The following is a 186,130-nucleotide window of genomic DNA, read 5'->3' as shown; positions in this document are numbered from 1 at the left end:
GGTTTCCGTTCTGGTCCGCGTGAGGGTGGTCCGTCGCGTGACGGTGGTTTCCGTGGTGGTGACCGTCGTGAGGGCGGGTACCAGGGCGGCGACCGTCGTGAAGGCGGTTTCCGCTCCGGTCCGCGTGAGGGTGGATCCGGTGGTGACCGTCGCGAGGGTGGCTTCCGGTCGGGTCCGCGTGAGGGTGGTTTCCGTCGTGACGGGGATGGCCGGCAGGGCGGGTTCCAGGGCGGCGACCGACGTGAGGGCGGCTTCCGCGGTGGCGACCGTGAAGGCGGCTTCCGGTCCGGTCCGCGTGAGGGTGGCTCGCGTGAGGGCGGTTTCCGGTCCGGTCCGCGTGAGGGTGGCTCGCGTGAGGGCGGTTTCCGTTCCGGTCCGCGTGAGGGTGGCTCGCGTGAGGGCGGTTTCCGTTCCGGTCCGCGTGAGGGTGGTCCGTCGCGTGACGGTGGTTTCCGTGGTGGTGACCGTCGTGAGGGCGGGTACCAGGGCGGCGACCGTCGTGAAGGCGGTTTCCGCTCCGGTCCGCGTGAGGGCGGCTCGCGTGAGGGCGGCTTCCGTTCCGGTCCGCGTGAGGGTGGATCCGGTGGTGACCGTCGCGAGGGTGGCTTCCGGTCGGGTCCGCGTGAGGGTGGTTTCCGTCGTGACGGGGATGGCCGGCAGGGCGGGTTCCAGGGCGGCGACCGACGTGAGGGCGGCTTCCGCGGTGGCGACCGTGAAGGCGGCTTCCGGTCCGGTCCGCGTGAGGGCGGCTCGCGTGAGGGCGGCTTCCGCTCCGGTCCGCGTGAGGGCGGTCCGTCGCGTGACGGTGGTTTCCGTGGTGGTGACCGTCGTGAGGGCGGGTACCAGGGCGGCGACCGTCGTGAAGGCGGTTTCCGTTCCGGTCCGCGTGAGGGCGGCTCGCGTGAGGGCGGTTTCCGTTCTGGTCCGCGTGAGGGTGGTCCGTCGCGTGAGGGTGGCTTCCGTGGTGGTGACCGTCGTGAGGGCGGCTTCCGGTCCGGCTCCCGTGAGGGTGGCTTTGGTGGTGGCGACCGGGCCAGTCAGGGCGATCGTCCGCGCCGCGACGACCGCCGTGGTCCTGAGGACCGGCGCCGGGAAGGTGGTTACACCGCCGGCCCCGCCCGCGACGACCGGCGGGACCGCGCCGGATCGGCGGAGGGTGACCGTACGACGGACGCGCCCGCGCTGCCCGACGAGATCGTCGCGACCGACCTGGACTCGACCGTCCGCGCCGAGCTGCTCTCGCTGGCCAAGCCGGTGGCGGACACCGTCGCCCGGCACCTGGTCGCGACCGGCCAGCTGATCGACGAGGCTCCGGTCGAGGCGCTGGCGCACGCGATGGCCGCCCGGCGGCTCGCGTCGCGGATCTCGGCGGTCCGGGAGGCGGTCGGGTTGGCCGCGTACCACACGGGGGAGTGGCAGACGGCCATCGCCGAGCTGCGCACGTATCACCGGATGACCGGGTTGCAGAGCCACCTGGCGGTGCTCGCCGACTGCGAGCGGGCGCTCGGGCGGCCGGAACGGGCGATCGACCTGTTCCGGGGCGCCGACCAGGAGAAGCTGGGCCAGGCCGTCGCGATCGAGCTGCTGATCGTGGCCGCCGGCGCCCGTGGTGACCTCGGCCAGAAGGACGCCGCGGTGGCGATGCTCCAGGTTCGTGAGCTGACGAGCGAGGCGACCGACCCGTGGGCCGGTCGGCTCCGGTACGCGTACGCCGACGCGCTGCTCGCGGTCGGGCGGCGCGAGGAGGCCCGGGAATGGTTCTCCCGGGCGGCCGAGGTCGACACCGACGGCGAGACCGACGCGGCCGAGCGGCTGCTCGAACTCGACGGGGTGCTGATCGAGGGCGACGACGAGGACGAGGAGCCGGCCGAGGAGATCGCTGCCGGGCCGGGAAGCCCGGGCGCGGTGCCGGCTGAGCCGGTCGCCGGCCGGTCGGACGACGAGGACGCCCTCGGTGCCGACGACCGGGATGAGGACCTCGACTCTTCGGACGCCGCCGACCGCGCCGACGAAGACGACGACGCCGACGAAGGCGAGGACGCCGGGCGGAGCGCCGCTGACCTGGCCGGGGACGAGCTGACCGACGACGAGGCCGGCACCGTTGCGGCCCGGCCCGGGTCGACGCGTGGCGAGGAACCGGCCGGCGACCGCGAATCAGGTACGGACCAGCGGTGACCACGGACGCCGGGGGTCGGCTGGCCGACGGGTACTCGCTGGTCGTCTTCGACCTGGACGGGGTGATCTACCTGATCGACCGGCCGATCCCCGGCGCCGTCGCGGCGGTGGGTCGGCTGCGCGCCGAGGGACGGGCGGTCGCGTACGCCACGAACAACGCGTCCCGTCGTTCCAGCGAGGTCGCCGACCTGCTCTCCGGGATGGGCGTGCCCGCCACCCCGGAGGAGGTGCTGACCTCCGCCGCCGCCTCCGCCGAACTGCTGGCGGAGCGGCTGCCCGCCGGTGCGGCGGTCCTGGTGGTGGGCGCGGAGGCGCTGCGCGCCGAGGTCGGCGCGGTCGGGCTGCGTCCGGTCTCCCTCGCCGACGACGCCCCGGCTGCGGTGGTGCAGGGGTACGGCCCACAGGTCGGCTGGGCGGACCTGGCCGAGGCGTCGCTGGCGGTGCGGGCGGGCGCGATCTGGATCGCCACGAACACCGACCGCACCCTGCCCAGCGGGCGTGGCCCGCTGCCGGGCAACGGATCGCTGGTGGCCGTGCTGCGCACTGCGCTCGACCGGGAACCGGACGTGGTGGTGGGCAAGCCCGAGCCGGCGCTGTTCGCCACCGCCGCCCGCCGGGCCGGCGAGGGGCGCACCCTGGTGGTGGGCGACCGGCTGGACACCGACATCGAGGGCGCGCGCCGGGCCGGGCTGGACAGCCTGCTGGTGCTCACCGGCGTCAGCGATGTGCCCGAGCTGCTGGCCGCCGCCCCGGCGCGTCGCCCGACGTACGTCTCGGTCGATCTGGCCGGGCTGTTCGACCCGGCGGCGGTGGTCCGGGTGCCCGGCGACCCGGAGACCGGTGGCTGGTCGGCGACCGTGGCCGACGACGGCGTGCTGGAACTGACCGGGGCGGGACGGCCGCTGGACGCCCTGGCCGCGCTCTGCGCCGTCGCGTGGGCGGCGGACGCCGGCCCGGCGGTCCGGGCGGGGTCGCCGGAGGCCATCGAGGCGTTGGCCGACCTCGGCCTGACGGACTGATCCGGGGACCGGCGTCCCGGCTGTCAGAGCAGTCAGAGCAGCTTGCGGAGCTTCAGCAGGTCGAACGGGTTCGCCTTGATCGAGACCTGCTTGGACGCCACCGCCCGGGTGACGTCGAGCTCGCCGCGGACGAGGGCGAGCAGATTGTCGCTGCTGGTGCTCAGCGCGATCTTCGCCTTCGGGTCGTCGCCGTCGGTCAGGTCGAGCAGCCGCCCGTCGGCGAGTCGGCCGTGGAAGGCCGTACCCAGATCGGTCACCCGGCAGGCCAGAGTCCGGTCCAGGTCGATCCGCCCCCGCACGGTCTCGGCGTTGCGGTCCAGCCGGGCGGCCAGATCCTGCAACGCCTGCCGGCACTCGTCCACGCTGGCCACATCGTCTCCTCACACCTCGCCACGCCCGTTTCCCGGCACCGTACCGTAATGGGCGTCGCGCGGCGCCCGGTAGCGTGACACCTGAAACCCCACCCCCGTGGAAGGATTCAGGCATGCAGGACGCGTGGCGCGCCTACCTCGGACTGGCCATGGGCCTGACGGAGGCCCCCCGGAAGAAGGCCCAGGACGTCGTACGCCGGTTGGTCGGCTCCGGTGAGGCGACGGCCACCCAGCTTCAGGCCCTCGCCGAGGAACTGGTCTCGACCGGTGTGGCCAACCGGGAGGCGCTGACCAAACTGGTGCGCTTCGAGGTGGACCGCGCCCTCGGCGCGGTGGGACTGGCGGCCGCCGACGAGGTGGCCGAGCTGACCCGCCGGGTGCACGAGTTGGAGCGTCAGCTCCGGGAGGCCAAGGCGGGCCCGGCCGCCCCCGTCGGGTCCGCCCTGCCGGCCGGCCCGGCGGAGCCGACCCCCCTGCCCTCCGCCGCCGCGGAGCCTGCGGGCCCCGCAGCCCCGGACGCGCTGGCGACGCAATCCGTGACGAAGAAGGCGGTGGCCAAGAAGGCCGTCGCGAAGAAGACCATCGCCCGCAAGCCGCCGGCCACGGTGAGTCGTACCGGTGCCGACGAGGGCGGCGCGGAGCCGGCCCGGCCGGTGAAGGCGGCGCCGCGCAGGCAGCAGCCCGGCGGCGCGAAGTGAGCGTACCCGCGACGGGTCGAGGCGGGCGGTGAGCGCGCCGTTCCGGCCGGGCCCGCCGCCCGGTCCCCGGCCGGGTCCGCCGCCGAGCCTGGTCGGCGTCGACGACGACGGGGCGGTCCGGCACCCGGCGGTGGACGCCGCCGTCCAGGCGATGGCGAACGCCGCGGGGCTCTCGCCGGCCGACCAGATCCCGCAGTACGAGGCGGCGTACCAGACGCTGCGCGAGACGCTCGCCACCATCGACCAGGCCTGACCGACCGGAGAACCTTCCCATGGCACGTCGCACCCGGCTCGACGCCGAACTCGTCCGCCGCGGGCTGGCCCGCTCCCGGGAGCAGGCCGCCGCGCTCGTGGAGGCCGGGCGGGTCCGGCTTCGCGGGGTGCCGGCCCGCAAGGCCGCCGCGATGGTCGACCCCGCCGACCCGCTGCTGGTCACCGGTGCCGACCCCGTCTCGGAGTACGTCTCCCGGGGCGGGCACAAGTTGGCCGGCGCGCTGGCCGCGTTCGCCCCGGGCGGGCTGCGGGTGGCCGGCCGCCGCTGCCTCGACGCCGGCGCGTCGACCGGCGGCTTCACCGACGTCCTGCTGCGCGCCGACGCGGCCGAGGTGGTCGCCGTGGACGTCGGGTACGGCCAGCTCGCCTGGTCGCTGCGCACCGACGACCGGGTACGCGTCCTCGAACGCACCAACGTCCGCACCCTGACCCCGGAGGTGATCGGCGGGCAGGCCGACCTGACGGTGGCCGACCTGTCGTTCATCTCGCTGCGGCTGGTGCTGCCGGCGCTGGCCGCCTGCACCCGGCTCGACGGCGACCTGGCGCTGATGGTCAAGCCCCAGTTCGAGGTGGGCAGGGAACGGGTCGGCGCCGGCGGGGTGGTGCGCGACGAGGCGTTGCGCGCCGAGGCCGTCCTCGATGTGGCGGCGGCGGCAGCCACGCTCGGCCTGGGGCTGGCGGACGTTACCGCGAGCCCACTGCCGGGGCCCAGCGGCAACGTCGAGTTCTTCGTATGGTTACGCCGGGGCGCGTCGACGGCCGACCCGCAGCGGGTGCGGGCCGTCGTGGCGGCCGGCCCGCAGGGTCCGCCCCCGTCCGGCACCACGCCGGACGCGGCCCCGCAGGGGCCGGAAACGGCCCCGGAGGAGGTGGCAGGGTGAGCGCGAGGAGTGAGCTTGCGAGCCCCGCAGTCGCGAACGGAAGGCGGATCGGGTGAGCGCGAGGAGTGAGCTTGCGAGCCCCGCAGTCGCGAACGGAAGGCGGATCGGGTGAGCGCGAGGAGTGAGCTTGCGAGCCCCGCAGTCGCGAACGGAAGGCGGATCCGGTGAGTCGTACCGCGCTGCTCGTGACGCATACGGGCCGGCGCCGCAGCACCGAGCACGCCCGGGCGGTCGCGGCGGACCTGATCGCCGCGGGCTTCGAGGTGCGGGTGGTGGCCGAGGAGGCCGAGGACCTGGACCTGCCCGGCGTGGTGCCGGTGACCGGCCCCGAGGCCGCCGAGGGCGCGGAGATCGTCTTCGCCCTCGGCGGGGACGGCACGTTCCTGCGCGCAGCCGAGCTGGCCCGCCCGACGAAGGTGCCGCTGCTCGGCATCAACCTCGGCAAGGTCGGCTTCCTCGCCGAGGCGGAGATCGACGACCTCGACGTGGCGGTGCGCGACGTGGTCGAGCGCAACTACACGGTGGACGAACGGCTCACCCTGGACGTGACCGCGGAGTTCGACGGCGGCCCGACGATCGAGTCCTGGGCGCTCAACGAGATCAGCGTCGAGAAGGGCGAGCGGGCCCAGATGCTGGAGCTCCTCGTCGACGTGGACGGCCGGCCGCTGTCGCGGTACGGCTGCGACGGCGTGGTGTGCGCGACCCCGACCGGCTCCACCGCGTACGCGTTCTCCGGTGGCGGGCCGGTGGTCTGGCCGGAGGTGGAGGCGCTGCTGTTGGTGCCGATCAGCGCGCACGCGCTGTTCAGCCGACCCCTGGTCACCTCGCCGACGTCGACGTTCTCGATCACGGTGGACCCGTTCACCACCCTGGCGGTGCTCTGCTGCGACGGCCGGCGCGTGTACGACCTGCCGCCGGGCGCCCGGGTCACGGTGCGTCGTGGCGCGCTGCCGGTGTGTGTGGTGCGGCTGCGGGCCCGGTCGTTCACCGACCGGTTGGTGGCGAAGTTCGGGCTGCCGGTGCACGGCTGGCGGGGCAACCGCAGGTGAGCCAGGTCTCCCCGGCGTCCCGCCGACGGTGACCAGCAGGCTGGACGGCGGGCCGGTGGCGGCGCCGGGGCGGGTGTTCGCCCGGGTCGGCGCGGCGTCCCGGCCGCGCCGGCTGGTCAACTGTCGGGGCCCGCGTCTACTGTCGGGTGCTGTGCTGGAAGAGCTGCGCATCACCGGACTGGGCGTCATCGAGGACACCACGCTGCCGTTGGCCGGCGGGATGAACGTCATCACCGGCGAGACCGGTGCCGGCAAGACGATGGTGGTGACCGGTCTCGGCCTGCTCTTCGGTGGCCGGGCCGACGCCGGTCGGGTGCGCGCCCAGCCGGGCCGGGCATTGGTCGAGGGGCGGCTGCGCCTCGTCGGCCGGGTCGCGGCGGCCGTGCACGCCCGGGTCATCGATGCCGGCGGCGAGCCCGACGACGACGGCGCGCTGCTGCTGAGCCGGACGGTCACCGTGGAGGGGCGCTCCCGGGCGCACCTGGGCGGGCGCAGCATGCCGGTGGCGATGCTCGGCGAGGTCGGCGAGCAGGTGGTGGCGGTGCACGGCCAGTCCGACCAACTGCGCCTGCTGCGACCGGCCGAGCAGCGGGCCGCGCTGGACCGGTTCGCCGGGCCGGAGCACGAGAAGCTGACAGACGCGCTGCGAGAGGCGTACACCCGGTGGCGGACGGTGGTCGAGGACCTGGCCGACCGGCGGCGCAACGCCCGGGCCCGCAGCCAGGAGGCCGACCTGCTCCGGCTGGGGCTGGACGAGATCAGCCGGGTCGACCCACAGCCGGGTGAGGACAACGAGCTGAAGGCGGAGGCGCAGCGCCTGGAGCACGCCGAGGGGCTGCGCACGGCGGCGCAGACGGCGTACCAGTGCGTGGCCGGCGGCGCCGAGTCGACCGACGAGACGCCGGACGTTACGGCGCTGCTCGGGCTGGCCCGACGCACGCTGGAGGCGCAGGCCGGCACCGACGCGGCCCTGGGCGACCTGGCGGCCCGGCTGGAGGAGGCGGCCACCCTGGTCGCCGACGTCTCCGCCGAGCTGTCGGCGTACCTGGCGGCGCTGGACGCCGACCCGGCGCGGTTGCAGACCATCTACGAGCGGCGGGCGGCGCTGCGGGGGCTGACCCGCAAGTACGCCGACGACGTCGACGGGGTGGTCGCCTGGGCGGAGCGGGCCCGCGTCCGGCTTTCCGACCTGGGCACCTCCGACGAGTTCCTTGACGAGCTGGGCCGGGAGGCGTCCCGGCTGGCCGGTGAGGTGGCCGAGCTGGCCGGGCGGGTGTCGACATCCCGACAGGAGGCGGCGGCCCGGTTCGCCGAGCAGGTCACCGTCGAGCTGGCCGGGCTGGCCATGCCGCACGCCCGGATCGAGGTGGCGGTGCTGCCCCGGTCGGTGGGGAGGTCGGAGCCGAGCCTGCCGGTCAACGGCGTCGAGGTCGGCGTGGGTCCGGACGGCGGTGACGAGGTGGAGCTGCGGCTGCTGGCCCATCCGGGTGCACCGTCGCTGCCGTTGCAGCGCGGCGCGTCCGGCGGTGAGCTGTCCCGGGTGATGCTCGCCATCGAGGTGGTCTTCGCCGGTTCCGGTGGCCCGCCCACCCTGGTCTTCGACGAGGTCGACGCGGGCGTCGGTGGCCAGGCGGCGGTGGAGATCGGCCGTCGGCTGGCCCGGCTGGCCCGCAACCACCAGGTGCTGGTGGTCACCCACCTGCCGCAGGTGGCCGCGTTCGCGGACCGGCACCTGGTGGTGGCGAAGGACACCGGGGGCGCGGTGACCACCAGCGGGGTGCGGGTGGTGGAGGACACCGCGCGGGCCCGCGAGCTGGCCCGGATGCTGGCGGGTTTGCCGGACTCGGATCTGGGTATCGCCCACGCGGAGGAGCTGTTGGCCGTCGCGGCTCGGGAAAGGCGGCCCTGACCGCGGCCTATTGTGAGCGCAGGCACACCAGTGTGCGCTGCGGTGTGCTTCCCTGGGTAGGCGGCCCTGCCCAGGCATGTCGCGACAGAAATGCCTGCCTCACATGCCAGGATGGTCACGATGCGTCTACCCACGTTGCGCCGGAACCGGAGCGCGGAACCGGACACAGTCCTCGGCACCGCGCGCCTCGATCGCCGGACGAAACGCCTGGTCGGCCGGCTGCGCCCGGGCGACATCGCGATCATCGACCACGTCGACCTGGACCGGGTGGCGGCCGATTCGCTGGTCGCCGTCGGGGTCGCCGCCGTGCTCAACGCCAAACCGTCGGTCTCCGGCCGGTATCCGAATCTCGGCCCCGAGGTGCTGGTCGCCGGCGGTATCCCGCTCCTGGACGACCTCGGTGAGGGGATCTTCGAGCAGGTCCGGGAGGGCGACACCGTCCGGATCGAGGGCAACACCGTCTACGTCGGCGGCGAGCCGGTCGCGCACGGCGCCCTCCAGGACACCGAGACGGTGGCCAAGGCGATGGCCGACGCCCGGGAGGGGTTGTCGGTGCAGTTGGAGGCGTTCGCCGCCAACACCATGGACTACCTCAGGCAGGAACGCGACCTGCTCCTCGACGGCGTCGGCGTGCCGGAGATCCAGACCCAGATTCAGGGCCGGCACTGTCTGATCGTGGTGCGCGGCTACGACTACAAGGACGACCTGGACGTGCTGCGCCCGTACATCCGGGAGTTCAAGCCGGTGCTGATCGGCGTGGACGGCGGGGCGGACGCGCTGGTGGAGGCGGGCTACACCCCCGACATGATCATCGGGGACATGGACTCGGTCACCGACGACGTGCTGCGCTGCGGCGCCGAGGTGGTCGTGCACGCGTACCCGGACGGGCGGGCGCCGGGGTTGCCCCGGGTCAACGGGCTGGGCGTCCCGGCGATCACCTTCCCGGCGGCGGCGACCAGCGAGGACCTGGCGATGCTGCTGGCCGACGAGAAGGGCGCCTCGCTGCTGGTGGCGGTCGGCACGCACGCCACCCTGGTCGAGTTCCTCGACAAGGGCCGGGGCGGGATGGCCTCGACGTTCCTCACCCGGCTCAAGGTCGGCGGGAAGCTGGTGGACGCCAAGGGCGTCAGCCGGCTCTACCGGCAGAGCATCTCCGGCTCCTCCCTGCTGCTGCTGGTGCTCGCGGCGGTGGCGGCGATGGCCTCCGCCGTGGCGGTCTCCACCGTCGGCAAGGCATATCTGGGCGTGGTCAGCGAATGGTGGAACAATTTCGTGTTCCAGCTCGGCCAGCTCTTCTAGCTCCCGACCGATCAAGAGGCTGCAAGCGTGATCAACTTTCGCTACCACGTGGTGTCCCTGACCGCGGTCTTCCTGGCGTTGGCCATCGGCCTGGTGGTCGGCACGGCCGCCCTCAACGGCCCGGTGGCCGACTCGCTCAAGGAGCGCGTGAACGAGCTGAGCAAGGACAACCAGCAGAGGCGCCAGATGGTCAACAGCATGCAGAAGGAACTGGAGGTGGAGCAGCAGTTCGCCGCCGAGATCGCCCAGGTGGTGCTGTCGGGCAAGCTCACCGGTCGCCGGGCCCTGGTGCTCACCCTGCCCAACGGGCGGGAGCACGCCGAGGGCGTGCAGAAGATGCTCCGGACCGCCGGGGCCACCGTCACCGGCCAGGTCGACCTCCAGGACAAGTTCATCAACCCGGACAACAACAGCAACCTGATGGAACTGGCCGTCACCGCCGCCCGACCCAGCGCCCCCGCCTCCGGCCTGCCCGGCAACGGTCACGGCGTGGAGACCTCCAGCGCCCTGCTGGCCAGCGTCCTGCTGGACCGGGTCGGCGGCACCCCCGTCACCGAGGCCGACCGCAGGGCGGTGCTGGCGTCGTACACCAAGACCGGTTACCTGACGACCGACGAGAAGGTGACCGGGCCGGCCGAGGCGGTGGTGCTGGTCAGCGGGCAGCCGTACGTGGACAAGGACTCGGCGAAGAAGGACGAGTCGGTGGTCAAGGTCGCCGAGCAGTTCGACCGGGCCGGCGCGATCGTGGTGGCCGGCACCGGCTCGGAGGGCGGGAACGTGGTGTCGGTGGTCCGGGGCGACCCGGTGCTGTCGCAGACCATCTCCACCGTCGACGACGCCAACACCACGCAGGGGCAACTGGTCACCAGCCTGGCGCTGGCGCAGCAGGTCGTCGAGAAGAAGGCCGGCCAGTACGGCGTGGGCGACAACGCCACCGCACTGGTGCCTAGAATGCCCCAGTGAGCGAACGACGTACCCGGCTGTCCGATCCCGCCCGCCACGTCGGCGGCGTCCTGAACGGGGTGATTGCGTGAGCCTTTTGGGCCGCCTGCTGATCGCCGGGGCCGGCGCCGCCGCCGCCCGGTACGCGCTGCGCGAGGTGCGCACCTCGCCGGTCGCCCCGGCCCTGGAACGCACCAACTTCCGGGGCCGCACCCTCACCCTGGCCGCCGGCCCGGCGCTCGCCGCCGGCGCCGCCGCGGCCGGTGCGCTCGGCGCGCCCAGCGGGCCCGCGGGCGCCGCCGCGCTGGTGGCCGGCGTGGGCGGGGGAGCGGTCGGCGTCTACGACGACATGGTGGGCGCCCGGCCGGAGCAGAAGGCCGCCAAGGGCTTCGCCGGGCACCTCGCCGCGCTGCGGGAGGGGCGGGTCACCGCCGGCCTCGTCAAGATCGTCGGAGTGGGCGCGGCCGGTCTCGGCGCCGCCGCGCTGCTCGCCGTCGACCCCACCGTCGCCGCCCATCCCCGCCGGCAGCGCCACGGCGCGGTCGGTCGCACCGTCGACGTGCTGCTCGGCGCCGGGGTGATCGCCGGCACCGCCAACCTGCTCAACCTGCTCGACCTGCGGCCGGGGCGGGCACTGAAGTCCGGCCTGCTGCTCGGCGCGCCGCTGGCGCGCGGGCCGCACGGCGGGATCGCCGCCGGTGCGGTGGGCGCCGCCGCCGGCCTGCTCAGCGACGACCTCGACGAGCAGGTGATGATCGGCGACGGCGGGGCCAATGCGCTCGGCGCGCTGCTCGGGGTGGCCCTCGCGGCCCGCACCGGGCCGCTCGGCCGGGCCGGCGCGCTCGCGGTGCTCGCCGGGCTCACCGCGGCCAGCGAGAAGGTCAGCTTCACCCAGGTCATCCAGGCCACGCCGGGCCTGCGCGAGCTGGACGCACTGGGTCGGCGCACCGACTGAGGTGAAGACTCCGGCACCCCTCGCCGGCGCCGGCCGGGTGGCCGGAGCGGCCGCGCTGATCGCCGTGCTCACCGTGGTCAGTCGGCTCGCCGGCTTCGGCCGCACGGCCGCGTTCACCTTGGTGATGGAGCGCAGCGACCTCGGCGGCATGTACGTGATCGCGAACACCGTGCCGAACATCATCTTCGAGATCGTGGCCGGTGGGGCGCTGGCCAGCCTGGTCGTACCGCTGCTGGCCGGCCCGGTCGCGGCGGGGGACCGGCGGGCGGTGGGCGCGACAACCGGGGCCCTGCTGACCTGGACGGTGACCCTGCTGGTGCCGCTGGCCGCGGCGGTCGCGCTGCTGGCCGGCCCGATCGTCGAGGCGATCAGCTCCGGCCGCAGCCCGACGGAGCTGGCCGCAGGCGCCCGGATGCTGCGGGTCTTCGCCCCCCAGTTGCCGCTCTACGGCATCGGCATCGTGCTCACCGGGGTGCTCCAGGCGCACCGCCGGTTCGCCTGGCCGGTCATCGCCCCGCTGCTGTCCAGCCTCACCGTGATCGTGGTGTACCTGGCCTTCGGGGGCACCGAGGGACGGGGGGCCACGATCGCCGGGGTGAGCCGGGCCGGTGAGCTGGCGCTGTCCGGCGGCACCACCCTCGGCGTGGTGGTGCTGTCGTTGTCGCTGCTGATCCCACTGCGCAGGTTGGGCCTGCGGCTGCGCCCCGGGTACGCGTTCGACGCCGACACCCGGGCCCGGGTCGGCGGCCTCGCGGTGGCCGGGGCGGTAACCGTCACCGCCCAGCAACTCGCCCTCGCGGTGATCATCAAGAGCGTCTCGGGCGGCCCCACCGGCTCGCCGCAGGTGTTCAACCTGGCCCAGACGATGTACCTGCTGCCCTGGGCGGTGCTGGCCGTGCCCCTCGCGGTCGCCGCGTACCCGACCCTGGCGGCGGCGTCGGCAGCCGGCGACGAGGAGGCGTACCGGCGCACCCTCGCCTCGACCACCCGTGGGGTGTTCCTGTTCAGCTGCCTCGGCGCGGCGGCGCTGGCCGGCACCGCAGCGCCGGTCGCCGCGTTCTTCTACCCGGACGACCCCGCCCCGGTCGCCGCCGGGATCGCCGGCTTCGCCCCGGGCCTGCTCGGCTACGGGCTGTTCGCGGTGCTCTCCCGGGCCCTGTACGCCCGGGGCGACACCCGGCCGGCCACCGCCGCGATCAGCGTCGGCTGGCTCGCCGTGCCGCTGGCCGTCGCCCCGCTCGCGGCGCTGCTGCCCCGCGACGACCGGGTGCTCGCGGTGACCCTGGCCAACTCGGCCGGGATGCTGCTGCTCGGCGTCCTGCTGCTGCTCGCGGTGCGCCGCGCGGCCGGGCACGTCGCGCTGGCCGGCGGGGCCCGCGCCGGGGTGGCCGGGCTGCTCGGCGGGGCCCTCGGCGCGCTCGCCGGGGCGGGCGTCGCCCGGGCGCTGGCCGGGGCCGGCGACGGCACCCCGACGGCACCGGCGGCACTCGTGCAGGGCATGCTGTCCGCAGCCGTGGTCGGCATCGTGTTCATCGCCGTCGTGTACCTGACCGACCGGCGGGACGTCCGGCCGCTGCTGGCCGCCGTGCGCCGCCGGCTGGGCGGGGCGGGCCGGGGAGCCGGGCGGGCCGTTGGGCCTCGGCAGGAGGGCGTGGTCCCCCCGGAGCGGGGCGACGGAAAGGAGACGGTGTCCGGGTGAGCACGACGACGTGCGGCGGGCCGACGACGGCGGTGGGCCGGGGGTGGTCGCGGTGACGGACGCGACGCCGAACGTCCGCCCAAACGGAACCGTGGCACTGCTGCTCGCCTCCAGCACCGGCGGTGTCGGCCAGCACCTCCGCTCCGTTGCACGGGGGCTCGCCGAGGCGGGTGTCCCGGTGCTGGTCTGCGGTCCGGCGGCCACCGAGGAGCAGTTCGACTTCACCGGCGTGGGCGCCCGGTTCCGGCCGGTGGAGATCCCGGCCAGCCCCACCCCCGCCGACGCCCGGGCGGTCGCCGCGCTGCGCCGCGCGTTGGCCGCCGAGCCCGTCGCCGTGCTGCACGCGCACGGGCTGCGCGCCGGGCTGGTCGCCGTCCTCTCCAGGCCGGCAGCCCCACTGGTGGTCACCTGGCACAACGCGGTCCTCGCCCGGGGGTTGCGCGGCGGGCTGTCCCGCCTCGCCGAGCGGGTCGTCGCCCGGGGCGCCCGGGTCGCGCTCGGCGCCTCGACCGACCTGGTCGAGCGGGCCGCCGCGCTCGGCGCCGCCGACGCGCGGCTCGCCCCGGTCGCCGCGCCGGCGCTACCCGCGCCGCGCCGTCGCCGGGCCGCTGTCCGCGCCGAGTTCGGGGTGGCCGCCGACCAGCCGCTGATCGTCTCGGTCGGCCGGCTGCACCCCCAGAAGCGGTACGACGTGCTCATCGACGCCGCCGCCCGGTGGCGCGGCCGGACCCCGCCGCCGGTCGTGGTGATCGCCGGCAGCGGGCCGGCGTACCTGCCGCTGGCCGCCCGGGTCTCCGCAGCCCGCGCCCCGGTCACCCTGCTCGGGCACCGCACCGACGTGGCCGACCTGCTGGCCGGGGCCGACCTGGCCGTCGTGACCAGCGACTGGGAGGCCCGCCAACTCTTCGCCCAAGAGGCGCTGCACGCCGGCGTACCCCTGGTGGCGACCGCCGTCGGCGGCCTGCCGGGGCTGGTCGGCGACGCGGCCGTGCTGGTGCCCCCCGGCGACGTGGACGCGTTCGACGCCGCCGTGCGAGGGCTGCTCGACGACGCCGACCGCCGGGCCGACCTGGGCCGGGCCGGCGTGGCCCGGGCCGGAACCTGGCCCACCGAGGCGGACACCGTCGCCGAGCTGGCCGCGCTCTACGCGGAGCTGGCCTCCGACGCGGCCGGCCCGGCCACCCCCGACACCCCGTCGACGGGACGCCGTTGATGCTGCGCAGAGTAACGCCGGCGCTGCTGACCCTGATGGTCGTGGTCCTCGGCGTCGCCGCCCTCGCCGCGCGGCCGACCGGCGAGGCCCCCAAACGCACCGCCGACTTCGTGGTGCTGGCCGGGGTGGCGGGCCTGCGCTGGGACGACGTGGACCCGCAGGCCACCCCGACGCTGTGGCGGATGGCGCAGGAAGGCTCGATCGGCTCCCTGTCGGTGCGCTCCGCGCACCGGCCCACCTGCCCCGTCGACGGTTGGCTCACCCTCGGCGCCGGCAACTTCGCCGCCTGGAACGGCAGCCGCGGCACGGGTGCCTGCCCGTCCGTCGGGGTGACCGTGGAGCAGCCCGACGGCATCGGCGCGAACCTGCCCGACCAGGGGCGCGTCGTGCAGTACAACCAGCAGCGCCGGTCCTGGGGCGCGGTGCCCGGCGCGCTGTCCGAGTCGGTGCGTTGCTCGGTCGCGGTCGGCCCCGGCGCGGCGGTGGCCGCGGCCCGCCCGTTCGGCCGGGTCGACCGGTACGCCGCGCGGCTGCCCGACGACCCGGCCCCGCTGCTCGGCTCCTGCGTGCTGAGCATCGTCGACCTCGGTGCCGTCTCCGGCGAGGACCCGGCAGCCCGGGCGGAGCAGGCCCGCCGGGCGGACGCCGACCTGGCCCGGGTGCTCGCCGCCCGGCCCCCGCGCTCCCTGGTGCTGGTCGCCGGGGTCTCCGACACCGGCCTGCCGTCTCGGCTGCACGTCGCCGTCGCCGACGGCCCCGGCTGGGAGCGGGGTTGGCTCACCTCGCCCACCACCGGGCGGGAAGGCTACCTGCAATTGGTCGACCTGGCGCCGACCGCCCTCGCCGCGCTCGGCCGGCCGATGCCGGAGCGGCTGTTCCTCGGCCGGCCCGCGGTCACCGTCGGCGGCCGGCCGGCGGATCTGCCGGCCGCGCTCGCCGCACCGGCCGACGCCGACCGGGAGTCCGCTGCCCAGCGGTGGGTCGCCGGCTGGTTCTTCGCCCTGCTCGCCGGCGCGCAGGTGTTGCTCGCCCTCGCGGTGCTTCCCCTGCTGCGCCGCGCCCGCCGGCACGCCGGGCCGGTCGGCCCGAAGCCGGTGCCCCGGCGGGTGGTGGCGACCGTGGAGCTGCTGCTCGTCGCCGTCGCCCTGGCCGTGCCGGCGGCCCTGCTCGCCGACATCGTGCCGTGGTGGCGCGGCGACCACGCCGGCTGGTGGTTCGCCATCGTGACGGCGCTGCTGGTGGTCGGGGGAACCGCCGCCGTCCGGTTCGCCCCCGGGCACGCCTCGACGCTCGGCCCACTCGGCGCGGTCGCCGGCCTGGCCACCCTCGTCGTCGCCGCCGACGTGCTCACCGGGGCCCGGTTGCAGCTCAACGGGGTGGTCGGCTACTCGGCCCTGCAGGGCGGCCGGTTCGCCGGCCTGGGCACCGTCGGGCTCGGCGTGTTCATCGCCGGGTCGCTGCTCTGCGCCGGCTGGCTGGCCCAGCGGGTTCGCCGCCAGTGGCGGCCCATGGTGGTGGTCGCCGTCGGCGGGCTCGCCGTGGTGGTGGTCGGCAGCCCGTACCTGGGGACGGACTCGATCGGCGCGATCGCGCTGACCGCCGGGGTGAGCGTGGCCGCGGCGATCAGCACCGGCGGCTGGCTGACGGTCAGCCGGCTGGTCTGGGCCACCATGGCCGGGTTGGCCCTCACCATCGGTTACGCGGTGATCGACCTGCGCCGGCCGGCCACCGAGCGGGGCAGCCTCGGCCGGTTCCTCGCCGCCGTCGGCGACGGCACCGGCGGGCTGACCGTGCACCGGTCCGGCGGCGCCAACTTCGAGACGCTGGTCAACAGCCCGCTGACCGTGCTGGCCCTGGCCGGCGCCCTGCTGGTCTGGTTCGCGTTGCTCCAGCCGTGGGGCGGGCTGATGCGGCTGTTCGGCATCTACCCGGCGATGCGGGCCGCGATGGCCGGCACGGCGGTGGCCGCCGTCATCGGTGGGTTGCTCAGCGGCTCCGCCCTCGACGTCGCCGGGGCCGCCGGCGCGCTGGTGGTGCCGATGGCGGCCCTCGCGGCGCTGCGGGTGCTCGACCACTCCACCGACCGGACCCAGCCGGCCGACGGCGGCCCGGCCAACGGCCGCTCCGCCGGGTCCGCGCGAACCCCGGGCCGTGGCCGCCCGGACGCGGCGGCGGCCCAGGCCGCCGGCCCGGCACCGGACCGCCCGGCCGGCGACGCCGGTGGTGCTGACCCGGCCCGATGCACGCCGGATCGGGACGCCCGCGCGTCAACCGAGGTCGCGACGGCCTGACCCCCGGGGCTGCCCGGGCGGGGGACCTCGGGTGCGGCCTGCGGGTCCGGCCCGGGGAGGTGTTAGCGTGGAATCCCGTGGATCGCGTGATCACTTTGCTGATCGGCACGGCGGTCTGCACGACCGCGACGGACGACACGGGAGCAGGCCTTGGCCCCTTCAGCACGGACGACCAGGCACATTTTCGTCACCGGGGGAGTCGCCTCCTCGCTGGGTAAGGGCCTCACCGCCTCCAGCCTTGGCAGTCTGCTGAGCGCGCGCGGGCTGCGCGTGGTGATGCAGAAGCTCGACCCCTACCTCAACGTCGACCCAGGGACGATGAACCCGTTTCAGCACGGCGAGGTGTTCGTCACCGAGGACGGCGCCGAGACCGACCTGGACGTCGGGCACTACGAGCGTTTCCTGGACCGGAACCTGTCCGGCAAGGCGAACGTCACCACCGGCCAGATCTACTCCGAGGTGATCGCCAAGGAGCGGCGCGGCGAGTACCTGGGCGACACCGTCCAGGTCATCCCGCACATCACCAACGAGATCAAGGCGCGGATCCTCGGCATGGCCGACCCGGACGGCGACGGCCAGGCTCCGGACGTGGTGATCACCGAGGTCGGCGGCACCGTCGGCGACATCGAGTCGCTGCCGTTCCTCGAGGCGATCCGGCAGGTCCGCCACGACCTGGGCCGGGACAACTGCTTCTACCTGCACGTCTCCCTGGTGCCGTACCTGGCCCCGTCGGGGGAGCTGAAGACCAAGCCGACCCAGCACTCGGTGGCCCAGCTGCGCAACATCGGCATCCAGCCGGACGCGATCGTGCTGCGCTGCGACCGGGAGATCCCGGACAAGCTCAAGGAGAAGCTCTCGCTCTACTGCGACGTGGACCGGGAGGCGGTCGTCGCCGCCCCGGACGCGCCGAGCATCTACAACATCCCGAAGGTGCTGCACCGGGAGGGCCTGGACGCGTACGTGGTGCGCCGACTCGGCCTGTCCTTCCGCGACGTCGACTGGGCCAGCTGGGACGACCTGCTGGACCGCGTGCACCAGCCGCGCCACACGGTGACGGTGGCGGTGGTCGGCAAGTACGTCGACCTGCCCGACGCGTACCTGTCGGTCAGCGAGGCGATCCGGGCGGCCGGCTTCGGCCACCGGGCCCGGGTGCAGCTGCGCTGGGTGCCCAGCGACGACTGCGTCACCCCGGCCGGCGCGGCGGCGGCCCTGGCCGGCGTGGACGGCATCGTCATCCCCGGCGGCTTCGGGGTGCGCGGCATCGAGGGCAAGATCGGCACCGCCCGGTACGCCCGGGAGAACGGCGTGCCCCTGCTCGGCCTGTGCCTCGGCCTGCAGTGCATGACCATCGAGGTGGCCCGCCACCTCGCCGGCCTGGACGGGGCGAACTCGCTGGAGTTCGACGAGGAGGCCGCGCACCCGGTCATCGCCACGATGGCCGACCAGGAGGACATCGTCGCCGGCCGGGGCGACCTGGGCGGCACCATGCGGCTCGGCGCGTACCCGGCGACGCTCGCCGAGGGCTCGCTGGTCGCCGAGGCGTACGGCAGCACCGAGGTCAGTGAGCGGCACCGGCACCGGTACGAGGTGAACAACGCCTACCGTGACCAGCTCACCAAGGCCGGGCTGGCCATCTCCGGCACGTCCCCGGACGGCCGGCTGGTCGAGTTCGTCGAGCTGGACCGCGCCCTGCACCCGTTCTTCGTGGCGACCCAGGCGCACCCCGAGCTGAAGAGCCGGCCGACCCGGCCGCACCCGCTGTTCGCGGCGTTCGTGAAGGCCGCCGTGACGTACTCCGAGGCCGACCAGCTACCGGTCAACCTGGACGCCGCCCCGGCGGTGGAGGAGGCGGCCCGCCGGGCCGACCGCAACGGCGGAGCGGCCGCCGAGAAGAAGCCGGCGTCGGCGTCGTGAGCGCCGTGGAGCACCGTTACGAGGTGACCGGGCGGCGGCAGGTCTGGGCCGGGCGGATCTTCTCCGTGGTCACCGACGAGGTCACCATGCCCGGCGGCGGCACCTCCGCCCGCGACTACGTCAGGCACGTCGGCGCGGTGGCCGTCGTGGCGGTGGACGATGCCGGCCAGGTGGTGCTGATCCGGCAGTACCGCCACCCCGTCGGCCGGCACCTGTGGGAGCTGCCGGCCGGCCTGACGGACGTCTCGGGGGAGGACCTGGCCGGCGCGGCGGCCCGCGAGCTGGCCGAGGAGGTCGACCTCACCGCCGGCACGGTCGACGTGCTGGTCGACCTGCACAGCTCGCCCGGCTTCACCGACGAGGTGGTCCGGGTCTTCCTGGCCCGGGACCTGGCCGACGTGCCCGCCGAGCGGCGCCACCGGCGCAGCGAGGAGGAGGCGGACCTCCAGGTCATCCGGGTCGACCTGGACGAGGCGGTGCGGATGGTGCTGGCCGGGGAGATCACCAACGCGTCCGCCGTGGCCGGGCTGCTGGCCGCCGCCCGCGCCCGGGACACCGGCTGGTCGGTGCTGCGCCGCCCGGACGCGCCGCTGCCGCGCTGAGCGGCCGGGCCGCCGGGCCGGCCGGCGGCCCGTGACCAGGGGCCTTTCACCGGGGCCGGTGGAGTCGGGGCCCGGCCGCCGGGTACGACGAGGAGAGGGGCCGTGCGGTTCGCCGCACGGCCCCTCTCCGTCGCTGTCGAACGTCAGTCGCGCAGCGGGCGACCCTGCCCGTCGACGCCGCCGTTGACCAGGATCAGGATGCCGTCGATGAGGCCCCAGATGCCGCCGGCGCCGCAGGTCACCAGGCTCACGACGAGCTGGATCACGCCGGTCTTGGTGTCGCCCATGTAGAAACGCCCGGCGCCGAAGGTGCCGAGGAAGATGCCGAGGAGGCCCGCGACGAGCTTGCTCTTGTCGGAGACGCCGCCCTGCGGGTACTGCTGATAAGGAGTGGTCATGGGGCGACACCCTAGTGATCCACCCGCGTCCTGTCCGTACCGCCGTCCGCCCCATGGGAAAATCGGGGTCGAATGTGTCCTGATGGCTGAGATGTCCTCCGCCATTGGTTCTGTCTATGCCTGACACATCGTCAGCACCGGTGGGGACCGGATGCCACAGTGTCGGCGCTGCGCGGCGGACGGCGCGCCTAGACTGCCGCCGACGGGACCGGTGGACCGGGGCGGCAACGGAGCCGCCGCGCACCGTGCGGTCGGGGTGGGACGCCCCGAAGAGAGGTGTCTGCATCGTGAAGGTCGGAATCCCCCGCGAGATCAAGAACCACGAGTACCGGGTGGCGATCACGCCCGCGGGCGTCAACGAGTTCACCCGCAGCGGTCATCAGGTCTTCGTCGAGTCCGGCGCCGGTGTCGGGTCCAGCATCACCGACGACGAGTTCGCCGCGGCCGGGGCGAAGATCCTGGCCACCGCCGACGAGGTGTGGGAGGCCGCCGAGCTGGTGCTCAAGGTCAAGGAGCCGATCGCCGAGGAGTACCACCGGATGCGCGAGGGGCAGGTGCTGTTCACCTACCTGCACCTGGCCGCGTCCAAGGCGTGCACCGACGCGCTGATCGACCGGAAGGTCACCGGCATCGCGTACGAGACCGTCGAGCTTCCCGACCGGTCGCTGCCGCTGCTCGCCCCGATGTCCGAGGTGGCCGGTCGGCTCGCCCCGCAGGTCGGCGCGTACCACCTCCAGCGGCAGGGCGGCGGGCGCGGCATCCTGATGGGCGGCGTCTCCGGGGTGTACGCGGCGAAGACCGTGGTCATCGGCGCCGGCGTGTCCGGGATGAACGCCGCCGCGATCGCGCTCGGCCTACAGGCCGAGGTGCTGCTGCTGGACAAGAACGTCGCCCGACTGCGCCAGGCGGACGCCATCTACCGGGGCCACCTGCAGACGGTCGCCTCCAACGCGTACGAGATCGAACGGGCTGTGCTCGACGCAGACCTGGTCATCGGCGCGGTGCTGGTGCCCGGCGCGAAGGCCCCGACGCTGATCTCCAACGAACTGGTCTCCCGGATGAAGCCGGGCAGCGTGCTGGTCGACATCTCCATCGACCAGGGCGGCTGCTTCGAGGACTCCCGCCCCACCACGCACGCCGAGCCGACGTACCAGGTGCACGAGTCGATCTTCTACTGTGTGGCGAACATGCCCGGCGCGGTGCCGCACACGAGCACCTACGCGCTGACCAACGTCACCCTGCCGTACGCGCTGGAGCTGGCCAACCGGGACTGGCGCGACGCGCTGCGCCGCGACCCGGCCCTGGCGCTGGGCCTGAACACCCACGGCGGGCGGGTCGTCTACGGTCCGGTCGCCGAGGCGCACGGCCTGCCGGCCCTGCCGCTGGACGAGGTGCTGGCCTGACCGACGACGCGCGGGGCGCGACGACCGACGGGGCCGGTCCGGGCGAGGAGCCCGCACCGGCCCTGCGTCGCGCCGTGCGCGGCTACCTCGACCACCTCACCGTCGAACGTGGCCTGTCCGCGAACACGCTGTCGTCGTACCGTCGGGACCTGGAGCGCTACCTCGCGACGCTCGCCGCGGCCGGCGTCGCCGACCTGGCCGCCGTGGACGCCGGCCAGGTCGAGGCGCACCTGGCCCGGCTGCGCGCCGGCGACGACTGCCACCCGCCGCTCGCCGTCTCCTCGGCGGCCCGGGCGGCCAGCGCCGTGCGCGGCCTGCACCGCTTCGCGCTGCGCGAGGGGCTGGCCGGCGCGGACCCGAGCCGCGACGTCCGGCCACCGGCCCCGCCGCGCCGGCTGCCCCGGGCGCTCGCCGTCGACCAGGTCGTCCGGCTGCTGGAGACCGCCGGGTCGGTGGCCGCCACCGGCGAGGGCGCCGCGCTCGCGTTGCGCGACCGGGCGCTGCTGGAGTTCCTGTACGGCACCGGGGCGCGCATCTCCGAGGCCGTCGGCGCCGCCGTGGACGACCTGGACGCCGCCGAGGGGACGGTGCTGCTGCGCGGCAAGGGCGGCCGGACCCGCCTCGTGCCGGTCGGCGGGTACGCCGTCGAGGCGCTGCGCGCCTGGCTGGTGCGGGCCCGCCCCGGGCTGGTCGCCGCGGGCCGGGGCACCCCGGCGGTCTTCGTCAACGCGCGCGGGGCGGCGTTGACCCGGCAGGGCGCGTGGACCATCCTGCGTCGGGCGGCCGAGCGGGCGGGCCTGCCGGTGACCGGCTCCGGCGCGGTCTCCCCGCACACCCTGCGCCACTCGTACGCCACCCACCTGCTCGACGGCGGCGCCGACGTGCGGGTGGTGCAGGAGTTGCTCGGCCACGCCTCGGTGACCACCACCCAGGTCTACACGTTGGTCACCGTGGAGCGGCTGCGCGAGGTGTACGCCACCGCCCACCCCCGGGCCCGGGACTGACCCGTTCCCGCCCCGCGGCCGGGCCCAGCCCCGACCGGCACGGCGTACCTGCCGACACGCCGTACCGGTGCCGATCGCCCTGCTGGCCGGTGGCGTACAGTCGGCAGGGCGCGGACCTTGCGGGGTGGATGACCGGGGTGCGCCGCGGCGCCGCGAGGGACGTCGGACGGCTCCGACACCGGGTGGTCGTCGGGAGGGGGCAACGAGGACATGGCTGGCAACGGTGACCGTGCCGAGACCTGGACGTCGGAGCTCCGCGAGCAGCAGGCCTCGCTCGGTGCGGGGCTCGGTCCGGCGGACCCGGCGGCCTACACGATGCGTAAGCCGATCCCCGAGCCGATGCCCACCGACCGGCACGGGCCGGCCCGGATCATCGCGATGGCCAACCAGAAGGGTGGCGTCGGCAAGACCACCACCACCATCAACCTGGGCGCCGCTCTGGCCGAGTACGGCCGTAAGGTGTTGCTGGTCGACTTCGACCCGCAGGGCGCCCTCTCGGTGGGGCTCGGGGTCAACCCGCACAACCTCGACCTGTCGGTCTACAACCTGCTGATGCAGGACGACGTCACCGCCGAGGACGTCCTGATCAAGACGGACGTGGCCGGCCTGCACCTGCTGCCGGCCAACATCGACCTCTCCGCCGCCGAGATACAGCTCGTCAACGAGGTCGCCCGGGAGATGGCCCTGGCCCGGGTGCTCAGGTCGATCCGCAAGGAGTACGACTACGTCCTGATCGACTGCCAGCCCTCGCTGGGCCTGCTGGCGATCAACGCGCTGACTGTCGCGCACGGCGTGCTCATCCCCCTCGAATGCGAGTTCTTCAGCCTCCGGGGCGTGGCCCTGCTGCTCGACACGATCGACAAGGTGCGCGAGCGGCTCAACTTCGACCTGGAGTTGGAGGGCATTCTCGCCACCATGTACGACAGCCGCACCACCCACTGCCGACAGGTGCTCCAGCGGGTGGTCGAGGCCTTCGGCGACAAGGTCTACCAGACGGTCATCACCAAGACGGTGAAGTTCCCGGAGTCCACGGTGGCCGGTGCCCCCATCACCACCCTCGACCCGGCCTCGTCCGGCGCCCGCAACTACCGCCAGCTCGCCCGCGAGGTGATCGCCCAGCAGGCGGAGCGGTAGCCCCGTGCGCCGTCGTCCCAGCGTGCGCCCTCGATCAGGGGCGTGCCTTCCCGCCGGGGCCCGGGGAGCGTGGACTACGGTCGTCCGGTGACCGCACCGCCCCTCGACCCGCCCGCCACGCTCCCGCCCGCCGGGGCTGGGGCGGCCCTCGAGGTCGACGCCGGCGCGGCGACCGGGTTCACCGTCCGGCTGGACAACTTCACCGGCCCGTTCGACCTGCTGCTGCAACTGATCGGCAAGCACAAGCTCGACGTCACCGAGGTGGCCCTGCACCGGGTCACCGACGAGTTCATCGCCTACATCCGGGCCATGGGCGACCAGTGGGACCTGGACGAGGCCAGCGAGTTCCTGCTGATCGCGGCCACCCTGCTCGACCTGAAGGCGGCCCGGCTGCTGCCCGCCGCCGAGGTGGAGAACGAGGAGGACCTCGCTCTGCTGGAGGCGCGGGACCTGCTCTTCGCCCGGCTGTTGCAGTACAAGGCGTACAAGGAGGCGGCCGCGCACATCGCCGCGCTGGAGGCGGTCGGTGGCCGGCGGTATCCCCGGGCGGTGACCCTGGAGGCCCGGTACGCCGAGGCGCTGCCCGACCTGGTCCTCGGCATCGGACCGGAGCGGCTGCTCCGGATCGCCGTCAGGGCGATGACCCCGAAGCCGGCGCCCGAGGTGTCCATCGCGCACGTGCACATGGTCCGGGTCAGCGTCCGTGAGCACGCCGCGATCCTCGCCGAGCGGCTGCGCCGGGCCGGCACCGCGACCTTCTCGCTGCTCTGCGTCGACTGCGAGGCCACCCTGGAGGTGGTGGCCAGGTTCCTGGCCCTGCTGGAGCTGTACCGGGAGGGCCTGGTCTCCTTCGTGCAGGAGCAGGCATTGGAGGAGCTGACGGTCCGCTGGACCGGCCCCGCCGAGGGAGCCGCAGACCTGCACGTCGACGAGTACGCCGGTACCCTGCCCGCCCCGGTCGCTGCGCCGCCCGCCCCGGTCGTCGTGCCGCTCGACTCGGTCGCTGCGCCGCCCGATCCGGTCGTCGTGCTGCCCGACGGAGCCGGCGCGGCGCAGGGCGGGCCACGGGCCGAGGCGGAGGCCGAGGCGACGACGGAGGAGCGACTGGAATGAGCGAAGAGGAACGCCGCGACTCCCTGGCCGACCAGGCCGCCGCCTGGATCCCACCCTGGGACCGCCCCGCCCAACCCTGCCAGGACCCCCCCGCACCGGTCGACCCCGACCAGAGTGCGGAAGATCTTGGAAGCAGACGGCCCCCCGAGGGGCCGAATCCCTCCAAGATCTCCGACGGGGTCGCCGCGGCAGCGGACCCTGGCGTGGATCGGCACCTCCAGGAGGCGGAACCGCCCAGGGGCGCCGACGGGGGCACACCTGGGGAGGACGTGGGCACAGCGGGGGAGGACGTGGCCGCCCCCGGGGCCCTCGCAGCAGGCGGGGCGGGTGGTGGTGGCGGGGCCGGCGGTGCTGCTGAGGGGGGCGTGCCGAGGCGGGGCCGGCGGAGGGCACCCGAGCCACCCCCGGCCGTGGTGCTCGACGACGCGGAGCTGCGCGGTGCGCTGGAGGCGATCCTGCTGGTGGTGGACGAGCCGGTCGGCGAGCTGACCCTCGCCCAGGTGCTGGAGCAGTCCCCCGAGCGGATCGGCCCGGTGCTCGACGACATCGCGGCCGGCTACACCGCCGCTGGGCACGGCTTCGAGCTGCGCCGGGCAGCCGGCGGCTGGCGGCTGTACACCCGGCCGGAATACGCTACGTACGTCGAGCGGTTCGTGCTGGACGGGCAGTCGGTCCGGCTGACCCAGGCGGCGCTGGAGACACTGGCCGTGGTGGCGTACAAGCAGCCGGTGACCCGGTCGCGGATCTCGGCCATCCGGGGTGTCAACTGCGACGGGGTGATCCGTACGCTGGTCTCCCGCGGCCTGATCGAGGAGTGCGGCACCGAACCGGACAGCGGGGCGTTCCTCTACCGGACCACCACGATGTTCCTGGAAAAGCTGGGGCTGAACTCCGTCGACGAGCTGCCGCCGCTCGCCCCGTTCCTCCCCGACGACGTAGAAGAGCTTGCCGATGCCACGCGATGAACGTGCCCCCAAACCCGACGCGCCCGTCTTCGAGGGGGCCGAACGCCTCCAGAAGGTGCTGGCCGCCGCCGGCGTGGGCTCCCGGCGTGCCTGCGAAGACCTGATCTTTCGCCGTCAGGTCACGGTGAACGGCCGGGTGGCCCAGCTCGGCGACCGGGCCGACCCCACCCGCGACGTCATCCACGTCGACGGCGAGCGCCTCCAGGCCGATGTCCGCCTGGTGTACCTGGCGATGAACAAGCCGCGCGGGGTGGTTTCCACCATGGCGGACGAGAAGGGACGCGCCGCGCTGTCCGACTTCATCAGCAACCGGGTGGAGCAGCGGGTCTACCACGTCGGGCGGCTCGACGCGGACAGCGAGGGCCTGCTGCTGCTCACCAACGACGGCACCCTCGCCCACCGGCTCATGCACCCGTCGTACGGGGTGTCGAAGACGTACCTGTGCGAGGTGGCCGGCCCGATCCCGCGCAACCTCGGCAGGCGGCTGACGGCCGGAATCGAGCTGGAGGACGGCCCTGTGACGGTGGACTCCTTCAAGCTGGTGGACACCCTGGGCAAGACCGCCCAGGTGGAGCTGACCCTGCACGAGGGGCGCAAGCACATCGTCCGGCGCCTGCTGGACGAGGTCGGGCACCCGGTGGCCCGGCTGGTGCGTACCGCGATCGGGCCGATCCGCCTCGGCGACCTGCGCGCCGGGCGGACCCGCAGGCTCACCAACGCGGAGGTCGCCGCGCTGTTCAAAGCCGTGGGTGACTGACCCCGCGGTGCGGGGTACCACAACCGGTAGGCTTCCGTGGCGCCCCGGGCGGGGCGTAACGGTGGCGTGGGTCGCCACCGACGGCGTCGCGCGCGGCCGGAATGCCGGCCGTGGGCATGATTGACGACGACGACAACCGCTTGCGACGGGCCGCCGGGCCCCGCGAGGCACGGGCTGAGGAGGATCACGGTGGAGGAAAACGTACGGGCCGGGCGCTGTGTGATAGCTGTGGACGGGCCGTCCGGTTCGGGTAAGTCCACCGTTTCCCGGCGGCTCGCCACCGGGCTCGACGCCCGCTATCTGGACACCGGCGCGATGTACCGGGCGATCACCTGGGCGGTGCTGCGTTCCGGGGTCGATTTGACCGACGCCGCCGCGGTGGGCAAGGTCGCCGCCGAGGTCGACCTGCGCATCGGCACCGACCCACAGGGGTACGGGGTGACCGCTGACGGGGTGACTGTCGACCGGGAGATCCGGGGTTCCGAGGTCACCACCGCCGTCTCCGCCGTGGCCGCCGTGCCGGCGGTGCGAGCGCTGCTGGTGGCCCGGCAGCGGGAGCTGATCGCCAAGGCCGGCCGGATCGTGGTCGAGGGCCGGGACATCGGCTCGGTCGTCGCGCCGGATGCGGACCTGAAGGTCTACCTGACCGCCTCCGAGGTGGCTCGCGCCCAGCGGCGCAGCGCCGAGGACGCCGCCGACGTGGCCGTCACGGCGGCCGACCTGGCCCGCCGGGACCAGCTCGACTCGACCCGAAAGGCCGACCCGTTGCAGCAGGCGGCCGACGCGATGGTGCTGGACACCACCGAGCTGGGCATCGACGAGGTCGTCGACCGGCTGCGCGCGCTGCTGACCGAGCGGGGAGTGGCATGACCACCGACGAGGGCTGGGTGGAGCTGCGCGAGCCGGACCTCGACGCCGAGGAGTCGACCGGCCCCGTGCCGGTCGTGGCCGTGGTGGGCCGTCCCAACGTCGGCAAGTCCACCCTGGTAAACCGGATCATCGGTCGCCGGCAGGCGGTCGTGGAGGACGTTCCGGGGGTGACCCGGGACCGGGTCCCGTACGACGCGCAGTGGTCCGGCCGGGCGTTCACCGTGGTGGACACCGGCGGTTGGGAGCCGGACGCGAAGGACCGGGCCGCGGCGATCGCCGCACAGGCCGAGATCGCCGTCGTCACCGCCGACGTGGTGCTGTTCGTGGTCGACGCCATGGTGGGCCCCACCGACGTGGACGAGGCCGCGGTGAAGATGCTGCGGCGCAGTGCGAAGCCGGTGATCCTGGTGGCCAACAAGGCCGACAACACCTCGATCGAGATGGAGGCGACGTCGCTCTGGTCGCTCGGGCTGGGCGAGCCGTACCCGGTCTCCGCGCTGCACGGTCGGGGCTCCGGCGACCTGCTCGACAAGATCCTGCAGGCGCTGCCCGAGGCGCCGGCGATCGTGGAGAACCGCCCGCGCGGCCCGCGCCGGGTGGCGCTCGTCGGCCGGCCCAACGTCGGCAAGTCCAGCCTGCTCAACCGGTTCTCCGGCGAGGAGCGGGCGGTCGTCGACTCGGTCGCCGGCACCACCGTCGACCCGGTGGACAGCCTGGTCACCATCGGCGGGGAGACCTGGCAGCTGGTGGACACGGCCGGGTTGCGCAAGCGGGTCGGCAGGGCCAGCGGCACCGAGTACTACGCCAGCCTGCGGACTGCCGGGGCGATCGAGGCCGCCGAGGTGGCGGTGGTGCTGCTCGACTCCAGCGAGCCGATCAGCGAGCAGGACCAGCGGATCCTGGCCATGGTCACCGAGTCCGGCCGGGCGCTGGTGATCGCCTTCAACAAGTGGGACCTGGTCGACGGCGACCGCCGGTACTACCTGGACAAGGAGATCGAGCGGGAGCTGCGCCGCATCCCGTGGGCGCTGCGGCTCAACCTGTCGGCGATGACCGGCCGCGCGGTCGACAAGCTCGCCCCGTCGCTGCGCAAGGCTTTGGCGAGCTGGGAGACCCGGGTGCCGACCGCCCAGCTCAACCAGTGGCTGACCGCGTTGGTGCAGGCCACCCCGCACCCGATCCGCGGCGGCCGGGCGCCGAAGATCCTCTTCGCCACCCAGGCGGGCGTCGCCCCGCCGCGGTTCGTGCTCTTCACCACCGCGCCCCTAGACGCTGGCTACCAGCGCTTCGTCGAGCGCAAGCTCCGCGAGGAGTTCGGCTTCGAGGGCAGCCCGGTGGAGATCTCGGTACGCCCGCGCAAGAAGCTCGGCCCGGGGGGCCGGGGCAAGGCGCACGGCTGACCCTCATCCGCAGGACCTGAAGCCGGGCGGGGCACGCGACCCCGCCCGGCTTCTCCGTACCCAGGCGGGCGTCGCCCCGCCGCGGTTCGTGCTCTTCACCACCGCGCCCCTGGACGCTGGCTACCAGCGCTTCGTCGAGCGCAAGCTCCGCGAGGAGTTCGGCTTCGAGGGCAGCCCGGTGGAGATCTCGGTACGCCCGCGCAAGAAGCTCGGCCCGGGGGGCCGGGGCAAGGCGCACGGCTGACCCTCATCTGCAGGACCTGAAGCCGGGCGGGGCACGCGACCCCGCCCGGCTTCTCCGTCCTCCCCTCCCACCCTATCCTCCTAGGACGCTTTTAGGGGGTGTGAGGTGGCGGAGGCGGGCGGGGGCCGATGCGTGTGTGGGGAAGATCGTGCGCTAAGCTGTACCGGCTGTCGCAGGGAGAAAAGAACACCGCGCGGGGGCAATCGGGACGTGGCGCAGCTTGGTAGCGCACTTGACTGGGGGTCAAGGGGTCGTCGGTTCGAATCCGGCCGTCCCGACAGAGTTGCAGCAGGTCAGAGCCTTGATTCACGTACTCGGATCAGGGCTCTTTCGCTGTTCCGTCTCACGTACGCTCGTACTGTTTCAATCTGTGGTCCTGGCGTCACCCGAACAGCCCTGTCTCGAGGTGGTCGGCGGCCACCTTGAGGTGGCTGCTGTCGGGTGGACGTAGACCCGTTTGGCCAGCGGCGACACTGTGGCTCGTCTCGGCCTGGAGCAGCCTCTTGACGGCAGAACGTAGCAGCGTTTGCCGGTGGCCGGCACGTTGTGCGCTTCGACGTCGCCGCTTTCCGAGGACCTGGTCAGCCGCCAGCCGGGCCACGAATGCGAGGCGGTCATCGGCGGCTGGCTTCGGGAACTGGCGGTCGACCACCGCCATGTATCGCCGGGTCGGCGCGAACGCCGTGTCGCGCAACAGCGAGGCGGTGCCACCGTCGCCGCCGATCATCATCGACCACCGGGCGCACAGCGCTGTCGCCGACCACTGCGGCTCCGCCAAGGCTTGCCGATCGTCGTTAGTGAACAGCTGTTCCCGATCTACTCGCCCTGCAAAGGGCGTGAGGGGCGGCCACCCGTACGAAGACGGAAAGCCCACTCCTCGGCGTAGGTGGTCGCGCGGTGCAGGTCGTCGTAGCTGGCGCTGTCCCGCCAGCCGGGACCCAGCGTCCAGCCCAGCGCTCGGTACACCTCACGGTATGTCCCGCCGCCGAGCTTGACGACCAGCCCGGCAAGGTATTCAAGCCGTTGTAACTGCCTGCGGCGATCGTCTCTCTCGTCCCAGACTCCCTCGTACGGAGAGTGGGCGTTGCAGATGTCGCACAACGTGGCCGGGTGCTCCACAGGCTGCTGGCCGCAGTCATGGCAGATCGCCTCGTCGCACGCCCCACAGATCGTGAACGCGAAGTCGCCGGTATCACCAAGCTGATCGCCGGAAATGCAGGCACGCCCGCCGCACCGCTGGGCAAGTCGCTGGTTGCGAGCCATCCTGTCAACGCCCTGATTGCATGGAAGGCAGCGCCCGAATGCTTCCTCGACGGCCGCCCGGCCGCACTCCAGGCACACCGCGCCGGGGCAGTGCGCGCAGTCGACCATTGACCCGCCATCGTGCCCGGCGTCGGCAGCTGCCAGAAAGGTCGACCGGCAACGCCCGACGCAGATGTCGCCGTCGGGTGCATGCAGGTGATGAGGCGGCACGTCGGCTCGGATCGCGGCGAGTGCCTGCTGGTAGGTCTCGCCAGTTGAGGCCATCCGTGCACGTACCAGGCGTTTGAGCACATCGGTATTCGTCATGCTGTCTCGATCCTGCGGGCGCTCACGCACATCCCGCCGGCTTGGACGGCAGTTCGTGGACACACTTTGGCTACGAGTCATCATGCCCGGGTGCGCGAGAGCCTTCGGCCACGGATTGCCCGGTGCGCAAGTCCACAGACCCTTCGTCCACCACGCGCGGGTGGCGTGAGCACCCCGGGTATGGACGGGCGAGCGCCGCCGCCAGCAGTTGTGCGGCAGCGTAGCGGGTGACGGGCCTGTCGCGCTACTCAAATGGCGGGCCAGACGGGAACGGGAATGCCGCCCTTCTTTGCTCCAGGCGGCGAAGTAGCCGTAGACCATCGCGTGGGGCGGGAAGTCGTGGGGCAGGTAGCGCCAGGCGATGCCGGTGCGGTTGACGTACAGGATGGCGTTGAAGATGTCGCGGAGGTCGTGGGTGGGGGGCGCGGCCGCTGACGCTCTAGCCGGGCAGGGTGCGATTGTTTCGGTTTAAGGTCGGGCATATTGCACTACTGAGGCCGACGAGTAAATCGGTCACTACTGGCGCGAAGGTGAAACAAACGTCCAGTCAGATGTCACCCATCGGTGCAGCAGACCCCCTGACCCCCGAAGTGGGCAGCGCCGCATGTGTCAATCCTCCATCGCCGCGACGAGCCGCCGGAGGCCGGCGCGTTCCCGGCGGTGCTCGTGGGTGATCCACTCCTTTCCTTCGGCGGCGATGCCTTCCAGCACATGCAGGGTGCGCTCGAGGCCTGAGGCGTCGAGGGAGACCTGGGAGGCGATGCGGTCGTCGTCGCCGAGCTCCGGCATGCCTGGCCACTCACCAGTGATCGTCAGCTCGTCCCGGGGATCGTTCGTCAGGGTCAGGGAGAGCTTTTTCTCGCCGTTGCGGGCATCGACGACGTGTGCCGCTACGACCGAGTTGTACTGGTAGGTGAGGCGTTGCTGATCGCCGAATTCCGTGGTCTCGAAGTCGAGGGTGACCGTGACCTGGCGGACGCCTTCCTTGGTGAGCAGGAAGAGGAGAAGTTTGTATCGCGAGTAGCGCCAGGGTCCTTTGCTGACTCGGGCCCGTTTACACCCGGGCACGGGCGCCTCGATGAAGGCGTGCGCTATCACGTCCTGCGCGGCCAAGCGGTAGTGCCGCAGCGTGTCCTGGACCAGGATCTTGCGATCGCAGTCGAGCCAGTGCGCCATCTCCGCGTCGGTCGGCTTCGATTCCAACTTGCGCACCCACCTGTCGTACGCCGCGCGCCGGTCCTCATAGTCGTGCCGGACCCGGACCAAGTCGTCCCGGTAGCGGTGGCGCTCGAGAAGGAGCGCATGCCAGCCCTGGATGGCGAGCCGAGCCCCGGTCACGACGCCGGCCGTCGCGATCGCCGTCGTGAACGGTGCTTCGACGAGGGCCTGCCACAGGAGCAGCGGCCCGGCAACCACCAGGGCGAACACGGCCGCGCCGAAGGCGGTCCGCGTCGAGGATGGCACTCGGGAGTTCTCGGGATCCGCCGTGAGCTCACCGCTGAGCCACAGCCGCTTGACGTCGCTGGCGAGGAATCTCACTAGCCAGGCGACACGCTTGGCGTCGACCGCTTGCTCCCGGTACAGCTCGACCAGCTCGCTGCGGAGGGACTGCCGGATGCCCGCCGTCTCCACCAGCCACGTCTCCCGGGCCATGCCCTGCGGCAGGTAACGTCCGAAGTAGCGGTCGAACAGGGAGTCCATCGCTGAGGCAAACCGGTCGGACTGTCTGGGAGCACGCTGGGGGGTGAAGGTGAGACGCTGGCGGGCCGCCCGGCGTCGATGCTGAGCCAGCCTGATCGTGAATCCCGCCCGCACCGCCACGACGACGGCTCCAAGAAACACCGTCAGGTAGCCGGCCGAGCGAAGCCACGAGTGGTCCCAGGCGTAATTGACCACCCCTAGGCCCGTGACGAGGAGCAGTGCCGAGCCGCCGAAGGCGCGCAGGAAGTCCGCCGCGTCGGTGCGGATCGGGGGCGGCGGAACCTGCCGAGGAGGGATCGGCTTGGGCTGGAAGAACTTCCAGACCCGCTTCGCCCGGTCGTTGGCCGTCCTGTCCCGCCGAGCGGCCGCGAACGTTTTCTGCCAGGTCCAGTCCTGGTGCGGGCCGGCCAGGAAAACTTCGAGATGGTTGAGGATGCTCTCCTGTAGGGGCGGGTAGAGCGATTCGAACTCCTTGACCACCACACCGATGGCGGCCGGGTCGGGAGTCTCCGCTGTGGTCTGCGGCAGCGAGTCCAGCAGAGAGCCGACGACATTGATGCCCCGGGCCCAGGGGTCCTCGGAGCGCTGCGCCGCCCAGCGGCGCACATGTGCCAACTGCGCGAGTTCCTGGTCCGTCAGGCTCTGCACGGTACGGCTGCTCAGCAGTGCGAGCGCCAGATAGAAGTAGGCGCGGGAGTTCCTGTAGCCCCGCGCGACCGCTTTCATGATTAGCTTCCTCGCCTCGGGCGGGGCGCTGATCTCTAGATAGCGGAGGCCGACCTCGAACTGCCGCTCAGGCGGGTCGTCGTCGCTGACGTGGTATCCGCCCTCGATGTGGACCTCCTGGGCCTGGAAACCCACCCGGGCCTCGCCGTCCGCGACATTGGTGAACGACCTCTCCTGCGGCCCGGCGCTCATGACAAATCCCGCAGAGCCGCCATGAGTCCCGCGACCCGCGTGGCGAGGTCCGTCCAGTCCAGCAGCAGGCCGCGCAGCTTCCGCAGGGCCGTGGTCGCACGACTGCGTGCCTCGTCGTCGGCCGGAGGCACGTCGGCGGCGGCGGCGTCCATCTCCTGCTCCGCCGCGCGGTACGTGACCGTGTCTACGTCACCCGCCTCATGGCACTTACGGAGCGAGGCGCGCAAGTCTGCGAGCTGGTCCTGGAAGGTCTCCCGGCCGGGACCGCCCGGCGCGCCGTAGACGGTCGCGTGGTGAACGGTATGCGCCTGAAATCCGACGTGAGCGTTGCCCTTGGCGACGTTTCTGACGGAGCCGGACATCAACGCATCACCTGCTTCTTTCCGAGGACGGCGAGGGGAGGAGCCATACTGCGCCCCGAGCTCCTGGGCGAGCGCGAGGGCGAAGGCCGCGGCGTTGGCGGCGGCACGCGGCTGCCAGTTCTCGCCGTCAGTGTGGACCTTGGTCCCGTCGGCACGGTCGCTGATGCCTCGGACGACGACGGCCGGCAGCGAGCGGTTCAGGTGGGCGGCCTGGGCGACCCCGGCCGACTCCATCTCCACCGCCAACGCGTCGTTGTAGTGATCACGAATGCGCGTCGCCTCGGGCGAGGACGCCGAGTCGAGGACGACCTCCCCAGCCGCAATCGGGCCGAACCGCACCTGGGGCACTCCTCCGGCGAGGCCCCGCGCCCAGCCCCGCTCCCGCTCAAGATGCCGGGCGAGCTGATCACAGGCGTGGGGAATCTCCCACACGCGAGGTCGGGTGCGGAACGCGTCGCTCTCGCTAGTGCCGCCGTGATAGGCGTACACGTGGGTGGCCACGACGACGTCACCAAGGCCGATGGAGGGCCAGAGCGCCCCGGCCACGCCGACGAAGATGACCGCTTCCGGATCGAACTCGGTCATGGCGCGCTCGGCGATGACGGCGGAGGGGTGGTTGCCCTTGCCGACAAGGCCGAGAATGATCTCACAGGAGCCTCCGGTCACGGTGCCACGCTCGAAGCGCGTGCCCATCGGATGTACGTGCGGTTCGACTTTCGTGAGACGTTCGCGGACTGCGTTGTACTCGAGGTCCAGTGCGGTGAGCACGACCACAGGTTTGATCATCTCTCGTCTCCTCCGGCTGCGACGGTCGAAGCCGTGCGGATCATGGGTGGGTAGAGGTTCCGGCACGGACCGGCGCGGTAGACGCGGGCCGGGCGGCCGGTGCCCGTGGCGCGGGGCGGACCGGCAGGGACCACGAAGCCCTTCGTGCCCTGGACCTTGCGGTAGAAGTTGCGGGGGTCAAGCGGAGTGCCCCAGACGGCCTCGTAGACCTGCTGCAGCTCCGTGAGGGTGAAGACCTCGGGGCAGAAAGCGGTCGCGAGCCCTGTGTGCTCCAGCTTGGAACGGGCACGCTCCACCCCGTCGACGACGATGCGTAGGTGGTCGAAGGCGAGCGGCACCCGCGCGGCGAGTACATCGTCGGCCGGCGTCCACTCGGCGGCTGCGGCGTCGGTTCCGGCGATGGGCTCGGGAAGGCGCGGCACGACGGCGAGGTGAGCGACGGAGACTACGCGACCACGAGGGTCGCGGTCGGGGCCGCCGTATGTACCGAGCTGCTCCAGGTACGGGATGTCGGTGAGCCCCGCCTCCTCCCGCAGCTCCCGGCGGGCGGCGCTGAGGATGTCCTCGCGCTCATCGGCGAGGAACCCACCAGGCAGCGCCGCCTGCCCAGCGAACGGCTCGACGCCGCGCCGCACGAGAAGCAGGTGCAGACGCCCCCCGCGCAGGGTGAGGATCACGAGATCGACGGTGAGCAGGATCCGGGGTGGTTCCCAAGTGTCATCGGGCACCGCTCGACCATAGCTTTTTGTCGGGATGACAAGAAGCCGTCCAAGATGTCGTGTGGCCGACACTTGAAGTAGCGTTCAGATCACCAAGAGGTGAGTCTGGCGGCGACTTTCGGTAAGAGGTTCTCGTGGGGTTCGAGTCGTCTCGGTCCGCTGAGGTTTCCGGTCAGATGCCTGCGAGGGTGAGGAGCCGATCCATTTCGGGCACTGGCAGGGTCGGTGCCGCGGCGGTGGCGTGCGCTACCCATTCGTTTGGATCTGCGAGCAGGGCGCGGCGTACGTGGACAGGTAGGTTCGGGTGCCCGGCGACTGCGTGGCGAACTACGATCTCGGGATCGGTGGCCAGACGTTCGGTCAGTTCGACGGGCAGGTCCTCATCTCGGGGTGCCAGGCATCGCATCCGTGGGTCCGGGTCGGTGGCCAGCCGGCGCAGGGTTTGCGGCGGGAACGTGAAGTCGTCGGCCGGACGCCAGTTCGTCTTCTTGTCCGGCTGGAACTCACGGTCGATGCGCTCGACCGTGGCCGGATCGACCAGGTGCGGGGCGTGGGTGGCCATGGTCGTACGTACGCCGCTGTCGTCGTCGTTGAGTAGCCGGATGACCGCGTCGGCCGGCAGCGCCCGGCTGCGTGCCGCGGAGCGGCGGAAGCAGATGTATGGCGAGGAGAGGTGTGGCAGCGGGTCTGCGGTGACCCAGTCGAGTCGCAGGTGGCGCAGTTCGGCGAGGGCCATGTGGTCTTCGACTTGCTGCAGCAGGGCATCCTCGTCGAGTTCGTCGTTGAGCAGGTCGGTTAGTGGGCGCTCGCCCTGCTGGATGTCCTCATGGATCCGGTGGCGTGCCGGCTCGGGCGTGTCCCGGCGGCCGAAGATACCGACGCGTACGTTCGCGCTGGGATCGTCGGTGAGCAGGTCGCGTACTGGTGGGGGAGCTGCGGGTGTTTGGCGAGCTGGCGGCGAACCTGGTGGTCGGGGTCATCGGCCAGCTGTGCGGCCAGTTGCGGGGTCAGGATTGCGTGGCGTACCGCTCCGGCGTGGGTAACCGGGTCGGCGAGCAGTCTCGTCACGAGCTCGGAGGGCGGTACGGGATGCGGTAACCGGGCGTAGTAGGTCGCGCATGCGGCTGCGCGAACCTCGTCGACGGGGTCGGTGAGCAGGACCCGCCGGACCGCTTCGGGTGCCTGCGTCCACCACCGTGCGAGCGTGGTCCGGACCTGCGGGTCAGGGTCGCCGGCGAGCCGGGCCAGCAGATCGGCCGGAACGTCGTCGCGTTCGGCAAGGTATTCCCGTACCCGTGTGTCCGGATCGTCGATGAGTCGCTCGTACAGTTCGCGGGGTGCGTCACGGGCGCGAGCGGCCAGGGCAGCCCGGACGGCAGGATCGGCGTGCGCGGCCAATCGCATCCGGATGGCGTTCGGCAACCGAGGGTTGAGTGCGAGCGAGTGCAGCAGCCGTGATGACCCGAGGCGAGGATCTCCTCGATCACGTCCAGGGTCAGGTCGGCGCGCCTGGCGACGTGACCGAAGCCGCGCCGGTATCCCACCAAGCGGCGGACCAAGCCGGCGGGCAGCGCGGGGTTCTCGGCAACGCCGTCCAGCACCTTCGACAGGTGAACCGGCGTCGGCGCGTCGTCAGCCACCGGCCGCTCCTCCCCGAGTCCGTTGCGCCTCAGGAGTCTTGCATGTTCATCGCAGGCGGTACTGCCCCGGTTTGGTGGCCTCCCCCGGGAGCGGGGTAGACCCCGCTTCATCAAAGCGGGGGGAACTCAGTGCTCCTCGGGAGGATGTTCATCATGGAAGGCATGGGTAAGAAGCCACGCCGGCCGCGCAGGGCGTTCACGCCGGAGTTCAAGGCGGAGATCGTCGAGGTGTGCCGGCGGGGTGACCGGACGGTCGTGCAGGTCGCGAGGGACTTCGACCTGATCGAGACCGCGGTGCGGGAGTGGGTGAAGCAGGCCGACCTCGACGCCGGCAGCCGCACGGACGGGTTGACCAGCGCGGAGCGGGACGAGTTGGCGGCGTTGCGGCGGGAGAACCGCCGGCTGCGTGAGGACGTTGACATCCTGAAACGGGCCAGTACACCAGCGCCCAGTACGCCCGCCTCGCCGGCCGGCACAGGGTGCGCCTGTCGGTCGGAGGTCGGGGCCAGTGCTGGGACAACGCCCTCGCGGAGTCGTTCTTCGCCACGATCAAGACCGAGCTATTGGACCGGCGGCCCTGGCCCACCCGCGCCGCGGCCCGCGCGGCGATCTTCGACTGGATCGAGGGCTGGTACAACACCCGCCGCCGGCATTCCACCCTGGGCTACATGAGCCCAGCCGAATACGAAGCGACCGCCTATCCCCGCAGGTCAACCACCAAAGTAGCGTGAGACCAACTCATCGACCCTGTCCGTCAAACCGGGTCAACCCCACGCCTCACGAGGCGCGTAGGAGTGGAAGGCTGCTGATCCGTTGCTCCACATGCTCAATGATGAAGGTCGGCGCACCAGCGATGTCCCGGATCTGCGGCCAGGTCTCATGCAGTCGTTGCACTGTCGTGTCCACGACCTCCACGACTCGAGATGGATCCGCACCGTTGGCCCGTAGGCTCTCGGCGAACCGCCGGAAGTGTTCCCTGGTCAGGTACCGCATGTCCGTCTGTCCCGCGATGGGTAGGGTCAGCCCCTTACGTCGGTATAGCGGGTACGAAGTGACGGCGACCAGGTCGTAGGCGGGCGACAGCCGGGGCGTGCGCCCGTCCGCGTATCGCAGCGACCAGTTCTTGAGGTGCTCGTCGTTGTTGCCGACGGCAATGCAGAACACCAGACGGCGGATGTACTCGTCAAAGTCTTGGGGGCAATTCTCCAAAATAACTTCGCCGATGAGTTCCTGCCTGCCACGGTCCTTGCTGGCCGGTATGACGTCGAAGATCTGGGCAAAGTCCTCCTGATGCACTCGCCCGGCTTCGGTGCGGTCGAAGCGGCGAACTGCGAAGGCATGTTCGCCGTTGCCGAGGTATTCCTGGGGAAGTCGTTGCAGAGCTGGCAGCGGAACGAGGCGATTCTCGGGAACGTCGATGCCGATGGCAGCCGCCCAGGCCATGGCGACGCGCTCATTGGCGGGAAGCTCGGCGTGCACGCTGCTCGGTAGCTTCACGATCCAATCGCCGAGTTCATGCGGGTCGGGGAGGCGAAAGGTGTCTCCCTCGGATTTCATCGAGAACTTGAGCTGCATACCCGACAACGAAAACCCGATTGCTGAAACCACAGAAGCGGTTTGAGCTTCTTCCAGCGCCTCCATCAGGTCCCGGGAGAGGCCGTCCTCAACCTCCACCCGAACAGCGCCAGGAAGGTCGCGGCCGAGGTGAAGCAGAAGCAGAAAGTCGGGAACGTCGCGTCGATTGAGCTGCTGATTGTAGATCTTACGTAGCGCGGACTCGCGTTCGGGCAGGAGATTGGCGAACCAGCTGGGTGCACCGGTCACGGGCCGGGAAGCTACGTCGGGGTTGTACTCAAAGGGTAGACCAAGTACCGGGTGATCAGGCTCCAGATCCTCGTAGGCGAAGAATGTGCGGCCCTGTGCGTGATGGAGAACGCCCACGTACCGGTCGCCGAGCAAAACGCGGGCCCTCGCGGTGCTAGCCGTCATACCCGTCCCCCGTCAACGTCGGAAGACGTCCCTTTTCGCGGAACCCCACGCGCGCCAAGGACTGGATCCGACGACTGATCGCGGCGCTCAGAATTTCATCACGCCGAAGGGCGAACTCATGGAATCGCCTCTGGCGTAGCAGCGCAGCGCTCACGTCATCGATGAACTGGCTCTCCAATGCTTCGTGCCCCGGCGGCAGCGCCATAACGGATTCCAGTAGTTGCTCCCGGGAAACGGGCGGATGCAGGAGAAAGTGCCCCAGCGTCGCTGCTTCCGCAACGGGGAGACCTGTCACCTGGCAAAGCATTGCTTCCGCGCTGTCCAGCCACGGTGTAAGGATCCCGCTGTCCGTCAGCGGAGCACCCGGCAACTCGTTGAACTGTCTGGAGGGCACGATCAGGAGCGGCTGTGCCCCGAGGAGGCCCAGCACGTTCATCCGGCCCTCCGGCGACTCGAGTCCCGTGGCGTGCAGGTCAACTCTGTACCGTCTGTTCTTCGTTGGCGTAAGGGAATCGAGGAGTCTCTGGACCTCGCCGGCTGCGGTGTCTGCCACCGCCTCGAGTGCCCGTCGTTCGTCGGCCTCTCTTCGAACGACGTCCGTACGCCATACCCAGCGCCGCAGCAACTCGCGAACATGAGGGTCTGGAGCGCTGAACACGCTGAAGAACCGGACCAGCACCGGAAGCACCACCCCGGCGGGCAACAGTCGTACATGGGGAATGCGGCCGTCTTTCCGCAACCATCGCACCGTTGCGCTGAGTGCCTCGGGTAGTCGGGTCTCGCCCGCCACCGGAGTGTGCCGTGAAGCGGAACGGTACCGCTGCAGCGCCTCAGCCCTGGCGGCGGGCGCATCAATGCGGGGGGAAAGGGCGGCGACCACACACTGAGCCGCGAGCTCCTCGCTGAGGCGACCGAAGCCTAACCTCTCACTGTGTGACGAGAGAGCCTCGACGCCGCCGTCGTGCTTCCTCGGCCGCTTGCGCGCACGATCCAGATCCGCCTGAGCCAGGCTGACACCACCGCGATTGATGCGAGTGAACACTTCATGGAGAGCGCTGGCGTCCTCGAAACCGCGCATCACGATGACCGGCATGGCATAGCCGGCCAGGCGGCTGCCCAGGCTCAGGGCCTCACTCCGGTCGTTCTCGGAGAGAAAAGGCCGTTCGCGAAGCCAGTCCAGAAGCTCACGCCGGTGCACCGCAACTGGAACCGGCAGCATCAGCGGGTGCTGCGGCGGCCCGGTCGCGAAATGCATCTTCTCGAGGTCGTAACAGAGCAAGTAGGGGGAATCCTCTTTCGCATGCCACGCTCCGACGAGCGCTGACAGGCGCTGAAAGCCGTCTATGATCGCCCACGCAGAAGGGTTACTTGGAGCGTGGACCGCCACGCCGCCCAGCTCCATCTCCTCTGCGCCCGCTGGCTGCTCAGCAAAGAGCAGCTGCCCGGTGGGATAACCTCGGGAGACGGAGTCGAAGAAGGCAACGGTTTGCTTGGGCCCCCACACAATCGGGCGGGCGTATGCGCCGACGCGGAACTGGCCCTCTTCCGCCAGCCTCACGAGCTCGCTCAGTGAAACGGCCATGGGCTGCTGCACAGTGCTGTGAGTCACCGGACCGCCTCTCCACCAGTAATGAGCCACTGCCGATGATAGAACGGGCTGACGAAACGTCGAGACGGGCGCGCAGGTCGGAGGTCATTCCTCAGCGCCGTCACGCGGTGGCGATCGGCGCGGGGGTGGCTCGTGTCCGGGACACGGACCGGCCGCCGCATTGTGCCACGCACGCGGTGCCCGGGAAACGGAAACGTCGGGCGACCGTGCCACGGTCGCCCGACGTCCTCCTGGGTGTGCCGTCGGGGCCCGATCACCGCGACGGCGCCCCGGTCAACCGGTGGTGGGGCCGTCCTGCGAGATCACGTCGTCGCCGTCGAGACCGAGCAGGACGTCGTTCCCGCCGAGCCCGACGATGACGTCGGGCCCTGCGGTACCACGCATCAGGTCGTCGCCCACCGTGCCGACCACGGTGGCCGTCCCGCCGTCGCAGCCGTGCACCACCGTGAAGCGGGCGTACCGGGTGAAGTCGCCGTACCCGTACCGGACGTCGATCCGGTCAGCCGGTATGGCGCCGAGCGCCCCGAGGGCAAGCGTCCCGGTCAGGACGTTGGTGTTCTCCATCACCTGGCGCACCGGCACGGTGCCCCGATCGGCATCGTTGAGCTGAAGCCGTACCTCGACCAGGTCGACCGCCGACAGGACCACTGGTCTGGCCAGGAACGCCGCCCGGCCACGCTCTCCGGCGGAGAAACTCTCCTGGTCTCGCTGTGTCTCGCCCTCGGCCTCAGCGATGTCGTCCTAACCGAGGCGGACGGCACCCAAATCGGTAGCCTGTTCGTCGACGACGGCTTCGGCAGTCTCGATCAAGAGGCACTCGATCAGGTACTCGACGCCTTGCGCTCCGGTGGCCGCCCTGTCGGACTGTCAGCCACGTCGCGGAACTGCGCAGGCGCACACCATCGCGCCTACACGTGCGCAAGACGGCCACCCCTCATCCGTGGTCGTCGAGGCTCAGGTGCTCGACTGAGATCATCGCTACGACGCTGTTCCGCCCAGTCGCGGCCAGCCATCTCAGATGTCACCTACCGGCGCAGCAGACCCACCAGACCGTCGAGGGATTCGGCGTAGCGCGCCTTGCCTTGGTCGGTCCGGACTGGCATCATCCCGGCCATGATCGAGAGAATTGAGTCATCCGTCCGCCGGTGAACGTGACGACCGAGCCTGGATCGCTCGGACCCCAGACCGCCCTGTTCGAACACGCCCTGCGCCTGCATCAGCAAGATCCGGACTCGCCCCTGCCGCGTGATGGCGAGCCCTATCCGGACGACGAACGCCACCGCTACCGGCGGCAGCGCCCGCAGACCCGGAAAGATCAGCGCCTCCGCGGCGTCGAAGTTGCCGCCATCCTCGACATGCACTTCGGCAAGGCCGATGCGCCACCGAGCGAACTCGCCGACGCGTTCTGCCAGGCGGACGTCCCGATCCATCACAACGAGCACATCGCGGCAGCGGCGCTGCGCGCGGACCGGCAGCGGGTGCGGCAGACCGGCCGGTGGCTGGTGCGGCACAGCACTGATCGATGCTCAGCCACTGTTGGGCTGGCACTGCTCGCCACGGATTGGGCGGAGGAAGACATCCCGCTGGTTCAGACCATCGGGCTGCTGTCGGACAGGTTTGGGCCGTTGGCCGCGGAGGCGCTGCGACGTCGCCGCGGAGGCGAACATGCGTTGTTGTGGCTGGCCCAGCGTGTTGCCGGTTGGGGACGGGTCTACGTCATCGAGGCGCTCTGCCAGCAGGGGGCATACGCCTCGCGTCGATGGCTGCTGCGCCACGCCTGCGACGGCGACTACCTCAACGGCTACTTCGCCGGCCGCGTCGCCACTGCAGCTCACCTGCACGAAGCGATCACGGGAGCTGAGACCGACGATGCCCTGGTCGACCACACCGGTCGATTATTGAAGATAATGGCGGGCTGCGGTGGCATGGGCATGACCCTCGAGCACTATCCGCCGGCGTCTCATGTCCTCGCCGCGCACGTGGCTCGCCTCGGCCGGCAGACACCGACCCTGAACAGGTACGTCGACGCCGCGGTCATCGCCGACCATCTGGCGGACAAGACTCCGCAGCGATCCGGATGCACCCATGAACAGCGAGACCACCTCGTCCGGCAGTACCTGGCCGTGCTTGATCGGCAGGACTGGTGTGACGCGGTTGGTGCCGGCCTTGATGCGGACAACGACTTCTTCGCCTGGTTCGCCAGCAACCCTGCGGCACGGCTGCATCTGCGAGCGTTCACTGAGATGACGGGTGATGATCGATGAACGAGGCTGCCGATCAGCGCCTGATCGACGCTGTGCAGGCTGGGGACGAGGTGGCCGTCGGGCAAGCGCTGGCCGACGGCGCGGACCCGAACGTTCCGGTTGGCCGCTTCCGAGGATCGGTGCTGGCCGAGGCAGCGCGCAGCGGCCGGCGGGGGATCGTGGGCATGCTGGTGAACGCCGGCGCGCGCATCGGCCCCGCCGATCCCTACACCGCCTCGCCGTTGCGCGCCGCCGTACTCGAGGCGCACACGGAGGTGGTGCTGCTTCTTATCGCCCATGGGGCGCTCACGGCGGAACCCGCCACCGGGCCGAGCGTGCTGACCCAGGCCCTGTCCCACACCGCATTCCGCCCGACACCAACAGCACTTGCGACGCTACGGGTAGTGCTGGAAGCGGGACCGACCCCCGTCCCGAACGAGGAAGCACCACTCATCACCGCGGTGACGCGACCCGTCGCACCGGCGGTGCTACGACTTCTCCTCGCCTACGGAGCGGACGCCAACCAACAGCGTTCCGATGCCACACCAGCGATCGTGGTGGCGGCGCGTCGAGGCGATCACGCCGCGGCCGACGTGCTCCTTGAAGCCGGCGCCGACGTGAACGCCCGCGACGGGCAAGGGCGAACCGCGTTGATGCACGCAGTCGAACGCAACGAACGACGGGTCATCGCTACCCTCCTGCTGGCCGGCGCCGCCATCGACACCGTCAGTGCCGATGACATGACGGCCCTGCAACTTGCGTGTGGCTGGCAACACCAGAACATCCAGTTCATGCTGGGCGAGCGCCACGCAGGCCTGGACGACGTGCCAATTGTTCGTACCGCTCTCCGGGTTGCCGCGTCCGACGTCCGGCTCGCCGGAGACGCGCAGATGCTCCATTTGCTGGCGGACGTCATCGACATTGCCCTAGTGGATCTCGGAGACGACGAGTGGAACACTCGGACGGGCACCGACGCCGAGGTGGCTCGGGCCTTTGCCGTCCGCCTGCGCAACGACGTCGTCCCAGCAGTCCACGCATCCTGGCATCAGCTCCACGCCACTGCGGCCGAGCTTGCCGCCGCGCGCTCGGCGTTGGTGGAGCTCGCCTACGGCACCACGCGGATCATGCCAGCCGCCGCCAGCCGACTTGAGATAACCGACATGCTCGAGGAGCTGAATCGACAGCTTGGTCGCTAACGCCAACGCCAGTCACGTGCGTCGGAGCACAGGGCGCGGGAGGAAGTCGTACAAGCTGTTGAGAGGTCTGTGCCTCGAGCGTTCGGTGGCGGAGAGGCGCTGGTGCCGTTCTCTAGCGCTTCTCCGCAGGCGGGCCGCCCGTGAGATCTCACAACCGTCTCACGGACGGCCCGGGAAGGCCCGGTAGAGCCCGACCTGCCTCGGACCGACGCCTGGCCGATGACCTGCATATTCGGCAGGAGGCGGTATCGTCCGGCAGCCGTCGCTAGACCTGCCTGGGGGTCAAGGGGTCGTCGGTTCGAATCCGGCCGTCCCGACAGAGTTTCAGCAGGTCAGAGCCTTGATTCACCTACTCGGATCAGGGCTCTTTCGCTGTTCCGTCTCACGTACGCTCGTACTGTTTCAATCTGTGGTCCTGGCGTCACCCGAACAGCCCTGTTTCCAGGTGGTCGGCGGCCACATCGAGGTGGCCGCTGTCGGGGTGGACGTAGACCCGCTTGGCGAGCGTGCAGCCGTCCGCGTGGCCGGCCCAGGCGGCGAGCACGACGTCGGGGACGCCGACCCCGGCGAGGTATGTCAGGCAGGCGTGCCGGGCGTCGTACGGCCGGACCTTGCGCATCCCGAGTTTGGCCATCAGCTCGGTACACCTGGCGGTGCGGCCAGTCGGTGCGCGCGCCCACCCGTGTAGCAGCGTTGCGGCGCAGTTCCCGCGAGATCGTCGATGCGTCACTGCCCACCGCCCGGCTGATCTCCCGCACGCCTTCGCCCTGAGCTTTGAGCAGGGCGGACTCCTCGCGTTCGGCGAAGGACAGGTAGCGGCCCGACAGAGGTCTCAGCGATAAAGGCGACATACCGCCACCCTGACGAAACCAGCGCCCACCCACCGACTGCGACACACCACACGCCGCCGCGGCCTCCTCGCTCGACAGACCCTCAGCGATCCGCCGCCAGAACTGCCGCCGCACCTCCCGATGCTCGTTCACACCTGGCCGACCCGGCGACCGCATCGCCGGCCTTCCCGTCACCGTCGTCGTCCAGCCCGCAGGTCTTCCCATGGCACACCCCTCGATTAGGGTGTTGCGACGACCACTGGAATCCGCCCTGAACTCCGTGATCCGAGTGGATGATCGTGCCCGGTTGCGGTTGGCGGTTGCTGATCGCCATGCCCAGCGCGTTGGTGACCAGGGTGGAGGGTGGCGGTTTGCGTGGCGTCGATTGACCAGCCGACGACCTTCCGCGAGTAGGTGTCCAGCACGACCGCGCAGTAGACCTTGCCCTCCCTGGTCGGGTGCTCGGTGATGTCGGTAACCCAGAGCCGGTTGGGCTCCACACGGCTGAAGTCGCGGTTGACCAGGTCCGCCGCGGTCGGAGTTTGATGCTTCGGCCGGGGACGCCGTCGGTGGGGAAGGCCTTTGATCCCGGCCCGCCGCATCAACATCTCCACCGCGTTGTGGCCGACCACGATCCCCTGCCCGAGCCTCAGCTCCGCGTGGACCCGGCCTGCGCCGTACACGCCTCGCGACGCGACGTGGACCGCGCGGATCCGCTCGATCAGCCAGGCGTGCCGCAACGCCCGCGCCGACAGCGGTCGGCCGAGCCAGGCGTAATAGCCCGACACGGACACCCTCAAGACGCGGCAACACACGTTCACCGGCAACCCCTCAGCGGCCATCTGTTTGATGGCCGCGTACCGACCTTTTGGGGGCACCACCTCCTTGAGTAACTCGGCGGCACGACGGTGAACCGCAAGTTCGGTCTCCAACTCGGCAATACGACGCCGCGCGGCGACCAACTCGACCTGATCCCTCGACGTGATCCCGGGTAGCTGCCCGGTGTCGATCAACTCCTGGCGCCGCCAGGTATAGACGGTCTGGTCGCTGATCTGCAGGTCCCGGACCAGGTCGGCCACCGATCGGCCAACCTTCAGTAGATCAAGGACCTTTCGGCGGAACTCGGGTGGGTAACTCCTCGGCACGTCACTCCTCAACGAGCGAAACGCACGAAAGTCAACCAAACCGACTCCACCAAACCCGGGGAACATCAACCGCTCCATCAAAGCGGGGGAACCTCAACCAACGTGCCTGGTCAGTACATCTAGGCCATGCTGCGCCAGCTGCCGCGCTTCCTCTGTCGCTGCCTCCTTCGCGATCGGGAACAGAAAGCCCTTAAGCATGGCGACGCCGCGACGAAGCTTGCCCGGCTCGGGCTGCTCCTGCTGCACCTCGGCGAGCACCTCGTTCGCCGCGGCCTCGATGTCCTGCTGATCACGCGGCGTTAGCCCGTAGCCGGGAAGCTGCTGAAGGATCGTCACAACCGCTTCCACGAGCGGCTGGAACTCCGGCGAGACCCGCTCGGCGATGTTCTGCTGCTGCGTCACATCGCGGTTGCCCCACGCGAACTGGCCACCCTGAGAAGCGCCATGGAACACCGGCCCGTGGTTGATCGTCGGGCCGTATCCCTTCTGATCACGCAGGTAGTCCGCCACATTGCCCTCCCAGTCAATCGCGCAGTCGATGCCATCAGTGGTTATCTCGGCGCGTACGGGACCGCGAAGCTGGTCGACCTCGGTCCCCTTGATCAACCCCTTGGCGGATAGGTACTCGGCCGCTTCCTGGATCTCGACGTCCGAGAACCGGACGCCCTCCCAGACCGACCCGTCGTCCTTGCCAAACTCCCCGGTGATCGGCATGTGCACCTGGGCGATCCGCTGCCGGTAGAACCAGTTCAGCAGACCCGACCGGCACGCGCGCGCTCGCAGCGCAGGGTCGGCCCGACGGCGCTGCTGCTCTCGCACATAGGCGATCCCGAAGGCGGTGAGGATGCCGCAGGGGTCGCCCATGCCCGAGCCCTTGTCGCTGAGGAGCCCTTCGTCGCGGCAGTACCAGAGCAGCGTGTACGCACCATCGAGATCCAGACCGACGCTCTCTGCGAACTCCATGATGGGCACATTTTCGGTGGAGGTGCCGTTCGCCTTGTCGTACACCCAATCCAGGAGCTGATCACGAAATGCGGCAGCGTCGCCCATAGCTGATCTTCCTCACCGCCGGTAACAGATTGCGCACACGCTACACGCGACCACCGACAGGTAACGTGCGTGACGACCCCGGTTCGGCCGAATCGCGGTAGGGCAGCCGCGTCGCGATGGGTGTCACCTCCGACCGGTACAACTAGCCCATGGCCAACACTGAAGACCTCCCACCCAGCGTCGTCAGCATCGCCGAGTACCTCGCCCTGAAGGCCAAAGGCTACGACAACCACCTAAAGTGGAACGAGCAGGCCATGTTCAAGGCCGATCTCATGAACGTCCGCCGCCGCTGGTACGGGGTCGCGCCTGATGCCTTCGCCGGGAAACTCCGGAGCGAAGGCATGCGTGAGCAAGACATCGTCGAGCTTGTCGACTGGCTGAAGAAGGCTCAGGCGGGCCGGCGTCTCGTCCCGGATCGCTCGTACCGAGATTTCGTCTTCAACCCCCCTCCCGAGGGGTTGGACAGCGGACGGGGTCATCAGAGCCGGGACTGGTGATGCTCATCGCCTGGCACGACGAAGTCGCCCGTAGAGCGCGGCGGCTTCGTCGTGCCGTCTTCTTCAGAAAGCGTGAAGCACGTGGGCGTCGCCAAGCCTGCCGACAAACGCCTCGACCATGTCACGCCACTGATCGCGGGACACCCCCGACGAGCCGGGGCCATGCGTGCCGTGCGCACACCCGTCGCGGCCGGGTCATCTGCTGCATACGGTTGGGCCAAGGCCGAGCTCGGCGAGGTGCGTATAGAACTCTGCAGCAAGCGTCGGCTCGAAACAGCGCAGGTGGCTTCCCCGGCCCTCCCGGCCTCCCGGTCTTACCAGGGCCTCACTCCATCGATCTTGGCCTGCTTGGACAGCTACTGAGAGAACTGCACCTCCGCCGCTGACGGCTGCGGGAAGCGGGTATACCCCGAGAGACAATCCGTCCCGCCGGGGATCGGCGTGGGCTCGGGGTGGAGTTGGCGCGGATGCTTGGCATCCCGCAGCGCACCGCGCAGCGGTTGCTGTTCGGGGCACTGCCGACGCCGCTGACCTGCGGTCGGCCAATCCCTGTCAGTAACGTCTGTGCTTTCGTCGGAGGCTGGCCCTATCGTTGATCGCGTGGTTCTGCAGATCGACACCTCCACGCCACTGCTTCGCCCGAGCCAGCTCACCGACCTCGTTCGGGCTGTCAGTAGCGCCGAACCGGACGACGAGCACCTCTGGATCGAATGGAAGTCGAGCCTCGACCTAAGCACGTCGGCTGGGCTGGAACAGGTCGTCAAGGCCATCATCGGGCTGGCCAACCGTGAGCCGGCTGCCGCCGGAAGACGGGCTTACGGATACGGCTACCTCCTCGTCGGGGTCGAGCCCGGATCGATCAATGGCGTGGTAACCGTGGACCCGGAGAAGCTAGTTGGCAAGGTGCGCTCCTACGTCGGCACCGCGATTAGCTGGACACCGGAGTACATCGCGGTCGACGAGAAACAGGTACTCGTCGTGATCGTGGACCCGCCGCAGCCCGGCGATCCTATTCACATCCTCCGTAAGCAGACCGAAAAGTTCAAACCGGCCACGATCTTCGTCCGGCACACAGGCCGTACCGACCCGGCGAACCCCGACGACTTCGACAAGCTCCAGGCCAGGTTGCTTCAACGGACCCCACGTCTTCAGCTGTCCGTGGCGCCTGTCCCCTCGACTGTTGAGAAGGCGGCTGACATCCGGGAAACGGTGAGTCGATGGGTGAATGAGCACCGGCCGGGTCTTCTCGCAGCGCGCTACCGGTCTGGGAAGCGTGAGCTCGGCGTTGACCTGGTGGGGGCACGCGGTGGGCTGCTAGGACAGCGAGTTCCCGATAGGCGCACCGAGGAGCAGTACGCCCAGGAGGTCGAGAAGTACATCCATGACGCGGAAGAGGCCTTCATGCATCGTGGAGCTTGGGATTTGTTCCGGCACGAGCCAGCCTCGGTGAGTGTGGCGGTAATCAATCCCACCGACGTCGGCTTCGTTGGCGTTCGGCTCGCGGTTCATATCTCAGGGCGAGTAAAGAGCTTCCCCGAGGAGCTGGTCGAGGCCCTGGAGGGTGACCGCCCGGATCCACCTCGTGCCCCCAAGCCCTCCGGCACCCCCACGTTCCGCGGACCCATCCAGCTCAACAACTTCAGCTTGGGGTCGTACATCCCCACGCCCGTGTACCCAGGCCCAGGCCCCACGTACATCGTGCGAGACACCGGCTCCGTCACCATCGAGTACGACGACTTCGAGTTGCGCGCCGAGGAAACGAAGACCCTGGAACTGGTGCCGTTACTCGTACACGAGGAGCCAGGTACGCAGCTGACCGCTACCTGGACTGCAACCGCTGATGGAATCCGTGGCCGGATTACCGGTGAGTTCATCATCACGGTCGTACCAAGCACGCTGGACCTGGAGAGTCTGGCTGACGACGACGGAGACGAGTAGTGTCGCCCCCTTTGCCAGGGTCGGAGGCAGCACTGGCGCTTGAAAACGCGCGCTGCCGGTCGGCGGATCGGCAGCGCGCGTTTCTCTGTCACTCCTCGTCATCGGTGGCGGGTCGCACTGCCGGAATCGCCAGTACCTCGATCAGGTAGCGCAGCGCGCCGTTGATATCGGTACCTCGGCTGGCGGCTGTCCGCTCCAGCACGTCGTACACATCTGCGTCGACCTCGGTGTGTAGCCGGTGGGGTGCCGCACCCATCCACGTCCACCTTCGTCAGCCGATCAAGCCCGTCCCGTCCGGCAGCCTGGCGACCATGGCGAATGCCGCTGCGACGCGATCCGATCATGGTACGGAGGTAACCACTTTGGCCAACTGGGCGTCGGGTAGGTAGGGTATCCGGACCGTAGTGCGTCTGATGACGTCTGCTGCACCTGGATCCTGGTACCCCACGCTCGCCTCCATCTCGTATCGACGAGTCGAGATGGAAGAGCATCGTAATTACGGTAGTGCGCGTTTACCCAATACTCGCGTTAAGAGCTGACAGCGAGTATCTGCGGGCGCAGCCCAGCTAGAAACCGCTGTCCACCTCGGCGGGCTGGGAGCTACCATCAGTGCGTGAGTTGGACGTCAAGACAAATCGCGATGGACGAGCTTCATGTATTCGAGCCCGACTGGCTTACGTTGCGAAACGCGGGCGACGAGAACCCGTTCATGAGTGTTTCTGTTGAGCTCCTCAAGAGCTCGCTCGGTCTGGCCAGCGCGCTGGCCGGAATCGTGCCCGGGCAACCGCTCGGTCTGTACGCCGCGATCCGGTGCGGCCTACTGGTGCGTGCCTGCAAGTTGTGCACGGACCTACTGGCGGACGTGTGCGTGTTGAAGGGGCGCCAGCAGTTGGCCCTTAACCGGGAACTCATCGAAACGCTGGCGAACCTGTCCTACCTGTGCGGGGACGACGAGCACGGAATACGGCACCTCGCCTTCCTGCAGGACAGTCTTATCGCCGAACGCGAGTTCCTGAAGGTCGTTGAGCGCCAACAGGTGCTCAACGGCGGTATCGAACTCCCGATGGAGGCCCGCATACGCGTCTCTATCAACGAGACTGCTAAGGCAGCGGGAGTTGACCTCGATCAGCTTCCAGGCCGCCGCCGCATCAACTGGCCGTCCGCGTTGGATCGGATCGAGATGGCCTTCGGCGCGACGGCGTATCCGGCGTTTCGTGCCGGGTCCGGCGCCGTACACGGCACCTGGCACGACCTGCTGCGTAATCACCTCGTGCAGGTCGACGGCGGCTTCGAGCCCAACTTCCAGGCGGCGCGCCCGCGCCCCCAGCCGCTGCTGTCGGCCGCCATCCAGCTCACAACGACGGCGATCACCTATCTCCGCCGGCAGCCCGACGTGCACCAGCAGATCTTCAACCAGCCGCTGGCCGCCGCGCTGGGGTTCGCCTTGCGGGCTGACGACTTGCACGAGCGTTGGCTCTCAACTTGTGGCGGGCAGCACCACCGCGACCCAAGCGTCACGGGATAGTGCAGGGCGCAGCTGGATCGATGCGTTCGCCAGCACTGGCAGCATGCCGACGGCGCGACGCGCTGGGCGGCGGCGAAGTCCGCGTGGCGAGTTCCGGGGACTGGAGGCATAGTGTCCATAAGGCAGGAAGCGGCGATTCATCTCAAACCGCCTTTACTTGATCAATAAGATATCTAAGTAACAATACGTGAACCCCGGACGCCCTCAGCTCCTAGCTCGTTGGCCGACAGAGTGGAGGGCCGTGACGCCCGATAGCATGTGCCGTCCAAGCGACGGATGCTCGCGGGGGGACGCAGTGTACGGAAGGACTTGTCACCCTGATGAATCTGTATCGACTGCTGGCACAGCAACAGCACCAACATGGATCCCGACAGCCGGGTGCTGATGCGCGACCTGACGCGCCGAGACCTCGGCCGCGTCCTGGCCCTATGACGAGCCTCACCGCAACAGCCGAGACCACCGACGAAGAACGCGCCGGGGCCTTGTTGGGCTCCATCGCGCCATGATTCTCCCGATGCCGGCAATCCTCGTGGGAGACCGAGCAGATCCTCACGTCCAAGCGGTCGCTGAACTACTTCCCGCACGAGGCACGGTGGTCATCGACGCCACAACGCTGAGCGATGGTCTGAAGAGTCTGGACCCAATCCGTATGGTGCTGGTCGACGAAGCCGGCGGCACGGTCGATATTAGCCGTGATAGACCCGCTCGAGGCTGGCTTCGCCGACTCGCACCTGCTGGGTGGGACCATGGGACGATCCTCGGTGGACATGACGCCGCCGTGTTGTCCTCGCGACTGGTCCTCCTTGCTGCCCTATTGCGCGACCCTTCACTGACACTCGTGACGCCGGTTGACGAACTGTTCGCCGCTGAGAATAAGCTGGTGCAGTATCGCGCAGCTCGTGAGGCTGGCATCCGGTATCCGGCCACCCTGGTCAGCGGTGACGCAGCTGAGCTTGCGGAGCGATTAGGTGAGCCATTCGTCCTCAAGCCGTTAGGTCCCGGAAATTTCGAGGATCACGAACGCCAGAACGTGGTTTACGTACGCCCCGTTCATGCCGCCGACATCGTCGGTGCCGATCTGCTCGATTCCCCATTCCTCGCCCAGCAGTTCCTCCGTGCGCGGGTTCATTTACGGGTCGTGACGGTTCATGATCAGGCGTGGGTGACCGAACTCGACGGTACCGACGTGCCGGTCGACTGGCGTGAGCACCAACCCGCTCATCACGCTTTCAAGGTCTCTTCCGCGTGGACGGAAGTGGGAATCGCCGCCGTGCGACTGGCCGCCCACTTGGGCGTCGGGTTCAGCAGCCAGGACTGGGTTGTCGACAACGACGGCCCCGCATTCCTCGACCTGAACCCCGGCGGGCAGTGGCTGTTCCTACCCGGCAGCGCGACTACGGCCGTTGCTCGCGCCCTCGCCGACTGGCTGGCAGGACGGTAGTGCACGTCGTCAAGGGTCGGCTCGCCGAGGCGCGCGTCTACGGCTGGTATGTGCTGGCGGTGCTTCGACCGGGCGTCGAGGTTCCAACCTTCGGGCAACCAGTGTCGTTCACCGCAGACATCGAACGCTTCACGCCGGATGACCTCAAGATCATCGTGGAAGAAGGTCGCCGCCAGGTTGATCGCCAACTCGCAGATCTTGAGAAGACCCGGTCACGTGCCGCCACGCTGCTGACGATCGGTCTTGCTGAACTCGCGGTGCTGGCGACCAGCGCCAACCGTGTCTTTCTCTTCGGTGTTCCCGCGCGGGTCGTTTGGGCCATCAGCGCCCTGCTGGTGGTGCTTACTATCGGCGGTGCCGCGTCACTGCTTACCTCCCGCGCGGACTTTGGACGCCTGGAGACGCGGCAGCTTGCAGGTGGGCCGATGCCCGTGCTGCGTGAGGCGGCCCTCGGCTACGCCCACGCGGTGGGGTTGGGTGAGGAAACCGTCCGCACCCGAATTACCGTGCTTCGTGACGGTGTGTTACTAGCCGTGACAGCGGCGTTGTTGTATGCAGTGATCTGGCCGTTCGTCACGGCGGCGAAGACACAACCAAGTCCGGCCCCTTGGCCTTCATCCAACGGAGTGAGCACATGTCCCGGGACCTGTACACCATCCTTGCCAGATCGGCCGAGCCCGACGACGACCGCAACCCCCAACCTCGCCCCGACAAGCGCAACCCCCATACCGTCCTCACTCATGCGGTAGAGACGATCGACAACGACCGGGCAAACTACCTTCTGGGTACCATCGCAATCTAGATAGACAAGCTCGACTCCGAGACGTCCTTCTAGCGGCCGGCTGGCAGCGTCGCACAGCGGTCATGCTTCGCCGAGGTATCTACTGCGAGATTGTGGTGACCTACTCCGGCAGCGCTGGAGCCAATGCCTGCTTCAGCGGGACGATCCGGAGCAGCGCAGCAGTCATAACGATCAGGGTTTCGACCTCGTCCCGACTGTACTGGTAATCCTTAGTGCCTTGAAGGTGTACCGTGCCGCTTGCTTGGTCCTCCAGCGTCGCCCGGATTCGCGCCCACCGCTCACCAGCGGTCCACTGCTCCCTGTCCTTCTTGCCAGGCCAGGGCCAGCTCGTCTGCTGCTTGATTCCCTCCAGCGCCATGCGAACGTGAACCATCGCTGCACGAATCTCATTTCCGGCCAGTTGCCGCTGCGCCTCCCGCAAGAAGTCGGCTATGCCACGCAGGGGGTCGTCGTCATCCGGGAACGGCACGAAGGCTTCCACTCCGGCCGAGCGGCCGAGCGATTCGAGCTGCTGACGCCATCTGCTCTCAGCAACGCTGAGATACGTTGTTACGTCCGGGCAGCCGGCGAAGCCCGGAGCCCCTGGTAGGAAACCGCGGATCTGAAGCTCTAAGCGCAAGTCGCCGAGACGATTCTGTTCCAGCGCCAGCAAACTGCGGATTCGTCAAAAGGTACGTCAGCTCAACCCTCCGGACCTCGGCCGGCGCTCCGAACGCTACCGAGACGTTCTTTGACGCGAGGGGCGCGCGGGGACCGCTGGTAACTGGGGCGTACAGCGTCGTCTCTAGGTGAAGGAGTCGGCCCGCGTCCGCTACGACTTCAGGGTTTGCGAGGGCGAGCTGCGCCCGAACGCAGTGAGTCCCAAGCCCTCTGGAGATCCAAATGCTCTCTGGCTCAACGGTTGCGAGGTACGTGCCGAGACTTTTCTCGAACCTGAGCTGCTCCACGTGATGCCCTTCATCTGCGACGGATGCATCAGACCGACCTGTGACACTACCGGTTCTGGCGCTATCGGCTACTCCAGGTTCACGACCGTGAGTCGGTGGGCACTGGGCAGCGGTCAAATCACGGTCACTGTGCCGGATAGACCCCCCGTTTACCCCCCGAAAACCCCTACAAAGTGGCGACCGCCGGTGACAGGCGTCGACAAGCTGTGGACCAGGTTTGCGCAGGTAAACGACAACCTTTGGTGGTCAATGACAAGTACAAGAGCGTGACATTCGGTAAGCGTAGGTTCTGAGAGGGCGGTCCGAGGGTTTTTGAGTTGATCTATGGCTTGCATCCGGTTGGATGCCTTTCGGCAGGTTCGTCGTTGATAGTGATTGCTCGATGTTGTGGAAGGTGAATCCTGGTCGTGACCGTCGGGCGGCTGCGGCGTTAGGCCGGTCATGGGTGATCGAAAGCCATACCCCAGTGACGTCACCGACGAGCAGTGGGCGCTGATCGGGCCGTTCCTGGACGCGTGGAAGGCCAAGCGTGTCTCGGTCTCGGGCCATCGGGGCGACTACGACCTGCGGGAGATCGTGAACGCGATCTTCTACCAGAACCGGACCGGATGTCAGTGGGCGTACCTGCCGCACGACCTGCCCCCGAAGTCAGCCGTCTACTACTACTTCGCCCTGTGGCGTGACGACGGCACCGACCAGGTGATTCATGACCTGCTGCGCTGCCAGGCGAGGGAGAGGGCCGGCCGAGCCGAGGATCCGAGCGCGGTCGCGTTGGACACCCAGTCGATCCGCGCCGCCAACCACGTGCCCGCGGCCACGACCGGCAAGGACGCCGCGAAGAAGGTGCCGGGCCGTAAGCGGGGCCTGGCCGTGGACACCCTCGGCCTGATCATCGCGGTGGTGGTGACCGCGGCGTCAGTCACCGACAACGCCATCGGCATCCGACTGCTCGACAAGGTCACCGAGCACACCCCGACGGTGACCGGGCCTGGGTCGACGCCGGGTTCAAACAGGACATGGCGCTGCACGGCGCCGTGGTGGGCGTCGACGTCGAGGTCGTCAAACGCTCCGACACCAGGCCCGGGTTCGTACCGGTCCGCAAACGGTGGATCGTGGAACAGACCTACGGCACGCTGATGCTGCACCGCCGTCTCGTGCGCGAGTACGAGAGCCGGCCGGAATCGGCCGTGTCACGGACGCTGTGGGCGTCGACGGCGATCATCGTGCGTCGGCTGACCGGGACCAGCGCACCCTCCTGGCGACACCGGTGAACCTTCCCACGGTCCTCGACCTGATCGCCGAACGCGAGACCACCGCACGCCAGGACGCCGACCGGCTCCGTGGGCAGATCACCACACTCACCGCCGAACTCACCCGCGTCGACAGCGAACTGGCCGATCTGAAGGTCACCCGCACCACCCTGCGCACCCTCGCCGCCGCCGAGTTCACCGCCGACGACCCGACGATCGCCAGCGCCCCTACCAGCAGATTCTGGATGTCCTCGCCACCGCGCCCACCGGCATGCGAGCGAAGGGTATCTGCCTCGCGCTCGGCGTCGAGCCCTCACCGAAACACGTCGAAGGCGCCCGCGCGAAGCTGAAACGCATGGTCACCCGCCAGGTCCTGACCGAAGGCGAGCCCGGAGTGTTCACACTCGCCCCGAAACAGACCTAATCTTCCGAACCGCCCTCTGACAACGAATGACAAGGGACGAAGGATGCTCGACACGAGGTTCTCGTCGGTTCGAATCTCTTCGTTGAAAGGAGTGACCGGCTGCCCCTGAGCAGGAAACATGGCTGCCGAGACATGCGTCTTGGGCGGCGAAGGGACGCGTGTACTCAGGCTACGCCCCGGAGGCCCGGATCGCCACCGGCCACCCAACCGAGCTCTGGAAGCTGCTGTGTCCCAGGGGGCTGGCGGTCGAGATTCTCACAGACCGCCATCGGCGAGCATCCATACGCGTCGTAGTGGCAGCTGGGTTCGGATCTCCTCCGGGAGTCGGTCGTAGGTGCGTAGCACGGCGTCGACGACGTCTGTGGCTTCCCATACCCGTACCCGGAGATGCTGGTTCTTCAGCGCGTCGCGCGCCGGTTTGGACAGTCCTCCCCAGGCGACGAGCAATCCTTGGTCGGCGCCGTGGGTGGTCATGACGCCGTGGAGTTGCGTGACGATGGGGGAGCCGATTTGAGCGCCGGACTTGACCTGGGCGAGCAGGCGGGGGCTGTCGAGGCCGAGTGGACCGCGGCCGGCGGTGATGTCGATGCCTCCGTCAGGACCTGGTGGCGCCTGGGTGCAGTGGAATCCTTCGGCGGTCAGGATCGCGGTGATCAGGGTGGCCAGGCCGTGTCCGGCGAAGTCCTCCGCGATGCGAGCAGAGATCTGGTCGAGAGCGACTTGTTCGATGTCGGCGGCCAGTTCCGGCTCGTCGACGTCGGCTTGGGCCGTGGCGTCGCTGGCTGCTGCCGTTCTTGGCGTGATGCCGGTCAGTGTGGTGTTGCCGGGATCGGTTCCGTGTGCGAGGAGGTGTTCAAGGCGGGCGACCGCGTTGTTCTTGCTCGGCGCGAAGATTGACATTGCGCTGCCGAGGGTGAACAAGAGGTCCTGTTTGACTGCGGAGCGTGGCAGATCGGTGCGAACCCAGTCGACACGAACCACATGGCGCCGGTCGGGTTCCGGCTCGCCGGCGCGGTACTGGTAGGGGCTGGTTACCCGGCCGAGCGCGATTTGCTTGGTGGTCTTCAGCGGCATGATGAGCAGGTCGCCGGGCTGGATGCGGTGTCGCAATGCCCACAGCTGTCCGGTGAAGTTGTTGATTTTGCCTTCCGAGGCCCCGGGGACGACGGAGGACATCACTTTGGCGATGTCCTCTCGGCTCGTGCAGGAGGTGAGGTCCGGGACGGTCTGCCATCCGCCACCTGAGAAGCCAGTGGTGAGTGCCCACTGGTCCCGCTCGCCGTAGCGTCCCGACCGGATCACCCACGCATTGGTCATGCGCTCATTGTCCTTGAACCTGGACGGGCGCCGTAGACGGAGGTGGGGTGTCGGGGCGTCGAGGCAGCGGGCAGGCAGGTTAGCCGGCCGCAGGCTGCGGGTTGGCTTCGCGGTAGGCGTCGGTGAGGGTGTCCAGTAGGTCCTGGCTGACGTCCCGAGTGGAGTTGCCCTGTTTGATAAGGGCCCCGAGCGTGGCCTCCACCCTCGGCAGGGTGTTGGGGGCTCGGCGTTCGAAGGCGCTTCGCCAAAATTGCAGGTAGGCGGCTTTGGGGTCGGTGTAGATGCTCACCAGGCCACCTTGGCCGGGCAGGCGGGGCAGCAGGGTGGTGATGCCGGCCTTGCCGTGGTAGGTCTGCAACGCGACCAGTTTCTGCTGGCGGAGATGCTCGGCCCAGTCGGTTAGCCGGGTTAGCAGCTCACGCTGGCTGACCGGTGCTTGAGCGATGGCGGCGCGGAAGTCAGCAGCGCCGGGGACTAGCGAGCTGCTTTGCCGGGCGTTGGCGTCAGCCTGGGATAGCTGGCCTACCCGGCGGGCGGGTTCGACGCGCTGGGGTACCAGGATCCGGGAGCCGTTGACCTCGTAGGCGGCGACAGTGATCAGGTCGATCTGGATGCGGTCGGTCAGGGACTGAAGATAGCCGGAGGTCTGGGTCAGTTCGGGCGGGGCGTCGTCGAGCACCAGGACTAGCCGGAAGCTGCCCTCGCGGAGGCACTCGGTCAACCCGTCGTTGAAGGCATGTGGCTCGATGGCATGTTGCTGGTCGTCGGCCTCGACCGCAGCGAGGATGGTATCGGCACCACGATCGGCCAGGTGGCGAGCCAACACGTCCGTTTCGAGTTGGGTAGGTTGGAAGCCCTGGAGGTACGCGGCGTAGGACAGCACCTGTGCTACTACGGCCCGCCGGGCCTCACTGTTCGTAGCCAGCTTCACCTCAATGATCACCAAACGTCCGGACGACTCCACGGCGAGCAGGTCTACACGACCGCTACCCAGCGCAACCTCTCTACCGAGCACGGTGATCTGCGGGGCACCCGCCAGCGGTAACATCTGCGGCGCCTGTTGAACTAAATCGTGCAGCGAAGCCTCCGCCGGATAACCGCTCGTCGTCAGCAGCCGCCACGCCCCGCCCGGATTTTCCTCTTGCCAGATTGCAGCCACCGGTCGACGCTATCAATCACCTCGGATGCCGGGTGTCCCCGCGCGGCGTCGGCCGATGGCAGGAGACTCAGCGCGATCAGACCTGCACCCACAACGTCACTGGGGCCGACCCCATCGCCGACGACCTCCATCAATCCCTCGACCGCATCCACCAGGGGCACAGTGCACTAACTTGGCCCACTCGGGTCCGACGAGCCCTAATACAGCAGCGACACCCGCTGCCCCCGGCGCAATACATCCTCAAACTGCCCCCTCGGGAACGCCTGGCAATCGCGGCTGACCTGCCCAATTGATAGGCGGGCGGGTCGTCCCGCGTGCGCGTCGGGCGCTGACGCTGCGGGGGCGGCCCGACCGTCAGCCCGTTTCACCCGGCACATCAGGTTGAGCGCTCGGGCTCCAGCTGCGGTTTCGCGGGCTTACCGAGCTGGCGATCGATCAGACGGGGTTCGCCGAGCCAGGCGCCCAGCAGTACGTCACGCGGCACTTGGCGTCCGGGGTAGCGGAGGTACAAGGCTACGCCCACGATGTCGTCGAGCGGGCCGATGACCGGGACGAACTCGGGGATCAGGTCGATGGGGCTGGCGACCCAGAGCCCGGCGAAGATGGGCGGCGATCCTCAACCGACGCGGTACGCGGGGGTCTCTGTGCAGCCGGTACGTGTGAAACCGCCGCGTTGTCGCCCGCTGTCAGGAGGGCAGCGGCGGGCTGGCCCGCTGCCCTAGGCTCCAAGCCTATGGAGATGTCCCGGGCGCAGCTCGAGAACTGGCTCAGCTGCGTAATCTGGCGCACCGTCACGGGTGACGGGGAGCTATTCGATTATCACTCCAGCGAACGTTCGGTTATGTTCCGGATTGGTCACTACTTGGCGATGGGTATCGAAGCGCATCTCGGCCCGGAATGGCACGTGGATGTCGAGTATAACCGGCAAGGTGACCAAGGTACACCCAAGAAGGCGTGGAGTCTCCGCCGAAGCGAAAAGGACAGAGCCCGCTCGGTTCTACCCGATCTGATCGTGCACCGCCGCGGCCTGCGCGGGCGCGAGTCAAACCTGCTGGTTGTCGAGGCGAAGAAGCCCGACTGCCCCGGCACCGATGCGGACTACGACCGCAAGAAACTGCAGGCGTACCTTGACGAGCACGGTTATCAATACGCTGTGTTCCTGAACCTGGGCCGCACGCCGACGTGGGAGTGGTTAAGCGACGATCAGTCTGTGCTCACTGATGTGAAGCGCCCCGACCCATTCCGTCCGGCATAGCCGCACCGCCGCCCGACGATCGCCACGACCTCGAGCCCGACACCGCGCAACTCCACCCAAGTGGGGAGCAGGTTGGTGCCCGTCCTGACCCTGCTTCATGGGTCGAGCACACCCCTGACCGCATTGGGTCAGTGGGCTGAGCCGTATCGATGCGTTGGAGGAGCATGGCGATCTCCACCGGGAGGGATCATGGCAAGCTTCGGGTGCCTGCGGCCCATGACCGCGTCGGTGTGCTCGCCGCTGCAAGTACCAGGATGAGTCGTCCTATCGCATTGTCGGTCTGCCCCTGAAGGGCAGTCACCCGGGCTGACGGCTGCGAGTCGACATCTTCCCCAGTACGAGGTCGACGACATCCTGAAAGCCAACGCAGCCTGACTGGCATCGAGAGTTGATAAGGCGCGAGCGGTTCCCGGTCTTACGGTAGAGACGAGAGGCCGAGCACTTGACGCCCGCGCTGGCGCATGCCAAGTCGACAGCGACCCCGTACGGTGTGTCTGACCACAAAACGCCGCAGGCGCGACGCCCGACAAGCTCATGACCCGCTCGTCATCGGCGCGGCATCGCTAGCTCGGCTGTTCGCGCGTCCAAGGCCAGGTAGGTGTCCTCGGTCGCCGCTTCCAGTACATTCTGTTCCGGTTCTGGGGTGAGTCGCGCTGGACGGTCGATCAGCGACCACCAGTTGCGGCTCTGCGCCGATTCGAACGCTTCGCGCGTACGGTATCGTGCCTCGGACCTGCCCACCTCCTGGTAGAGCAGCTGCCTCCGTGCGGCATTGATCTGATCAGCGACATCGTCAGCCTGGTCGCGGCGTGGGCGCGGAATTTCCTGGTCCACCATCACCGCGATCTGCTCCTGTTGCAGCGCGAGTTCTTCGCACGCAGCGTACAAGCGCCGGGACATGCCGAGGACGAGGTCGGTGCCGGGTACGGCGCCGGTGAGCATGTCGAGCCGATGCTCGCCAGGTCGTTGTAAATAGCTCGGATCTTGGCGGGCTCGCTGACGCTCCACCTGTGTGGACTCGTCGTCCTCGAGGAGCGTGACCGTTGCGGCGCTGCCGCGCCGGCTGCGCCGATCCTCGACACCCGGTCCGATCGGAAGAACCCGAAGTGAATCCGTCGGCAACGCCCGCAGCGAAAAGTATGTCAACATGCGTGACTGCGCCAGCACGAGAATTCGATCGGTCTCTGCGGCCTCGGCCTGCCCCGGCCATGGGGACATCCCTGGGTCATGATTCTCGACGTCGATTGTCATGAACAATCGATCGGTGAGGCTGGTGCCGCACAGGACTTTGACGTGCGGCCCCGTCATCAGGTCGGGCCGGCAGAGCTGCGCCGCGCCTTCGCGTAGACGAGGTAGACCGAGCCGGCGTCCTCCTTTAGCCTCGACGATCCAGGGGAGCCCGGTCGCGGGGTGATATCCGATGAGGTCTGGCAGGCCGAGCGACGGGGTCCACGCAGGTCCATGCCCGACTGGGGCCCGAGCCTCCGCGTGTAGCGTCGGCCCCAGGCCCATCAGTCCACGGCAGGCCCACTCTGCCATCGTCATCCCGATGCGATATCCGAACGCGGACTGGGCTGTGTCCTCCGTACCGCTTGTGTAGATAACGTTCGGTTCGACGATGTGCCGGGCAAGCGTACCTGCGGACAGAATCTCGCTGCGACACAGATAAGCGACCAGCGGCGATCTGCGAGCCACGATCTCGGACCAGGCAAGTGCCGGTACGGCGGTGAGCCATGCTGTCGGATCCCTGCCCACCGACAGCGCCGCGTCGAGAACATCCCGCCAAGTTGTGGTGACGAGGTAATCGCCGCTGGCCGGGATTTGCGACCCATGGCCTGGCCAAGGATGCCATACGCTGGCAACCCGCGAGGGCATAGGTCGACGTGCCGGTTTAAGATCCGGGCCTGACCAGCGTATGAAGACCGGGACGTCGAACGAGTCCTTGGCGGCGATGGGGCTTCCCGAGGCTCCCGGCGGCGGCAACATCCCTGCATGATCGCAGGAGTTGACCGTCGTGTGTGAAGTCTCGTTTCTTGGGGCGATCTCGTGGCGGTCGCCGCCGGCCGTCTCGTCGATGTCGACGAGGTCCGCCGCGGTGGACTGGTTCCGACCGATGGGTCCAGCGTGTTGGGCGTCAACGTGATCGATCATCTTCGCCCGGGGCGGGCTACACCTGTGAAGCATTGGTCTCACGCAACCCTGGCACCCAGGTGCTGCGGTGACCGGATATGCTGTCCGGCAAGTGTCCATTCCTCGGGGTGGCGTCTGACCGTCTGGCGATGCTTCACGGCGAACTCCGGATCCGACTACCGGATGAGCCACCTATAGATTTGCCAGACGGGAACACGAGCCGAATACATTGCGGTACCTACACAGAGGGGTCTGCTGCACCGGTAGGTGACAGTTTCAGTCACGCGGCCTGACTGGCCGGTGGGGTCATGATGGTCTCGTACTCGATAGGGGTCAACCGGGACAGGGATCGCTGTCGTCTGCGGCGGTGGTAGGTCCGTTCGATCCAGGTCACGATCGCGGTCCTGAGTTGCTGGCGGGTGGTCCAGGTTCGCCGGTCGAGGACGTTGTTCTGCAGCAGGCCGAAGAACGATTCCACGGCGGCGTTGTCGCCGGCGGCACCGACTCTGCCCATCGACCCGGTCGTGTGATGCTGGTTGAGGGCGCGGATGAGTTTCCGGCTGCGAAACTGGGACCCGCGGTCGGTGTGTAGCACGCAGCCGGGCACCGGGCCGCGTCGGGCTACGGCGTTGTGTAACGCGGTGGCGGCCAGCCGGGACTTCATCCGTGAGTCGATGGAGTAGCCGACGATCCTCCTCGACCACACGTCCTTGACCGCGCACAGGTAGAGCTTGCCCTCGGCGGTGCGGTGTTCGGTGATGTCGGCCAGCCACAACCGGTTCGGGCCGTCGGCGGTGAAGTCCCGCTGGACCAGGTCGTCGTGCACCGGCGGACCGACCTTGCCACCCTTGCCGCGCCTCTTGCGTTTGCCGAAGGCACTCCACCAGCCGTTACCCGAGCAGATCCGCCACGCGGTGCGATCAGCCATCGCCTGCCCGGCGGCGCGGGCCTCATCGACCAGGAACCGGTACCCGAACTCCGGGTCATTGCGGTGGGCGTCCACGAGGGCGTTCGCCCGGTAGGCGGCAACGAGTTCGGCGTCGCCCACGGGCTGGGCGAGCCACCGGTAGTAGGGCTGACGAGCGATGTTCAACACCCGGCACGTCACCGCGACGGGGATCCCGTCGGCGGCCAGCTCGTTCACGAGCGGGTAGAGCCTTTTCCGGCAGGTTCGCCTGTGACAGGTAGGCAGCGGCCCGGCGCAGGACCTCGTTCTCCTGTTCGAGGAGCTTGATCCGTTTGCGGGCCTCGCGCAGCTCGGCTGACTCGCTGCCGCTGACGCCCGGTCTGGTTCCCGCGTCAACGTCGGCCTGGCGCAACCACTTGAACAACGTCATCGGGTGGACTCCGAAGTCCTTCGCGATCTGCTCGACCGTCACGCCAGGATCCCCGGTCACGGGCCACCCGCACGACGTCATCGCGGAACTCTCGGGGGTAGGGCTTGGGCACAGCGACATCCTTCCAGCCCGCCACCAGGGCAAGCCATCTCAGATGTCACCTACCGGTGCAGCAGACCCGCTGACCGCCCAGGAGCTTGAGCTACACGGTGGCGATTTGGAGCAGCGACAGCAGGCTTGGCGGTACGCACTCAGTACCGCCGGCGACGATCGCAGCCGCGCGTCATGCATCCTGCGCCTGGCTGAACTCGGTGTCTGGCCGATCGCGGAGGCCGACGACCTGCTCGCCCGATCAATCACTCCCGAGTGGACGTATTGCCTGGCCGAGGTCGTCGCCCAAGCCGCGATGGGCGACCCTGACGGGGCGCTACCGGTATTACGCGACATGGCACAGGACCGCGTCCTCGCCGCAGTGCACCTGGTCATGCTGCTCGACCGGCACTACGGCGGCGCAGCGGCGGCGCAGGAATGGCTGCAGCAGTACAACCGGTGGCACGACGCCCTGCTCGCCGAGGTCATCCCAGAGGCCCTATGGACATCTGGCGGCGTTGACGACACGCCGTCTCTCGTCGCCGATCTACTGGCCGACTCGCGCCTGTCGGGCGACACCCGCGCTCGCCTGCGCCGCCAGCTCGTTCACCACCTCCGGGAGCGCCAAGGCTGGAACCGCCTCATCCGAGTATGCCGGGCAGGACTACGGGAACGCTCCGATGCCTACCTGGCCTGGAGCCTGGTCCAGGCACTGCACGCCACACACAATGTCCCGGCAGCGCGGGAGGCCCTGGGTCAGTACTGCCCCGCCCCGGAAACCGAGCAGCAGGCGCGGCTCTGGGGCCAACTACACATGGGCCTCGACCTCACCGACCAGGACGCCGATATCGCGGCAGACCTTGCCGAGCGGTACCGGGAGGCGCCCGGCATCGCCGCAGGGCTCACCGCGTTGCTGCGCCGAGAGCAGTACCGCCGTCAAAGAGACGGCGCACCGGAGTGGCCACAGCCGCTGCTCGACCGGATCCGGGCGCTGTCGGACACGGTGTACGACGGCGCGGACCCGGACACGCTTACCCACAACATTATGGCCGAGCGGCTTGGCCAGATCGGCTACCAGCGACTGGAAGAACTCCGTCGACAGGTGCAACAGGGTCGACAGCCCCTCGCCGCGCTGGCGTCGCTGGCGGGTAGCCCGTACGGCAAGATGTTGTTGCTGCGTACGGCCGGCATGACGGTGGCCACCGACCCCGAGCCGGGAATCGCCGCCGTCGGAGAGGCGACCGCGCGCCAGGCCCTCGACCAGCGCACGGTCGTAGTGGACCAGTCGGCCTTGTATGTGCAGCAACTACTCGGCCGCCAAGGTGAGCTGCTGCGGATCCGCTTCGCGCATCTGCACGTACCAGCCAGCGCCGCCGCCGACGCCATACGCACTCGCGATAGCGTGTGGGCCACCACCGCCACCAACGTCGTCTTCGGCGTGTACAACGGAAAACTGCGCCGCGAGGAGATCCCCGCCGCGCGCCGTGCCACGCTACGTGCCCAAGCGATGGACCTCGAACGGATCACCACACGGTTGACCCATCACGACGTCGAGTCCAGCCGCGGTCCAGCCCACGATGCCGTTGAACTGGCCCACCGCCTCGGACTGGCTCTATATGCCGACGACGTCGCGCTGCGCCAGACCGCTCGCGCACGAGGGGTCCCCACCTTCGGAACCACCGACCTGGTCGCCGCGGCCGGGTGCCCGATGGACCAAGCGGTCGAGATGACCCGTCTGCTCGCGGCCGAGTACGTCGTCGACCTTCCGCTCAGCGGCGACGACCTCGCGTCCGTCGAAACCGACGGTGAGTGGCAAGGCGCCGGACTGCTCAACATCAGCCGCAACCAGTGGTGGAAGCGCGCCGACGACCACGGCATCACCGTCTGGCGTTCCGTAGCGCTCAAGGCTGCCCAGGTATCAGGGGACAACCTCGTCCTCGTCACGAAGTACGCGCTGCAGGGCGCCCTGGACTGTCCTGCAGGACAACGCACACAGCGGTACCAGCAGGTCGTCGTTGCCGCACTCGATGCAGTTCACGAGGGCGGCGTGCCAGCACCCCACAACTATTTTGGTCAGCTCGTCGAGGTAACGGTCGACGGCGTCGCTCCGACGCCACGCTTTGTCTACCATTCGCTGGTCGGTGCGCTGCGCGATCGCGGAGTCGACAATCCACATGCTGTGGCAGCTTCTCTGATTCCAGAGATCGCCACCGATGCGGAGACCTGGCGTTAGGTACCGAAACACCGCGCGGATGGGAAACGTAATCCGTGACTAACCGATCTCGACATCGCGTGCCGTGTCGGTGCCGATGCACCAGAGCAGGCATGTACCCTACATGCCCCTGACGCGCTAAGGACAACAGGTGACACACAAAGACGAAGTCGCAAGGTGGACGCACATGTGGGCAGCTGCTGCCGTCCACCTGTCTCAGCAACTGGAGTCGATCTGGGACGATGAGATGATCGCGACCTCCATTGGCACCCGCGACGCCCTTTCGCTAGTTCTTGTCGACGCCATCCGCAATGTCCAGCGCGGCGCTGAGAAGGTGTGCGGGAAGGGCAGTGCGGCCGTTAGTACGTTCGTGGCCTCGCAACCAACACTCAAGGAGCTGAGGGATCGGTTCGAGCATTTCGACGCCTATGTGGTGGGCGATGGACATGCCCAGCGAGGCAAGGGACAACCTCCACTGATCTTAGACGTACCAAGTGGTATCGAGGTTTCGGCAAGTCAGGGTGGTGGCGATGGCAGCCATATCATCGTGGTGAAGGTAAGCGAGAAATTTGGGCCAAGGGAGTATCTATTTTCATCTCGTGCCGCGACCGATGCTGCACGGGTGTTGGCTCGTGAAACTGTGCGCGCGGCGGGCCTTCTAGACGAGCGCCACAAGAAAAAATGCAAGACGTGTCCGGAATCGCTCCCGCAGCCTGACATCGCAACACAGAAATAGTGGCCGACAGTGTCAGGCCTGACGTCAGTAGAAGTGGGCTACTGTCGCAGCCCGTGGAGGAGGTCCGTGACCGAAATGAACGGGTACGATCCGCCAACTTAATCAGTAAAAGAAATCCGCTGCCTTCGGTCCTGCATCACGACGCAGACAATATTGATGCCGTCGACTTCAAGGCGTTAACGCTGAGGTGCGCTGAGAGCGGGTAGACGAGTGCGCTCCGTTTTCTAGGGCGTCGGCTCTGCCCTCAAGCGGTACGCCCCGACTGGCGCAGTCGTTGGCAGGCCGCAGCTGATATTTCCGTGATTGGCTCCAGGGATTGCCATTCCCGAATCTCGGTCTCGATTGATCTCAGGCACGCCCGCGTCGTCGAGCATGGCGAAGAACTCGGCGATGCGCCCGTGTCGGGCGTACGGGCTGGTGGTCGTGAAGATGATCCGCTGGGCAGCGCGGGACAGCCCTACGAAGAAGGTGGAGGTCGATTCGATGGGATCTCGAGCGTGTGCCCACCATTGTTGGTCATCGAGGCCAAGGAAGAACACGGTGTGGTATTCCAGGCCCTTGGCACGGTGGGCGGTCAACAGGACGACCGCGTCGGAGCACTCGAACTGATCGGCCGCATCAGTCCAGTTGGTGCTCGTCGAGATCACGGTAGCAAGCCGGGCCTGGAATGCGTCGGTGACGAGGTGCAGTTGCTCGCCCGGCGTTGCCGACTTGACGTATCGGCGCAGCGCGGCCACGTCGAGCATGCCGAGCAGGAAGCTGGCCACGTCGTCGGCAGCAGTCTGTTCTGGTGGATGGGCCCTGAGCCAGGCTCGCAGGCCGACGATCAACGTGGACAAGTCGTCACCGACGCGCCGTTGCGCCGTGGTGTCGCCCTCGGCGCCGTGGATCCGGGTCAGGGTCGCCAGCACCTCGCGCCACACCTTGGGTAGTCCCCGTGACTGGTCGGCCAGCCGTAGCAGGCCAAGCAGCAGGCGGGCGATCTCGTGTTTCAGTAGATCCTGCAAACGCATCGTGGCGACCAGAGCGTCGTCGTTGCGCACGTTGATGCCGTGGCGGGACAGCTGCGTACGGAACCGGGTCTCGAAGTCGGCGATCTTCTGCCGGGCCAGCAGGGCGAAGTCCGCCGGTGCCCGGCCAGAGGCAGCGATGTCACCGGCGATCCAGTCCGCGATGACGGCGGTCTCCCGGTCGAGGCTGGAGAAGGTCCACACTTCGGCGGGGTTGCCGTCGATGTCGTTGTCGGCCTTCGACATCACCGGTACCGCGTTGGGGTCGAGTTTGGTGGCGATGACGTGCTGTACGTCGACCAGGGCTTTGGTAGACCGGAAGTTCCACCTCAGCGGGTGAGTGGTCGCGTCGAAAGCTTCGGCGAACCGATCGAGGGCCTTGGGTAGCGCGCCGGCCCAGCCCATGATGCGCTGTTTGCTGTCGCCGACCGCAGTGGCCGTGGGACCGCCGGCGAACACCGAGACGAGGAACGAGAACTGGGCGCTGGTGGTGTCCTGGAATTCGTCGACAAACACATGCGGATAGGTCATGCGCAGTGCCCGCCGCAGCTTCGGCACGCACCGGACGAGCAGTTCGGCCAGCCGGTTGAGCATGACGAAATCCACCCTTGCCGGGCCGCGCCCGAAGTAGCGTAGGCGCCACCACTGCAGCGCCGCATACGCGGCGGCGTCGTCCGGGTCGGCGTCCGGCGCTGTGACCGGCAGGTCCCAGCTGCCGACGGTGTCGGCGATAAAACTGCTCGCGTGCAGCTGGGCAACCTGGAGACGTATCGGTCGCGGAGCAGCCGGGATGATGTCGCCAAAGAATGCCTCGACCTGACGTTCGGAGGCATAAGAGATCTCGTACCCGTGCGGCATCCGCCATCTGTCGGGCAACGCGGAGGCGAACCGGTCGACTAGGCCTTTGGTGAACGCGTCGAAGGTCATGGACACGAAGCGGTCGGCGTGTTCGGGAACACGGGCAGCGACCCGCCGGCGCAGATTGGCGGCGGCGTCACGCTTGAACGAGATCGCCAGGATGCGCTGCGGCCACGGGCAGCTGCCCGTCTGCAGCAGGTAGGCGGCTTTCTGGGCGAGGAACTCGCTCTTGCCGGCACCGGGCCCGGCGACCACTGCGGTGTTTCCTTCGTGGTACAGCGCTCGCCAGGCGGCCGGTTCCAGGTCATCGATCCCGCTCGGCCGCCAGTCGGCGGCCGGGATCAGCACAGTAGGCCGCGTCGTCGTCGGCGTGCTCGCCTCGCCGGCGTCGTCGGCGTCGGGTCGGCTCATAGGCCGACCCGGCGGCGAATGTGTCTGATCAGGGCGGTGAGGACCTCCGGGGCGCCGTCACGCAACTGTTCGTCGGTGAGGCGGCCTAGTGCCCGCAGATGGCTGCTCGGCTTCGAGTGGGTCAGGAAGAGGTAGCGGTACCAGCGCAGGCGCGGGGCACGATGCGGTTGTTGCCAGAATGCCTCGTCGCTGCTCTCGTCGCCGATGACGCGGGCCAGCGCGTCGCTCGGGTGCGGTCCGGTCTCGCCGGGTTCGAGCTTCGTGTATGCCGCATGGAACTTGGCCAGCATGATGTAGTCGAGATCGAGCGGCTTGGCATAAAAGATTCCGAATGTGCGCAGGTGCTTGATGATCGGCCACAGTTCGGTGAGTTTCAGGCCGTCGTCAATGTCATCGATGTCGGCGTAGTCGTCCAGGCCGGCGAGTGGATCGATGCCGTTGGCGAGGAGCCGGTTGCAGGCGTCGCGCAGCCGGGCCGGGCCTGCGCCGGTGCGGCCGTAGTCGAGGTCCAGCAGCGTCGCGTGCGGGATGCCCAGGTCGTTGAGCAGCTTCCACATGTGGTTGGTGTGCCGGCCGCCGAGCGGCACTAGCGCGACGAAGGAGGGGTCGAGGTCGACGCCTTGGGCCTGGGCGATGCGGGGGATGACTAGCTGTTCGGTGTCGCCCTCGCCGAGCACGACGAACTTGGCGAAGTACAGCTCGGGGTGTGCGCGTACCGCCTCGCGAATGTACTTGCCGGCTTCGGTGTCGTCCGGGGGGAGCGTGATCGGGCGTACCGATGATGTGGCCGCGGTCGGGTCGTTGCGGAAGTAGCGCAGGTCTTCCGGTTCGATGCGGGTCAGCACGCTGGCGGAGTGGCTCGACAGGATGGCCTGGGCCGCTCCGCCGGCGGCAAGGTCCTGCAGCTGGCTGACAATTCGAGACAGGAAGAACGGCGACACGCTGTTCTCCGGCTCCTCAACGCCGACCAGCGTCAGGTTCGGCAGCTGAGACGCATCCAGCGTGAAGTCCGCCCCGTGGGCGCGGTCACAGACTGCGGCTTCGACGTCCAAAGCGGTTGCCGTCAGCCCGAGGTGCAGCAGCGACCGTTGCCCGTCGCTGAGCAGGCGAGCGGGCCGGGCGCGTCCGGTCGGATCCGGTTCGAAAACCAGCTCAGTGTCACGGACGAGCTGATCGAAATCGTCGTCAAGCAGGCGCAGTTTCGGGACCGCGTGCGTCCCCGCATCGTGCAGCTGGCGCCACCGCGATCCCAGCGCGTCCACGACAGCCTTTACGACCGGCTCGGCTGTGAACTGCTGCGCTACCTCCGCGGCGTGCTTCCCTACCATGGTCCGCAGCTCGGCCGACCATTGCGCGGCCCGCCACAGCCTGCTGCCCAGGAACGCGGTCATCTGGCGGGCGCCGTCACGCGACGCCGGGATGTAGATCATCTGGATACGGCTGCGTTCCGCCGGAGGAAGCGGTGCGTAGTCATCCTCACCGTAGTCTTCGGCCAACGTGCTCACGACGATACGAGTCTCCGTGATCGTGCCGTCCACGGTGCCGTCATCTTCCCATGTGGCCTTCAGGACGATGCGGACCTTCAACTCGCCGTTGTCATCGGCAGCCATCCGCGAGAAGAATTCCGGAACCGCCCGCCTGCCGACGGTCGCAGGTTCTGAGGTTCGGCCGCCCTCTACCTGGCCGGGATCCTCGTCGTGGCTCTCCTCGTCGTCGGCGAGTTCTCTGTTGACGCCCTCCTGAAGATCGGTTACCTCGTCGGCCCCGGCATCCGTATCGTCGGTCTGTTGATCGTCCTCATCGAGCTCCGGGAAGGCGAGCACCACCTCGATCGTCAAATCGCGGCTGGTGGCAGCTTCGGACTCGTTGACGGGGACGTGGAAATCATCTACGCGTACGGCACGTTCCCGGCCGGTGATCCCGAACAGCCGCAGCAGCGCCTCGCAGGCAGCGGTCTTCCCGCTGCCGTTGGTACCGATGAATGCGGTCAGGTCCGGCCCCAGGTCGATCGTGGTGCGGCCCGGCCCGAAGCACTTGAAGTTCTCCAGCACAAGCGTCTCGATGTACATCCTTCACTTCCCCGCACGACGAGATCGAGGGCAGCGCCATTGCGCCGATCAGAGTATCTGCCACGGATGATCTTCGTTTCGGGATAGTGGCATCCCACTGTGAGCGAGAGGGCTCAGTCTGTGGGCCGTCGGCGACTGATCGACCCTGCTGGCCTGAGGGCGCTGGACGTTGCTGCCCAGCGCCCTCACCCACCGGAATCTCTCACAACCGTCTCACGGACGGTCGGGGACGGGCCGGCAGAGATCGGGAGTCACCTGGCCATTGACCTGCACATCCGTCACGGTTTGGCATCGTCTGGCAGGTGCCGATAGATCGGCTGGATCTCTGGGGGTCAAGGGGTCGTCGGTTCGAATCCGGCCGTCCCGACGCAGGTGAGGGGCCATCTCGTAAGATCGAGACGGCCCCTTTGTCGTACCTGGGTGACTAACTGGGTGACTACGCCTCAGCGTCGAAGATCCGGTCCATGGCGACTGCGCCGCTTAGGAGCACCGGCCGTAGTTGGTGCCGGTAGACACTCTCGGTGACCGTCGTACCGGAGTGGCCGCAGAGGTCCGCGATCTGTTCAAGGCTCATGCCGCTGTCCGACAATAGGGACACGAAGCTGTGCCGCAGTTCGCGGGGAGTCCAGTCGCGCGGGTCGAGGCCCGCTTTGGCGACGACGGGGCGGAAGGCCCGAAGCACGTTGTGCCGGTCGAGGGCCGTGCCAGCGGCAGAGGCGAAGACGAGGCGGTCAGCGGCAGGCTGGTCCTGGCGCTCGTGGTGGGTGGTGAGCGCGGTGACGCACCGAGCCGGCAGAGCCAGGGTGCGACGCGACTTCTTGGTCTTGGTGTCTCCATCGGCGCGGACCGAGCGCCAGACCTGAATGGATGGCGGCACCGGGGGATCGTAGTCCGGCTTACCGGCAAGGTCGACATGTGACCAGGTGAGGGCTCGCAGTTCCTCGGTGCGAGCGCCGGTCAGCAGTGAGACGACGATGTAGGCGTGCAACGAGCTGCTCTCGGCAGCGATTAGAAGCGCCTTGGCATGGTCGAGCGTCAGCGACTTCGAGGGACGGCCGCCGCGACCTGTGGGCACCTCGCAGAGTGCCACAACGTTGCGCTTTACCCTGTCTCGTGCCATGGCTCGATTGACGGCGCGGTTGAGCAGCGAGTGGAGTAGCCGCAGGGTACGGGTGCTCAGTCGTTGGACTTTGCCCATGAGCCAGCGGTCGACATCGGTCGCGCTGAGATCCCGTAGCTTCCTCGCGCCGAGGTCGCTGATGATGTGGGAGCGTACAAGGATGGTGTAGTTGGCCTTCGTGCTCTCGGACTGGTTGCTCAGAGCGTAGGTGAGCCAGTCGATGAGAGCGTCGGCCACGGTGTGTCCGTCCTGGACCAGGGCGAGGCCGTCTTCGTAGTCGCGGATCTTCTCCCGCAGTTTGGCGCGGGCTTCGGTCTTGGTTTTGCCGCTGCCTTTGCGCACGATGCGTTTGCCGGCTGGGGTGTAGCCGACGGTGATGGTGGCGATCCAGCGTTGCCGGGATTCGTCCCAGTGCAGGCCGCCTTCTCCTCGGGCGCGGCGGGTGGTCATCGGGTGCCTCCCTTCTGGGCTTCCTGTTCGAGCAGGTCGACGTAGGCGGTGATCGCGGCATCGGGAACGAGGCGGGTGCGGCCTTGTCGGACGGTGCGCAGTCGGCCGGCGCGGATCTGTTCGTAGATCACGGAGCGGGACAGGCTGAGCAGGGTCATGGCTTCGGGGATGCGGTAGAGCGCCTTTCTCTCGGGTGCGGTCAAAGTGGTGGGCAATGGGCTACCTCTTCTCGGAACGGTGGTTGACCGTCAAGCCGGTCTTGACGGTGGACTCGTGGGTGGGTCAGACCATGGCGGCGAACTCCTCGCGGGCTACCTCGCGCCTCTCGCGGGCCATGGCGGCGGCGGTGTTGGCGAGCAGGGCGTCTCCGGTGGTGCGCCAGCCGGACCCGGCGTAGGCGAGCAGTCCGACGATGAGGGTCGTTTCGTCGTCGGGTTGGTCGGCGTATTCGTGGCCGGTTTCGGTGCGTCGCCAGATGACGCGGGCGTCGCGCAGGATGCGGAAGGTGGTGGAGTAGCGGCGGCTTTTGGTGAGGAAGTGGCCGCCGAAGCCGAGCATGTGTGCCCAGCGTCGGAGGTGTTGCCAGTCGCGGTTACGGCCGAGGGTCCAGCAGGCGTCGATGAGCCGTTCAGGGTGGCTGCCCTGGTGGTTGGCGTAGAGGTCGATGGCCTCACCGTCGAGGCGGCGGGACACGTGCCCGGTGGCCTCCGTGGACTTGGTGGCGTACTTCGCCAGGTACCCGGCGACCTTCCCGTCGGTGATGTCACCGTCAGCGGCGATCGGACGGACGTCGACCTGCTCGCCCCACGCGATGCCCCAGCCTGACGGAGCTGCCGGGTGCGGGCGGGTGGTAAAGGCGACGGTGGCGGCGGCGTGTTCGACGGCGGCGACCAGGTCGTCAACGCCAAAGCCTGCCGGGGGTGGAATCACGGCGTCAGGGTCGTAGGGGTGAATGCCATCGAGACGGACGATCGCGTGGTAATGCACGACGGCGCGGCGTTGCATCTCAGCGACCTTGCCAAACGACGGCTTGCCCGGCGGCATTCGACGCACCCGGCCGAAAGCGGTGACCTGCTCGACCCAGGGCAGACCGAGCTGCCGAGCGCGGGTGCGCAGGTGCCGGTTGATGGCGATGGTGGTGCGGCGCCACAACTCCGGGGCGGAGTGGTTCCACACGACCTGGGCGTCGTAGTCGTAGCAGTCCAGACACAACGGTTGACCCAGCCGAGGATCAGTCTCCTCGTGACGTGCCCAGCAGACCGACGGCTGCCCGTGTTCGCAGGGCCGGGCGGTGGGGTCGGTGGCGCGGCGGGGGTGGCAGGGTTCGGGCCGGCAGTCGCAGCGGCGGCGGTTGCCGCAGGTGTGCTGCTTGACGACGCGGGTGTGCACGGTGCCGAACGACGGGGCGGTGAAGGTGACGAACACCGCCGGATGCCCAGCCACGCTCGCGGGGACGCCCTTGCCGCCGGCGAGTCCGGCGCGCAGCAGTTGGTAGGCGTCGCGTTGGTAGGTGCGGGCGCACGACGGGCAGACGGCGTGGCGGCGGTTGCCACACGGCTTGTAAATCTCCCCGTCCGGCATGTTCTCGGTCCGAGACACGGACAGGAGTTGGCCGGTAGCCCGGTCGACGGTGGCAACCTCGCCCGAGAGGCGGATGGGGTGGGAGCAGCCCGCGGCTGCCTTGACGTGGTCGAGCCAGTCGAAGACGTTCGGGTCGGTGGCCCGGTGGAACGCGGACTCATCCCGACCAATAAAGCCGGTCGACGAGGCGGGCCGGTGCCCCGGACCAGAGCGGATCTGGTCCGGGACAGCGGTCATCAGATCAGCGGCCACGGGTGCGGGCCGCCTTCATCGGGAGGTGGGTGATGGGGCCGGTGGCGAACGGGTTGGGTCCGTCGAAGATCCGGCCGAGCAGGGACGCCACGGGTGCGGGCAGGTCGGCCCGGTGGTGCTCCCACAGGTAGATGTCGCGGATGAGTTGGTAGGTCTTGGGCAGCTTCACACCGTCACGAGCGGCGAGGATCTTCAAGCGGCCGATGAGTTGGACGGGTTCCCAGCCTCGGACAAGGCGGGGTTGACGCCACCGGTAACCGGTGGGGGTTGGGGTGGTGGTCATCAGGCCACCGCCTGCATGGCGGCGGACGGGACCGGGATGGCGCTTTCGGTGATGCTGTCGAGGCTGGTCAGGTAGAGCCGGGACAGCGGCCCATTGGTCAGGGCGCGAAGATGGATGACGGGGGCGAACGCGGCGGGGCAGCCGTCGATACCCGTGCGGATGATCAGGTCGTTGTCGACCATCAGGATCGTGGTGGCCATCGGGCCGGGGTAGCGGCTGATGGAGATGCCGTGTTCGACCAGGGGCAGGTAGACGGCTTCGGCCTGCATGGCGCGGATCTTGTCGATGCCGTCGGTGGCGGTGTTCGGGTCGGCGACGATGACCCGGACGTGAACACCCTGCCTGGCTTTGTCGGCCAGGAGGCGGGGCAGGTTGGGGACGTGGTCGGACAGGGCAAGGTCGCCCATGATGACGATGCGCTGCTGCGCGTCGGTGAGGAGCCGAGCCCACAGGTTGGGCGGTACGGCGGCGCGGCCGGGCCAGCAGGCGGTCAGTTCGTCGGTGCCGTCGATTTTGCTGATGCGGGTGCCGTGGATACGCGGCCACAGGTAGGTGACATCCACGTCCAGGAGGCGGGCCGCCTGGTAGGCGATCCGAGGGTAGGGGGTGCGGTCGGCGCTGCCGATCCACCGCTCGACGGTCTTCGGGTCGACGCCGAGCTTGGAGGCGAAGTCAGCCGGTGACTCGCCGAGCGAGAGCAGAGTTTCGCGGAGCCTTTCGTTGCAGCGGGTAGCGGTGCGGGGCTTGGTGTGGGACTGGAGGTCAGCGGGAGACAGGTGCGAGTGAGCACCAGCAGGAGTGTCGTGGAACGTCTTCGCAGGGGTCGACGCCACCGGCCGGAGCCGGTTAACAGACGGCTGGGCCGGGGCGTTCGTCTGAAGACCCGAGACGCGACACGCAGGGACATGGGTACGCTGAGCAGGCATCGTGATTCCTTTCGCAGAGGGCCGATGCACTTGGCCTCGACGGGCCGCAATCCCGTCGGGGCCTCTTTGCGCTCCCCGTATCCCTTGTAAAGGGGGGTTGCGCATCGATGTGTGGCCGAGGTTACGCAAGCCCCCTTGCTTGGGTCAAGCCCCATCCTGCGATAAGGTGCGTTGAACGTCCAGCGCACCGGATCGGAGGGACCGTGGAGTTCAGCCCGCACGGCCTGGCTGACATCCAGGATCCGAGCGACAGAGCACGCAAGGCCAGCGACTTAATCGATGAGCACCAGGCGGCCGTCAACGAACTGTCTCGGCTACGCCGTGAGGCGTTGGACGAGATGGTGTCGCAGGGAATGACGCACGCGCAGATCGCTCATGTCGTCGGTATGACACGCGCCCGCGTCGGGCAGCTCTTGTCGTCGGGACCCCGACCGGAACGAGCGATGCTGGGCAGTGGCCCGCTCACCGTCGCGGTTGGCGGCAAGTTCGAGGCGGGCAAGGCGAACCCGTACGCGGTCGTCTCGGCCGAGATGCTGGCCGCGTACGAGAAGCTGTCCAACCTCGCTCGGGGAGTCGGCTTGAAGACCGAGTACGAGGTGGTGCCACCGCCGGGCATGGTCGACCTGAACCGCACCAACCTGGTCGTGGTCGGCAGTCCTCGGATTCTGCCGTTCGTCGGGCAGGTGCTTGCGTCCGATCCGAAGCTGGGCTTTGGCAGCGATGACGACGGCGTCTATCTCGTGAACCGACAGACCGGCGAGGAGTTCCGCTCTCCGTCGGACAGCGGCGAGCCGGTCGACTATGGATACCTGGGCCGGCTTCCCCGACCTGATGGGCGTGGCACCTTCCTCTACCTCGCCGGCATCCACGCCATGGGCACCCTTGGGGTCGCGCAGTACCTGGAAGACCACCTGGACGAGCTGTACCGCGAGGTGAAGAACCGGCGGTTCTCTCTGCTGGTGGCCTGCACCTACGACCTGAGGAAGCGTGCCGTGAAGAAGGTCGACGCGTTGACGCCGATCTACCGCAGCGAAGGCGTGGCCTGATGCGCGTCTCGACCGCCTCGGAGGCAGGCAACCCGAAGTCGCCCAACGAGGACTGGGCCATGGCCAGCGAGAACCTGATCGTGGTTCTCGACGGTGCCACGGCCCGCACCGGCACCGGCTGTGTCCACGGCATCGCCTGGTACGCCGCAAAGCTCGGCTCTGCTCTCGCCGGCCTAGCTGCCGACCGCGACTCGGAGTTGGTCAACGCGCTGATGTACGGCATCCGGTTCACCGCCGACCAGCACCGTGACACCTGCGACCTCAGCCACCCAGGGACACCATCGGCCGCCACGGCAGTACTGCGACTCAAAGACACGGCGTTGGAGTACGTCGTTCTGGGTGACGTGACGGTACTGATCGACACTGTCGACGGCATCCAGGTCGTCACCGATGACCGAGTGGACAAGACCGCCCGCGCAGAACGTGACGAGGCCGACCGGCACCCGTTCGGATCGGCCGAGAAACAGGCGGCACTGCTGCGGATGAAGCACGCCGAGCTGGCCGCTCGTAACCAGCCCGGCGGGTACTGGGTGGCAGCGGCGGACCCGTTCGCCGCTCGACACGCGATCACCGGAGAAGTGCCACTCGACAGCGTCCGGCGAGTCGCCGTGCTGACCGACGGAGCAGCACGTTTGGTCGCCCTGTTCGGTCTGCTTGACTGGCCCGACGTGCTCGACGTCCTAGCCCAAGACGGCCCGACCGAGCTGATCAGCCGAGTCCGCGCCATCGAGGCCGCCGACCCGTCCTGCATGAGGTGGGCGCGCAACAAGCGCAGTGACGACGCCACCGCCGTCTTTGCCGCATAAGTGGGGCGGGGGAGAGTTGCCGACGAAGAAGGCACGGGGCACGCCGAAGAAGCAACGTGCGTGCGTCTTCTGCGGAAGCACGCATGGCTTCTCGAAGGAACACGTCTGGCCGCAGTGGCTGCACCCCTTTGCGACTCAGGGAGACACGACCCGTCGTTGGCACCACGAAGCAGGGTTCGCTCAGACCGATGCAGAGACGTTCACCGAACAGCCGACCATCGTGACGGAGCGCCTAGGGTCCGTGCTGACGTTGAAGGCTCGCGAGGTATGTGGCTCCTGCAACAACGGATGGATGAGCCAGCTTGAGATGCGGACGAAGCCCTTGGTGCTCGCCCTCATGGAAGCTGCTGCGGGAGGCTGGAGTGCAGTCGTGTCGCCTGACGAGGCGGCGAGGCTTGCTACCTGGGCAGTGAAGACAGCCCTGATGCGAGAACTGAGCGCTGGCACGAAAGTGGATCGCACTGAGAGCTACACCCATCTGCGCCAGCAGGTCCTTCCTCCTCCAGAGTGCAAGGTGTGGCTCGGCCGGCATGCCGGCGAGCTGGACTTCAACGTCAAGCAGGCTTCGGTGCAGGTGCGTAGGTTCGACAGACCTTGGGATCAAGGCGAGGTTCGAAACGTCCTGTGGAGCTGCCTTACATTCCGTGGGCTGTCGTTCCTTGTCTACTTGGTCGACGGTTGGGGCGTGCCCTCTCCATTCCGGGATCCGACTCGTTGGCGGCCCCTGTGGCCTCAGTCGGCGGCGGTCCGGTTTCCGGCTCGATTCGACGTATCTGGCAAGGACGTGCTTGAGGCCGTGACGGTCCAAGCGCCATCGCTGCACCTGCCAGACCTGCCGGTCTTCGAGCACCATCCCGATGGGATCCAGCGCCACCGCCGCAACAAGTTCCGCCGGCTGCCGGCATGGTGGTGAGAACTTTCTGTACGTCTTCAAGGCGGCCCTGAACGGGCCGCACGCGCCGCCGCCTGGGCGCGCGTCCGTCGCTCCGCTGGCGCTCCGACTCCGGCCACGCAACACGCCCGGCGGCTGGCGCGGAGAGCGGGGAGCCCGGAGGGGCCGCCGCAGACGGGAGAGTCGAGAGTGGTGGAGGTCCGTCGCCGGCAGCCGGCCGCGCCGCGCCCGGCAGCGCGGCGCAGGGAGGGCGCGTGCCAGGTCCGCGCGGCAAGCCCCAGGCATGGGGGCGGCGTCCGCGCAGCGGCATGCCGGTCGCCCAGGAGCCGGCTTCGCAGCCGCTCAGGGTCAGGTCAACCCCTCACCTGGGAGGGGGAGGGGTGGCCGCCGGTGGCCAGCTCCGACCCCGGGAGCCGGGTCCGTGCTGGGCTAGGTTAGGTCAACTGCGCCACTGTGGCGGTGTCCGCCGGGGGCGTGGTCCGTGACACGAGAGCCGACACCGACTCCGGCTGCTTCGGCAGCGTCCGTCCGTGCGTCAAGGTTCGCTTGACGTGCCGGCCGGACGGATTCAGTTGAAGGGCAGGTCTGGCGAGAGGGACCGATACCAGAGGCAGGGAGCGCAGCACAGGAGAACAATGAGTGCCACGATGGCGACCAGAGCGATGCCGCTGAGACTGCCGATCGCCAACAGGCTCTTGAACGCGTTCCGTGTGTCGCCCGGTTCATCTTCGGCACTGGCCATGACACTCCCGTGATCAGCAGGACTGGTTGATCAATATTCTGCCGAAGGCGGCCTCGGCGGCGTGCGGGGGGTCTGGCGCTCTGGCTTATCGAGCATCGCGTGGGGGACCAACTGAGTGACTATCTGGGTGACGATCGCGACGGACGCCGGTGGACGAGGATGCACGGCGGGGGACCGCCACAGGAGATGGAAGCATGTGAAGCAGCAGGTGGCGGGGTCGTGTTGGTTGCCTGGGGGTCAAGGGGTCGTCGGTTCGAATCCGGCCGTCCCGACAGCACGAAAAGAGGCCGTCGACCGGGATATTTTCCCTGGTCAACGGCCTCTAATTCGTACTGGAACAGTAGGGATTTGCTGATCTAGACGGCGCGTAGCTGGGGACCACTTGGGGACCGGCGGGCCTTCAAGTGGGCGCTGAGCGCCGTTCCGGCATCGGTGATCGACTGCCGATCGGGGTGTAGGTACCGCTGTGTCGTGGTCAGTGACCCGTGGCCGGCGATCTTCCGCAGGACGTGCACCGGAACCCCGGCATCGGCCATCCACGTCAGCCCGGTATGCCGCAGGTCGTGCCGGCGCAGGTGCTCGTAACCGAGCTTCGTCACCACCTCATCCCAGTGCGTCGCGTCCCGCAGCACGGCCGTGCTGATCCGCCCGCCACGCGGCCCGGTGAACAGTCGGGAGTGCGGCTCGGCGACCGAGTCCAGGCGGCGGGCGATGATCGGTCGTACCTCTTCGATCAGCGGGACCAAGCGTGCGCGCTTTCCCTTGGTGCCCTTGTCGATCAGGCCACCGGGGCCGGGCGTGGTCTGTCGGCGGACGGTCCACATCCACGTTTCCCGGTCGATGTCCTCTGCGCGGACGCCGGAGACCTCGCCGATCCGTGCGGCTGTGCACGCGGCGAAGATTGCCACGTCTCCCCAACCGGGGAACCGCGTCGTCGAAGTACCGAGGCTGCCCATCCCACACCTTGTAGAAGCGCCCGTCGTCGCCCATGTATTCGTCGCAGCGGCGGCGAGCGGTGAAAGATCGGTCTGCCTCCGGCAGGAGGCGGGATATCTCGGGGGTCTCCGTGCCCCGCATAGGGTCGGCGGGCAGCCGAACGTAATGAGCATCGAGCGGGATGAGGCGGGCGGCGAGGGGTGTCTCCGCGATGACAGCCGCCCAGGCCGAATTGATCATCCCGACGCCGACAGATGCGACGACGACTTTCGCCGCGCCGAGGCTCCATGATGCTGCCTGCTGCTGGAGCCAGTCGTGCTTGGGCGGAATCTCGCGGCACCATTCGGTGAGCTTCTGTCTGTCGGCAAGTTCGAGCGGGATCGAGCTACCCTGGGCGCGGGCCCATGTCTCGACGCCAGGAAGGAAACTGCTGGAGGTGACGAAAAGACTGCGGTCAGCGCCCTCTCCATGTGCCGCTCCGAGGATCCCTTGGACCAGGTTGAGTTCAATCTTCTTCTTTTGACGCTTCACTTGCACGACGGTCAACTGCTGGCCAAAGACGGGATGCGCGGTCAGGCGCATGTCGACGCCACCGTCATTGCGGCCCTTGCCTAGCTCGGTGGTGTAGCCCTGGGCCATGAACACGGACGCGCACAACTCCTCGAACCCGCGCCACTCAAAATCGCCAAAGTGCTCGGGATGGCGGCCGAAGTGTTTGAACACCGTGCGATAGATCGCCGTATAATCCCAAAAACCGTGTTCGCCTTCCGCGCAGACGAGGTCCTCGACCCGGTTGTCGCCGTTCAGCATGATCGCGGCGACTGGCCATTCAGCCGGAGCCAGGTGGTGGAAGTCCTGGTAGGTCGCGAACGAGACCTGCCCGAGGCTTTTGGCCCAGCCATGCTCCGTGAGCCATGTGAGTACCAGGTCGCCGATGGCATCGGCAAGGGCCTGCTGACCGCCAACGTTGAGGACGGCAAGCAGCTGGGTCGGGACGGGCGTCTCCTCGGCCATGAAGCGAACCCTACCTATCGCGTCGCTCCGAACTCGGCCGGACGCGAGCTTCTTGACCGGCTCACCGCCGTAGACCAGCGGACGCGGACACAAGTTGTGCGTGGTCGATGCTACGGGCGGAACAGCGAACAAGTGTCGGGGATGCCCATGGATCATGGGCATCCCCGATGAAGCTGCCAGGCTTTCACTCGAGCCGTTTCTCTGTTAACGCCGGGGCTCTTTATCCCTAGCTTCTACCGTTTCGCAAGTATCAGATTATGTCGGTAGGACGGACTATCTCATCATCTCAAGGAGATGTCGGGAGCTCGTGGGATCATTACCGCTTTCGCTCGGATCCTAGTCTCTGAACCTTGCTGACCACTCAGAATCCTGTTCCTACATGTCAGCCTTGGCTGCCGGTTATCCGTCCCCGGACTTTCCGGCAATTCACCCGATTTGCATCCGTTGCTCGCGCAACAGAGGGCCTATTTAAGCCAACCTGGCAACTTTCCCTCCTTCTTACCTAACTGGTAGACAGAAGAAACTTGCGATCAATGATATAGGCCTGACTGCGTTGGCCATTTTCCAAGTGGTATACAGCGAGACTCATGGTCCCAAGAAGGGCGCCTAGTAGAGGCCCCAGGGCCACTGGGCCCTTATAGAAGAGATTAAGACGAGAGACACGGGCCTCCGGCCAACGACGAACTTGATCACGAATTGTCGCGGCTAGCTTTTGGAAGTCATCTGGCCCAACATATCCCTCGTGCACGAACTGGCCGACAAATTCTGCATCTCCCAGAGACAGCTCAGATAACGAGGCTTCGACACTCTCTCGAATGGACTTCCCGCCAACGGAGACAACGACGACGCCTTGCCCGGCCCCCGAGCCTGGCCTTCCCATGCGGGAGGCTAAGGGTCTACCTCCGCCGAGGCTCACAAGCTCCGTGAGCGCCACCCCGAGTGCTTGCGCCAGAGCGACCAACTCCTCAGAAGCTATAGACTTTCGGATTCCTGATTCAATCTTGGCGATGGTGCCCCTTGTCAGCGACGGCATCCCAGCACGCGCGCATTCGTCTGCGAGCTGTTGGGCGGTCCATCCTCGCCCACGTCTCAGTCGCTTGACGATCTGTCCGGTGGGGTTGGCAGGTCCGTCCGTAGCCACTGCTCAACTGCTCCATCTCTCTTCGGTGCTCCGATTTCGAACAATCGGAGCATAATCGTTGCTCTATGCTCCGTCAAGGAACACTATGGGCTCGAGCCGATCATCCCGGATCGGCTTGAACTCATGAGGAGGATGGTTGAGCAGGCGTCAGGCCATGGTTGGCAGGCGAAACAGGCGGCTGGCCGCCACTGCACCCGCAGGACGGTCACGCACCCCTCTGTCAGTTGGAAGATCATTGCGTTGGGCTGCTCTCGCTATCGCAAGCATCGGAGCCTCAGCAATCGCCCTCCCACAGGCATCTACGTTGCGGGCGATCCTGCTTGTTGTACCACCGGTGGCCATAGGTAGCGTGGGCGCTGCCGTTGCGGCGGCTCTTCTGCCGCAGGAATCCCGTGATCGCTTGCAGTGGTGGCGCGAGTGGCTGCGTCACCGCGAACGGATGGCCAGCCTACTATGCCGCCGCCGGCGAGTATGCAGACCGAACCCGAGTCGGCCTATGGTCATCACCCCTACCGGACGGCGGGGCCACCTCTGTCGGCATCGTTGCCGGCGTGGCTGGGCTACCGACTAATCGATCATCGGGTCTGCCCGTGACACTCTGTCACGGGCAGACGCGATGATCGACCCGGATTATCGAAGCGCCACGGCTGATTGCGCCAGCTATGTCTGCGGGAGCGCGAGGGTCAATGCCGTGCGCCAGGATGTCACAGGTCTGCGTCGGTGGAAGTCGTCAAGTCGTCTGCGGCGAAATCTGCGTTGACCATGGGCTGCCGCTGCTGGGCTCCGAGAATCTCCTCCCGCAGTACGGTAGAGATCTCCACTGCCATCAACTCGACGTCAAACGCCGCAGCGGCTTGGGCGAGCCATCCTGAGTTGGATTCACGTGCTTTCGGGCGCGAACGCGGCTCTGCTGCACCGGTAGGTGACAGTTTCAGTCACGCGGCCTGGCTGGCCGGTGGGGTCATGATGGTCTCGTACTCGATGGGGGTCAACCGGGACAGGGATCGCTGTCGTCTGCGGCGGTGGTAGGTCCGTTCGATCCAGGTCACGCTCGCGGTCCTGAGTTGCTGGCGGGTGGTCCAGGTTCGCCGGTCGAGGACGTTGTTCTGCAGCAGGCCGAAGAACGATTCCATGGCGGCGTTGTCGCCGGCGGCGCCGACTCTGCCCATCGACCCGATCATGTGATGCTGGTTGAGGGCGCGGATGAGTTTCCGGCTGCGAAACTGGGACCCGCGGTCGGTGTGCAGCACGCAGCCGGCCACCGGGCCGCGTCGGGCTACGGCGTTGTGCAACGCGTTGACGGCCAGCCGGGACTTCATCCGTGAGTCGATGGAGTAGCCGACGATCCGCCTCGACCAGACGTCCTTGACCGCGCACAGGTAGAGCTTGCCCTCGGCGGTGTGGTGCTCGGTGATGTCGGCCAGCCACAGCTGGTTGGGCCGCTGCGCGGTGAAGTCCCGGCGCACGAGATCGTCATGCACCGGTGGGCCTACCTGTTGCCGCCCTTGCCACGGCGCTTCTTCTTGCCGAACGCGCTCCACCAGCCGTTACCCGAGCAGATCCGCCACAAGGTTCGATCGGCCATCGGATGCCCAGCGTGCCGGGCCTCGTCAACCAGGAACCGGTACCCGAACTCCGGATCGCCGCGATGGGCGTCCACCAAGGCGTTCGCGCGGTAAGCGGCAACGACTTCGGCGTCGCCGACAGGCTGGGCGAGCCACCGGTAGTAGGGCTGACGAGCGATGTTCAACACCCGGCACGTCACCGCCACGGGGATACCGTCGGCGGCCAGCTCGCTCACGAGCGGGTAGAGCCTTTTCCCGGCAGGTTCGCCTGCGACAGATACGCCGCGGCCCGACGCAGGACCTCGTTCTCCTGCTCTAGCAACCGGATCCGCTTGCGGGCCTCGCGCAACTCGGCTGACTCGCTGCCGCTGACACCCGGTCTGGTCCCCGCGTCAACGTCAGCCTGGCGCAACCACTTGAACAACGTCATCGGGTGGACTCCGAAGTCCTTCGCGATCTGATCGACCGTCACGCTCGGGTCACGGTCACGAGCCACCCGCACGACGTCATCGCGGAACTCACGAGGGTAGGGCTTAGGCACAGCAACATCATTCCAGCCCGCCACCAGGGCAAGCCATCTCAGGTGTCACCTACCGGTGCAGCAGACCCCCAACATCCCCAACGACTATGACTGGCCGGCGTACGTCACCAAGCTGACGAAGCTGGCTGACCGCTTCGGATAGCCGCCCGGGGTCAGAGTCCAGTCGAGGTGAAGGCATCGTCCGGCCCCGATACCGTCCAGCGCCGGCCCGGCGGGGGCAGCGGTGTGCCACGCGAGTAGGCGGCGATTCCGGTCATCAGGTGCGACCACATCTCGGCCCGCCAGGTCGCACCGGTCCGGGTGGCTAGGAGTAGACGGCGGCCGTTCCACCAACCGTGTACCGCTGGCGCTGCGTCGGAAGCGACCTGGGTGTCGGGGAAGTCACGCAGGCCGTCCAGGGCAGCAAGGACCGCAAGGCGGGTGGTTCGGCCGGCCGGGACGCGGACGACGCAACCGCTGTCGAGTCGGGCATCGGTGAGTCGGTCCACCGCGTCTTGCAACGCCGACCGGCCTAGGATCCAGCTGAGCTCGGCCACGAAGTCGGTCTGCCCGAACAGCACGCCAAGGGTGTGTCCGCTCAGGCCGGTCGCGTACCTCCGGACGGTCTCCTCCGGTACTGCGGCGAGCCAGTCGGTCCACTCCGCGTACGCCTGCCGTAGCTCCTCGAACTGCTCGGCGAGCTCGCTGTCCGGCTTGGCCTGGCGGTCGAGACCACTGCGTAACGCCACAAGCCCGATCGTGGCGAGGGCCGCGTGCTCGTCGTTCAGACTCTCCTCCTGGTCGGTCATCCAGAGTTGCAGCACCAGCCAGTTGAGCAGTTCGGACCAGTCGGCCGGGTCCGCCCACAGGCCGCCGGCGACCAGGGTCAGGACCAGCCTGCTGACGGCCAGCTTCGCCGGTAGCGGCCACCCCTGCGACGTGTCTACCAATGCCGCGATCTCACGACGTAGGCGGGTGCGCTGACCTGCCGTGAGCGCGTCCAGGATCGTCGCGACGGTGTCCGGCCGGACTGGTGAGGCCTTTCCCGTCGTCCTGGGCTCGTCCTGCCGTGCTGGCCGCGAACCGTCGTCCTCGTCGTCTGGGCCGTCGAGAATGTCATCGTCTGCGGGCGTTGGCAGGTTCCGGTCCACACCCAGAGCGAAACGCAGCAGGGCAGGCCCGACGGCTGCGGTGATGCGACCTTCCATCTGGCGCCGCCGACTGGTGCCGGGCGGGGTCGCGATCCGATCCGGGCGGACCGTGGAGAGATGGTTGAGCGCCTCGAATAGCGCAGCCAGGTGCGCCTGGTCGACGATGACGATGTGCAGCGATGCGTGTTCCAACGGGGATGGTCGGTCGATGCGCGACAGCGCTGCGGCCACGTCGGTCACCACGACGTCCCGGATTTCGGCACCGGTGTCCGTAGCCACGCACACGGTGGCGGTTCCGCCGATCCCGATGGACCAGTCGGGAGCCGGGACACCCGCGTACAGGTGGAGCCGGCCGTCGCTGCGCTCGTGGCCAAGTCGCAGTCCGTCGACCTCGAGCCATGCCGGGGCCTGGCTGCCATCGGTGAGGGCGGTGGCCTCCACCCGTTCGGCGTTCACCCGGACTCCGAGCACGCGGAGGACGCCCCCCGAGGGGACCCGTTCGCCGGGTTCCCGTACGTGCAGGCCCTCCGGCCGCGCCAGATCGATCTCCTGCACGGGCACGGCGGGGATCAACGGGTCCTGCGTCCCGGTCACTAGACCGAGCTCGCAGTTCCCACCCGTGGCCATAGTCTTGACCAGGGCGGCCATGCTGCAGTTGGCGCTGCCGGTGAGCGCCCATGACTGATCGGCCGTTGTCCACTCCACGATCTTCGCGTGGTGGTAGCGGCTGCTTTTTGGAGTGGTGACCACCCCCGTCGTCGCCTGCTTGACCACTTTCGCGAGAGCATCCGGGTCGCACTGGACGTCCCGGGTGAGCATGAGGTTCAGTGCGGTGGGTCCGAAGCGGTCGACCAGCCGGCGTAGTGCCTCCGCCCGCGGGTCGAAGAACGGGGCGGTGACAGCCAATGACGTGACCGGTGTATTCGGCACCGGGAGTTGCTCGATGATCGGACGCGTCGCTGTCGTCACGAGTACGGGCTGGCCGGGCCCATGTTCCGCCGGTCGGCAGGTAAGAATGTCCGCGACGCGGTCGAGACGTTCCCGGCCGAGGTCCTCCATCCAGACCGCAGTGGGCAGTCGCCGTAGCCAGGCAGCGAGTTCGTGGAACATCTGCGGCACCGTCGAATCGACGCTACGCAGCATCGTCCAGACCTCGGCGTTGTGGTGCCAGCCTGACGGGGTGGCATTGCCGGAGCCGATGGCCACCACGGCATCCGCCTCGGAGGCGATCACCACGAGCTTCGGGTGGAAGGCACCGCCCGCCCGGCAGACCACCGGCAGGGCCAAATAGTCGTCGCGGCGAGGCCCTTGTGTGAGGCGGTCGGCGTCGTACAGGACGGTCGTACGGGCTCGGACGGCCTGCGCCTCCCGCAGGCAGACGTCCTCGAAGAAGGAGAGGTCACAGGTGTACGTGAGGACAAGGACCTCCTCGGCGTCGGCCACGGGTCGGCCGCGCAGCAGTGCGGGCGGCGCGGCTCCCCGCAGTTCCTCCCACGCCGTCACGAGACCACCTCTGTGGCGTGTCGGCCGGGTTGCCAGGTGTCGCCGTCGTGCGCGAGCACACCCAGTTGCTGCATGACGTTGGTGAAGGTGGGCAGCCGCAGGGAAACGGCACCCCGCCCCTCCTGGCCCTCTAGGCGCCACCGGTCTCCGACGCGGCGCAGCCGCGTGGGCAGGCGCAGGCCGTACCGGGTCCACTGCATCTTCTGCCGACTCACCGACTCGGCCCGATGGAACAGCGCGCCCGCGAGGTCGGTGACGGCATCCGTCAGCCGACGGTCGGCGTCGCGGGCCAGCCAGGCGACCACGTAGCCGGGTCCCAGGTCGTCGGAGACCTCACCAGTGAAGGCGTCCCGGGTGACCGGGTCGAGGTGGTCCAGGCGTTTGGCGCCGACGGCGATCAGCTGCAGCATGCCGAGCACCGTCCAGTGATTGCTGTCCAGTGCCTCGTCGTACAGGTTGTGCTCGACCGGAAGCGGGGTGCCGACGTCATCGGCCACCGGAGGAAGGCCGTCGATGAGCGCCTCCCGGACGGTTGCGTCCGGAAGATCGCGGACGAACTCGGCGATCGCGTGCTCGAGGGTACCGGTGCCCGACAGCGGCGACACTAACCGCGCCCAGATGAGTCGCCATGCCCAGACCGACCAGTTGCGCAGCAGTGCGCCACGCCAGACAAGGGCATGAGTGTGCAGGTCATCGCTCATGAGCTCCGACAACCCTGGTCGGAAGCAGCACCAGCGGTCCATGGACATGTCGACCGATTCACCGTCGACCTGATCCCCGGTGAGTGCGCCCACCAGTAGGGCGGCGCTGCGGCGATGGGTTCTGGCGGCACCGGAGGAGCCCGGGTCGGCGAAGTAGGCGTCGCGTATACACGTGCCGTCGGGGGCATCGCCGATGGCGCATACGCACAAGTGGCGGAGGGCGTTCAGGTCCGCCAGGGAGAGCGGCGTATCCCGTTCCGCAAGGCTCACTACCTCGTCGAGGGTGGCGAGCTGGTCGGCGCCGGCGGCCGGCCCGGGCTGGGGAAGCCGTGTCCCGTCGGTGAGGCCGAGCACCGCTTCAATCCCCGAGTACGTCTGCAGGTAGCCGCCTCGTACCCGGCTGTACGCGTCGGCCACCTGGCCGACGTCGATGGCTTGCTGCCGGTGCAGTGCCGGTCTGATCGTGTTCACCCCGTGCACTCCGAAGGAGCCCGCCCGAAGCTGGTGGCTTTCGTCCGAGTCACCGTGCGCTACGGAAACCGCGCCCAGCACGACCTCGGCCCGGCGGACCACAGCGTGGAACCGATCCAGGTCGGTCTTGTCGGTCCAACCGCGCCGCTGTGCCTCGATCGCGAGGCGAGCGTGCAGAGCCAGGTAGCGGGCGTGGGATGTGGTGGTGATGACGCCAGGGATCAGCGTCGCGGCGTGTGTCCCGATCACGGTCTCGACGGCGAGGGGTTGACGACCGGTGTCCTCAGGGGTGTCTGGCTTGACTGTCCAGGCCGGGCCCAGCATCGCGGTCACCAGCGTTTCCCGAAACTCGTCGGATGGTCGAAGAGGTGCACCGCGCTACGCAAGCAGACCATCCGGGTATGGCCAGCCCAGTGACGGATAGCAGACAGAATTTTCTAGGTCCGTAACGACCACTTGCTGGACAGGGCTAAGTAAATGTCGAGGTCAACCAGCTGGACACCTCAACGATCTCCGTCCGGAGCTGAGGCGTGAACGCCCTGTGCGGCCGGCGTTGTGTCTTCCCCATGTCTCTGATGGCGGGATGCAGGCGGGTAGGACCGTACGGCGGGCGGCATGCCGCCCGAGAAGACCCATCCCCGCCCTCACGACTGATCCGTCATGACCGTGGCGCTGCTGATGAGAATGGCCATTAACCAGGCGCAGCTTTCAGCGTGGCCTGAGTATCCCGCCGGCGGTCACCGGCTTCTCCCTGCGCCAAGCCCTCGCGCTGGACGGCAAGCTGCCCGACGAGAACGCCTACGCCGAGTTCCTGGACCTTGTCCTGCCACCGGACAACTGACCAGGGCCGACGCACCACGACGGCGGGGCGATCCCTCATTAGGGATCGCCCCGCCGTCGTGTCGTTGGCGACTTCGGTGCCAGGTGGCACCCGGAGAGGACTACCTCCCTGGGCGCGGTCCGAGCTTCGACACCACGGCTCGCTGCAGCACCGCGGTCGTGCTCAGCACCGTCCCGGCCGGCCCATCGGCGGAATCCACCACGAAGAAACTGAACTCATCGAGGTATTCATACGCCCGTTCATCGAAGATCCACTCTTCGCGCTGGCTCCGCTCGGCGCGCCCGACGGCTACCCCTCGCCGCCCGGCCGCGTCGGTGACCCCGCCGGACCACCTCGACCGACAGCCACTGCACCCGAGCCTTCCTGCCTACGCCGGGACTGCCTGTGGATCACCGGCGGCGTCGTGGGCGGCCATGGTCTCCTGCCGGCGGGGTTCCTCGCGCAGGATGGCGCAGTGCAGCCACGTGTCCGGGATGGCGAAGCCGTCCACGAGCGTCCGCATGTGCGGGCGCAGCTCTTTGAGTAGACCGTTCACCACGCCGGTGATCGCCTTGGCGCGGGCCGGTGTGAGCCGGCCGTGCTCCAGGAACCATCCTTTGTTCGCCTCGATGACGCTGAGCGCGTACAGGTCACAGACCCGGGAAAGCAGCGCCTGGACCGCCGGGTCCGTGGTGTCCTCGATGCCGGCGACGAACGCCTCCAGGGTGACTCGGTCGATGTGCGCGGCGGCGACGGCGAGGACGTGGTCCTGGACGTCGTTGAAGATGTCGAAGGGGCGGTCCTTCTTCGTGGCCGCGCCGTTGCGGAGGCGGCGGACCGCGCCGTCGAGCAGGTGCCTCTCGCGGTCCTCGAAAACCTTGAGCTGCCAGCCGCGGTCGGTGACGGCGACCTCCTCGTCGCGGCCGGGCACGGCGCTGATCAGGCGCTCGATGAGTGACCGCGCGGCGGTACGCTCGAGCACCATCTCGCGCACCTGCTCGGCGACGAAGGAAGCGCGCCCCCAGCCGTCCAACGAGCCGAACTCGTCGCGATAGCCGGTGAGCAGCCCCTTGGCGACCAGCTGCAGCAGCACCGTGTTGTCGCCCTCGAACGTGGTGAAGACGTCGGTGTCGGCCTTGAGACTGGGTAGCCGGTTCTCGGCGAGGTAGCCGGCGCCGCCGCACGCCTCGCGGCACATCTGGATGGTGCGGGTCGCGTGCCAGGTCTGCGCGGCCTTGAGACCGGCGGCCCGGGACTCCAGCTCCCGTTGCCGGCGATCGTCGACCGGCCCATCGCCGCCCTGCGCCTCACTCAGCGCGGCGACCAGCTCGGTCTGGGCGAAGTGCAGCGCGTACGTGGTGGCCAGCGCGGGCAGCAGCTTGCGCTGGTGGGCCAGGTAGTCGTTGAGCAGCACCTCCCGGTCCGCGTCGGGCGTGCCGAACTGGCGGCGGAGGTCGCCGTAGCGCACCGCGATGGTCAGCGCCGACTTGGTGGCCGCCGACGCGGCGCCGCCCACGCTCACCCGGCCGCGGACCAGGGTGCCGAGCATGGTGAAGAAACGCCGGGAGTCGTTCTCGATCGGGCTGGCGTACGTCCCGTCCTCCGCGACCTGACCGTACCGGTCCAGCAGCATGTCCCGCGGCACTCGCACGTGGTCGAAGCTGAGTCGCCCGTTGTCGACGCCGAGCAGACCGGCCTTGGGTCCGGCGTCGCCGATGGTCACGCCGGGCAGCGGGTTGCCCTGCGCGTCGCGGATCGGGACCAGCCACGCGTGTACGCCGTGCCGCCGCCCGTTGGTGATCAGCTGCGCGAAGACCACCGCCATTCGCCCGTCCCGGGCCGCGTTGCCGATGTAGTCCTTGCGGGCCGCCTCGTACGGGGTGTGCAGGTCGAAGGTCTGCGTCTGTGGGTCGTACGCGCAGGTGGTGCGTAGCTGCTGGACGTCGGAGCCGTGGCCGGTCTCGGTCATCGCGAAGCAGCCGAAGATGTTGCCCGAGATGATGTCCCGTAGGTAGGCGTCGTGGTGCCGCTGGGTGCCGAGGGCCCCGACTGCGCCGCCGAACAGGCCCCACTGCACGCCCGCCTTGACCATCAGCGACAAGTCGACCTGCGCCAGCATCTCGCTGGCGACGATCGAGCCGCCGACGTCGGATCTGCCGCCGTACTCGGTGGGGAAGGCCGCTGCGGTACCCAGCTCGACGGGGAGTTCGGTGAGCAGCCGGCTGATCCGCGCACGTGCCTGGTCACCGGTCTCGCCGTACACCGGGAGGAAGCGCTCGTCGAGGTGGTTCCGGTGCGCGTTGCGAACCTCGGCCCACGGTCCGTCGAGCACTTCCTGCAGGCGTGCGAGGTCGATGCGGCCGGACGCGTGATCGGGCATGGTCACCCCTCGGGATGGCGGACATATCGGTACAGTCCGGTCCCGATCAAGAATACCGGCCCGCTCCAGTGGCAGCGGCACCGCGCTACCACCGACGGCGGCGCGAGGGCGGACGGGCTCGGCGGTCCACCCGCCAATCTTGCCGGTCCCGCCCAGCAGCTGTTACGCCGGCAGGGAGGACTCGAGGTCGCGGCGGGTAAGGGCGGCGCGTAGCCGCAGCGCTTCGACCGCCAGATTCTCCCGTCCACCTTGCTCGCGATCGATGGCACAAACGACTGAGTCAATCTTGGCGCCATCGGCCCGCAGCTGTCGGCACGACGCCAGTAGTGCCCCGCCGGTCGTCACAACGTCTTCGATCACCACGATCCGCCGGCCGTCCACCGGGCCGCCCTCGGCCGACTTGCCCGTGCCGTGCTCCTTGGCCTGCTTACGGACGAAGACGGTCGGCAGCCCGGTCAGCTGCGGCATCACGGTAGCGATCGGTATGCCGCCCATCTCCATCCCAGCAACGAACCGGGTCAGTCCTCCGGAGCCTTGGTGAGCACCCCGTTGAGGTAGAGCGACTCGCGGCAGGTGGTGGCCCGGGGGGCGTTGGCCGGGGTGCCCGGGCGACGGCAGACCACGGTCAGGGTCACCTTCGCGCGGGCGGGGACCCGGATGGGGGTGACCGAGTGATAGTCCTGGTTACGGAAGTTCTCCAGGGCGTAGGTGACCACCCGCACCTGATTGGCGGTGACCGTCAGCGTGCCCTCGTCGCCCTGCACGTTGTCGACCAGGAAATCGGTCAGCAGGAACGTCCGCCCCTCGGGGACGGTGTAGCTCCGCTCCGCCGACCCGTTGGGGCTGGTGCGGAAGGTGACGGCGACGGAGAACTGCTCACCGCCGAGGCCCCCGTTGGGACCGCCGACCCCGCCCCCGTCGGTCGTACCGCCGCCGGGTGCGCCACCGCCCGGCGTGGTCGGCGATGCGGCCGGAGGAACCGGGTTCGGCGCTGTGGTCGGCACCGCCTCGCCCTGCGCGACCTGCCGGGCCTTCTCCGCCTCCACCGCCTCCCGGGCGGCGGTCTTCACCTGCGGGCGCAGCAGCCCGAACCAGATCGCGGCCAGCGCCAGGAGCAGGGCCAGCAGCGCCGCGAGCAGCTTCAGCAGCCCTGCCGAGATCACCGGGCGCTGGACGAACGTGGCGTCCAGGGCACGGGCCCGGCCGTCCGAGGGCCGCACCTCGACGGTGAACGGGTACTCCTTCGGCTCGCCCCACCAGAGCAGCCGGCGGGCTCGAACCCGCAGCCGGGTCTCGGCGCGCGTGCCGTTGGGAACCTCGATCGGCTCGGCCGGCAGCACGAACGTCACCTGGTCGGTGCCCTCGGCTGCGGCGAAGCCGACCGGTTCGGTCACGTTGCCGAGGTTGTCGGTGTCGATCCGGTACCGGGCCCCGCGCAGCCCGCTCCGCGACGGCGGCTGCACCTGTGCGGCCAGCTCGAAGAACGGCTCGACGGTGAGGACGCCCTCCTCCACCAGGGCCGAGTCCGGGTACTCGGAGGGGACGACCCGGACCCCGAAGCGCCGGTCCCCGGCGTCCACCCGGGCGGACCGGGGCGGGCGGAAGGTGACCACGACGGTGCCCGAGCCAGCCGGATAGAGGGTGAGGGACGTCGGCTCCACCGTCACCCACTCGTCCGGGACGCCCAGGACCTCGAACCGGTACGCCTCGACCGTGTCGCCGGCGTTCCGCACGGTGACCGGGACCTCGATCTCGCCGCCGGGGGCGACGCTCACGGAGGTGCTGGCCAGATTCGCCGATGCGCGCATCTGGCCGAGCGTAAGAGCGGTTTCCCGGGCTGTCAGGGGCCATCGGGGTATGCCGGCGGGCAGAGGTGGCTGCCCGCCGAGACGACGTTAAGTACACGCAAAGACACGACACGCATACTCTCCCGGCCGTCGGCGCGCGGACCGACGGCCGGGAGTGAGGAGACGAGGATGCAGCGGGTACCGGTCTACGTGCACGCGACGGATCCGATCTTGGTGACAGGCGTGACGGGCCAGCTCACGGGTCGCCCGGAGGTCCGGGTTGTGGCCGAGGCGGAGGCTGCCGAGGCGGCGGTGACCCTGGTCGTCGTGGACAGCCTGACGCCGCAGCGAGTGCAGACCCTGCGGCGGCTGCGCCGGGAGCAGACCCGGCTGGTCCTGGTGCCGTCCACCATCGACGACGGCCAACTGTCGGCCGCTGTCGAGTGTGGGGTGGTGGGGGTGGTACGCCGGGGCGAGGCGTCCGGCAGTCGCCTGGTCGAGGTGATCCTCTCGGCGGCCCGGGGCGAGGGGAACGTCCCGGCCGACCTGCTCGGTCGGCTGCTGAACCAGATGCGTCGACTCCAGCGGGAGGTGCTCGACCCCCGGGGGCTGACCCTGGGCGGGCTGAGCACCCGCGAGGTCGACGTCCTGCGGCTGGTCGCCGACGGGTTCGAGACGAGGGAGATCGCCACCAAGCTGTCCTACTCGGAGCGGACCGTGAAGAACGTCGTGCACGGCATGACCACCCGGCTGCACCTGCGAAACCGGGCCCACGCAGTGGCGTACGCGCTGCGACACGACCTGATCTGAGCCGGCACCCCGTCCCGGTGGCTCGTCCGTCGGGACGGGGTCCGTTGCCCGTACCGACGCGGATCCTGCCCCGGTCCCTGGCCGGCAGTCCCTGTGCCGGACGCCGTCACCGCGTCGATGATGGCCACCTGGGCCGTGCGCGGCGTGGCCGCCCGCCACCCTCCCGCCCCGCCGTCTCCCACCGCCGAGGTGTCGATTGCGTCCCTTCCGAAGGTCCCCCCTCGTCGCCGCCGTCACCGCGGTCTCCGCGTTGCTGGGCGCATGGGCGCTGGCCGTCTCGCCCGGCCGGGTGTCGTACGGCGAGCCGGCCGACCCGCCGCCGGTCACCGACCTGCGGGTCGCCTATCTGGGCACCGGGCACCGGAGCATCGGCCTGATCGAGGGCTCCGGGGCGACGGCGACCGCCGTGCCGCTGTTCGGCGGCGGGCCGGCGCACTTCGACGACGAGGCGTCCGCCGGTGGGGACGTGGTCGCCTGGGTCAGCCGGCGGGAGTCGGAGCCGGCCCAACTGTGGATGCGGCGCGGTGTGGGGGAGCCGGTTCGGCTGACCGACGACCCGGTGCAGGTGGCCGGTTCGCCCTCGGTGTCTCCGGACGGCAGCCGGATCGCCTTCGAGCTGACCCGGGAGGGTGTCGGTAGCTGGCGCGACATCTTCGTGATCGGCACCGACGGCACCGGCCTGCGCCAGGTCACCGACGGCACCGGCGACAACCGGCGGCCCACCTGGTCGCCGGACGGCTCCGCCCTGGCGTTCGAGTGCCGCGACGACGCGGGCGTGCCGCAGGTCCGGCGCGTGTCGACCGACGGTGGGCCGGTCACCGCCCTGACCGCCCGGCCGGAGGGCGCCGGGGAGCCCGCCTGGGACCCGGACCCCACGCACGACCGGATCGCGTACACGGCCGCGCCGCAGCGCCCGGACGAGCGGCAGATCCACCTGATGAACAGCGCCGGGGGCGACGACCGGCTGCTGCTCAACGACCTCTGGGAGAGCCACCGGCCGAGCTGGTCGCCGGACGGGACCACCCTGGCGTTCCTCAGCCGGACCACCAACACCGACGGTGCCCGGGGCGCGGTCGACCTGGTCTACACCGGGGTGCCGCGCGACGACTGGTGCCCCTGCGAGGCGGTGCTCCGCCTCGCCGAGGACCGCCTCGTCGGCGACCCCGCCTGGTATGTCCCGCCGGGCGGCGGCCCGCCCCGTCTGCTGGTCAGCCGGACCACCGCGCCGGATCGGTACACGGTGACGTTGCAGGACATCCGCCCCGACGCCACCGACCCCCGGGACCTCGGACTGACCGTCCTGCGGGAGGACCCGGGTGCGGCGACCGACCCGGACCGGCTCTGGCGGCCCGTCGACGGCGACCCCTGGACCGCCCGCCCCGACTACTCCCCGGACGGCCGGCGGATCGTGGTGAACCGGTTCGAGACTGTGGCCGGCCGCCGGGTCTCCCGCCTCTGGGTGGTCGACGCCGACGGTGGCAACCCCCGGCCGCTCCCCCTCGCCGGCCGCGCGGACTCGGACCTGGAGACCGACCCGGTCTGGTCCCCGGACGGCACCCGGGTCGCGTACGCCCTGGCCGGCCCGGGCGGGCCGAGCCGGGTGGTGGTGGCTGACGTGGATACCGGGGAGCGCCTGCTCACGGTACCGCCGGGAGCCGGCGCGGACCGGTCCGACAGCCAGCCCGCGTGGTCGCCGGACGGGTCCAAGCTGGCGCTGGTTCGGGGGCAGCCGGAGGGGGCGGCGGCGGACAGCCACGTGTGGACGGTCGACGCTCGGGACGGCACCGGGCAGCGGGACCTGACCGCCGCGGGTTGCCCGGGGTGCACCGGGGCGGACTACGGCCCGAGTTTCTCCCCCGACGGCACCCGGATCGCCTTCGGGCGGGGCACCGACGGGCTGGTCGTCACCGACACCGCCGGCGGCGACTGCCAGGTGCTGGCGCCGCAGACCCCGGAGGCGGACTGCGCCGGCCCGCTGACCGCCCCGCCGGGCGGCCCGCACCGGCCCCGGGACGTGGCCTGGTCGCCGGAGGGGCACCGGCTCGCCCTGAACTCCCGCCGGTACACCGACCCGGCCAGCCCCGAGTACGTCAAGACGTACGACTTCGACACCGGCGTGCTGGACGGGCTGACCTGGGAGCTGCCCGGCCGGCACCGGAAACCGACCTGGCAGCGGTCGGTGGACCTGGCCACGGCGGTCCTGGAGCCACCGGCGCCGGTGCGGGTCGGCGAGCGGACCACCCTGACCCTGACGGTCACCGACCGGGGGCCGACCCCGGCCACGAACGTCCGCCTCGACCTGCGGGTGCCGGACGGCGTCGAGGTCACCGCCCTGGAGCCGGAGGCGGGTTCCTGCCAGGTCGACCCGCCCGGCTGCGACCTGGGCGCCGTCGGGTTGGGCAACACCGTCCGGGTGCGTGTCGAGCTGACCGGGGTGACCGCCGGGACGTACCCGCTGGCCTGGTCGGTCGGGGGGTGGACGGCCGACGCCCGGCCCTCGGACAACGAGGCGGCCGTGCCGGTGACCGTCACCCCGGTTCCCGTGCCGACGACCACCCCGCCGGCGACACCGACGCCGGCGCCGAGCAGCCCGGCCCCGACCGGCCTGGAGATCACGGTGACGGTCAACCCCACCCCCGGGTACGTGGGCGGGCTGGTCACGGTCACCTACACCGTCCGCAACACCGGCGGCCGGGGCGTGACCGGGATCCGGATCACCCCCGTGCTGCCGGCCCGGGTGCCGGTCCGTACCCGCCCGGCGGGCTGCGCCGCGACCTCCTGCCCGGTCCCCGACCTGGCCCCGGGCGCCCGCCGGACGCTGACCTTCGTGCTGGCCCCGACCGCGGCGACGGCGACGACGGTCCGTGGCGCGGTGGCCGGCGACGGCGGGCTGGCCGACACCGCCCGGGCGCCGTTCCGGGTGGTGCAGCCCCGGATCGTGGCCGTTCCGGACATCGGGCCGCCGGGCTTCGTCACCTCGATCCGGGGCACCGACTTCCCGCCCGGCGTGCCGGTGCGGCTGGCCTGGGACGTCGGCCTCACCGTGGCGGCGAACCCGGCCGTGCCGGCGGCCGACGGCACGTTCGCGGCCCAGCTCCTGGTGGTGCCGCGCGACCAGCTCGGCCCCCGGAGGGTCCTGGCCACCGGCCCGGGGTTCGGCCCGGTCCGCACCGACTTCCGGGTGGTCATGCCCGCCCAACAGCCGCCCGGCCTGCTCGGTCGTGGCTGGTGAGGGGAGGACGACGATGATCAACGAGGTGGACGAGGCGCTGCACGCGCTGCTGACCGAGGAGCTGCTCGCCGGCACCGACGTGCAGTTGGCCTTCGACGCGCCGACCCGGGAGTGGGAGGCCCGGCGCAACGCCCCGACGGTGAACCTGTTCCTCTACGACGTACGGGAGGATATGGCCCACCGCCGGGAGGGCCGGATCGAGGAGTGCGACGTGGACGGCGTGGTCGTCGCCGAGCACCGGCCGCCCCGGTACTTCGCCCTGTCGTACCTGGTGACCGCGTGGACCGCCCAGCCACAGGACGAGCACCGGCTGCTCTCCGTGCTGCTGGCCGGGCTGGTCACCCACGACGTGCTGCCCCCGGGCCGGCTGGTCGGCGGCCTCGCCGACCTGGGGCTGACCGTGCCGATGAGCATCGCGGTGCCGCCGAGGCGGGACCGAGGGCTGGCCGACATCTGGTCCGCCCTCGGCGGCTCGCTGAAGCCGTCGCTGGACCTGGTGGTGACCACGCCGATCGCGGCGTCCACGGCCTTCGCGGCCCAGCCGGTCACCGACGGGCTCCGGCTGCGCACCGGCGCCCGGTCCGATCCCGCCCCGTCCGGCCCCGGACGCACCGCCCGCCCCCGCGCCCGCCGCCCGGGCGACACAGCGGCGGAGCAGCCGCCCGCCGGGACGGAGACCCGGCGGCTACGCCACCCGGACCCCGCCCCCGGGGAGACCGCCACCCCGATCGGGGTACGCCGGGCGCGGGGCACCGCCGCCGAGCGGCAGCGACGCCAGGGCACCGGCGGGCCGATCCGGGACGGCCGCCGGTGACCGGCGTACGCGAAGACGCCCGGACGGCCCCGGAACCCGAGCGGACCGAACCGCCGGGCACGACGTACCTGCGGGCCCGGCTGTTCCTGGTGGAGCAGCGGGTCCGGCGGGCCGTCGCCACCGCGCGCGCCGCCGACCCGGCCCCGGACGACCCGCTGCGTGGGCTGCACGTCTCCGACGAGGACGCCTGGCGGCTCGTGGACGACCCGGCGCCACCGGCCCCGGACGAGATCGCGGCCGAGGCGGTGGCGACCGCCGACCGGTGGGCCGACCGGGCCCGGTCGGCGGGTGGCCGGGTGCCGCTGCGGGAGTTGGCCGAGGACTTCGCACTGACGCCGTTGGACGTCGAACTGCTGCTGATCGCGCTCCTGCCCGACCTCGACCAGCGGTACGAGCGGCTCTACGGGTACCTCAACGACGACGTGACCCGGCGACGGGCGACGACCGGGCTGGCCCTGGGGCTGTGCGGGGTCTCCCCGGTCAGCGGGGCGGCTCGGACCCGCCTGGCCGGCAGCGGCCCGCTGGTGGCCGGCGGCCTCCTCCTCGTCGAGGAGGACGACCGCCCCTTCCTGACCCGGAGCCTGCGGGTGCCGGACCGGGTCACCGGCCACCTCCTCGGGCAGGACGGCGGCGACGGGCGCGCCGACGGCCTGGCCCGCCGGGTGCCCCGGCCGGCGGATCGGCAGCCGGTCACCGACGGGCTGGCGGCGGCGCTGCGCGCCGGTGACCGGCTGGTCTACCTGCGCGAGGAGCCCGGCGGGGCGGCCGACGAGCTGGCCGCCGCCGCCCTGCTCGCGGCCGGCTGGTCGGTCCTGGCCCTCGACCTGGACGCGCTGGGCGTCGACCCGACGCCGGAGGAGGCCCTCGCCGTCGTGGTGCGGGAGGCCCGGCTGCGCCGGGCGGGCCTGGTCGTCGGCCCGGTCGACACCCTGGACCCGGCGGCCGGCCCGGCCCACGCCCGGCTGCTGCGCCGGCTCACCGCCCTGCCGGTGCCGGTGCTGCTCACCGGCCGGCTGCGCTGGGACCCGTACTGGGCCGACCGGTCCCCGCTGCTGGTGACCGCCGCCCCAGCCGGGGCGGCGGAGCGGATCCGGCTGTGGCGCGCCGCCCTGGCGGGACGCTCGGTGGGGTTGGCGGCCGACGTCGACCCGGAGCGGGAGCTGTCCGCGTACGTGCTGGCGCCCGACCAGGTGCGGCGGGCGGCGGTCGCCGCGGCCCAGCAGGCCGTCCTCGACGGTTCCGACCGGGTCACCACCCGGCACGTCCGGGCGGGGGTGCGCTCGCAGAACGCGGCGGCGCTGGCGAAGCTGGCCCGGCGGGTGGAGCCCGCCGTCGGCTGGGACGACCTGGTCCTCCCGGCCCCGGCCCGGGACCAGCTCACCGAGCTGGCGTCGCGGGTACGCCACCGCGACCAGGTGTTGGGCGGGTGGCGGCTGCGCCCCGGCGGGGGGCGGGGGCGCGGGGTGACCGCCCTGTTCGCCGGGGACTCCGGCACCGGCAAGACCATGTCCGCCGAGGTGGTCGCCGCCGACCTGGGCCTCGACCTGTACGTGGTGGACCTCTCCACGGTGGTCGACAAGTACGTCGGCCAGACCGAGAAGAACCTGGAACGGATCTTCACCGAGGCGGCCGGGGTCAACGGGGTGCTGCTGTTCGACGAGGCCGACGCCATCTTCGGCAAGCGCTCCGAGGTCAGCGACGCCCACGACCGGTACGCCAACCTGGAGAGCGCGTACCTGTTGCAGCGGATGGAGTCGTTCGACGGGGTGGCGGTGCTCACCACGAACCTGCGGGCCAACCTGGACGAGGCGTTCCTGCGCCGGCTCGACGTCGTCGTGGACTTCCCGATCCCGGACGTGGCACAGCGGCGGGCGCTGTGGGACCGCTGCCTCGGCGTCGAACTGCCCCGCGCCGACGACGTCGACCTGGGCCACTGCGCCCGCGCGTTCGAGCTGAGCGGGGGCGGCATCCGGGCCTGCGCGGTCAGCGCCGGCTACCTGGCCGCCGCAGCCGGGACGCCGGTGACCATGGCGATGGTCATGACGGCTGCCCAGCGCGAGTACCGCAAGCTGGGCCGCCTGCTCCTGCCGGCAGCCCCGTCGAACGGCGCCCGGCCCCGCCGAGCCTGACGTCCCGCCTCGGCTGACGTCCCGCCCTGGCTGGCGGTAGACGCCGGCCCGCTAGGTGAGCGTGACGTCCCAGGCGGTGTTCCCGGCGGGAGTCGCCGTGACCGGTGCGGACTCCACCGGGTTGTTGGGGGCGAAGGGGGAGGTGAAGTTGTGGGTGACCGCCGGGCTGGTCCAGGTGCCACCCCTGGCGTCCCGGCGCTTGATCTTCCACCTGAAGCTGACCGAGTACCTGGCGAGCCAGGAGCCGGGAGTCATGGCCACCCGGCCCGACCAGCCCGGGTGGTCGTTGAACTCGATGCTGTTGCTCCCGACGGCGATCGCCTCCGGGGCTTCGTCGTACTCCGGTTGGTAGGGACCGTCCTGCGCCCAGGCGCTGGGACGCTGCTCCTTCTTCTCGAAGTCCCCGTCGTCCTCCACCCGCTCGTAGTAGACGAAGCTGTCCTTGACCTGCTGCTTGAAGTCGTAGATCGCGGTCACGCTGCGGGGCAGGTTCTCCGGCGCGTGCAGGGTGGCGACCTGGTAGAAGCCGATGTCCTGCTTCTCGTCCAGTCGCTGCGTGGCCGGCCCCTCGTACTCGGACCTGAAGCTCAGCCGCAGGCTGTTGAGATCCGCCTCCGGCAGGTCCGGCTGGTCCTTCTTCCTGGTGCTGGAACGGGTGCTGCGACCCCCACCACCCGGGTACGGCTCCCGGCGACTGCCCGACGTCGCCGTGTCGTCCACATCCGCCTTCGGCGTCCGCTGCACCGGGGTCTGCGCCCCCGGCAGCGTCAGCGGGGGCAACTCGACGGTGTCCTGTGCCGTCTGCGGCGCGGGGTCGGTGGCGAGGACGCGAGCGGCGTTCGCCTCGGCCTCCCGCTCGAACCGGTCACCCGGGTCGCTGATCCGCAGCCCGGCCCCGTTGTCGGTGCCGGCGACCGGCCCCAACCGCTGCTGGATCACATGGGTCAACTCGTGTGCCAGGGTGTGCCGGTCCGTGCCCCCGTCGCCGAGGACCACGTGACTGCCGGAGGTGTACGCCCGCGCCCCGATCCCGGCCGCCGACGCCCGGGCCGCCGAGTCGTCGTGGATCCGCACGTCGGAGAAGTCCGACCCCAGCCGGGCCTCCATGTCGCCCCGGGTCGCGGCGTCCAACGGCCGCCCGCCGGAGCCGAGCACCGAGGCGACCGACCGCTGCACCTGCTCGGTCTGCGGGTGTCCGCAGTCCGCGCCGTGCTCGTGCCGGTCCTGCTCGACCATCCCCGCCGCCGCGCGGTTGCCCACCGTCCGCTGTAGGGCGATGACCTCCCGCGGGCTGTGCCCGGGACCGGCCCGCCCCGGTACGACGGCGTCGGCCCGCCGGCCGGCGGCGCGGCCCGGCCGGGCCGGCGCCTGGCGCTCCTGGGGGCTCGATGTCAGGTCGGACCGGTGATGACGCACGTCCGGGCACCTCCTCGACCGCAGGTGGGCATCGACGGCCAGCGTAGGCCCGGTTCGGGCGGTCGGTCGAGGGTCGTCCGGCCAGGAGTACGGCCCCTGCCCCTGTGGTGCGCGGGTCTGCCCCTGCGCGGTCCGTAGGGACCTTCCCGCCGGCTGCCCGGCCGAGCAGGCTGGCCAGCGTCCGCCGACCTGGCAGAGGAGCTTGCATGCCGACGTACCTGTCCCCAGGCGTGTACGTGGAGGAGGTGCAGAGCGGTTCGCGTCCCATCGAGGGCGTCGGCACCGCGGTCACCGCCTTCCTGGGATTCGCCGAGAAGGGGCCCTTCCACACACCGACCCTGGTCACCAACTGGAGCCAGTACGTCCAGCTCTTCGGGGGGATGGTAGAGGGCGCCTACCTGGCGCACGCGGTGTACGGGTACTTCACCAACGGCGGCGGCGTCTGCTACGTCGTCCGGATCGGCGACTCGGCCGGCCGCAAGAGCGGCGGCCGGGGCGTGCAGAAGTCGCTGCCGGCCGGTGAGCCGTCAGCGCTTGGCACGTTCCGGGTGGTCGCCCTGCCGGCCGCCGGTGGCGAGGTCACCGTGGAGGTCGCCGACGTCGAGGGCGAGGGGGCCGGTGAGGACCGGTTCCGGCTGATCGTCCACTCCGACGGCAAGCCGGTCGAGGAGTACGACGGTTCCTTCCGGCGCAACAAGACCTCCGTGGTCAACCAGGTCCGCGAGCGGTCCAAGCTGATCACCATGGAGGAGGCCACCCCGGCCAACTCCCTGGCCCGGCCGGTCAACCAGACGGTCACCCTGGCCCCGCCCGCAGCACCCGCCGATGCCCTCCCGGCGACTCTGTCGGCCGACGAGTTCGTCGGGGACGTCGACTCCCGCACCGGCCTGGCCGGGCTGGAGGCCATCGACGAGATCACCATGGTCGCCGCGCCGGACCTGATGGGGGCGTACCAGCAGGGGGTCGTCGACCTGGAGGCGGTAAAGGCCGCCCAGCTCGCCCTGATCTCGCACTGCGAGCAGATGGGGGACCGGATGGTCCTGCTCGACCCGCCGCCGGAGCTGACCGCCCAGCAGGTGCGCGGCTGGCGGCAGGACGAAGCCGGGTACGACTCCCGGTACGCGGCCCTCTACTACCCCTGGGTGAAGGTCTTCGACCCGAGCACCGGACGGGCGGTGTTCATGCCGCCCAGCGGCCACCTGGCCGGCCTCTGGTCCCGCAACGACACCGAGCGGGGGGTGCACAAGGCGCCCGCCAACGAGGTGGTCCGGGGCGTCGTCGACCTGCAGAACAACGTCACCAAGGGTGAGCAGGACCTGCTGAACCCGATCGGGGTCAACTGCATCCGGGCCTTCCCCGGGCGCGGCGTCCGGGTCTGGGGCGCGCGGACCCTCTCCTCGGACCCGGCCTGGCGCTACATCAACGTCCGGCGGCTGTTCAACTACGTCGAGGAGTCCATCCTGCTCGGCACGCAGTGGGTCGTGTTCGAGCCGAACGACCAGCGCCTGTGGGGCACCATCCGGCGCAACATCGCCGCCTTCCTCACCGAGGAGTGGCGGCGGGGCGCCCTGTTCGGGGCGACTGCGGCCGAGGCCTTCTACGTCAAGTGCGACCACGAGACCAACCCCCCGGAGGTGATCGACCGGGGTCAGGTGGTGTGCGAGATCGGCATCTGCCCGGTCAAGCCCGCCGAGTTCGTCGTCTTCCGCCTGGCGCAGTTCTCCGACAGCACCAGCCTGGTCAGCGACTGACCGGGCCGGGCCCCGCGTACGACGACCGGACCGACCATGACGAAAGGCGGCCACGATGGCCAGTGGTGACACCCTCATCGTGCACAGCTTCCAGGTGGAGCTGGGCGGCATCCAGGTGGAGCTGGTGCAGGAGGTCAGCGGCCTGACCGTCGAGCTGGACTCGATCGAGGTCAAGTCGGTGACCCCCACCGGCGAGCTGATCATCCGCAAGATCCCCGGGGCCCGGAAGGCCGGTGAGGTGACCATCACCCGGGGGCTCGACCAGAGCAGCGCCTTCACCGACTGGATCAAGGAGACGTTCCTCAAGGGCGCGGTGGAGGCGGCCCGACAGAACATCAGCATCATCCTCAACAACGCCGACAAGTCCGAGACCCGGCGCTTCGACCTGACCAACGCGTGGGTGAGCAAGTGGGAGGGGCCGGGGCTCAAGGCCGGCGACCCGACAGCGGCGACCGAGAAGGTCACCGTGGTGTACGAGGAGATCAGCGCGCAATGAGACGCCGTGGCGTCTCGGCCGGGGGGCTCGACACCCTCGTCGACCCGGCCGACGGGCCGCAGGAGCCCGCCGCGCCGGTGGTCGCGCCACCCGCGCCCGTCCGGCTCCAGACGGAGTTCACCTTCCAACTACCGCGGGGGTACGTCGACGAGGACGGCACCGTGCACCGGGACGGCAGCATGCGGCTCGCCACCGCCCGGGACGAGCTGACGCCACTTGTCGACCTGCGGGTCAAGCAGAACCCGGCGTACCTGTCGATCGTCCTGCTCAGCCTGGTGGTCACCCGGCTGGGCACGATCACCCAGGTACGCGCGGAGGTCGTCGAGCGGCTCTTCGCCTCCGACCTGGCCTTCCTCCAGGATCTGTACCGGCGGATCAACGCCGAGGGGCACACCCTCGCCGAGGTCACCTGTCCCTCCTGCGAGTCGGTGTTCGAGGTGGACCTGGCGGGTGGTCGCCCGGGGGAATCGTGACGTACGGGGCCGACCGGCTTCACGAGGAGGTTTCGTACGTCGCCTACCACTTCCACTGGCCGCGCGCCGAGATCCTCGATCTCACCCACGTCGAGCGGGCCCGGTACGTGGGTGAGATCGCCCGCATCAACACCAGGATGAACGAAGGTCAGTGAGGCACGATGGGGCTACGCGACAGGATGCGGCGGCTGGCCGCCGACGCCCGCGCCCGGGTGGCGGCGGGCCCCATCGCCGTCCACCCGTCGCCCGGCCCTGAACCGACGCCGGCCGCCACCGCACCGGCATCGACGGCCCCGGGTCCGACGCCCGACGCCGGGCCGGCGGGGCCCGCCGACCCCGCCTGGTGGAGCCTGCCGCCGATCCAACGGGCCCTGACCCCCGCGCCGGTGCTGGTCACCGACCTGCTCCGGTTCGCCGACCGGCTGGGCACCTTCCAGGACCCCACCCTGCGTACGCCGCTCGACCACCTGGTCAGCGACCAGGCGCCCCTCGGGGTGGCCCGCGACCTGGCCCGCCCACGTCCGGTCCGACCGGGGGCCGACCGGGGGCCGACCGCACACCTGCCAGCCGTCCAGCGCCGCGTCCCCGACCGTCCCGCCACCGGTCCGGCGGCGGAAACCGGGCGCCCGCCCGCGGAGCCGGCGGGAGCCGACCGTCCGGCCGCCGCCGGAACCGCCCCGGTCCACCGCTCCGCGCCCGGGCCACCGCTACCTGCCCTCCCCGGGCCGACCCCGGCCCGGCCCGCCGACGGCGGGTCTACCCGGTGGGGGAGACCGCCGGCGGTCGCCGCCCCTGCGGCCCGGGCCAGGCCGCTGGTGACCGCGCCACCACCCGCCCCGACCCGCCGACTGACCGGCACCCCGCGCGCGGACGCCCCCTCGGCCCCACCGCTGACCATGCTCCAGCGGGCCCTCCGGACCCCGTCCACCCAGTCCACCAGCGGAGTCACCGCGCCCTCCCCGACGGGCACCTCGGACACGGCTGTCGTCCCGCCCTCCGTCGGGCCCGTCACCCCGACCGGCGGCCGGGCCCGCACCGTCCCGGCCGCCCCCACCCGCCGATCCGCCGAGGCCGCGCCACGCACCGGCGACCCCCCGGCCCTCGGTCCGCCGGGTGGCGCTCCGCCGTCCGGGGAGTCCGGTGGGGCCGGATCCGTACCGGACTCCCCGGGGACCCCGCGGGTCGGTCCGCGCGCCGACCCCGCGCCGGCACGGAGCGACCCGCCCCCGGTCCGCCGCACCACCCGGCCGGGTCTCGGTGATCCGCTCCCCGCGCTCCCCGGGACCGCCCGGATCACCGCGTCCGGTCGCCGGGCCGCTCCCGCGCCGACGGCCGGGGCCGGTGCGCGGGCGGGCCGGGACGGGCCGGTCGGTCCACCCCCGACGGTGCAGCGGGCACCGACGGGACGGGAACCGGACGGGGCGATCCCCACCCGGACGGCGGTCACCCGAACGGTCAGCACCCCCACCATCCCCGCGTCCGGGCCGGACGTCCCGCGCCGATCCGGGAAGGACCCCGCTCCGTCCCCGCCCCCGAACACGACCACGGCCCCGACCACGACCACGGCTGGCCCAGCGCCGCCGGCCGGAGCGAGCCACACCGCCCCGCCCGTCGTCCGGAACTCCCCGAACCCGCCCGAGCCGGGCACCCCGGACGGCGACACCTCCCCGGCGCGCCGTCCCGCAGACCCGCAGACCGGTGCGTCCCCGACACCCCACAGACCGGTCCGTGCCGGCCTGGGACCGCCGCTGCCGGCCGACGCGCCGCCGCCCGTGGTACGCCCGGGGCCACCGGTCGGCCCCGGCACGACAAGCTCGCGGGCGGGCGCCCCCCGGGCCGGCGCACGGCCGGCCGCCACGTCGCCGCTCCCTCGGGCCGGCCGGTCCCCGGACCCAATTCCGGCCGCCGAGCAAGCGGCCCGGCAGCCGTCGCCCGCGCCACCGGTCGTCGCCCGCGCCCCGGCCGGCCCGTCGGGGGAACGGCCGTCGCCGGTCGCCCCGGGTGGGGGCCCGCACCGCGCCGTGTCCGTTCCGCCACGCGTGCCGGTCCGCCCCTCGCCGGCCGGGCCGACGACGGGTGGGCCTTCGACGGGTGGGCCTTCGACGGGTGGGCGGAGCACCGCCGGGGAGCCGACCGGACCGGTGGTCCAACGGCTCCGGTGGCGGACCCCCGGTGCGCCCGGCACCGCGCCCGGTCCCGGGACGACGGTCGTTCCCCGCCGGGCCGCCGCGCCCCCGACGCCACACCTTCCGGGTGACAACACCACCTCCGGTGGCACCGGCCCGGAGTTTCCCGCCCGCTCCGGCGCCGGGCCCGCCCCGGCCGGAGACACGGCTGTCGCCGGGGCGGGCCCGGCCACCCGGGACGGTTCCGGTTCCGCTGTCGCCCCCGGGCCGTCCGCCGCCCGGGAACCCGTGCCCACGCTGGTCCAGCGGCGGGTCCCGTTGCTGGCCGAGCGCCAGCTCACCCTGCTCACCGACGTGCCACCCGCCCCGGCCGATCCGGCTCCGGCAGCCGACGCCCGGCTCACGGTGCCGGTGACCTGGCGGACCCGCGGCGACGGAGCCCCGGAGGCGCCCCCCGGTGGACGGCCCGCCACCGCGGGGACGTACCCCGGCCGCCCGGCGGTCGTCCAACGGGCTACCGGGATCGCTGCCCCGGACGGACGTGGGCACGCACCAGCCGGCGCGGGGAGGCCCCACGCGCCCGCCACCGACCAGCCCCACGGCGGCCCGTCCCACAGCAACCGGGACGGACCTGCCGGGGCGCGTCCGGGTGACGGTCCGAGCCCGCTCCTGCCCGGGGTCACCGGTCCAGCCCGGAGTGCCCCGCCGACCGGGTCGCCCCGGTCCGCCGCCGCTCACGGCGCACCGCTGCGGGAGGCCACCGGGGGCGTACCGATGCCGGCGCTGCGGACGGCGGCGCCGGTCACGGCCGGAGGGTCCGGGGCCACCACCGGGCCGGCGCCGGCGCAGCCGGCCGCGCCGGTCCAGCGGGCGACGCTCCGGCCGGCGGCCCAGACCACCGCCGCCCGGCCGGCGACCACCGGGCCGGCGCGGAACGTCGCCGGGACCGTTCAGCGGCGCAACACCGTCGAGTCGGCCGGCCCGGACCGGGAGCCGGACGTGGAGGCCGTGCTGCGGGGCCTCGACCGGCGGCACCTGGACGCCTTGGCCCACCGGCTGGTCGAGCCGATCAGCCGGCTGGTCCGGGCCGACCTGCGGGCCAGCCGGGAGCGGTCCGGCCGGTGGCGGGACGGCCCACGGTGAGCCCGCCCAGCGGCCGGGCGACCGCACAGGCAGCACCGCCAGCGCACGGGCCGCACGGGTCGGAGCGCACGAACCAGCAGGAGAGGGGGTACGGGAATGGCCGGTGGCGACCCCGGGACGAGCGTCCACTTCCGGCTCCAGGTCGACGGCATCGACCTGGGCGACTGGAACAGCTGTGACGGCCTCGGCTGCGAGGTGGAGCTGGAGCAGTACCAGGAGGGCGGCAACAACGAGTTCGTCTGGCAGCTCCCGTCGCGGTTGCGGTACACGAACGTCACCCTGACCCGCCCGCTGACCCGGGACACCGCCAAGGTCTCCAGCTACCTCGCCCAACTGCCCAGCGGGGTGCGCCGAGGGACCGCGCAGATCGCGGCGCTCCGGCCCGACCTGGCGCTGCTGGTGCAGTGGGGGCTGGCGGACGTGGTCCTGGTGCGGTGGTCGGGGCCGTCCTTCGACCCGAACCGCTCCGAGGTGGCCAGCGAGAGCATCGAGCTGGCGTACCACGGCTTCCTGGAGGTCGGCTGATGCGGTCGCGGGCCGGCAAGGTGGCGGCGCACCTCCAGCGGTACCAGCCGCCCACGTCCGGCGGGAGCCAGCCCGGCGGGACCCTCGGCGGGCCGATCGCCTTCATGTTCAACCCACAGCAGCTCGCCCTGACCAAGTCGGCGAACTGGATCCCGCACGTGGTACGCGGCGCGGCGGACGTCGGCGTCGCCGAGTTCAGCGGGTCCGGCCCCCGGACGCTGAGCCTGGAGATCTTCCTGGACGCCACGGACACCCACTCCCGTAGCGTCCAGGAACGGGTCGACGCCCTGCTCACCTGCTGCGTGCCGACGAAGGCGAGCATCGCGGCGAAGGCGCCGTCCCCGCCGTGGGTGAAGTTCGCCTGGGGGCAGTTCCAGACCGTCTCCTTCTACTCGTACGTCAGCCAGATCAACGCCACGTACAGCCTGTTCGACCCGGACGGCACCCCGCTGCGGGCCACCTGCTCGTTGACGCTCAACGAGGTCAGCGGCGCCACCCCCGGGCAGAACCCGACGTCGGGCAGCCGCACCGCCCGCCGGGTGCACCGGCTGGTGGCCGGGGACTCCCTGGAACTGCTGGCCCACCGCGAGTACGGGGACCCGACCGCGTGGCGGGTCATCGCGGAGGCCAACGACATCGACGACCCGGTCCGGTTGCGGCCGGGCCGCCAACTGCTGCTGCCCGCCCCCGACGAACTGCGCACCCAGGAGGGGCCCCATGTCCAGCGGTGACCACACCAACAACCTGGTCGTCGGCCTGCCCGGGCCGCTGCCCCGGGCCTGGGCCGACCGGCTGGTCTCGGCGGTCGTGGAGGACAGCACCAACCTGGCCGCGACGGCCACCCTGCGCTTCCGGGACCAGCAGAGCCGGTTCCTGCGCGACAACGGGGTCACCATCGGCACCGACCTGACCGTCCGGGTCCGCACCGGCCACGACGCCGCCCCGCTGCCGCTGTTCAGCGGCGAGGTGGTGACCCTGGAGTCGGAGTACGACGGCGTCGGCACCTTCACCACCGTCCGTGCCCTGGACCTGTCCCATCGGCTGATGCGGGGTCAGCGGGTCCGCAGCTTCGTCAACCGCAAGGCCTCCGACATCGCCCGGGAGGTCGCCGCCGCCGCCGGGATCCCGGTCGGCCGGATCGACCCCACCCCGACCGTGTACGAGACGGTCACCCAGCCGAACGTCAACGACTGGGAGTTCCTCAAGATGCTGGCGGTCGACAACGACGCCGAGGTGGTGGTCGTCGACGGCAGGTTCGAGTTCCGGCGGTCGGTGCGGGCCGCCGCCGCCCCGGGTGCCGGGGTCACCGCCGAGCAGAGCCCGTTCGTCGTCGAGATGAACGAGAACCTCCTGTCGGTGCGCTCCACCGTGACCTCGGTCGGCCAGGTGGCCGGGGTCACCGTGCGCGGGTGGGACGTCCGGGCCAAGCGGCCGGTCCGCACCGAGGTCAGCACCGACGCCAGCGACGAGGTGCAGATCGGCACCACCCCGGGTAAGGTGTCCCGGCCCTTCGGCGCGGCCCGGCTCTGCGTGGCGGACGTGCCGTACCGGACGGCGGCCGAGACCCGGGCGGTCGCCGGCGCGGTGGCCGCCGACGTGACGGCGGCGTTCGCGGAGTTGGAGGTCGGCATCCGGGGCAACCCCCGGCTGCGGGCCGGGGTGCCGCTGTCGTTGCAGCGGGTGGGCAGCCCGTTCGAGGGGAAGTACACGACCACCGCCAGTCGGCACGTCTTCGGCCCCGCCCAGTTCTACGAGACGTGGCTGACGGTCAGCGGCCGGCAGGACCGGTCGACGTGGGGCCTGGCTACGGCCGCCGCCGCGCCGGCCCGGGCGATGCGGGTGCCGGGGCTCGCCGTCGGGATCGTCACCAACACCAAGGCCGACGTGGACCGCCGCCATCCCGAGCGGGTGGGCCAGGGCTGGGTGCGGCTGCGGTTCCCCTGGTTGACCGATGCCCCGGACTACGAGACCGACTGGGTGCGGACGGTGCAGCTCGGCGGGGTCGGCGGGGGCGGGGTGTTCTGCCCGGAGGTCAACGACGAGGTGCTGGTCGGCTTCGAGCAGGGCCTGCTGGACCGCCCGTACGTCATCGGTGGGCTCTACAACGGGGTGGACAAGCCGTCCCCGCACGACGGCGCGCTGGTGGACGCCTCGTCCGGGCGGGTGAACCGGCGCTCGTTCGCGTCCCGCAGCGGGGACCGGATCGAGTTCCTGGAGTCCCAGCTCCCCGCCGGGCCCCGGGGGATCCGGCTGTGCACGTCCCGGGACCGACTCACCGTGCACCTCGACGAGCGGCGTACGGCGGTGATCATCCACAGCGATGGCAGCGTCGAGATCGAGGCCCGGCAGCAGGTCACGGTGAAGGGGCGCGGGATCACCCTCGACGCCGGAACCGGTGAGCTGACCCTCAAGGGCCGGTCGGTGACCGTCGATGGCGGCACCCAGGTCGACATCCAGGCACCACTCGTCAAGCTCAACTGACCGGAGGAACGCCACATGCCACCGGCCGCGCGCATCGGTGACCAGATCAGCCACCTCGCCACCGGGCTCACCCCCGGGCCACCCACCGGGACGATCGGCCCACCCGGCGGGCGGGCCCTGCCACCCGGCACGCCCAGCGCCCCGCTGCTCGGGGTCTCCAGCGTGCTCATCGCCGGGAAGCCCGCCGCCGTGGTCGGCACCGTCTGCGTCTGCGACAAGCCGCCGCAGCACGCCGTGCTCCTGCTGACCAACCGGATCGTGCCGGCCGTGCCGCCGCCGCTGCGCCGGGTGCTGATCGGCGGGCACCAGGCCGCGCGCCGGGGCGACGCCACCACCTGCCGGGCCGTGGTGAGCACCGGTGCGCCGACCGTGCTGATCGGCGGGTGAAAAGGTGGCGGAGCAGTTCATCGGGGCGGGCTGGGCGTTCCCGCTGCGCACCGACGCCACCGGCGGGATCGCCCTGGTCGACCGGGAGCGGGAGATCGTCGAGGCGATCCGGCTCATCCTCGGCACCGCCCCGGGCGAGCGGCCGATGCGGCCGGAGTTCGGCTGCGGGGTGCACGACTACGTCTTCGCCCCCGCCGACGAGAACACCGCCGGGCGCATCGCCTTCGAGGTACGCCGGGCGCTGGACCGGTGGGAGCCCCGCATCGACGTCCACGACGTCGTGATCGGCTTCGACGCCGAGGACGCCGGGGTGCTCTACATCGACGTCCGGTACTCGATCCGGGGCACCAACGACCCCCGCAACCTGGTCTTCCCGTTCTACGTCATCCCGTCCCACGAGGAAAGCGCCGCCTGATGCCGCTGCCCGCGCCCAACCTGGACGACCGTCGCTTCCAGCAGCTCGTCGACGAGGCGAAACGCTTCATCCAGCAGCGCTGCCCGGAGTGGAGCGACCACAACGTCTCCGATCCCGGGGTGACCCTGGTCGAAACGTTCGCCCACATGGTCGACCAGCTCCTGTACCGGCTGAACCGGGTGCCGGAGAAGAACTACCTGGCCTTCCTCGACCTGATCGGCGTCCGGCCGTTCCCGCCCACGGCCGCCCGGGGGGACGTCACGTTCTGGCTCTCGGGCCCGCAGACCCAGCCGGTGGTGCTGCGCGCCGGCACCGAGGTCGGCACGGAACGGACCCAGACCGACGAGGCCATCGTGTTCACCACCGCCGCGGACCTGGCGGTGGTGCCCTGCGAGCTGACCCGGCTGCGCAGCCACCCCGGTCAGGGCCCTCCGGTGGACCGGACCGAGGAGCTGCTCGACGGCCGGGACGTGGCCTGCTTCCCGGCCGCCCCCTCGGTCGGGGACGCCATGCTGCTCGGCCTCTCCGCCGCAGTGCCCTCCTGCGCGGTCCTGCTGCGGATGGACAGCCGGGTGGAGGGCGTCGGCGTGGACCCGCGCCAGCCGCCGCTGGTGTGGGAGGCGTGGACCGGCGAGGACTGGTCGCCCTGCGACGTCGACCACGACGACACCGGCGGGCTGAACAGGCCGGGCGAGGTGGTACTGCACATGCCGGCCACCCACGTCGCCTCCGTGGTGGCCGGGCAGCGGGCCGGCTGGCTGCGGTGCCGGTTGGTCGAGGCCCGACCCGGCCAGCCCTTCTACGCCGCCTCCCCGACCGTGCGCGAGGTCGAGGCGGCCACGATCGGCGGCACGGTCACCGCCGTACACGCCGAGACCGTCCTCGGCGAGCAGGTTGGGGAGGCCGAGGGGGTGCCCGGCCAGCGGTTCACGGTGGCCCGGCCGCCGATCGTTCCCGACGAGTACCCGCTGATGGTGGAGACCGCCGACGGTGCGGGGTGGCTGGAGTGGACCGAGGTGGACACGTTCAGCGGGTCCGGGCCGGACGACCGGCACGTCGTCGTCGACCGGACCGCCGGGGAAGTCCTGTTCGGGCCGGCCGTCCGGCAGCCCGACGGCGCCCTGCGCCGGTACGGCGCCGTACCCGCCGCCGGGTCGCGGGTCCGGGTCCGGCGCTACCGCACCGGGGGCGGACGCAGCGGCAACGTCGCCCGGGGCGCCCTGGCCGTCCTGCGCAGCTCCATGCCGTACATCTCGGGGGTGGAGAACCGGGGCCCGGCCACCGGCGGCGTCGACGGGGAGACCGTGGCGGAGGCCCGGCTGCGCGGGCCGGTGCAGCTGCGCGCGCAGGACCGGGCGGTGACCGCCCGCGACTACGAGCTGTTGGCCCGGCAGGCCTGCCCCGCCGCGGCCCGGGTCCGGTGCCTGCCCGCCGGCGACGGCAGCGCGGCGGGCGGGGTCCGGCTGCTGGTCGTACCGGAGGTGGTCGCCGACGAGGAGGGCCGACTCCACTTCGAGGACCTGGTGCCCCCGGACGGGATGCTCGCCACCATCGCCGAGCACCTCGACGCCCGCCGCCCGGTGGGCACCCGGCTCATGGTGGAGCCGCCGTTCTACCAGGGCGTCACGGTCGCGGCCCGGCTTGTTCCCCGTCCCGACACGGCCGCCGCGCAGCTCCGTGCCGAGGCGACGGCCACCCTGTACCGGTACCTCGACCCGGTACGCGGCGGGCCGGAGGGGACCGGGTGGCCGTTCGGGCGGCAGGTGCACTCCGGGGAGATCTTCGGGGTCCTGCAACGGCTGCCGGGGGTCGAGGTGGTCGAGGAGGTACGGATGTTCCCCGCCGACCCGCTGACCGGCCGCCGGGGCGAGCAGGTGACCCGGATCGAGCTGGACCGGCACGCCCTCGCCTTCTCCCACCAGCACCAGGTCCGGGTCGACGAGCGCCCACCGGGCGCCTGAGCAGGAGGGAACACGCGGATGCGCGCCGCCATCGAGGGGCTGGCCACGCCCGACCCGCTGGGTCGGCGGCTGCCCGCCGTCTACGCCGCCGACGATCTGGCCCAGCGCCTGACCGGCGCGTACGACCAGGTCATCGCGCCGGTGCACGCCACACTGGACAGCCTGTGGGCGTACTTCGATCCAGCGTTGGCCCCGCCGGACTTCGTGGACTGGCTGGGTGGCTGGGTCGCCGCCGGGGGCGGTCGCGACGCGACCCCCGACGAGCGCCGCCGGGTGGTCGCGGGCGCGGTCGCCCGGCACCGGGTGCGCGGCACCGCCGCCGGGCTCGCCGAGGAGATCCGGCTCGCCACCGGCGTCACCCCCGAGGTCGCCGAGAGCGGCGGGACCGCCTGGTCCGCCACCCCGGGCGCCGAACTGCCCGGCTCCGCCGAGCCCGCCCTGACCGTACGGATCAGGGTGTCCGAGCCCACTGCGGCCCTGGAGTCCCGGCTCCGGGCGGTGGTCGAGGCGAACCGGCCGGCACACGTGCCGTACACCGTGGAGGTGCTGTCGCTGGACGGCGGCCCGGCGGCGGGCGGGCCCCGGTGAGGATCTGCGACAACTGCGGCGCCGAGGTGGTCCCCGGCGACGGCTTCTGCGGCACCTGCGGCGCCTTCCTTGCCTGGGACGCCACCGACACGGCGCCCGCGCCGGCCACCACGACCGCCAGGGACGCCCCAGCCGGCGACGGCGCCACGCCGGCCGCGACTGGAACGCCGGCCGGGACGGCCGGGATGGCGGCGACGGAAACGCCGGCCAGGACACCGACTGAACCGACCGAACCGGCGGCCAAGCCGGCGGCTGGGACCGGGGACGTCGAGCACGGGAAACACCGGGCGCAGAAGCGGGACCTTCGGCGGGCCGCCGCGCTCGTGGTCCCGGTGCGCCCCGCCGACGAGCCCGGTCCCACCCCGCCGCCCGACCGGGCCGCCGTCACCCCACCGCCGGCCGCCGACCGGCCTTCCGTCGCCGGCCAGCCCGGCGCGGTGCTTCCGGGCCGGCCCGTCGCGCCCACGCCCGAGGTCCGCGACTTCGCCGGTGACCGGGCCGGCGGCGCGGACGACGTGGTCTGCCCGGCCTGCGGGACCACCAACCGGGGCGGCAGCTCGTTCTGCCGGGGGTGCGGCCGACCGCTGACCGCGGCGGCCCGGCCGACGGCGGTCGTGCCGTGGTGGCGGCGGCTGCGGTGGCCCCGGCGGCGGCCCGGCCGGGGCCGGCTGCGGCGGCTGCTCGCGGTGCTGGTGGTCCTGGTCCTGGTCGCCGGGGCGGTCTGGGCTGTCGTCCGTTTCGCCGGCCCGGTGGTCGACGCGGTCCGGGACCGGACGGCGAAGCCCGAGGCGGTCCTGCCGAGCACGGTGACGGCCTCCAGCGAGGCGTCCGGCCACCCCGCCCGGTCCACCGTGGACGGCCTGAACAACCGGTACTGGGCGCCCGCCACCGACCGGCCGGCCACCGGCCAGTACGTGGAGCTGACCTTCGCCCCGCCGATCCGGCTGATGGATCTCATCGTGCACACCGGGGCGTCCCCGCAGCAGGACGCGTTCGTCCGGCTGGGGCGGCCGGCCGAGCTGACGATGACCCTGTGGACCAGGGACGGCACGAGCAGCACCACGGTGCTGCGCCTGACCGACCGGCCCGGACCGCAGAGCTTCCACCACGTGACGGGCGGGGTGGCCCGGCTCCGGTTGACCGTCGACGCCAGCTACGGCGCGCAGCAGGGACGGCAGGTGGCGCTGGCCGAGGTCGAGGTGTTCAGGCGGCCGTGACGTGCACGGGTCGAGTGTCGGCCGGCCAGGCGACGCCGAGCGAGCGGAGCATCCGCTCGTACGTCTGCTGGCTGCGTTGGGACGCCGCCACGTCGCCGGCCCGGCGCTGCGCGGTGACCAGTAGCCGCCATCCGTCGTCGTGGTAACCGTCCAGCTCCAGCGCCCGCCGGGCCGCCGTCGCCGCGGCCCGGGCCCGTCCCCGGTTCAGCTCCAGCCTGGCGAGCAGCACCGCCGCCTCCGTGGCCCGGGTCCGGTGCCGGTCCCGGGCGGCGAGCACCCACTCGGCGGGTCCGTCCTCGGGCAGTAGGTCACCGGTGTAGTGGTCGAGCGCGCCACGCAGCGCCGCGACGGCAGCCGCGTCCTCGCCGGTCGACCGGGCCCGCCGAACGGCGGCCAGCGCCGCTTCGAAGGCCGACACGTCACAGACACCGCCCGCCCCCACGTCCAACCGGTAGGACGACCCGTCGCGGACGATGAACCGGGACGCGCCCCGGGCCACGCCGGGCTCCAGGAAGGTACGCAGCGTCGAGACGCCGACGTGCAGGTTGTTGACCGCGGCCCGGTCCGGCAGCTCCGGCCAGAGCGCCGCCGTGATCCGCTCCCGGTGCAGCGGCTGACCGGCCTCCGCCGCGAGGTAACGCATCAGGGTCCGGACCCGGGGGCGCACGCCCGACCAGTCCACCGGGGCGCCGTCCGGCTCCAGCCGGAACCCGCCGAAGCAGCGTAACCGCAGGTGCCGGCGCCCTTCGGAGGCGGCTGCCGGACGATCCCTCGAAATCATGTGATCTGTCTCCCTTATCGCCACGACAACGCGGGCCGTCGCCGGTCCGCGACCAGACGCCAGCACCGGGCCGCGCCGGTGTCGGCGCGGTCACGGCGCAGGCGGGACCGCCTGTGTTGGGGAGGTGGGCGACCCACGTCGCGCCGGAGATTCTGCTCGGCCGTCGGGGGACATGGGCAGCCGTCAATTTGGGGACTTCCGGGGCATCTACCATCGGTAGCGCTCGGTACACGCTGGGGGATCGGGCGCCCATCCTTCCCAGGAGCGACCTGATGTCGACCGTCGACCCACCCGAAGTCGGTGGACCCATGCCGGTCGTGGTCCGGTGGGATCACCTGGCCGGCGAACGTTGGCCGGAGCTGGCCGACCTCACCGCCGACGGGCTGGTCCTCCTGGTGCTGCCCCCCGAGACGACGGTCGCTCCGCTGTCGCTGCTCGCCGCCGGGGTCCGGGCCGTCCTGCGGGACGGCGACGGCACCGACGAGCTGGACCTGGCCCGGTCGGCGGTGCTCACCGGCGGGTCGTACCTGTCGCGGAGCGTGGCGGCGTCGGTCGGCGGCCGGCCGGCCGGCGACGGCCGGGGAGACCCGACGTCCCTGGGCCCCCGGGAGGTGGAGACGCTCCGGTACATCGCCCAGGGCCTCACCCACCGGCAGGCCGCCCGCCGCCTGGGAGTCACGGAACAGACCATCAACACGTACGCGAAGCGGCTGCGCCGCAAGCTCGGTGCCGCCAACAAGGCCGAGCTGACCCAGCGCGCGGTCGAACTCGGCTATCTGTCGGTGTGACGTCGTTTTTGCCGGCCTTTTTCCTCGCCCAGCCACCCATTCCGTAGTTGACTGCTCACTGAGAGGTGGGCGGATGTACGACGTGTGTGTGGTGGTGTCCGAGCCGTTGGCCCGGCGCGGGGTGCACCAGCTGATCGACGGGAACGACCGCGTTCGATGCCTGCTCGCCGTCGACACGGCGGGCGAGGTGACCGCGGCCGGCGCGGGCCCCGACACGGTCGTGGTCCTGGTCGACCCGCTGCCGCAGGTGGTGCGGTGGTCCTGCGCCCGACACCCGACCCTGGTGATGGTGCCGGAGTCGACGAAGGCCACGACGCTGGAGGCGATCCGGGCCGGCGCACGCTCGGTGGTGAGCACCGCGACCGGGCGGGCGCAGCTACGGATCGCCCTCGACGTCACCGCGGCCGGCGGGTTCTACCTGTGCCCGATGCTCTCCGCCCGGCTCCGCGCCGACGCGGACAGCCCCGGCCCGGAGCGCCCGATCGTCGGCGGCCGGCCCGGCGGCGCGGTCGCCGGCGGTCGGGGGGCGGCCGGCGGCGGGGGCCCGACCTGCGCGCCGGGTCCCGGGCCGGGCCGGGATCGGACACGTTCCCGGGCGCCCTGCCGGCCCGCGCTCGCTCCCCGGGAGGCGGCGACCCTGGAGCTGATCGCCCAGGGCCTGACGCATGCCCAGACGGCCCGCAGGCTGGGCATTTCTGAGGCCACGGTGAACACCTACGTCACCCGGATCAGGTCGAAGCTCGACGTCGGGAACAAGGCCGAGCTGACCCTGGAGGCGATCACCCTCGGGTTGGTGCAGCGTCGCCGCTCCGGCGTCCACCCGGCGCTCTGACCCCGCGTGCCATCAACTGCCTGCCGATCCAGCGCCGTCGGGACCGTGTCCCCGGGGTCACGCTGGTCGGCGACGCCGCCCACGTCATGTCGCCGTTCGCCGGCGAGGGTGCCAACCTGGCCATGTTCGACGGGGCCGAACTCGGTATGGCCATCGCCGAGCACCCCGGCGACATCGAGGGCGCCCTGGCAGCGTACGAGTAGGCCCTGTTTTCGCTCAGCGCGGACGCCGCGGCGGGGGCCGCCGCCAACCTCGAGATCTGTTTCAATGACAACGCCTCGCAGAACCTCGTCGACCGGTTCGCGGAGTACGCACGCGCCCAGTGACCATTGACCTCCGGCCTTTCAGATGAGGTGATCCGCGCGTATGAACGCTTTCCCCACCGCGGCGGTTCTGCGACCCGGCCCTCGGCTTCCGGGACACCACATCACCATGCCCGGTTCGCCGGCCGCCCTGGCGGCTCTTCGCGCGTTCGGCGGAGAGGCATTGCAGGATCCCACTCTGCTCGGCCGATTCGGTGATGTTCTGACCCCCACCCTGCTGGCCTGGGGCGAGAACGATTCTGTGGTCAGCGCCGGCTTCGGCCGCGCCGACGCCGACGCCGTGCCCAACGCGCGGTTCGTGCTGATTCCCGACACCGGGCACCTGCCCATGCACGAAGCCCCCGACGAGACAATTTCCGTCATCGACGCGTTCGTCGCCGACGAAACCCTCACGAAGGACTGAGCACACACTATGATCAAAATCGGGATCATCCTGGGCAGCACGCGCCCCGGCCGCAATGGCGAGGCCGTCGCCCGCTGGGTCCTCGAACAGGGCAGCCGGCGAACCGACGCCACCTTCGACCTGATCGACCTGGCCGAGCACCACCTGCCAGCGATCGACGAACCGGTGCCGCCCGCCCGTGGGCGCTACACCAATGAACACACCAAGGCGTGGGCGCGGATCGTCGCGCAGTACGACGGGTACGTCATCGTCACGCCCGAATACAACCACTCCGCTCCCGGCGCCCTGAAGAACGCCCTCGACCGGGTGTACGGCGAATGGAACAACAAAGCCGCCGCGTTCGTCTCCTACGGCGCTCAGGGCGGTGTGCGCGCGGTGGAACAACTGAGGCCGATTCTCAGCGCTCTGCAGATCGCCCACGTCAGCGCCCAGGTGTCGCTGGGCTTGATGACCGACTTCGTCAACTTCAGCGAATTCAAACCCGGCGACCACCAACACCGCGTGCTGGCCGGCACCCTCGACCAGCTCGTCACCTGGAGCACCGCAATGGCCACCATCCGCCAGCCCGCGGAGACCACAATCTGATCGCCCCGCAGTGCGACCGGATCAGTTCCTCGGGTTGCTGGCCGACCTCGTGCCCCGGCTCACGAGGTCGGCCAGGCGGTTACTGAACGCCGCGACGTCTTGCCGCAACAACGCCGCCGATCCACTGCCCAGCGCTGGGGTCTGCCACAGAGGGCAGTCTCGCCAACGGCTCTGGCCCACTGTCGATGGTGACATTCGGTAGTAGGTAGAGATACCCGGTATTGCCTTTATGGCTGGCGTTTCTCTGAGCTGGCCAGCCTCGAGGAAAGAGCTGCAACTGCAGCTCGCCGAGTGCTGGACACGCTCGCAGCCTGCCTGCGCCCGCCCGCAGGTTTCCACCCGCCGGCGCGGCCACGTCCGCCGCACCGGCACGACAACTCCAGCAGCGGTGCCGTTCCCGCTGCCATCCTGACCGGCGGCGGGCTCATCGATCCAGCGCACGACCCCGCCCGGGTCACCGGATGTTTGGCCCGCGCGGGCCCAGTCGGCGGCGGGGGTGGGAAAGTTCCCTCGATCCTCTGAACGGCTGACCATCCAGCGAATCGCGGTTCCTCAGGAACTGAACGGTGTCGGTGTCCGACTACCGGTGTCGACAGCTTCCCGACGTGAGATCGGACTGCGGTGTGACCACGACCGACGACCGACCCGCCCTCCCGGACACCCCACCCGCGCCGACACCGTCCGGGTGGGGCGCGTTGCTACTGCGCATCCACTTCTACGCCGGGATCCTCGTCGCGCCGTTCCTCGTGGTGGCCGCCCTGACCGGCCTCGCGTACACGATCACCCCGCAGGTCGACCGGGCGCTGTACGGGCAGCAGCTGGTCGTGGACCGGCCCGGCAAGCAGGCACGGCCGCTCGCGGAGCAGATCGCCGCCGCCCGCACCGCACACCCCGACGGCACCCTCGCCGCCGTCGCCCCCGGCCACGGTGACGCCACCACCCGCGTCGTGTTCAACCTGCCTGACCTCGGCGACAAGCAACACACCGTCTACGTTGACCCCTTCACCGCGCAGGTGAAAGGCACCCTGACCACCTGGTTTGGGTCCACCCCGGCGACCACCTGGTTGGACGACCTGCACCGCAACCTGCACCTGGGCGTCATCGGTCGCTACTACTCCGAAACCGCCGCCAGCTGGCTGTGGGTCCTCGTCCTCGGCGGCCTCACCCTCTGGTGGCGACGCCACCGCACCAGCACCGCTCGGATACGCCGCCTCACCACCCCCGACCTCACCGCCCGCCGCGGCGTGCGCCGCACCCGCAGCTGGCACGCCGTCACCGGCGTGTGGCTCGCCGTCGGCCTGCTCTTCCTGTCCGCCACCGGCCTCACCTGGTCCCGCTACGCCGGCGGGAACTTCGACACGGCCCTCGACGCGCTCGACGCCCGCTCACCCGCGCTGTCCACGACCCTGCCCGGTGCTGTCGCACCCGCGCCTACCACCGGTCACCACGGCAGCGGCGAGGGCATCGCTGCGGTGAACGCCGCCGACACCGACCGGGCGTGGGCCATCGCCCGCGACGCCGGCCTCGACGGTCCCGTGGAGATCAGCCCACCCGCCGAGTCCGGCCAAGCGTGGAGCGTCACCCAGGTCGACAACCGCTGGCCGGTCCGCAAGGATGCCGCCGCCGTGGACCCGGCCGCAGGCGTGGTCACCGCGCGCAACGACTTCGCCTCCTGGCCGCTGTTGGCCCAGCTCAGCGGCCTCGGGATTCAGGCGCATATGGGTGTGCTGTTCGGGCCGGTCAACCAGATCCTGCTCGCCGCCCTCGCCGTCGGTCTGCTCACCGTCATCGTGTGGGGTTACCGCATGTGGTGGCAGCGCCGCCCCACCCGCCACGACCGACGGGCACCCGTCGGCGTGGCACCGGCGCGTGGGGCGTGGCAGCGGCTGCCCGCCTGGGGCATCGCCGTCAGCGTGCCGGCAGTGTTCGTGATCGGCTGGCTGCTGCCTCTGCTCGGCGCCACCCTGCTGGCCTTCCTCGCCTTCGACCTGCTGCTCGGCAACCGCCGAGCACGGGCTGCGATCGGCGTTCCTACCCGATAGGGCGCCTCGGTGACGACGAGGGCCTCCGGCGGCCCTCGGAACTGGCGTTTTCCCGACGGCGACACCCGGTTGATCGCGGCACTGGTCGAGCTGGCCAGCTGATCACCAGGCGCAGGGCGAGTAGTCCTTCAGGAAACAGCCGTACAGGTCTTCGCCCTGTTCGCCGCGGACGATCGGGTCGTAGACCCGCGCCGCGCCGTCGACCAGGTCCAGCGGGGCGTGGAAGCCTTCGTCCGCCAGCCGCATCTTCGTCGGGTGGGGCCGCTCGTCGGTGATCCAGCCGGTGTCGACGCTGGTCATCAGGATGCCGTCGGTCAGCATTTCCTGGGCACTGGTCCGGGTCAGCATGTTCAGCGCGGCCTTGGCCATGTTGGTGTGCGGGTGCCCCGGCCCCTTGTAGCCGCGGCCGAACTGCCCCTCCATCGCCGACACGTTCACCACGTACTTGCGGCGGGCCTTCGCTGCGGCCATCGCCGGTCGTAGCCGGCTGACCAGCACGAACGGCGCGGTCACGTTGCACAGCTGCACTTCGAGCAGCTCCACCGGGTCCACCTCGTGCACCCGCTGCACCCAGCTGTTGACCGGGTCGAGGTCCGGCACCAGACCGCCGGCGTCGATGGCGGTGGCTGCGGCGATTCGTTCCGGCGAGGCCGAGCCGCCGGTCAGCGCCAGCGCGGTGAGCGCCTGCGGGGTGATCGCGGCAGACTGCGGCGCGGCGGTCAGGCTGCCCGCCGGACCGCCTCGGCCGGCCGGTTTGGCGAAGGTGATGATCTCCGGCAGCGGGCCGTCCGGCAGGGCCGCCGCCTCCGCGGCGACGAGTTGGGCGTACGCCTCGGCCGTGCGGCGGACCGTCTGCGCCGCGTTGTTGATCAGGATGTCGAGTGGTCCCTGGGCGCTGACCGAGTCTGCGAGCGCGATCACCTGGGCCGGGTCGCGCAGGTCGATCCCGACGATCCGCAGGCGGTGCAGCCAGTCCCCGCTGTCCGGCATCGCGGCGAACCGGCGGACCGCGTCGTGCGGAAAACGCGTGGTCACCGTGGTGTGCGCCCCGTCGCGCAGCAGCCGTAGCGCGATGTACATGCCGATCTTCGCTCGGCCGCCGGTGAGCAGCGCGCGCCGGCCGGTCAGGTCGGTGCGGGCGTCGCGGCGCTCCCGGTTGAGCGCGGCGCAGGACGGGCAGAGCTGGTGGTAGAACGCGTCCACCTCGCGGTAGCGCTGCTTGCAGACGTAGCAGCCGCGCGGATTCTGCAGGAGACCGGCCGTGGCGCCCACGGTGGGGGAGGCGAGTGGGATGCCCTGGGTCTCGTCGTCGATCCGGCCCGGGGCGCCGGTGGCGGTGGCCGCCGTCACCAGGCGGTCGGCCGCCGCGATGGCGTCCCGCCGCTCCTCACGCCGCCGCTGCTTGATCACCTTGTAGAGCCTCGCGGTAGCCCGCTGCACCCGCACCACATCGGGATGATCGGAAGGCAGATCCTCCAACGCCTCAAAGACGCTGAGACAGGTCTCCAGCCGGCTGCGGTCGATGCCGTTTTGACCGGTTTCCGTAGTGTTGTACGCCGTCATGCCGTCGCTGTCTCATCCCGTTTCCTGCGCCGGGTCTACCCGGCCCAACCCCAGTCCGACCCGAAACTGTACGCACCGCACGGTCTCCGACGCATCCCGCGTTAGTTCATCAGTCCAAAGGCCGTCGAGGTCAACCTCGGTCCCCCCGGCCAGGTGGGCCCCACCGGTGTGCTGACGTCGGAGGTGGAACACCATGATCGATCTGCCTGAGCGGGCGGACGTCCTCTTACGGCCCCGCCGGTGTCCGGCGGCGTGGTCGCATCATCAGCCCGCCGAGCCACCAGCCCAGCGTCGCGCCGGTGACGCCGATTCCGATCGCAGCCACGACGTCGACCGGCCAGTGCACGTGCGCGAGAACCCGCGCCACGCCGATCATCGCGGCGGCCGCCATCAGCGCCGCCGCGACGGCCCGACGGTACGGCCACAGCAGCGCTGCCATCATCGTGGTCGCGGTGGTGTGGTCGGACGGGAAACCGCTGTCGGGGTCGTGCGGGAACCATGGCTGCAGCTGGCCGTCGGCGAACGGTCGGGGATGGTGGTAGGCGAGCGCGGCGAGTCCGACCAGGGCGGCGGTGGCGGCCGTGGCCACCAGCAACTGGACGGCGACGACGCGCCGGGAGGGCTTGGGCAGGCGCCAGCAGGACACGGCGAATGCGACGGTGACCAGGTAGATGGCGTACTCGGCCACCGCCACCACGGCGGTACGCACCCGGTCACTCCGCGCCGGTGAGGTTGAGGGTCGCCGCACCGGCGATGATCAGCGCGATACCGGCGACCTTCGCCCGCGTCAGCGCTTCGCCGAAGGCGAGCCGGGCGACGACCGCTATCGCTGCGGTGCCGAGCCCGGACCGGATCGCATAGGCGACGTTCACCTGTAGGTGTCGGACCGCCAAGGCGAGCAGCGTGAAGCACAGCAGATACGCCACGCCGACAACGATCGTGGGCACGAGCTTGGTGAAGCCGGCGCCGTGTTTGAGCGCCGACGTGCCGGTCACTTCGAACGCGATGGCGCCGAGCAACCTTATCCAGGCCATGTCCGTCCTCCTCAGAAGTGCCGCCAGGGCCGGACGCCCTCGGCCTTGAGCCGTCGCCACAGCATCACGATGTAGATGATGTCGGCGATGAAGACCAGCAGATAGAGATAGTTGACCAGGGGCGTCAGCGGATAGTCCTGGTGCGTCACGCTGTCGGCGACGAAGGAGGCCGGGCTGTCCGGCCACTGCCGGGTGACGCTGGTCGTCACGGTGAGCGCGGTGGCGATCCAGGCGAACAGCGTGCCGAGGAACTTGGCGACGGCGATGTAGAGCGACTGGCCGCGGCTGCTGCCCCGGCGCACCAGCATCGTGATGAACAGGATCGACATCATCACGTTGATGCCGAAGCCGGTGTACTCGCCGTCCGGGTCGTTGAATTCGAAGAAGGCCAGATGCATCGCCGGGTACGCGGCCGCGATGGCGAGGAGCATCACCGGTCGCATGTAGCGGCGTACCGGCGCGTCGAACTCGGCGGGCCCGTACCGGTACACCTGCCAGACGATCACCAGGTCGAAGAGGAACCAGACGATGCTCAGCGTGTGGATGTGGTCGGCGAAGGGGTTGATGAAGAATCCGTACGCGGCCTCCCAGCACAGGTTGGTGGCCAGCGCCGCGATCGGGATTCCGTAGGTGTGTTCTTTGAAGCCGCGGTAGATGATCCCCACGTAGGCGATCAGCCAGAAGATCACACAGATGACGCCGGTGACGACGACGGTGTCCGAGGTCATGGAGCCCTTTCGAGGATCGGCTGAGGAATCTGGGCGGTGCGTTGCCGGTAGCGGCGGGTGCCGAGCACGGCCAGGCGGTCGCGCCGGGCTGCCGGGAAGCCGTCGAGACGTTCGTGGAAAAGCGCCTCGTACCGGTCGAGTTGGGCGCGCAGCCGCGCGGGCGCGGCGTCGCCGTGCAGGCGTACGATCGCGTCGTAGGTGTTGAACTGCCCGCTCGTCACGTCCTGTGTGTAGTGCTCGAGGTCGTTGCCGATGTCGGCGAGCACCTCCACCGGCCACAGCAGGTCGAGGAGGTCCTGGTCGATCGGCCGGCGGAGGATTGCGAACGTCATGGCGTGCAGCAGCCGTACGTCGGAGGAGCGCAGCTCGGCGAGCCGGAGCACCTGCTGCTGGTCGGCGACGCCGTGCGTGGTCACCTTGTTCTCCAGGCGTACGTACTGCTCGCCGAGATCGAGCTGGCGGGCCACCGCGTCGTTGTGGGCGCGGGCCCGGCGAAGAAGTGCCTCGAACTTGTGCTTGTAGCGGACCAGCTTGTCGTAGTGCTGGTTGTCCGCCACGTCGAGGTCGAGGTCGCGGCTGTCCTCGGCGACGGCGTCGACCCGGTAGACCAGGTATTCCACGAGGAACGTCAGCGGAGTGCACCGGGCCCGCTGCCATCGGGTCAGCTCCTGCGCCGGGTAGTACAGCTCGGTCACGTACTCCCGGAAGATGCCGCGCGACTTGGACAACACCGCGTGCTCGGTGCGGAGCCGCTCCCGTACGCGTGCCATCGTCGCCCGGTTCCCCATCAGGATGCCTCCCGGACCAGCCGCATCCGGAGGTTCTTCGGGTAGAGCGTTGTCGAGGCGGCCGGGGTGACGCGGGCCCCGGGGAGGGGGTCGAGGGTCCAGCGGCGGGTGATCGTGGCCAGCGCGAGCGTGGCCTCGACGTAGCTGAACTGGTCGCCGATGCACTTGCGGGCACCGCCGCCGAAGCTGACGAACGCGCTGCGCGGCGGTGCCGGGCAGCGCGTCGCGTCCCACCGGTCGGGCCGGAACCGGTCGGGCTCTTCGTACAGATCGGCCCGGCGCTGAAGCAGGTACGGGCTCCAGGCGACGAACGTGCCGGCCGGGATCGGGTGCCCGCCGAGCTCGGTGTCGGCGGTGACGGCTCGGGTGACGATCCACGCCGGCGGGTAGAGCCGCAGCGACTCGGTGACGATCCGCGTGGTGAACTCCAGTTTGGGGATGTCCTCGAACGTCGCCACATCGCCGGTGAGGACTTGCTCGACCTCGGCGCGCTGCCGGGCCCGCACGTCGGCGTCCTGCGAGAGCAGGTACAGCGACCAGGCGAGTGTGTTGGCGATCGTCTCGGATCCGGCGGCGAAGAACGTCATGACCTCGTCGACCGCCTCGTTCTCGGTCAGCGAGGACGGCGTGTCGCTCTGGTCGTCGCGGGCGGCGAGCAGGCTGGCCAGCAGGTCGTCGTGGTCGCCTGCGTGGGCTCGGCGCTCGGCGACGATGGCGCCGATCGTCTGCCGCAGGCGGGTGACGGCCCTCCGGTATCGCTGGTTGACCGGCAGCGGCAGCCGGGTCAGCACGGGCGGCAGCAACATGGTGCGGTGGATGCCGCTGACGAGCGTCTGCAGGTCGCCGACCGCCTGCCGGAGGCGGTCGGCCGGCATCGACGACGAGAACATCGTCGCGACGGCGATCGACATCGACAGTGACGCCATCTCGGCCCGGACGTCCAGGACCTGGCCAGGCCGCCAGCCGGCGGTCGCCGTGTCGATGTGGCCCGTCATCACCCGGGCGTATCCGGGGTAGCGGCTGTGGTGGAACGAGGGTTGCGCGAGGCGCCGCCGGCGACGGTGCCGGCTGTGCGGGCAGGAGGCGAGGCCGTCGCCGAACTCCTCGAGCCCGGAGTCGAAGGAGGGGCCGCCCTTGTCGTAGGTGCGGTCGTCGACGAGGACCCTGCGGGTGAGTTCCGGGTCGCAGACGACCACGATCCGCACCGGTCCGAGCGTGAGGCGTAGCACGTCGCCATGCGCCGGCAGGGTGGAGAGGTAGCCGAGCGGGTCGGATAGCAGCGCCGCGGCATGCCCGATCACGGGGATCCGCCGCGGGGCGTCAGGTATCGCCATTCACTTCTCCACCGTCGGTGGCGCCCACACGGGCGCGATGAATGCAAACGGACCTGTTCATCTTTGTTAAAGTAAATTAACATCAATGCGAGATTGCAGCCGACCCTGGCGGGTGTCCGTTCGGCGCCGGGTGGCGGCATGCCAAGATCGACACGGAAATGGCGGCGCCGCAGCACCGCCAAAGAGTCGACACGGCAGTGTCGACTGCCGCAGATCCTCGCCGTTTTCCCAGCTCAGCTCGCCATTTGGTGACGTCGACGCCGAGTGGTGGCGACCGTTTTGATCATAACTTCACCCCCGTGGTTCAGCCCTGGCGCTACGTTAACACCGTCGGCCGGCGCTGGGCAAAGTCAATGTATAACAGATGAACATTGACTCTACTCTTCGGGCAGAGTACAGTTGCCCCGGCTTCGCATTCATGGGGGAATGTCAATGTTAAAACAGATTGACTTGCCGTCACTCCTGCGCTCACAGCGTGAGCTCATCAACCGGGAGCTCGAGCGGGCCATCCAGATCGGCGGGCCCGACGAGCTGTATCGGACAATCAGATATTCGCTGCTGGCGGGCGGTAAACGGGTCCGGCCGATCCTGTGCCTCACCGCCTGTGCGGCCGGCGGCGGCAGCACCGAGGTGGCGATGCCGACCGCGGTTGCCCTGGAGATGCTGCATACCGCGACGCTGATCCACGACGATCTGCCGTCGATGGACAACGACGACTTCCGGCGCGGCCGCCCCACCAACCACAAGGTGTTCGGCGAGGGCATGGCCCTGCTCGCCGGCGACGCGCTGCTGTCGTACTCGCTGGAGCACGTGCTCCTGCACACCGACGCGCCGACGAGCCGGGTCCTGCGGGTGATCCACACTCTGCTGCACACCATCGGCATCCACGGCGCGATCGGCGGCCAGGTCATCGACGTCCAGATGGCCGACCGTGAGGACGTCGACCTGGCGACGTTGGAGAGCATGCACACCCGCAAGACCGGGGCGCTGCTCAGCGCTGCCGTGGTGACGGGCGCGGTTCTGGCCGGCGCGGACGAGGAGATGGTCCGCCGCGCTGAGTCGTACGGGATGAAGATCGGTCTGGCCTTCCAGATCATCGACGACATCCTGGACGTCACGTCGACCTTGGACGAGCTCGGCAAGACGCCACACAAGGACGAGAAGCAGCGCAAGGCGACGTTCCCCCGGCTGCTCGGCCTCGACCAGTCGCGCCGTCGCGCCACCGAGCTCATCGCCTCGGCGAAGCAGGACGTCGAGCTGTTCGGCGCGGGTGCTCAGCCACTGTGCGCCATCGCGGACTACATCCTCACCCGCACCCACTGAACGGGATCGTGCAGATGACCAGAAGGCATACCGACCGGCTGGCCCTGCCTGCGCCGGCCGCCGATCCCGTGCCCGCGGACCTGGCGGCAAGTTGGTACGCGGGACTCTCCACCGCCCGTTTGCGCGACCGCCCGGTGGCCCTGCAACTGTTCGGCCGGGATCTGGTGGCGTGGCGGGAACGCTCGGGCCGGGCCGTCGTGGCTCCGCGCTACTGCCCCCACCAGGGCGTCAGCCTGGCACTGGGCAAGGTGGACGAGATCGGCCTGCGTTGCCCGTTCCACGGCTGGAGATTCGACGGGTCCGGCGCCTGCGTGCGGATTCCCGGGTCCGCCCGCATCCCGGCCACCGCGAAGCTGACGCCCTATCCGACCGTGGAACGCTACGGCTACGTCTGGGTCTGGTACGGCACCGCCGAGCCCCTGTTCAGCCTGCCGGACTTTCCCGCGCTCGCGGAGAACCGGGATCGCTACGTCGGCTTCCGCTACACCGACCGCAGCACCGGCACGGCCCGGCAGTTGCTGGAGAACGCGTTCGACTACTACCACTTCCAGACGTTGCACGGCTTGTCACTGGACCACACCGAGTTCCGGATGCTGCGCGATCAGTCGGAAGCCGCCGACAACGGCTCGCCGATCGATTCCCCCGCCTGGCTCGGCGCCTGGTTCGAGGGCATCGCCACACCCGGGCACCCGGTACGCGATCCCGCCCGCTGGGGGATGGCCAAAGCGGCGACGTTCGCGGCGGGTGACGCCTTTCAGCTGTTGGTCGACGGTTGGCCCGGCGGCCAGCGCTTCACCGGCTACGTCGACGGCAAGGAGTTCTTCAAGGTGCTGCTGGCGATCACGCCGGTGTCCGAACGGGTCACCACCCAGGTCGGCTGGGCGGGCACGCCGCGCACCGGTCGGCTGCGGACGCTCTTCAACCTCGTCATGCTCTACGGGCAGAGCCGCGCCGGAACCCGGCAGGACATCCCGATCTACGACACGACCGAGGCCACCGCCGGAACACTGCGCACCCCGTACGACAACGGCGTTGCGCACTTCCGCCGGTACTACCAGTCGTGGGTGGGCAAGGTCGAGACGGTGACCGCCCCGGTCAGGAGCCTGTCGTGACCGGGGCGAGCCCGATCTCGCACCAACCGCGCCGGACGGCCCCGTCGCAGCCGGGCACCGACATGCGGCTCGCCGCGGGCTGGTACCTCGCGATGGCCTCTGCCGAGCTGCGCCGCGGGCCGCGGAAGCTCGATCTGTTCGGCCGCGAGCTGGTCGCCTGGCGCGACGGGACCGGCCGGGCGTCGATCATGCCGCGGCACTGTCCGCACCTGGGCGCCAGCCTCGCGGTCGGCAAGGTGGTCGACGGCAGCCTGCGTTGCGCGTTCCACCACTGGCGCTTCGACGCCACCGGGGCGTGCGCGTCGGTGCCCGGCATGCCGCGGCTCTCGCAGTCGATGAAACAGCCGCGGGCCTATCCGCTCGTCGAGCGGTACGGCTACCTCTGGATCTGGTACGGCGGCGGCGAACCGGCCTACCCGCTGCCGGAGGTCCCGGCGCTGACCGAGCGCCGGAACGAATACCTCAGCTACCGCTTCTCGCACACGACCGCCGCGACGCCGCGCCGGGTCCTCGAGAACGCCTTCGACCATTACCACTTCATGGCCCTGCACGGCGTCGCGTGCGATCGTGCGCCGGAACTGGTCATGCTGCCGGAACCGGCCGCGGCCGCCGAGAACGGGCCGCCGATCCCCGGGGACGCCTGGACCGGAGCCCGGCTGGAGTTCCACGGCCTTCAGGTACCCGCCGCGATCCGCGCGCTCGGGCTGCGCAGCGAGAAGTTCGAGCTCCTCGTCGACGGCTGGCCCGCGGGGCAGCGCCTCACCTTCCTGCTGGACGGTGAGGTGGTGGTGAAGGAGCTGCTCGGCGTCACGCCGGTCGGTCCGGGGCGTACTCACCTGCGCGGCTGGTCGCTGGTCCGCCGTACCGGCAACCCGGCCCGGGACCGGCTGGTGTACCTCGCCTATCGCGCCCACCACTGGTGGGGCACCCGCGAAGACCTCGCCATCTACCGCAACGCCGACGACACCGCGGCGCCCACCCCGACCCGGTACGACCACGCCCTCCTGCGTTTCCGCAAGCAGTATGCGACCTGGGTCGACCGCGCCGAAGAAGGAGCACTGTGAGCGACTCCTACCGCCCTGACCGCGAGAGCGTCGGGGAGATGTACGACAAGATCACCGTGCTGTCCGAGGACATGCTCGGCGACAGTCATCACTTCGGGTACTTCCCGGACGGCGTGCACGAGGGCGTCGGCATGCGGGAAGCGGCCGACAACCTGACCGATCTGCTGATCGAACGGCTGGCGCTGCGGCCCGGCCAGCGGGTGCTCGACCTCGGCTGCGGCACCGGCCGTCCCGCCGTCCGGCTCGCCGAGACCGTCCCGGTCGAGGTCGTCGGCATCACCATCAGCCGCGCACAGGTCGACATCGCCACCGAGCGGGCGGCGGCCGCGGGGGTCGCCGATCGCGTACGGTTCGAGCTGGTCGACGCCACGTCCATGCCGTACGACAAGAACTCGTTCGACGCGGTCCTCGCCATCGAGTCGCTCGAGCACCTACCCGACCAGGCCGGCGTGCTCAACGCGATCGCCGGGATCCTGCGGCCGGGCGGCCGGCTGGTGGTCGCGCAACCGGTGCTCCAACGAGTGGACGATCAGGAGCGTGACGACTTCGTCAGACAGCTCTACCAGAACTACCACCTCGCCCAGCCGCCGTACCTGGACGAGTATCCCCAACTCTTCGCTCGCGCCGGGCTGCGTACCCGGTACGTGGAGGACATCTACGAGCAGGTGATCCCGCCGACCCTCGCAGTGGTGGACGCATGGGTCCGGGCGAACTCCGAGCGGATCTCGGCGCTGGGCGACTACGAGCAGGAGGTGCTGGGGCTCATCGACGGCATGCGCACCTTCGCGGAGCTGCCCGGAGTGGGGTTCGCCGTCCTCATCGCCGGCAAGGAGTGACGGCCGTGCTCCGCTGCCACACCGGCTGTGACGCCGACGAGCGATTCCTGTCCCGTCGTCCCGGTTCGGGGAATCTGTCGCCTAGGCTTTCTCCCGGACCGGTCCCGAGGCCGAGTAGTGGAGAGGGTGTTCCGAATGACCGAAGCCGGCTGGCAGCCGAACGCAGCGGGTGTCATGCGACTGCCGTCCGGACGGCTGGTGCGCGGCCGTGGCCTGCGGCATCCGTTGCCGGACGGACCCGAGCCGCAGTTCGGGGTCTACCTGGTGGGCTCCCCGCCGAAGCCGGTGACGTGGGAGAGCCGTTGGGTCCGCTGGCGGGACTTCTGGCTGCCGGCCGACCGCACGGAGTTCGTCGGCGTCCTGCGCGAGGTGCTGGACCGGGCCGGGACGCAACGGGTCGAGCTGGCCTGCGGAGGCGGCTTCGGGCGTACCGGGACGGCGCTGTCGTGCCTGGCGGTCCTCGACGGCGTGCCCCCCGCGGAGGCCGTTGCCTACGTCCGCGAGCACTACTTGCACCGGGCCGTCGAGACACCGTGGCAACGGCGTTTCGTCACTCGCTTCGACCAGACGGCGCGCCCCCGGCTCTGACCGGTTCGCGTCCCGTTTTCGCCGGACCGTTCGGCGGTGCGGGGCGATGACCGTGCAGAACCAGCCGGCCGGCACGCGTACGGACCGTGGCTTCAACCTGGCGGCGAGCTGGTACGTCGCGCTGCCGTCCAACCGGCTGCGGCGTACGCCGAAAGCGATCACGCTGTTCGGCCGCCGCCTGGTGGCCTGGCGGGACGGCAGCGGTCGCCCCACGGTGATGGCGCGCGCCTGCCCGCATCTGGGCGCCAGCCTCGCCGACGGCAAGGTCGTCGACGGGACGCTGCGGTGCGCGTTCCACCATTGGCGGTTCACCGGTGACGGCGCCTGTGTCGCTGTTCCGGGCACCGACCGCATCCCGCGCGGCGCCCGGGTCAGGGCGTACCCGACAGCGGAGCGTCACGGCTATGTCTGGGTGTGGTACGGCAGCGCCGAACCGATGTTCGCCTTGCCGGAGTTCCCCGCGCTGGACGCCGGAGCGGGGTTCGCCCGCGGGTTCCGGCTGGCCGACCTCACCGGAGCGACCGTCCGGCGGATCCTGGAGAACACGTACGACCCGGACCACCTCGTCGAGTTGCACGGCCTCGACGTCACCGACCAGCCGAGCCTGCGGATCCTCGACCGGCCGGACGAGCTGACCGGACACGGGCCGCCCATCCTCGGTGGCGCGTGGATGGGCGCGGAGCTGACCTGGCCGGCCTACACCGGCAGGCTCGGCGCCCTCGCCAACCTGCTGGGGATCAATGCCGAGCACTTCGTGCTGCGCGTCGACGGCTGGCCGGCCGGGCAGCGCATCACCTACTGGGCCGACGACGTGATCCAGTACCGGCTGCTGCTCGCCACCACGCCGGTCGCCCCCAACCGGACGGTGCAGCACATCGCCGTCGCCCTCGAACCGAGCGGCCGGCGACTGCGCGACCTGCGGAACTACCTGGTGCACCGGCCGGAGATCACCGTCACGTCGAACCAGGATCTGCCGATCTTCAACACCCTCGAGACCGGCGACCGGCACGGCATCTACGTCGAACGGGACAGTGGTATCCGCGCCTTCCGCAAGCACTACCAGCACTGGGTGCAACGGGTGGCCGACGATGCCTGACGTCATCGCGCTGTCGGCGGTCGGCCGGGACGACACGCCGACCGTGGGCGCCAAGGCCGCCAACCTGGGCGAGCTCATCGGCGTCGGCGTACCGGTGCCGCCGGGGTTCTGCCTGCCCACCTCGGTCTATGAACGGTTCGCACAGCCGGCCGTGGCGCCGCACCTGGCCCTGCTCGCCCGCGAGGACGAGCAGGCCGCCGGAACGCTGCGCGCGGCGGTCGAGGCGATCGAGCTGCCGGCGACCCTGCTCACCGACCTGGAGGAGGCGTTCCGGACGGTGTGCCCGGCCGGCGGAGCCGTCGCGGTCCGGTCCTCCGGCACCTCGGAGGACACGGCGGACACCAGCTTCGCCGGCCAGTACCACACGGAGCTGGGGGTCCGGACGTTCGACCGGCTGGTGACCGCGCTGCTGCGCTGCTGGGCCTCGCTCTGGGACGTCCACGCCGTTCACTACCGGGACCGGGTGGGACTGCCGCACGCCGAGGCACGCATGGCCGTCGTCGTGCAGGCTCTGGTGCCCGCCGACGCCGCCGGTGTCATGTTCGTGACCGCGCCGACCGCGGCGGTCACCGAACCAGTGGTCATCGAGTCCAGCTGGGGGCTCGGCGAGGCGGTGGTCAGCGGCGTCGTCACACCCGACCGCCACGTGGTGGACCGCGCAGGCCATCGGCTGCTCAGCACGGAGCACTCCCACAAATCCCTCATGGTCACGCCCACCGGGGACGGCGCCACCTTCGTCGACGTCCCGCCCGAGCTGCGCGACACCCCCTCGCTGACCGGGGATCAGGCCGTGGCGCTCGCCCGGCTGGGCATCGCGGTCCAGGAGCACTTCGGCGCCTCCCAGGACATCGAGTGGGCAGTTGCGGACGGCCGGTTCGCGATCCTGCAGGCACGCCCGCTCACCCGGGACGTGGTGCTGCCCGAGGACGTCCGCTGGCGCAGCCCCATCGAGGGCGCCGAGTGGGCGCGGATCAGCATCTGCGACTCGTGGCTGCCGGAGCCGCTGTCCCCGCTCTTCGCGACGACGCTCTTCCCCCGCCTGGTACGCAAGTGGAAGCAGAACTGGTCCGGTCGGGACCCGCGCATCGACCGCCTGCTGCCGGAGCCGATGTCGGGCACCATCAACGGGTACGCCTACATCCGGCTCGACACCCGGCTCAAGCGGCACCCGGTCCAGACCGGCAAGCTCGTGGCCGCCTTCTTCCGCTTCCATCTCGCCCGGCTCGACCGCCATTGGCGGACGACCCTGCTGCCGCACCACATCGAGCGGATCGAGGCGCTGCGCAGGATCACCCCCGCTACGTTGACCACCCGCGACGTGCTCGCCGTCATCGACGAGGCCGAGGAACTCAGCGCGGTGTACTGGGCGCTGCTCGGCGGGCTCGCCTGGTACTGGAACGGCGGCGAGTGGCTGCTCGACCGCCTGTACCGCTCCCTGGCCCCGCCGGAGGCGGCCGGGGACGGGTTCGCGGTGCTGTTGCAGGGCTACCCGACCAAAGCCTCCGAGATGGACGCCGCTCTCTTCGAGCTCGCCACGGCCGACGGGCCCGGGGACGGGCCACCGGACGGCTTCGACCAGTTCCTGGAGCGGTACGCGCATCAGGCGTACCAGCTGGACTTCGCCGAGCCGACGCCGGTCGAGGATCCGTCGGCGTTCCTGACCACCCTCGAGGCGTACCGGGAGGGTCGTTTCCGCTCGCTGCACGACCGCCTGCGCGACCTGGCCCGCCAGCGGGAAGAGTCCCGTACGACGTTGTTGCGGGGCTTGCGCCGCAAGCCGGTCCGACGCGCCGTGCTCCGGGCTCTGCTGCGCTGGACCCGCTACTACGCCCACGTCCGGGACGAGGCGCTGCACTACTTCACGATGGGCTGGCCGACGATCCGGCGTGGGTATCTCGAGCTGGGAAGGCGGCTGGCCGATGCGGGCGCGCTGAGCGCCGCCGACGACGTCTTCTTCCTCAGCGGCGACGAGCTGATCGAGCAACTGCGCGTCCTGGGAGCAGGGGACCGGCCGGCCGATCTCGCCGAAACCGTACGCCTGCGGCGGGAACTGCGGGAGCAGCAGCGTCAGGTGTCACCGCCCGCCCAGGTGCCCCGAGGACTGCGGGTGGAGGTGGCCGGCGTGGACTTCCTGCCGATCGCCTTCCTCGGCCGCAGCGAGGACGTCGACGAGTCGTCGGCCGATCTCAGGGGGTTCGCGGTCAGCCCCGGTCGGGTCACCGCGACCGCTCGGCACGTCAGTTCGGTACGGGACTTCGACGAGGTGAGAGCCGGCGACGTGTTGGTCGCCTCGTACGTCACGCCTGCCTGGTCCCCGCTGCTGGGCATCGCCGGCGGCATCATCACCGACAGTGGGGGCGCGCTGTCACACGGCTCCATCGTCGCCCGCGAGTACGGCATCCCCGCCGTGATGGGCACCGGCAACGCCACCAAGGTCATTCAGAACGGCCAGGTCGTCACCGTCGACGGCACCCGCGGACTCGTCTACCTGACGGAGGGGAGCACCTCGTGACAACTCCGCCAGCACTGTCGGACTGGGTGCCCAGTCTCGACGACTCCGCGACGCTCGCGGAGGCGCACGCCGGGATGCCCGGCGACGACCCCTCCGTCGTCCCGTGGTACGTCCGGCTCCTGGAGAACCCGGCGAGCCCGGTCGCCTTGCCCGGCAACGTCGATCTGTTCGGCCACGACAGCATCCACATCGTCCTCGGCCGCGGCACCCTGCCGCCCGATGAGGCCTTCGTGCTCGGGGCCACGATGGGCTCCAGCGGACGACTCAGTCGGTGGCAGCAGAAGCTGTTCACCCTCGCGGCCACCAAGCTGTACCGCGGGCCGTGGCGGCTGAGCCGCGACGACCTGCTGCTGTTCGAGATGGCCGTACGCTTCGCGGCTCACCAGCGGATCCAGCCGCTCAGCGATGTGCCGTGGCGCGACCTGCTCGCCTGGCCGCTGGGCGAGATTCGGGCGAAACTGGGCATCCACCCGCCTGAGCTACTCCGCTTCTACGCCACCGAGCGTGCGTTGTGGCCGTACAGTGCCGCTGCCCGGCGGCTGCCGACCTCCGTGGCCGCCGACCACGTCTGCCCCGATGAGTGAGACCCGGGCGTCGCCGAAGAAGCGGTGGGATCTCGTCGTCCGGGTGTTGCTCATCGCGACAACCGTCATCTCGCTGTGGTGGTTCCTGCGCGGGCTCGACGCGCGCGCGTTCAGCGACACGCTGACCCGCGCGGATGTGCCGCTGTTGGTGGTCGCGGTGCTGCTCAACCTCGTCGCCCAGGTCGTCCGGGCCGGCAGTTGGGTGGTGATGCTGGGCCCCCGACACCAGCCGCCGGCCGGCCGGCTCCTGCGATACGAGTTCGCCGCGCAGGCGGCGTCGTCGATCAGCCCGGCCCGCGCCGGTGAGCTGCTCCGCCTGTGGATGCTCAAGCATGAGGGCGTCCCGGTCGGGATCACAGGCGCGCTCATCGTGCTGAAGAAGACGATCGGGGCGGCCTGCATGGGTCTGCTGGCACTGGCCACGCCGTTGCTGGTCCCCGGACTGCCCGGCTGGGTGACCGGCTTCGTCATCGGCGTGTCGGCCCTCATGCTCGTGCTGCTCGGTCTGCTCGTGGCAACCGCCTACCGTGCCCGGGCGAACCGACTGCCGAAGATGCTGCACAGCATGGTCGACGGCATGTACTTCCTGAAGGACCGGTTGCGGTTCAGCTCGGCTTCCTGCCTCATTCTCGTCGGCGAGATGATCGACGTGGCCGCCGCCTACGCGGTCATGCGTGCGCTGCACATCGGTCTGTCGGTGGCCGCCGTCGTTCTGGTGGTCTTCTTCATCGACTTCTCCAACGTCCTGCCCGGCGCACCCGCCAACCTGGGCACGTTCGAGGTCGGTGCCGTCTACTGCCTCAGTCTGCTGCACGTCGCGCCGGACGCCGCCCTCGGCTTTGCGCTGCTGTTCCACGCCCAGCAGGTCCTACCCCAGGTCGTCGTCGGGCTGCCGCTCCAGCTGCACTTCCTCAGCGTGCGGAAGAAGCAGCCGGGCGCCAACGACCCCGCAACCAACGGCCCCGCAACCATCGGCACGGCGACCACCGCGCCGCCGCTAGTACGGAGTGACCATGACTGATCAGCTGTGGGCCGTCTACGACACGGTCGCCGACGTGTACGACGAGATCGGTCCCGCCTTCTTCAAACCGGTCGGCAGCAGGCTCGTCGGCCACGCGGCGGTAGCGCCTGGCGAGTGCATCCTGGACATCGGTACCGGCCGCGGCGCCGTCCTCTTCCCGGCCGCGGCCGCGACGGGCCCGGACGGCGAGGTCACCGGCATCGACCTGGCACCTCGGATGATCCAGTTCCTCCAGGAGGACATCGCCCGGCGCGGGACCGTCAACGCTCGGGCGGTCGTCATGGACGGCCGGGCACCAACCTTCGCTCCCCGGACGTTCGACCTGATCACCGCCAGCATGAGTCTCCCCCTTGTTCCGGATCACCCGGCCACCCTGGCCAACTACGCCCGGCTGTTGCGCCCCGGAGGGCGGATCGCCCTCGCCGTCCCCGGAGCCGTCACCGAAGGGGACGGGTCGCAGATCGCGCTGGAGTTCTTCCAACGAGCCATGCGTGACTTCGCCGCGACCGATGCCGCAGCCGGTACGGCTGACGCACTCGACGCAGCCGACGAGGTTGCTGCCATAACCCGGCACCTGCGGGGCGCGGGCTTCGTCGAGCCGCGGGTCGTGGTCGAGGATGTGCCACTCGTCGCGGCGTCCGGGGAGGAGTTCGTCCGCTGGACGTACGCGCAGGGTCTACGCCTCTTCTGGGACATGATCCCGCAGGAACGCCGTCCCGACCTGGAATGTCAGCTCGCTGCGGAACTGGACACCCGGCGGGACGCCGACGGTGGTATCCGGCTCACGAACCCGGTCTGCTTCATCGTGGCCACGTCGCCTGATACGAGCCAGGAGCACAGGACCATGTGACGAGCCCCGGGCGGTGGCGCGGTGCATGATTCGGTGCTCCTGTCATCAGGGGCGCCCGCGAGACAAGGGCCGTCCCGCAACCGGGGGCGATCGGGCGACAAGGTCGGGCCAGCCGGCTCGGGGCCACCGGGCGGGTACTCGTCCGCGGCCCGTAGACCCTTGCCGAGATCCATTCACGAGCGTAGGAAGGACACCACGCTTCACCCACCACCGTCAGCCCCTGCATCGGACCACCGTCCAGTGTCGAAGGAGATGCGCGTGCCCACACCCAGACGGCTCCGTCTCGCCGTGTCCGTGCTGGTGACCGCAGGCGCTGTCCTGCTCGGCGCGGGCGCCGCCGCGGCGCCGCCCGCGACTCCCGCACCGGCCGGGCACCGGGCGTGCGACCCGATCGACCCGACGGCCTGCCTGCTGCCGTTCCCGAACGACTACTTCACCGTGCCGGATCGGACCAGCCCGACCGGCAAGCGGGTGCGGTTCCCGGCCTCCGCGATGCCCGCCAACGCGCAGGGGAGCCCGATCGACCCGACGGAATGGAACCGGCAGGACGGGTTCAGCCCCGGCTCGCCGATCCTGGTGCGGGTGCCCGGCCTCGACCCCGCGGCGACCGGGATCGCGCCGGTCACCGACATCGGCCGCTCGCTGGCGACGGACGCGCCGATCGTGCTGCTCGACGCCCGGACCGGCAAGCGCACGCCGTATTGGGCCGAGCTGGACGCGCACGCGGCCGGCCAGCCGGACCGGCAACTGCTGATCATCCGGCCGGCGGTGGCGCTGACCGAGGGCACCCGGTACGTCGTCGGCCTGCGCGGCATGCGCGACGGCAACGAGGCGCTGATCCCGGCGCCCAAGGCGTTCACGGCGTACGTGACCGGTGCCGGCCTCGGCCATCGGGACCCTCGCGTCCCGCAGATGAAGCGGATCCTTACCGACCTGACCAAAGCCGGCGTCAAGCGGCACAGCCTGTACCTGGCCTGGGACTTCACCGTGGCCAGCCGGCACGGTCTGACCGGGCGGATGCTGGCGATCCGGGACGGCGCGTTCGCCGCCCTCCGCCGGGCCGCACCGTCGTTCACCGTCACCACGGTGACCGACTACTCTCCGGAGCAGGAGCCGCTGATCGCCCGGCAGGTGACCGGCACCATCGGCGTACCGTCCTACCTGACCGGCGACGGCGGGCCCGGCTCCCGGCTGCACTACGGGCCGGCTGGCGGCGACGGGACGCCACCGACGCCGAACGCCCTGCCCACGCCGTCCGGAGCGACGGTGGCGGCGGACTTCGTCTGCAACATCCCGCGCAGTGCCTCCGCCGCGAAGCCGGCGCACCTCTCGCTCTACGGCCACGGCCTGCTCGGCAAGCCGACCGAGATCAACGCCGGCAACGTCAGGACGATGTCGAACACGTACGACTTCACCTTCTGCGCGACCAGTTGGATCGGCATGGCCGCCGCCGACGTCCCCTACGTGGCCGGCGCCTTCACCGAGCTCAGTGCCTTTCCGGCGGTGGTGGACCGGGTGCAGCAGAGCTTCCTGAACTTCCTCTTCCTGGGCCGGGCGATGATCCACCCGGGCGGGTTCGCCGCCCACCCGGCGTTCCGGGACGCCAGCGCCCGGCCGCTGATCGACGTCGCCGGCGGGCTGCGCTACGACGGCAACAGCCAGGGCGGCATCAACGGCGGCGCGCTCACCGCCATCGCCCAGGACTGGACCCGGTCGGTGCTCGGCGTGCCGGGAATGAACTACTCCACGCTGCTGCAACGCAGCAAGGACTTCGCCCCGTTCCAGGCGATCATGGACGGCAACTACCCGGACAAGGCCGACCAGCAGCTGATCCTCGCGCTGCTCCAGATGCTGTGGGACCGGTCCGAGGCCAACGGGTACGCCCAGCACATGACCGACCGGCCGTTGCCGCGCACCCCGGCGCACCGGGTGCTGATGCACGTGGCCTTCGGCGACCAGCAGGTCTCCACCGCCACTGCCGAGGTGCAGGCGCGCACCATCGGCGCCCGCCTGCACACCCCCGCGCTCGACGGCGGCTGGTCACCGGACGTGCGGCCGTTCTGGGGCATCGCGCCGATCCGCAGGTACCCGTACAGCGGCTCGGCGATGGTGGTCTGGAACAGCGGCGCGGCGTACGCGCCACCGCCGACCAACCTCGCCCCGGCCGGGCCGGAGTACGGCGACGATTCGCACGAGTTCCCGCGCGCCCAGGCCGGAGCCCAGAAACAGAAGGCGGTGTTCCTGCTCACCGGCAAGGTCATCGACGTCTGCGCGCGGACGCCCTGCCCGTGACGCGGTAACCGGTCGCGCCCCATGGGCACGCCGGGGTCACCATCCCGGCGTGCCCATGGGGACGCTCAAGCTGAACCTTCGCCGGGCGGGGCTCATCGCGGTCGGACCGAAGTCGCGGGGGTGCGGCGGTGCCGGGCCCAAAGGCCGGATGGGTGCCGGATGACCCATTCGGCGACAGCCGCGTTGATGATCCAGCCGGACCCTACGGAGAGGGCGGTGCTCAGGTCGCTCGTGCCGAACAGGGTCTCACCGATGGGTTGGGTGAACGCCTGGGTGCCGGCGCTGACGGCGAGGGCGTAGGCACGGATCATCCAGGCGCGGTGGGTGGCGACATGGCGACGGCGAATCGCGGTGAACCCCAGAACGATGCTGGCGGCCATCGCCGATCCGACCAGGAGCCGGATGCCCCACAGCAGGTCACCGCCCGGGGCGTCGGGGTAGAACAGTGTCATCCAGGTCCCGGAGGCGGCCACGATCAGGCCGGCCACGATCAGTATCCGGCCGGACCGTCGGTGCCAGCTCGGATGGCGACGACGCAGCCGGGCGGAGAACTGGAACGCGCCGAGGAAGGCGTAGAGGGCCGCGGCAAGCACGTGTACCACGACGGGCGCCGGTGAGGAATCGATGCGCGGGTTGGTGGGTAGCAGCTGCGGGCCGCCGGCGAGCTCGAGAAGCCGCAGTGACCCGGCGACGACCGGGACGAGGACGAGGGCCACCAGCGCTACCGGGAGGTGCCAGCTCGACCCGGGCCGGTCGCCCGGCGGGCGCCGTGCCGCCGGTCGGGTGACCGGGGCGGTGTGCCGGTTCATCCGACACCCCCCGTCGTGGCCGTGCGCGGACCGCCGAGCGGGGCCGTGGAGTCGGTAGGCGCGGTGCGCGGAAGTGAACGGGTGAACCTGATCATGACGAACTCCTTTCGGTGAGACCAGGAACGGCAGAGGCGTCTGGCATCAGCCGGGAGGTCAGATGGTGATGACCACTTTCGCCCGCGCGTGTTCGCCTTCCACGTACCGGATGGCTTCGGGAACCTCGGGCAGCTGATACGTCCGGTCGATGACCGGGGTGAGGCGGCCGGCCTCGGCGTGGGCGCGGAGCGTGTCGAGGTGTTGCCGGCTGGGTGCGGTGGTGAGAATGGCGATGCGGTGCCGCACGAAGGGTGCCAGCAGGCGCCCGCGCGCGATGAGCCAGACCGGTCCGACGAGGCTGCCGCCGCGATAGACGCCGCCGCCGGAGAGCACGAGCGTCCCGGTCGGGGTCAACGCTCGCCGGAGCGCGGTGAGGGAACGGTTGCCGACCAGGTCGAACACGACGTCGTGGCGGCCGGCGTCGTGGGTGAAGTCGTCGCGGGTGTAGTCGACGACGTGATCGGCCCCGAGGGAGCGCACCAGGTCGACGTTGCGGGTGCTGCACACCCCCGTCACGGTCGCGCCGAGCGCCTTGGCCAACTGGACGGCCAGGGTGCCGACGCCGCCGGACGCGCCGTTGACGAGAACGCGGTGGCCGGGCTCGACCTGCCCGACATCGCACAGTCCCATGAGTGCGGTGACGCCGGCCAGCGGCAGGGCGGCCGCCTGCTGCGGCGTCAGGTTCCCGGGCTTGCGCGCGACCAGGGTCTCGGGCACGCAGGCGTACTCGGCGAACGCGCCGTTGGCGTCGCCCAGGTCGCCGAAGACGGCGTCGCCCGGTCGCACCTGCCGGACGTCGGGGCCGACGGCTTCGACTCGGCCGGCGAAGTCGCGGCCGCGGATCCGTGCCTGCGGCCCTGACCGGCCCAGCGAAAGGCGCGCCAGCCGTGGATCGCCGCGCATGACGTGCCAGTCGTACGCGTTGAGCGCGGCGGCCTCGACCCGCACGAGCACCTCGTGGGCCGCCGGCACCGGCGCGTCGACGTCCACGAGGGTGAGCATCTCCGGCGGACCGTATCGATCCTGAATGATCGCCTTCATCTCTCTCCCTCCCAGGTGTACGGCGTACACCTTCTGAGAACAAGGTAGGTGTACGCCGTACACCTGTCAAGGTGGCTAGGGTTCAACCGCCGGCAGAAAGTGGAGGACCGTGATGGCTGAGCAGGCTGAGACGCTGCGCCGGGCGCCGCTGAACAGGGGGCGCGTCCTGTGCGCCGCCGTCACGCTCGCCGACGAGGCGGGGATCGAGTCCCTCAGCATGCGCAACCTCGCCCAGGATCTGGGCGTCGTGCCGATGGCCCTCTACAAGCACGTGGCGAACAAGGACGAGCTGCTCGACGGCATGATCGACGTGGTCGTCGGCGAGATCGATCCTCCGGTGCTCGACACCGACTGGAAGCGCGTGATCCGCGAGCGCATCCTCTCGGCGCGGGAGGTGCTGCTGCGCCACCCCTGGGCGTCGATCGCGATCGAGTCGCGCAACGAGGCGACGCCGGCCATCCTCGGCTACCTCGACTCGATGGTCGGGACGCTCCGGAAGGGCGGGTTCTCCACGGACCTCGCCCACCACGTGATGCACGCGATGGGCAGTCGCATGCTGGGCTTCAGCCAGGAGTTGTTCGACGCTTCCCGGCGCGCCGGTCGGTCCGGCATGGCCGAGCCCGAACCGCCGGTGGCGTTTCCGGCGGAGGCAGCCGCCCGGTTCCCGCACCTCGCGGCGATCGCCACCGCGGCGTCACACGACGACACCTCGGTCGTCGGCCAGGGCTGTGACGACCAGTTCGAGTTCGAGTTCGCTCTGGACCTGTTGCTGGACGGCATCGAACGGCTGCGCCAACAAGGCTGGACGTCGTCGCGTCCACCCAGGTGAGGCGGTGGCCCAACGCGCGTCACAGTGTGCTTCCCCGGGCCGACCAGGGTGCGCCGTTCGGTTGCGTGCAGCTGATCTTGCGGTTGGGCCGCCCGGTCGGGATCCAGCCCGGCCGGCGGTGTGATGAAGCACGCCTTCGCGCTTTGCCTCGATGGCCACTATTGCCAAACACTGGCAATAGTGGCCAGACTGTCGATGACCTTGAAGCGGCCTCCTGCGTGGCCGCTGCCAGGCATTATTCGATGAGGGCAGGCAGATGGAAGTCACCTTCGCGCCGGTACGCCTCGGCGAAGGCGTACCGTCCGTGGTGGCCGACGCCGTGGTAGATGTGCGTGGCCCGGTCGAGAACTTCGTGCAGGGCCCGCCCGCGCTCGTAGGCGTCCTCGAGCTGGGCGTACCCGGGGACCAGCGCTTCGAGGTCGGCGGGGCGCAGCTCGTTCTCCCAGTGGGCCGCGGAGAACTCGAGCTGGCTGCGCAGGCTGTTCATCGCGGCGACCTTCAACGGCCAGTACGGCGCGATGTCGACCACGCAGTTGGCTCGCGAGGGCGTCATGTAGTAGATCGTCGGTACCGGGTGGGGAGCGAGACCGTCGTCGGCGGCGAACCCGCGACCGGCCAGGCCGAGCGCCTCGAAGACCAGGGTCATCGCCGGTCGCCGATCGGGGTCGAGGTCGGTCAGGGAGTGCTCCGGGTCCTGGGTGATGACGATGGACGGGCGCACCGTGCGGATGACCTTGACCAGGGCACGCTTGTGGGCCTCGTCGACGGCGACGTGTCCCTGCCGGAAGCCGAGAAACTCCACCGGAACCCCGAGGACGTCGGCTGCTGCGCTCACGCCCGGACGCATCTCCTCGTCGCACACCATCAGCGCCGCGTGCGACTCGCCCCCGGCAGCGAGGTTCGCCGCGAGCGCGCCGCCGCACTCGACGATCTCCATGCCGTAGACGCCGATCAGCAGGACCCGACTACCCATTAACCGCTCCTTCTTCGTGCCCACCGGATCGTGGGAGTGCCGACGATAGCTGGCTGGCCCCGTCAGGTGCCCCGCCCCGTACCAGGAGGTCAACCGCCCGTGTCACACCGCGCCCGCCGACGAGGCATGCCCGCCTTGCGTGTTCTGGCCGCAGGGCTACTGCTCGCCATTGCCGGTTGTGCCGGCGGCGGCGGGGGCGATTCGTCCACCGGGAATGAGCCGCAGACCGCCTCGGCGCTGACCATCGCGGTCGCCGGCGACGAGGGGACGTTGACCCCCTACACGTACACGACCGGCTATCCGGGCTACCACCTGATGAGCCTGGTCTTCGACACGCTGCTGGTCCTGGACACCGGTAACCGGGCCACGCCCCTGCTGGCCACCGGGGTGAGCACGAGTCCGGACAGCACGGTGTTCACACTGCCGCTGCGTACCGGTGTCACCTGGCATGACGGCAAGCCGTTCACCGCCGACGACGTCGTGTTCACCATCGACTACTACCGGAAGCACGACACCGTCCGGTTCGCCAAACCGCTGGCGAACGTCACGAACGTGAAGGCACAGGACGGCGCGGTGGTCATCACCCTCGGCAAGTCGGACCCGGAGTTTCCGGTCCGGCTGCTCGCGGACATGCCGGTGCTGGCCCGGCACATCTGGTCGGGGGTGGCCGATCCGGAGAAGGCGCCGCTGTCGGCCGCGGTCGGCACCGGCCCGTACCGGCTGACCAGCTACCAACCGGACCGCCGGTACGAGTTGACGGCCAACACCACGTACCCGATCGGTAAGCCCCGGATCGACAAGCTCACCGTCTCGGTGATCCCGGAGCAGCAGACCGCCCTCGCCTCGCTGCGTACCGGCGAGGTGCACCTGGTCGCCGACGAGGTCCCACCCAACCTGAAGGACCAACTGGCCCGACAGTCGGGCATCAAGGTGGCTACCGGGTCGAACTTCTCCAGCACGATGCTGGCCTTCAACGACGGCAAGGCCCCGTTCAACCGGGTCGAGGTACGCCGGGCCATCTCCGCGGCGATCGACACCACCGACCTGGTCGACACCGTCCTGCTCGGGCAGGGCACCGTCGGCAGCCCCGGGTTCTGGCATCCGGAGGCACCCGGCGCGGACGCCAACCTGAAGCACACCCACGACCCGGCCGCGGCCGCCGCCGCCCTGGACGCGATCGGCGCCGCACCCGGTGCCGACGGGGTACGTGTCCTGGACGGCAAGCCGCTCGCCTTCGAACTGCTCGTCTACGCCGACAGCCCGGACCGGGTACGCGCCGCCGAACTCATCACCGAGATGCTCGGCAAGATCGGTGTCCGCACGACCGTACGGTCGATGGACGCCGACTCGGTCGACGCCAAGGTGTGGCCCGACTTCGACGTGGCCAACGGCCGCGACTACGACCTTGCCATCTGGGGCTGGGCGGCGCCCACGATGATCGACTACGCCAAGCTCGCCGCGCTGGCGGCCACCGATCCGAAGCTGGGGCATCTCAACGTCACCGGCATCGCCGACACCGAACTCGACGCCGCGGCGAAGCAGCTGCTGGAAACGACCACGCTGGCCGACCGTCAGGCAGCGGCGGGGCGACTGCAGCAGCTTCTGGCGGCGAAGACTCCGTTCGTCACCCTGTACTACCCGGCCGGGGCGTACGCCTACCGCAGCGACGTCTTCGCCGGCTGGGTCTACCAGCAGGGCGGGGGACCGTTGAACAAGCACTCCCTCGTCGCCCTGCCCGGCTGAGATGACCGTCGCGTCGCGCCCGGCCCGGGCCCGGACCGGGCTCGCCCGTGCCGTGCTGGGCCGGGCCGGCGGCTACCTGGCGGTCCTCGCCGTCGCGGTGACCGTCACGTTCGCCCTGCCTCGCGCGCTGCCGGGCGGCCCGCTGCGGACCCTCGGCGGCACGGACGTCGGTCAACTGGACGCCACGACCCGGGCTCAGGTCGTCGCCGCGTACGGGCTGGACCAGCCGCTGCACGTGCAGTTCGCCCGCTACCTGCGCGACCTGGCCCGGCTGGACCTCGGCGAGTCGTTCAACGGTGGCCGGCCGGTCATCGAGGCGATCGGGGCGGCGTTGCCCTGGACGCTGCTGCTGGTGGGCACCAGCGTGCTGCTCACCGCCGCCGTCGGCGTCCTGCTCGGCGTGCTGGCCGGCCTGCGGCGGGGCCGAGGCAAGGGCAACCTGCTGCTGGCGGGGGTGCTGCTGGTGGACGCCGCGCCCGCGTTCTGGCTCGGCATGCTCTGCATCCTGTTCTTCGGCGTGCACCTCGGGGCACTGCCCACCTTCGGCGTCACCTCCCCGGGGCACACCGGGCTTGCCGCAGTCGGCGACATCGCCATCCACCTCGTCCTACCCGTGGGCGTGCTCGTGGCCACCGGGATCGGACAGTTCTTCCTGGTGACGCGCTTCTCGATAGCCTCGGCGCTGCACGCCCCGCACGTCGAACACGCCCACGCCCGGGGAATCCCGCAGCGACGGGTCGTCACCCGGCACCTGCTACGACCTGCGCTGCTGCCGGTCCACACCCAGCTGATGATGGAACTCGGCTGGCTGGTCGGCGGCGCCCTCGTCGTCGAGACCGTCTTCGCCTACCCGGGCCTGGGCCGGCTCACCTTCGACGCCATCGGGGGGCGGGACTATCCGATGATGCAGGGCACCTTCCTCACGCTGACCGGCACCGTGCTCGTCATGAACGCGTTGGCCGATCTGACGTACCCGCTGCTCGACCCGCGAGTCCGCGGGCGGGGCCGGTCGTGAGGGCCGGCCGGCCGGCCGGCTGGACCGGGGGCGTCCTGCTGGCGACCCTCGCCGCCACCGCCCTCGTCGGCCCGTGGCTGCTCGGCACCGACGGCCGACAGCGGGTCGCCAGACCGTACGCGGCACCGTCGGCCGACCGCTGGCTCGGAACCGACGACCTCGGCCGGGACCTGTTCGCGCAACTGGTGATCGGCGCCCGCGGCTCGCTCGGCATCGCCCTGCTCGTCGCGAGCATCGCCACCATCGCGGCGGCGCTGGTCGGCGGGGTCGCCGGCCTGGCACCCGGCTGGGCCGCCGCGATCCTGATGCGGACCGTCGACCTGGTCCTCGCCCTGCCGTTCCTGCCGCTGCTGATCGTCGCGGCTGCGTTCCTCGGCCAGAGCCTCGGCATACGGGCGGCGGTGGTCGCCGCCCTGGTCTGGGCCGGACCCGCCAGGCTGGTCCGCGCCGGGGTGCTCGCCGCCTGGTCCCGCGGCCACCTGCAGGCCGCCCGGGCGATGGGCGCGTCCACCTGGTACCTGCTCGTGCGGCACGCCTCCCCGGTCGTCGCCCCGCTGCTCGTGCCGGTCTTCGTCCGGGCGGCGATGACGGCCATCGTTCTCGACGCGAGCCTGGCCTTCCTCGGACTGGGTGACCCCACCACACCGAGCTGGGGCACGATGATCCACTGGGCGTCGGTCCGGGGCGCCATGCTGACCGACGCGTGGCTGTGGTGGGCGCTGCCACCCGGCGCCGCCATCGTCGCCACCGTCACCGCCCTCGCCCTGGTGGGCGTGGCCACCGAGGACCGGCTCAACCCCACCTTCCGGCAGGCCCGCTGATGCTGACGATCACGGATCTGACGATCCACTACCCGAATGGCCACCCCGCCAGCCGTGGGGTCAACCTCGACGTCGACGCCGGCGAGATCGTGGCGCTGGCCGGCGAGACCGGCTCCGGCAAGTCCACCATCGCCAAGGCCCTGCTCGGCCTGCTACCGCCCGGCTCGACCGTCGCCGGCAGCGCCCGGCTCGACGACCTGCAACTCACCGACCTCACCGGCCCCGACTGGTACGGCGTACGCGGCCGACGGATCGCCATCGTGCCGCAGGGAGCGATGACCGGACTCAACCCGGTCCGCCGCATCGGCGACCAACTCGTCGAATCCGTGCGGGTACACACCCGGGCCTCCCGTCCGGCGGCCGCCGCCCGTGCGGTCGACCTGCTCCAGCAGGTCCGGCTGCCCACGAACACGGCCGGCGCCTACCCGCACCAACTCTCCGGCGGGCAACGCCAACGGGTGGCGATCGCCCTCGCGCTGGCCGGCGAGCCGCAGCTCCTCATCGCCGACGAGCCCACCACCGGGCTGGACCTGGTCACCCAGAACCACATCCTGGACCTGCTCGCGGACCTGCGTGCCCACCACGAGGTCGGCCTCCTGCTGATCTCCCACGACCTGCCGGCCCTGCGCGGAATCGCCGACCGGATGGCCGTCATGTACGCCGGCACCCTCGTCGAAACCGGACCGGCGAACGGCCACGCCCACCACCCGTACACCCGAGGACTGCTCGCCGCGACGCCGTCACTCGACCCGACCGCGCCCTGGACCAGCATCCCCGGGACCGCACCGGCCCACCCCGACCGCGTTGCCGGCTGCCCCTTCGTGGAGCGCTGCCCCTGGGCGAGCGAGCCCTGCCACACCGAACCACCCCTCCCGACGGCGCTCGGGGACGCGGTGGTCACCTGTCACCATCTGGGCGAGGACCGGCCGCTGCTGTTCCCGACCGCGTCCCCACCGCCCGCACCCACCGAGCCGGCCACACCAGGGCCGGGCAGGGCCGTCGGCTCCGGGACGGCGGCCGAACCGGTGGTCGACCTGACGGGCGTCGGTCACGTCTACCGGACTCGGCACCGGCAGACCACCGCGCTCTCCGGTGTCGACCTGCAGCTCCGGGCGGGGGAGATCGTCGGCATCGTCGGCGAGAGCGGCAGCGGCAAGAGCACCCTGGCGCAGATCCTGCTCGGCCTGCTACGGCCCACCACCGGCGAGGTCCACGTGGCCGGCGGGGACCTGCGGCTTCTGCGTGGGCGCCGGCTGCGGGCCGTCCGGCACCGGCTCGGCTTCGTCGCCCAGGACCCGTACGCAGCCCTGCACCCGGCGATGACCGTCGCGCAACTCGTCGCCGAACCCCTACGGATCGCCGGCACGCCCCGCCACCTGCACGCCGACCGGGTTACCCAGGCCCTCGAACGGGCCGGCCTACCCGGTGCCGAACTACTCACCAGCCGACCCGACCAGCTGTCCGGCGGGCAACGTCAACGCATCGCCATCGCCCGCGCACTCGTCGGTCAACCGGTGCTGCTGATCGCCGACGAGGCGACCTCCATGCTCGACGTGTCCACCCGGGCCGGCATCGCCGCCACCCTGCGCCACCTGGCCGACAGCACCGGCCTGGCCGTCCTGTCCATCACCCACGATCTCGGCGAGGCGGTACAGAGCTGCGACCGGATCGTCGTGCTACACCAAGGCGTACCCGTCCAACAGGGCCGCCCCCGCGACATCATCGACAGAGCGAACGCCGGATACCCGGCCGACCTGGTCGCCGCCGCCCGCCGGTACTCCGGCACCCCGCCGCCGCCCCCTGAGCCCCGGCCGGCAACCTGAGCATCGTCGAGTCGCCGCGCGTCGTGGCGGTGCCTGAACGGTGTCGAGGCCAAGGCGAAGCGTCGGGGGCACCACCCGCTGGCATGATGGGTGCGATGCTCACCGCCCGACGTTTCCGCCACGATCTCGTTTCGGCCTCGCTCGCCGGCTGCGATGACGACGACGTGGCGGCGCTCCTCCACGCCACGCCCACCAGCGCCGTGGGCGTGGGCGGCGACTCCTCGGTGCTCGACGTCGACGGCGTGCCGGTGTTCGCCAAGCGGATCCCGATCACCGACCGGGAGCTGGCCCATCCGCACAGCACGGCGAACCTGTTCGACCTGCCGCCCTTCTGCCAGTACGGCATGTACCGCCTCGCCGGTCCGGGCTTCGGCGCTTGGCGCGAGCTGGCCGCGAACATGATCGTCACAGCGGGAGTCCTCGCCGGTGAGACGGAGTCTTTCCCGCTGCTGTACCACTGGCGGGTGCTACCCGGCCGTCCACCTGTCGCGTCCGAGCACCGTGACATCGACGCCGTTGTCGCCCAGTTCGGCGGCGACCCGGCCGTGCGCGCCCGCTTCGAGGAACTGGCCGGCGCGGCCTCCAGCCTCGTGCTGTTTCTCGAGTACGTCCCCCATCCGTTGCTCGACTGGTTGGACGACCCGGTCGGCAGGGCCGAGACGTTCGAGCGGCAGTTGTTCGAGGTCGTGGCGTTCCTGCGTAGCCGCGAGCTGCTGCATATGGACGGACACTTCCGCAACATGCGGGCCGACGGTGATCGGATCCACCTCGTCGATTTCGGGCTGGCCACCTCGCCTCGGTTCGACCTGTCGAACGCCGAGCGCCGCTTTGTCGCGCAGCACGTCGGCCACGATGCCGACTACGCGGCGATGCGGCTGGTGAACTGGCTGGTCACCACGGTGTGCGGGGTGCCGGCGCCGGTCAGCGGCGGTCCTTCTGCCCGCGACAGGTACGTGCGCCGGTGCGCGAGCGGCGACATTCCGCAGGGCGTGCCGGCGGCCGTGGCGGGAATCCTTGCCCGGCACGCCCCCGCTGCGGCGCGGATGACCGACTTCTGCTGGCGGCTGTTCGACGGCGACATCCACGCCGAGTATCCCGGCCACTGGGGATAGCCGGACACCGCCGGACAGCCCCACAAGCGACACACCGGAGCAACCCGGCAGAGCGTTACTCGGCCTCGGGGTCGTCGAGCTGGCTCAGCCGGACGGCGGGGTTGGCGACCACCTGCTCCAACCGGTGTCCCAGGCCCGCCGCGAGGCGTGTCACGGTCTGCCGGCGGAACCGGTCGACGCGGTACTCCAGGGTGCCGCACACCCCCTGCGGTTGGCCGTCGGCGTCGCGCCGCTTCTCGAACCGGTACGACAGGTCGAACGCCGCGCTGTCGTCGCCGATCGACTCCACCGCCACGCCGAGCCCGGGCATGGCGAAGTCGGGCGCGACCGTGGGCCGGGTGCCCACCATGACCTGGGCCAGCGGGTGCCGGCCGGTCGAGCGCACCGGGTCGAGTCGCTCGGCCAGCCGTGCGAAGGGCAGATCCTGGTGCGCGTACGCGGCGAGGTCTGCGGTACGTACCCGGACCAGCAGCTCCGCGAAGGTCGGGTCCCCGGCGGTGTCGACCCGCGTCACCAGCGTGTTGCCGAGGAGCCCGACGAGCCGTTCCAGGGCGGCCTCGGTCCGTCCGGGGACAGGGACGGCGAGCGGCAGGTCGGTGCCCGCGCCGTGCCCGGTGAGCAGCGCGGCCAGTGCCGCCTTCAGCACCATGTCGACGGTCGTGCCGCTCGCGTCGGCCAGCTTGGCGAGCCCGACATGCAGGTCGGCATCGATGTCGACCGGTACCAGGCCGACGCGGGACCGCGGATCGGTCGGTCGCGGCCGGTCGGCCGGCAGCGCGAGTTCGTCCGGTATGCCGCTCAGGTAACCCTTCCAGAAGGCCAACTGCCGCCCCGCGACGCTGTCCGGATCGTCGGCGTCGCCCAGCAGGTCCCGCTGCCACACGACGTGGTCGGCGTACCGCACCGGCATCGGCTGCCAGCGCGGCGGGCGACCGGCGAGCCGGGCACCGTACGCCTCGGCCAGATCGCGCAGCAGGGGAGGCAGCGACCACTCGTCCGCGGCGATGGGATGCAGCACCAGCACCAGCACCGACCGGTTCTCGTCCACGAGGAACAGCCTGGCCCGTACGGCCGGGTCCTGCCGGAGGTCGAAGGGCTCCCGGGTGACGGCCGTGACGGACTCGGCCAGCTTCTCCGCGTCCACCGGCTCGACGACCAGCGGCGGCTGGATCGACTCAGGGCCGACGATCCGCTGGACGGGTGTCCCGTGGTGTTCCGAGAACCGGGTGCGGAGCACGGCGTGCCGGCGCATGACATCGGTGAGCGCGGCGTCGAGCGCGGCCACGTCGACCCGGCCGGTCAGGTGGAGCGCGGACGACACCTGGTCGGCCGGCGTGGCTCCGGTTTCCTGGTGCAGCGACCAGTGATGCCGCTGCGCGGGCGACAGGGGCACCTCGTCACCGTGGGCACACCGGGTCAACGGGGGGCGGTCGGTCGTGGCGGTGATCCTCGGGGTGAGCGCGGCGACGGTGGGCGACTCGAACAGTTCCTGGATGCTCACCTCCAGGCCGAGGACCGCCCTGATCCGGCTGGTCAGGCGGACGGCGGACAGCGAGTGTCCGCCCAGCACGAAGAAGTTGTCGTCCGGGGCCACCGTCGGGCGGCCGAGGGCCTGGGCGAAGAGTTGACAGAGCAGTTCCTCCGGCAGCGACCGTGGAGCGCGGCCGGCGTCGGCGGCGAGGACCGGATCGGGCAGCATCGCCCGGTCGAGCTTCCCGTTGCCGGTGAGGGGCAGCGCGTCCAGCACCACGAAGGTCGCCGGCACCATGTGCCCGGGCAGGACGAGCGACAGATCGTCGTGGAGCCGGCGCTGGTCCGGCACGCCGTCTTCGGTGGGCACGACGTATCCGACGAGTGCCTCGTCCCCGGTCGGGAGGGTCCGGACGGCCACCGCGGCGGCGCGGACCGCCGGCTGTCGGACGAGTGCCGCTTCGACCTCGCCGAGTTCGATCCGGAACCCGCGGATCTTGACCTGGCTGTCGGCTCGGCCCAGGTACTCGAGGTCGCCGTCCGGTCGGAGCCGGGCGAGGTCACCGGACCGGTAGCCACGGACCGACTGCCCGTCGTCGTCGGTCAGGTCGAGGAACCGCTGCCGGGTCAGGTCGGGCCGGGCATGGTAGCCGAGCCCGACCCCCGGCCCGGCGACGACGATCTCACCCACCTGCCCCGGTCGCACCGGATCGAGCTGGTCGTCGACCAGCCGGATGAAGGAGTTCGGCAGCGGGACGCCGATGAGGCTCGCGCTCTGGCGCAGGTCGGCTTCGCGGATCCGGCGGTAGGAGGCGTGCACGGTCGTCTCGGTGATGCCGTACATGTTGATCAGCTCGATTGCCTCGTCGCCGTACTTGGCGATCCACGGTGCCAGGGTGGCGAAGCGCAGCGCCTCGCCACCGAACACGACCCGACGCACCGGCAACCGGTCGTCGTGCCTCTGCTCCTCGGTGACAAGCTGGTAGAAGGCGGTCGGCGTCTGGCTCAACACCGTCACCCGCCGGTCCCGCAACAATCGTCGGAAGGCGGCCGGGTCCTGGGCGACGTGCTCCGGTACGACGACCACGCACCCGCCGTGGAGCAACGGCCCCCACATCTCCCAGACGGCGAAGTCGAACGCGAAGGAGTGGAACATCGACCACACGTCGTGCTCGTCGAACGCGAAGAGGGAATCCGTCGACCGGAACAGGTGCAGGACGTTGCCGTGCGATATGCGTACGCCTTTGGGCTCACCGGTCGTTCCGGAGGTGAAGATGATGTACGCGCAGGTGGAGACGTCCACCGACGGCACCGAGTAGCGCAGGCCCGGTGGCCGGGTGTGGTGCAGCCGGAGCACCGCGGTCTCCGGTGGCAGGCCGTGCGCCAGGTCGCCGGTGGTGATGACCAGGGCGGGTTCGGCCACGTCGAGAATGCGCTCCAGCCGGGCCCGGGGGTTGCCCGGATCAAGCGGGATGTACGAATGGCCCGCCTTGATCACGGCGAGAGCCGCCAGCACCAGATCGGCGGAACGGGGCAGGTAGATGCCGATGCGGGCACCGGGTCCGCCGGTCCGGGCCTGGATCTCGGCGGCGACGGCCCCGGCGAGTTCGTCCAGCTCGGCGTACGTGAGCACCCGCTCGTCCGAGACGACGGCCGTCCGGTCGGGATGACGACGCACGGAGTGGGCGAAGCCGGCCAGTAGGGTGTCGGCGCCGACGCCGACGCCACGGCTCGATTCGGTCGGTGTCATGCTCATCCCTCACTCGCGGCGACGGAAGCACCTGCTCGGCAGGGTCGATGCGGCCCGGCGCAGCCGCGTACCGGTCAACCGCGGCCAGGCGAGTTCCCCAGATCATGTCGTTGATGGGGCGGCCCTGTCTTCAACCGATGGTGGAACGAGTGCACTCGGCCTCCACCAAAGGCGGACGGTCCCACGGCGCCGAAAGGACCGGGCCGTACCCGGGTACGCGGTGCGCCCGGCCGGACGGGTCCGGACCGAGCCTGGTCGGCGTTTCCGACTCGTCCGACGCCGCCGGGGGACCGGCGACCGGCTCCGCCTTCCACGCCGGTTCCACAGTGGTTCCACACCCGGGTGCTTCACTGGGCCGAGACCCATTGAGGAAAGTGGGTGTGCCGGATGGCGCTGGAGCCGATGACGCGAGGGCTGTGGCGGTACCGCAGCGGTGCGGGCAGGCCCGCCGGTCGGGCCACCCGGACCATCGTGGTGGCCCCGTACGGCGGCGGCAGCGCCTACTCCGTGTACGACCTGCTGCGGCACGTGGCGGTTGCCGCCGACGAGACCCTCGTCCTGCAGTATCCGGGGCGGGGGCCCCGGATCGGTGAGCCGGCCACGGCCAGCCTGCACGACCTGGCCGACCAGATGGCGGTGGAGATCGACCGGCACGCCGCCGGCGACCTGGTGCTGCTCGGGCACAGCCTGGGCGGACTGCTCTGCTTCGAGCTGGCGCACCGGCTCACGCGCTCCGGCCGCCACATCGAGCTGGTGGTGATCTCGTCGGCCCAGCCGACGGCGGTCACGACGCTGCGCGCCGACGAGATCGAGTCGCGCGACGTCGGGCAGTGGGCCGCCCTGCTCCGCCACGAGAACGTCATGACCGACGAACTGCTCGACAACCCGGAGATGCTGCGTCTCGCGATCCAGACGATCCGCTCCGACACGCTACTGGCCGCACGGCACGTCGGGTCGCCACAACCGCTCCGTTGCCCGATGTTGGTCGTCGGTGGCGACGCCGACCCGGACATCACCCCCGAGCACCTGCGCGGCTGGGCGGACCTGACCGTCGGGCCGGCGACGATCGCCCTGCTGCCCGGCGACCACTTCTACTACCGCGACCGGGCCGCGGAACTCGGCGAACTCGTCCAACGGCAGTTGCCCCTGCTGCGCCGGAACGGTTCGGCACCGATGCACGCGACGCAGGGAGAAGAAAGATGACGGATCCGTTCGACCGGCCGGACGGCCGGGGCCACGTCGAGACGAACCGGGCCGACCCGCAGCCGGCCGGCCCGGCACGGGAGGCCGGGTCGTGAAGCGCAACCGCTGGCTGCTACGCGACCCGTCCGACGAGTCCGTCGGCCGCATCTTCTGCTTCCCGTACTCGGGTATGGGTGCGTCGATGTTCAACCGGTGGCCCCGTTGGATCGACGGGGTCGAAGTGTGTCTGGTGCAGTTGCCCGGTCGGGAGAACCGCATCCGGGAGCCGCACTACCGGAGCTACGCGCAGCTGGCGGACGTGTTGGCCGAGCAACTGCTGCCGCTGCTGGACCGGCCGTTCGTCTTCTTCGGACACTGCGCCGGCGCACTGCCGGCGTACGAGACGGCTCGTCGCCTGCCCGCCGACCGGCTGGCGTTGCCGGCCGGGCTCGTGGTCTCGGCCCAGGTCGCCCCCCACCACTGTCCGCACGACCGGTTCCTGGCCCTCACCGACGAGGAACTCCTCGACGAGCTGGCCGGTCTCGCGGTGCGGCGCGGCGGACAGCCGGATCCCGCGATGCTGGCCCTCAGCCTGGCGGTACTGCGCGAGGACCTCGAGGCCAACCGCCACTACCGGCTCGACGAGCCGGCGCCGGTGCCGATGTCCGTCACGGTGCTGCGCTGGGCCGACGACCCGGAGGTGACCGAGGCCGAACTACGCGGCTGGGAGCACTACGGCGACGACGTGCGGTTCGACGTCCTCGCGGGGGGCCACTACGAGTTCCTGACCGCACCCGAGCCGCTGCTCGCCCTGCTGTCGGCGCAACTACAGGAGCGTGCCCCGCGATGATGGACGAGATGTTCCGGCAGGTCGCCGCACGGCACCCCGCCCGGACGGCGGTACGGGCCTGGGACGGTGAACTGACCTACGCCGAGCTGCACCGGCGCGTCGACCGGTTCGCCCGCCGGCTGCGGCAGGCGGGCGCGGTACCGGGGACGGTGGTGGGAGTGCACCTGCCCCGGTCCGCCGCGACCGTGGTCGGTCTGCTGGCGATCCTCCGCTGCGGCGCCGCGTACGTCGCGCTCGATGACCGCTACCCGCCGGAGCGCCGTGCCGCCATCCTCCGGGACGCGGCCGTCGAACTGGTCCTCACCACGTCGTCCGGGTTGTCGGACCTGCCGGCCGGGTGCCGGGCCCTGCCGGTCGAGGACACCGGGGACGACGGACCGGCCGGGTTCGCCGCCGGCCAGTCCGGTCCCGCCCACCTCGCCTACCTCGCCTACACCTCGGGGTCCACCGGCCTGCCCAAGGGAGTGTGCGTACCGCACCGGGCTGTCGTCCGCCTGGTGGTGGACAGCGACTTCCTGCCGGTACGCCCCGACGACGTGTTCGTCCAGTACGCGCCGCTGGCGTTCGACGCCTCCACGCTGGAGGTGTGGGCCCCGCTGCTCAACGGGGCCTGCCTCGTCGTCCCGCCGCCGGTCGACCTCTCGCCGGAGGAGCTGTGCGCCTTCGTCGCGGAGCACGGTGCCACGGTGCTGTGGCTCACCGCCGGCCTGTTCCACCGGGTGGTCGAGGTCGGCCTCGACCACCTGCGCGGACTGCGGCACCTGCTGGCCGGTGGGGACGTGCTCTCCGTAGCGCACGTGAACCGCGCCGTGACCGCGCTGCCCGACACCGTTCTGATCAACGGGTACGGGCCGACGGAGAACACCACCTTCAGTACCTGCCACCGGATGAGCTCCCTGGTCACCGGCAGCACCGTCCCGATCGGGCGGCCGATCCGCGGCACCACCGCGTACGTCCTGGACGACCGGCTCGGGCCGGTGGACGACGGTCAGGTCGGGGAGCTGTACGTCGGCGGGTCGGGGATCGCCCACGGCTACCTCGGTGACCCGGCCCTCACCGCGGCCCGCTTCTCCGCCGACCCCTTCGCCGCCACCCCGGGTGCGCGCATGTACCGCACCGGCGACCTGGTCCGGCGTACCGCCGAGCACCTGGAGTTCGTCGGCCGGCGGGACCGGCAGGTCAAGATCCGGGGCTTCCGGGTCGAGCCGGCCGAGGTCGAGGCGGTGGCGGTCGGCGTGCCGGGCGTGACGGGTGCGGCGGTCGTGGTGCAGGACGACGCCCGCGGGGGCCGACGCCTCGCGGCCTTCCTCACCGGGACCGCATCCGTGCTGGACCTGCGCCGACGGCTGACCGCGGTACTGCCGTCGTATGCCGTCCCCGCCCGGGTGACCAGGCTGGACGTGCTGCCGTTGACGGCGAACGGCAAGGTCGACCGCACCGAGCTGGCCAGCCGGGAGTCGCACAGCCGGCCCGAGGTGAGCGCCGACCACCGCAAACCGGGTACGGAGCTGGAGCTGACCATCACCCAGCTCTGGGAGGATCTCATGGGCCTGGACGGCATCGGCGCCGACGACGACTTCTTCGAACTCGGCGGCCACTCGCTGCTCGGGGTGCAGATCCTCACGGAACTCCGGCAGGCGCACGGTGTCGAGGTGTCCCCGCTGGCCTTCTACACCGACCCGACGCCGGCCGGACTGGCCCGCACCGTGCAGGCGGCCCACCGGGAGCTCCGGTGAGGATCCCCAACGCCGTGGCAGCCCTGACCGTGCCGGTGGGGGACGTCGACCTGTTCGCCCCCGACTTCTACGCGACCGGTGACCCGCACCCGGTGTGGGCCGAGATGCGGGCCCGGCATCCGCTGCACCGGCAGGACCTGCCGGACGGCCGGACCTTCCTGTCGGTCACCAGGTACCGGGACGCCTGCCGGGTGCTGGGCGACCACCGCGGGTTCACCTCGGAGCGGGGCAGCCTCCTGCAGCAGTTGGGCCACGGCGACTCGGCGGCCGGGCTGATGCTGGTGTCGACGGACCCGCCCCGGCACACCGAACTGCGCACCCCGCTCAACCGCGTGCTGAGTGCCCGGGCGGTACGGGACCTCGAACCAGGCGTCGTACGGGCGGTCCGCCGGGTTCTGCGCCCCGTGCTCGACCGTACGGAGTGGGACCTCGCCGAGTGCGTCGCGCAGTTGCCGATGGCGGTCGCCGGAATGCTCATGGGAATCCCCGAACCGGACTGGGCCGAGCTGACCCGGTGGACGGCGATGGCCGCCGCACCGGAAGACCCCGGGCTGAGGGTGCGGCACCCGGCCGCCACCCTGGCCATCGCCCACCACGGCCTGTTCGACTACTTCGCTGGTCAGTTGCGCGACGACCGGTGCCCGCGGCGGGACGATCTGATCGGGCACCTGACCAGCATGCTGGCCGGTGGCCGGCCGCTGACCACCGAAGAGGTCATCTACAACTGTTACAGCCTGCTGCTCGGCGCGAACGCCACCACCCCGCACGCCGTCACCGGGACCGTCCTCGCGTTGATCGAACATCCGGCGCAGTCGGTCGCCGCGCCCGAGGCGGTGACCGGCCTGGTGGAGGAGGGCCTGCGGTGGACGTCGCCGGCCAACAGCTTCCTGCGGCACGCCCAGCAGGACGTGGAACTCAGCGGCGGCCTGGTACGCCGGGGCGAGGCGGTCGCGGTCTGGATCGGGTCGGCGAACCGGGACGCGGAAACCTTCACCGATCCCTACCGGTTCGACATCACCCGCCCGGACAACCGGCACATCGCCTTCGGATTCGGCCCGCACTACTGCCTCGGGGCACCGCTGGCGCGGGTGACGCTGGCCGTCTTCTTCACCGAGTTGTTCCGGGCGTTCGACCGGATCGAGCTCAACGGGCCGGTGGAGCACCTGGCATCGAACTTCATCGCCGGCATCACACATCTGCCAGTGCTGACCCGGCGGCGCACCGCATCCCCGAGGGAGTCCGACGAATGAGCGACGCGACGCAGGCCATGGTGAAGATCTGGCGACGGCACCTCGGTGACCAGCCGGTCGGTCCCGATGACGACTTCTACGCCCTCGGCGGGGATTCGCTCATCGCCCTGCGGGTGGTCGCGGACGCCAACGCGCGGGGAATCCCGATCGAGCTGCGCGACCTGCTGTTCTTTCCGACGGTCAGCGAGCTGGTGGCGGCGGTGGCCGGCCGCCAGGGACGTGCCGAACCTGGCGAGGGGGGGCGTCAGCACCGGCCGTTCGGTCTCCTGGATCCCTATGACCAGGCGTTGATGCCGGCGGGGGTACGCGACGCCTGGCCCGCCTCCGCCCTGCAGGTGGGGATCATCTACCTGAGCGAGGCGTCGGGTGATCCCCGTCTCTACCAGGATCTCGTCGGTGTCGAGGTGACCGGGCCGTTCGACGAGTCGCTGTTCACCGCCGCGCTCGCCGAGCTGTGTGACCGTCACCAGGCGTTGCGCTCCTCCTTCGACCTGGGCGGATACAGCGTCCCCGCGCAACTGCTGTGGTCCTCGGTGGACCCACCGCTGGCCGTCGAGTACGCCACCACGGCCGAACCGGTCGCCCGTTGGCGCGAGACGCAGTTGTCCCAGGCCCTCGACTGGGGGCGCCCGCCGGTCGTCCGCTGCCACGTGGTGGCGCTCCAGGACCGCTTCCACCTCACCCTCACGATCCACCACGCGATCCTCGACGGCTGGAGCTACGCGCGACTCTGCTACGAACTGCTCGCGCTGTACGACGCGAGACTCACCGGCCGCCCGGCCGGCCTGCCGCTGCCGCCGGAGTCCGGCCAACGGGAGTTCCTCCGGCTGGAACGGGAGGCGATCGACAACCAGGAGGCCGCCGACTACTGGCACACCGAGGCGGACGTTCCCGGGCTCCTGCTCGACCGGGGGCGGTTCGGCGGTGCGGCCGACCCCCGCGAGACGATCAGCTTCGAGGTGGGGGAAACCCTGCTGGACGGCCTCCGGGCCGCCGCCGGGACCATCGGCGTTCCCCTGAAGAGTCTGGTCCTCGGCTGCCACGTCCGGGCCCTGAGCACCTGGACCGGGCGTGACCGCGACGTGGTGACCGGACTGACGGTCAACGGACGGCCGGAGACCGCCGGTGCCGACCTGCTCGTCGGGTTGTTCCTCAACACGGTGCCCATTCGTGTCCCGGTCGTGCCGGCGGAGCAGGGGGAGCTGTGCCGCAGCGCCCTCTCCGCCGAGCAGCGGGGGATGCGGCACCGCCGGTACCCGTTGGCGATGATCGAGCAGCGGCTGGGCCGGCCACCGTTCGACGTGGCGTTCAACTTCACCCACTTCCACGTGTACGACCAGTTGGGTCAGTTGACCGCGATCCGCCCCGGCGCGTGGTGGGCGTTCGACAAGGCCAGCTTCCCGTTCATGGTCGACTTCATGATCAACTCTCGTGACTTCGGCACCGCCGTCGCGGTCGCCTACGACCCCGACCTGTTCGACAAGGCGCAGGCGACGACGTACCTGGAGCTGTACCGCAGTGCGCTGCGCTCGGTGGCGGGGATGCCCGACTGATGGCCGCCCCGCTGGTGGTCGTGTACGACCGCGGCGCCGCGTCGGCCGCGGAGATCGCCGTCGGGCTGGGGGCACTCGGCCCGGTGGCGTTCCTGGTCAACCCGAGCGACCACACCCGCCGGACCGGGGAGGTGCTGCGCCGGCTGGGCGACGTCGTACCGTTGACCGTCGACCGCGAGGCGGATCTGGCGGCGGTGCGGCGGCTCAACCCGGCGGCGGTGCTGACCTTCTCCGAGCCGATGCTGCCGGTCACGGCGTGGCTGGCCGATGCGCTCGGACTGCCCTTCCATCCGATCGCCACGACCGAGATGCTGACCAGCAAGGTGCGACAACGCGAGCGGTTGCGCCTGCGGGGCGTCGACGACGTCCGGAGCCGCCCGATCTCCTCGATCGACGAGTGGGCCGCTGCCCGGGAGCACGTCGGCCTGCCCGCCGTGGTCAAGCCCGTGTACGGCCAGGGCAGCCGCAACACGTACGTGGTCACCGACGACGCGGCGGCACACCGGGTACTCGCCCCGCTCCTGCCCGCCGGCCGGGCGGCCACCGTCGTGGTGGAGGAGCTGCTGGTGGGTCGGTCCGACGGACCGTACAGCGACTTCGTGTCGGTGGAGAGCTACCACGGGCCGCACGGACTGCGGCACCTCGCCGTCACCGGGAAACTGCCGCTGGCACCGCCCTTCCGGGAGGTGGGGCAGTTCTGGCCGGCGGCGGTGACCGACGCGGAGCGACAGGAGATTCTCGACCTCACCACGCGTGCCCTCACCGCGCTCGACCTGGGCCCCGGTCTGACCCAAACCGAGATCAAGCTGACCGGGCGCGGGCCCCGGATCATCGAGGTGAACGGTCGCCTGGGCGGTCACATCAACGCCCTGGCCCGGCACTGCGCGGGCTTCGACGTGGTCCGCCTCGCCGGGCAGTTGGCACTGGGTCAACCGGTGACCGCACCCCCGGTCGACCAGCCGGGCCAGGTTCACTTCCAGTACCACACCCTGGCCCCGGTCGAGCCCTGCGAACTCCTCTCGATCGGCGGCGCGGCCGAGGTCCGCCGCCTCGACGGCATCGACGGGTTCCGGGCGTACGCACGAGTGGGTGACGTCCTCGACGCCGACGTGATGACCCGGCACCTCGACCTGCTCTGGGGCCGTTGTGACCGGCATGCCGACCTGGCCGCGCTGCTCGGTGAGGCACAGCGGCGGATCCGTTACGAGTTTCGGTTCCGCGACGGAGCACGGCGATCGAGCGCAGCCGACCTGCAGACAGAGGTGCCGAGATGACGGTGATCCAGGGCTCGACGCACCAGTTCCGGCCGCGGTCGACGTCCGACGGTGGCGAGACCCGCCCCCACCTGAGGACCCGTGTCCTGGTCGCGGACCACGACCCGCTCTGGCGTCAGCTACTGCACGACGTGCTCAACGGCAACAACCAGCTCGACGTCGTGGCGGAGGTGGACAGCCGCCGCCCCTTGGCGGACTGGCCCCTGCAACGCGTCGACGTGGCGGTCCTCGGATCCAGCCACGGGGAACCGATGGTCGGTGCGATCCGGCAGTTGACCGCCCGACGGATCAGGGTCGTTCTCCTGTGCCTGGACTGGTCCCGGCGCAGTCTCGACGCGGCGGTGTCGGCCGGCGCGGCCGGCTGCCTGGTGAAGGAGGCCGACCTCGGTGGTGTGGCCGGCAGTGTGCAGGCGGTCACCGGCAGGAACCGGGTGCTCTCCCCGGCCCTGCTGAACCTCTACGTCAACCCGGCTGCGACGGACCGACGGTCCCAGGACGCCGTGCAGAAGTTGACCGCCCGGGAACGCGAGGTGCTCTGCCGGCTCGGTGAGGGACTGACCACCGCCGAGACGGCGGAACTCTGCGGGGTGTCGATGGCCACCGTCAAGAGCCACGTCTCGCACGCGCTCGCCAAGCTCGGTGCCCGCAACCGGCTGGAGGCCGTGCTCATGGTGCGGGACGTCCTCGGTGCCCCGGCGACCTACGGTGCCCAGGAGGCCGTCACGAGCTGATCCCGGGGGGCCGCCACGAGGTGGCCGGCGCCGGGTACGCCGGGGGCGGCCTCGACCGTGGACCGGGCGTCGACTCGGGTGTCGGGCACCCGCAGTTCGGCGGCCAGCTCCGCCAGTCGCAGCCCCGGGAAGTTGGCCGCCTGGGCGGCGGTCACCGCCAGGGTCAGCGGGTTGCCGCCGCAGTAGTCGACGAGGTCGGTCACCGCCGCCGGCTCGGCGGCGGTCCGATCGACGCCCAGGCGCCGTTCGAGCAGCTCCCGCGCCTCGACATCGGACAACGGGCCGAGTGAGAGTGGCAGGGCCGTGCCGGTCGCCACCAGGCTGGTGAGCCTGCTCCGACTGGTCACGATGACCGGGCAGCCCGCCGCTGCGGGCAGCAACGGCCGTACCTGGTGGGCGTCCGCCACGTTGTCGAACACGATCAGCATCCGGCGGTCGACGAGCAGGCTGCGGTACAGCGCCAACTGGCCGTCCACGCTGACGGGCAGGCGGTCCGGCGGCACGCCCAGGGCCAGCAGGACGCTCCGGATCACCTCCGGAACGGACAGCGGCGGACAGAGGGCGTCGAATCCGCGCAGGTCAACGTAGAGTTGCCCGCCCGGCAGGTGGTCGGCGAGCCGGTGCGCCAGGTGGACGGCGAAGGTGCTCTTGCCGATGCCCGCCGGGCCGCTGAGGACGAGCGTCTTCGGACGCCAGCCCGCGCCGTCCAGCAGCCGGGTGCCCGTCTCCAGCTCGGCGGCCCGACCGACGAAGATCGGCGGTGCCGGCGGCAGCAGCCGGGGGACGGCCGGACGGGCCTCGACCGGAACCGTCCTCCGCAGGATCCTCCGCTGGAGGTCATGCAGGTCGGGTGCGTCGAGACCACGGCACGCCAGCAGGGTCAGTCCCTCTCGGCAGACCTCGGCCGCCTCGTCCACCCGCTGGTCGGCATAGAGCGCCAGCGCCAGCAGGCGACGAACCTTCTCGTTGTACGGATCAACGGCGATCATGCCGGCGAGTTCCCCCGTGGCCTCGACGTAGCTGCCGATCTCGACAAGCGCCTCGGCGCGGATCTGCATCGCGGAGCGGCGCAGGGCGTCCAGGCGATTGATCTCGGCCGTGGCGCCCCACCAGTGGGCGATGTCCGCGAACGCGGTGCCGCGCCACAGCGCCAGTCCGTCCCGGAGCAGCTTCGCCGCCTGCCGCGCCTCGGCGGTACCGCCGGTCCGCAGCAACCGGTTGCCGTCGACCACCGCGTTCTCGAAGACGTGTGCGTCGATGCTGTCCCGTTCCAGCTCCAGCAGGTAGCCCCTGCTGGCCGGCGTACCCACCGTCCGCACGATGGCCGCCGAACCGTCCTGCCCGGGCGGGAGCTCCAGCTTCTGGCGCAGGTGCGAGACGTGACTGCGGAGGGTCGTCTCGGCTGCCGCCGAGGCGGACTTACCCCACAGCAGGTCGACGAGCTGGCGCGCGTCGGCCGGCCGGCCGACGCGGAGCACCAGCGCCGACAGCAGGCCGGAGACCTTCGGCCCGAGTGGCACGGTGCGATTGAGGTGCTCGACGCGCAACGGCCCGAGCACGGAGATCCTCGTCGCTGCTGGCGGGGTCTGCTGGTCGGGCATTGATCTTCCCTGGGTGAGGTCCGTGTTCATGCGGACATCCGGAGCCGACGACGGGGCACGTGCGCCGCCTCGGCGGTTGAGCAGGCGCAGACGAGCGAACAGACCATTTCCACCCTCACGATCGGGGGCTGTGCGGCTCAGGTGCCCTGGGCAGGTCAGGTCCGCAGCGGCCGGTGGGTACGACGGTGAAGCAGGACTGCGACTCGGGGCTCAGACGCTGGTAGGGGCCATCGGCGCCGGCAGCTCGACGCGGCTGGCCGTGCGGACGGTGCGGGTGGTGTACCGGCCGATGTCGACCTCCGGCCCGGCACCGTAGACGCGGGCGGTCAGTCGGGGCGCGCTGACGGCATCGTGGGAGTCGTCATCGGCATAGCCCAGCACGACCACGGGTGTGGTCAGCGCCCCGACGGAGAGCAGCAGGTCGGCGCAGTCGCCGGCCGGGGCCCGGCCGATGGGTTTGGCGGGTACCGGCTCGAAGCCGAGGCGGGTCTTGAACAGGAACAGGCCGGGTTTGGCGACGTGCCCGTACAGGTTGGGGTCGTTGCCCATGGTCACCTCGGGACAGCCGCGCCTGCCGGTCTCCTCGAAGGCGTGCAGGTAGATCACCCGGGCGAGGCTGTGCTCCCGCCAGCGGGACTCGACGGCGGAGAACAGCAGCCACACCGAGTTGTCCTCCGGGTACTCCCGGCACAGGCAGCCGCCGACCAGTTTGCCCTTCTCGTAGGCGAACACGCCGAAGGTCCTCGGATTGTCGATCATGCCGGCGCGCATCGAGCCGGCGAACGAGAAGCCGAAACGCATACCGTTGACCCGGTTCTCGTACAGGGCGAGGAACGGGTCGAGTTGGTCGCCGCTGAGCGTCTGGTGCACCTCGATGTGCACGTCAGCGCCGGCTGCCCGGTCGATGGCCCGGCGGAGGTCCTGGCGGGCCTTGCGGGCGAGCCGGGCGGCGTAGTCGTCGACCGAGCGTGGCGTGGGTGCCCGCCAGCTCAGCCAACTCGGCTTGCGGACGAATCCGGCCCGGGCGAGGTCCGCCCAGGCGTCCCGGGGCGGGGCGGGAACCCGGATGAGTGCGACCGGGGGCAGGTCACCGGCGCGGTGTGCGGCGAGTGCCTGTTGCGCGTCCGCTTCGGCGATGGTGAGCCCGTAGTCGTCTCGAACGTGCATGTCGTTGGCGCCTTCCGCAGTGCTGACCGGTCACGGGTGGAGCGGGGGGACGTGGACCGTTGGACGTCGCCGAGGCTGCCGACGTGGGGCGTCGGGGTCGGCGGGCTCGGTGGCGGCCACAGCGCCGCTGGGGTGGTCACGTCCGGGCCGGTTCGGCGGTGGTCGCCGTGGTGGGCGGTGGTTCGTCCAGGCGGCGCCAGCGGGCGGGACGCAGCACCAGGGTGAGCGCCACCAGCAGGTACAACAGTCCACTCAGGGCGATCGCGGTGGTCAACCCCAGCGTGGACGCGGCCCAGCCGCCGAGTACGCCGCCGATCGGGATGCTGGCCCAGGAGACCGCGGTGGCGAGGCCGAACATCCGGGCCTGCAACGGTGGGGGAGTGCGTTCCAGGATGGTGGCGGCGATGATCGGATTGACGGAGGACAGCGCCACGCCGCAGACGAAGGTGATGGCGATCACCACCAGCAGGTCGTGGCTGAACGCCATGGCCAGGAAGCGCGGGGCCCCACCGACGAGCAGCCCGATCGTGAAGGTGAGGTACCGGGGCAGCCGGTTGGCGGCGAAGGTGAAGCCGATGTTGCCGACGATCGCGCCGAGGGCGAGCGCGGCGCTGACCGCGCCGAGCGCGGCCGGGTTGCCGAGCACCCGGTCGACCCAGACGGGGATGTAGACGGCGACGCTGGCCTGGTTGAACAGGTTGATGGTGAACATCACCGCGAAGATCCCGACGGCGACCTGGTCCTGGCGCAGGTGACGCAGCCCGATGCCGAGCGCCTTGAGGTACGGCTCCCGGTCCGCCCCGGCGGTGTGCGTGGGCCGCCCGATGGACGCCGGGATCAGCGCCGTCACGACGGCCGCGGCCACGGCGAAGGACGCCGCGTCGATCAGGATGGCCTGGGTGATGCCGAACCAGGCGATGATCACACCGGCGGCCGGAGCGCCGACGAGGATGCTCGTCCGGTGCAGGCCGTCGTCGATGGCGCTGACCCGGGCCATGGACGCGCCCGCGGCTGCGATGGTGGCGTGCGCCATCGCCCGCTTGGCGTTGTCCCCGAGACCGCGGAGGACACCGATGACGGCGACCAGGCCGAGTAGCGTGGCGAACCCGAGATGGTAGACGCTGGCCAGCAGCACCATGCCCGCGGCGCTGGCCAGGTCGGCCGTGACGGAGACCCGGCGGGCGCCGAGCCGGTCCACCAGCGGCGGGCCCAGCGCGCTGGTCAGCACGTAGGGCAGCATCTCGGCCGCGACGACCAGGCCCATCCGGGTGGGACTGCCGGTGGTGACCAGGACCAGCCAGGGCAGGGTCACCGTGGACACCCGGGTGCCGGTGTCGGAGATCGTTCCGGCGGTGAGCAGCCCGACGAGGGCGACCCGGGACCGGGTGGGCCCCGTCACTCCGGTGGACCGACTGCCGTGCCGGTACGGGCGAGATAGCGGTCACGAAGTGCGCGTTTGTCGACCTTCCCGTAGCCGATCGTGGGCAACGCGTCGACGAACTCCACGTCGCGGGGCGTCCAGTTGGTGTCGAGTCGCTCGGTGACCAGGTCGCGGAGCTCTTCGGGGGTGACGGTGGCGCCCGGTACGGGCACGACGAAGGCGTACGCCGCCTCACCATAGGCGTCGTCCGGTACGGCGGTGACGGCCGCGTCGTGGACGTCGGGGTGGGCGGTCAGGACGTCCTCGATCGGCCCCGGGTAGACGTTGACCGCGCCGGGGCCGGTGACGATCAGCTCCTGGTCGCGCCCCACCAGGTAGAGGTAGCCGTCCTCGTCGAGATGTCCGGTGTCCCCGGTGCGCAGCCAGCCGTCGACCAGTGTTCCGGCGGTCAGCTCCGGCTGGCCCCAGTAACCGGCCATGACCAGCGAACCGGAGATCCACACGTGACCGTGCTGTCCGGGCGGCAGGTCCCGCCCGGCGTCGTCCCGGACGGCGATGCGCACGTCGCCGTAGGCGCGTCCGCAGGAGCGCAGCAGGTGAGGCCGGCTCGGGTCGTGCTCGTCGCCGTTGAGTTCGGTGATCAGGGGGGCCTCGCTCATCCCGTAGGCGACGCGCACGATGGGCCCGAAGCGTTCGAGTGCCTGGGTCAGCCGGGCCGGGGCGACGGTCGAGCCGCCCAGGGTGATCATCTCCAGGCTGCTCAGGTCGGTCCGGCCGAGCAGCGGGCAGTCCAGCATCTCGTACAGGCGGGGCGAGGCGGCGTTCGTGCTGGTGATGCGCTCCTGCTCGATCAGGGTGAAGAACCGCGCCGCGTCGAAGGAGTCGCACATCACCTGCGTCCCACCGGCGAACAGCATGCCCATGACGCCTAGTTGGGAGCTGACGTGCCAGAAGACACCGTAGTAGAGGTGGCGGGTCGGACGGCCCTCTCCCGCCCACCGGGTGGCGAGTTCCAGGATCGTCTGGAACAGCAGGTTGCGGTGGTGGACCAGCTTGGGGCGTCCGGTGGTGCCGCTGGTCTGGAACACCGACGCCGGCTCGCCCGTGGCGTCGGCCGGGTCCACCGCGGTGCGGGGTGCCCGCCACAGGTCGGTGCCGAGGGCGCCGGGGCCGAGGCTGAACACGGCCGGGGCAGCGGCCCGGCGGGCCAGTTCGACGCCGGCCTCGGCGTGGGTGCGGGGGTCGTACACCAGGGCGTCCGGGCGGGCCTGGCGGAGGAAGCCGAGCTGGTGCTCCAGGGGTGCGCGGGCCACCCAGACGGACCGGCAGCCCAGCAGGTGCAGCGCGAAGTGCAGCATGACCACGTCGGGGTGGTTGTTGGCAACCACCGCCACCGCGTGGCCCGCACCGATTCCCTGCCCGCGCAGGGCCTCGGCCAGGTGCTGGACGCCTTCCCGCAGGTCGGCGTAGGTCAGCCGGCGGTCCTGGTGCACGATCGCCTCGGTCTGACCGTGCTTCTCGAACAGCGCCAACGCCTGCGGGACGTAGTTGGTGGACTCAGCGGGGGTGCGCACGGGGCGATCTCCTCTCGGGCCGGCCGCTCGGTGGGAGTCAGGACGAATCTGCGCCGAACCGGATCGCCTGCGCGACCTGCTCCCGGCGCAGCCGGTCGACCTCGTCGGCGACGGTCTCGTCCTCGGCCATCAGCCGGTCGAGGTCGGCGTCCTGGTAGCTGAGCACGCCCATGTCGCGGAAGGCCCGCTGGAGTTTCGGGCCGAACAGGCCGATGTCCTTGAGCGTCGGCACGATCCGGGAGAACAGCTTGGATCGGAAGTACTGGTAGTGCTCGGACTCGCGCATGAAGGCCACGCACTCGGCGGCGTCCAGGTCGAGTGCGGTCCAGACCTCCTCGCCGACGAAGCGCTGCTGGAGCATGTGGCAGGCCTCGATGCAGAACTCCTCGCGCTCGTCGCGCTCGGCCTGGGTCAGCTCGGGGTAGTAGTCGCGCAGGGCCAGGCGACCGAATGCCACGTGCCGTGCCTCGTCCTGCATGACGTAGGCGTTGAGCGCCTGCGCGAGGGGTTCCTTGGAGTAGTCGCGGATCTGCCCGAACGCGGCCAGGGCAAGGCCCTCGATGAGGACCTGCATGCCGAGGTAGGTCATGTCCCAGCGGGAGTCGGAGATGATGTCGTCGAGCAGGGCCTTGAAGTGCGGGTTGATGGGGTAGGCGAAGCCGATCTTCTCTCGCAGGTAGCGGGAGTACACCTCGACGTGGCGGGCCTCGTCCACCACCTGGGTGGCGGCGTAGAACTTGGAGTCGATGTCCGGCACGGTCTGCACGATCTTGGCGGAGCAGATGAGGGCGCCCTGTTCGCCGTGCAGAAACTGGGAGAATTGCCACGAGTTCATGTGTAGTCGGACGTTGGCCTTTTCTCTGCTATTGAGTGATTGCCACGTGCGCGACCCGTAGATGGCGACCGATTCCTCCGGTATGCCCATCGGATCATCATGATCGATTTCGATGGTCCAGTCGAGTCGTTCCGCTGCGTTCCACTGCCGCTGTTTGCCCTTTTCATAGAGGCTGAGCAGTTTGTCCCGGCTGTCGTCGTAGTCCCAGTCGAATACGGTGGTGTTTCCCGCCTTGATATGCCAGCCCGTCTGGTCGACAGGGAGGGCGTACAGCCGTCTGCTCAATGACGCCTCCATCTCATGCATGGCTACCGTAGATTATGGACTTGTGGCTGTTTGTCGGGCACTGGGGAGTTCCCTAGGATCAAGCACGTGCATGGGCGTGCGTGGCGTGACTCTGGTGTCGATAACGGCCCGCAAACCAATCCAACCCTGCTAATCTCCATTGCGGATGATCGATCATCTGGAAGACGGGAGTCGATCTAGAATGGCCGGTTCCTGGGCTCGACGGACACCTGGCGGCGGCGGGCCCACGTCGGGGCAGTGGTGCTGATGACCCCGTTCGTGGGCCGGGACACCGAACTGGCGGCCCTGCGGAGCGTCCTGGAGACGACCGGTCGAGCCGGAGTCCGGGTTGTGGCGGTCACCGGCGATCCCGGCATCGGGAAAACCCGGTTGCTCGGCGAGTTCGGTGAGCTGGCCCGTCGCCAGGGCGCCCGGGTGGTGTCCAGCTCGGCCACCCGGGGCCAGCGGTCACAACCCCTGGCCCCGCTGCTCGACGCGTTGGTCGACTGCGACCGCTGCGCCAACCGACAGACCGCCGCGGGCGAGGCGTCGGGTGCCACCGCGCCCAGCCACCTGGTGCGCGACCTCGTAAACCGGGCCGGTGACACGGACGCCAACACCCTGGTCGTCCTCGCCGACGACATGCACTGGGCCGATGAGACGACCATCGCACTGCTGAACCAGCTCGTGCGCTCCCCGTCACCGGTGCCGCTACTGGTCGTGCTGGCCTATCGGCCCCGGCAGGCCCCGGTACGCCTGCACACCGCCCTGGTCGGCGCGCCGGGCGACGAGTGGGTGCGGGAGATACCGCTCGGGCTGATCAGCGAGCAGGACGCACAGACCTTGCTCGGGTCGCAGTGCGGCGCGCCGTGGCAGTCCGCCGTCTACCGGCACAGCGGTGGCAACCCGTTGCACCTGCACGCGCTGGCCGCCGCCGCCACCGGGTTGTGCAGCACCGCGTCGGTGGTCGTCGGCGAGCTGCCCGCCGCGCTGCGGATGAGGCTGGTCGGGGAGCTGGAGGCTGCCTCCCCGCTGAGCCGCATCGTCCTCGACGCGGCGGCGGTGGCGGGAGAGGTGTTCGAGCCGGCGCTGGTCGCGCAGATCGGCCAGTGCCGGGACGCCGAGGTGCATCGAGCGCTGGACGAACTGGCCGAACTGGACGTCGTCCGTCGGGTCGCCGGTGGCCGGCTGATCGGCTTCCGGCATGCTGTGCTGTGGCGGGCGGTCTACGACGCGGTCAGCCCGGGCTGGCAGTTGGCCGCGCACGACCGGGCGGCGGCTGCGCTGTGCCGGCGTGGTGCCCCGCCCCAGGCGCTGGCCCCGCATGTCGCCCGCATCGCCCGTCCCGGTGACCTGACCGCGGTGTCGACGCTGCACCGGGCCGCCATGGCGGTGCAGCACCACGCGCCGGTCACCGCGGCGTACTGGCTGCGCGTGGCCCTGCGGCTGCTGCCACACCAGCCCGACCACGACCAGCGGCGCGTGGCGCTGCTGGTCCGCCTCGCTCAACTGACCGCCGCCGTCGGCAAGCTGCTGGCGAGCCGGGACGCGCTGCACGAGGCGCTGCGGCTGTTGCAACGTCGACCGACGACCCGCCGTGCGCACGCGGTCGCCCTTTGCATCATGGTGGAGCTGTCGCTGTCCCGACGTGCCGAGGCGGGTGCGCTGGCCCGGGCGGAGCTGGCCGCGCTGCCCGCCACCCAGAGCATCGGCCGGGCCATGCTCATGTTCGAACTGGCCTGTCTGGAACTGGCCGCCGGTCACGCCGACGCCGCCCGCGAGATGGCCGCCGTGGCGTACGCCGCAGCCCATCGCCACCGGGTCCGTTCGGCGGAGGCCACCACGCTCGCCCTGCTGGCGGTGGCGGACACCGCCGCGTTGGACATGCCAGCCGCGCGCCAGCGGCTGGACCAGGCGGTCGACCTGCTCGACGCGATGCTCGACGGCGAGTTCGTTCGCAGCCTGCGGGCCGCCGCCTGGGTGATCGAGGCCGAGATACTGCACGAACGCTTCGACGACGCGCTCCGCCACCTGGACCGGGCGGTCGCCGGCGCCCAACAGGGCGGGCAACTGCTGCTGCTCACCCGGCTCTACGCGGCCCTGGTGGTGACGATGCAGGCCAGAGGCAGGTTGTTCCAGGCGCAGGAGTGTGCGCAGCGGGCGGTGGAGGTGGCCACCGCGGTCGGCGGAGACCGCGAGATCGCCGTGGCCCGCACCCTGCTGGCCTGGCTGGACAGCCAGATACGACCCACCACGGAGGCCGACCCGGACGTGGATGCCCTGCCGGTGCTGCCCGAGGGCCCGTACGCGCTGCTGGTCCGCCGGCTGCTGGTGGAGATCGGGCTGGCCGGCGGGAACGTGGCCGGGTACCTGGCCCGGACCCGGCCCGGTGACGACGGCCTGCCCGCTTCCGACCTGTGCTCGCAGGCCAGCTGGTGCGAGGCGATGACGCGGGCGGAGCTGGTCGCGGGGCGGGCCGAGCTGGCGGCGCACTGGGCCGACCGCGCCGCCGCCGTCGCCGCGGTGCTCGACCTGCCGGGCCACACCGGTCTGGCCCTGCTCGCCCGGGCGCAGGTGCTGGCCGCCGAGGACCCGGCGCGGGCGGTGGCCACCGCGCAGGTGGCGGCACGCGAACTGGCCTCCGCCGGCATGGTGGTGGATGCCGCCAGGGCCCGGATGGTGGCTGTCGGCCCGCTGGCCGCGCTCGGCCAGGTCGACGACAGCTACCGGGAGATCAAGGCGGTCCAGGCCGCGTTCGAGGGATGGGGCGCGCACCGGCTGGCCCGACAGGCCGTGGTGGAACGGCGTCGACTCGCGGCGCGTTCATCGCGTCGGGCAGGCCCGGACGACCGTGAGGAGGCGGCCGGCCTCAATTTGCTCACGCGTCGGGAGGGGCAGGTCGCCGTGCTGGTGAGCCAGGGCCTGACGAACCGGCGGGTGGCGCAGGAACTGTTCGTGACCGAGAAGACGGTGGAGATGCACCTGTCGAACATCTTCGCCAAGCTGGGTGTGTCATCCCGGGCGGTGGTCGCCCGTCTCATCGGGGCGAAGGGGCGTCCGGTCGGTGCCGCGGTGCCGGCCGGGGAGGCGGCGGCGACCTGACGGTGGCCGTCGCCGTCGGCGGCAGATCACAGGGGGATGTTGCCGTGCTTCTTGGGCGGCGGGATGACCCGCTTGTTGCTCAGGGCACGCAGGGCGCGGACGACCGTGGTTCGGGTCTCCGACGGCAGGATCAGGTCGTCGACGCAGCCGTGTTCGGCTGCCCGGTAGGGCGTGAGCAGCTGGTTCTCGTACTCCTGGACGAGGACCTGGCGGAGCAGCGCCGGATCGTCGGCCCGGGTGAGGGCCTGGTGGTGCAGCAGGGCGACACCGCCCGCCGCGCCCATCACGCCGATCTGTGCGGTGGGCCAGGCGAAGCACAGGTCGGCGCCCAATTCCCGGGAGCCCATCACCGCGTACCCGCCACCGAAGGCCCGCCGTACCACGATGGTGATCTTCGGCACCGTCGCCTCGATGTAGGCGAACGCGAGTTTCGCCCCCCGGCGGATGATGCCCTGGTGCTCCTGGGCGGTACCGGGCAGATATCCGGGGACGTCGACCAGGGTGAGCACGGGGATGTTGAACGAGTCGCAGAACCGGACGAACCGTGCGGCCTTCTCCGCGGCGTCGATGTCGATGGCACCGGCCAGGTGCAGCGACTGGTTGGCGACCACCCCCACCGTGCCGCCTTCGATCCGGGCGAAGCCGCAAATGATGTTGGGGGCGAAGTTGGGCTGCACCGCCAGCAGGTCGCCGTCGTCGACGATCCGCCGGATCACCTCGTGCATGTCGAACGGGGTGGTGGCCCGGTCGGGTACGAGCGTGTCGAGTTCCCCGTCGGCGGCGGCGGGCTCCAGTGGGGACGCCGGCGGCCAGGCCGGGGCCGCGTCGAGGTTGTTGGCCGGCAGGTAGGACAGCAGGTCCCGGACGTAGTCGATGGCCTCGGCCTCGCTCGCGGCGGCGTAGTGGGCGTTCCCGCTGCGGGTGGCGTGCACCGTGGCACCGCCGAGGGCCTCCATCCCCACCCGTTCCCCGGTCACCGTCCGGATGACGTCCGGGCCGGTGACGAACATGTGCGAGGTGTTCTCCACCATGACCACGAAGTCGGTGAACGCCGGGGTGTAGACGGCGCCGCCCGCGCAGACACCCATGATGAGGGAGATCTGCGGGATCACCCCGGATGCGGTCACCATGCGCCGGGCCACCTCGCCGTACGCGGCGAGGGCCAGCACCCCCTCCTCCACCCGGGCACCGCTGGAGTCGTTGATGCCGACCACCGGGCAGCCGACGCGCAGGGCGTGGTCGAGTATCTTGCTCACCTTGGCGCCGAAGACCGCTCCCGCGCTGCCGCCCCGGTGGGTCGCGTCGTGCGCGTAGACGCACACCTGCCGACCGTCGACGGTGCCGTAACCGGTGACGACACCGTCCCCGGGGGGCTGTGGCCCGGCGTACCCCCCGACCTCCCGACGGGCCAGCCGGTCGGTCTCGACGAACGAGTCGGGGTCGAGCAGGGCCAGGATCCGCTCCCGCGCGGTCATCCGGCCCCTGACGGCCAGCCGGCGGGCCGCCCGGGCCGAGCCGGGCTGCTCCGCCTCGGCGCGGCGGCGGCGCAGCTCGGCCAGCTTCTCGGCGGTGGTCGGGGCGGCCACCTTTCCGGCGGTGCCGAGGACGGGCGGGGCGGTGGTGCCGTCGGGCCGGCTGTCGGCCCGGTCCGGCGCCACGGCGGCGGCCGTCGGCCGGTGTCCGTGCGGTGCCGGGGTCACCTGCGGGTGTCCTTGACGATCGTGCCGTCGCTGACGACGAAAACGACCCGGTCCGGGTCGTCGAACAGGTCCGGCGCGGTGAGCGGATCGAAGTCCACGGCGACGAGGTCGGCCAGCTTGCCCACCTCGACCGACCCGAGACGGTCGGCGACCCCCATGATGCGGGCGTTGACCGAGGTGGCGGAGACGATCGCCGCCATCGGCCCCAGAACGTGGGCCTTGAGTACCAGCTCCAGGCCGCGGTGGTTCTGGTCCGGCCCGATCAGGTCGGAGCCGGAGCCGACCAGCACACCGGCCTCACGGGCCAGCAGCATGGCGTCGATCATGCGTCGGGCGGTGTCGCCGACCCGGTCCCGGAACCCGGGGGCGAGCCCCTGCCGCTCGGAGTCGGTACGCATCATCTCGGCGATGGCCAGGGTGGGTACCAGGTGCACGCCGTGGGCGGCCATCATCGCCGCAGTTACCTCGTCGATGCCGGTACCGTGTTCGACGCAGCCCACGCCCGCCCGGACGGCGTTGCGGATCCCGGCGCCGTTGTGGGCGTGCACGGTGACGTACGTGTTGCGGGCACGGGCCTCGGCGACGGCGACCGCGATCTCCTCGACGGTGTACTGGGTGTCCTCCAACGAGTCGGACACCGAGATCACCCCGCCGGTGACGGCCATCTTCAGGAACGACGCGCCCTGACGGAAGCACTCGCGGGCGGCCCGGCGGACCTCCTCGACACCGTCGGCGTTGGGGGTCATCCCGGTCAGGCCGCGTACCGAGAACGGAGACGGACCCGCCGGGGCCAGCGGCGAATTCAGCCGACCGTGCCCGCCGGTCTGGGACAGCGCCACGGCGGCGGCCCAGATGCGGGGGCCCGGTACCAGCCCGCGGCGTACCGTGCGCAGCACCCCGAGGTCGAGGCCACCACAGTCCCGGATGGTGGTGAACCCGGCCGTCAGGGTCTCGCGCAGGTTGCGGAAGATGTCGGCGGCCCGTTCGGCCACCGACAGCTCCCCGGTGAGCATCGCGCGTACGTCGCTGGAGTAGCCCACGTGGGTGTGCGCGTCGATCAGCCCCGGCAGCAGGGTCAGCCCACTCAGGTCGACCAGTTCGGCGCCATCGGTCGGGACTCGGACCCCCACCCGCGTGATCCGGTCGGCTTCGATCCGTACGGCCCGGTCGGTCACCGGGTCGCCGCCGAGCCCGTCGATGAGCGTGGCCCCGGTCAACAGCATAGTCATGGCAGCAGGTCCTTCTGGGCGGTGTCGGGCCGGGCCGGATCGCCGTCCGGCGGTGCGGGCAGGACTCCGCCCCGGGCGAGGAAGCCCAGCATCCGCGCGAACAACGCGGCGTCCAGCTCCGGTGGGCGGGCCAGGTCGGCCGGCAGCGCCGACCGGACGTTGTCGCAGCGCATCCGGGGCATGTCCCGGTCCGGGGTGTCGCCGAGCATCGCCATCAGCGGGGCGAAGCTGTTCGCCGTCTCGTCGGCCTCGATCTGCTCGGTGAGCTGGTGGCGCCAGCGCTGCCAGTCGACGCTCGGCACGCGGTAGCCGCAGGCCCGCAGGTGGCGGAAGATGTCGTTCCAGTCCAGCGGGTCGGGGTTGACGGTGTGGAAGGTGCCGCCGGTGGTCTCCGGGCGCAGGGACAGGGCGACCACGGTACGCGCGACGTAGTCGACGGTGGCGGCGGCGAAGGCGTACCGGCGGGTGGGGGCCAGACCGAGCTCGACGCAGCCCTGGATGACCTTGGTGACGTAGTCCTCCCGGTTGGTCGCGCCGGTGCGGCTGTCCCCGAGCACCGCGCCGGCCCGGTACACCGACACCGGTACGCCGCGGTCCCGGGCGAGGCCGATGAGCCCCTCGGCGACCCACTTGCTCTGGCTGTAGGCGGTGTCGTGGCCCACCGGTGGTGGCAGGGGGTCGTCCTCGTTGACCTGCGTGGCACCGTCGGCGACGGCTCCGGCGAGGACGGCCAGGGTGGAGATGTGGTGCACGGGGGTGGGGCGGCCCCGGGTGGCCAGCCGCAGGATCTCCTCGGTGCCGCGCACGTTCGTGGCCTTGAGGGAGCGGTACGGGCGCACGAAGTTGACCCAGGCACCACAGTGGTAGATCGCGTCGACCTCGTCGGCGAGGGCGTCGAATGCGGCCGGGGTCAGGCCGAAGCGGGGACGGGCCAGGTCGGCGGGGACGACGCGCAGCCGGTGCCCGGGTGGTGCGGGCAGGCCGTAGGAGGTCAGGACGGTGTGCAGGCGTTCGATGCCCTCCTCGGGGTTGGCGGCCCGAATTAGGCAGACGATCTCGGCGCTGGTCTGCCGGGCCAGCTCGGCGCAGAGGAACGCGCCGACGAAGCCGGTGGCACCGGTGAGCAGCACCACCCGGTGCGGGCCGGTGCGGGCCGGCGCGTCCCGGTCGGGGGTGACCGCCGGGTCGAGGACGACCTCGGCGGCGAGGTCGGGGCCGGTGCCGTGCACCTCGACCAGCGGTCGCCCGGACACGGCGGCCTCGATCCGGGCGGCCAGGCCGGCGACGGTGGGACTGGCCAGGACGTCGCCGGCGGTGAGCTGGGGTGCGCCGAGGCGGCGCAGCTCCCGGGCGGCCTGCGTGATCATCAGGGAGTGGGCGCCGCAGTCGAACAGGTCGTCGGTGACGCTGATGCGGTCCAGGCCGAGCAGGTCGCACCACACCCGCGCGACCTGGCGTTCCCGTTCGGTACGGGGGGCGAGGTGGCCGTCCTCCGGCGTGCCCGCCAGATCGGTGCCGGCGGACGCGCCGCCCGGGTCGACGGTGCCGGAGTCCGGGTCGACCGTGTCGGAGTCCGGGTCGATGGTGCTGCCGGCGGTGTCGGCCGGTCCGGTGGCGGTCGCCCCCGGCTCCACCCAGTACCGGCGGCGCTGGAACGGGTAGCCGGGCAGGCTGACCCGCCGGGGCGGGCGCGCGGTGTGCAGCGCCGGCCAGTCCACGCTCACCCCGGCCTGCCAGAGCCGGCCCACCGCGGCCATCAGGTGCGCGGTGTCCGGCAGCCGGTCGCGGGGGTGACCCAGCGAGGCGACCGCGGTCGGGGTGGGGGCGATCCGCTGTCCGGGTACCAGCGCGGTCAGCGCCCGCCCGGGCCCGACCTCCAGCAGCACCCGATCGGGCGTGGTCAGCACCGTCCGCAGCGCGTCGGCGAAACGTACGGGTTGGCGCAGGTGACGAGCCCAGTAGTGCGGGTCGGTGGCGTCCCCGGCGCGGATCCAGGTGCCGGTGACGCAGGAGACGAACGGGGTGTGCGGTGGCCGCAGGTCGCACTCCTTGACCCGGGCGGTGAACTCGTCAAGGACCGGTTCGACCAGCCAGGAGTGGCTCGCCGCCGGTACGTTGATCCGCCCGCAGTCCACGCCCCGGTCGGCCAGCCGCCGGTCGAGGGCGGCGATGTCGTCGTCCGGCCCGGCCACCACGGTCAGCTCCGGCGCGTTCACCGCCGCGATCGACAGCCGTTCGTCGAGCAACTCCGCGACCTGGGCCTCGGGCAGTGGTACGGCCAGCATCCGGCCCGGTGCCATCCGGGCGAACAGCTCGCCACGGGCGTAGGTGACGGCGAGCGCGTCCCCGAGGGTGAACACCCCGGACAGGCAGGCGGCGACGTACTCGCCGAGGCTGTGGCCGAGCATGGCGACCGGTGTCACGCCCCAGGACTGCCACAGTTTCGCCAGCGCGTACTCCACCGCGAACAGGGCGGTGACCACACCGGGCCCCTCGGCGCGGCCGAGCGCGCGTCCCCGTCGCGGCCCGCCACCGTCGCCGGGGAACAACAGCGCGGTGAGGTCGACGTCGAGCCGGTCGCGCAGCAGGGTGGCGCACTGGTCGATCGCCGCCCGGAACACCGGCTGCCCGCGGTAGAGGTCGGCGCCCATGGCGCGGTGCTGGTTGCCGCCACCGGGAAACATGAACACCGCCCGCTGGCCGGTCTCCGGGGTGGTGCGGGTGACCAGCCGGTGCGGGTCCTCCCCACGCAGCACCGCCACCAGGTCGGGCAGATCGGCGCAGGCGGCGAACCGGCGGACCGGGAAGCCGCGCCGACCGTTCTGGAGGGTGAAGGCGACGTCGGCCAGGTCGAGGTCCGGGTGGGCCTCCAGATGGTCGGCCAGCCGGTGGGTGGCGGCGTCGACGGCGGGGCGGCTGCGCGCGGACAGCGGCACCAGATGCCAGCCGGATGCCGTGGGCGCCGGGTCGGGGCTGGGCGGTGGTTGTTCGAGGACCACGTGGGCGTTGGTGCCGCCGACACCGAAGGCGCTCACCGCGGCGCGGCGGGGTCCGGAGCCGGCCGACCAGGCGGTGGCGCGGGTGGGTACGTAGAAGGGGGAGGTGTCGAGGTCGAGGTCGGGGTTGGGGGAGCGGAAGTTCACCGTCGGCGGGATCTGCCCGTGCTGGACGGCCAGGGCGGCGCGCATCAGACCGGCGGCCCCGGCGGCGGCGTCGAGGTGGCCGATGTTGGCCTTGACCGAGCCGAGGGCGCAGAAGCCCCGCCGGGCGGTGCCGACGCGGAACGCCTGGGTGAGCGCGGCGACCTCGATCGGGTCGCCCACCCGGGTGGCGGTGCCGTGGGCCTCCAGGTAGCCGATGCTGCCCGGGGAGAGCCCCGCCAGGGCGTGCGCGGTGGTGATGACGCGGGCCTGCCCGTCGGGGCTCGGTGCCGTGAAACCGGCCTTGACCGCACCGTCGTTGTTGACCGCGCTGGCCCGGATCACCGCGTAGATGTGGTCCCGGTCGGCCAGGGCGTCGGAGAGCCGGCGCAGCACCACGGCCACGGCGCCGTTGCCGGGCACGGTCCCGGCGGCGTCGGCGTCGAAGGGCCGGCACTGCCCGTCGGGGCTGAACACCCCGCTGTAGGTGTGTGAGTAGCCGGCCCGCAGCGGCAGGTTGATCGTCACCCCGCCGGCGAGCGCCAGGTCCGACTCGTAGGTCAGCAGGGACTGGCAGGCCAGGTGGGTGGCGACCAGGGAGGTGGAGCAGGCGGTCTGCACGGTGTAGGCGGGGCCGTCCAGGTCGAGCAGGTACGCCACCCGGGTCGCCAGGAAGTCCTTGTCGTTGAAGATGCGGGCCAGGGGCGCCATCGCCGAACGCTGGAAACGGGGGTTGGTGGCGAGGTTGGCCATCAGGTACTTGTTCATGAACATGCCGGCGAACACGCCGACGGCGCCGTCGGCGCTTTCCGGGGTGTGGCCGCTGTCCTCCAGGGCCGCCCAGGCAATTTCGCAGAAGACCCGTTGCTGCGGGTCCATCGTCTCGGCCTCGGCGGCGTTGTAGCCGAAGAACTCCGCGTCGAAGTGGTCGGCGTCGTCGATCACCGCGCCCGCCGCGACGTACTCGGGGTCGGCCAGCAGATGCGGGTCCACGCCGGCCGCGCGCAGTTCGTCCGGGGTGAAGTGGGTGATCGAGTTGACGCCGTCGAGCATGTTCGCCCAGAACCGGGGGACGGTGTCGGCGCCGGGCACCCGGCAGGCCATGCCGATGATCGCGATCGGTTCGACCCCGTCGGGCGGATCGACGTCGGCTCCGGTGCTGTCCCGGTGCGCGGTCACGACCGGTCGGCCCGTCGTACCCGCCGCGGGCCGGCGGCGGACAGGGCGGCGGCCCGCCGCCCGGCGGCCTGCCGGGCCCCGACCAGCGCGTCGGGGCGGTCTCCGGCGGGGGAGCAGGCGGCGGCGAGCGTACGCACCGACGGGTAGCGGAACAGGTCCACCAGCGACACCCCGGTGACGTCGCGGGCCTGCAGCCGGGACCTGGCCTGGACCGCCAGCAGCGAGTTGCCGCCGAGTTCGAAGAAGTTGTCGTCGAGACCGACCCGGTCGCGGCCGAGCAACTGCGTCCATACCTCGGCGATGGTCTGCTCGACGTCGGTCCGGGGGGCCAGGTAGCGGGCGGGCCCGGGGGTCTGCGGATCGGGCAGCCGGTTGCGGTCGATCTTGCCGTTCGGGGTCAGCGGCAACTCGTCGAGGACGGTGACGGTGGCCGGCACCATGTAGTCCGGCAGTACCTGGGCCAGGGCGGCCCGTAGCGCCGCCGGGTTCAGCACCGTACCGTCGGCGCGGCCCGCCTCGCAGTAGGCGGCCAGGCTGCGGTGGGCGCCGGTGCCGCGTACGACGACCACGGCGGCGCGGACGCCCGGCTGTGCGGCCAGCATGCTCTCGATCTCGCCGAGTTCGATCCGGTGGCCGTGGATCTTCACCTGGTGGTCCAGCCGGCCGAGGAACTCGAGGGTGCCGTCGGGGCGCCACCGGGCCAGGTCACCGGTGCGGTACAGCCGGGAGCCGTCGGCGGCGAACGGGTCGGGGACGAAGCGTTCCGCGGTCAGGTCGGGGCGGCCGTGGTAGCCACGGGTGACGCCCGGCCCGCCGAGCAGCAGTTCACCGGGCACGTTGACCGGGGTGGGCCGCAGGTCCGCGTCGACCACGTAGGCGCGTACGTCGGCCAGCGGGCGGCCGAGCGGCACGGTCGCGGCGACCGGCCCGGCGTCGGTGACCGGCTGGGTGCTCGCCCACACGGTCGCCTCGGTGGGGCCGTACATGTTGTGCACACCCCCGCTGACCAGGCCGGCGAGGTCGGCGCCGAGCGCGGCGGGCAGCGCCTCGCCACCGACGAGCAGGCGGCGCAGGTGGCGGAGCGCCTCCCGGCTGTCGGGGTCCTCGGCCAGCACACCGGCCAGCGACGGTGTGCACTGTAGGTGGGTGACGTGGTGGCGGCGCAGTTGCGCGGCGACGGGCTCGTCGGCCAGCGCCACCCGGCGGCGTTCTTCGCTGATCTCCCGGGCGGTACGCAGGTGCGGCAGGGCGGCCAGGACGTGGTCGTGGTCGACCCCGAAGTCGATCAGGCAGGCGACCTCGTCCACCTCGATCGCCTTGAGCCGGTCCACCAGGTCCGCGGCGGCCTCGGGGGTGCCCAGCAGGGCGGCGGTGTCGAAGAACCGGTCGAAGGCCTGCGCGACCAGGGCGTCGAGTTCCCCCTCGGGCAGGTCGCGGAAGTCGCTGCTGCGCCCGGACACCGCGCCGAGACCGGAGAGCAGGTCGAAGGAGCTCTTCAGGTACGCGCACAGCGGCGCCCGGACCAGCTCGCGGACCTGCTCGGCGTCGGTGCCGAGGAAGGTGTGCAGCATCAGGGTGACGTGGCCGGAGCCGGTGTGGCCGGCCTCCCGCCAGGCCCGACGGTAGATGGTGATCTTCTCGGCGAGCTGTTCCACGGAGTGGCCGAGCAGGTGTGTGAGCAGCCCGGCGCCGATCTCACCGGCCATCCGGAAGGTGTCGGGGCTGCGTGCGCTGGTGACCCAGACGGGCAGCTCGGGCTGCACCGGTGGCGGGTACACCCGTACGCTGACCTCGTCGCCGCCCGGGCGGGTGCGGCTGACCGTCTCGCCCCGCCAGAGCCGACGTACCTCGTCGATGCCCGCCAGCATCAGGTCCTTCCGGTCGGTGTACCGCTGCGGGGCGAGGACGAAGTCGTTCGGTTGCCATCCGGAGGCGACCGAGATGCCGACCCGCCCGCCGGAGAGGTTGTCCACCACGGCCCACTCCTCGGCGACCCGGAGCGGGTCGTGCAGCGGTACGACCACACTGCCGGCCCGGATCTGTACCCGTTCGGTGATGGTGGCGATGGCGGCGGCGGTGACCGAGGGGTTCGGGTAGAGCCCACCGAAGTCGTGGAAGTGCCGTTCCGGGGTCCACACGGCGGCGAAGCCGTGCCGGTCGGCGAAGCGGGCGCCCTCGACCAGCAGCCGGTACCGGTCGTCGACCGAGCCGCCCCGGTCACCGCCGAAGTAGAACAGGCTGAAGTCCATCGGCCTGGCCTGCACCTCGGCGGGTACCGGGACACCGGTGGCGGACGCGGTGCCGGGTTCGTCGCCCCGGATGACGACCTCGAAGCCGCAGGTGAGGGTCCACAGCAGTTCCAGCACCGAGATGTCGAAGGAGGTGCTGGTCACCGCCAGCCAGGTCGGCGTGGCCCCGTCCCGGTCCGGGTCGGCGTCCGGGCCGAACTCGCGGTCCATCCCGGCGAAGAAGGTACCCACGTTGCGGTGGGTGACCAGCACGCCCTTGGGACGCCCGGTGGAGCCGGAGGTGTAGATCACGTACGCCAGGTCGTCCGCGTGTGTCGGTACGGTCGGCCCGGTGGGGGCCGGATCGGCCGGCGGTGTGCCGGGGGCGACGGTGGTGACCGGCAGACCGCCCAGCCGGCCGGCGAGATGGTCGGTGGTGACCACCACCCGGGTGCCGGAGTCGGTGACCATGAAGGTGAGCCGGTCGGTGGGCAGGGCGGGATCCAGCGGCAGGTACGCTCCGCCGGCCTTGAGGATGGCCAGCAGGGTCACCGCCAGATCGGTGCTGCGGCGCAGCAGGACGCCGACCGGGAGGTCCGGGCCGACGCCGTGGCCGCGCAACGTGGCGGCGAACCGTTCGGCGCGCTCGTCGAGCTCGCGGTAGGTCAGTCCGGGCTGGTCGCCGGGTCCGGCGTCCCGCACGGCGACCCGGTCGGGGGTGCGCCGGGCCTGCGCGGCGACGAGCTCGTGCACGAGCACGTCGGTGCGGCGGTTGACACCGGTGGCGGTCCACTCGGTGAGCATCAGGTGACGCTCGCCCGGGGTCAGGATGTCCAACCGGCCGACCGGCCCGTCCGGATCGGCCAGGGCCGCGGCGAGGACCTGACGGAAGCGGGCGGCCATCCGTTCGGCGCTGTCCGGGTCGAACAGGTCGGTGCTGTACTCCAGGCGGCCGGTCAGGTCCGTCCCGCGCCGGGTGAGGGACAGGGTGAGGTCGAACTTCGCGGTGGCGGTGTCGCCGGGGACCGGGGTGACCGCGCAGCCGGGCAGGTCCAGCCCCACGGCGTCGGTGTCGTGGTAGCTGAACAACACCTGGAACAGCGGGTTGTGGGCCAGGTCCCGGCTCGGGTGCAGCTCCTCGACGAGTTTCTCGAACGGCAGGTCCTGGTGGGCCAGTGCGTCGCGGGTCTCGTCGCGGGTCCGCTCGACCAGTTGCCGGAAGGTCGGGGCACCGGTGAGGTCGATGCGCTGCACCAGAGTGTTGGCGAAGAACCCGATCAGCGGCTGGATCTCGGGTCGTTGCCGGCCCGCCACCGGTGAACCGACGACGACCTGCGCCGTGCCGGTGTGCGCCCGCACGACGACGGCGAAGGCGGCCAGCAGCACCGCGAACGGGGTCGCGGCGACCTGCCGGGCCAGCGCGGTCACCGCGTCGCTGACGTCGTGCTCGAAGCTCAGGTCCAGGTGTGCGCCGCGGTAGGTCTGCGTCGGTGGGCGGGGCCGGTCGGTGGGCAGGCTGGCCAGCAGCGGTACGTCGGCGAGCCGGTCCCGCCAGTGGTCGACGAGCCGGTCGAGGGTGGCGCCGGTGAGGTGGGTGTGCTGCCACTCGGCGAAGTCGGCGTACTGCACGGGCAGGTCGGGTAGCTCCCGTCCGGTGTAGGCGGCGGTCAGTTCCCGCTCGAGGACGGCCAGTGACCAGCCGTCGCAGACGATGTGGTGGACGGTGAGGCACAGCCGGTGGTCCTCCGGGCCCAGCCGCAGCAGGGTGGCCCGCAGGACCGGGCCGTCGACCAGGTCGAACCGGGTACGTGCCTCGGCCCCGGCCAGCGCTGCCGCCTCGGCAGGGTCGGCGACGTCGTGCACGGTCAGGGGGGTCTCCGTCGGCGGCAGGACGACCTGACGCGGCTGGCCGTCCACCGCCCTGAACACGGTACGCAGCGCCTCGTGCCGTCGGACCACCGTGGTCAGGGCCCGGTGCAGGGCGTCGACGTCGAGCGGCCCACGGATGCGGTAGCCCAGCGGGATGTTGTAGACGGGGTTGTCCGGGCTGAGCTGGTCGAGGAACCACAGCCGCTGCTGCGGGTAGGACAGCGGGTGGCTGCGCTGGGCCAGTCGCTGGGCCAGGTGCCGGGCCAGTTGGGCCCGCCGGGCGTCCGTGCCGGCGTCATTCATCGGTCCACCTCGTTGTCCGTGAAGTCGTGCAGCAGTTGGTCGACCTGCTCGGGGGTGAGCTGGTCGATGTGCCGCAACACGTCCTCCATCTGCTGCCAGCTACCGGGTGCGATGCCGCCCTGCCGGGTCGGTTCCGTGGCCGGTGTGCGGGTGTCGAGGGCGGCCACCAGCCCGGCGACGGTGGGCGTACGCAGGAAGCGGGCCAGTGCCACGTCGGTACCGAACGTCTCGTTCACCCGGGCCACCAGCCGCATGGCGAGCAGTGAGTGCCCACCGAGGGCGAAGAAGTCGTCGTCGAGGCCGACCTGGTCGAGCCCGATCAGCTCGGCGCAGATCGCGGCGACGGCCCGTTCGGTGTCGGTCTGCGGGGTCCGGAGAGCCACCCGCAGGTCGGGGCGTTCGGCCTCGGCGGCCGGCAGTGCCGCCCGGTCGAGTTTGCCGTGCTCGGTGAGGGGTAGGGCGGTCAGCGACACGTACGCCGTTGGCACCAGGTAGGGCGGCAGTCGTTCGGCGAGCCAGAGGCGCAGCTCCGTGGCGCCCGGCCCGGGTCGGCTCGCCGGGGGCACGACGTAGGCGACCAGGCGTCGACCGGCCGGGCTGTCGTCGACGACGACCGCCGCGCCGGCCACGGCCGGGTGGTCGAGCAGGGTGTTCTCCACCTCGCCCGGTTCGATCCGGAACCCGGAGATCTTGACCTGGTCGTCGGTTCGGCCGAGGAACTCCAGCACCCCTCCGCTGCGCCAGCGCACCACGTCACCGGTGTGGTAGAGGCTGGAGCCGTCGGCGCCGAACGGGTCGGGAACGAACCGTTGCGCGGTCAGCGCGGGCCGACCGGCATAACCCCGGGCCACCCCGGGACCACCGAGGTAGAGCTGACCGGGTACGCCCTCGGGCACCGGACTCAGCTCCTCGTCGAGGACGTACGCGGTGGTGTTGGCGATGGGCCGCCCGATGGGTACGGAACTGGCCTCGTCGGGCAGGTCGGTGATGTGGTGCACCACGGCGAAGGTGGTGGTCTCGGTGGGACCGTAGCCGTTGAGCAGCCGGGCCGGGGCATACGGGCCGCGCAGCAGTTGGCGGATGCGGACCGGGTTCAGTGCGTCCCCGCCGACGAGCAGGTTGGTCATGGTGGCGAAGCTGTCCGGCCGGTGCGCCATGACCTCGTTGAACAGGGCCGAGGTGAGGAACATGCTGGTGATCCGGGACCGGCGCAACTCGTCGCCCAGCCGGCCGGGGCTCAGGACGGTGTCGCGGGGGATGACGCAGACAGTGCCACCGTGCAGCAGGGCGCCCCACACCTCGAACGTGATCGCGTCGAAGGACGCGTCGGCGACCTGGGCGATGCGTTCGTGCGGTCCGAACCGGACGAAGTCGGTGCCGCAGACCAGGCGCAGGATCGCGCGGTGCGGGACCACCACTCCCTTGGGTCGTCCGGTGGAGCCGGAGGTGTAGAGGACGTAGGCAGCGCTGTCCGGGCGGGCGGCGGGGGATTCCGGCCCGGCGTCGCGCCGGCCCTCGGGACCGGCCTGCGGATCGTCGCCGGTCACCACCTCCACGCCGTCGACGGGGAGCAGACCGGCCAGGTCGGCCCGGGTGACCACCAGCCGGGCCCCGGAGTCGGCCAGCAGCCAACGCAGTCGTTCGCCCGGGTAGCCGGGGTCGAGCGGCACGTACGCGCCGCCGGCCTTGAGCACGGCAAGGAAGGCGGTGATCAGGTCGGGGCCGCGGGCGAACAGGACACCGACCGGGGTGTCGGCGCCGACACCCCGCCGGCGCAGCAGCCGGGCCAGCCGGTCGGCGTCGGCGTCGAGATCGGCGTAGCTGAGGGTCTGTCCCTCGTACTCGACGGCGGGGGCGTGCGGTCGCCGGGCCACCTGCTCGGCGAACAGGTCGGGCACGGTGTGGTCGGCCGGGAAGGCGACGGCGGTGCGGTTGTACGTGTGGACGACCCGGGTCCACTCCTGCGCGTCGAGCAGCGGCAGCCGGCCGACCGGCTGGTCGGGGCCGGTCATCGCCGCGTCGAGCAGCCGGACGTAGTGTCCGGTCATCCGCCGCATGGTCGAGGCGTCGAACAGGGCGGTGGAATACTCCCAGATCAGGGTGATCGGGGCGGCGTCGTCCCGGTGGCCCTGCCCGGCACGCTGTTCCGCGCGGGGCAGGACCACGATGTTCAGGTCGGTCTTGGCGGTGCCGTTGTGCCGTTCCAGGACGGTGCCGGTCAGCCCGGCGAAGGTCAGCTCCGGCATCGGGGAGTCGTGGAAGCTGAACATGGTCTGGAACAGCGGGTTGCGGGACGGGTCGCGTACCGGGTCGAGGGCCTCCACCAGCCGGTCCAGCGGCACGTCGGCCCACTCGTAGGCCCGTGCGGCGCGGGTGTGCACCCGGCGGACCAGTTCGGTGAAGCCGGGCCGGCCGGACAGGTCGACGCGCAGCAGCAGGGTGTTGACGACCATGCCGATCATGCGTTCGGTCTCGGCGAGACGGCGGTTCGCCACGCCACTGCCGATGATCATGTCGTCCTGGCGGGCGTAGCGACCCAGCAGGGCGGCGAAGCCGGCGAGCATGGTGGCGTAGAGGGTGACCCCGTGCCGGCGGCTGTACCGGCGCAGTCGCGCGCACAGCTCGCCGGGAAGTTCGATCCGCAGCGCCGCGCCGGTGAAGCTCTGGGCCAGCGGACGGGCGCGATCCAGGGGCAACGCCAGCTCGTGCGGTGCGCCGGCCAGTTCCCGGGTCCAGTGCGACAGGTGCCGGTCGAGGGTCTCGCCCCGCATCCACCCGCGCTGCCAGAGCGTGAAGTCACGGTAGCGGCAGGACGGCGGCGGCAGGTCCGGTTCCTGCCCGGCGGCGTAGCCGGCGTAGAGGGCGGTGAGCTCCTCGACGAAGACGGCGAAGGACCAGCCGTCGTGGATCAGGTGGTGTTCGACGTGAACCAGGGTGTGATCGTCGTCGGCGTGCCGGACCAGTGCCCACCGGGCCAGCGGTGGACTGGCCAGGTCGAAGGGTTCACGTAGGTGACCGGCCACGATCTGCTCGGCCCGCCGGCCGCGCTCCGGCTCGTCGTACGCGGACAGGTCGACCAGCGGGAGATCGACGGCGCGGTGGGCGGTGACGTGCTGCTCGGGACCGTGCGGCCCGGCGACGAAGCCGGTACGGAAGATGTCGTGGCGGCGGACGATCTCGTCCAGCGCGGCCCGTAGCGCCGCCGGGTCGAGCGGTCCGCGCAACCGCATGGTGGCCTGGGCGTGGTACGCCCGGTTGCCGGGGTCGAGCTGGTCGAGGAACCAGATCCGCTCCTGGGGCAGGGAGAGGGGCGCGACCGCGTCGGGGTCGGCCGGGGTCAGCGGCGGCGGGGTGGGTGCGCGATCGGTGTCGTCCGCGTCGTCCAGCGCGGCGGCCATGGCGGCGACGGTCGGGGATCGGTAGATGACCACGACCGGCAGTTCACGGCCGAGCTCGGTGCGGACCCGCGCGGCGAGCCGGCCGGCCATCAGCGAGTTGGCGCCGAGAGCGAAGATGTCGTCGTGCACGCCGAGGCGGAGCGCGGCCGGCGGGTCCGTGCCCGGCGCGGGGTCCGGCCCGGTGCTGGTGTGGCCGAGCAGGTCGGCGAGGAACCCGGCGAGGAGCCGCTCGGTGCCGGTGCGCGGGACGGTGACGGGTCCGGTCAGGCCGGCGCTTGCCCGGTCCGGCTCGGGCAGGACGGACCGGTCGATCTTGCCGCTGACGGTCAGCGGCAGCGCGTCGAGGGTGACCACCACGTCGGGTACCAGGTAGGCGGGCAGCCGTTCGGCCAGGAAGGCGCGCAGCCCGGCCGGATCGTGATCGCTGGCGGCGTAGCCGACCAGCCGGGTGGCGTCCCCGGAGCCCCGGGCGACCACCACCGCGTCGGTGACGGCGGGATGCCCGGCCAGCACGGCGGCCACCTCGTCCGGTTCGATCCGGTGTCCCCGCAACTTGATCTGGTGGTCGATGCGCCCGAGAAAGTCGAGAGTGCCGTCAGGGCGGCGGCACACCTGGTCGCCGCTGCGGTACCGGCGTGCGCCCGGTGGCCCGTCCGGGTCGGGGACGAACCGCTCGGCGGTCAGCCCCGGCCGGGCGTGGTAGCCCCGGGCGACGCCGGCCCCGCCGATGACCAGTTCGCCGACCTGGCCGTCGGGCACCGGCCGGCCGTCGGGGTCGACCACGGCGACGTGGACGCCGGTGACCGGT

General features: G+C 70.8%; 146 protein-coding genes, 1 tRNA gene and 9 pseudogenes (1 of these 156 only partly in view). 91 read left to right on the top strand and 65 right to left on the bottom strand.

The annotated features are described in order from the left end of the window. On the bottom strand, window positions 1–1,278 hold a 1,278-nt coding region (locus ACH4T9_RS19285), incomplete at its 3' end, for a hypothetical protein (protein WP_396686845.1). Between ACH4T9_RS19285 and ACH4T9_RS19280 the strand changes: the two genes are divergently transcribed. Both ACH4T9_RS19280 and ACH4T9_RS19275 read left to right on the top strand, forming a co-directional pair. Beyond that, window positions 1,255–2,175 carry a tetratricopeptide repeat protein gene (locus ACH4T9_RS19280; RefSeq protein ID WP_396672089.1) on the top strand — a complete coding sequence of 307 codons (921 nt, stop codon included), beginning with the start codon at window positions 1,255–1,257 and terminating at the stop codon, window positions 2,173–2,175. The genes ACH4T9_RS19285 and ACH4T9_RS19280 overlap by 24 nt on opposite strands. Next, window positions 2,172–3,194 carry an HAD-IIA family hydrolase gene (locus tag ACH4T9_RS19275; protein ID WP_396672090.1) on the top strand — a complete coding sequence of 341 codons (1,023 nt, stop codon included), beginning with the start codon at window positions 2,172–2,174 and terminating at the stop codon, window positions 3,192–3,194. The genes ACH4T9_RS19280 and ACH4T9_RS19275 overlap by 4 nt, the downstream gene beginning before the upstream one ends. A 32-nt stretch (window positions 3,195–3,226) precedes the next feature. On the opposite strand, the gene ACH4T9_RS19270 is transcribed toward ACH4T9_RS19275, so the two are convergent. Next, window positions 3,227–3,565, bottom strand: a complete 339-nt coding sequence (locus ACH4T9_RS19270; protein WP_396672091.1) for an SCP2 sterol-binding domain-containing protein — start codon at window positions 3,563–3,565, stop codon at window positions 3,227–3,229. Between the two features lie 113 nt (window positions 3,566–3,678). Between ACH4T9_RS19270 and ACH4T9_RS19265 the strand changes: the two genes are divergently transcribed. The 13 genes from ACH4T9_RS19265 (at window position 3,679) to ACH4T9_RS19205 (ending at window position 19,290) form a co-directional block, all read left to right on the top strand. Further along, window positions 3,679–4,263, top strand: coding sequence for a phasin family protein (locus ACH4T9_RS19265; protein WP_396672092.1), 585 nt, complete (start codon window positions 3,679–3,681; stop codon window positions 4,261–4,263). A gap of 28 nt (window positions 4,264–4,291) precedes the next feature. Beyond that, window positions 4,292–4,516: a hypothetical protein gene (locus ACH4T9_RS19260; RefSeq protein WP_396672093.1), complete on the top strand. Its 225-nt coding sequence runs from the start codon at window positions 4,292–4,294 to the stop codon at window positions 4,514–4,516. A gap of 19 nt (window positions 4,517–4,535) precedes the next feature. Continuing rightward, window positions 4,536–5,417, top strand: a complete 882-nt coding sequence (locus ACH4T9_RS19255; protein WP_396672094.1) for a TlyA family RNA methyltransferase — start codon at window positions 4,536–4,538, stop codon at window positions 5,415–5,417. A gap of 164 nt (window positions 5,418–5,581) precedes the next feature. Continuing rightward, window positions 5,582–6,466, top strand: a complete 885-nt coding sequence (locus tag ACH4T9_RS19250) for an NAD kinase (protein WP_396672095.1) — start codon at window positions 5,582–5,584, stop codon at window positions 6,464–6,466. 151 nt (window positions 6,467–6,617) lie between these two features. Then, window positions 6,618–8,375: a DNA repair protein RecN gene (gene recN, locus ACH4T9_RS19245; RefSeq protein WP_396672544.1), complete on the top strand. Its 1,758-nt coding sequence runs from the start codon at window positions 6,618–6,620 to the stop codon at window positions 8,373–8,375. 120 nt (window positions 8,376–8,495) lie between these two features. Continuing rightward, complete coding sequence (steA, locus tag ACH4T9_RS19240) at window positions 8,496–9,674, top strand: putative cytokinetic ring protein SteA (protein WP_387025875.1); 1,179 nt, start codon at window positions 8,496–8,498, stop codon at window positions 9,672–9,674. A gap of 27 nt (window positions 9,675–9,701) precedes the next feature. Continuing rightward, a complete protein-coding gene (locus ACH4T9_RS19235) occupies window positions 9,702–10,637 on the top strand; it encodes a copper transporter (protein ID WP_396672096.1) in 936 nt (311 codons plus the stop codon). 67 nt (window positions 10,638–10,704) lie between these two features. Continuing rightward, entirely contained in the window at window positions 10,705–11,571 is an 867-nt protein-coding gene (locus ACH4T9_RS19230; protein WP_396672097.1) for a hypothetical protein, read from the top strand. Between the two features lies 1 nt (window position 11,572). Next, window positions 11,573–13,270 carry a murein biosynthesis integral membrane protein MurJ gene (gene murJ, locus ACH4T9_RS19225; RefSeq protein ID WP_396672098.1) on the top strand — a complete coding sequence of 566 codons (1,698 nt, stop codon included), beginning with the start codon at window positions 11,573–11,575 and terminating at the stop codon, window positions 13,268–13,270. Window positions 13,271–13,322: 52 nt separating this feature from the next. Beyond that, window positions 13,323–14,483, top strand: coding sequence for a glycosyltransferase family 4 protein (locus ACH4T9_RS19220; protein WP_396672099.1), 1,161 nt, complete (start codon window positions 13,323–13,325; stop codon window positions 14,481–14,483). After that, window positions 14,483–16,774, top strand: a complete 2,292-nt coding sequence (locus ACH4T9_RS19215) for a hypothetical protein (protein ID WP_396672100.1) — start codon at window positions 14,483–14,485, stop codon at window positions 16,772–16,774. The genes ACH4T9_RS19220 and ACH4T9_RS19215 overlap by 1 nt, the downstream gene beginning before the upstream one ends. A 150-nt stretch (window positions 16,775–16,924) precedes the next feature. Continuing rightward, window positions 16,925–18,688 (top strand): CTP synthase, encoded by a 1,764-nt coding sequence (locus tag ACH4T9_RS19210; protein WP_396672101.1) that lies wholly within the window; start codon window positions 16,925–16,927, stop codon window positions 18,686–18,688. Then, entirely contained in the window at window positions 18,685–19,290 is a 606-nt protein-coding gene (locus ACH4T9_RS19205) for an NUDIX domain-containing protein (protein WP_396672102.1), read from the top strand. Before ACH4T9_RS19210 ends, ACH4T9_RS19205 begins: the two co-directional genes overlap by 4 nt. A gap of 143 nt (window positions 19,291–19,433) precedes the next feature. Here ACH4T9_RS19205 and ACH4T9_RS19200 read toward each other — a convergent pair whose 3' ends face one another. Next, a complete protein-coding gene (locus tag ACH4T9_RS19200) occupies window positions 19,434–19,793 on the bottom strand; it encodes a TM2 domain-containing protein (protein ID WP_396672103.1) in 360 nt (119 codons plus the stop codon). 182 nt (window positions 19,794–19,975) lie between these two features. Here ACH4T9_RS19200 and ald point away from each other — a divergent pair, with 182 nt between their 5' ends. The 10 genes from ald (at window position 19,976) to ACH4T9_RS19150 (ending at window position 28,856) form a co-directional block, all read left to right on the top strand. After that, entirely contained in the window at window positions 19,976–21,091 is a 1,116-nt protein-coding gene (gene ald / locus ACH4T9_RS19195) for an alanine dehydrogenase (protein WP_396672104.1), read from the top strand. Further along, a complete protein-coding gene (locus ACH4T9_RS19190; protein ID WP_396672545.1) occupies window positions 21,088–22,095 on the top strand; it encodes a site-specific tyrosine recombinase XerD in 1,008 nt (335 codons plus the stop codon). Before ald ends, ACH4T9_RS19190 begins: the two co-directional genes overlap by 4 nt. Window positions 22,096–22,305: 210 nt before the next feature. After that, window positions 22,306–23,229 (top strand): ParA family protein, encoded by a 924-nt coding sequence (locus tag ACH4T9_RS19185; RefSeq protein WP_387025858.1) that lies wholly within the window; start codon window positions 22,306–22,308, stop codon window positions 23,227–23,229. An 87-nt stretch (window positions 23,230–23,316) separates the two neighbouring features. Beyond that, complete coding sequence (locus ACH4T9_RS19180; RefSeq protein WP_396672105.1) at window positions 23,317–24,342, top strand: segregation and condensation protein A; 1,026 nt, start codon at window positions 23,317–23,319, stop codon at window positions 24,340–24,342. Continuing rightward, on the top strand, window positions 24,339–25,307 hold the full coding sequence (gene scpB, locus ACH4T9_RS19175; protein WP_396672106.1) for an SMC-Scp complex subunit ScpB: 969 nt from the start codon (window positions 24,339–24,341) through the stop codon (window positions 25,305–25,307). Before ACH4T9_RS19180 ends, scpB begins: the two co-directional genes overlap by 4 nt. After that, window positions 25,294–26,064 (top strand): pseudouridine synthase, encoded by a 771-nt coding sequence (locus ACH4T9_RS19170; protein WP_396672107.1) that lies wholly within the window; start codon window positions 25,294–25,296, stop codon window positions 26,062–26,064. Before scpB ends, ACH4T9_RS19170 begins: the two co-directional genes overlap by 14 nt. A 189-nt stretch (window positions 26,065–26,253) precedes the next feature. Continuing rightward, on the top strand, window positions 26,254–26,934 hold the full coding sequence (gene cmk / locus ACH4T9_RS19165) for a (d)CMP kinase (RefSeq protein WP_396672108.1): 681 nt from the start codon (window positions 26,254–26,256) through the stop codon (window positions 26,932–26,934). After that, on the top strand, window positions 26,931–28,334 hold the full coding sequence (gene der, locus ACH4T9_RS19160) for a ribosome biogenesis GTPase Der (protein ID WP_396686844.1): 1,404 nt from the start codon (window positions 26,931–26,933) through the stop codon (window positions 28,332–28,334). The genes cmk and der overlap by 4 nt, the downstream gene beginning before the upstream one ends. A 16-nt stretch (window positions 28,335–28,350) precedes the next feature. After that, the gene (locus ACH4T9_RS19155; RefSeq protein ID WP_396672546.1) at window positions 28,351–28,578 is read left to right on the top strand and encodes a hypothetical protein; all 228 of its coding nucleotides are present in this window, start codon (window positions 28,351–28,353) and stop codon (window positions 28,576–28,578) included. Between the two features lie 204 nt (window positions 28,579–28,782). Beyond that, window positions 28,783–28,856: transfer RNA gene (locus ACH4T9_RS19150), tRNA-Pro, on the top strand. A 104-nt stretch (window positions 28,857–28,960) separates the two neighbouring features. Here ACH4T9_RS19150 and ACH4T9_RS19145 read toward each other — a convergent pair. The 8 genes and pseudogenes from ACH4T9_RS19145 to ACH4T9_RS19110 form a co-directional block, all read right to left on the bottom strand. After that, entirely contained in the window at window positions 28,961–29,356 is a 396-nt protein-coding gene (locus tag ACH4T9_RS19145) for a hypothetical protein (RefSeq protein WP_396672110.1), read from the bottom strand. A 38-nt stretch (window positions 29,357–29,394) separates the two neighbouring features. Further along, on the bottom strand, window positions 29,395–30,147 hold the full coding sequence (locus ACH4T9_RS19140) for a hypothetical protein (RefSeq protein ID WP_396672111.1): 753 nt from the start codon (window positions 30,145–30,147) through the stop codon (window positions 29,395–29,397). 282 nt (window positions 30,148–30,429) lie between these two features. Beyond that, a pseudogene (locus ACH4T9_RS19135) lies at window positions 30,430–30,564 on the bottom strand (transposase); the annotation flags it as partial. Window positions 30,565–30,756: 192 nt separating this feature from the next. Beyond that, window positions 30,757–32,766: a hypothetical protein gene (locus ACH4T9_RS19130; protein WP_396672112.1), complete on the bottom strand. Its 2,010-nt coding sequence runs from the start codon at window positions 32,764–32,766 to the stop codon at window positions 30,757–30,759. Further along, window positions 32,763–33,914 (bottom strand): purine phosphorylase, encoded by a 1,152-nt coding sequence (locus tag ACH4T9_RS19125; protein ID WP_396672113.1) that lies wholly within the window; start codon window positions 33,912–33,914, stop codon window positions 32,763–32,765. Before ACH4T9_RS19125 ends, ACH4T9_RS19130 begins: the two co-directional genes overlap by 4 nt. Continuing rightward, the gene (locus ACH4T9_RS19120; protein ID WP_396672114.1) at window positions 33,911–34,642 is read right to left on the bottom strand and encodes an NUDIX domain-containing protein; all 732 of its coding nucleotides are present in this window, start codon (window positions 34,640–34,642) and stop codon (window positions 33,911–33,913) included. Before ACH4T9_RS19120 ends, ACH4T9_RS19125 begins: the two co-directional genes overlap by 4 nt. Before the next feature lie 163 nt (window positions 34,643–34,805). Then, a complete protein-coding gene (locus ACH4T9_RS19115; protein ID WP_396672115.1) occupies window positions 34,806–35,369 on the bottom strand; it encodes a hypothetical protein in 564 nt (187 codons plus the stop codon). Window positions 35,370–35,428: 59 nt separating this feature from the next. Then, window positions 35,429–36,055, bottom strand: coding sequence for a hypothetical protein (locus ACH4T9_RS19110; protein ID WP_396672116.1), 627 nt, complete (start codon window positions 36,053–36,055; stop codon window positions 35,429–35,431). Between the two features lie 362 nt (window positions 36,056–36,417). Here ACH4T9_RS19110 and ACH4T9_RS19105 point away from each other — a divergent pair. Beyond that, a pseudogene (locus tag ACH4T9_RS19105) lies at window positions 36,418–36,672 on the top strand (transposase); the annotation flags it as partial. A gap of 80 nt (window positions 36,673–36,752) precedes the next feature. Beyond that, window positions 36,753–37,004, top strand: coding sequence for an integrase core domain-containing protein (locus tag ACH4T9_RS19100; RefSeq protein WP_396672117.1), 252 nt, complete (start codon window positions 36,753–36,755; stop codon window positions 37,002–37,004). Between the two features lie 46 nt (window positions 37,005–37,050). Here the strand turns inward: ACH4T9_RS19100 and ACH4T9_RS19095 are convergent, their stop codons facing one another. From ACH4T9_RS19095 to ACH4T9_RS19085, 3 genes are all read right to left on the bottom strand, one after another. After that, window positions 37,051–38,262 carry a type II toxin-antitoxin system HipA family toxin gene (locus tag ACH4T9_RS19095; protein ID WP_396672118.1) on the bottom strand — a complete coding sequence of 404 codons (1,212 nt, stop codon included), beginning with the start codon at window positions 38,260–38,262 and terminating at the stop codon, window positions 37,051–37,053. Further along, window positions 38,252–39,844, bottom strand: coding sequence for a DUF262 domain-containing protein (locus ACH4T9_RS19090; protein WP_396672119.1), 1,593 nt, complete (start codon window positions 39,842–39,844; stop codon window positions 38,252–38,254). Before ACH4T9_RS19090 ends, ACH4T9_RS19095 begins: the two co-directional genes overlap by 11 nt. A gap of 300 nt (window positions 39,845–40,144) precedes the next feature. Then, the gene (locus ACH4T9_RS19085; RefSeq protein ID WP_396672120.1) at window positions 40,145–40,519 is read right to left on the bottom strand and encodes a hypothetical protein; all 375 of its coding nucleotides are present in this window, start codon (window positions 40,517–40,519) and stop codon (window positions 40,145–40,147) included. Between ACH4T9_RS19085 and ACH4T9_RS19080 the strand changes: the two genes are divergently transcribed. After that, window positions 40,439–40,942 carry an SbcC/MukB-like Walker B domain-containing protein gene (locus tag ACH4T9_RS19080; RefSeq protein ID WP_396686850.1) on the top strand — a complete coding sequence of 168 codons (504 nt, stop codon included), beginning with the start codon at window positions 40,439–40,441 and terminating at the stop codon, window positions 40,940–40,942. The two genes, ACH4T9_RS19085 and ACH4T9_RS19080, sit on opposite strands and share 81 nt — an antisense overlap. On the opposite strand, the gene ACH4T9_RS19075 is transcribed toward ACH4T9_RS19080, so the two are convergent. Further along, window positions 40,897–41,232, bottom strand: a complete 336-nt coding sequence (locus tag ACH4T9_RS19075; RefSeq protein WP_396686843.1) for a hypothetical protein — start codon at window positions 41,230–41,232, stop codon at window positions 40,897–40,899. The genes ACH4T9_RS19080 and ACH4T9_RS19075 overlap by 46 nt on opposite strands. Here ACH4T9_RS19075 and ACH4T9_RS19070 point away from each other — a divergent pair. Together ACH4T9_RS19070 and ACH4T9_RS19065 are read left to right on the top strand one after the other, a co-directional pair. Further along, window positions 41,227–42,135, top strand: a complete 909-nt coding sequence (locus ACH4T9_RS19070; protein ID WP_396686842.1) for a hypothetical protein — start codon at window positions 41,227–41,229, stop codon at window positions 42,133–42,135. The genes ACH4T9_RS19075 and ACH4T9_RS19070 overlap by 6 nt on opposite strands. Continuing rightward, window positions 42,132–43,310 carry an ankyrin repeat domain-containing protein gene (locus ACH4T9_RS19065; protein WP_396672122.1) on the top strand — a complete coding sequence of 393 codons (1,179 nt, stop codon included), beginning with the start codon at window positions 42,132–42,134 and terminating at the stop codon, window positions 43,308–43,310. The genes ACH4T9_RS19070 and ACH4T9_RS19065 overlap by 4 nt, the downstream gene beginning before the upstream one ends. A gap of 421 nt (window positions 43,311–43,731) precedes the next feature. Here ACH4T9_RS19065 and ACH4T9_RS19060 read toward each other — a convergent pair whose 3' ends face one another. The 4 genes and pseudogenes from ACH4T9_RS19060 to ACH4T9_RS19045 form a co-directional block, all read right to left on the bottom strand. Further along, entirely contained in the window at window positions 43,732–43,944 is a 213-nt protein-coding gene (locus tag ACH4T9_RS19060; RefSeq protein ID WP_235967266.1) for a hypothetical protein, read from the bottom strand. Between the two features lie 70 nt (window positions 43,945–44,014). Beyond that, window positions 44,015–44,161 (bottom strand): annotated as a pseudogene (locus tag ACH4T9_RS19055) (helix-turn-helix domain-containing protein); the annotation flags it as partial. Between the two features lie 218 nt (window positions 44,162–44,379). Beyond that, window positions 44,380–45,351, bottom strand: coding sequence for an IS3 family transposase (locus ACH4T9_RS19050; RefSeq protein WP_396686849.1), 972 nt, complete (start codon window positions 45,349–45,351; stop codon window positions 44,380–44,382). Between the two features lie 27 nt (window positions 45,352–45,378). Then, window positions 45,379–46,335: a hypothetical protein gene (locus tag ACH4T9_RS19045; RefSeq protein ID WP_396672124.1), complete on the bottom strand. Its 957-nt coding sequence runs from the start codon at window positions 46,333–46,335 to the stop codon at window positions 45,379–45,381. Between the two features lie 149 nt (window positions 46,336–46,484). On the opposite strand from ACH4T9_RS19045, the gene ACH4T9_RS19040 reads away from it, so the two are divergent. Next, window positions 46,485–46,832, top strand: a complete 348-nt coding sequence (locus ACH4T9_RS19040; RefSeq protein WP_396672125.1) for a hypothetical protein — start codon at window positions 46,485–46,487, stop codon at window positions 46,830–46,832. Between the two features lie 600 nt (window positions 46,833–47,432). Further along, the gene (locus tag ACH4T9_RS19035; protein ID WP_396672126.1) at window positions 47,433–48,770 is read left to right on the top strand and encodes a helix-turn-helix domain-containing protein; all 1,338 of its coding nucleotides are present in this window, start codon (window positions 47,433–47,435) and stop codon (window positions 48,768–48,770) included. A gap of 88 nt (window positions 48,771–48,858) precedes the next feature. Here ACH4T9_RS19035 and ACH4T9_RS19030 read toward each other — a convergent pair whose 3' ends face one another. Then, window positions 48,859–49,026, bottom strand: a complete 168-nt coding sequence (locus ACH4T9_RS19030; RefSeq protein ID WP_396672127.1) for a hypothetical protein — start codon at window positions 49,024–49,026, stop codon at window positions 48,859–48,861. 357 nt (window positions 49,027–49,383) lie between these two features. Between ACH4T9_RS19030 and ACH4T9_RS19025 the strand changes: the two genes are divergently transcribed. The 3 genes from ACH4T9_RS19025 (at window position 49,384) to ACH4T9_RS19015 (ending at window position 52,485) form a co-directional block, all read left to right on the top strand. Continuing rightward, on the top strand, window positions 49,384–50,295 hold the full coding sequence (locus tag ACH4T9_RS19025) for a DUF5677 domain-containing protein (protein WP_396672128.1): 912 nt from the start codon (window positions 49,384–49,386) through the stop codon (window positions 50,293–50,295). Between the two features lie 592 nt (window positions 50,296–50,887). Continuing rightward, window positions 50,888–51,736 carry a hypothetical protein gene (locus tag ACH4T9_RS19020; protein WP_396672129.1) on the top strand — a complete coding sequence of 283 codons (849 nt, stop codon included), beginning with the start codon at window positions 50,888–50,890 and terminating at the stop codon, window positions 51,734–51,736. Further along, window positions 51,736–52,485, top strand: coding sequence for a hypothetical protein (locus tag ACH4T9_RS19015; protein ID WP_396672130.1), 750 nt, complete (start codon window positions 51,736–51,738; stop codon window positions 52,483–52,485). The genes ACH4T9_RS19020 and ACH4T9_RS19015 overlap by 1 nt, the downstream gene beginning before the upstream one ends. A gap of 153 nt (window positions 52,486–52,638) precedes the next feature. Here the strand turns inward: ACH4T9_RS19015 and ACH4T9_RS19010 are convergent, their stop codons facing one another. Continuing rightward, on the bottom strand, window positions 52,639–53,190 hold the full coding sequence (locus tag ACH4T9_RS19010) for a hypothetical protein (RefSeq protein WP_396672131.1): 552 nt from the start codon (window positions 53,188–53,190) through the stop codon (window positions 52,639–52,641). A gap of 736 nt (window positions 53,191–53,926) precedes the next feature. Between ACH4T9_RS19010 and ACH4T9_RS19005 the strand changes: the two are divergent. Together ACH4T9_RS19005 and ACH4T9_RS19000 are read left to right on the top strand one after the other, a co-directional pair. Next, window positions 53,927–54,756: pseudogene (locus tag ACH4T9_RS19005) on the top strand (IS5 family transposase). Further along, window positions 54,753–55,159 (top strand): annotated as a pseudogene (locus ACH4T9_RS19000) (hypothetical protein). The pseudogenes ACH4T9_RS19005 and ACH4T9_RS19000 overlap by 4 nt, the downstream one beginning before the upstream one ends. Before the next feature lie 255 nt (window positions 55,160–55,414). Here ACH4T9_RS19000 and ACH4T9_RS18995 read toward each other — a convergent pair. The 3 genes from ACH4T9_RS18995 to ACH4T9_RS18985 all read right to left on the bottom strand — a co-directional run bounded on the left by ACH4T9_RS18995 (window position 55,415) and on the right by ACH4T9_RS18985 (window position 58,200). Next, window positions 55,415–56,476 carry a restriction endonuclease gene (locus tag ACH4T9_RS18995; RefSeq protein ID WP_396672132.1) on the bottom strand — a complete coding sequence of 354 codons (1,062 nt, stop codon included), beginning with the start codon at window positions 56,474–56,476 and terminating at the stop codon, window positions 55,415–55,417. Between the two features lie 79 nt (window positions 56,477–56,555). Next, window positions 56,556–57,635: a hypothetical protein gene (locus tag ACH4T9_RS18990; protein WP_396672133.1), complete on the bottom strand. Its 1,080-nt coding sequence runs from the start codon at window positions 57,633–57,635 to the stop codon at window positions 56,556–56,558. 376 nt (window positions 57,636–58,011) lie between these two features. Further along, window positions 58,012–58,200, bottom strand: a complete 189-nt coding sequence (locus ACH4T9_RS18985) for a hypothetical protein (RefSeq protein WP_396686848.1) — start codon at window positions 58,198–58,200, stop codon at window positions 58,012–58,014. A 168-nt stretch (window positions 58,201–58,368) separates the two neighbouring features. Between ACH4T9_RS18985 and ACH4T9_RS18980 the strand changes: the two genes are divergently transcribed. Beyond that, window positions 58,369–58,890 (top strand): hypothetical protein, encoded by a 522-nt coding sequence (locus ACH4T9_RS18980; protein ID WP_396672134.1) that lies wholly within the window; start codon window positions 58,369–58,371, stop codon window positions 58,888–58,890. 546 nt (window positions 58,891–59,436) lie between these two features. Here the strand turns inward: ACH4T9_RS18980 and ACH4T9_RS18975 are convergent. Next, window positions 59,437–61,041 (bottom strand): hypothetical protein, encoded by a 1,605-nt coding sequence (locus tag ACH4T9_RS18975; protein WP_396672135.1) that lies wholly within the window; start codon window positions 61,039–61,041, stop codon window positions 59,437–59,439. A 259-nt stretch (window positions 61,042–61,300) separates the two neighbouring features. After that, a pseudogene (locus ACH4T9_RS18970) lies at window positions 61,301–62,469 on the bottom strand (IS3 family transposase). Between the two features lie 105 nt (window positions 62,470–62,574). Between ACH4T9_RS18970 and ACH4T9_RS18965 the strand changes: the two are divergent. Continuing rightward, the gene (locus ACH4T9_RS18965) at window positions 62,575–64,680 is read left to right on the top strand and encodes a hypothetical protein (protein WP_396686841.1); all 2,106 of its coding nucleotides are present in this window, start codon (window positions 62,575–62,577) and stop codon (window positions 64,678–64,680) included. 130 nt (window positions 64,681–64,810) lie between these two features. Further along, entirely contained in the window at window positions 64,811–65,395 is a 585-nt protein-coding gene (locus ACH4T9_RS18960) for a hypothetical protein (RefSeq protein WP_396672136.1), read from the top strand. Window positions 65,396–65,619: 224 nt separating this feature from the next. Here ACH4T9_RS18960 and ACH4T9_RS18955 read toward each other — a convergent pair whose 3' ends face one another. The 7 genes from ACH4T9_RS18955 to ACH4T9_RS18925 form a co-directional block, all read right to left on the bottom strand. Continuing rightward, window positions 65,620–67,674 carry a UvrD-helicase domain-containing protein gene (locus ACH4T9_RS18955; RefSeq protein ID WP_396672137.1) on the bottom strand — a complete coding sequence of 685 codons (2,055 nt, stop codon included), beginning with the start codon at window positions 67,672–67,674 and terminating at the stop codon, window positions 65,620–65,622. Beyond that, window positions 67,671–69,743: an ATP-dependent nuclease gene (locus ACH4T9_RS18950; protein ID WP_396672138.1), complete on the bottom strand. Its 2,073-nt coding sequence runs from the start codon at window positions 69,741–69,743 to the stop codon at window positions 67,671–67,673. Before ACH4T9_RS18950 ends, ACH4T9_RS18955 begins: the two co-directional genes overlap by 4 nt. 436 nt (window positions 69,744–70,179) lie before the next feature. Next, window positions 70,180–71,313 carry a tyrosine recombinase XerC gene (gene xerC, locus ACH4T9_RS18945; RefSeq protein WP_396672139.1) on the bottom strand — a complete coding sequence of 378 codons (1,134 nt, stop codon included), beginning with the start codon at window positions 71,311–71,313 and terminating at the stop codon, window positions 70,180–70,182. Further along, window positions 71,310–71,528 (bottom strand): helix-turn-helix domain-containing protein, encoded by a 219-nt coding sequence (locus ACH4T9_RS18940; protein WP_396672140.1) that lies wholly within the window; start codon window positions 71,526–71,528, stop codon window positions 71,310–71,312. The genes xerC and ACH4T9_RS18940 overlap by 4 nt, the downstream gene beginning before the upstream one ends. A gap of 67 nt (window positions 71,529–71,595) precedes the next feature. Next, window positions 71,596–73,146: a replication initiator gene (locus ACH4T9_RS18935; RefSeq protein WP_396672141.1), complete on the bottom strand. Its 1,551-nt coding sequence runs from the start codon at window positions 73,144–73,146 to the stop codon at window positions 71,596–71,598. After that, complete coding sequence (locus ACH4T9_RS18930; protein WP_396672142.1) at window positions 73,136–73,429, bottom strand: hypothetical protein; 294 nt, start codon at window positions 73,427–73,429, stop codon at window positions 73,136–73,138. The genes ACH4T9_RS18935 and ACH4T9_RS18930 overlap by 11 nt, the downstream gene beginning before the upstream one ends. Then, window positions 73,429–74,262, bottom strand: a complete 834-nt coding sequence (locus ACH4T9_RS18925) for a hypothetical protein (protein WP_396672143.1) — start codon at window positions 74,260–74,262, stop codon at window positions 73,429–73,431. Before ACH4T9_RS18925 ends, ACH4T9_RS18930 begins: the two co-directional genes overlap by 1 nt. Window positions 74,263–74,558: 296 nt before the next feature. Here ACH4T9_RS18925 and ACH4T9_RS18920 point away from each other — a divergent pair, with 296 nt between their 5' ends. The 3 genes from ACH4T9_RS18920 to ACH4T9_RS18910 are packed head-to-tail and all read left to right on the top strand — an operon-like array spanning window position 74,559 to window position 77,120. Continuing rightward, window positions 74,559–75,401 carry a sigma-70 family RNA polymerase sigma factor gene (locus ACH4T9_RS18920; RefSeq protein ID WP_396672144.1) on the top strand — a complete coding sequence of 281 codons (843 nt, stop codon included), beginning with the start codon at window positions 74,559–74,561 and terminating at the stop codon, window positions 75,399–75,401. Further along, on the top strand, window positions 75,401–76,207 hold the full coding sequence (locus ACH4T9_RS18915) for a hypothetical protein (protein ID WP_396672145.1): 807 nt from the start codon (window positions 75,401–75,403) through the stop codon (window positions 76,205–76,207). Before ACH4T9_RS18920 ends, ACH4T9_RS18915 begins: the two co-directional genes overlap by 1 nt. A 16-nt stretch (window positions 76,208–76,223) precedes the next feature. Then, window positions 76,224–77,120, top strand: a complete 897-nt coding sequence (locus ACH4T9_RS18910; RefSeq protein ID WP_396672146.1) for a hypothetical protein — start codon at window positions 76,224–76,226, stop codon at window positions 77,118–77,120. 547 nt (window positions 77,121–77,667) lie between these two features. Here ACH4T9_RS18910 and ACH4T9_RS18905 read toward each other — a convergent pair. The 10 genes and pseudogenes from ACH4T9_RS18905 to ACH4T9_RS18860 form a co-directional block, all read right to left on the bottom strand. Beyond that, window positions 77,668–77,841, bottom strand: coding sequence for a hypothetical protein (locus tag ACH4T9_RS18905; RefSeq protein WP_396672147.1), 174 nt, complete (start codon window positions 77,839–77,841; stop codon window positions 77,668–77,670). 356 nt (window positions 77,842–78,197) lie between these two features. After that, window positions 78,198–78,770: pseudogene (locus ACH4T9_RS18900) on the bottom strand (tyrosine-type recombinase/integrase); the annotation flags it as partial. 355 nt (window positions 78,771–79,125) lie between these two features. After that, a pseudogene (locus ACH4T9_RS18895) lies at window positions 79,126–79,587 on the bottom strand (restriction endonuclease); the annotation flags it as partial. A gap of 706 nt (window positions 79,588–80,293) precedes the next feature. After that, window positions 80,294–80,932 (bottom strand): helix-turn-helix domain-containing protein, encoded by a 639-nt coding sequence (locus ACH4T9_RS18890; RefSeq protein ID WP_396672148.1) that lies wholly within the window; start codon window positions 80,930–80,932, stop codon window positions 80,294–80,296. A gap of 935 nt (window positions 80,933–81,867) precedes the next feature. Next, window positions 81,868–83,038 (bottom strand): annotated as a pseudogene (locus ACH4T9_RS18885) (IS3 family transposase). A 152-nt stretch (window positions 83,039–83,190) separates the two neighbouring features. Beyond that, a complete protein-coding gene (locus ACH4T9_RS18880) occupies window positions 83,191–85,611 on the bottom strand; it encodes a hypothetical protein (RefSeq protein WP_396672149.1) in 2,421 nt (806 codons plus the stop codon). Between the two features lie 56 nt (window positions 85,612–85,667). Then, window positions 85,668–87,176 carry a hypothetical protein gene (locus ACH4T9_RS18875; RefSeq protein WP_396672150.1) on the bottom strand — a complete coding sequence of 503 codons (1,509 nt, stop codon included), beginning with the start codon at window positions 87,174–87,176 and terminating at the stop codon, window positions 85,668–85,670. Window positions 87,177–88,051: 875 nt separating this feature from the next. After that, complete coding sequence (locus ACH4T9_RS18870; protein ID WP_396672151.1) at window positions 88,052–90,043, bottom strand: acyl-CoA dehydrogenase; 1,992 nt, start codon at window positions 90,041–90,043, stop codon at window positions 88,052–88,054. Window positions 90,044–90,205: 162 nt separating this feature from the next. After that, window positions 90,206–90,565 carry an orotate phosphoribosyltransferase gene (locus tag ACH4T9_RS18865; protein WP_396686847.1) on the bottom strand — a complete coding sequence of 120 codons (360 nt, stop codon included), beginning with the start codon at window positions 90,563–90,565 and terminating at the stop codon, window positions 90,206–90,208. Continuing rightward, on the bottom strand, window positions 90,562–91,851 hold the full coding sequence (locus ACH4T9_RS18860; RefSeq protein ID WP_396672152.1) for a hypothetical protein: 1,290 nt from the start codon (window positions 91,849–91,851) through the stop codon (window positions 90,562–90,564). Before ACH4T9_RS18860 ends, ACH4T9_RS18865 begins: the two co-directional genes overlap by 4 nt. Window positions 91,852–92,019: 168 nt before the next feature. On the opposite strand from ACH4T9_RS18860, the gene ACH4T9_RS18855 reads away from it, so the two are divergent. The 4 genes from ACH4T9_RS18855 (at window position 92,020) to ACH4T9_RS18840 (ending at window position 98,815) form a co-directional block, all read left to right on the top strand. Continuing rightward, entirely contained in the window at window positions 92,020–92,640 is a 621-nt protein-coding gene (locus ACH4T9_RS18855; protein WP_396672153.1) for a response regulator transcription factor, read from the top strand. A 196-nt stretch (window positions 92,641–92,836) separates the two neighbouring features. Next, window positions 92,837–95,872, top strand: a complete 3,036-nt coding sequence (locus tag ACH4T9_RS18850; protein ID WP_396672154.1) for a hypothetical protein — start codon at window positions 92,837–92,839, stop codon at window positions 95,870–95,872. Window positions 95,873–95,885: 13 nt separating this feature from the next. After that, window positions 95,886–96,686 (top strand): DUF4255 domain-containing protein, encoded by an 801-nt coding sequence (locus tag ACH4T9_RS18845; protein WP_396672155.1) that lies wholly within the window; start codon window positions 95,886–95,888, stop codon window positions 96,684–96,686. Then, entirely contained in the window at window positions 96,683–98,815 is a 2,133-nt protein-coding gene (locus tag ACH4T9_RS18840; RefSeq protein WP_396672156.1) for an AAA family ATPase, read from the top strand. Before ACH4T9_RS18845 ends, ACH4T9_RS18840 begins: the two co-directional genes overlap by 4 nt. Before the next feature lie 51 nt (window positions 98,816–98,866). On the opposite strand, the gene ACH4T9_RS18835 is transcribed toward ACH4T9_RS18840, so the two are convergent. Continuing rightward, on the bottom strand, window positions 98,867–100,231 hold the full coding sequence (locus tag ACH4T9_RS18835) for a DUF4157 domain-containing protein (RefSeq protein ID WP_396672157.1): 1,365 nt from the start codon (window positions 100,229–100,231) through the stop codon (window positions 98,867–98,869). A 206-nt stretch (window positions 100,232–100,437) separates the two neighbouring features. On the opposite strand from ACH4T9_RS18835, the gene ACH4T9_RS18830 reads away from it, so the two are divergent. The 13 genes from ACH4T9_RS18830 (at window position 100,438) to ACH4T9_RS18770 (ending at window position 113,794) form a co-directional block, all read left to right on the top strand. Beyond that, window positions 100,438–101,982, top strand: coding sequence for a phage tail sheath family protein (locus tag ACH4T9_RS18830; RefSeq protein WP_396672158.1), 1,545 nt, complete (start codon window positions 100,438–100,440; stop codon window positions 101,980–101,982). Window positions 101,983–102,037: 55 nt separating this feature from the next. Next, window positions 102,038–102,478: a phage tail protein gene (locus ACH4T9_RS18825; RefSeq protein ID WP_350888746.1), complete on the top strand. Its 441-nt coding sequence runs from the start codon at window positions 102,038–102,040 to the stop codon at window positions 102,476–102,478. Then, entirely contained in the window at window positions 102,475–102,951 is a 477-nt protein-coding gene (locus ACH4T9_RS18820) for a hypothetical protein (RefSeq protein ID WP_396672159.1), read from the top strand. Before ACH4T9_RS18825 ends, ACH4T9_RS18820 begins: the two co-directional genes overlap by 4 nt. Next, entirely contained in the window at window positions 102,948–103,106 is a 159-nt protein-coding gene (locus ACH4T9_RS18815) for a DUF6760 family protein (RefSeq protein ID WP_396672160.1), read from the top strand. The genes ACH4T9_RS18820 and ACH4T9_RS18815 overlap by 4 nt, the downstream gene beginning before the upstream one ends. Window positions 103,107–105,092: 1,986 nt before the next feature. Further along, window positions 105,093–106,220, top strand: coding sequence for a hypothetical protein (locus ACH4T9_RS18810; RefSeq protein ID WP_396672161.1), 1,128 nt, complete (start codon window positions 105,093–105,095; stop codon window positions 106,218–106,220). A gap of 96 nt (window positions 106,221–106,316) precedes the next feature. Continuing rightward, complete coding sequence (locus ACH4T9_RS18805) at window positions 106,317–106,745, top strand: phage tail protein (protein ID WP_145772721.1); 429 nt, start codon at window positions 106,317–106,319, stop codon at window positions 106,743–106,745. Further along, window positions 106,745–107,476: a peptidase M23 gene (locus ACH4T9_RS18800; protein ID WP_396672162.1), complete on the top strand. Its 732-nt coding sequence runs from the start codon at window positions 106,745–106,747 to the stop codon at window positions 107,474–107,476. The genes ACH4T9_RS18805 and ACH4T9_RS18800 overlap by 1 nt, the downstream gene beginning before the upstream one ends. Continuing rightward, entirely contained in the window at window positions 107,463–109,226 is a 1,764-nt protein-coding gene (locus tag ACH4T9_RS18795) for a VgrG-related protein (protein WP_396672163.1), read from the top strand. Before ACH4T9_RS18800 ends, ACH4T9_RS18795 begins: the two co-directional genes overlap by 14 nt. A 15-nt stretch (window positions 109,227–109,241) precedes the next feature. Beyond that, the gene (locus tag ACH4T9_RS18790; RefSeq protein WP_396672164.1) at window positions 109,242–109,613 is read left to right on the top strand and encodes a PAAR domain-containing protein; all 372 of its coding nucleotides are present in this window, start codon (window positions 109,242–109,244) and stop codon (window positions 109,611–109,613) included. 4 nt (window positions 109,614–109,617) lie between these two features. Continuing rightward, entirely contained in the window at window positions 109,618–110,028 is a 411-nt protein-coding gene (locus tag ACH4T9_RS18785; protein WP_396672165.1) for a GPW/gp25 family protein, read from the top strand. Beyond that, window positions 110,028–111,989, top strand: a complete 1,962-nt coding sequence (locus ACH4T9_RS18780) for a putative baseplate assembly protein (protein WP_396672166.1) — start codon at window positions 110,028–110,030, stop codon at window positions 111,987–111,989. The genes ACH4T9_RS18785 and ACH4T9_RS18780 overlap by 1 nt, the downstream gene beginning before the upstream one ends. An 18-nt stretch (window positions 111,990–112,007) precedes the next feature. Next, complete coding sequence (locus ACH4T9_RS18775) at window positions 112,008–112,577, top strand: phage tail protein (RefSeq protein ID WP_396672167.1); 570 nt, start codon at window positions 112,008–112,010, stop codon at window positions 112,575–112,577. After that, entirely contained in the window at window positions 112,574–113,794 is a 1,221-nt protein-coding gene (locus ACH4T9_RS18770; protein WP_396672168.1) for an NADase-type glycan-binding domain-containing protein, read from the top strand. Before ACH4T9_RS18775 ends, ACH4T9_RS18770 begins: the two co-directional genes overlap by 4 nt. Here ACH4T9_RS18770 and ACH4T9_RS18765 read toward each other — a convergent pair. After that, window positions 113,781–114,575, bottom strand: a complete 795-nt coding sequence (locus tag ACH4T9_RS18765) for a BTAD domain-containing putative transcriptional regulator (protein ID WP_396672169.1) — start codon at window positions 114,573–114,575, stop codon at window positions 113,781–113,783. The two genes, ACH4T9_RS18770 and ACH4T9_RS18765, sit on opposite strands and share 14 nt — an antisense overlap. A 272-nt stretch (window positions 114,576–114,847) precedes the next feature. Here ACH4T9_RS18765 and ACH4T9_RS18760 point away from each other — a divergent pair, with 272 nt between their 5' ends. The 6 genes from ACH4T9_RS18760 (at window position 114,848) to ACH4T9_RS18735 (ending at window position 119,548) form a co-directional block, all read left to right on the top strand. Continuing rightward, window positions 114,848–115,363 carry a response regulator transcription factor gene (locus ACH4T9_RS18760; RefSeq protein WP_396672170.1) on the top strand — a complete coding sequence of 172 codons (516 nt, stop codon included), beginning with the start codon at window positions 114,848–114,850 and terminating at the stop codon, window positions 115,361–115,363. A 73-nt stretch (window positions 115,364–115,436) separates the two neighbouring features. Next, window positions 115,437–116,195: a response regulator transcription factor gene (locus tag ACH4T9_RS18755; RefSeq protein ID WP_396672171.1), complete on the top strand. Its 759-nt coding sequence runs from the start codon at window positions 115,437–115,439 to the stop codon at window positions 116,193–116,195. Further along, window positions 116,192–116,398 (top strand): FAD-dependent oxidoreductase, encoded by a 207-nt coding sequence (locus ACH4T9_RS18750; RefSeq protein ID WP_396686846.1) that lies wholly within the window; start codon window positions 116,192–116,194, stop codon window positions 116,396–116,398. Before ACH4T9_RS18755 ends, ACH4T9_RS18750 begins: the two co-directional genes overlap by 4 nt. Before the next feature lie 163 nt (window positions 116,399–116,561). Next, a complete protein-coding gene (locus ACH4T9_RS18745; protein WP_396672172.1) occupies window positions 116,562–116,921 on the top strand; it encodes an alpha/beta fold hydrolase in 360 nt (119 codons plus the stop codon). 9 nt (window positions 116,922–116,930) lie between these two features. Continuing rightward, a complete protein-coding gene (locus ACH4T9_RS18740) occupies window positions 116,931–117,506 on the top strand; it encodes an NADPH-dependent FMN reductase (RefSeq protein WP_396672173.1) in 576 nt (191 codons plus the stop codon). 623 nt (window positions 117,507–118,129) lie between these two features. Then, the gene (locus ACH4T9_RS18735) at window positions 118,130–119,548 is read left to right on the top strand and encodes a PepSY-associated TM helix domain-containing protein (RefSeq protein WP_396672174.1); all 1,419 of its coding nucleotides are present in this window, start codon (window positions 118,130–118,132) and stop codon (window positions 119,546–119,548) included. A 102-nt stretch (window positions 119,549–119,650) separates the two neighbouring features. Here ACH4T9_RS18735 and ACH4T9_RS18730 read toward each other — a convergent pair whose 3' ends face one another. The 6 genes from ACH4T9_RS18730 to ACH4T9_RS18705 form a co-directional block, all read right to left on the bottom strand. Continuing rightward, on the bottom strand, window positions 119,651–121,111 hold the full coding sequence (locus ACH4T9_RS18730; RefSeq protein ID WP_396672175.1) for an SDR family NAD(P)-dependent oxidoreductase: 1,461 nt from the start codon (window positions 121,109–121,111) through the stop codon (window positions 119,651–119,653). Window positions 121,112–121,337: 226 nt separating this feature from the next. Beyond that, a complete protein-coding gene (locus tag ACH4T9_RS18725) occupies window positions 121,338–121,820 on the bottom strand; it encodes a phosphatase PAP2 family protein (RefSeq protein ID WP_396672176.1) in 483 nt (160 codons plus the stop codon). 4 nt (window positions 121,821–121,824) lie between these two features. Continuing rightward, entirely contained in the window at window positions 121,825–122,145 is a 321-nt protein-coding gene (locus ACH4T9_RS18720; protein ID WP_396672177.1) for a DMT family transporter, read from the bottom strand. An 11-nt stretch (window positions 122,146–122,156) separates the two neighbouring features. Next, entirely contained in the window at window positions 122,157–122,873 is a 717-nt protein-coding gene (locus ACH4T9_RS18715) for a hypothetical protein (protein ID WP_396672178.1), read from the bottom strand. Beyond that, window positions 122,870–123,643 carry a hypothetical protein gene (locus tag ACH4T9_RS18710; protein ID WP_396672179.1) on the bottom strand — a complete coding sequence of 258 codons (774 nt, stop codon included), beginning with the start codon at window positions 123,641–123,643 and terminating at the stop codon, window positions 122,870–122,872. The genes ACH4T9_RS18715 and ACH4T9_RS18710 overlap by 4 nt, the downstream gene beginning before the upstream one ends. 17 nt (window positions 123,644–123,660) lie before the next feature. Further along, window positions 123,661–124,995, bottom strand: a complete 1,335-nt coding sequence (locus ACH4T9_RS18705; protein WP_396672181.1) for a cytochrome P450 — start codon at window positions 124,993–124,995, stop codon at window positions 123,661–123,663. A 432-nt stretch (window positions 124,996–125,427) separates the two neighbouring features. Between ACH4T9_RS18705 and ACH4T9_RS18700 the strand changes: the two genes are divergently transcribed. The 11 genes from ACH4T9_RS18700 (at window position 125,428) to ACH4T9_RS18650 (ending at window position 138,273) form a co-directional block, all read left to right on the top strand. Next, complete coding sequence (locus ACH4T9_RS18700; protein WP_396672182.1) at window positions 125,428–126,318, top strand: polyprenyl synthetase family protein; 891 nt, start codon at window positions 125,428–125,430, stop codon at window positions 126,316–126,318. A gap of 14 nt (window positions 126,319–126,332) precedes the next feature. Continuing rightward, window positions 126,333–127,430, top strand: a complete 1,098-nt coding sequence (locus ACH4T9_RS18695; RefSeq protein ID WP_396672183.1) for a Rieske 2Fe-2S domain-containing protein — start codon at window positions 126,333–126,335, stop codon at window positions 127,428–127,430. Continuing rightward, the gene (locus tag ACH4T9_RS18690; protein WP_396672184.1) at window positions 127,427–128,494 is read left to right on the top strand and encodes an aromatic ring-hydroxylating dioxygenase subunit alpha; all 1,068 of its coding nucleotides are present in this window, start codon (window positions 127,427–127,429) and stop codon (window positions 128,492–128,494) included. The genes ACH4T9_RS18695 and ACH4T9_RS18690 overlap by 4 nt, the downstream gene beginning before the upstream one ends. After that, window positions 128,491–129,330 carry an SAM-dependent methyltransferase gene (locus ACH4T9_RS18685; RefSeq protein WP_396672185.1) on the top strand — a complete coding sequence of 280 codons (840 nt, stop codon included), beginning with the start codon at window positions 128,491–128,493 and terminating at the stop codon, window positions 129,328–129,330. The genes ACH4T9_RS18690 and ACH4T9_RS18685 overlap by 4 nt, the downstream gene beginning before the upstream one ends. Before the next feature lie 135 nt (window positions 129,331–129,465). Then, a complete protein-coding gene (locus tag ACH4T9_RS18680) occupies window positions 129,466–129,918 on the top strand; it encodes a protein phosphatase (protein ID WP_396672186.1) in 453 nt (150 codons plus the stop codon). 46 nt (window positions 129,919–129,964) lie between these two features. Then, complete coding sequence (locus tag ACH4T9_RS18675; RefSeq protein ID WP_396672187.1) at window positions 129,965–131,014, top strand: Rieske 2Fe-2S domain-containing protein; 1,050 nt, start codon at window positions 129,965–129,967, stop codon at window positions 131,012–131,014. Further along, on the top strand, window positions 131,007–133,526 hold the full coding sequence (locus ACH4T9_RS18670; RefSeq protein WP_396672188.1) for a PEP/pyruvate-binding domain-containing protein: 2,520 nt from the start codon (window positions 131,007–131,009) through the stop codon (window positions 133,524–133,526). The genes ACH4T9_RS18675 and ACH4T9_RS18670 overlap by 8 nt, the downstream gene beginning before the upstream one ends. After that, entirely contained in the window at window positions 133,523–134,110 is a 588-nt protein-coding gene (locus ACH4T9_RS18665) for a hypothetical protein (protein ID WP_396672189.1), read from the top strand. Before ACH4T9_RS18670 ends, ACH4T9_RS18665 begins: the two co-directional genes overlap by 4 nt. After that, a complete protein-coding gene (locus ACH4T9_RS18660; RefSeq protein ID WP_396672190.1) occupies window positions 134,103–135,131 on the top strand; it encodes a lysylphosphatidylglycerol synthase transmembrane domain-containing protein in 1,029 nt (342 codons plus the stop codon). The genes ACH4T9_RS18665 and ACH4T9_RS18660 overlap by 8 nt, the downstream gene beginning before the upstream one ends. Beyond that, window positions 135,124–135,981: a class I SAM-dependent methyltransferase gene (locus ACH4T9_RS18655; RefSeq protein WP_396672191.1), complete on the top strand. Its 858-nt coding sequence runs from the start codon at window positions 135,124–135,126 to the stop codon at window positions 135,979–135,981. The genes ACH4T9_RS18660 and ACH4T9_RS18655 overlap by 8 nt, the downstream gene beginning before the upstream one ends. Window positions 135,982–136,239: 258 nt before the next feature. Continuing rightward, window positions 136,240–138,273: a hypothetical protein gene (locus ACH4T9_RS18650; RefSeq protein WP_396686840.1), complete on the top strand. Its 2,034-nt coding sequence runs from the start codon at window positions 136,240–136,242 to the stop codon at window positions 138,271–138,273. A gap of 92 nt (window positions 138,274–138,365) precedes the next feature. Here the strand turns inward: ACH4T9_RS18650 and ACH4T9_RS18645 are convergent, their stop codons facing one another. Then, on the bottom strand, window positions 138,366–139,082 hold the full coding sequence (locus tag ACH4T9_RS18645; protein ID WP_396672193.1) for a DUF2306 domain-containing protein: 717 nt from the start codon (window positions 139,080–139,082) through the stop codon (window positions 138,366–138,368). A 153-nt stretch (window positions 139,083–139,235) separates the two neighbouring features. Further along, on the bottom strand, window positions 139,236–140,219 hold the full coding sequence (locus tag ACH4T9_RS18640) for an NAD(P)-dependent alcohol dehydrogenase (RefSeq protein WP_396672552.1): 984 nt from the start codon (window positions 140,217–140,219) through the stop codon (window positions 139,236–139,238). A 112-nt stretch (window positions 140,220–140,331) separates the two neighbouring features. Here ACH4T9_RS18640 and ACH4T9_RS18635 point away from each other — a divergent pair, with 112 nt between their 5' ends. Next, the gene (locus tag ACH4T9_RS18635) at window positions 140,332–141,048 is read left to right on the top strand and encodes a TetR/AcrR family transcriptional regulator (RefSeq protein WP_396672194.1); all 717 of its coding nucleotides are present in this window, start codon (window positions 140,332–140,334) and stop codon (window positions 141,046–141,048) included. Between the two features lie 235 nt (window positions 141,049–141,283). Here the strand turns inward: ACH4T9_RS18635 and ACH4T9_RS18630 are convergent, their stop codons facing one another. Further along, window positions 141,284–142,021 carry a PIG-L deacetylase family protein gene (locus ACH4T9_RS18630; protein WP_396672195.1) on the bottom strand — a complete coding sequence of 246 codons (738 nt, stop codon included), beginning with the start codon at window positions 142,019–142,021 and terminating at the stop codon, window positions 141,284–141,286. A 126-nt stretch (window positions 142,022–142,147) separates the two neighbouring features. Here ACH4T9_RS18630 and ACH4T9_RS18625 point away from each other — a divergent pair, with 126 nt between their 5' ends. Genes ACH4T9_RS18625 through ACH4T9_RS18605 form a run of 5 tightly spaced genes read left to right on the top strand, consistent with a single transcriptional unit; the run spans window position 142,148 to window position 148,535 of the window. Next, a complete protein-coding gene (locus ACH4T9_RS18625; protein ID WP_396672196.1) occupies window positions 142,148–143,764 on the top strand; it encodes an ABC transporter substrate-binding protein in 1,617 nt (538 codons plus the stop codon). Between the two features lies 1 nt (window position 143,765). Continuing rightward, on the top strand, window positions 143,766–144,779 hold the full coding sequence (locus tag ACH4T9_RS18620; protein ID WP_396672197.1) for an ABC transporter permease: 1,014 nt from the start codon (window positions 143,766–143,768) through the stop codon (window positions 144,777–144,779). After that, a complete protein-coding gene (locus tag ACH4T9_RS18615; protein WP_396672198.1) occupies window positions 144,776–145,600 on the top strand; it encodes an ABC transporter permease in 825 nt (274 codons plus the stop codon). The genes ACH4T9_RS18620 and ACH4T9_RS18615 overlap by 4 nt, the downstream gene beginning before the upstream one ends. Next, the gene (locus ACH4T9_RS18610; RefSeq protein WP_396672199.1) at window positions 145,600–147,423 is read left to right on the top strand and encodes an ABC transporter ATP-binding protein; all 1,824 of its coding nucleotides are present in this window, start codon (window positions 145,600–145,602) and stop codon (window positions 147,421–147,423) included. The genes ACH4T9_RS18615 and ACH4T9_RS18610 overlap by 1 nt, the downstream gene beginning before the upstream one ends. A gap of 23 nt (window positions 147,424–147,446) precedes the next feature. Next, complete coding sequence (locus ACH4T9_RS18605; RefSeq protein WP_396672200.1) at window positions 147,447–148,535, top strand: serine/threonine protein phosphatase; 1,089 nt, start codon at window positions 147,447–147,449, stop codon at window positions 148,533–148,535. Between the two features lie 55 nt (window positions 148,536–148,590). On the opposite strand, the gene ACH4T9_RS18600 is transcribed toward ACH4T9_RS18605, so the two are convergent. Continuing rightward, a complete protein-coding gene (locus ACH4T9_RS18600) occupies window positions 148,591–151,755 on the bottom strand; it encodes an amino acid adenylation domain-containing protein (RefSeq protein ID WP_396672201.1) in 3,165 nt (1,054 codons plus the stop codon). A 387-nt stretch (window positions 151,756–152,142) separates the two neighbouring features. Here ACH4T9_RS18600 and ACH4T9_RS18595 point away from each other — a divergent pair, with 387 nt between their 5' ends. The 7 genes from ACH4T9_RS18595 (at window position 152,143) to ACH4T9_RS18565 (ending at window position 160,331) form a co-directional block, all read left to right on the top strand. Continuing rightward, complete coding sequence (locus ACH4T9_RS18595) at window positions 152,143–152,958, top strand: thioesterase II family protein (protein ID WP_396672202.1); 816 nt, start codon at window positions 152,143–152,145, stop codon at window positions 152,956–152,958. Window positions 152,959–153,049: 91 nt separating this feature from the next. Then, the gene (locus tag ACH4T9_RS18590; RefSeq protein ID WP_396672203.1) at window positions 153,050–153,787 is read left to right on the top strand and encodes a thioesterase II family protein; all 738 of its coding nucleotides are present in this window, start codon (window positions 153,050–153,052) and stop codon (window positions 153,785–153,787) included. Continuing rightward, the gene (locus ACH4T9_RS18585; protein ID WP_396672204.1) at window positions 153,784–155,523 is read left to right on the top strand and encodes a non-ribosomal peptide synthetase; all 1,740 of its coding nucleotides are present in this window, start codon (window positions 153,784–153,786) and stop codon (window positions 155,521–155,523) included. Before ACH4T9_RS18590 ends, ACH4T9_RS18585 begins: the two co-directional genes overlap by 4 nt. Further along, the gene (locus ACH4T9_RS18580) at window positions 155,520–156,773 is read left to right on the top strand and encodes a cytochrome P450 (protein ID WP_396672205.1); all 1,254 of its coding nucleotides are present in this window, start codon (window positions 155,520–155,522) and stop codon (window positions 156,771–156,773) included. Before ACH4T9_RS18585 ends, ACH4T9_RS18580 begins: the two co-directional genes overlap by 4 nt. Further along, window positions 156,770–158,326, top strand: a complete 1,557-nt coding sequence (locus ACH4T9_RS18575) for a condensation domain-containing protein (protein WP_396672206.1) — start codon at window positions 156,770–156,772, stop codon at window positions 158,324–158,326. Before ACH4T9_RS18580 ends, ACH4T9_RS18575 begins: the two co-directional genes overlap by 4 nt. Continuing rightward, a complete protein-coding gene (locus ACH4T9_RS18570; protein ID WP_396672207.1) occupies window positions 158,326–159,600 on the top strand; it encodes an acetyl-CoA carboxylase biotin carboxylase subunit family protein in 1,275 nt (424 codons plus the stop codon). Before ACH4T9_RS18575 ends, ACH4T9_RS18570 begins: the two co-directional genes overlap by 1 nt. Further along, on the top strand, window positions 159,597–160,331 hold the full coding sequence (locus ACH4T9_RS18565; protein ID WP_396672208.1) for a LuxR C-terminal-related transcriptional regulator: 735 nt from the start codon (window positions 159,597–159,599) through the stop codon (window positions 160,329–160,331). The genes ACH4T9_RS18570 and ACH4T9_RS18565 overlap by 4 nt, the downstream gene beginning before the upstream one ends. Here the strand turns inward: ACH4T9_RS18565 and ACH4T9_RS18560 are convergent. The 5 genes from ACH4T9_RS18560 to ACH4T9_RS18540 all read right to left on the bottom strand — a co-directional run bounded on the left by ACH4T9_RS18560 (window position 160,301) and on the right by ACH4T9_RS18540 (window position 167,174). Next, a complete protein-coding gene (locus ACH4T9_RS18560; RefSeq protein WP_396672209.1) occupies window positions 160,301–161,962 on the bottom strand; it encodes a BTAD domain-containing putative transcriptional regulator in 1,662 nt (553 codons plus the stop codon). The genes ACH4T9_RS18565 and ACH4T9_RS18560 overlap by 31 nt on opposite strands. 180 nt (window positions 161,963–162,142) lie before the next feature. Further along, the gene (locus ACH4T9_RS18555) at window positions 162,143–163,099 is read right to left on the bottom strand and encodes a GNAT family N-acetyltransferase (protein WP_396672210.1); all 957 of its coding nucleotides are present in this window, start codon (window positions 163,097–163,099) and stop codon (window positions 162,143–162,145) included. A 136-nt stretch (window positions 163,100–163,235) separates the two neighbouring features. Beyond that, the gene (locus ACH4T9_RS18550) at window positions 163,236–164,498 is read right to left on the bottom strand and encodes an MFS transporter (RefSeq protein WP_396672211.1); all 1,263 of its coding nucleotides are present in this window, start codon (window positions 164,496–164,498) and stop codon (window positions 163,236–163,238) included. After that, entirely contained in the window at window positions 164,495–166,054 is a 1,560-nt protein-coding gene (locus ACH4T9_RS18545) for an AMP-binding protein (RefSeq protein WP_396672212.1), read from the bottom strand. The genes ACH4T9_RS18550 and ACH4T9_RS18545 overlap by 4 nt, the downstream gene beginning before the upstream one ends. A gap of 37 nt (window positions 166,055–166,091) precedes the next feature. Further along, the gene (locus ACH4T9_RS18540; protein ID WP_396672213.1) at window positions 166,092–167,174 is read right to left on the bottom strand and encodes a ferritin-like domain-containing protein; all 1,083 of its coding nucleotides are present in this window, start codon (window positions 167,172–167,174) and stop codon (window positions 166,092–166,094) included. A 267-nt stretch (window positions 167,175–167,441) separates the two neighbouring features. Between ACH4T9_RS18540 and ACH4T9_RS18535 the strand changes: the two genes are divergently transcribed. Beyond that, a complete protein-coding gene (locus tag ACH4T9_RS18535; RefSeq protein ID WP_396672214.1) occupies window positions 167,442–170,276 on the top strand; it encodes an AAA family ATPase in 2,835 nt (944 codons plus the stop codon). A gap of 26 nt (window positions 170,277–170,302) precedes the next feature. Here the strand turns inward: ACH4T9_RS18535 and ACH4T9_RS18530 are convergent, their stop codons facing one another. From ACH4T9_RS18530 to ACH4T9_RS18510, 5 genes are all read right to left on the bottom strand, one after another. Continuing rightward, the gene (locus ACH4T9_RS18530) at window positions 170,303–171,862 is read right to left on the bottom strand and encodes an acyl-CoA carboxylase subunit beta (RefSeq protein ID WP_396672553.1); all 1,560 of its coding nucleotides are present in this window, start codon (window positions 171,860–171,862) and stop codon (window positions 170,303–170,305) included. Between the two features lie 110 nt (window positions 171,863–171,972). Further along, entirely contained in the window at window positions 171,973–173,205 is a 1,233-nt protein-coding gene (locus tag ACH4T9_RS18525) for an amidohydrolase family protein (RefSeq protein ID WP_396672215.1), read from the bottom strand. Next, entirely contained in the window at window positions 173,202–177,524 is a 4,323-nt protein-coding gene (locus ACH4T9_RS18520) for a type I polyketide synthase (RefSeq protein WP_396672216.1), read from the bottom strand. The genes ACH4T9_RS18525 and ACH4T9_RS18520 overlap by 4 nt, the downstream gene beginning before the upstream one ends. Further along, complete coding sequence (locus ACH4T9_RS18515; protein ID WP_396672217.1) at window positions 177,521–181,924, bottom strand: MupA/Atu3671 family FMN-dependent luciferase-like monooxygenase; 4,404 nt, start codon at window positions 181,922–181,924, stop codon at window positions 177,521–177,523. The genes ACH4T9_RS18520 and ACH4T9_RS18515 overlap by 4 nt, the downstream gene beginning before the upstream one ends. Continuing rightward, a protein-coding gene (locus ACH4T9_RS18510; RefSeq protein ID WP_396672218.1) for an amino acid adenylation domain-containing protein crosses the window boundary here: on the bottom strand, window positions 181,921–186,130 show its 3' portion. Its footprint extends 941 nt past the window's final position; only the last 4,210 of its 5,151 coding nucleotides appear in the window; the start codon falls outside the window, past its right edge; its stop codon occupies window positions 181,921–181,923. Before ACH4T9_RS18510 ends, ACH4T9_RS18515 begins: the two co-directional genes overlap by 4 nt.

The organism is Micromonospora sp. NPDC020750 (genome assembly GCF_044334565.1).
Classification (GTDB): Bacteria; Actinomycetota; Actinomycetes; order Mycobacteriales; family Micromonosporaceae; genus Micromonospora.
The sequence above is the reverse complement of the archived record's forward strand: the minus strand, read 5'-3'. Positions and strand labels throughout refer to the sequence as shown.

Excerpts from the sequence above, each read along its gene's own strand:
- ACH4T9_RS19265 (WP_396672092.1), top strand. The coding sequence starts at position 3,679 with ATGCAGGACGCGTGGCGCGCCTACCTCGGACTGGCCATGGGCCTGACG.
- ACH4T9_RS19255 (WP_396672094.1), top strand. The coding sequence starts at position 4,536 with ATGGCACGTCGCACCCGGCTCGACGCCGAACTCGTCCGCCGCGGGCTG.
- steA (WP_387025875.1), top strand. The coding sequence starts at position 8,496 with ATGCGTCTACCCACGTTGCGCCGGAACCGGAGCGCGGAACCGGACACA.
- ACH4T9_RS19215 (WP_396672100.1), top strand. The coding sequence starts at position 14,483 with ATGCTGCGCAGAGTAACGCCGGCGCTGCTGACCCTGATGGTCGTGGTC.
- ACH4T9_RS19200 (WP_396672103.1), bottom strand. The coding sequence starts at position 19,793 with ATGGCGGAGGACATCTCAGCCATCAGGACACATTCGACCCCGATTTTC.
- ACH4T9_RS19185 (WP_387025858.1), top strand. The coding sequence starts at position 22,306 with ATGGCTGGCAACGGTGACCGTGCCGAGACCTGGACGTCGGAGCTCCGC.
- scpB (WP_396672106.1), top strand. The coding sequence starts at position 24,339 with ATGAGCGAAGAGGAACGCCGCGACTCCCTGGCCGACCAGGCCGCCGCC.
- ACH4T9_RS19170 (WP_396672107.1), top strand. The coding sequence starts at position 25,294 with ATGCCACGCGATGAACGTGCCCCCAAACCCGACGCGCCCGTCTTCGAG.
- der (WP_396686844.1), top strand. The coding sequence starts at position 26,931 with ATGACCACCGACGAGGGCTGGGTGGAGCTGCGCGAGCCGGACCTCGAC.
- ACH4T9_RS19140 (WP_396672111.1), bottom strand. The coding sequence starts at position 30,147 with ATGACGAATACCGATGTGCTCAAACGCCTGGTACGTGCACGGATGGCC.
- ACH4T9_RS19130 (WP_396672112.1), bottom strand. The coding sequence starts at position 32,766 with ATGAGCGCCGGGCCGCAGGAGAGGTCGTTCACCAATGTCGCGGACGGC.
- ACH4T9_RS19125 (WP_396672113.1), bottom strand. The coding sequence starts at position 33,914 with ATGATCAAACCTGTGGTCGTGCTCACCGCACTGGACCTCGAGTACAAC.
- ACH4T9_RS19115 (WP_396672115.1), bottom strand. The coding sequence starts at position 35,369 with ATGGCCCTCGCCGAACTGCGCCACCTGCGACTCGACTGGGTCACCGCA.
- ACH4T9_RS19095 (WP_396672118.1), bottom strand. The coding sequence starts at position 38,262 with ATGACGGCTAGCACCGCGAGGGCCCGCGTTTTGCTCGGCGACCGGTAC.
- ACH4T9_RS19090 (WP_396672119.1), bottom strand. The coding sequence starts at position 39,844 with ATGGCCGTTTCACTGAGCGAGCTCGTGAGGCTGGCGGAAGAGGGCCAG.
- ACH4T9_RS19070 (WP_396686842.1), top strand. The coding sequence starts at position 41,227 with ATGCACTTCGGCAAGGCCGATGCGCCACCGAGCGAACTCGCCGACGCG.
- ACH4T9_RS19065 (WP_396672122.1), top strand. The coding sequence starts at position 42,132 with ATGAACGAGGCTGCCGATCAGCGCCTGATCGACGCTGTGCAGGCTGGG.
- ACH4T9_RS19060 (WP_235967266.1), bottom strand. The coding sequence starts at position 43,944 with ATGGCCAAACTCGGGATGCGCAAGGTCCGGCCGTACGACGCCCGGCAC.
- ACH4T9_RS19050 (WP_396686849.1), bottom strand. The coding sequence starts at position 45,351 with ATGTTCCCCGGGTTTGGTGGAGTCGGTTTGGTTGACTTTCGTGCGTTT.
- ACH4T9_RS19045 (WP_396672124.1), bottom strand. The coding sequence starts at position 46,335 with ATGGGCGACGCTGCCGCATTTCGTGATCAGCTCCTGGATTGGGTGTAC.
- ACH4T9_RS19040 (WP_396672125.1), top strand. The coding sequence starts at position 46,485 with ATGGCCAACACTGAAGACCTCCCACCCAGCGTCGTCAGCATCGCCGAG.
- ACH4T9_RS19030 (WP_396672127.1), bottom strand. The coding sequence starts at position 49,026 with ATGGGTGCGGCACCCCACCGGCTACACACCGAGGTCGACGCAGATGTG.
- ACH4T9_RS18995 (WP_396672132.1), bottom strand. The coding sequence starts at position 56,476 with ATGACCAATGCGTGGGTGATCCGGTCGGGACGCTACGGCGAGCGGGAC.
- ACH4T9_RS18980 (WP_396672134.1), top strand. The coding sequence starts at position 58,369 with ATGGAGATGTCCCGGGCGCAGCTCGAGAACTGGCTCAGCTGCGTAATC.
- ACH4T9_RS18975 (WP_396672135.1), bottom strand. The coding sequence starts at position 61,041 with ATGATCGATCACGTTGACGCCCAACACGCTGGACCCATCGGTCGGAAC.
- ACH4T9_RS18955 (WP_396672137.1), bottom strand. The coding sequence starts at position 67,674 with ATGAGCCGACCCGACGCCGACGACGCCGGCGAGGCGAGCACGCCGACG.
- ACH4T9_RS18950 (WP_396672138.1), bottom strand. The coding sequence starts at position 69,743 with ATGTACATCGAGACGCTTGTGCTGGAGAACTTCAAGTGCTTCGGGCCG.
- xerC (WP_396672139.1), bottom strand. The coding sequence starts at position 71,313 with ATGACCACCCGCCGCGCCCGAGGAGAAGGCGGCCTGCACTGGGACGAA.
- ACH4T9_RS18930 (WP_396672142.1), bottom strand. The coding sequence starts at position 73,429 with ATGACCACCACCCCAACCCCCACCGGTTACCGGTGGCGTCAACCCCGC.
- ACH4T9_RS18915 (WP_396672145.1), top strand. The coding sequence starts at position 75,401 with ATGCGCGTCTCGACCGCCTCGGAGGCAGGCAACCCGAAGTCGCCCAAC.
- ACH4T9_RS18905 (WP_396672147.1), bottom strand. The coding sequence starts at position 77,841 with ATGGCCAGTGCCGAAGATGAACCGGGCGACACACGGAACGCGTTCAAG.
- ACH4T9_RS18870 (WP_396672151.1), bottom strand. The coding sequence starts at position 90,043 with ATGCCCGATCACGCGTCCGGCCGCATCGACCTCGCACGCCTGCAGGAA.
- ACH4T9_RS18860 (WP_396672152.1), bottom strand. The coding sequence starts at position 91,851 with ATGCGCGCATCGGCGAATCTGGCCAGCACCTCCGTGAGCGTCGCCCCC.
- ACH4T9_RS18855 (WP_396672153.1), top strand. The coding sequence starts at position 92,020 with ATGCAGCGGGTACCGGTCTACGTGCACGCGACGGATCCGATCTTGGTG.
- ACH4T9_RS18845 (WP_396672155.1), top strand. The coding sequence starts at position 95,886 with ATGATCAACGAGGTGGACGAGGCGCTGCACGCGCTGCTGACCGAGGAG.
- ACH4T9_RS18830 (WP_396672158.1), top strand. The coding sequence starts at position 100,438 with ATGCCGACGTACCTGTCCCCAGGCGTGTACGTGGAGGAGGTGCAGAGC.
- ACH4T9_RS18825 (WP_350888746.1), top strand. The coding sequence starts at position 102,038 with ATGGCCAGTGGTGACACCCTCATCGTGCACAGCTTCCAGGTGGAGCTG.
- ACH4T9_RS18820 (WP_396672159.1), top strand. The coding sequence starts at position 102,475 with ATGAGACGCCGTGGCGTCTCGGCCGGGGGGCTCGACACCCTCGTCGAC.
- ACH4T9_RS18805 (WP_145772721.1), top strand. The coding sequence starts at position 106,317 with ATGGCCGGTGGCGACCCCGGGACGAGCGTCCACTTCCGGCTCCAGGTC.
- ACH4T9_RS18800 (WP_396672162.1), top strand. The coding sequence starts at position 106,745 with ATGCGGTCGCGGGCCGGCAAGGTGGCGGCGCACCTCCAGCGGTACCAG.
- ACH4T9_RS18795 (WP_396672163.1), top strand. The coding sequence starts at position 107,463 with ATGTCCAGCGGTGACCACACCAACAACCTGGTCGTCGGCCTGCCCGGG.
- ACH4T9_RS18790 (WP_396672164.1), top strand. The coding sequence starts at position 109,242 with ATGCCACCGGCCGCGCGCATCGGTGACCAGATCAGCCACCTCGCCACC.
- ACH4T9_RS18780 (WP_396672166.1), top strand. The coding sequence starts at position 110,028 with ATGCCGCTGCCCGCGCCCAACCTGGACGACCGTCGCTTCCAGCAGCTC.
- ACH4T9_RS18775 (WP_396672167.1), top strand. The coding sequence starts at position 112,008 with ATGCGCGCCGCCATCGAGGGGCTGGCCACGCCCGACCCGCTGGGTCGG.
- ACH4T9_RS18765 (WP_396672169.1), bottom strand. The coding sequence starts at position 114,575 with ATGATTTCGAGGGATCGTCCGGCAGCCGCCTCCGAAGGGCGCCGGCAC.
- ACH4T9_RS18760 (WP_396672170.1), top strand. The coding sequence starts at position 114,848 with ATGTCGACCGTCGACCCACCCGAAGTCGGTGGACCCATGCCGGTCGTG.
- ACH4T9_RS18755 (WP_396672171.1), top strand. The coding sequence starts at position 115,437 with ATGTACGACGTGTGTGTGGTGGTGTCCGAGCCGTTGGCCCGGCGCGGG.
- ACH4T9_RS18745 (WP_396672172.1), top strand. The coding sequence starts at position 116,562 with ATGAACGCTTTCCCCACCGCGGCGGTTCTGCGACCCGGCCCTCGGCTT.
- ACH4T9_RS18740 (WP_396672173.1), top strand. The coding sequence starts at position 116,931 with ATGATCAAAATCGGGATCATCCTGGGCAGCACGCGCCCCGGCCGCAAT.
- ACH4T9_RS18730 (WP_396672175.1), bottom strand. The coding sequence starts at position 121,111 with ATGACGGCGTACAACACTACGGAAACCGGTCAAAACGGCATCGACCGC.
- ACH4T9_RS18720 (WP_396672177.1), bottom strand. The coding sequence starts at position 122,145 with ATGGCCTGGATAAGGTTGCTCGGCGCCATCGCGTTCGAAGTGACCGGC.
- ACH4T9_RS18715 (WP_396672178.1), bottom strand. The coding sequence starts at position 122,873 with ATGACCTCGGACACCGTCGTCGTCACCGGCGTCATCTGTGTGATCTTC.
- ACH4T9_RS18710 (WP_396672179.1), bottom strand. The coding sequence starts at position 123,643 with ATGGCACGCGTACGGGAGCGGCTCCGCACCGAGCACGCGGTGTTGTCC.
- ACH4T9_RS18705 (WP_396672181.1), bottom strand. The coding sequence starts at position 124,995 with ATGGCGATACCTGACGCCCCGCGGCGGATCCCCGTGATCGGGCATGCC.
- ACH4T9_RS18700 (WP_396672182.1), top strand. The coding sequence starts at position 125,428 with ATGTTAAAACAGATTGACTTGCCGTCACTCCTGCGCTCACAGCGTGAG.
- ACH4T9_RS18695 (WP_396672183.1), top strand. The coding sequence starts at position 126,333 with ATGACCAGAAGGCATACCGACCGGCTGGCCCTGCCTGCGCCGGCCGCC.
- ACH4T9_RS18680 (WP_396672186.1), top strand. The coding sequence starts at position 129,466 with ATGACCGAAGCCGGCTGGCAGCCGAACGCAGCGGGTGTCATGCGACTG.
- ACH4T9_RS18675 (WP_396672187.1), top strand. The coding sequence starts at position 129,965 with ATGACCGTGCAGAACCAGCCGGCCGGCACGCGTACGGACCGTGGCTTC.
- ACH4T9_RS18670 (WP_396672188.1), top strand. The coding sequence starts at position 131,007 with ATGCCTGACGTCATCGCGCTGTCGGCGGTCGGCCGGGACGACACGCCG.
- ACH4T9_RS18660 (WP_396672190.1), top strand. The coding sequence starts at position 134,103 with ATGAGTGAGACCCGGGCGTCGCCGAAGAAGCGGTGGGATCTCGTCGTC.
- ACH4T9_RS18655 (WP_396672191.1), top strand. The coding sequence starts at position 135,124 with ATGACTGATCAGCTGTGGGCCGTCTACGACACGGTCGCCGACGTGTAC.
- ACH4T9_RS18645 (WP_396672193.1), bottom strand. The coding sequence starts at position 139,082 with ATGAACCGGCACACCGCCCCGGTCACCCGACCGGCGGCACGGCGCCCG.
- ACH4T9_RS18640 (WP_396672552.1), bottom strand. The coding sequence starts at position 140,219 with ATGAAGGCGATCATTCAGGATCGATACGGTCCGCCGGAGATGCTCACC.
- ACH4T9_RS18635 (WP_396672194.1), top strand. The coding sequence starts at position 140,332 with ATGGCTGAGCAGGCTGAGACGCTGCGCCGGGCGCCGCTGAACAGGGGG.
- ACH4T9_RS18630 (WP_396672195.1), bottom strand. The coding sequence starts at position 142,021 with ATGGGTAGTCGGGTCCTGCTGATCGGCGTCTACGGCATGGAGATCGTC.
- ACH4T9_RS18625 (WP_396672196.1), top strand. The coding sequence starts at position 142,148 with ATGCCCGCCTTGCGTGTTCTGGCCGCAGGGCTACTGCTCGCCATTGCC.
- ACH4T9_RS18620 (WP_396672197.1), top strand. The coding sequence starts at position 143,766 with ATGACCGTCGCGTCGCGCCCGGCCCGGGCCCGGACCGGGCTCGCCCGT.
- ACH4T9_RS18610 (WP_396672199.1), top strand. The coding sequence starts at position 145,600 with ATGCTGACGATCACGGATCTGACGATCCACTACCCGAATGGCCACCCC.
- ACH4T9_RS18600 (WP_396672201.1), bottom strand. The coding sequence starts at position 151,755 with ATGACACCGACCGAATCGAGCCGTGGCGTCGGCGTCGGCGCCGACACC.
- ACH4T9_RS18595 (WP_396672202.1), top strand. The coding sequence starts at position 152,143 with ATGGCGCTGGAGCCGATGACGCGAGGGCTGTGGCGGTACCGCAGCGGT.
- ACH4T9_RS18585 (WP_396672204.1), top strand. The coding sequence starts at position 153,784 with ATGATGGACGAGATGTTCCGGCAGGTCGCCGCACGGCACCCCGCCCGG.
- ACH4T9_RS18575 (WP_396672206.1), top strand. The coding sequence starts at position 156,770 with ATGAGCGACGCGACGCAGGCCATGGTGAAGATCTGGCGACGGCACCTC.
- ACH4T9_RS18570 (WP_396672207.1), top strand. The coding sequence starts at position 158,326 with ATGGCCGCCCCGCTGGTGGTCGTGTACGACCGCGGCGCCGCGTCGGCC.
- ACH4T9_RS18565 (WP_396672208.1), top strand. The coding sequence starts at position 159,597 with ATGACGGTGATCCAGGGCTCGACGCACCAGTTCCGGCCGCGGTCGACG.
- ACH4T9_RS18560 (WP_396672209.1), bottom strand. The coding sequence starts at position 161,962 with ATGAACACGGACCTCACCCAGGGAAGATCAATGCCCGACCAGCAGACC.
- ACH4T9_RS18555 (WP_396672210.1), bottom strand. The coding sequence starts at position 163,099 with ATGCACGTTCGAGACGACTACGGGCTCACCATCGCCGAAGCGGACGCG.
- ACH4T9_RS18535 (WP_396672214.1), top strand. The coding sequence starts at position 167,442 with ATGACCCCGTTCGTGGGCCGGGACACCGAACTGGCGGCCCTGCGGAGC.
- ACH4T9_RS18525 (WP_396672215.1), bottom strand. The coding sequence starts at position 173,205 with ATGACTATGCTGTTGACCGGGGCCACGCTCATCGACGGGCTCGGCGGC.
- ACH4T9_RS18515 (WP_396672217.1), bottom strand. The coding sequence starts at position 181,924 with ATGAATGACGCCGGCACGGACGCCCGGCGGGCCCAACTGGCCCGGCAC.